Source organism: Marinobacter sp. THAF197a (assembly GCF_009363275.1).
Classification (GTDB): Bacteria; Pseudomonadota; Gammaproteobacteria; order Pseudomonadales; family Oleiphilaceae; genus Marinobacter.
Genome location: NZ_CP045324.1, coordinates 57,672 through 287,164 on the forward strand (window position 1 = coordinate 57,672; position 229,493 = coordinate 287,164).

Genomic DNA, 229,493 nt, shown 5'->3' on the forward strand with positions numbered 1-229,493 from the left:
ACTTGTTGCCGAAGTTCGGTCATATCCGCACCGAACACATGGAGACAGCCATTGACCAGATTCTCAGCGAGAATCGAATGAAAATTGCCGAGCTGTCCCAGCAGGAAGATCCCACCTGGGACACTCTGGCCCAGCCGATGCAAGCGTTAGAGAACAAGCTCAGCAACGCCTGGTCGGTCATTTCGCACCTGAACGGCGTGATGAACAACGACGACCTGCGCAAGGTGTACAAGAACTGTCTGGAAAAACTGACCGAATACAGTACCGAAGTCAGCCAGAACGGTGCCCTGTGTGAGGCATACAAGAAACTGGCGGCAAGGGATGACTTCAAAGATCTGAGCGAACCCCAGCGTAAATCCATCGAGAACGTGTTGAGGGACTTCCGCCTGGGCGGGGTCGACTTGCCGGAGGACAAGAAGAAGCGTTACGCCGACTTGTCCCGGGAGCTGGCGGAGTTGTCCAACAAGTTCAGTGATAACGTGCTGGATGCCACTCAGCATTGGTTCAAGCAGATTACCGACGTGGACGAGCTGTCCGGCCTGCCGGAAACTGCCATTGAGGGCGCCAGGCAGGCGGCGCGGCAGAAGGACCTGGATGGCTACGTGATCACCCTGGATTTCCCCAGTTTCTACCCGGTGATGACCTACTGCAACAACCGGGAACTGCGCCGGGAGGTTTACGAGGCGTTTGTGACCCGCGCCTCAGACCAGGGCCCGGATGCGGCTACCTGGGACAACACACCGGTAATGGCGGAAATCCTCAAGCGTCGTCATGCGTTGGCCCAGTTGCTGGGTTTTGATAACTACGCCGAGCGTTCCCTGGCCACCAAGATGGCCCGGAGTGTGGACGAGGTGCTGGAATTCCTGAACCAGCTGGCGGCCAAGTCCAAGCCCCAGGCAGAGAAGGAGTTCGCCGAGCTCAAGGGGTTTGTTAATAACGACTTCGGCGTGGACGACCTGCAGGCCTGGGACATTGGCTACTACAGCGAAAAGCTGCGCCAGAAGCAGTACGACATCTCCCCCGAAACCCTGCGCCCCTGGTTCCCTGTGGATAAAGTGGTGCCGGGCCTGTTCCGGGTAGCAGAGAAGCTGTTTGATATTCAGATTGAAGAGCATGCGGAAGTAGAAACCTGGCACGACGACGCCAAGGCTTACTGTATCAGCCGCAACGGCCAGCCCATCGCCTGGTTCTACCTCGACTTGTTTGCCCGCCAGGGCAAGCGTGGCGGAGCCTGGATGGCCGACTGCCGGGTGCGCTGGCGCAACCAGCGTGGCACGCTGCAGCTGCCGGTGGCATTCCTGACCTGTAACTTCACCCCGCCGGTGGATGGCAAACCGTCTCTGCTGACCCACGACGAAGTCACCACCCTGTTCCACGAGTTCGGCCACGGCTTGCACCACATGCTTACCCAGGTTGAGGTGATGGACGTATCCGGCATCAACGGCGTGGCCTGGGATGCCGTCGAACTGCCCAGCCAGTTCCTGGAAAACTGGTGCTGGAACCCGGAATCCCTGGCCCTGATCGCCAGCCACCACGAAACCGGAGAGCCGCTGCCGGAAGATCTGCTGCAGAAACTGCTGGCGGCCAAGAACTTCCAGTCCGGCATGGGCATGGTGCGGCAGCTGGAATTCTCGCTGTTCGACTTCCGCCTGCACGCGGAATTCACCGACGTGGCCCCCACCAATCCGTTGGATATGCACCGCAAGGTGCGGGAAGAAATCGCCGTGGTCCAGGCGCCGGAGTTCAACCGGTTCCCCAATGGCTTCTCCCACATCTTCGCCGGTGGCTATGCGGCCGGCTACTACAGCTACAAGTGGGCGGAAGTGCTGGCAGCTGATGCCTTCTCCCTGTTCGAGGAAAAAGGCATCTTCGACCCGGAAACCGGCCAGGCCTTCCTGCACAACATCCTTGAAAAAGGCGGCTCCCAGGAGCCCATGGAACTGTTCAAAGCCTTCCGGGGCCGTGAACCGCAGGTGGATGCCCTGCTGAAACAATCCGGCATCACGGACGAAGCTGCCTGATACAATCCACCCCGGTTGTCGTATCGGCAACCGGGCGTGTGTTACTGGAGTAGAGTTATGGCAAGTCCGAAACGCTTCATCGCCGGCGCCGTGTGCCCCCGCTGCGCGGAGATGGACAAAATCACGATGTTCACCACCGATGCCGGTGACCAGATTCGCGAGTGTGTGGCCTGCGGCTATACCGATGCCTTGTCTGACCAGCCGCAGCCGGAGGCTCCGGAGATTGAAACGCGGGTGAACAAGAAGGCCAACACCGATGACCATACGGTGAAGCAGGTGGTGTTTTTTAAGGCTGGCTCTGAGGACTGACCTTGTTTTGGAGTTTGGCCTTGTGGCCTGCTGGTTTGGGGATGGGCGGGTAGTCTGCTTGATTGGCGAATGGTCGGGGTTCGGGAGAGGGTTCCAAAAGAGCCTGTAAATAAATCTGTGTAACTGCCCACCCCATTACAGGTGGCCGTCCAGGCGGTCACCGAATTCGATAATAAAGCGATTCAATGCCGGCTTCCAATCACGGATCGGCATGGTCCATTTCTTTGAGGCCTGCTGGATCGCCAGGAAGGCCACTTTCAGGGCCGAGTCATCACTTGGGAACAGCTTCCGGCGCTTGGTGGCTTTGCGGATGACACTGTTCAGTGACTCAATAGCATTGGTGGTGTAGATCACTTTCCGGATCGCCGGCGGGTACTCGAAGATGGTGATCAGGTTCTCCCAGTGGCTTTGCCAGGAACGAGAGATCTGTGGGTATTGGCTGTCCCAGCGCTCTCCAAAGGCCGCCAGTGCCTGCCGGGCTTCATGTTCCGTGGCGGACTGATAGATCTGCTTCAGATCGGACGTCACAGCCTTGTAGTCCTTCCAGGACACGTAGCGCAGCGAATTGCGAACCATGTGCACGATGCACAGTTGCACCTTGGTTTGGGGGTACTCAGCGGCAATGGCATCCGGGAACCCTTTGAGGCCATCCACACAGGCGATCAGGATGTCCTCCAAACCACGGTTCTTCAGTTCCGTCAGTACCGATAGCCAGAACTTCGCACCCTCGGTTTCGGCCAGCCAGAGGCCCAGTAACTCTTTCTGGCCCTCCATGTTGATACCCAGGGCCAGGTATAGGGACTTGTTGATGACCCTCTTGTCCTGACGAATTTTCAGAACGATGCAGTCCAGATAGACGATGGGGTAGATCGGATCAACAGGGCGATTCTGCCACTCGTGAACCTGATCGATCACACGCTCCGTCACCTTGGACACCAGAGTCGCCGAGATGTCGGCGTCGTACATTTCCTTGAAGGCGTCTACGATGTCTCGGGTGCTCAGGCCCTTGGCGTAAAGCGCTAGGATCTGGTCATCCATCTGAGTCAGGCGGGACTGGCCTTTACGGACGAACTGAGGCTCGAAGGAACCGTCCCGGTCCCGAGGAGCCTGTATCGGTACTTCGCCGTGTTGGCCCTTCAGGCGCTTGGCAGAATAGCCGTTACGGCTGTTGCCGGTGCCACGGCCTTCAAGAGCGTGCTTCTCGTATCCAAGATGCTCATCCAGTTCGGCGTTGAGTGCGGTCTCGACGGTGAGCTTGACCAGCTGCTGTGTGAGGGCTCCGAGATCTTTTTCAGACTTGATGTCTTTGGCCAGCTCGGCGGCCATGGCTTTGAGTTTTTCTTGGTCCAATTGCGTACCCACGATGGTATCCTTTTGAAAAGATTACTCAGTCGTGGGCAGTTACACAATTTGGTTTACAGCCTCTTCCAAAACGGAAAACGTGGTTTTCCTGATTGTTTTGGAACCCTCTCCCGAGCCCCTTTTATTTGGCTTGTTTAGAACCGCTTGGGTGCTAGAGTTCCAAAGAATTTGGTGAAGTCTGGCCCTGTGCTCTGCGCTTTTATAACGATTCCTGTAAAGATCAACGTTTGGGGTTGGTGGGGGGTGTCAAAACAATCAGGAAAACCACGTTTTCCGTTTTGACACCCCCCACCAACCCCAAACCACCCACTAAAAACCGCAGGCTACCAAAAAGGCGACGATCACCAAAGATCGATCAAAGCACCATAGCCGCCAACCACCCAAAGGCGAGCAGCGGCAGGTTGTAGTGCAGGAACGTCGGCACCACGGTATCCCAGATGTGGTTGTGCTGGCCGTCCACGTTCAGGCCGGCAGTGGGCCCGAGGGTGGAATCAGACGCTGGTGAACCCGCATCACCCAGAGCACCAGCGGTGCCGACCAGGGCCACAATGGCCAGTGGGCTGAAGCCCAGTTGCAGCGCCAGCGGCACATACAACGCCGCAATGATGGGAATGGTGGAGAACGACGAGCCAATACCCATGGTAATCAGCAGGCCCACCACCAGCATCAGCAGGGCCGCCAGCGCCTTGTTATCACCGATGGCGGCCACCGAACCCTCCACCAGGCTGGCGATCTCGCCGGTTTCCCGCATCACTTCCGCGAAGCCGTTGGCGGCGATCATGATAAAGCCGATCATCGCCAGCATCTTCATGCCCTCGGTGAACAGGTCATCCGCTTCCTTCCACTTCACCACGCCGGAAATGTTGAACAGCACGAAGCCCGCCAGGGCGCCCAGGATCATCGAGCCCAGCCAGAGCTGCACCACGAAGGCCACGGCAATGGCCACCAGCGCCATCACCAGGGTTTTGGGGCTGTACTTCACATCCACCCGCTCGGTGCGTTCGATGAGTTTCATGTCGTAGCCCCGGCCGCCCCGGTAGCTGAAGAACACGGCAATCAGCAGGCCGATGAACATACCCAGGGCTGGCAGGGCCATGGCGGACATGACGTTCAGCTCGCTGGCATCCACGCCGTTATCGCCAACATTGGCCAGCAGGATTTCGTTCAGGTAAATGCCGCCGAAACCCACCGGCAGGAACATGTACGGGGTAATCAGGCCAAAGGTGAGCACGCAGGCCACCAGCCGGCGGTCCATGTTCAGTTTCGCCATCACGTACAGCAGTGGCGGAACCACCAGGGGAATGAAGGCGATGTGGATTGGCAGGATATTCTGGGACGAGATGGCAATGGCCAGCAGCAGGCCGATGATCATGAACCGGATGCCGGTGGCGGCGCCGCCCTCCTCCTGTCGGCCGACGATGGCCAGGGCCTTGTCGGCCAGGGCGTGGGCCAGGCCGGACTTGCCGATGGCCACGGCGAAGGCACCCAGCGTGGCGTATGACAGTGCCACGGTGGCACCGCCACCCAGGCCGGTGTTGAAGGCATTGATGGTGGTTTCCAGAGACATTCCTGCCACCAGGCCACCGGAAATGGCACCAATGATCAGGGCGACGACAACGTGGATGCGGCACAAGCTCAGCACGAGCATGATCAGTACCGCGGCAACAACGGCATTCATGGCAAACTCCGGGTAGGAATTGAAGATTTACCGGCGCCTTTTGGGCACCGGCAGCACGAAAAGTGCGCTAATGTGCAGGAAATGACTGCGGCAGTCAAAGCGGTTGTGTAACGATCACTCGGTGTCGAGGCGGGCGAACCTGGGGACCTGTTCACCGGCCAGTTCCACGGTTTCCCGGAACATTGCCAGCGGCCTCACCCAGAGGCTGTAGTCCCCGTAAAGGCAGCGGTACACCACCAGGGGTTCCTCGGTCTCGCTGTGCCGGGCTACGCCAATGACCTCGTAATCCTTGCCTTTGTAATGGCGGTATCGGCCGGGGGTGATGGGGTGTTTTTTGTCAAACATGCCTTCCTCTCAGGTGGTAACCGGGGATTACCCCTTAATTTCGGCGGACTCCCGCGCCAGTTACGTCTACACTTAACTCAGACGCTGGGGTTTGGATCTGTAGCCGTGCAGCCGTTCCCCAGTGTAGTTCAAGACTCCAGAGCCGGGAATAACAGACAAGAATGAAAGGCCCTTTTCCGCGCACCATATGCCAGCTTTTCGGGCTGTTGCTGTGTGTTGTCAGCTTCCGGGTGTTTGCAGAGCCCGTGGGATTTGACTGGGTTGAGGTGCCCGAGGACAACCTGACCGTTACCCAGGTACAGCAACTGCCTGATAGCCAATGGCAATACAATAGCGCTGCCAGGGTGCTGAACCAGGGCTTCAGCAATGGTGCGTTCTGGCTGAGGGTGCCGATTACGCCGGAGCCCGTCAACCGGGTGCTGGAAATCGCCTATCCGTTGTTGGATGAGGTATCCGTTTACTGGGAACTGGACGGCCAGATTGTCGAATCTCACCACACCGGAGACACCCGGCCATTCGATACCCGGCCGATCATACATCGCAATTTTGTGTTTCTGGTGCCGTCGAACACCGAGCCCGTCATCGCCTGGGTAAGGGTGAAAACTCAGGGAGCGGTGCAAGTTCCCATGGCGGTTACGACATCAGCCCGGTTTCTCGCCAACGAGCAGTTTTCCTATGGCTGGCAGGCCATGTTTCTGGGCATCGTGGTGGCTTTGTCGTTTTATAACCTCTTTCTTTTTGTCATCGTTCGCCACACCACGTACCTGTGGTATGTGCTTACGGTTATCTCAACCGGCATGATCCAGCTAAATTTTAATGGCTTGCTATTCCAATGGATCTGGCCTGATCTACCCGGCCTCAACCGCTACTTTACGGTGCCGGCGATCAGTCTTGGCATGTTTTGCGCCGTCATGTTTACCATCAAGTTTCTGGCGGTGCGCCACTACAGTCTCTTCAGCTACCGCATCCTGCAGGGGGTGATCGGCGCCTGCAGTTTTACTTTCTTCTACGGTGTGTTTGGTCCTTATCAAAGTGGCATTGCTCTGGTCAGCGGGATCGCTGCTTTTGCAACTCCGGCGGCGTGGCTGATCGGGCTGTATGTCTGGCGTCAGGGACAAGTGCTTGCGGGGTTTTACGTGCTTGCCTGGACGCCTCTGCTGGTGGGCCATCTGGTGCTGGCGGTCAGTAAGCTAGGCTGGATACCCACCAGTCAGGTCACCGAACTGGTGCCGCAGGCTGGGGTGGCGATTGAGGCTATTCTGCTATCGTTCGCCCTGGCCTACCGGATCAATATGGAGCGTCGCCGCCGGCAGGAGGCACAGGAGCATGCACTGAAAGTGCAGCAGCAGGCCAACCTGACGCTGGAAGCCCGGGTGAGAGAGCGTACCGAAGAGCTGGAGCGTGCCAATGAACAGCTCAAGGCAATTAGCCTGACCGATGGCCTTACCCACGTGGCAAACCGCCGCCGGTTTGATGAGAAACTGGAGATTGAGTGGGGCCGTGCGCTGCGCCATGAGCACGAGCTGAGCTTGCTGTTACTGGATATTGATCACTTCAAGCGGGTCAATGATGAGCTGGGGCATCTGACCGGCGACGATTGCCTGGTGGCACTTGCCGGCATTTTGCAGGCGGAAGTCCAGCGGGCAGGTGACCTTGTGGCACGTTACGGCGGTGAGGAGTTTGCGATACTGCTACCAACCACCGATTCCGCGGGCGCCCTGTTAGTGGCAGAGCGCATTCGTAAGGCGGTTGCGGGAACCCCTGTGGCCACCAAAGAGCAGGATGCGCCGGTGCCACTGACCATCAGCGTTGGTGTGGCAACCATGCTACCGGCGAGAGGCGTCAGCAGCCCAGAGCTGGTGCGCCGCGCCGATGAAGCACTCTATGCCGCCAAGGACAATGGCCGGAACCGGGTGGCGGTTTGGCAGCCGAAAGTGCCGGCCCCCACCGCCGATTCCTGAGCGTCAGTTTTTTAGCTTGTACTTGCCGGGCCCCAGGAAAATCACTGCAAAGGCAATAAACAGGAAGAAACCCTGCAGCTCCAGTGCCCAGCCTCCGTTGCTGCTGAGGCTCAACAGCTGATGCCCATGGACCAGGGCAATGGCGACGATCATATTGAAGACAATAATCAATGCGCCAATCCGGGTCTGGTAGCCCAGTATCACCATCAGCGGAGCAATGACTTCACCAACGTAAACACCGTAAGCGAAAATGGTCGGCAGACCGTGGGCAGCCAGCTGCCCTTCGATGAAGCCGACGCCGTTCAACAGTTTCGCGATGCCATGAAACAGCAGCAGTCCGCCCAGGGTGAGCCGGACAATCAGTTTTCCCAAATCGGCGTTTTCAAGCACAGGGAGGCCTCCAGATGAGTAAGTGGAAAGCCGAAGGATACCGTGTTTCTGATTGATAATTCAGTGACTTGTTTGTAGTAAAACCCAGGGCCCCGGTTAATAGCCGAGGGAAAACCGGATGTGATTGCGTTCCAGCAGATTTTCCCAGTAATGCCGCATCCAGTCCCAGGCCCGGTTGTTGACCTGATCGATGAAGGGGTCGAGATCAAGATTGTAATAATCCGGTGTGCCGGCGATCTGCAGCACGGTGACGGTAATGGAGTCATCGAGTTCGTTGGCGAATGGCTCGCCAATCAGTTCATGGGCCAGCAGGTTGGCCCGGGTGGCTTCCAGGTCGATCAGCTCGCCGGCCCGGATTGAGCGGTTGTTATCGTGCATCTCTTCCATCAGCCGATGGCACAGGTACGCACGGATCAGCAGGCCGTCCAGACCGTCGTATTGCACTAACAGTACAGAAGGCTGGGTGAAATATCGGGTCGCGGCGTCCACGAAAGGCTGAAATAGCTCGGACTTGCCGGCCTCCCGTGCGCAGGCATCAACACACTCGATCAGTCTTGGCGCCATCTCGATGTATTCGACGGCAAACTGGAACAGTGAGGTGGCCGGCTGATAGCCGTCAACCACGATCGCTGTGGGCAGTTGGGCGGCTTTCTCCTTCATCTGCCGGAGAAATGCGCCGGAGCGGGCTTCCTTTCGCCTTGCCTGGTCAATGATGTTGAGAACAGCCTTTGGTGTCATTTCAGGAAATGCCAGTGTATGAACAAGTTGAGGTCGCAAGGCGTTCCCCCTGGGTCGAGGAGTACACGGGCAAAGGCGCCAATGCTGAAACACAAACGCCCCCGCCGTTTCTGATCAGTGTAGCCAAGATTTCGGGCTCTGCTGTGGTTATGACAGAAGTTAACCTTTCACGGCCAGAACGCGGTTCAGGGTCGGCGCTGGCTGAACCAGGTGTCCTGGCGGGTATAACGCCAGCAGAGCCAGCCCATGCTGGCGGCTCTTGCCAGCATCAGGGCTATGAGCGACAGCCAGAGCCCATGGTTGCCCCAGCCAGTGCTCAGCCACCAGACCGGCAGGAACACGCCAAGGGCAGAAAACAGCATGGTGTTCTGCATTTCCCGGGTGCGGGTGGCGCCGATGAACACACCGTCCAGCAGGAAACCCCATACCGCAGCCAGCGGCAATAGCCACAGCCAAGGCAGGTACTGCCAGGCCGCGGTGCGTACCTCTTCCAGCCCGGTGAGCAGGCTGATCAGCCATCGACCTCCAATGACAAAGACAATGGTCAGTATCAGCGAGCCCCATAAAGACCAGCGCAGGGCGCTTCGGAAAGCCAGGCGAAAGCGTCGCCGGCTGCCCTTGCCAACGGCTTCGCCAATCAGTGCCTCGGCGGCATTGGCGAAGCCGTCCAGGGCATTGGAGATCACCAGCAAAAAGGTAATCAGCACAGCATTGGCGGCCAGGATCACATCTCCCTGGCGGGCGCCCTGGGCAGTGAAAAAAGCCAGTACCAGCAGCAGTGCGATGGTCCTGACCATGATGTAGCGATTCACCTGCAGAATCGCCAGATAATCGGACACCTGGCCGATCAGCGCTCGGGTCAGCCGCTGGCCTTCGGGCATTCTGCGTAGCACGATGGCAAAACCGATCAGGGCGGCACCGTACTCGGCGATGACCGTGGCCAGGGCCACGCCGCGGCTGTTCCAGCCCAGAACCGTCACAAAGAACACATCGAGCACGATGTTGATGCCGTTGGCGATGATGAGCATCACCATAGGCCCCCGGGGGAACTGGGTGCCAATGAGCCAGCCCACCAGGGTGTACTGGCACAGTACCGCCGGCGCGCTCCATATCCTGATTGCTGCGTATTCGGCGGCCAGATCGGCCACCGCCGGGCTGGGGTTCATCAGGGTCAGGCCCAGGCTGATCAGGGGCTTATGAAATACAATGAGCATCAGGCCGATGCCGACCGCCAGCACGATGGAGCGCAGCAGCAGCGCTACCTGGGCGAAGGGGTCACGTTTGCCCCAGGCCTGGGCCGCCAGCCCCGTGGTTCCCATGCGCATAAAGCCGAATGTCCAATACAGAATACTGAACAGGTTGGCACCGACCGCCACAGCACCAAGGTATTCCGGACTATCCAGGTGGCCCAGCACGGCGGTGTCCACCAGGCCGAGCAACGGCACGGTCAGATTGGTCAGCATCAGCGGCCAGGCCAGTGCCCACAGGCGATGGTCTGTACTGGTCATTATGGGCCTTTTATGAGTTATGGTTCTCAAAATTCCGTGTTTATCCGTTTTGGATTTAAGGATTTTTTAGCCTTTTCTTGATCTGTGTCTATACTCGATCCTGATGTATCCATAATCAGGCTTTCACTCTGAGGCCATCCGGTGTTGCGAGCGCCGGGGTGTGCAGCAGGGGGATGACGCAAAATCCGACAAGAATAACACTCTGTGGAGACACAGTATGCGCGTGCATGCCAAGCGGGCAGTAGCCCTAGCCGCTGGTCTGTTGTTGCCGGTCACTGTCATGGCTGACTGGACCATGAACATGTCACCCGGGGTGACCAGCACCAGTAACCAGATTTTCAGCCTTCATATGACCATTCTCTGGATCTGTGTCGCCATTGGCGTCATCGTTTTCGGGGTCATGTTCTGGTCAATTTTTGCCCACCGTAAATCCCGGGGCGCCAAGCCCGCGAACTTCCATGAGAACACTGTGGTGGAAGTGCTCTGGACCATTATCCCACTGGCCATCCTGGTGGCCATGGCGATTCCCGCCACCGCAACCCTGGTCGAGATGTACGACACCACTGAATCGGATGTCGACATCAAGATCACCGGTTACCAGTGGCGTTGGCAATACGAGTACATTGACGACGATTTCAGCTTTTTCTCCAACATGTCGACGCCGCGCGACCAAATCCGCAATCGTCAGGCCAAGGGTGAACATTACCTGCTGGAGGTCGATAACCCGCTGGTGATTCCGGTCGGCAAGAAAGTCCGTTTCCTGCTCACCGCCAACGATGTCATTCACTCCTGGTGGGTGCCGGCATTTGGTGTGAAGAAGGATGCCATTCCCGGGTTTATCAACGAGACCTGGACCCGGGTGGATGTGCCCGGCACCTACCGTGGCCAGTGTACCGAGCTTTGTGGCAAGGACCACGGCTTTATGCCGGTGGTCGTCAAAGCGGTGCCTGAGGAGGAATACAACGAATGGGTGGCAGAGCAGAGAGAAATGGCCGAAATGGAGCGCCAGTTGACCGAGAAAGACTGGACCCTCGACGAGCTGATGGAGCGTGGCGAACGGGCTTATGCAACCGCCTGTGCCAGTTGCCACCAGGCTGATGGTACCGGTCTGCCTCCGGCGTTTCCGGCTCTGAAGGGCAGCCAGATGGCGCTGGAGGACATGGAGGGCCATATCGATATCGTGGTGAACGGTGCGCCGGGCACAGCCATGCAGGCCTTCGGCAACCAGTTGAGCGAGGTCGACCTGGCCGCGGTGATTACCTACGAGCGGAATGCCTGGGGTAACAACACCGGCGAAATGGTCACGCCCAAAGAGATTTTTGATTACAAGAACCAACAGTAATCAACGCCAGATAACAACAATCACCAGCCATAACACACGGCGGTAACGGGGGTTTTCATGAGTGCGGTTGCAGATACCCACACCCAGGACCATCATCATGGCCCGGCCAAAGGCATTAGCCGCTGGCTGTTGACCACAAATCATAAAGACATCGGGTCGATGTACCTGATCTTCAGTTTCGCCATGTTCCTGCTGGGTGGCAGCATGGCGATGGTTATTCGGGCCGAGCTGTTCCAGCCCGGCCTGCAGATTGTCGAGCCGGAATTCTTTAACCAGATGACCACCATGCACGGCCTGATCATGGTGTTTGGTGCGGTTATGCCGGCTTTCGTCGGCCTGGCCAACTGGATGTTGCCGTTGATGGTGGGGGCGCCTGATATGGCCCTGCCGCGGATGAACAACTGGAGCTTCTGGCTGCTGCCCTGTGCCTTCCTGATTCTGGTCTCTACCCTGTTCATGCAGGGCGGTGCTCCGGACTTTGGCTGGACCTTCTACGCACCCTTATCGACGACCTACGGGCCGCCGAGTACCACCTTCTTTATCTTCGCGGTGCACATCATGGGTGTGTCGTCGATCATGGGTGCCATCAACGTGATTGCCACCATTCTGAACATGCGGGCGCCGGGTATGACCCTGATGAAAATGCCCCTGTTCGTGTGGACCTGGCTGATTACTGCCTTCCTGCTGATTGCTGTCATGCCGGTACTGGCTGGTGTGGTCACCATGATGCTGATGGATATCCACTTCGGCACCAGCTTCTTTGATGCTTCCGGTGGCGGTGATCCGGTGCTGTTCCAGCACGTGTTCTGGTTCTTCGGGCACCCCGAGGTGTACATCATGATCCTGCCGGCGTTCGGGGCTATCTCGCACATTGTGTCTGCATTCTCCCGCAAGCCGCTGTTCGGTTATGCCTCCATGGTGTATGCGGTGGGCGCCATCGCTATCATGTCGTTCATGGTCTGGGCGCACCATATGTTCACTGTGGGCATGCCCTTGGCGGGCCAGTTGTTCTTCATGTACGCCACCATGCTGATTGCGGTGCCCACCGGGGTGAAGGTGTTCAACTGGGTGACCACCATGTTCCGGGGCTCCCTGAGTTTTGAGGCGCCGATGCTGTTCTCGGTGGCCTTTATCATCCTGTTTACCATTGGCGGGTTCTCCGGACTGATGCTGGCCATCGCGCCGGCGGACTTCCAGTACCACGACACCTACTTTGTGGTGGCGCACTTCCACTACGTACTGGTGCCGGGTGCTATCTTCGGCATCTTTGCCTCTGCCTACTTCTGGCTGCCCAAGTGGACCGGCCACATGTACGACGAAACCTTGGCCAAGACGCACTTCTGGTTGTCGTTCATCGGTATGAACCTGGCGTTCTTCCCCATGCACTTCCTGGGGCTGGCGGGTATGCCGCGCCGGATTCCGGATTACGCCCTGCAGTTCACCGATTTCAACATGATCTCCAGTATCGGGGCGTTCATGTTCGGGGCAACCCAGTTGCTGTTCCTGTTCATCGTGGTCAAGTGTGTGAAGGGCGGCAAGAAGGCGCCCGCCAAGCCCTGGGATGGTGCTGAAGGTCTTGAGTGGACCGTGCCGTCACCCGCGCCTTACCACACCTTCTCCACTCCACCGGAAGTGAAATAACCGGGAGGCTACGCCATGTCTGAGCAAGCAGGTGAGAAAACGCCAGAGCGTAAAAGCAATGCGAGGGTAATTGGCTGGTGCCTGTCAGGGGTGGTGGGCATGTTTGCCTTCGGGTTCGCGCTGGTGCCGTTGTATGAGGTGTTCTGTGAGATCACCGGCATCAACGGCAAAACCGGTGGCCGGTATGAAGCCAGTGCCACCCAGCAGGTGGATGAAAACCGGACGGTAACCGTTCAGTTCCTGGCCAGCAACGGCCCAGGTATGACCTGGAAATTCCGTCCGGTGGTTCGAAGTGTGCAAGTGCATCCGGGGGAATCGGTAACCATCAATTACTATGCCGAGAACCCGACCGATCAGCCCATGGTTGGCCAGGCGGTACCCAGCCTGGCCCCCTCCGAAGGCACTCTGTTCTTCCACAAGACCGAGTGCTTCTGTTTCAACCAGCAACCGCTGGAAGCGGGGGAAAGTGTGGAAATGCCGCTGATCTTTATTGTTGACCGGGACTTGCCGGAACACATCACCAAACTGACCTTGTCATACACCCTGTACGATCAGGGCAAGCAGGCGGAAGTTTCGAAGTCCGACCGGGCGCAGACAACAACTAACAATAACGGCTAAGCCATCGGAGACAGTTATGGCGGATAACCAGACCTATTACGTTCCCGAACAGAGCAAATGGCCCATCGTGGCCACTGTCGGGCTGGGGGTGACCCTCTACGGGGTGGCTTCAATCATGGTCAATGGCAAACAGGGTGAAAGCACCACCGGCTCCTGGATCATGTTCATGATAGGCGCCCTGATCATGGCGTACATGCTGTTCGGTTGGTTTGGCGCGGTGATCCGTGAGAGCCGGGCCGGTCTGTACAGTCCTCAGATGGATCGTTCGTTCCGCTGGGGTATGAGCTGGTTTATCTTCTCGGAGGTGATGTTCTTTGCGGCTTTCTTTGGCGCGCTGTTCTATGTCCGGGTGTTTGTGGTGCCCTGGCTGGGTGGTGAAGGTGACAAAGGCAGCACCAACATGCTCTGGGAGGGGTTCCAGGCCAGCTGGCCGTTGGTGAACAATCCGGACCCGCAAGCCTATCCGGGCCCCACGGAAGTCATCGGCCCCTGGGGCTTGCCTCTGATCAACACCATCCTGCTGGTCACCTCATCCTTTACCGTTACCATTGCCCATCACGCCATGAAGGCGGGTGACCGGGCAAAGATTAAACTCTGGTTGATGGCGACCATTGCGCTGGCGGTTGTGTTCATGTTCGTGCAGTCCTATGAATACCTGCACGCCTATCGGGATCTGGACCTGACCCTGCAATCCGGTATCTACGGCAGTACCTTCTTTATGCTGACCGGCTTCCACGGTGCTCACGTATTCCTTGGCACCTTGATGCTGGTGATCATGCTGATACGAATCAACAAGGGGCACTTCACGGCCGACAACCATTTTGGTTTTGAGGCGGCAGCCTGGTACTGGCACTTTGTGGATGTGGTCTGGCTGGGACTGTTTGTATTCGTCTATGTCATTTGACAACAACGTTGACCATTACGGGACCGGGGTCGGGTTAAGCACCAGATCTCCGGTCCACAGGGAGGTCAGAACCACGGCAATGAGCAATACGCTCAATGCCACCCGAACCGCCAGAGAGTTCACCACCCGGCTGGTTTTGCCACCGTCGCGGATCAGGAAAAACAGGCCGCTGAACAGGCTGACCATAACCGCCAGCAGCAGTACAACGATTAAAAGCTTTAGCATGGGGTGTCCCTGTTGTTGAATGGTTATATGGACAGAGTCCCCGGTGCACGATGGGAACCTGATATCACTATAGCAAAGCATGGGTAGGTGCGGTTGATGAATCGCCGATGGCAGTTTGACTGGCGATTGCTGATGTTCAGCGGGTTGCTGTTGCCGGTGCTGCTGAGCCTGGGCGTCTGGCAACTCAACCGGGCGGAGGAAAAGCAGATGCTGTTGGCAGCCTGGCAGCAACAAGCCAGCCAGGGTGATTGGCCGACACTTGTCTCAGGCGGATTAGAGAGAGGGCAGCCGGTTGTTCTGACCGGCTGGTATACCGAATACACCTGGCTGCTGGATAACCGAACCCGTGACGGCGTGCCCGGATACGAGGTGTTGACCGTGTTTACGCCGGTAGAGGGGCCGTCACTGGTGGTCAACCGTGGCTGGGTTCGCGGCCCCCGCACTCGGGATCAACTGCCGGAAATCGACACCCCGGGCGGACTGTTTACCCTGGAGGGACGGCTGGATGATTATCCGGTGCCTCCGGTGCTGGCGGAGGATACCGGCCCTGCCAGTGGCTGGCCAAGACGGGTACAGGCATTACCTCAGGCCACTGTTGAAGACACGGTGGCCAGTCCTGCCGGGATGGTCCTAAAGCTCTCAGACAGCGAGCAGCCGGGTGCTTACCGCGCTGATCATGCTCCGGATGTGATGGGCCCCCAGACCCACTACGGATATGCTGTGCAATGGTTTGCGCTTGCTGCAGCACTGACTATATTGACGTTAGTGGCGAGTTATAAAAAAAATGAAAGAATCCGAAAGACAGGAGCCGATAATGACAACGACAACGGCTGATTCCGTGACCGGGCAGGACCCCCTCAGCCCGGAACAGGTTCGTCGTGGCAGGCGCACCGCCTTGCTGCTGTTTGCGGTGGGTTTTGGGCCGATGATTCTGGCCACCATCATGTTTTATACCGGCTGGTTGAATCCGGTTGGTCATACCAACGAAGGCGAGCTCCTGATGCCGCCTGTGCCGGTGCAGGCATTGAATCTGGAAACCTCAAACGGGGTGCCGCTGGCAGAGCGCTTCGGTGCTGATCAGGTCGACCCTAACTGGCTTATGCTGGTGGTCTCCGGTACTTGCGGCAGCGATTGCGAGGAGCTGCTGTATCTGGCCCGCCAGGTAAACATCGCCCTTGGCAAAAATGCACCTCGGGTCAGCCGGGCAGCAGCGCTGGGCACTGTGCCAGCCGGGCTCGAGCAACGCTGGCAGGCAGAGTACAGCTCCATGGAGCGACTGCGCCCGGCGCCCGGCGCGGCAGCGGCCTGGCCCACTGGCGTGTCACCCGAGACAGCCCCCCGGATCTTGCTGATCGATCCTTTCGGTAACGTGATGATGCATTACGGCACCGAACACACTGGCAAGCAAATGCTCAAAGACCTCAAGCATTTGCTGAAGTTGTCGCAGATTGGCTGACCAGGGAGAACGGAACGTGACGCAACAGTTTTCCCGTGAGCAATCTGCTCAAACGGTTAAGAAAATGGCCCGCTGGTCCACCGCTGCCTGCCTGCTGGCGGTGGTGGTGATTATGCTCGGTGCGTGGACCCGACTGGTGGATGCCGGGCTGGGTTGCCCTGACTGGCCGGGGTGTTACGGTTTCCTGACGGTGCCCCAGAGTGAAACCCGCATTGCCATCGCCAATGCCCGTTTCCCCGAGACGCCGGTGGATGTGTCCAAGGGCTGGCCGGAAATGATCCACCGCTACGCCGCAGGCATACTGGGCCTGGTGGTGTTTGGCCTGGCCGCCACCGCGGTACGCAACCGCCGGGCGGGTATACCGGTCAAATTGCCTCTGTTCATTGCTGCCTTCATTCTTTTGCAGGGTGCATTTGGCGCCTGGACCGTGACCCTCAAACTCTGGCCACAGGTGGTCGCCCTGCATTTGTTGGGTGGGTTCACCACGCTCACTCTGCTGCTATTGCTAACGCTACGTCTGCGCAAACGATCCCGGGGCTCTGCCCCTTCATGCGCCGCACCGCCGGCCCTCGCCCGCCTGCGCCCCTGGTTGTACGGCGGCCTTTTGCTGGTGATCATGCAAATTGCGCTGGGTGCCTGGACCGCAGCCAACTATGCCGCTGTGGCCTGCACGGACCTGCCTACCTGCCAGGGGCAATGGTGGCCGGAAGGCATGGATTTCCGGCATGGTTTTGATATTACCCAGCAGGTTGGCCCGAACTACCTGGGCGGCCAGCTGACGGCTGACGGCCGTGTGGCGATTCATGTTACCCATCGCCTGGGTGCGGTTATCGTACTCGGCTACTTTGTCGTCCTGCTGACGCTACTCTGGCGGAACCGAGGTGATAGCGGCCTGGACCGGAGCATCGCGCTGGTTGCGGCGGCGCTTACGGTGCAGATCGGCCTGGGCCTGGCCAATGTGTGGCTGTACATTCCGTTGTCTATCGCCGTCGCCCACAACGCCATGGGGGCAGGACTGCTGCTGACGGTCGTTCACCTGATCTGGCAGCACCGGCAGCTGCCACAACCTGAAACATCCCCCGCAACCCATACAACAACCATAAACCGGGAGGTAACGGCATGAGCGAGCAAGTTAAAGCGCTGCCGGCCGAGGAACATGCGAGTTCCCTGAGCAAATCCATTTCCTGGCGGGACTACCTGGAGCTGACCAAGCCCCGGGTGGTCGCGCTGATGATCCTCACCTCGGTTATTGGCATGCTGCTGGCGGCGCCCGGCGTGCCCGGCTGGGATGTGCTGCTGTATGGCAACCTGGGTATTGCCCTGCTGGCAGGGGCCGCCGCCGTTGTGAACCACGTCGTCGACCAGAAGATCGACACCGTGATGGCCCGCACCCGCAAGCGCCCGGTGGCCACCGGACGGATTGCTGCGATTGATGCCCTGTTGTTTGCCACCGTACTGGCAGCCGTGGGCATGATTGTGCTGGTCTGGCAGGTGAACGAACTGACGGCCTGGCTCACCCTGGCTTCACTGGTGGGTTATGCCGGGGTTTACACCCTGTTCCTGAAGCGGGCCACGCCACAGAACATCACCATTGGTGGCCTGGCGGGTGCTATGCCTCCCTTGCTTGGCTGGACCGCCGTTACCGGTCAGGTGGAGGGCCACGCCCTGCTGCTGGTACTGATCATCTTCGCCTGGACACCGCCGCACTTCTGGGCCCTGGCCATTCACCGTAAAGAGGAATACGCCAAGGCTGGTATTCCCATGCTGCCAGTGACCCATGGCAACAAGTACACCGAGCTGCACATTCTGCTGTACACCCTGATGCTATTGGCGGTCAGCCTGCTACCTTTTGTCACAGGGATGTCGGGAGGTATTTACCTGATCGGCGCACTGGCACTAGGCTTGAGGTTCCTGCAATACGCCATCCGATTGTTGAAGGGCGATGACCGGCGGGTGGCGTTGAACACCTTCAAATACTCCATCACATACCTGATGGCGTTGTTTGTGGTGCTGCTGGTGGATCATTTTGTCTATTTTTGAATGACAGTTTCCGGGTTTATAAAGTGGAGGCCCCATGGGGCGATCGTTACGCATCACGTTGTTTGTCTTGTTCCTGGTGGTCATGCTGGTATTCGGCCTGACAGTTGGCCGGCAGGTGTTCCTGAAAGGAGCCGGTGAATCGCCAGTGGCGGCGCCCGACCTGAGCCAGTACAACACTTATGTGTACGAGCAGCCAAGACCCCTGGCGGAGTTCACTCTTACCAACGAACAGGGTGAAACCGTCACCCGCGATGACCTGAAGGGCCAGTGGACGTTCGTGTTTGTGGGCTACACCAACTGCCCGGATATCTGCCCGGCGGCCATGGCCAACCTGCGCCAGACCGATAAGCTGTTGTCTGCGGATGTGCCCAAACCGGACTACCTATTGGTCACGGCAGACCCGGAACACGACACGCCGGAACAGCTGAAAGCCTACACCGGCTTTTTCGGTGAAAACTTCCATGGCCTGACCGGCGACCTGGAGACCCTGCGTGAACTGGCGAAGAGTGTCAGTGCGGTGTTTGTTCATCGGGAGGTGGACGGGCAGTTGCTGGTGGACCACAGTGGTCACTTTGCTTTGCTTAACCCCGAGGGACAGCTTCAGGCCTTGATTCAACCGCCCCACAAACCCCAGGAGCTGGCTCAGGCCTATCAGCGCATCACCCAGTGGGCCAAGGCCCGCAACCCCGGCTCCTGAACTGGTGGCCCGCCCTGCGGGCCTGCTGGTTGGGCCTTATCCTGCCAAAGTCACACTGACAATTAATCGGTAGTGACCTACACTGCTCGGCCGTTTCATTGATCGACACGACCTCCGGGCTGCGCTATGACCAACTCGCACTCTGCTGACCCAAGACAGCTGTTTACCGTTCTGACCGCCGGCGCCCTGGTGCTACTGGTGGTGCATGGCCTCGGCCGGTTTATTTACACCCCGCTGTTGCCCTATCTGGTGGCCGACGGCCAATTCAGCGCAGCAGATGGCGCTGCCGTCGCCACCTGGAACTATCTTGGGTACCTGATGGGCGCCATGCTGGCCATTCGCTGGCATCGGATTGACCAGATCCGTGTCATGCTGCCGCTGTTCCTGGCGATCCATGTGGTCACCACACTGGTCATAACCCAGACCGACAACCTCACAGTCATATCCGCAAGCCGCTGGCTGAACGGCGTGGCCAACGGCGTGGTGTTCGTGCAGGCACCCGCGTTGATACTGGAGTGGCTGGTGTTGCGCAACAGGGCCTCGCTCAGCGGCCTGGTCTATATCGGTGTGGGCATCGGCCTGCTGGTGTCCAGCGGACTGGTCACCGGTTCTGCGACCCTGCTTGAGGGCGCCGAGCGCTGGTGGCCTGCGGCGGTGTTGTCGATACCAATAGCCTGGTGGGGCGCCATGCAGCTGCGCAGGCTGGAGGTACCTGTGCGCCAGCACGACGATTCCGGGCAGGTGGTCAGCAACACCCCGTTACTGGATCGCGCGAGTATTCCGTTGTTCCTGTCCTATGCCGGGGCTGGCCTGGGGTACATCCTGCCCATGACCTTCCTGCCGCTCCTGGCCAAGATGACCTTGCCCCAGGGCCACGGGCTACTGAACGGCACCTGGGTGATCGTAGCCCTGTTTACCATTCCTGCACCGTGGCTCTGGAACAAGTTGGGAGCCCTGATGGGGGATCTGCCGGCATTGAGGCTGAATTTTCTGATCCAGCTGGCAGGGGTGCTGGCGGCAGTAGTCTGGCCGGGGCCCGTGGGGTTGGTGCTTTGTGCAGCGCTGGTGGGCAGTACCTTCCTGGGTACGGTGCTGCTGACCCAGCGTATCGGGCGGGCGTTGCATCCTCATCAGGGGCCCCGGTTGTCGGCGGCGATGGTGGCGCTTTACGGTTTCACCCAGATGGTTGGGCCGTGGCTCACCAAACAATGGCTGGATGCGGGCGGTACCCTGGGGTCTGCCTTCGGTATTGGGGTGGCGGCGCTGGCGTTTGGGCTTTTGTTTGCGTTCTTTGTGCCCCGGGCTGACTTGTGGCGTTCGCGGTCTTGATGTGGTGTGGACCCAGACTGTGGGTTGTGGAGGATTGATCGGGGTGGTGGGGTATTTTTTGCCTTGGAAATGAAACTCGCTGCGCTCAGACATTCATTTCCGGCGGAAAAAAATACCCCACCACCCCGCTCTAGCTGACCACGGCGGTTCCGCTGAAAAAGATAATTTGCTGGGTGAGCTTGACGGCATAAGCGGCTTAACCCAAGTACGACCATGGTAACCTCTGGATATACCCTTAAAGTTACGCAGGGTGTGGGGGTGTTTAGGTTTTTTTGACCGAATAAAGGTGTCTGAGCGAAGCGAGTTCTTTTTCGGCCAAAAAAACCTAAACACCCCCGCGCCACCCCCAAAACTCCCGGGCTAAACCCAACGAGAACCCAGCCAAAACCGATGCTCCCAATAGAACACATACTCCCAGAGCTAAAACAAACCCTGAACAAGAGCACCACAGCGTTGCTCCAGGCACCCCCGGGCGCGGGTAAAACGACAAGGGTTCCGCTGGCTCTGTTGGATGCCCCTTGGCGGGATAACCGGAAGATCCTGATGTTGGAGCCCAGGCGGCTGGCGGCCAGGTCGGCGGCCCGGTATATGGCGAAGCAGTTGGGGGAAGCGCCGGGGCAGACGGTGGGGTATCGGACTCGCCTGGATACCAAGGTGTCAGGCAGCACCAGGATTGAGGTGGTGACCGAGGGCATTCTGACGCGCCTGATTCAGAACGACCCGATGCTGGAAGACTATGCCGCTGTGCTGTTTGATGAGTTTCATGAGCGGTCGTTGCAAGCCGATCTGGGATTGGCCCTGGTGCGGGAAAGCCAGCAGGCCCTGCGGGAGGATCTGCGGTTGCTGGTGATGTCGGCCACCCTGGATACTGCGCCTATTGCCCGGGTGCTGGGGGATGTGCCGGTGATCACCAGCGAGGGGCGGGCGTTTCCGGTGGAGGTGTTTTACCGCCCTTTGCCCCGTAATGTCCGGATAGTGGACCAAGTGGTGGCTGTGATTCAGGAGGCCCTGCGGGATCAGACCGGTTCCCTGCTGGTGTTCCTGCCCGGAGCAGGGGAGATTCGGCGGGTGGCGCAGCAGCTGGCGGGGCAATTGCCGGGTAACGTGGTGCTGGCCCCCTTGTACGGCAACCTCAAAGCCGAAGAACAGGACCGGGCGATTTCGCCGGCGCCGGAGGGTACCCGCAAGATTGTGCTGGCCACGGCGATCGCCGAGACCAGTCTGACCATCGAAGGCGTGCGGGTGGTGATTGATGCCGGTCAGCAGCGCCGTGCGGTGTTTGATCCCAACAGCGGTATGACACGCCTTGTGACCGGGCGGGTATCAAAGGCGTCTGCCGAGCAGCGCAAGGGCCGGGCCGGTCGGGTTGAGCCGGGTGTGTGTTACCGGCTGTGGAGTGAGTCGGAGCAGTTCGGGTTGGCGGACTACACGCCGCCGGAAATCCAGGAAGCCGACCTGGCGCCGCTGGTGCTGGAATTGGCCCAGTGGGGGGCCCGTTCCCCGGAGCAGGTGGGTTGGATTGATGCCCCGCCGAAGGCGCACTGGCAGCAGGCGGTGGAGTTGTTGCAGTGGCTGGATCTGCTGGATGCCGAGGGAGCCATCACAGACCACGGCAAGGCGGCCCGGGAGCTGGGCCTCCACCCTCGCCTGGCCCATATGGTGATCAAAGGCCTTACCCTGGGGCTGGGCCAGCTGGCGGCCGAGCTGGCCGCGCTGTTGGAGGAGCGGGATTTGCTCGGGCCAGGCTCTGGCGCGGATCTGCATGAACGGATTCGGGTGCTGCGGGGCGAACGCGGTCATCGCGGCCTGGACACCGCACGGTTGCAGGCGGTTCGGCAGGCGGCAAAACGACTGTGCCGTGGCCAGCTGGCACAGGATTTACCCTCGGAAACCGACGTTGGGCGGGTGTTGGCCCAGGCCTATCCGGACCGTATTGCCCGCCGCCGCTCAGGGGCCATGCCCCGGTATCAGTTGAGTAACGGCAAGGGTGCGGTGTTGCGGGAGGACGATCCCCTGGCCAGGCAGGACTGGCTGGTGACGGCGGATCTGGATGGTAAGGCCCGGGAAGCGACGATTTATCTGGCGGCACCGGTCGATCTCACGGACCTTGAACAGGACCTGGCTAACCATATCGAAGAACGTGAGGAAGCCCTGTGGGACGACAAACGCGGCACCGTCGTCGCTCGCCGGGTCCGTAAGCTCGGGGCACTGGTGCTGGCGGAGAAGCCGCTGAATCAGGTTGCCCCCGAACTGGTTCAGCAGGGCCTGCTGGACGCGGTGCGCCGTAAAGGTCTGGACAGCCTGCCCTGGAGTGATACGGCCCGCCAGTGGGTTGCCCGGGTGCGATTGCTGGCGGAGAAATTCCCCGGCGACTGGCCAGAGGTCAGCGACCAGTTCTTGCTGGACACTCTGGAGACCTGGTTAGCGCCGTTTATGGCTGGTATGAAGCGCTGGTCTGACCTGGCGGGCATCAACCTGGTTCAGGCCCTGCATGCCCTGCTGGACTACCCGCAACAGCAGCAACTGGACGAACTCGCGCCCAGATCTCTGATCATTCCCACCGGACAGAACGTCACCCTGGATTACAGCGCCGACAACGGCCCGGTGCTGGCGGCCAAGTTGCAGGCGTTGTTTGGCTGGACGGAAACGCCGACAGTGGCTGGTGGTCGGGTACCGGTGGTGATTCATCTTTTGTCACCGGCCCAGCGGCCTTTAGCGGTCACTGCTGACCTGGCCAGTTTCTGGCAGAACGCCTATCCGGAGGTGCGCAAGGACATGCGTGGCCGCTATCCCAAACACCCCTGGCCGGATGACCCACTCACCGCCCAGGCTCAGCAGGGAACGAAAAAACGCCCCGCTCGCTGACCCGCCCGGTCACCAGGTTGTCAGGTACGGGTTCGAAGTAGATATTGCGAACGGTTATGCCACTCTCTCCGGGGCCTTGCAGTTCATCCGCGGGCATTTCTTCGAGATCGATGGTTTCGACGGTTGCCGGGCTGTCCCGGAAAGTGTCCGCCAATACCCAGAACGGCGTTCCCGCATGCCGTGCGGCCAGGGCTACAAGCAGCGTGCCACTCTTATTGATAAAGTGATGATCTGCCAGCCAGCAGTCGCAGCCGGTGAACACAAGGTCTGCTCTCGGCATAAACAGGCCGGCCTGGGCATCGGTAATCAGGGTGACCGGAACCCCCTGGCGGGCCAGCGCTGAGGCCAGGCCGTGGCCCTCGAAACCGGGGCTGCTTTGGGTGCAGATCACCGAAAACTCCACACCATCCCGGGCCAGTTGGGTCAGACACTGCAGCACCACTGAGCTGGCGCTGTGGGTCAGGATGGTGTTGCCGTGTTGTACAAGCCCACGGGCGTGCGTGATCAATTGGCTGGTGGCTGACTCGAGTTCAATGATTAATGCCTGAACGGCCTCTTCGGCCGACTGAGGATTCCGAGCCAGTGTTCGTTGTAGGCGGGCGATACTGTTGCCAATCACCACCATGCTCGGCCGGGCCTTGGCCAGGGCAGCCAGCAACGGCTCCAGGCGTATTGCCGCCGGTTGTTGAGAGACGTAGCGGTGCAGCTGGCGTAGCGTCGTCAGTGCCAGTTGGCTGGCGCCCGAGTGGGTGTCCTGCTCAACTTCCCGTAACAGCGCCTGCGCTTGCGGATCAAGGACGGCCATCGCCACCAACCTTTATTCACCGAGTGAGTAGCCTTCAGGTTAGCAGCGATGGAGAACCGGAACAGCAATCTGTTATTTGATCACTTCCCGACTGACTTCAAGGTACTTCTGCCCGTGCTTTTTAACAGCGTTGCCATCGGCGTGCTCGGAGGCAACGTGAACTTCTTCCAGCACATCCGCCAGTTCGCGCAGTTCTTCACTGATCTTGCCCAGGGCGTTTTCCAGGGTATAGGTCAGTTCGTGGACTTCGTTCATGGCCTCGGGGGTCATGTCTCCGGCCAATACCTTTTCCAACTTGTTGTTGTATTCCGAGAAGTTGCTAACCGCCTGTTCCAGGGTGTCAGAGGGCTTGCCCTTGAAGTGTTCGACGTCACTGGCGTGGGCGTTGGCGCTGAATGCGAAGGCGGCGCAGGTGAGAGTGGCAAACATCAGTTTCTTGGTCATAGGTAGCTCCTTTCGAGTGAATGAAAAGTATTATCATTTATATTCTCTCTGTCCATGACGCCGGTCAATTATTTTTCCTGAGGTAGCTTGTCCGGAACCGGATTCTGTATAAAATGCGCGCAACCTATCTGGAGTGCCGCTGACACCATGCACCTGGTTTCCTTTGATATCTTCCGTACCCTTGGCTTTCCTGACACCACAGTACTCAAGCCGGAGCAGTTTCTTAGACACAAGGACCTGCTGCGAGATGCCGACTGGGTGCTGTTCCCGGAATACTGGCAGTTGAATGCCCTGGTCCACGGTCTCAAGTGCCGCGTGTTTCCAAGCGAGGCCAGCTATCGCATTGGTCACGACAAGGTGGAGATGACCCGTGCGTTCCAGACCGTAGCACCGGAACACACCCCGTGGACGCTGATCGAAGCCAACGGCCCCCAGGAGCGGGATCTGATTTGGGACACCATGGCCCTGCCCTTTGTGGCAAAACTGCCCAAGGCCAGTATGGGTGAAGGGGTGTGGCTGATCGAAAATCGTGACGACTGGCGCCGGTACTGCGAACGTACCCACGTGCTTTATGCCCAGGAATACCTGCCGATCGACCGTGATGTGCGGGTTGTGGTGGTGGGTGACCGGGTGCTGACGGCCTATTGGCGAACCCAGGCGGAACAGGGCTTCTACAACAACGTGGCCCGGGGTGGGAAAATTGATACCAGCCCGGTACCGGAGGTGGTCACCGGGCTGGCTTTGCGGCTGGCCAGGGAGCTGGGTGTGGACCACGCCGGTTTCGATATAGCGCTGGTCGATGGCTACCCGTATGTGCTTGAGTTTAATCGGCTGTTCGGTAACCAGGGGCTGGGTCAGGGCAGTGATTTGAAAGAGGCCATTCTGGATTACCTGAACAGGCAGAGCTGCCCCCAGGATCCGGACGGGCCGACAGAGCCGACGCCGCTTTGGCCGGTGGCGGTGTGATACAGAATGCTGTGCCAGAGGTCCGGCTTCCGTTGCCGGATTTATGGGTATATATGCGCATTTGCGGTGGTCAGAAAAAAGCCTGATGATCGCGACTATTCACGGGTAACACGGCGAGGCTGTGCTACCCTTTTTTTATGCCCGTTTACCCTGTGGAGGGACACACCACCCATGAATCTGAACCCCAACGCTGACATCGCCGATTATTACAGCGCCGAGACCTTCAAGCGGATCAAGGACTTTGCCGACGGCAAGGAAACCCCGTTTGTGGTCATCGATACCCAGACCATTGACCGTCAGTACGAGGAGCTGGTGGAAGGGTTCCCGTACGCCAAGGTTTACTATGCGGTTAAAGCCAACCCGGCGCCGCAGATTCTGACCATGCTGCGGGACAAGGGTGCCTGTTTCGATATCGCATCGGTGTATGAGCTGGACAAGGTGATGGGCCTGGGTGTGACCGGTGATCGCATCAGCTACGGCAACACCATCAAGAAGGCGAAGGACATTCGCACCTTCTATGAGAAGGGCGTGCGGTTGTTTGCCACCGACTCCGAGGCTGATCTGCGCAACATCGCGAAAGCGGCGCCGGGCTCGAAGGTGTATGTGCGCATCCTGACCGAAGGCACCCTGACCGCAGACTGGCCGCTGTCTCGCAAGTTTGGTTGCCAGACGGATATGGCCATGGACCTGCTGATTCTGGCCCGCGATCTGGGCCTGGTGCCTTACGGCGTGTCGTTCCACGTGGGTTCCCAGCAGCGGGAAATCGGCGCCTGGGACGCGGCCCTGAATAAGGTGAAGGTGATTTTCGAGCGTCTGAAGGAAGAAGACGGCATTGAGCTGAAAATGATCAACATGGGCGGTGGTTTTCCGGCCAACTACATTACCCGCACCAATGAGTTGGCGGTGTATGCGGAGGAAATTGCCCGTTTCCTGCGGGAAGATTTTGGTGACGATCTGCCGGAGATCATTATTGAGCCGGGCCGTTCGCTGATTTCCAACGCCGGTGTGCTGGTGAGTGAGGTGGTGCTGATTTCCCGGAAGTCCCGTACCGCGTTGCACCGATGGGTGTTTACCGATGTGGGTAAGTTCTCGGGGCTGATTGAGACGCTGGATGAGTCGATCAAGTTTCCGATCTGGACCGAGAAGACCGGTGAAGGCGAGGACTGTGTGATTGCGGGGCCGACTTGTGACAGTGCCGATATCATGTATGAGCACCACAAGTACCCGTTGCCGCTGAATCTGGCGATTGGTGACCGGATGTATTGGTTGTCGACCGGGGCCTATACCACCACCTACAGTGCGGTGGAGTTTAATGGCTTTCCTCCGTTGAAGGACTACTACATCTGAGTTTGGGAGTCTGGCCGCAGGGTGGGAGATAATTTTCCTCTGGGAAAAATAACTCGCTGCGCTCAGACATCTTTTTCCCGGCGGAAAATTATCTCCCACCCCACGGCCTGCTGGCTTGGGGTGGCGCTTCTGAAAAACTTTCCGGGTCGCTTTGGCGGCCCTTTTTTATTTCTGCAGGGCTTTTTGGCGCTGTTCTTTGTTTTCGGCCTTGGTTTGCGGGCTGTCGGGTTGGGCCGCTTTGAGGTCGTCTGGTTCCGGTAGCGGATCTCTTGGCGGGTAAATCAGCGCCATGGGGTTTTCAGCGACCACCTGGAACCATGCTTTGATCAGTTTCGGGAAGCTGGATATCCGGGTGTTTCTGGCTCTCAGGGCAACGTTCAGGGCCAGGGTGAAGCTGACGATGAGGTTGACGCCGCCGATCAGCAGGGCGAACAGGGTGAACAGGGCGAAGTCGCTGGCGCCGGGGATGAACACGGACATGGCGTAGCCGACGTCGGCGGAGGAGAAGGCGACGTGGCGGATGTCGATGGGCAGGGCCAGCAGGTAGCCGATGTAGCCGGTGACGCCGAGCAGTACGCCGAACACGAAGTTGCTCATCAGGGCACCGTAGTGTTCAGCCACGTAGGCGCCGAAGCGGGCGCGGGTTTCCGGGGGCATCAGTGGGCGCAGCAGGGGGTGTTGTTCCAGGCGTTCGGCCAGGTTCAGGTAGGCGGCGCGGTTGTCGAAGTAGCCGGCCACCAGGCCTGAGAAGAACAGCCAGACACCGGCGATGGCGGCGTACATCAATGCCAGGCTTTGCCAGGGGTGAATGCCGGTGAGCATGTAGTCGTAGCGTTCGGTACTGATCAGCGGAACGCCTTGTACATGGCTGTATAACGAGCCAACCGCGAAAGCCACAGACAGGGCGACGGCGACGTTGCCCATGATGGCGACGAACTGGGTGCGGCCAACCCGGACCAGTAGTTCCGCCAGTTTCCGGGCGTTGGCCCGGCCCTGTTCGCCCTGCTCGACTTTTTCGGCGATGCTGGCGGCGGTCATGGCAGGCTGTTTGGTGGCCACGGTGCAGTGCAGCATGTGGATGATCATGAAGCCGATGCCGTAATTCAGGCTGACCCAGAGGGTTTCCCAGCCCCGGGTCAGGTCCAGCTGCAGTATCTGGATCTTGATCAGTGCCATGAAGGCGATGATAAACCCGCCCCCGGCACCGGAGGCCAGCATGGCCAGGTATTCTTTACGGCTGCCGGCGATGTAGTGTTCGCCGTGGTCGCTGGCGTTCTCGGTGACGCTGCGGGACATCAGTCGGAGATTGGCGCGCCAGAGGGCTCTGACGCCGTGGCGTTCAGCGCTGGCCTGGACCAGGGTCTTGAACAGTTCCACGGATCGGTTAAGTCGCTTCACCGGGTCTGCCGGGTCCAGAATATCCAGCAGGTGTTCAATCCGGTCCAGGGTCTGGTGCAGCCGCTCCAGCAGGTGGGTTAGCGCCATGGTGGAGCCGGCGGTGACAGACTTGCGCTGCAGCCGGTCAATTTCTTCGCGGCACTGTTCAATCAGTACCCGCGCGTGGGCATCGTCCAGCTCAACGGATTCCTTTTCCTGCAGGGCATGCCCCCAGGACTGCACCAGCGCGGCAATTTCCCGCTGAAGGGCCACGAAGGCGGATTCCCGGTCGATGATCTTCGGGTTCAATCTCAGTATGTTGGGTTCGAGTTCCTCGGCGGCAACCCAGATGGACATCATCTCCAGGGCGTTGAGCATCTGGCTGTATATGCGGTTCCGGGTGCGTTCCAGAGCCGAGGGCGAAAAGTGCCACAGGGTGGTCAACAGGCGGATCAGAGCCTCATCGGGGATCCGGTGAATCCATTCGGCGTCGTCTTTGCGGTGGAACACGACAAACAGCACGTTCTTGACGTTGTTGCGGTCTTTTGGGGCCGGGTTGATCCGCTCGTACAGGCGCTCGCCAATCTCTTTCAGGAAGCCCCGGCGGGAATAGAGCCCCAGGCCAGACAACAACTGGAAAAACTGGGCCTGGTCGAGCCATTCCTGCAGCCGGCCAGACACTGCCAGATGTACGTCCAGGTTCTCGGTCAGGGCACCTTCCAGTTGCTTCATGCGGTCAACGGCGTTGTGCACGGTTTCGCCCCGTTGCGGGCGAATCCAGTCCACCACCAGGCTGAGTGTTTTCAGAGCACTGGTGTCTTCATCCGCGAGCTGGTTAATCAGGGTGGCCAGTTTCAACACAGAGTCCTTGCTTGAGCATGGGGGTTAACGGCTTCCATACGATGTTTATTGGCTGACAGATGATACTCAGGCCGGTCGACGGCGCAGATCCAGGGTAAAGGCTATGGGTAACACCAGCAGGCTGTACCCCACCATCACCATGATGGCGTGGCGAATATCCCCGCTCCAGTCGGCAATCAGACCGCCGATCATGGGCACCGAAAAGGCCAGGGTATAGCCCACCAGAAACGTGCCGGCCGACAGCCTACCGGTTTCCTCCGAGCGTACCAGCAGTGGTGGCAGCGCAACCAGCAGAATCAGCAGGATACCGGCAACAAAACTCATCAGGGTGGCGCTGAATATGGCTGGCCACCCCTCAAGGACAATGGTGCCGCTGGTGCCGACAATACTGAGCACCGCCATCAAGATAATCATGCTGCGCTTACCTACCCAGAATCGGGCCATTTTGAGCATCAGCAGCGAGGCCACCACTTGCGCAAAGTTATACCAGAAAAGCGCGTCGGCCAGCTTCTCAAAATGCCCCTGCTGTTCCAGCAGGTTCCCCATGTAGGCGTTAAGGCCAAAAAACATGGAGCCGGACAAGCCCAACAGCAGGCCAATACGCAGGGTCAGCGGGTTTTTCCAGTCTGGCAGCCAGGCGCCGCGGCGCACCGGCCGGGCCAGGTCCCGCTTGGGCAGAAACAGGGCTGCGGCAACCAGAAGTGCGGGTAACGACCACGCCAGTAACGTGGCGCGCCAGCTGTTATCCAGCAATGGCATGAGCACCGGTAATGTGATGCCGGCACCAATGAATTCGCCCATCAACATGCCGTTCATGTAGATAGCAGAGCCAAGGGCCAGGTGATGGGGCGCCAGCCAGCGTGGCAGCAAAGCCGGTAATGCCGGTTGCATCATGGCGACGCCGAGCCCCATAACCGCGCTGGCGACCATCAGGGTGAAGGTGTCTGGCACCAGGCCGCGGCCCGCCGAGCCGATCACCATGATCACCATGGCCAGGGCCAGGGTATTCCTGGGGCCGATGCGGGAAATGGCCAGGGAGCCAGGCATAGCGCCAATGGCCAGCATCAGGATGGGTAAAGTGGTGAGGGCGCCGGTCAGTGCCTGCGTAAGCGCCAGTTCATCTGAAATAAATGGCGCCAGCGGCGGTGCCACCAGTACCGGAATTCTCAGGTAAACGCCGGCCAGCCAAAGCAGCACCGCCACCGGCAGCAGCCTGGCTGGCGATGGCGGTGCAGTTGTTGCCGAAGGGGTTGTCACGACCAGCGGGTTCAGTCTTCGCTGGTGTCGGGCAGGTAGGCGCCGTCTTTGTCGTGTACTTCGCGGCCGGTGACCGGAGGGTTGAAGGCACAGATCAGGCGCATATCTTCGGTGCCACCGTACAGGGTATGCTGGTCGTGCTTGTCGAGTGCATACAGGGTGCCGTCGGTGATCTCGTGGGTTTCGCCGGTGGCCTTATCCAGGATTTTGCCGTTACCGGCAACGCAGTAAACCGCTTCCAGGTGATGCTTGTACCAGAGGTTCAGCTCGGCACCGGCGGGAATAATGGTTTCGTGGAAGGAGAAGCCCATGCCGTCTTTTTTCAGCAACATGCGGCGGCTGGTCCAGCCCGGGCCGGTGACTTCGCGCTCGGTACCGATGATGTCTTGCACTCGTACAATTTTCATTCGCATTCCTCATTGTGTGATGGAATAGCCGTACAGTATAAACATGCCGGTTAAGGCCGATTCAACCGCCAATCGTCGTAAACCGTCATGGCATGCTCAATGGCGGTTGCCAGATTCTGCCGTTGCTGGTGGCTGAGAGATTTCTGCTTGCGACACCGGTCGAAGGCTTTCTGGATCTCCCGGCGACTGTGTTTATCGAGCCGTTCTAGCCAGTGCTGATCGGCCGGTTCCAGCTCCAGCAGGTCCCGGCCGGCGTGGTTTCGGTGGCTGATGTGCCACCAGTGATCCACCGCCCGGCCCAATACAACATAGCCGAACTGGCTGTCCTGTACGGGGCCGAAGGTGGCGCTTTTCAAACCGTCTTTCAGGGGGCCGATGTTCAGTGCCGGGAGCAGCAGCCGGTCACCGTAAAAGTAGCTGCCAGCGGCACCGATCAGCCCACCCACCAGGGCTCCGGTGCCCAGGGATGTGCCGAAGGTCGCGGCGTCAATGCCGGCACCCCCGACCGCACCCGCACCAAAGCCGGCGCCGGCCAGATACTTCTTGCTGACCGCCCAGTGTTTCCGGGTGTCTTCAGAGAACAGGTCGTGCTGGTTGGCCCATTCCAGCTCTGCCTCCTGGCGTTGGATGCGTTGATGCTGGTACAGATGTTCAATGTTCACCCGCAGGGTCTGTTCGCGCTGACGCTGATGCCGATACCAGCGGTCCCGCAGGGTTTCAGCCAGGGAAGCATCACTGATGCTGGCCACCTGATCCAGGGTGAGTGTGCGCTTTTCCTGATAGGCCATCATGTCTTCCAGGGCCCGCGCGATAAGGCCGGCGGCCTGGTGGCGGCGCTGTTGTCGCTGCTGGGCCAGCAGGTCGGTGGCCCGGGCGAGGGTCTGCTCCCAGTCCGGTTCAAGCTGGCCGAAGGCTTTGAGCAGGCTGAGATGTTGCGTGAACGGGGCGCGAACGGCGTCGAACTTGCGAACAACCTGAAAGAACTGGCCAAGTGCCGCCTGCCAGGTATCGCTGTAGTCGTCATCACCGATGCTGTTGATCAGGGCCAGGCTTGGCCGGCCGGTCCAACGCAGGATGGTCATTTCCGCCTCGTGCTCTGCACTGTAGGGTACGGAGCCATCCACTACGTAAATGATCCCGGCGCCTTCGATAATAGGCGCCAGCAATTCGCATTCGTCCACATAGCGGTCATCAGCCTGGTGCTGAATCACGAACGCCCGGACGGTTTCCGGGTGGTCGGAGGCCGACAGGCTGTGGGCTTCCAACCACTGCAGTACTCGCCGGGGCCGCTGGAAGCCGGGCGTGTCGACCAAGGTGTACAGCTGTTGGCCATCAACACTGAGCGGGTAGGCTTGTCGGGCCCGGGTGGTGCCCGGTTCCAGGGCGATGGCGATGGCGTCGTTCTGTGACAGGGTGGCCACCACACTGGACTTGCCTTTGTTGGGGTGGCCGACCACCGCGAAAACCGGCTGCTGGCTCATGGGCGTTCGGTTCCGGTCTGGTAGGGGTTATCCGGCACGGACGGCAGCACGGTGACCCGGGCAAAGCCCGCCGGTAGGCGCTCGGTAAATCGTAGCCAGGGTTGGATCAAGTAGTCGGCTGGTGCCAGGTTGGCGTCGGAGGCCAGCGGTAGCACCAGTACACGGGTATTCCCTGGCCACTGCTCCCGGGCATGGTCCAGGAAGTCGTGTAGCTCACCGGTGGGTGGTTCCCAACTGCGGGTAACCACCATAACGCTGGGTTCTGGGCTCTCTGCCAGGGCCTGCGCCAGGGTTGCCAGTACCCGGTCATCGTCTTCCAGGGAGGCGCGTCCTCCAGCCTTGAGGATCTGGGTCTGGTTACCAAGTAGTTGCTGGGGCAACTCCGGTTCACCGGCACCGGCCCAACAGACGATATGGTCCGTGTCTGCCAGTTCGACGGTCCGGGCCCGGGTGGTTGTGTCGGGGAGGTCGTCGGCGTCGTTGTGCTGGTTGCCGGTGTCCAGAGTCGGGGTTTCCATGCGCCAGGCCAGCGCTTGCATGCCGGGATGCTGTTGCAGAAGTTGGCCGGCCTTGTGGGTGATCTGCCAGTGGCTGAAAGCCAGAAGCACCAGGCGGGGCACCAGCACCCAGGTTAGCCACAGCATGACGACAAATGGCCACCATTGGCCCCATTGTGCCGGGGCTGTGCCGGGGCTATCCGGAGCCGCCCGGAAAAATCGCGTGGCTTCGACCAGTTCCTGGGACGGCACAGCCGCTGGCCACAGCCAGCCCCAGGGCGTGGCAAGCGCCTGCACCAATGTATGATACCCGCCGGCGGCTGTGTCCAGTGTGGTGCTCCAGCCAAAGGCCAGGTCTTGAATAACAAGCAACACCAGCAGGGTCAGTAGCCCTGTGGTGGCGAACGCGGTGCCGCCGGCGTGGGCGGCACGGGCCATCAACAGCGGTTGCAATTGTGCCAGGGCTTGCCCCGGCAGTTGCGGCTGCAACCGCCGTTGCAACCAACCCCAGGGCTGCCAGCCGGCAACCGCCTGGACGGTGGTTGCGGCAGCCAGCAACAGCTGCAGCAGCACAAAGGCCAGGAACACGGTGATATTGATGCGCTGGCCGCCATCGTAGAACAGCAGGCCGGCCATGGTAATCACCCCGAACAGCGCGCCGGCTGCGATAAAACCACGCTGGATCCGTTGCCACTGCAACTCGAGCTTGTGGTTCGCCAGGCTTGCACTGCCCGGGCCGCTGAGTCGCTGCATGTGTGCCAGCCAGGCCGCTGCGTCGGGGCGAATGCCCTGCTGTTCGCAGTCCAGTGCAAAACGCCGGTCCCGGCGGTGCAGAAAGGCGGGGGCTTGCTCCCTGTCGCGCTGGATGCGGTCATCAAACTCCAGCAGCAGACGAAGGGGGTGGTGGCTCATGCAGAATCCTGTTGCATTCGGTCGGTTATGCTTTCCTGCTAGGATATAGCCAACAACGCCCGTTAAGCCAGCCGGAACGCCCTATGCCCCACCACCTGATGAATCTGCGTAACGTACCCGACGACGAGGCCGACGATATCCGCGCCCTGTTCGAAGAGCACGAGGTACGCTACTACGAAACACCACCCAGCCGCTGGGGCATCAGCATGGGCGGCTTCTGGGTGCATGATGATGCCGAGGCCGAGCGCGCCCGGGCGCTGTTGGATGACTACCAGGCACGCCGCCTGCAGGCCCAGCGCGAAGAATACCTGGCCCGTTGCCAGCGCGGTGAAACCGGGCTCTGGTATCAGTTCCGAAGCCGGCCAGTCACTTTTCTGGCGGCGCTCATCGCCATTGCCGTTATTCTCGGGTTGAGCCTGTTACCGTTCATTCGCCTGGGCTGATTGCGGCCCCGCACCCTGGCGAGCCAGGAATCGGGCCGCTTGATCGACCGCATTGCCGGCGGTCAGAAAGCTGGTGACATGGCCCCGCAGGCGCATCCGGTAGATCTCGTGGTACACCCCCTGGGCATCCAGAGCCTCGGCAAAGCGCTCGGCCTGACTGAACGGAACCAGCATATCCATAGTGCCGTGAAACAGGAAAAACGGTGGCGTTGATGCACTCACATGGGTAACCGGAGACGCCCGTTGGTATCGATCGGGTTGCTCCTCCAATTCAGCCCCCAGAAGCTGGCGCAATAGCCGGCCAGAGCCAAAGGCGGGCAAGTCCGCTGGAAGCCCGCCGGCCACCGCAGCCTGTAGAGCTGTTTCCGGGCCGCCATGGGGCCTGTTCAGGTCACTGTCTGTGCCGGCCACGGTGGCCAGCAGGGCCACCAGGTGAGCGCCTGAGGAGAAGCCGAAGCCAGTGACCCGGGAGGTGTCCAGGCCATAGCGGCCGGCATTCCGGTTCAGCCAGTGGCGGGCGATCTGCAGGTCGTGCAGCTGCGCCGGAAACGTGAAGTCCGGGGCAAACCGGTAATCCACGTTCAGCACGGCAAATCCCTGGCTGGCGAGGGACTCCGCCACCCAGGTCATATCACTCCGGGAGCGACGCTCCCAACCACCACCATGAACCATCAGAACCACCGGGGCAGGATCCGCGCGCTCAGGCACGTAGAGATCGGCGTACAGTGGCTCTGGCCAGGTATCCGGCGAATATCGGAGTGAGGAGTGAACGGTGAACCCGGTTTCCGGCAGGGTAACGGAGTGTGATGGCGTTGGCTGGTGGCTGGCGCAACCTGTCAGGAACAGGGCGGACATAGCCATGATGGCACTGATATACCTGACATTACGAACGATCACCCCCTGCCTCCTTAAGGCTTGCCGATTACCCCGATGATACGAGCTGCCGCTGAAGATGGATGTCGATGGGGGCATGTGTCCGGATCGCAGGACGCTGTCTGAAAAGCCGGACACGTCTGGAAAGGCCGCACTGCCGGGCATCGAAGGTGATTTGAGCCTGTGCCTGTCCGGAAATCCGGAAGCTTTCATTGGTTTGATTTGTGATTTTTTAAATTAAATCAATAAAAACAGTTAGTTGGGGTTTTGGCATGGGATCCGCTTGGGCATGTTTGCCTCCCGTGAGGCGTTTCTAAAAACAACAAACAAGGAACGATCATGAAACCCATAACACTCTGTGCCCTGATCGGCGCCAGCGGGTTGTTGCTGACTGCCTGTAACGACCGCAACCCTGCCTTCAATCAGCTGCCCGGTTTCATCCAGGGCGACGTTCTTCAGCACGATTACGATGGCATTACCGACGATCTTCTGACCGCAGGCCTGGGTGCAGACGGATTGGCGTCTGCCACCGCTCCGGCGTTCGCCGACCCTCTCAACCCGACGGCCCGGGAGCGTCGCCGACTGGCTATTTACAACAACTACCGGGCGTTGGTGGATACTGCGCCGGGTGGCGGCTACGGTGAGCTGTTCGGGCCACACGTCGGGGTGACGGGTGATGGCCAGGTGCCCGGTGAGGAATTCCTGGCTCTGATGTCTGTGCCTGGCAGCCCGGTGCCGGTGACCGTGATGGTGCAGGTGCCGGATAGCTTCAACGTTGATGCGCCCTGTATGGTAACCGCTCCCTCTTCCGGTTCCCGCGGAGTCTATGGTGCAATCGGTACGGCCGGTGAATGGGGGTTAAAGAAGCAGTGTGCCGTGGTCTACACCGATAAAGGCACCGGCACCGGTGCCCACAACCTGACGAACAATCAGGCCCAGACCCTCGATGGCGACCTGACCGACCAGGGTGTGCCAGTGCTGTTTCGGGCACAGCTGACCGACACTCAGCGCGACGACTTCAACGCCCAGTGGCCGGACCGATTCGCCTGGAAGCATGCCCATTCCCGGGCCAATCCGGAGGCGGACTGGGGCCGGCATGTACTGCAGTCCGTTGAGTTTGGTTTCTACGTACTGAACGAAAAGTTTGGGCGCCTGCTGCCGAACGGTAAGCGACTGAAAACCATTAAGCCGGACAATACCCTGGTCATTGCCTCCAGTGTTTCCAATGGCGGCGGTGCCTCGATACTGGCAGCAGAGCAGGATCAGCAGGGGCTGATTGACGGCGTTGCGGTGTCTGAACCCAACGTCAATCCGGTAGTGGATCGCAGCTTCAGCATTCGCCAGGGAGAGGGGCCCGAGATCACCGAACACAGTCGCAGCCTGCTGGATTACACCACGGCCCTGGCGGTGTACCAGGGGTGCGCGAACCAGGCCCCGGCCATTCGTGACCTGGCACCGTTGAACAGTGCATTCAATCCTCCGGCCATTGGCCAGAACATCTGCCAATCACTGGCCAACAAAGGCCTGGTGTCTGGCGCCACGGTGGATGACCAGGCAACCGATGCCTTGCGGATCCTCAATGAGGAATTTGCCATTCAGCCAGAACAGAACCTGCTGGCGCCGCTGCATTTCGGCCTGGCCGTCGCCCAGAGCATTTCCATGACCTACGCCAATGCCTATAGCCGCAGCGGTGTGGAAGATCGCATCTGCGACCTCAGCCTGGCGGCCACTGACGGTAGCGGGGCTGTCATACCTCTGGCTCCGGCGGCGGAGGCGGCGTTGTTCTCGGCCAGTAATGGCATACCCCCTTCAGCCGGTGTCAACATTGTGTACGATCAGGCGGAAGGGCAGCCCACCAACCTTGCCGCCAGTGTCTCTCCCAGCTCCAGCCTGCCGGACTACGGCCTGGATGCCCTGTTGTGCCTGCGTGCCCTCGCGCAAGGCGCGCACCCGGAAACCGGTGCCGAGCTGACCGGTGATGCAGCGGCGCTGAGCGATGCGGTCGCCTCGGGTATTGCTGAGGTGCGGGCAACCGGAAACCTTCGGGGTAAACCTGCGGTGTTTGTGACCGGGCGCGCCGATGCAATATTGCCCATCAACCACACCTCACGGCCCTATGTGGGGCTCAACCGGCAGGTGGAAGGCAGCGGCAGTGGGCTGCGCTATTACGAAATCCTCAACGCCCACCACCTGGATGTGCTCAACGGATTTCCCGGTGTCGGAGATCGTTATGTCCCCCTTCACCATTACTACTTCCAGGCGCTGGACCTGATGTGGGCCCATCTCACCGAAGGCCAGCCGTTACCGCCCAGCCAAGTGGTTCGGGCCGTTCCGAGGGGCGACCTGGCGAATCCGCTGACGCAAGCCAACCTCCCGCCAGTGCTGCCCGCACCAGCGGACGCCGACCGGATTATCCATACCGGAAGCCAGCTTCGAATACCGGATTAGGGCGAGTTAGGTCGGTTTCTGAAAGACTGGATATTTCGATTTGCCCCCGGACCGGGGGCTTTCTATACTTCCGTGACTGCGTCCGGAAATCCGGACGCCCAGGGTTGCCCCATGAACCAATTCCGGCCCGTGAGTACGCGGTACATGACCGAGCTGTTTACCGATAAAAACAAGAGTGGTCTGACAAGAGACCTGATAGAAGCGCTGTTTCCCATGTTCGAGGAAGCCAGTGCCGGCGCCATTGCCGTGGACCGGCATACCCGGATTACCTGGATCAACAGCAGCTATTCCCACCTGCTGGGCCTTGGCGACCCGGCGCAGGCGATCGGCAAACCGGTGCGCCAGGTGATTCCTCAAACCCGAATGCCGGAGGTGGTCGAAACCGGCAAACCCCTGCTGTTGGACATCATGGAGCACAACCAGCAGCAGCTGGTGGTGACCCGACTGCCCTATTACGATCCGCAGGGTGAGATTGAAGGTGCGGTTGCCTTCGTCCTTTATGACGACCTGCAACCGCTGACGCCACTGGTATCAAAATACCGCCGCCTGCACCGTGATCTCGCCGCCGCCCGCAAGGCGCTGGCAAAGAAGGCCCGGGGCACCCGTTACAGCCTTGGGGACTTTGTCGGTGGTAGTCCCGCTGCCCTGGAAGTCAAACGGCGTGCCCGTCTGGCCGCTGGCCGGGACATGCCAGTGCTGCTGCTGGGGGAAACCGGTACCGGCAAGGAGGTTCTGGCCCAGGCGATCCACGCGGTATCGCCCCGGGCCGACAAACCCTTCGTTGGGGTGAACGTGGCGGCCATTCCGGAAAACTTGCTGGAAGCAGAGTTTTTTGGTGTGGCGCCGGGTGCCTACACCGGAGCTGACCGGCGTACCCGTGATGGCAAGTTTCAACTGGCCAACGGGGGGACCCTGTTCCTGGATGAAGTGGGCGACATGCCGCTGCCGTTGCAGGCGAAACTGCTGCGGGCCCTCCAGGAGGGGGAAATCGAACCTCTGGGTTCAAACAAGGTGGCCAATGTGGATGTTCGGGTCATCGCGGCAACCAGCCGGAATCTGGAATCGATGATTGCTGAGGGCAGTTTTCGGTCAGACCTCTATTACCGCCTGAACGTGCTGGAAATCAACATACCGCCGCTACGGGATCGCTTGGCAGATCTCGGGGTGCTGTGCGAGGCGCTGCTGGGTGAAATCTGCGAGGGCCAGGGGCTGCGGGGGGAAATTACCGATGCCGGGGTGGCGGCTCTTGGCAGCTATGACTGGCCGGGCAATATCCGGGAATTGCGCAACGTGCTGGAGCGGGCGTTGACCATGAGTGAGGATGGCGACCTGCTGGATGCCGATGCCATCTTCAAGGTGTTGCCAAGGGCGAGCCAGCGCGCTGTGCCGGCCATGGCGCCCAGGCCGGTACGGCCGCTCGCCCAGACCCTGGCCGAGGCGGAGGCCCAGGCCATCGAGCAGGCGCTGCTGGCCTGCCGGGGTAACCGTACCAAGGCAGCCCGTCTGTTGGGCATTTCCCGGTCGGTTTTCTATGAAAAGCTGGCCAAACTGTCCTGAATCCAAGACGTGTGTCCTGTTTTTCGGACATTTCATTCCGACCAAGGTCTTGAAGTGTCCGGTCAGCCAGACGCTCCGACGTTTCTAAAATAAAGGTGAAGATTATAATTCATTGATAAATAAAGACTTTGTTTTGATGGCACGGTGTCTGCTATAGCCTGAATGCAGGACGTCAGAACAACGCTCGAAAACAACACTGGCGCACATTCGTTGGACCCGAACCGGTCAGTCGCGGTTTCGTGCGTTGTCTGATTCAACTCAGACCAGCCTTTCGGCACCAAGACCGAAAGGTGGATGACAACAACAAGAAGGATCCATTTCATGTCGATCAAGCAAAAGCTCTCGCGTCTTACCTATGGTATTACCGCTGCGGCTGTGATTTCCGGCAGCCTGATCAGCAGCGATGCCCTGGCATCGGAAAGAGTCCGTTGGCAGGTGCCCCTGGCATTCCCGTCGCATCTGATAGGCCTGACTACCCCGGTCAAACACCTGACTGAGAACCTGAAAGCGGTTTCTGGCGGCAATATCCAGCTTCGTTACTATGAGCCGGGCGAGCTGGTACCCCCGTTTGAAATCATGGAATCCGTCAGCACGGGCAAGTACCCCGCCGGTTACACCTGGGTAGGTTACGATCAGGGTACTATTCCCGCGTTGCCGTTGTACTCTGGCGCCCCCTTCAACATGGAACCCCCTGCCTACCTGGCCTGGTATTACCAGGGTGAGGGCCGCGAGTTACTTGAAGAAATCTACGCCAAACGCAACATCCACCCCATGCTCTGTTCGATCATTGGCCCCGAGGGTGCCGGTTGGTTTGCCAAGCCGATCGAAAGCCTGGATGACATTGATGGCCTGAGAATCCGCTTTGCCGGCATCGGTGGCAAGGTTCTGGAAAAGCTGGGTGCGTCAGTCACCATGATTCCGGGCGGTGAGCTGTATCAGGCCCTGGAGCGCAAGACCATCGATGCCACCGAGTTCTCCCAGCCGGCCATCGACAAGATGCTGGGCCTGGACCAGATCATCAAAAACTACATCATGCCGGGTTGGCACCAGACTCTGACCACTTCTCACCTGCTGGTGAACAAGGACGTCTGGAACAAGCTCAAGCCTGAAACCCGCGCCGTGATCGAAATGGGCTGCGAATCGGCAACCCTGAAAGGCTTCGCCGAAAGTGAATGGGCCCAGCCCACCGCCCTGCGGGATTACGAGAAGGAAGGTGTAAACGCTCAGACTCTGCCGGAGCCGGTACTGCGTGAGCTTCAGAAAGTCACCAACGAAGTACTGGACGAGATCGCCGCCGGAGACGAAATGTTCCGTCGCGTTCTGACCAGCCAGCGTGAGTTTATGGAACACCACTCCATCTGGCACTCCAAGGGCTACCTGCCCCGGGACTTCTATCAGTACGACTGATACCAAGTCCTGAACCTGTGGGTGCCGGCGTTGCCGGCATCCACCCCGAATTTTCCCTGATTATGTCGAGGTGATTGTGACTCACGAGCACGAATCCCCCAAGGCGCCCGTGCCTGCTCAGGCGGGGTCTGGCCTGCCCTACAACCGGTTGTCCTGGTGGCTGGACCGGTTTGTGGCTGGCGTTGGCAAGCTCAGTTCCTGGCTATGGATTGCCGTGCTGGTGGTGGTGCTGGCCAACGTGTTCAGCCGGTTCATTCTCAATGCCGGATCGATCTGGCTTGAGGAGTTGTCCTGGCACTTCTTCGGTGCCGCCATGATGCTCACCCTGGGCTTTGCGGTGGTGAAAGACGACCACGTTCGGGTGGACGTGTTGCGGGAAAGGTTCTCCCTGAAATGGCAGGCGAGAATAGAGCTGGCGGCCATCTTGTTACTGGCGCTGCCCATCGTCTACCTGATGGTGGAAACGCTGATTCCCTACGCCTACAGCTCTTATGTGTACAACGAGCGTTCCCAGGCTCCCAGCGGCCTGCCCTATCGCTTCATCTTCAAGAGTGTGCTGCCCATCGGCATGACCCTGGTGGGTATTGCCCTGGCTTCCCGAGCCCTGCGTTGCTGCACGCTGCTGTTCCGTTTTCCCCGCGAGATTGCCACGCCCGAGGGCTATGGCAACGGCGAACACCCGCATCCGTAACGAGGCACAAGAATCATGGGCTTGGAAACACTTCTGGTTATTGCCATGTTCGCCGCCTTCATGGTGCTGTTGCTGCTGGGTTTTCCAGTGGCCTGGTCATTGGCGGGCATTGGCCTGGTGTTTGCCGTACTGGCGAACTTTCTGATCGAACATTTTGATGCCGACCTCTGGTTTACCTGGAACGGCACCATCGGCGTCCTGGATGCCCGATTGTATGGCGTGGTGGCCAATGAACTGATGGTGGCGCTACCGCTGTTTATCTTCATGGGCATCATGCTCGACCGCTCCGGCATTGCTGAAAAATTGATGCACAGCCTGGTTCGGGTGCTCGGCCCCCTGCGCGGTGGCTATGCCATTACCGTGGTGATTGTCGGTGTGCTGCTGGCGGCCTCCACCGGTATTGTCGGGGCTTCGGTGGTATTGTTGGGCATGTTGTCCCTCGGGCCGATGATGCAGGCGCAGTACAACAAATCCCTGGCGGTGGGTACTGCGTGTTCCGTGGGCACCCTGGGTATCCTGGTGCCTCCCAGCATCATGCTGGTGTTGATGGCTGATCGTTTGGGCACGTCCGATGCGTCTGTCGGCAAGCTGTTCATGGGGGCGCTGATTCCAGGCCTGATGCTCGGTGCTATGTACATCCTGTACATCCTGATTGCCTCCTTCATCAAAAAGGACCTGGCCCCGGCGCCAAAAAACCGGGAGCCGCTGGATCTCAGGGCGCTTCTGGATGTATTCCTGGCGGTGGTACCGCCGATGGCGCTGATCATCGCGGTGCTGGGTTCCATTTTCTTTGGCATTGCCACCACCACCGAGGCCTCGGCCGTAGGGGCGTTCGGTGCTTTGCTGATGGCACTTCTGAGCCGGCGTTTAAACGTCAAGGTACTGCGGGAATCCCTGTACCAGACCAGCCGCACCACGGCCTTTATCTTCGGCATCTTTATCGGCGCCACGGTGTTTGCCGCCGTCCTTCGCGGCCTGGGCGGCGACGATGTGATTCGTGACGCCATTACCGGCCTGCCGTTCGGTACCACTGGCATCCTGATCACCGTGCTGTTCATTACCTTCCTGCTGGGCTTCTTCCTGGACTGGGTGGAAATCACCCTGATCATCCTGCCCCTGGTGGCCCCTGTAGTGTTCTCCCTCGGCGTGGAGCCGGTGTGGTTTGCGGTGATGTTCGCCATCTGTCTGCAGACCTCGTTCCTGACCCCGCCGGTTGGTTTCTCCCTGTTTTACATCAAGGGTGTTTGCCCACCGGGGATCACCACACGCCATATCTACCTGGGGGTGCTGCCGTTTATTGCCCTGCAGGTGCTCGGACTGGCGTTGGTTTTCTGGTTCGAACCCCTGGCCACCTGGCTGCCCAACGAAGTCTACGGCGGTCGTTGATATGACCGCCCTGTACAAGACCAATAACAAACCGATCATCAACAAGGAGACAGTGTGATGCGTCTTCACAACCAAGTTGCACTCATCACCGGCGCTGGCCGGGGCATTGGCCGGGCCATTGCCGAACATTACGGCCGCGAAGGCGCCCGGGTAGCGGTCGCGGACTTGACGCTGGAAAGTGCCGCCGACACCGTCGCGGCCATCGAGCAGGCGGGCGGCACGGCCATGGCCCTGGCCATGGATGTCACCGATGAGCAGGCGGTGGACCAGGGGGTTGCTACCATCATTGAGCGATGGGGCCGGCTCGATGTGGCCCTGGCCAACGCCGGCATTCAACACATTGACCCGGTGCATAAACTGGCCTTTGCCGACTGGAGTAAGGTGATGAACGTGCATCTCGACGGCGCTTTTCTGGTGACCCGTGCCGCCTTGCGCCAGATGTACACCCAAGGTGGGGGTACTATGCTGTACATGGGCTCGGTACACTCGGTGGAAGCCTCGCCGCTGAAAGCGCCCTATGTAGCCGCCAAGCATGGCATGCTGGGCCTGTGCCGGGCGGTGGCGAAAGAAGGTGCCGAGCATGGGGTGCGCAGCAATATCATCTGCCCCGGCTTTGTACGCACCCCGCTGGTGGACAAGCAGATCCCAGAGCAGGCCAAAGAGCTGGGCATTTCCGAGGAAGAAGTGATCAGCAAGGTGATGCTCAAGAACACGGTGGACGGCAAGTTCACAACCCTCGAGGACGTATCAGAGCTGGCGGTGCACCTGGCGGCCTTCCCGTCCGCCGCCCTCACTGGCCAGTCGATCGTGGTCAGCCACGGCTGGCACATGCAGTAATTTTCTGGAGAGACGGATGAGCAACACAGAACAATCACCGGTTGTCTGGACCCCGAGCCAGGAAACCCTCACCGGTTCCCGAATGGGCCAGTTCCAGGCCTGGCTTGAGCAACAGGGCTTTGGCCCGTTTGCCGATTACCACGCCCTGCACCAGTGGTCGATCACCGAACTGGACACCTTCTGGCAGAAAGTCTGGGATTATTGTGGCCTGGTCTGCGACACCCCCGCCAAGCGGGTGCTGGGCCGCCGTGAGATGCCCGGCGCCGAATGGTTCCCCGGCATGAAACTGAATTTTGCCGCCAACCTGCTGCGGCTGGCGGACGGCGATCATGCTGACAAAGAAGCCGTGGTGGCCTACTGCGAAACCCGCCCGGTACTGCGCAAGACCTACGCTGAACTGAAAGCCGACGCCGGCGCCCTGGAAGCCTTCCTGCGCAGCAAAGGCATCCAGAAGGGCGACCGCGTGGCTGGCGTGGTCACCAACGGCTACGAAGCCCTTGTGGGCATGCTCGCCGCCACCAGCTTGGGCGCCATCTGGAGCTCCGCGTCGCCGGACTTCGGCATTGGTGCCATCAACGACCGCTTCGGCCAGATCGAACCCTCCGCGTTGATCGTGGTGAATGGCTACGGCTATGGCGGAAAGGTGTTTGCCCGCCAGGACGACTTTGCCGAATTGATCGCTGGCCTGCCGTCCCTGAAAGTGGTGGTCAGCGTAGCGCAACTGCCAGATGAAGCCCCGATCCCCGGCGAGATGGTCACCACCTGGGACGATGCCCTGAAAGCCGGAGAAGGTCAGGCACCTTCCTTTACCCCAGTCGACCCTGATCACCCGGTTTACATCCTCTACTCCTCCGGCACCACCGGCAAACCCAAGTGCATCGTGCACGGCACCGCCGGCTTGCTGGTTAACCACGCCAAAGAGCTTATGCTGCACGGCGACGTGGGCCCGGACGACCGCTTCCTCTACTTCACCACCTGCGGCTGGATGATGTGGAACTGGCAGGCCTCCGCCCTGATGACCGGCGCCGCCGTGATTACCGTTGACGGTTCCCCGGGTTACCCGAGCCTGAATTTCCTGTGGGAGACCGTGGCCAAAGAGCGGGTCACCCACTACGGCACCAGCGCCCGTTTCATCGCCGGCTGCCGCAAAGCCGAACTGCAACCGGCGAAAACCCTGGACCAGAGCCACCTGCGCGTGGTCTTCTCCACCGGCTCCCCACTGCTGCCGGAAGACTACGACTGGGTTTACAGCGATGGCGCCCCCAATGTACTGCTCGGCTCCATCGCCGGCGGCACCGACATCTGCGGCTGCTTTGTGGGATCGACCCCACTGCTGCCGGTACGAAGAGGCGAAATCCAGTGCCGCTTCCTGGGCGTGGACGCCGTGGCCTACGGCGACGACGGCCAGCCGGTCAGCGAAGGCCGGGGCGAACTCGTTTGCCGCCAACCCCTGCCCTCCATGCCCGTCAGCTTCTGGCAGGACCCGGACGGCGAACGCTACAAAGACGCCTACTTCAACACCTTCCCCGGCGTCTGGGCCCACGGCGACTTTATCGAATTCACCGAACACGGCGGCGCCATCATCTACGGCCGCTCTGACGCCACCCTTAACCCCGGCGGCGTCCGAATCGGCACCGCGGAAATCTACCGCCAGGTAGAAACCATCAGCGAGGTCAAAGACAGCCTCGTAGTCGGCCGCCAGATCGACGGCGACGTGGAAGTGGTCCTGTTCGTAGTCCCGGCCGACGGCCAGACTGTCACCGACGACCTGATCAAAACCCTGAAAACCCGAATCCGAGAAGGCGCCAGCCCCCGGCACGTACCCAAACACATCGTCGAGGTCCCCGACATTCCCTACACCCGTAGCGGCAAAAAAGTGGAACTCGCGGTGGCCCGGCTGGTCAATGGCTCAAGCAAGGCGGACAACCGGGATGCCCTTGGCAACCCGGAAGCCCTGGATCGGATACGTGAGCGGTTGGTGGAAGTGAGGCTGTTACCGGCGTGATTTCGTTCATTTTGTCGACAAAATGAGCGTGTTTTCGCTTGACTGAAAGCGCGCGGAATACAGCTTGGCAGTTGGATGAGCGTTGGTGGAACGGCCTCCCAAAACTGTGCGGAGCCATGGATGGCGGAGCCCAAGCGTCACAGGGATGTGCCGCCAGGAGCGTGTTTTGGGAGGCCGTTCCACCAACGCGATAACTCCAAAACCGGAAAACCTGACAAATGTTAGAAAGTTTCGTAAATTCCCGCCATTTCATCGTCCTGTAACCGAAGATCAGGCATTTTTAGTCCGTTCTTATACTAAGATCGTAACCAAAGTTTGGTAAAAAATGCTATCTTAGTAGGTCTATCAAAAGTTCCGAATCAGTCATCGGCATAACCAGCCGTTCACAAGACGCCTGACCGTGCCATGACCGTCCTGAACCCACCCATTTGCCTGAGGACGAAAATGACAACATCCAAAGCCAAGATTGTCTACACACTGACCGATGAGGCCCCCGCCCTCGCCACCCGGTCACTGCTTCCCATCCTGGAAACCTTCGCCAAGCCGGCTGGCATCGACTTTGAAACCAGCGACATCTCTCTCGCGGCGCGTATTCTGGCAGGCTTCCCGGACTACCTTGAAGAAAACCAGCGCGTTCCGGATGCCCTGGCTGAATTGGGTGAGTACACCAAGGATCCGGACGCCAACATCATCAAGCTTCCGAACATCTCCGCCTCCATTCCCCAGCTTCGTGCCGCCATCAAAGAGCTGAACGAGCAGGGCTACAAGGTTCCGGAGTACAAAGAACACCCGGAAACCGACGAAGAGAAAGAAATCCACGCCCGTTACTCCAAAGTACTGGGCAGTGCTGTTAACCCGGTACTGCGTGAAGGTAACTCCGATCGCCGTGCGCCGGCTGCGGTAAAAGCCTTTGCCCGCAAGTTCCCCCACAGCATGGGTGAGTGGAGCCCGGCGTCCCGTACACACGTAGCGCACATGCGCGGTGGTGACTTCTACTCCAGTGAGCAATCGGTCACCCTGGACAAGGCCACCAACGCCCGCATCGTGTTTGAGAACAAACAGGGCAAACAGACGGTGCTGAAGTCCGACCTGCCGCTGCAGGAAGGCGAAGTGCTGGACGGCATGTTCATGAGCAAGAAGGCCCTGGTGAAGTTCTTCGAAGACGCCATTGCCGACTGCGAGAAAACCGGCGTGATGTTCTCCCTGCACGTTAAAGCCACCATGATGAAAATCTCCCACCCGATCGTGTTCGGTCACGCGGTGAAGGTTTTCTACAAGGAGCTGTTCGACAAATACGGCGACCTGTTCAAGGAAATCGGCGTTAACCCGAATAACGGCCTGTCTTCCGTCATCGAGAAGATCAAGCAGCTGCCGGAGTCCAAGCAGGAGCAGATCCAAGAAGACCTCCACGCGTGCTACGAGCATCGCCCGGAAATTGCCATGGTGGACTCCGTTAAAGGCATCACCAACCTGCACGTACCGAGCGACGTGATTGTTGATGCCTCCATGCCGGCGATGATCCGCAACTCCGGCAAGATGTGGGCCCGTGATGGCAAGCTCAAGGACACCAAGGCGGTTATGCCGGAGTCCACCTACGCCACCATCTATCAGGAAGTGATCAACTTCTGTAAGACCCACGGCGCGTTTGACCCCACCACCATGGGTACCGTACCGAACGTGGGCCTGATGGCCCAGAAAGCTGAGGAGTACGGCTCTCACGACAAGACCTTCGAAATGAAGGAAGACGGCATTGTGCGCGTGGTGGCCGAAGACGGCACCGTACTGACCGAGCACAAGGTTGAGGAAGGCGATATCTGGCGTGCCTGCCAGACCAAAGACCTGCCGATCCGTGATTGGGTCAAGCTGGCCGTCAACCGTGCCCGCTCCAGCGGCACGCCGGCGGTGTTCTGGCTGGACGATGAGCGCGCCCACGATGCCCAGCTGATCAAGAAGGTTGAAAAGTACCTGGCCGAGCTGGACACCGATGGTCTGGAAATCCACATCAAGTCGCCGGTTCGCGCCATCCGCTGGACCATGGAACGCCTGATTCGTGGTCTGGACACCATCTCGGTAACCGGCAACGTGCTGCGGGACTACCTGACCGACCTGTTCCCGATTCTGGAACTGGGCACCAGTGCCAAGATGCTGTCCATCGTACCGTTGCTGAACGGCGGTGGTCTGTACGAAACCGGCGCCGGCGGCTCTGCGCCCAAGCATGTACAGCAGCTGATTCAGGAAAACCACCTGCGCTGGGATTCCCTGGGTGAGTTCCTGGCCACGGCGGTGTCTCTGGATGAGCTGGGTGAGAAACAGGACAACCAGCGTGCCCGCCTGCTGGGCCAGACCCTGGACAAGGCCACCGAGCGCCTGCTGGAGAACAACCAGTCTCCGTCCCGGGTGACCGGTGAGCTGGATAACCGGGGTTCCCACTTCCACCTGGCCCGTTACTGGGCGGAAGAGCTGTCAAAACAGGATGATGACAAGGAGCTGAAAGAGTTCTGTGCCAAGCTCTCCAAGCAGCTGGAAGAGAACAAGGACAAGATCCTGGAAGAAATGACCGTGGTGCAGGGCCACCCGGCCGATATCGGTGGTTACTACCACCCGCCCATGGAGAAGGTGTGTGAGGTGATGCAGCCAAGCGCGACCTTCAACAAGATCCTGGCCGATGCACGGGACTCCGTGAAGTAAGGCCAGCGGTTCAGCCGGCCGGAGCCTGCTCCGGCCGTGATCGACAAAAACCGGGCTGCCCATGGTTGCCCGGTTTTTTTGTGCTTGCTACCAGGGTCAGTCCTGCTGCAGCGGCACTAACAGGCCATTGGTCAGGCGTGCCAGATCGTCTGGCGCCAGCTCAATCTCGAGGCCACGTTTGCCAGCGCTGACGAACACCGTCGGGAAGTGATGGGCGGTGCTGTCGATAAACGTTCGTAGCCGTTTTTTCTGGCCCAGAGGGCTGACACCACCCAGAACATAACCGGTGGTTTTCTGGACCAGCTGTTTGTCCGCCATGGCGGCTTTCTTTGCCCCGGCTGCCCTAGCGATCTGCTTGAGGCCCAGCATGGCGGTGACCGGCACAATGCCGACCGCCAGTTCCTTGTCATCCAGGCTCACCACAAGCGTCTTGAATACGCGCTCCGGCGCCACGCCCATTTTCGCCGCGGCTTCACCACCGTAACTCTCGGCCGCCGGGTCGTGGTCGTACTCATGGATGGTGTAGTTCACTTTGGCCTTCTTGGCCGCAAGAATTCCAGGGGTCATGCCGGGTCCCGTAATGATCGATGGTCGGCGGAATTAAAGCATGCACTGCCGGCGACGTCATCCCTCTGGCACCACCGGCCAGTAACTGGAAATCTGCCCCAGTCTGGCATCGAAAACGGCGAGATCGCCGAACTGCAAAAACACAGACTCGCTCTGATGCGGCCTCAGGAATACCCAGTCGTCTTCCTGCAGTGGCACCCCGGCGGCCAGGTTAAGCATCTCCTGATTACTGGAGCGTCCGAACACCGGGTTGGTTGTCAGCCCCGCCGGTGACACTGGCCGAGCCTTCCAGTTGCCCCCGTAAATGAAGACCGCCCTGGCCCGGTTGGGGTTCCAGAATCGCTGCAGTCGGCCAAGGCCCGGTGTGCCGGGAATCCGGTTGGCTTCCTGCAGTTTCAGCACCGGCGTGGCAATGAATGCCGCAGGCTGGTGGCCCGCCAGGGTGGCCAGGTCGAAATCCGTGGGCATCACCAGGCCGGAGCCGGCCGCCAGTTCGTTGGCGGAAACACTGTTGGCCCGGCCCCGATATAACTGGTACGTGGTGGAGCCTCCGGTGTTGAAGGTAAGCCCTGCCAGGTCACGCCCCAGGGTGTTCCGGGCCAGTGAAACATACCGGTTGTAACGGGCCATGGCCTTTTGCCACAACCAGTCCGTTGGCCCCGGTGCTTTCACGATATGGGGTTCATAACCCATAAAACCGCTGAAGCTCAGCCAGCGGGATTGCTCTATGTCCAACAGCGCCCGGGATAGCAGCTGATCATCGTTGAAACCACCCCGGTGCAGGCCGATATCCAGTTCCAGGTTCACCCGCATAGGCTCGTTCCGTTGCCGGGCCAGTTGCTCGTATTGCGCCAACCGGCGTGGAGAGTCGATCAGCCATTGCAGTTGCTGTCGGGGCTGGAAGTCGTTCTGGTCAGCCTGGTGCCGATCATAGAAACGGGCAGCCGCCGCGACCGGTAACGGTTTGCCCAGCAGAATGTCGGCGTCAGGGATGGATCTGGCAATCTGGTTGAGGAAAGGCTGGTGAAACAGCATCAGCCGCCGGGTGCCGGTCTTGGCCATTACATGCTCCAGCAAGGGCACCGAAGGCAGGGATTTCACCACAATCCGGTAGTCGAAGTCGTCGCCAAGGTGTTGTAGCAACAGCTGAATGTTGTGGTCCAGGCGTTGCTGGTCAATCATCAGGGTGGGTGTGGCCAGCCCGCTGGCATCCAGCGCCCGGGACAGGGCGCGGAAGTAGTCTGAGTGGCCATCACAAATAGCTGGGGGCCGGAGCCATGCGGCTGTACCCAGGCCGCCGGCCGCCACCCCGGCCAGAATGAGTTTGCGCCTTTGCTGACGGAACGCGTCGCTGTGAGCCATGGTGGGTTATCCGTGGGAGATGTTGTCGTTAAAAAGGCCGGCCAGGTAAGGGTTCAGGAAACGGCCGTTCGGGTCGAGACTTTCCCTTACGTCACAGAACGCCTGCCATTTCGGGTACAGCGTCCGGAATTCAGCGGCGCTAAGCGTGTTCAGCTTGCCCCAGTGAGGCCTGCCACCATACCGGCGGAATATCGGCTCCACTGCGGCAAAGAGCGGCTGGTAGTCGTCCTCGAAAAACCGGTGGACGGCGATGGATACCGAATCCCGCCGATAGAATGGGCTGAGCCAGGCATCATCGGCTTGCACAAAGCGTACCTCGAAGGGAAAGAACACCTCCGGAAAACGGTTTTCAACCAGATCCACCACCTCCCGGAAGGCCTTTTGCCAGTTTTCTCTGGGCAGGTGGTACTCCATCTCATTGAAGCGCACATTGCGGTCACTGGTGTAGTTCTGCCAGGACGGCGCCACCTTCTGCTCCCGGGCCAGGGTGCGCATGTAACCCCCGAGAATCAATCGCCGCAGCCTGGGGGACCAGGCCAGGTAGTCGCGGGCTTTCTGCAAATCCCGCGCGCCGTCGTTCTGGTCCAGTGCCGGGGTTGCCGAGAGGGGTTCGTCCGTAAGGTCGTGGGTGCTGGTGAACCCCATACCGGAGAACGGGATGTAATAAAACTCATGGTTGCGATGCCGGTCCGCGAGGGTATCCGCCGTTGCCAGAATGTCTTCCAGGGCCAGCCATTCGGTGGTTTTCCGGAGCCGGTACGGGCGGGTATTCTGCAGGGTAACGTCAGTCACAATGCCCAGGCAGCCCAGCCCCACCCGCGCCGCCTGGAACAGGTCCGGATGCCGGTCCTGGCTGCACTCGATCATCTCGCCATTGGCGGTGACCAGTGTCAGCGCCGTCACGTAGCCAGACAAGCACATCAGCTTGCTACCAGTGCCATGGGTTGCAGTGGCCAGAAGCCCCGCCAGGGATTGCTGGTCTATATCGGGCATGTTGAACAGGGCCTGGTCAATCGCATCCAGAGGTTGGCCCAGTTGCCCGAGCAGGGTGCCGGCGGCCACCTTGGCCTGGCACCGGCTGTCATCATGCTCCAGAACGCCGCTCAGGCGAGCCATGGACACCAGAATGCCGTCGGTGGGTATCAGGGCGGAGAACGAATGGCCAGACCCAACCGGGCGAACGGGCAGGTGTCGATGGCCTGGAGCGGCAAGGAGTTCCTGCAGCTCGGCGACGCTCCGGGGGGCAACACGCATGGCAGGAACCGACTGCTGGGAGCCAGACCAGTTGCGCCAGGGCAAAGGGGACTTGTTGCCCCCGGCGTTGCTTTGTGCCTGTGCCGGCGCCTGCTGTGTTGCCTCCAGCGACAGGGAATGCCCGGCGATGGCGGTACTGACCAGCAATTGCAGAAAATGCCGTCGTTCCATATGACACCTACCTCAGGTTTCTGCCGGCCGCGCCATGAATTCGATGAGCGCCTGAAATTCTGCGGTGTCGCAGTCCATGCACAAGCCGTAGGGCGGCATACCACCCATGCCCGCCACCACGTTGTCCACCAGCCGGTGCATGCCTTTCTCCAGGCGGCTGTTCCAGGCTTCGCCGTCACCGGTCAGGGGGGCATCCGAAGTGCCCCGGCTGTGACAGGCCATGCAGGAGCGCTGATAGATACCGGAAAGTTCAGGGTCTTGAGGACGGGCCGTTTCGGCATAGTCCCGGATGGCCTGTTCAGAGGGGCCGGAGGGTGAACAACCGGCAATGATCAAGGCAAGGCTGGTAATGACCAGCAGCCTGGTGTGAATAGGGTGAAGAGGGTGTTGAATCATTGTTTTTGCCCAAAACGAAACTATGTGTCACGTTTAGTTTTGTGGAAATGCCTGGAAAATGCAACCTTGCCTCGACTGAACGTGTGAAACTGTCTACTTTTCCTATAGGAAAGCCCCCAAGGCAAAAGGAAGAATATGCAGCCTGAACAACCAGAGCGAGGGAAAGAAACCGGCTGGAGTAGCAGTCAAAGCCCTTTGCGCCGAGCCCTGTCGGCCACCCTTGTGTACCTGGTGGCAGGTATCATCTGGATTACGTTTTCCGACCGGATGGTGGAGATCTGGTTTGCGGATCCCCGGTCCCTGTCAGCCATGCAAACCTGGAAAGGGTTTCTGTTTGTCGTGGTCACCGCGCTGGTGTTATTCACGGTTATGCTGCGCTTGCTCAGCAAGGATCGTTTGTTGCTGTCGCTCCAGCTGGACCAGCGGCGGGCGCTGCGCCAGAGGGAGCAGCAACTGCGGGTATTGATGGATAACCTCCCGGGCATGGCCTATCGTTGCCGGAACGACGACAGCTGGACCATGCTGTTCGTGTCTGGCGGGTGTGAGCCGCTGACCGGTTATCTGCCCGACGACCTGATCAACAACAAGCTCGTCAGCTATGCCAGCCTGATGGACCCGGATGCAATCGAACAGGTGTCTGAAGAGGTCGCCATTGCGGTGCGCAAAGGCCGGTCTTTTTCCCTGGAGTACGCCATTACCCGCAAAGACGGCCGTAAGGTGTGGGTCTGGGAGCGTGGCTGCGGTGTCGAGCACGACGACGGCAGTGTTTTCCTGGAGGGGATAGTGCTGGATATCTCCGACCGCAAACAGCTGGAAACCGAACTGGAGGAGATGGCCACCCGGGATCCTCTGACCGGCCTGCTCAATCGGCGGGAGTTCTCCAGGGTGCTGGAGGAGGAGTTGGAGCGCGCCCGCCGCTATGAACGCCCGATGGCGCTGTTGTGGATTGATTTTGATCACTTCAAGGACATCAATGACAGCTGGGGCCACGCCGCCGGTGATACCGTGCTCTGTGCGGTGAGTGAGATCCTCACCGACCGGGTAAGAAGTGTCGATTCGGTCGGCCGGTTTGGTGGCGAGGAATTTGTGATTGTGCTGCCCGAAATGGATGTGGAGGGTGCCCGGGATACCGCCGAGCGTTTGCGCCAGCGGGTCGGTAACGCGCCTATACCGCTGGAGTCTGGCCACTCGGTGCCATTAACCATCAGCGTGGGTGTTGCGGTTTATCCCGTTCATGGTCACACAGTGGACACACTTTGCAGTGCAGCGGACAAGGCGATGTATCAGGCCAAAATGCAGGGTCGCAACTGTGTGGCCATGGCGCAGCCGATCGAGCCGGTTCATAATGAAACCTGATAAAGGCTGAAATTTCGGCCCCAGCAAGTGTCCCGGGAGGGGCCAGTTCTCAATAACGATAAAAGGCGTCCGTTATGCATTCACTCGCCCGCCGTGCCCTGCACACCTGCGAAATTCCGGAAGACCTGACCTCGGTCACTTTCCGCAATCGTGACACCGAACACCCGGATCGGGTTGGTTTACCGCAGGACGCAGTGGAATCAGTATGGCGCAGTGTGGAGGGCTTGTACCGGACCGGTGTGCACCCGGGAATCCAGCTGTCGCTTCGTTACCGGGGCGAGCAGGTGCTGCATGGCGCCATGGGCCATACCCAGGGTAACGGCCCCCATGATCCCGCCGCTCTGCCCAGGCTGCCGATGACTACGGAAACTCCGATCTGCTATTTCTCCGCCTCCAAGGCGGTGACGGCGCTGTTGATGCACATGCTCGCAGAGCAGGGCCTGGTTAACCTGATGGACCCGGTTTCCTACTATTGCCCAGAGTTTGCCAAGAACGGAAAGCGCACCATCACCGTGCACCAGATCCTCTCGCACCGGGGCGGTATTCCGGCGATTCCCCGTGAGACCCCCATAGACGTGCTCTGGGAGCGTGACGAAATCTGGCGCCTGCTGTGCGCTGCCAAACCGGTCGAGGTGGACGGCGCGAAGGTGGCTTACCATGCCATTACCGGTGGTTTTGTGTTGCAGCGGGTGTTGGAGAAGGTTACTGGCGATACCATCGAAAATTACCTGGACCGGTATCTGCGCAAACCCATGGGTATGAAGTGGTTCACTTACGGAATCGCTCCGGAGAAGCTGCACGAACTGGCTACCAATTATGCAACCGGCCCGACCCCGATGTTTCCGCTGTCGTGGATCGTCAGCCGGGCCCTGGGCGGCGACATTCGCACGGTGGAGAAAGTCACCAACGACCCGCGCTTTCAGGAGGCAGTTATACCCGCCGGTAATCTCTGTGGCACCGCGGAGGAAATGGGCCGGTTCTTCCAGATGATGCTCAATGGCGGGGTCTGGAATGGTCAGCGAATTTGCAGTGAATTAACCGTCCGCCGTGCCATCCATCAGTTCGGTTCATTGCAGATAGACCGCACCATGATGATCCCCATGCGCTTCAGCGCTGGCATGATGCTGGGCGGTAACCCGGTAGGACTCTGGGGGCAGCAGAGCCGTTATGCCTTTGGCCATGTAGGTCTGATCAACAAGTTGTGTTGGGCGGACCCGGCCCGGGATATTTCCGTGAGCCTGCTCAACACCGGGTTTCCGATAGTGGGTCATCACTTACCGGCCCTGGCCAGATTTGTCTATACTGTGTGCAGGCAGTTCCCGGTGTTGCCGGAAAACAAGCGAAGGCTGGTGGCTGCCTGAGTCAGTAAAAGTGAAACCTTGTTCATTCTAATTGCACTTTGTCTGACAGTTCTGCAAAATCGGCATTCTGAAACGGATTATTCACCAGACTCAAAGGATGAGGCACCATGGACAAACCGGAACTTCCCCCGCCTGAACTTCAGCGCGTCAAGCTGGACCAGCACGACAGCGTACGCAGCCATGTGCAACAGCAGGTCTGCGACGAGGTCCAGCGCCTTGAGCGCCGTATCGAAACCCTGCGCCTGACCAAAGCCCCCCATGCGGCCATCATGATCTCCACCTACGAGCGTATGATCAGCCGGAAGAAAGGCTTTCTGCAGAACTGGGATCTGTGAGCCTATTTGCGGGTTGAGGCCGACGCCGCGCTCCAGTTGGCGATGGACAGATCTTCGCTCTGGTTGACGCAGTTTTTGGGATTCTGCTTCGTTGCGTCGTCCTCTTCTGCACTGTCGTCCGGTACGCGGGCAGGCTCGCCATCCGAGGTGTAGATATGCACGGTATCCATGGCGTAGTTGATCTCCACCCGCAGGCAGTCTGGCGTCGTGTTATCCGCACCGTACCGGCTCAGGTCTATGACCGTCTGCTCTGTATTCTTGATGAACAGCGTGTCGAGCTGAGCATCGGTTACAAACGTTTGGCGTAGCTCGACGCCCCCGTGATTCCGGCTGACGTAGTCGGCGGTGGCGTATTCTGGCTGGTTGTAGCCGCTGGCAACAAACTGCAAGGCGTCAAAGCGGGAACCGGCCAGCACACTCAGCAGCTCCGGCTGCTCTTCCCTGACATCATCGTTGACGCTCAGGGCCACATACTGAATGGTCCGATAGACCTTTTCGGTAAGCTCACTGCCTTCGGGGCCCTCGGGCAGATATCGCCAATCGAGGGTCTGGTAGTTCCATTCGTAGTCGTTCAGGGGCTGGAGACTGAAGGACGCTGCCTGGTCGGTAAACCGGATACGGGCGCCGGCACTGCGGGTGTTGTAGTTGCCGGCCTGGGACAGCGCGATACGATCCCGGATATAGCGCCGGCCTTCATCAAAGTTGGTAATACCGCCCACGCTGATCACCTGGTTCATCAGGTCCAGCGGGTTACGCACCCGGGTATAGTCCTGGCCAGTGTCGTCTGGCTGTGCTCCGATAAAGATATCGATATGCCGCCGGATTTCTTCCACCGTAGCCAGATGGTCTTCGTTGTCGGCGTTATCGCCAGTGGGTTGTATGCCCTGGTAGAAATCGCTGAACCGGGTGAAGCTGAGGGTATCCGGTGCCTGCTCGGTGTTGGTCAGGTCAAAGGTTGAGAACACCAGGTCAACATTGGTTGCCGGGTTGAACGCGGAGGAACCGGTGCTTTCCATCCGACACCCCGACAGGGTAAGGACGGACAGGGAAACAGCAACAAAAAGGCAGGAATGTCTCATTTCAGGTGGCCCCGGGGTGCGAAAAAACGGGTGAAAGGCTAAAGTGACTTGTGCTGACAATAAACGATAAAGCACGCAGCTACCCGCGCGGAGATCACATTTTGCAGCAACGGTTTTCCGAAACGCTCAACCGGGTGCTCGTCGCCCTGTTGATGCTGGTTGTTGTTTCCCTGCCCTCTCTGGTGCAGGCGAAAAGCGCCTGTCCTGCCGGGTCGGTGGTGCTGGATAGTACGACCAGCAGTGTGCGTAATCTCGATGGCTGTATCTGGTATCTGGAAGATGCCGGCCATGAACTGGTCATTGACGACATCCTGGCCATGCCGAAGGAGCAGTTCAGCCTGCACCGGGGGGGCGTGCTTAATTTCGGTTATACCGACTCGGCCTACTGGACCCGTTTTGATCTGACCACCCGCGGCAGCCAGGTTGCCAGCAACTGGATACTCGAGCTGGCGCTGCCACTGGTGGATGAAGTCTGGCTGTATGTGGTGCGTGACGGTCGGGTGGTTGAGCAGCGCCGTGCGGGCTACCTCGACAACTGGGACGACCGGGATCTGGCCGTGCCCAACCCGACCTTCCGCCTACAGTTGGTGCCCGATGCCACCACCACCGTGTATCTGCGAACCACCACCACCAATACCTTCAGGTTGCCGGTAACACTCTGGCACCCGGACAGTTACATTGAGAAAGTGTCCATCGATGAAGCGGTCAGGGGGGTGCTGTTGGGAGCCATCCTGGCCATCCTCGCCTATAACCTGTTTGTTGCTGTGTCCGTCCGGGAACGAAGTAACATCTATTATGTGCTGTACCTGATTTGCGCGGCGGTGTTTATTGCCACCGAACAGGTGCACGGGGTTCAGTTGCTGGACAACCGGCCACCGATTCTGGACAAGGCCTACCTGCATTTCCAGATCATCCTGACCTGGTTCTTCGGGTTGCTGATGGCTCGTTCGCTGCTCGAGACCCAACAGCGTTCCCCGGACCTGGACCAGGTCATCCGCCTGTGCCTGTATTCGGTGGCGGCCACCTTCGTGTTGTCGTTCTTCATGCCCTACTCGGTGGCTATGGAATGGATTGTGGTGGGGTCCATTCTGTTGAGCCTGATCCTGATCGTGGTCAGTTACCTGTCGTGGCGCTATTACAACCCGGCGGCCCGGTCCTACTTCTTTGCCTGGACCATGGCGCTGATCGGTTTTGGGATCTATGCGCTTACGGTCATGGGGTATCTGCCCCTGAACACCTTCACCACCTATGCACCCCAGTTTGGGTTAGTGGCCCAGATCATTCTGTTTTCCTTTGCCCTTGCCGATCGCATCAAGCAGGTTCAGGGCGAAGCGCTGGCCTGGAACCAAAGGGCACTGGCCAATCTCCAGCGCTACCAGTCGCTGTTTGATAACGCCATTGAAGGGGTGTTCCAGATGTCGCCAGACCGCCGCTTTGTCACCGCCAATCCGGCGATGGCCGAGTTGTTGGGCTACAGCAGCAGCCGCGAATTGCTACAGGACAACCCGGACGTTCTGGAAACCTGCATCGCCGATGACCGGCTGCGGCGCCTGGTGGTAGAGCAACTGGAAGTCCGGGGCATGGTCAAGGGTATTGAGGCCCGCTATTTCACCCGCAGTGGTGTTGAACGTTGGGCCACCATCTCGTTGCACACAGCCTACGATCTGGATGGCGAGCCCCTGCACCTTGAAGGTACCTGCATTGATGCGACCGAGAGTCACCAGCGCCAGCGAATCGAGCGGGAGCGTGAGCAGGAGCGCCTGGAGAAAGAGCTGGCCCGACACTCAGCCCAGGCCAAGAGCCAGTTTTTGGCCAACATGAGCCATGAAATCCGGACACCGCTGGCGGCCATTATAGGGTATGGCGAAACCCTGCTGGACCCAGACCTTGATGAGCGGGAGAAACGCAGCAGCGCCGAGACCGTCGTACGCAGTGGCCGGCATCTGCTGGAGTTGGTCAACGACATCCTTGACCACTCGAAGATCGATGCCAACAAGCTTGATGTCGATGTGGTACCGGTCATGCTGCCGGATTTGCTGGATGAGATTCGCGCCTTTTTCGAACCCCGGGCCCGGGAAAAGGGCCTGGAATTCACCATTATCTGCGACTTTCCCCTGCCCGAGCAGATTCTGACCGACCCAACCCGATTTCGGCAGATCATCATTAACCTGTGTGGAAATGCGCTTAAATTCACCGAAAAAGGCACAATTTCTCTTATTTTGCGCTGTGACCGAGAAGCCGAAACCCTCTGTGCCCGGGTTGTGGACACCGGCATTGGCATGAAGCCGGAGCAACTGGAGCGGCTGTTTGATCCCTTCGCCCAGGGCAGCACGGCTATCTCCCGGCAATATGGCGGAACGGGGTTGGGACTCAGCATTTCCCGCCGGCTGGCCGAGTTGCTTGGCGGCAGTATCCGGGTATCCAGTACCTATGGTGAGGGCAGTGAGTTTGACGTCTGCATTCGCACCGGCGACCTTGCCGACGTTCATTTTCTGCGTGACGCCTCGGAGTTGAACCAGCGCCGACGGGGTATCGCCACGGTGTTGGCCCCCAGGCTCAAAGGCCGGATTCTGTGTGCTGAAGATAACGACGTGAATCGGCGCCTGGTATCCATGCTGGTAGACAGAACCGGTGCCGAACTGGTGCACGTCAGTAACGGGGCCGAAGCGCTGGAATTGGCTAGCCGGGAGCGTTTTGACCTGATTCTGATGGACATCCAGATGCCGGTGATGAACGGCCGGGATGCCACCCAGGCATTGAGAGAAGCCGGGGTAAATACCCCAATCATCGCCCTGACAGCCAACGTAATGACGGAAGACATTGCCGAGTACCGGCTGGCGGGCTGTAATGAGCATCTGGCCAAGCCCATCGACAAACAACGCTTCTACGAGGTGCTGGCGCGGTACCTGACGGTTTGCCCTGAAGACTATCAGGGCGATACGCGCCAGTACTCGGGTAAGGTGCTGGTTGCCGAAGACAACGACGACAATCGTTTACTGGTTGAGAGGATGTTGCGGCGCTTTGGTGTTGAGCCAGTTCCGGTCGCCAGTGGCGATCTGGCCGTCCGGCTTGCGCTGGCCGACACCGTGCATCTGGTCCTGATGGATCGCCATATGCCGGAAATGGACGGTGTAGCCGCCACCCGCCTGCTGCGCCAGGCCGGGTTCCGCCGCCCGATCATTGCCTTCACGGCCGGGGATCAGACAGAGAACGATGCTCTGCTGGCGGCGGGCTGTGATGGGGTGCTGAACAAACCGATCGACCAGTCGCATTTGCAGGCCATTCTGGAACGGTACCTGGTGGCGTCACCGGCCTCAGCGGTCACTTCCGATGATCTGGCACACCTGGTGCCCCGTTTTCTGGGCGGGCTTGAGGGTCGGCGGGAACGCATGCGTTTGGCATTCCGGGCCAGGGATGCGAGCGCACTGCAGATGGAAAGCCACCAGATCAAAGGCACGGCCGGTGCCATGGGCTACCCCTTGATGACGCGCCAGGCGACCAGCCTGGAAAACCGATTGAGGGAAAATCCGCCGGATTGGGCGCGAATCGGCAAGGAGCTGAGAACTCTGGACGAGATGATTGAACGGGCGCTGCAGGGAGCGCCAGATGAGCGGGAAACAACACAGGAACAGGCCAATGACTGAAAACCGACAGCAACAGGAACAGTATTCCCTCAGCATGATGTATGGTACCTACGCCGACGTGTTGTTCGTGCTGTTTCCGTTTCTGGTGATTGCCATGCAGCGGTTGTGGGATGGCAATCTTTACCAGACGCTGATGCGCCCGGACCTGAGCATCGCGGCAGCGATACTGGCGGGTCTGGCCATTGGCAAATTTGTGCTTGGCCTGGTGACCAATCGAGAGCTTGGGCGTTACAAAGAGCGTATTGTGTTCTTTATTGCCTTGACGTTGTTCGTGGTGCTGGGCCCGGCGATTATCCTGATACTGAGTATCACAGCCAACGCACAGGTCCCGGGATTTGTGGCGTTTGTGCAGCCGGTCTTGTTGATTGTGGCCATTTCGCTCTACACCACGGCGGTGAGTATCGCCAATATTCTGGTGCGTACCAACCAGGGGCAGTCAGGGGCGGAGGTGTCTGAAGCCACGTCGCAGTCGAAAGATGGTCGTCCCCGGCCCGCGCCCCTGGATTTGCCCAGACGAACCGGCAACGATGGCTACTGATCGGTGCGGATAATACAGGAGACAAGGGATGACGGATCTGAGAATACTGGTAGTGGAAGATGAGCCCGTGATGCGGGAACGGCTCGCGGAAATGCTCTACAAGGCGGGCGCCACACAAGTGGCTGAATGCCCCGATGCGGCCTCGGCCCGGGCGGCTTTCGATGCCAGCGAGTACCATATTGTTCTGCTGGATCTGGGTTTGCCAGATGGGGATGGCCATGAGCTAATGACGCGGTTCAAGCAGATTCGGGAGGATCAGCATATCGTGCTGGTCACCGCCGATGACTCCATTGAGAGCATTCAGCGGGCAATCAGTGCCGGTGCCAATGGCTATGTGGTCAAGCCCTACTCCCAGGAAAAAATTCACGATGTGGTGAATAACTACGCCATCGTGCATGGCGGCGATATGGCGATGATGCAAGGGCTGAACCGGCGCCACTGACCGGTTCAGCGCATCGTCAATGCAATCAGGCGACCTGGCGGGCAATCCAGGAGTTATAACGGGTGGCCAGGGCACGCACGTAACGCGCTTCGGATCCATCCAGATTGCTCAGAACCCCTTTGAAAATCCAGCCTCGTTCATACAGGCCCAGCACCCGCTGTTCGTCATCCAGATTGACACGCTGATTCAGTTTCTTGCAAATCGCATCCAGCAGCGGCAGCTTTTCCGGGCGCTTGATCGGAGCCTGACGATTGCTGATCGGCTGATTGGCTGCACGGGTTGTCGGATGTCTTCTCATGATGTTCTCCTTGTCGTTTTGCGGCTGCAAAAACAAAAAACCCCGGGGCCTGAGGCAACCGGGGTTTGGCAGAGAAGCTGCCCCGGTCGCCGCAATGGCTCCCGGGACTGACCGAAAGCCGTTAGATGTCTTTCACCATGGCGCGCACAGACTGCCCCTGACGGCAACCGGTGGCGGAGTAAGCGGTGGTCTTGGTAATCATCCTGGTCATATCAGCTCTTTGGATTCGGTTCACTTACCAGTGTATAGGCAATTGGCCGGTTTGCAATAGCCCCGGTGATTCGGCAAACCCGTACAGACGTGGCGAAGGCCGATCAGGATAATTCGCAGCGTCACGTGTTTTTACGTTGTGCAATCCGCGGTACCTCCGTATCAGGTATCGAATGGATCTCTCCTTTCTACGCAGCCGAATTGGCTGCGTTTTTTTTTGCCCGGAGATTGGCTGGCCAGAGTGGTTTCGGTTAGTTCGTAGCCACTAGTCCGTACAGCCTCTTGAGGTCATTTTTGCGATAATTCGTACACTAACTTAATGCCCTGAATTATCTGAAACCCAGAGGTTGAAACCGAAGAAAATGCCCGACGAACCCGGATCTGCCCGTAACAAATTCCGTTCCGATTTCATGGTTGAGCTTGCGTTGATTGTCGCTGTGGCCGTTTATCTGATGATGGCCCAGGGGCAGGCAGTTGGAGAAAATCTGTCGTTCACCGTGGTGGGTGCGGCCCTGATGGCCCTGGCCACCTACTGGACGCTTCACACCGTCCGTGACGGCCTGGAAGTTATTGCACTGCGGCTTCGCCCTGGCAAATAACCCGCTCCCAGGTTTTGTGCAGGATCAGCGCGTCGTTGGCGGCCCGGTGAACCGGAAGTCCCAGGTCGGCAATGACTTGCTGGCGGGTGCCCGACCACTGCCGCACCTGGGCCGGGTTCAGCAGCATGGACACCGATTCCAGCTGGAACTCCGGGGTTTCGCCGGCGGCCCGGAACAGCCGGTGCAGCCAGAAGCTGTCAAACGTCCAGGCGTCGCAGAAGATCTGCTCCGGCAACAGCCTGTTCAGCGCCCGGGCCACTTCCCCTACTGGTGTGCCTTCTTGCTCCAGCCGTGCACGGGAAATGCCGTGTATGGTTTCCGCGCTCTCAGACCAGTCCTGCCAAAGCACGTGCGGCCGAATCAGCCAGCTGTGCAAGCTGCCATCGGGCATGCACACGCCAACTTCGATCGGATAACTTGCGATCAGATCGAGACTGGATGCTTCGAAGTCGATGAATGCCGGGCTGCTGTCTGAGTTCATTGAATCGTTGCTGGCTGTTTGTCGTTTTCCATCGAGTTTACCCCTGATCTTCCCATGACGCGAACCCAAGCGGCTCTGGCGCTGTTACAATATAGCCATGGTTTGTAAAAGCCCAATGACAAATCCCCTTCTATTCCTGGTGAATACCCCATGACTGACACCGTTGTCGTTATCTATTCCGGGGGCATGGACTCCTTTACCCTGCTCCATCTTGCCCGGGCCCGTGGCTATAAAGTGCATGCACTGTCGTTTAATTACGGTCAGCGCCATGTACGGGAGTTGGAGGCGGCAGCTGCGGTGTGTCAGGCGGAGGCGATTCCCCACAAGGTGATTGATATCCGCGCCATGAGTGAGGTGATGGCGGGGTCCTCACTGACCTCAGACATTGCCGTGCCGGAGGGGCACTATCAGGAAGACAGCATGAAGTCGACGGTGGTACCCAACCGCAACATGATCCTGCTGTCCCTGGCCACCGGCTATGCCGTCACGGCCGGTGCACAGGCGGTCTGGTTTGGTGCCCATGGCGGCGATCATGCTATTTACCCGGACTGCCGGCCGGAATTTATCGAAAAAATGGATGCGGTGTGCCGGGTGGCCAATTACCAGCCGGTGGCGGTTGAGGCACCTTTTATGGCGCTGGACAAGGGCGAGATTCTGGGCGAGGGGTTGAAGCTGGGCCTGGACTACAGCCAGACCTGGACCTGCTACAACGGCCGGGAGCTGGCCTGCGGCCGCTGCGGTTCCTGCGTTGAACGCCTCGAGGCGTTTGCCGCTCATGGCCTGAAAGACCCCCTGGCTTATGAGAGTCACGCCTGATGTACCGGGTAAAGGAAGCGTTTTACACCCTGCAGGGGGAAGGCGCCCAGGCGGGCCGGGCAGCGGTATTCTGCCGGTTCAGTAAATGCAATCTGTGGACCGGACGGGAGAAGGATCGGGCGGCGGCTGTCTGTAACTTCTGCGATACCGATTTTGTCGGTACCGACGGCCAGAATGGCGGGCGTTTCGAGACTGCCGTGGAGCTGGCTGAACATATTCGTAAGCTTTGGCCCGACGCCCCGGGCCGGCCCTACGTGGTCTGCACCGGTGGGGAACCCCTGCTGCAGCTGGACAAACCATTGATTGATGCCTTCCACGCGGCGGGTTTCGAGGTGGGGGTGGAAACCAACGGTACCCTGCCGGCGCCGGAGGGAATCGACTGGCTGTGTGTCAGCCCGAAGGCCGACGCCGAGGTGGTCATTACCCAATGTGATGAGCTGAAACTGGTGTATCCCCAGCCTCTGGCCCAGCCGGAACGGTTTCTGGGAATTCGGGCCAGGCACTATTTCCTGTCACCAATGGCCTCGCCGTCTGTACCGGATCAGGGGGATGACCCGGTCAAACGCAGCAACACCCAAAAAGCCACCGAGTATTGCCTCGCGCATCCGCAATGGCGCCTGACCCTGCAAATGCACAAGATTCTGGGCATTGACTGACCGAATGCCCGGGTGAACCCCGCAGGCACTCTCCGGTTATTCTTCAGGCCGTTCGGCGCAGGGCCGTTTCACGGGTGCGGAAATGGCTGGGGCTCAGGCCGGTCCAACGCTTGAAGGCCCGGGTAAAGTTGGCTGCATCGGCATAGCCAAGGGCATCGGCAATCTGGCTCAGGTTCATGCCGGTGTTCTCCAGAAGTTCCTTGGCCCGTTCAAGGCGAACCTGATCCACCAGTTGCTGGAAGCTGGCCTCTTCTTCCTGAAGGCGGCGTTTCAGGGTGCGCTCGGACACAAACAGAGTAGCGGCTACCCGCGCCAGTTTTGGAGGAAACGGATGACTGGTCTCGATGACCCGTCGAACCCGGCAGGCAAAGCCGGCATCTTCCTTCAATTGTTTGAGGGCTTCTTCGCATTGCGCCCGTGAACTGGCGGCAAGCTGGTCGTCGCTGAATCGCACCGGCAGGCAAAGCTGGCTGACGGGCACGATAAGCGCGTTCTCGGTTGCGCCATACTCCACCGGCACCCCGATACGATTACGAAAGCGGTGGAAGTGGTTGGGCTCTGGCCCGCGCCGAAGCACCCGTGTGCCGGGTACCAGGGTGCCGGTCAACTGAGCGCCCATGGTTACGCAGCCAAACAGAACCGCATCCAGCACAAATCCCTGCAGTGGCCCCAGTTCGATGTCGCAGGTCACGTTATACCAGGCGTTCTGCCCGGATACCCGTTTCTGAACTTTCAGGTGGGGCGCTCGCAGCGTCAGGTAGCGGGTCATCAGCTCCAGTGCCTCTTCCAGGGTTCGGCTGCTCATGACCGCCGTTCCCAGGGCGCCGTGCAGGGGGAGCTTGAGCTCCCGGGCGAGCATGATGCCAAGGCCCGGCTCACCACTCTCAATAATGGCGCGGGTGACAAACTCGCTGGCCTGGGCCTGGCTGACTCTTACTTCCGTTGAGTTCAGGCGGGTGGGGTCAAGACCGACCCGAAGAATGAGATCCCTTTCGTCCACTCCAATGGTATGCAGCAATTCGGCCAGGGTATGCAGGTAGATGGCCGGCATGCCCAGATCCTGTGCAGTAGAAACTGAGACGCGCATGGGTTTCCTCGTCAGCGACTGTTCTTGTTATGTAAGGGTGTTCAGTATTGCTGATTATGACCGTTTGCCCGGGCCAGCCCCATGACTTGATTGACGGGTCAATGGGCCAGAGAGGCCAATTCGGTACCTCTCCGGTCAGTCATTTCAATGGCTATGGCGCCGGATGAAGGTTTCCAGAACCTTGGCGGAACGGCCAGGATTTTCCAGCATGGGCAGGTGGCCGACGCCCCGGAATACATGCACATCGGCGTCTGGCGTGGCAGTTCTGAACCAGTTTACGCAACGGGTCGGGGTGATAACGTCTTTCTCGCCCCACTGCACCTGCAGCGGTGGTGTGCCCGGGCCGAGATACCGGGCCGGGGCAAGGGCGTCAGCGAGCATGTCGTTGAATATGTGTCTCAGCGCTTGTCGGCGGTTCAGAAGGTCCGGGCCCAGTAATCCGGCCATGGCGAGCCCGGGTAACGTTGGTTTGCCGGTGCCCACACTGTTGAACATCCGGTAGACCCCGGCCCAGTCCTGGGGAATCAGGATGGCATCGCGATCAGACTCAAAGGGAGCATCAATATCCACATCCGCATGTTCCGGGATGCCGGCACTGTTAAGCAGTGTCAGTGACCGGGGAGGTTGTTCCAGCTTATGGGCCAGAATCGACGCAATGGCGCCTCCCATGGAGCTGCCGGCAATGTGAAGGTTGTCTGTTGCGTAGCCGGATAGCCACTCACTCAGCCGTTGGGCCTGGCTTTCGTAGCGGTAGCAGGCGTCAGCATGGTACTGGCTCTCACCCAGTCCGGGTACGTCCGGAACCAGCAGGTGCCAGTCTGCAGGGAGTTTCTGCATCCAGAAGGCCCAGTTTTCCTTCATCGCTGCAAAGCCATGTATCAACACCAGGGTTGGTCGCCCGGGTGCCGGTTTGCCACGTTCCAGAAACACCATGCGATGGCCGTCGACAATGGCTTCCTGCCGTTGTGCGCGCAGCAGCCAGCGTTGTCCGGTGCGGGCGACCGGCCATAGGTTCGGGGTCGGGACTTTCATGGATACGACAACCTCTTGATGGTAAATCCGAATTCCAGTTTACCGCCCCTGTTGTGGGGTGCTATTGCCTGCCCGCCCCGATCTGGCGTCGGTGCGGCAACCGGGTTCAAGGCGATGGCAGCCGGATATCCGTAATCACCGGGTTGTGATCCGACGAGCGCCAGGGGCCGCTGACCGGTATCCGAGGTGGCTGGTCGTAGCCCAGGGCCCGGGGTTCATCGGCGTTGATGTTCCACGTTTGGGCGTGGGTGACATGGGGCATCAGGCTGGCTGACGCCAGGGCGTAATCCAGTGTGCCTTTTTCTCCCCGGTATCGATAACTGTGGTTTGGACAGTGGTCCGGTTGGCAGGGATGGAAATGGTGCACCAGGCTGGTAAAGCCCTGCCGATAAAGCACCTGCACCGGGTCTTCCTGGGCGTAGCTGTTGAGGTCGCCGGTGATCAAGGTGCCGGCGAGTGTGGCCGGTGCCGGAAGTGAGCCAAGCCAGTCGAGCATGGTTTCGGTAGCCTGGCTGCGGCGATGATTGAAACAGCCCTGGCCGTCCTTCTGATCGGAATCTTTGCCGCTGGCATTCCGACAGGACTTCGATTTCAGGTGCGTCACTACGATGCGAACAACCTGATCGCCATGCCGTGCCTGGAACATCTGGGCCAGGGGCGGCCTGCCCATGGGCTCTGACGGCTGCCGACTGGCTTCGCCAACAGGGGTTGCCCGATCTGTCCGGTATAACAGGGCGCTGCGAATGGCGTCGGAGCCGTCATCGCCGGGTGTCGCCACAAAACGCCACTCGGCGCCAAGCTGCGCGGCCAGTTCGGCAACGGCACTGTCTGGGCCATAACCGTCGTTTTCAAGTTCGGTGACTGCCAGTATGTCCGGGTCTGGTAAGGTGAGAGCTGCCACCAGCCGCTGGCTCTGGTCCTGGAAGGCGGCCAGACTCTCTGCCCCCCGGGCAGTGGGAAAGCCTGCACCCTGGCCGTTACCGTTGAAGTAGTTCTCCAGGTTCAGGGTGACGACCCGCAGGTGGACGCCATCGGACCTTCCGGGTGGTTGCGGGCGCTCGTTGCTGGCTTTGAAGACCGGTTGCCTGTCTGGCTGGACGCGCCACTGGCCAAAGCGAAAATCGAGAACGCCCTGCAGTTGCGAGACGGTATCGCCGGCGCGTACCGTGTTCCGCCCATCAAGCCCGCCCGGTGGCCATGGCACGGGATCAGGATTGCGCACGGCCAGGCCATCGTCCAGAAACACACGGTGTTGATGGTTGTTGCGGGCCTGCCTGACGGCTGCTGGCCCCGGTGCCAGGTATTCCGTCGGCATGACTTGATCCGCGGCGGCCAGAGTAAGCTCGCCGTAAAGGGCAAGGTTGTAGTGGTCAATAACCGTCAGCGGGGCGGCAAAGCGAACCCGCATGTTCTCAAGACTTTCCGGTGGTTGTGACCAGGGCAGTGACACCTCGATGGGCCGGGGCATCTTGCCCTCGCCGCAGACTGTCAGCTTGCCGACATCCACCAGTTCCGTCAGACCATGATATTCCTTGACGATCCCTGTCAGTCGCAGGCGCTGGCCGGGCTTGCCCGCTGCCTGGCGTGTGTAGATGAACAGGGCTTCGGAGGTGGCCGGGTTCTGGTCCGTTTCAGCGTCAGCCTGTTGCAGGTAGAAACCACCAAAACCACCTTTGTGGCGACTGTCCCGGGTGAGGATGCCTTCGACGGTGACGGTTTGCCCGACCATGGGCGAAGCGGAGCCGCTCCCCTGAATGGTGTGGATGGCAGTGGCCGGCGCGCCACACGCCTCGGCCACTGCCTGCGTCGGGACGCAGAGCGTGGTAGCCAGGCCGAGGGCGGCGTTGAGCAGAAGTCTGGAAAGTGTCGTCACCGGGCCAGTCTAGCAGAGACCGGCCACCGCTTTGAGTGCCCGTTCGCGCTTGCTGCCAAAGCCAAGCTGGTCCGGATTGGCCAGTTCCAGCTGCTGCACCAGTGGGTCCGGGTGGCTATTGTCAAAGGTAATTCCGAGCCGGGACAGGACATAGGGCGCCAACGCTGCGCGGGTTTCAATGCTGAGGCAGCCCTGTTCCATACCGTAGTCGTTGGCAATGATCTGTTGTTGCGCCTCGGTCAGGCGCTGATCAGGTGCGATCTCCAGGGTGACCAGGCGTTGCCAGTCTTCATCCTGCTGTGCGGCGTGCCTGGATTTCTGCCGGAGTGCCTCCGGCTGGCCCTGAAAACGGCTCAGGGCGAAATCCCGGAATTCCCGGTTGGCATTGCACCAGGCCCGCACATGCCAGCTGTTACCCGTGCATACCAGTGAATGCGGCTCCAGCAGGCTGTCGGCGGCTTCCGGTCGGCTCAGGGACACGTAACTGGCCTTGAGTTGGCGGTGATAACGGGTAGCGTTAACCACGGCCCGCATGGTTTCCGGGGCGATGCGCCGGGACGGTTCCGGGATGACGGCATTGCCCGGCAGACCAAGCTCCAGGTCAGAAAACGTGTCGCTCAGGCTCTGTTGCCGTGCAAGCAGGTCTTGATACTCGCTAACCTGGCCCCGGGTTACCACCGGTTTGAAACCGGCTGCCGGCACATAGCCCTTCAGGTGCCGGTCGTAAACCAGGTTGCCGGGAGCCAGTTCCCGCAAGTAGGTGTTGATATCCTTTGATGCCTGCTGGCGACCAATGCCGAAACTGTGGCAGATGTGGTTGGTGGTCAGGCGTCCTTCCCACAAGGCGATGATTTCAATCAGTCGATAGCGAAGCAGTAAATCCCAGCGAATGGGCCAGTCCGTTTTCTTCATAACCAGGCGCTCACGGTCCGAGTAAGTAGCTTGATGTTTATGTTACCCGCTACGGCTATCAGGTTCTGTTACGGCCCATTAATGTAAAACATTGTCAAATACCGCGCCACTACTGGGTTCGAGGTCTCGGCAACTGCTTAGTGGAGTCGTCTGGCGATGGCTGGTTAAATACACACCAGCAGACAACCCATAACGTTGCTATCTTTTCTTTACTGTCACCCTGATGTAACCCAATACCCGGAGCCACTCATGACCCGAATGGTCACCTCCCTTTCGGCGCTGATCCTCAGCATTGTGTTGCTGGTCAGCGGCAATGCGTTTCTGATGACGCTGCTGGGTATTCGCCTGAGTATCGAAGAAGTCTCACCCAATGTCATTGGCTGGGTGCTGGTGTGCTATTCCATCGGTTTTGTCCTTGGCACCCTGTATGTCCACAAGATTATTGGCAGGGTTGGCCATATCCGCGCTTTTGCGGCATTTGCTGCCATGGCTGCCGTGGTGTCGCTGATGTATCCGATGGCGGTGTCGATGATTTTCTGGGCGGTCCTGCGGGTGCTGTCCGGCTTCACCATCGCCGGTGTGCTGGTGGTGATTGAAAGCTGGTTTTCCAGCCGTGCCACTAACGCCAACCGGGGTGCGCTGTTTGCCGTTTACCAGATTGTTTTCTACTTGTCGGCCGCCGGCGGCCAGTTGATTGTCAACGTGGGTGACCCGGGCAGTTTCCTGCCGTTTTCGCTGGCGGCCATCCTGCTGACTCTCGCTCTGATTCCTCTGGCTCTCACTCGAATGGAAGCGCCGGCGATTGAGCAGGTGCACCGGATGTCGATCTTCAAACTCGGGCGGGAATCATTTTCCGGTGTCGCTGGCGCGCTGATCAGCGGTGTCATGATTGGCGGCTTCTACGCACTGGGGCCGGTATACGCCACGTTAGTGGGGCTGGACGTGGCCAGAACTTCGACCTTCATGGCCAGCGCCATCATTGCTGCCATGTTGTTGGCTTGGCCATTGGGCCGGGTGTGTGATCGATTTGACCGGCGCCGGGTGATGTTCTGGGTGGCGCTGATTGCTTCTGCTTCGGCCGTTGGGGTTGGCGTTTTCGGGGCGGCAAGCCTGGCGTTGCTCACCCTTCTGGTAGGGCTTTTTACCGGTCTGTCGGCCACTCTGTACCCAATCGCGGTGGCCATCACCAACGACCGCATGGACAGCAACCGGATTGTCGCCGCCAGTGCCACGCTGTTGCTGAGCTACGGTATTGGCAGCGTAATCGGGCCGATCACCATGGCGGAGTTAATCAATATCATGGGGCCCTCCGGCCTGTTCTATGGCAATGCCGGCTTCCTGGTGTTGCTGGCAGTGATCACCAGTTACCGGATCAGCCACACGGACGACGTGCCGGTGGAGCAGCAGGAGCACTTTGTCCCGGCCATGCCGGAGGCGTCTCCGGTGCTTTCCGAGCTGGACCCGCGTAACACCGAGTTCCACGAATCTCCGGAAGTGGAGGAAATGCAGGAAGAGTTGCGTCAGGCTGGCTGACGCGCCTTTCGGTTTTCCCCAATTATATTTTCACCCTGATATCTGTTTTTATTTCAATGGTTAGCTTACTATTGGTGAATTTCCAATAAGGTAAGTGTTTTCTCGGTTTTCGGGGTGGCGTTTGCTTGTCCCATGCCGGATCACCATCAGGAGTGTTTAACCATGAGAGATCAATTCCCGTTTGCCGTTGCCCGGGTTACCCGCCGCTGGCGCAAGATGCTGGATGAGCGGTTGAAAGACCTGGGGGTCACGCAGGCTCGCTGGAGCACCATGGTGTATCTGCAGCAGGGCGGTGAAGGCCTTACCCAGCGCGAACTGGCCAGTCTGATGGCCATTGAAAATCCTACCCTGGTCAGGTTGCTTGATAGCCTGGAGCAGCAGGAGTTGATTGAGCGGCGCCCCTGTCCGAATGATCGGCGCGCCCGCCGGTTGCATCTGACCAAGGCCGGTGCCGAGTTCATGGATGAGCTCTCCGAGCGGGCCGCTGTGTTGCGTGAAGAGATGCTGGAGGGCGTGACTGACAAGGAAATCGAATGCGCGCTCAAGGTGTTCCACAAAATTATGGATAACGCCGAGAAGCAGAAGTAACGCTTGATCGATAATTCTGTCGAGGGCCTGACCGCCCGTTACGGCGAACGCTGGCGCTGGCTGGCCGTTGCTACGGTTGTCCTTGGCACCATGGCCACGGTGCTTAGCGCCACGGTGGTGAATGTTGCGCTCCATGACATCATGATGGAGTTCGGCATTCGCCAGGGCCAGGTGCACTGGCTGGCCACCGGATTCATCGCCGCCATGACCACCACCATGCTGGCGTCCGCCTGGCTGCTGGACCGGTTTGGTGTGCGCCTGACCCTGGGTGTTGCCATGGCGGTGTTCACCGTCATCTCCCTTGTCGGCGGTTTTGCCGAGTCTCCTGAACAGCTGATTGCGGCCAGAATAGGCCAGGGTGCCATGGCCGGGTTGATGCAACCCATGGGCATGTACCTGGTGTTCCGGATTTTTCCGGCCGACAGGCGTGGTCAGGCCATGGGCATTTATGGCATGGGGGTGATTCTGGCACCGGCGTTGGGCCCTGTGCTGGGTGGCTTTCTGGTGGACCAGTTCAACTGGCGCTATGTGATGTTTGCACCGGCACCGGTCACCCTTCTGGGTGTCTGGATGGCCTGGCGGTTCCTGCCGCTGCCCCGCTCCCGCCCTGCGCCTTATCCCTTTGACCTGCCCGGTTTGTTACTGCTTGGGGCAACCATCGCCCTGACCCTGGATACCCTGACCCGAATGCAGGCCTGGCCAGGCCAGGAGCTGCGAATCGTGATGCAATGGGCGTTGGCCCTTGGCCTTTTGTTCGCCTTTGTCTTTCGGGAACGCACGGCGAAGCATCCACTGGTTAACCTGCTACTGTTGCGCCAACCGGTGTTTCTGTTCGCTACGCTGGGCGCCATGGCGCTTGGGCTGGCGCTGTTTGGCTCAACCTACCTGATTCCCCTGTTTGTGCAGACCACGCTGGGCTTCTCGGCGACGGAGGCGGGGCTGCTGATGCTGCCCGCCGGGGTGGTGCTGGGCATTGTTTTTCCGCTGTCGGGCCGGCTGGCAGACAAGCGCAGCGCCCGCAGCCTGGTGCTGTTTGGAATCGGGGTGTTCGCCTTGTCCGCCGTCCTGTTTGCTCTGACCGGCCAGTACGCTGGTTTTGGCTGGCTGGTACTCTGGGCAGTGCTGGGCCGGATCGGGATTGGCTTTATGCTGCCGGCCCTGTCCACCGGTGCGCTGAATCCACTGCCCAAGGAACAGCTGGGCGCCGGGTCCAGCACCATCAATTTCGCCCGCCAACTCGGGGGTGCCCTGGGGGTAAATGTGGTGGCACTGACCATCGAGTTCGGTGAACACCAGGGCAGTGTGCCTACCGCGGCTGCGTTCGAGGCGGCCTGGTGGCTGGTTGCGGTGTTTGTGGCGTTGGCTGCCGTGCCGGTCTGGAAAATGCGGGTGTAAGGTAGCCAGTTGCCATTTCCGGCGGGATTCATTAGCATGTGCCCAACTTCGGGGGAGTAGCCTTCGCTTCTGGGTAACAGGAGCGGACGGTAGTCAACATACTTGGAGCTCATTCTCCATGGCTACCGTGTTCCGTGATTGATCGCGGAATTGGCAAGACCTGAGGCAGATCACCTCCACTGGGCGGAAGGTGAGCTGTCTCATGTCTGACGATTTCCGCCCTGAGGTCTCTTCGAATGGATGCGTTCCTCGCTTCAACCCTTGCCGTGGCCATTGCCGAAATTGGCGACAAAACCCAGCTCCTGTCTCTTTTCCTGGTTGCCCGATACGCAAAGCGTACCCCTATCATTCTTGGTATTCTGGTTGCGACCGTGCTCAATCACGCGCTCTCGGCGTGGCTGGGGGCCTGGGTGGCCAGCTGGATTCCGTCCCAGTGGTTGCCCTGGATTCTCGCAGTGAGCTTTGTCGCCATCGCCCTGTGGTTGCTGATACCGGATAAAGACGACAGTGCCGAATCTCGGTTTCTCGGCATGGGCGCCTTCTGGGCGACTACGGTAATGTTCTTCCTGGCGGAGATAGGCGATAAAACCCAGGTGGCTACGGTGGTCCTGGCGGCGAGGTATACGGAAACGTTATGGGTTATCATCGGCACGACGGTGGGTATGCTCCTGGCCAATATTCCGGTGATCCTGGCCGGGCGCTGGCTAATGGAGCGACTGCCGCTGGCGACGGCCAGGATCAGTGCCAGCGTATTGTTTGTGGTGCTGGCGGTGGTAACGGTCTGGACCACCCTGGTGAACTCCTGACGCGGAACCGTGTCTTTCAGAGCAGAGGCCCGGAATGAATGTTTATGGGAACTGGTTGATATGTGGTTGAAAAAATGTGTCGCCGTTCTGGTGTGCCTGATGTCCCTGGCGTCAGCTGTTAATGCTGCGCCGAACCAAAAGCCGTCAGACACTGCAACGGTTCAAAACGATCGTTCGCCCCGGGTACCAACGTTCGCTCTTAACGGCGATCTGGCGGGGGAGCTGCAGGTGTTCACGACCCGCTATGAGGATACCTTTGCTGCTATTGGCCATGATGAGGCTCTGGGGTATCTGGAGCTGGTCAAGGCCAATCCGGGTGTTGACCCCTGGTTACCGGGAGACGGCACGACCATTACTCTGCCGCGTATGTACGTGCTGCCCGATGCACGCCGGGAAGGCATCGTGATTAACCTGGCCGAGTATCGGCTCTATTATTTCACCAACGATGGCGTTCAGGTGTATCCGGTGGGCATTGGGCGTGAAGAGAATCCGTCACCGCTGACCGACGCCGAGGTAACCATGCCTCTGGAATCGCCTGCGTGGTATCCGCCGGCCAGTATCCGGGCATCCTATGAAGCCCGTGGAGAGTATCTGCCGCGTATGATCCCGCCCGGCCCGGACAATCCGCTTGGCACTCATGCTCTGATGCTGAGCGAGAAAGGCTATCTGATTCACGGAACCAACAAGCGTTTCGGTATCGGCTTGCCGGTCAGTGCCGGCTGTTTCCGCATGTATAACGAAGACATTTCCCGGTTTGTCTATCAGGTTCAGAAAGGCACGTCGGTCCAGATTATTCGCGAACCTGTCAAGCTAGGCTTGTCTGGCGGCGAGGTGTGGCTTGAAGTGCACCGGCCCCATGAAGATTACTCGCCCGAGGATCGGGAACAGCTGTGGCGCGTAACACTGGAAAAACTCGAAGCCTTCCGCCAGCAACACCCAGACGTGGAAGTCCAGCGCCGGTCCATCGAGCTGGTGGTGGATCAGGCCGATGGCATTCCCACCATGGTCGGTGAGCGACTGACCCGGGTGGCTTCTGATAAGGGGCCGACGGAAAGCAATCCGGAAGAGCCTGCAGAGCCGGAGCAAAAGCTGTACTTTTGACCCCGGCGCCGCAACCAATAAAAACCAAACGGCAGGAGTATTCATGAGTCGTACTATACTGATTACCGGAGCCAGTTCCGGACTGGGTGAAGGCATGGCCCGGGAGTTTGCTGCCCGGGGTGATCACCTTGCCCTGTGTGCCCGTCGTACCGAGCGGCTGGACCAGCTCCGGGCCGAGCTGGAGGGCACCTATCCGGGAGTGAAGATCAGTGTGCGGGCCCTGGATGTGAATGATCACGCACAGGTGGCCGAGGTTTTTCAGGCTTTCCGGGAGGAGTTTGGTCAGCTCGACAGGGTCATCGTCAATGCTGGCATCGGTAAAGGGCAGCCGCTGGGCACCGGGCGTTTTGATGCCAACCGGCAGACCGCAGAAACCAATTTTGTTGCCGCCCTGGCCCAGATAGAAGCCGCCATGGAAATATTCCGGGCACAGAACCATGGTCATCTGGTTGCCGTATCATCGGTAACGGCCGTTCGGGGGATGCCTGGCAACGTCACCACCTATGCGGCGACCAAGGCCGGATTGGCGGCACTTTGCGAGGGTTTGCGTGTCGAACTGAAAAAGCGCCGGTCTCCCATTCGCGTGACCACGCTCTATCCGGGGTATATCCGGACTGAAATCAACGAAAAGGTCAAGAACACGCCTTTCATTGTGGACGCGAAGACCGGATGCCGGGCCATGGTCCGTGCCATTGAGTCCGGCAAGGCCGAACGTTTCGTGCCAGGTTGGCCCTGGACGCCCATTGGTTTCATACTGAGGCGACTGCCGGAGTCCGTACTGGCCCGAATATTCTGATCACTCTGCCTGGGAGATCGCCATGAAGCCAAACCCGATGCAACGTCAGAACCTTCGTTTGCCCTTCTGGTCCCTGATTTTTTTCGTGGGAGGGCTGCTGGGACTGATCGGGGCTTCCTGGCAGGCGATTGCCCAGCAGGACACGCCGAGAACCGCGCTGGTATTGACGGTCGAGGGTGCTATCGGCCCGGCTACCATGGATTATGTCACCCGTGGCATCAGGCGGGCCGAGCAGGATAATGCTGGCCTGGTCATTCTGGAAATGGATACGCCGGGTGGCCTGATGGATTCCATGCGGGAAATCATCAAAACCATCCTCGCCTCCGAGGTGCCGGTGGCAACCTACGTGTCACCCCAGGGCGCCCGCGCCGCCAGTGCCGGCACCTTCATCCTCTATGGCAGTCATATTGCGGCTATGGCGCCCGCCACCAACCTGGGTTCGGCAACGCCGGTTCAGATGGGAGGCCTGCCAGGCTCGCCAGAGCAGGAACCGGAGCAGCCCGCCGGGGACGACGAAGCTTCAGAGACCAGTGCCGACGACTCGGCTGCCGAACCGCAGAAACGCCGGGGCGACACCGCCATGGAGCGTAAGGTTCTGGAGGATGCCGTCAGTTATATTCGTGGCCTGGCCGAGCGTCATGGTCGGAATGCCGATTGGGCGGAAGAGGCCGTTCGCGAAGCCGTCAACCTCGGCGCAACCGAGGCGCTGGAACTGAATGTGATCGATGTGGTGGCGCCCAACCTCCGCGAATTGCTGGAGGCCATTGACGGTCGCACGGTGCAGATGGCCACGGGTGAACGGGAGCTGGCAACGGCAAACCTGGAACTGGTCCGTTCAGAACCGGATTGGCGAACCCGGTTACTGTCGGTGATCACCGATCCGAACGTCGCCTACTTCCTGATGATTATCGGTTTTTACGGCATCATCTTTGAGCTGTCGAATCCCGGTGCCGTGTTCCCCGGGGTGATCGGTGCTATCTGTCTGGTGCTTGCCCTTTTCGCCTTTCAGGTGTTGTCGGTGAATTATGCCGGCCTTGCCTTGATTCTGTTGGGGCTGGCGTTCATCGTGGGGGAAGCCTTCATGCCTAGTTTCGGCATTCTGGGTGTCGGTGGCATAGTCGCCTTTGTCACGGGTTCGGTGATTCTGATGGATGGCAGCCACACGGATATCTCATTGCCCACCGTTGGCGGCACGGCTGTTGTGGCGGGAGGGTTTATTCTCTGGACGGTTACCCGCTTCATTGGTTTGCGACGCCGTACGCCGGTCAGTGGCAGCGAACACATGGCTGAGGAAAAAGGCGTGGCACTGGACGACTTTGAATCCTCTTATGACGGGTACAAGGGCCATGTCCGAGTCAGTGGGGAGCGCTGGAATGCCCGTTGTCCGCATCAGATCACCAAGGGCACGCAGGTGCAGGTAAACGGTATGGAGGGGCTGACCCTTCTGGTTGAAGCCAGGCCTGATTCTGATCAAGGTCATTGAACGAGCAATTCGTACTAACCAACGGCAAATCAAGGAGGCCGTATGAACCTGGGTGACATTATTCCCTATATTGCACCGACTGTGGTGCTGCTTCTGATTCTCGGTTCCGCCATCAAGATCCTGCCGGAATACGAGCGCGGTGTGGTGTTTTTCCTGGGTCGCTTTCAGGGTGTCAAAGGCCCCGGCCTGATCATCGTCATCCCCGGGATTCAGCAAATTGTCCGGGTGGATCTTCGGGTGATCACCCTGGATGTCCCAAGCCAGGATGTTATTTCCAAAGACAACGTGACGGTCAGAGTAAATGCAGTGTTGTATTTCCGCGTGGTTGACCCCGAGAAAGCGATTATCCGGGTCGAAGACTATGGCGCTGCTACCAGCCAGTTGGCGCAAACAACCTTGCGCTCTGTGCTCGGCAAACACGATCTGGACGAAATGTTGTCTGAACGAGACAAGCTGAATTCGGATATTCAGGAAATCATTGATTCCCAGACCGAAGATTGGGGTATCAAGGTTGCCAACGTGGAAATCAAACACGTTGACCTGAATGAGTCGATGATTCGTGCGATTGCCCGCCAGGCAGAGGCAGAGCGCGAGCGTCGCGCCAAGATCATTCACGCCGAGGGTGAATTGCAGGCATCCAAGAAGCTGGTAGAGGCTGCAGAAGTCATGTCGGCCAACTCCGGAGCCATGCAGTTACGTTACCTGCAGACACTGGCGGACATGAGCAACAATAACTCCTCCACCATCGTGTTCCCGCTGCCGATGGATATGATCAAGAACTTTTTGGATAATCAGTCGGGCAATAAAGGGCCGGATAAGCTGAAGCAGTAATATTCAGGTTTTCAAACGAGCACAAAAAAGGCCGGTTGAACCGGCCTTTTTTGCTAAACGGCAGCCTTACTTCTGGCTGGCACGCTCGAGCATGCGCTTGGCGCGCTCGTTCGCTTCGTCAGCGGACTTCTGAGCAGCACGGGCAGCAGCCAGGGCTTCTTCAGCAGTCTGCTGAGCAGTGCGAGCGGAGCTTGCAGCGCTGTTAGCAGTGTTCAGAGCGTTGTTAGCAGTTTGCTCGGCGGAGCTTGCAGTTGCATTGGCTTCGTCGATAGCGCCCTGCTCAGTGGTGGCACAACCTGCAGTCAGAGCAGCGGCCATTGCAAACCCGGCGATCGTCAGTTTACGCATGGTAAATCCCCTTATTGGTCGTTTTATTTCCTGTGATCCAGAAGTCATTAAGACGACTTCCTGTCAGCTAAGCCCGATAGGCGTTGACTACCGGAGTCGTCAAACAGTGTAAAACACTCAGAGACAAAATGTTAACTAAGGATACGTAAATTTTCTTAGGCTATGACAACAACTTAATACTCCCGTCATGAACGGGGTGGGTTCTGCGGTCAGGGAAGAATCCGAATGGGGGTGCCGTTATCGACCAGTGCCCAGATCTCATCCATCTCTTCATTGGTGACCGCGATACAACCTTCGGTCCAGTCCAGTCCCGTGTAGGCGAAAGCCAGGTCACCCGCTTCGTTGGGCAGTCCGTGGATCATAATGCTGCCGCCGGGATTAAGCCCCCAGGCTTCGGCCAGCTCCCGGTCACGGGCGTTCGGGTAGGAGATATGGATGGACTTGTAGAAATCGCTGTTCGCGTTGCGCCAATCGAGAATGTAATCCCCTTCTGGCGTTCGCTTGTCACCCTCATACAGCTTGTGTCCTACCGGATTGCCTCCCAGTGAAATCCGATAGCTGCGAACCTTGTGCTCACCGCTCAACAGATAAAGCCTGCGCTCACTTTTGCGCACCAGAACCTTGGTGATGTTCAGGTGCTCTTCCAGCGTTGGTTCGCTGCCGGGCATGGCCATGCGGGTATCAGCCCGGGCCAGCAACTCGGAGCTACTGGCCATGGCGGGCAATACGACAAGCATTAGTGATAGAAAAACTCTGAAGATCATGATGCTGGCACAGGTCGTTGAATGGTTAAACTTTGTTCACGTGTGTTTATAACATAGCCAGCAAGAGGATTGATAAGGGGTTTTGTTACGGTTTTTGGTTTTCCTGCACGAACCGGACGGGCGTCACGCATCCATTTTCAGGCCAACCTTGGTTACCCGGTCGGCTTCGGTGGCCCGGGCCACGAGCGTGACTGGCCCCAATATGACGGTGTCGCCAACCACTGGATGCCCCTTGGTGCGCTTGGCGAAACACTCGGCCAGCGACAGCTCCGGAGGCAACTCGTCGAACTCGATACCATAGACCTGTTCCACATCGCCGAGCAGGGCATCTCCGTTCAGCACGAAGTCGCCGAAGAAGGCTCGCTCTGCCAGGTGTTTCGGAGCTTGCCGCCCGCTCAGTGCCTTGCCGAGATCGGGCAGAACCGACGGCGTGGCGAACATGGCCAACATATCGCCGGCGGTCACTTCGAGATCCTTGGTGGGCTGGAGGCACTTGCGGTCGCGAAACACCCCGGCCACGGCGGTGTTTTCCGGCAGGCGCAGCTGGCCAAGGGCTCTGGGCTTGTCCCAGCCCTTGCCCCGGAGTGGAAACAGCATCAGCTCATGGTCGCCAGCGGCGGGCGCATCCAGTGGTAGCCGACGGTAGGGATCTTCGCCAGCGGGAACTTCAAGCCGCAATTTGCGGGCGAGAGGGGCCATGGTGGTGCCCTGCACAATCAGCGACACCAGAACGATAAAGAACGCTGCATGGAACACCAGTTGCGCATCCGGCAGATCCGCGATGATTGGGAACAACGCCAAAACAATGGGCACCGCGCCTCGCAGGCCCACCCAGCTGATAAAGCCCAGCTCCCGCCGGTTGAAGCCGAATGGCCAGAGCGTGATCAGCACGGTTAATGGCCGAATAACAAAGATAAGCGCCAGGGCCAGCACCAAACCGGCGCCTGCCAGGGGGATCAGGTCTGATGGGCTCACCAGCAGCCCGAGCATCAGGAATAGACAGAGCTGCGCCAGCCAGGCCATGCCGTCGTGCACCTGAAGAATCATCGGCATCATCCGGACATGGCGGTTTCCAATCACCACACCGCACAGGTAAATGGCGAGGAATCCGCTGCCACCGACAGCGTTGGTGGCAGAAAACACCGAAATGCCGGCCGCACCCACCAGCAGGGGGTACAGCGCGGGGGTCAGGCGCATCCGATTGGCCAGTTCCACCACCAGAAAGCCACCCAGAACGCCGGCTGCTGCGCCGATGCCGAACTGTTGAACCAGCATGATCAGGCCCGAGAGAATGGACCCCTGCTCATGTTGGCCAATCAAGGTCACCAGCATCAGGGTGAGGAAAATGGCCATCGGGTCGTTACTGCCAGATTCGATCTCAAGGGTGGCACTGACCCGCTCGTTCAGGTGCAGGCCCCGGCCCTGCAGCAGAGAAAAGACAGCGGCCGCATCGGTTGAGGAAATAATGGCCCCGATCAACAAAGCCATCATCCAGTGCAAATCGAATACCCACCATGCCACGATAGCCGCGCCACCCGCGGTCAGGGCAACACCAAGGGTGGCAAGTACCAGGGCTGGCCGCAGACCTACCCGGAAGGTTTCTACCCGGGTGCGCATTCCGCCATCCAGCAGGATAACGGCCAGTGAAAGATTGGCGATAAGAAAAGCCAGCTCAAAGTTATTGAACTGGATGCCGCCCGGTCCGTCTTCGCCCATCATCATGCCGACAGCCAGAAAAACCAGCAGCACCGGCATGCCGACCCTGCTTGAAAGCGGGCTGAGAACGATGCTGAACACAAGCATCAAGGCGCCAATCAGAGTAAACGTGGGATCCATCAGACTCCTGACCAAAGGGACTTGCCCGGACGCTGGTCCAGGCCTATATTGCTGTGGCAATCATTATGCAGGCGGGCGTAGCTCAATGGTAGAGCAGAGGCTTCCCAAGCCTACGACGTGGGTTCGATTCCCATCGCCCGCTCCAGTCTCACACGCTAAGCAGCTGTTCGCTCAATGCAACTTCAGGCGAGGATGCATCGCTCGGCTGATCTTGTCCATCAGCCAGATAATGCCCGTGCGCAGGAACCCGTGCAGGGCAACCTGATGCATCCGGTACAGGGACACATAGAACAGCCTGGCCACCTTCCCTTCGATGTACATGCTGCGACCCGACAGGTTGCCCATCAGGTTGCCGACCGTGGTGTAACGGCTGAAATTGATCAGTGAGCCATGGTCATTGTAGACAAAGGGTACAGGGTCTTTGCCCTCCAGGCGGTTGCACAGGGTTTTGAACAGGGCATCGGCCTGCTGATGGGCGGCTTGGGCCCGTGGTGGCACGGGATGGTCGGAATCGGGCTGCGGGCAGGCTGCGCAATCACCGAAGGCAAAGACGTCGGTATCTCGTGTGGTTGCGAGGGTTTGCTTCACCAACAGCTGATTGCTGCGATTGGTTTCCAGGCCGCCGAGTTCCGCCAGAAACGGGGGAGCCTTGATGCCCGCGGCCCAGATGGTCATTTCAGATGGCAATTCGGTGCCATCTTTCATGACCAGGCTGTTTTCGCGCACTTCGCTGACTGGCTGCCCGGTCAGTACTTTCACCTTCTGGCGTTCCAGTTCACGGGTGGCTGCCGCTGACAGGCGCCCGGGCAGGGCCGGCAAAATCCGGTCTGCCGCTTCGATCACGCTGATGGAAACATCCGAGGACTGCAGGTGGTTCATGCCGTAGACCGGCAATTCCCTGGATGCCAGTCGCAGCTCGGCAGCCAGCTCTACGCCCGTGGCGCCAGCACCGATGATGCTGATGTTCAGAGTATGGGGTTTGCCCTGATTGGCCTCGTGGTTCTTGCGCAGGAAGGCGTTGAGCATCAGGTTATGGAATCGCCGTGCTTGCCTGAGGCTGTCGAGAAACAGGCAGTGTTCCTGGGCGCCTGGTGTGCCGAAATCGTTGGCTGTACTGCCCACGGCGATCACCAGGGTGTCGTACTGAATCCGACGCTCAGGCACCACCTCGTGGCCTTCTTCATCCAGGAACGGCGCGATGATGATTTCCTTGGCCGCCCGATCAAGGCCGTTCATGCGCCCCAGCTGAAATTCATAATGATGTTTCCGTGCGTGGGCCCGGTAATTGATTTCGTTGGCACTGGCGTCCAGGGAGCCGGAGGCCACTTCGTGCAGCAGAGGTTTCCAGACGTGGGTCAGGCCGGCGTCGACCAGGGAGATGCGAGCCTTGTTTTTCTTGCCGAGTTTGTTGCCGAGGCTGGTGACCAGTTCCAGGCCTCCGGCGCCACCGCCGACGACAACAATGTGATGCAGGTTTTCCATAACAGTCAGACCTTCAGAAGATGAGAGCCAAGCGCTCTCGCGGGAAAACGCTTGGCTGTCTGCTCTGATCAGTCTGACCCATTAACACAAAAGGTAGGCTGCTAACGCCGTTATACTAACGTTGACGGCCCGGGATGACAATTGGACAGAAGTGTTGCCTGGCGGCTGCTTTGGGATACACCTGAGCGTAGATGAAGTGTTTTCTGCCGCCAGTTTGCTAATCTGGACAAAGACCTGACGTGGTTGATAAAACCGGAACACCGGCCGGTCCCGTATTACTCGGCGATGGCTGAATCAATCAAAAGCCGCTCGACAGGAGAGACGATCGTGAAACTAGAGGTTCGTGGTGTAGAAGAGGGACAACCCATTCCAGAGAAGTTTGCCTTTGGGGTTTTCAGCGAGCAGGACCACATGAGCTTTGGCCCCAACCGAAACCCCGAGTTGGTCTGGTCTGGGGCACCGGAGGGTACGAAGAGTTTCGTGGTGATGATGTTCGACCCGGATGTGCCCAGCGTAGCCGATGATGTGAATCAGGAAGGCAAAACCGTGCCCGCCGACCTGCCCAGGGTGGATTTCTTCCACTGGTTGCTGACAGACATTCCCGCCAATATCGGCCGCATCCCGGAAGGTGAAGACAGTGACGGCGTGTTGCCCAAGGGCAAGGACCATGGGCCGGGACCGATTGGTGTTCGAGGTGTGAATAATTACACCCAGTTCCTTGCCGGCAACCCGGACATGGCGGGCACTTACGCCGGGTATGACGGCCCCTGCCCGCCCTGGAACGATGAAATCATCCACCACTACCATTTTGAAGTGCACGCGCTGGATGTGGAAAGCCTGGGGCTGGAGGGTGAATTTGACGGCAACGATGTTCGCCAGGCCATGGCCGGGCACGTGCTGGCCAGTGCCCGGGTGACCGGCACCTACACCCTGAATCCAGACCTGCGTTAATGCCGTCGGTTGCCGGGCTGATGGTTTAGCGCCCGGCTTCATAAAACTGACTTGCCATTGTCACCCGGGTGTCACCGGAGCTTGTCAAGGTTGTTACAGGAAACCGAAGGCAGGCCTGACACCACGGGAGGCACCATGCGAGCGTATCGCAGCGTATTCATTTCCGATGTTCATCTGGGAACGGCCGATTGCCAGGCCGACTACCTGCTGGATTTCCTCAACAACGTTCACTGCCAGACTCTGTACCTGGTAGGCGACATTATCGACCTTATCGCCATGCAGCGCCGGGCCCATTTCCCGGACAGTCATCGGCAGGTTATCCACAAGCTGCTGGAACTCGCCGCCACGGGCACCCGGGTGGTTTATATTCCTGGTAATCACGACGAGTTTTTCCGGCGCTTCTGCGGTCAGACTTTCTCCGGCATCGAGCTGCAATACAAGGCAGTGCACACCACCGAAGACGGTCGTCAGTTTCTGGTTTGCCACGGTGACCAGTTTGACCAGGTGGTGCGCTGCAGCCCGCTGATGCTGCTGGTGGGGGACCGCGCCCACGGCCTGCTGCTGCGGCTAAACCGCTGGTTCAACGCCCTGCGTCGGCTTCAGGGCAAGCCTTACTGGTCGCTGGCGGCCTGGATCAAAAGCCGGATCGGTAAGGCCAGAACCTTTATCCGGCGATTCGAGCTGGCGGCGCTGACGGCTGCAGAGAAAGGTCATTACCACGGTTTTATCTGCGGCCACATCCACTCGGCAGGCTTTCTTCGCAGTGAAGATGGCCTCTACTGCAACGATGGGGATTGGGTGGAGCATTGCACCGCGCTGGTTGAGCGGGACGACGGCAAGCTGGAGCTTTTGCACTGGTCAGAATCGCCGGTGACCCTGAGCCGGGAACCGGAACACCCCAATCCGGAACTGGTCGGTGACGCCAGGCCGGTGATCGACGCCCTGCCAGCGGCATTTCTGGACCAGTTGAACGGCCCCGTGCGCTAGGAACCGGTTGAGCTGGGTAGGGGAGCTTCACCTTGGTGGCAGACGCCAGGCTGTTGTTCAGTTCTGTGCCTTATAAGCTTCCAGAATCGCCGCCATGTCGTCGCCGAGCTGCTCCAGCTCGGCGGCGGACAGGTTACGCTCAGCCATGGAGCGTAAGCCCATAATCTGGCTTTGAATCAGTCTGGCCAGCCGCCGGCAATCGGTCTTGGCGGCAATCTCTCCCTGATTTTTTGCACTTTCCAGCAGCTCGGCAAAGGACGTTTCAATGGCGGCAAGCACACTCTGGGCCTGAGAATACAATGCCTGGTTGGTGTTGCTGGCCTCCAGCAGGGTTTTCACAATCAGGCAGGCGCGCGCGGGGGCGCAGTCAACGTCCGCGCAACTGCCGGCGATTTTCCGCAGGTACGCCTGCAACCCTTCAACGATGCTGTCATAACTCGCCATGTGTTCCGAAAGGTCGGCTCCGCCCTGCTCTGCGTAATTGGCCAGCGCTTCAGAAAACAGGCCATCTTTACTGCCAAACGTAGCGTAAATGCTGCCGGGGCGCATATCCAGCGCCTGTTCGATCTGCTTCATCGAGCTGCCGTGATAGCCCTTGAGCCAGAACAGACTGACGGCTTTGGACAGGGCTGTATCCCGGTCATAGCTTGGAGGTCTTGGCATAACAACACCGCCTTCGTGTGAGCTTTGAATGTTCGCTCAATTATAACTTGAGTGACTGCTCAGAAACAGATAGGCTTTAATTGTTGAGCGATCATTCATAAACTTGATTGGAGTCCCGCAATGGCAGATTTCAAACTGCATGATATTCAGTCCGCTCCAGAGGGCGCCAAGCCGTTCCTGGAAAATTCCCAAAAGAACTTCGGTATGATTCCCGGCCTGCATGCGGTCATGGCTGAATCGCCGCAAGTGCTTGAGGCCTACCAGAAACTGCATCAGCTGGTACTGGACAGCAGTTTCACCAACGATGAAAAAACCGTGGTCTGGCAGACCATCAACGTTGAGAACGCTTGCCACTACTGTGTTCCCGCTCATACCGGGATCGCGAAGATGATGGAAGTGTCTGACGACATCACCAATGCCCTGCGTGACGAGACCCCGCTTCCGAACGACAAACTGGAAGCGCTGCGTGATTTCACCCTGGCGGTCATGCGCAAGCAGGGTAACCTGAGTGAAAGCGACCTAAACGCGTTTTTCGAGGCAGGTTACGATAACCGGCATGTTCTGGAAGTGATTATGACGTTGTCTCAGAAAACCCTGAGTAACTACATCAATCACATTGCGAAAACACCGGTCGATGAGCCGTTCAAAAAGTTTGAATGGAAAAAGGCCTGATGTCCGGCAGTGATTGGCCGGCTGCTTGCCGGCCAATCACCGTCTTGCCGTAACAACTCGCCCTGAAGTGTGTCGATATATCCTATTTAGACACCATGAATGGAGTTGTTATGACCGGTTATTTCTCGATTTTCAGCAAAACCCTGTCGCGCGGGTTGATCGTGCTAGGGTTCCTGTCGGCCAGTGTGCTGGCGGACACCTCCCCTTACGAGCCGTTCCAGCAGCTTGTCACCGATCATCTTATTGAGCACACGCTGCCGGGAAATGGTCTGGTCTCCGCCTTTGATTATGAATCGGCTCTGGCCGATAACAAGACGCTGGCGCGTCTTGAACGACAGCGGAGCCGTTTGGCGTCCTTTGATCTGAACCAGCTTGAAACACAGGCGCAAGCCGTGGCTTTCTGGATCAACGCCTATAACTTTTTCATGATCGACCAGATTCTGACCGAGCGGCCGAATGGCCAGCTGGTGTCTTCGGTGTGGGATTACGGCGGCCGAATCAATCCGTTTGTCAAAAATGTCTTCGGCCGCGCCCATTTTACGGTGGCTGGCCAGGCATACAGCCTGGACGAGATTGAGAAAGGGATTCTTTTGGGTGATGAATTTAAGGCTCGCGGCTGGAAAGACGCAAGGGTGCATTTCGCCGTCAACTGCGCCTCTGTGGGTTGTCCGCCTTTAAGAGCAGAGATCTATACCTCAGCGAACCTGGAGCAACTGCTGGCCGAGAATACCCGGCGGGCATTGAGCACCGAGCGCCAGCTCCGGGTTGAATCCGGGCGTTTGTATGTGAGTGAGCTGTTCAAGTGGTACGAGGAGGATTTTCAGGAGGCTTCCGGGTCAATCCGGGCATTCATTCTGGAGTGGGCGACGCCTGAGGTGTCCGAGCGTGTTAAAAGCGCGGCCGGGCTGAGCTACATCGAATACGACTGGAGCCTGAACACGCCTGAGAACTTTCCAGAGATTCGCCGATAGAGAAATCGAAAATTGATTGGCCGCTATACCCGAAGGACAGCGGCCAAATTCTGTTTACTTGGATTGTGAATCCGCGCGTGGCGCTACCTCAACGGTTTTGTCCGGATAGCTGCGAGCTTCGTTAAAGCGATCAGCCTGGCCATTCATTGCCATTGAGACGCTGGCGGATGCTGTCAGGACAATCGCTGTCATCAAAACAGTGAACTTTCTCATGGCTCAAATCCTCTCGTTGTTTGGTGATAGGTGCGAGCCTCCTTTTGATGAGGAGATCTCTGCGCCTGATCTACAGACACTCGAGAGTGACTACTTGTTACAGTTCAGCAGGAGTTTCAAACAGGGTTTGGCTCTGTTGATCTAGCTATATGAGTTAACTGGTGGTTGAGTGTCAGCAATTCTTGCAAGAAACTGGCCTCATTCCAGCGCTTGCCTACTATCGGGAGGAAGATGCAGTACACTATTGCCACGGCTTTCTACGATTTTTCAAATACAGCCATGGCACAGAATTATGACGGTTAGTTTTACTGAGCGGGGCACACCACTTGCCGAAAGCGACACCCTCACCCTGGTGCAGACCTCGGGCATGGTGAAAGACAGGATCTCTGAAGTTGCAGCCGCCCGGCTTCGTGATCGAGGCTATGCGGATGTATCCGCTTCCTTGCTTGGGTTTCTGGGTGCCCTGGACTGCGGGGTGAACTTTGGTTCTGACATTGCCCGAAGGCTCGATATTTCACGCCAGATGGTGGCAAAGACCGTGAAGGAGTTGAGCGAAGCCGGTTATCTTGTCCAGGGGGCCGGACCGGGTAAGCTCAAACCCATTGAGTTTACGCTGAAGGGCGAGAGGTTGATGTCCGAGGTTCGACAGATCCTTGCAGAGATGGATCGTGAGCTGAACAAGAGCGTCGGCAAGAAAAGCCTCAAGGATCTGGTGCGAGAACTGGATGCGCTAGCCGGCACTCTTGGAACTCTCTGATCGCACGAAGGCTGGTTGTCAGTTATCGCAGTTGGATCCCAGCCTGTCAATTTCTTCCCCACTCATTGTAGCCCCTCCTAAACAATCGCCTCAGGCTTTAACAACGGTGTCGTGAGCGACCACTAGTTGCAGCCCCAGCGCTGGTCAAGCTGTTGCCTGATCTTCAGAGTCTGCGAGTTCTCCAGAATCCCGTGAAAGCGCCTGTGTTTCCATGTTTGTGATCACACTAGGAAATGTTCTGTCGACGCCGAAGGCCAGCATTGCCATGATCACCGGCGCCAACCACTTGGGTTTCGGATGTAGCTTCCACCAGACGACCACTTCGGACCCGTCCGGGATCTGTTCAACCCGCCAGCCCCCAACCATCCAGGTCGCCGGGTAAGGAAAGCCTGGCTCTTCGGTCAGGAATTCAACCTCATAGCATCTGCGGTATTCGTCATACTCGGTACAGCGCTCCCGCCATTGGTTGCCTCGGGTATCTTCACAGGCCCGCAATGGGAGGTCACCATCGTGAATGTCTTCAATCCGCGAGGAAGCCAGATTCGGAGCATACTGGGCGACCGCACCCAGATTTCCGACAATGTGCCAGAGGCTGTCTGCATCTGAGCCGGACTGGTACCTGAGTGAGTGGCTAAAACAACGGTCCTTTGGCAGGAAGTACATTTTTTTCAAACCAGCCATCTGGGCGAGTCCAAAGCAAAGCACAACTGCAGCAACGGCAAGTATCGTAAAGATTCCCTGGGGAGGGAGGTGTGAGCCCCAGAGAGTCACGCCCAGGATGGAACCCAGGACCCAGATGAAATCCCCGACGCTGGCGTAGAGCACCCGCCAACCGGCGATCCGATCCCGAGTGGATTGATGCGATAGATCCACAGAAAAAATCAGCAATCCCAACCCCACTGCTTGAAAGGCCATGGGCGCGATGATGCCAATCAATTGGCCTGCGAGATCTGGCAGGAAAAGCAGGAAAAGTCCGGAAATACCCGAAAAAGCTGCATTAAGCTTCAGCGCTGTGCGAACGAGAGTCTGGTTCATGTTGATCCTCCCCAGATTAATGTATGTCAACCAGGTGGACAAAATAGAGTGGGATCTTGGTTGTTGTCAACCATATTGACATAAAATTTCCAGCCCTTTTTGCCCGGGAGAGGTTTTGACGCGAATGAGGCGGGTGCTTCTCGTTATCTCTGATGCGTAGCAATCTGCCCTTCACTGAATAAAGATTTCTCACTGAAAGGAGGTAAACCATAAACAAACTTTGCGCAGTGCTGGGTGTCGGTTCGGGCAATGGTGAGGCGTTCGTGAGACGCTTCTGCAGCGAGGGCTATCAGGTGGTCAGCCTTGAACACTTCGAGGCCAACTGGCGGATCAATCTGCAGGGCTTGGTTGCCGCCGCCAAAGCAGCGCAGCCCCAACTGCGCCAGCAGGACGCCCCCGGCTGGACCCATGAGCTGGACATCCGCCCGTTCGGCGAGAACTGGTAGGCGCTCTCACTGCATCGGGCAAGTGGGCGCCCGTTTCTGTGGTTCGTTTTCTGGCCATTTGCCGCCTACCAGCGACTCGAGTTTTCCGAGGATATCCGAGCCGTCTGTCAGGCGCGTCAGCCAGCTCAGGGGGATGCCCTGTTCGCCCCCGACACCATGAACGGCGGCCATGGCAGGACCGATGATCCATGCCCGGCCGCAGGAGTCGCCGCCGCAGTGGATGTTGGCACGAATCGCTTCTGTATAGCTTACGGAGTGGCTCAGGATATGAAAGATCACCGGCATGGCTTCGTGCAGGTAGCAGGTGCGGCCGAAAGATTCGCCGGCAGTTACTGCATCCAGGCGTTCACCAGAGCGTGCCTTGCGGAGGTTGTCAGGATCCGGCGCTTCGGCCATGGCGGAGTCCATAGCGTCTGACATTGGTTTGCCCTGATAAAGGCTCTCGAGAAGTCTTGCTGTGCACTTGGCCCAGGCAACGGCCTCGTCGTTGTGATTGGTCACCCGTACGGCAGATTCGGTGACCTCCATCAGCTCGTTGCTGCCAGAATAGCAGGCTACCAGTGGTGGTAGCTTGGACACTGCAGGCAGTTGCATATCGTCGGCGCCGCTTTCCGGTAGCAGGTGCTGATCGATGGTTTTAGCGAGGTAAATGCCTGCTTCCTGTATCTTAGGGTCCTGATAGGTAAGGCTGATGGCCTTTCGAACAGGGTCAGCCAATTGGTCGCCGCTCAGGCGTCGGGTGTAGGGCAAAACTTTCTGCACCAGTATCCGTTTCTGCTTTTCGGTCAGTTCGGCAGTGGTGCCCGATTGCGCCCGTTCAATGGCATTCTGTTCGATGGTGTTCAGATTGTTCAGAGTGACCCGGGTGGGGTTGTCGATATAACCCCGCCAGTGGCCACCAGGTCCGAAAAACGCCCGGAAACGACGCTGGTAATCGCGGATATCCAGCTTGCCTTCACTAGCCAGAAGGCTGTCGATCAGTACCCCGGTGGCCGCCCCGTAGTGGCTGATATCGCCGGACTGTTTGCCTTCGTGCGCAAAGTACCCGAATCCGCCTTTGAAATAGTCCGCCTTCGGCGGCAGGAATTCCGGCGACTGGCCGCCCACCTCATGGATTCGCTGGCTGTCATACAGCCAGTGCAAACCGAGGCCGGCCGCATCCGCCACCCAGCCGCCGGCAAGAGCGGCGACTACGGCGGGTTTTCTCTCGAAGGACACGTTGCAGGTCATTGGAAATCCTTATCAGCCGGTTTCAGAATTCGATATGACTAAGAGATAAAGCGGTTGCCACCTTCGAGGCACTGGACACTGCTGATCACGTGCAGCACCTGTTCGACGGTAAAGCCGACCAGATACGTGAGCTGTGCGCGACTATCCTCAGTACGGATCAACGACGCCCGTAGCCAGATTCCAGGCCACCAAGATGAGCATGACCAACAATACCACGCATCCAAACAGAAACAGCCGCAATCGCAAGGGTACATAATTGGAGCCTACATGCACGTAGGCATGAGCGTAGCGACTCAGTGCAAACAGCCATGCTAGGGCGATGGCCACTGTACCTGCCGCATTGATGCTGTATGTAACCAGACAGAGTACGTAGAACAACACCGGCGCTTCAAACTGGTTCGCAATGTTGTTAGAGACCTTGACCACCTCCTCGGGCCATACCCGATTATCCAGTGCCGCCTGATGGCGATTTACCTTACCGGTCTTTACTGCTCTGGCCTTCCTGACCCCAAGCATAATGAACATAGTAAGGGTCAGAAAAATCTGGGCTAGAACAGGCCAAAAAATGTCGCTTGAATTCATTAGATTCCTCGCTACAAATGCGCACTGCCGCTAAAATTGACGTTGTCAATTTATGTTGATATATGGACGGTGTCAATTTGAAAGTGAAACAGAAACGTATGGTGGGGCAAAAGCATGGTGACCTACGGATGGAACTGCTTCGTGAAGGAGTCATTCTGTTAGATAGTGAGGGAGTTGGAGGTGTCACAATTCGTGCTGTAGCACGTAATGCCGGCGTCGCTCATTCAGCGCCAGCCAATCATTTTCCCTCCAGGCGCGCCATGCTGACTGCCATAGCCGCCATGATCTTTACCGACCTGGCTGATTTAATAGCAGAGGCGGTAGCTGATACGGTTGATGAACCCGAACAGTCCATACAGGTATTCGCTGAAACCTGCTTCCAATTTGCTCTTCATTCCCCAAATCGCTATCAACTAATCTGGCAACGTCAGTTAGTCGATCATGACGATCCAGCATTAGCCCGGGAAATGGAGCGTGTGTATTCAACCCTGCTCTCACTGCTGCGGCAAGGCCAGGTAAACCGCTATGTGGACATTGAAACCCATGCAATTGCAATCTGGTCAATGATTCACGGCTACATCAGTATGCGGCTGGATGGAAACCTGGTGGCTGCTGAAGACCCTGTAACGAACCTTCCTCGAAGTAAGGCAATTCTGCTGTCGCTTATTGATGGCATCTACTGCCGTGAAACTTGAAGCCTGTGACGTTCGACTTTCACGAATGTGAGTTGCGCATAACGCCATTGCCGCGGTGATTGGTTACACCGCCCAGGTAACAGGCCTCTGTATGGTCCGCGGCGTCAGCGACTGGACCCGGGGCAGGCGTTTGCGTCAGACGGCGATTCTCATGGCGGGTTTCTGGATCTATCTGTTGATGTAACATTCGGCTGGCAGGAGGGTCAGTGTTCGGCAAGACACAAAACGGCAAGTGCCGTCGGAGGTCGATATGAAAGTCGCATCATTGATTGTGTTTTCTTTTATTTGGTCTGACGCTGTTCTCGCCTCGGTTGCTGAAACTGAGCCTGGTTATGTCAACTACCACTATCAATCGTCCGATACAGGCGAGCCGTTCAGCATCCTGAGGACGGGCACGATGGTTCAGCCGGGCATCTATGAGCCTGGCTATTTGAACTACCGTTACCCGTCACCGAACCAGGGGCCGCAATCTGCACAAGCTGGCAAATTACTGTCCTCTGGCGTGTTTGAACCAATTTACCTTAATTACTGCGTTGACTTGATGTGAGCTCTTCATTGTTGGTCGGGTCGTAAACCCCTTGGGTGGAGCTGGTCTCCACCCTTTTTTTGATGGCCTCTTCGATAACCCAGAGCCGGTCCTGGCCCCAACAACTTACCTGGCCGTAGCGGAAACTGGGAACGCCCCAAAGGCCGCATTCATACATGGCCTGGCGGTTGCCTTCCGCCCAGTCTCGCCAGCTTTCGTCGTCCAAGAGGGTTCTGGCCTTGTGCCAGTCCAGACCTGCCCGTTCAACAATCAGTTTAAGTCCTGCATCGGTTTCCGAACGGATACCTTCGGCATTGACGGCCCGGGCGTAGGTGCGCATGTAGTCGATTTCACGGCCAAGGGAATGGGCGTACTCGAACAGGGCATAGCATCGTTCAACTCCTGGCCCGAGTGGGTCGGCAACGAAGCCGTACGGAATACCTAGCTTGTTGGCTTCCCGTTTGGTGTCGTGAAAGATATACCATTTCTTGGCGTCGGGTACGGATTGCCCGCGCATCAGCATTGGCAAAACCGGTCGCAGCCGGAGCGGGATCTTCCAGGCATCGGCCAGCTGAATGGCGCGCTCCAGGCCAAGATACGAATAAGGGCTCCGTATCGAGAAAAACACCTCCAGAGACGTCGCGGCGGCTGGGTGGCCGCTGGGAAGCGCAGTGGCGTCACGGGTCAGGGCTATCCAGGTACGGGTGAATGTGAGAGTGTCGGCGGCATGTCGGTTCAGCCCCTGCCGGATGGAGCTTCGTTCGAGATGGTCCAACCGATCCACACCCCAGAACCAGTCGCCCAGGTACCAGACCATACTGCCCTGATAGTGCCCCAGCCGTCGGAGCATGGTTTCATTTTCGGATAACACTGCTTTATTGGGCCTTGCAGCCGGTGCGTCACCGGTTGTTGAGTGCCAGAGCTCGTCGAATATAGTCAGGGCGGCAGCCAGCGCTTCCGGGGTTTTCTCGGCAGCCCGCAGGCGTGCCGTGGCTGAGGTCAGTTCGGCTTCAGATGGCGGCGTTGGCCGGTTGGGGGGCGTGAAGTCATAGAGTCTGGCAAGCCTGGTTGCATCGTGCTGGGCCCAGGCGCTCCAGAGTGCCGGCTCCGGAAACATGTCATCATCCAGCCGCCATACCGTGTGAATCCGGAAGCGCACCCGGTAGTGGTTCTGAAGGTGGATGAGGGCCTGCAAAAGGGGAAGGCCAAAAGGATCGCGAGGGTTTATGAACACCCGCGCCAGATCCTGCTCGCCCCTGATCCTGGCACGCGCGCTCTGAACAATGTGTTGCAGGGAATACCTGGGTGCGCTGGACAATGCGCGGGCGAACCACGGCATGAGATCCGCTTTTTCAGGGTGACGCATGACAGCATCCTTTGTTGTTATTGATTCAGTTGTAGCCAACGGGCCAGTCTTGAGCCGGGATGCCGGCTGATCGACCAGGGCAACCATATCATGACGATGAGAATAGCGACGCCGGCCAGTACAGTTAGAACCGGGTTCAGTTTGAACGTGTTTCCCAGGCCGGCGAACACGACCGTCATCGGCAGCATGCCGACCAGGGTCGCGATGGCGAAGCGCCAGGCCTGTATGGCAGTGACGCCGGCGGCGTAACTGATGAGGGCGAATGAGAACACGGGAATCAGTCGGGTCAGGAACACCGCAATGGTCAGAAAACGCTGAGAGCCGTCTCTGGCCAGTACCGGATTGTCCGGGAATCGGTTGCAGATGGCTTCCCGGCCAAGGCACCGGGCAATCCAGAAGGCCGACAGGGCCCCCAACAGTGCGCCGGTCGCGGCGATCGCCGTACCCCAGAGGAGACCGAAGGCAAGCCCTGCTGTTGCGCTTACGGGTAAGGTGGGAATGGGCCCCACCACCACAGCAATCACCATCAACAGCATCAGCAGGAGCGGCCCTGTGGCGCCCTGGCTGCCCAACCATTCCGCCAGTGTGTCTGGCGAGAGATCCGCCGGCATACCCAGGCTTTGCAACAGCCACCAGGCGCTCGCAAGGGCGGCCAGAACTACGGTGATTACAGCAATTCTGAAACTCATTGACTGGTTGTTTCTCCTTTTAGCGCTGTTTCGCTGAGACCGGTTCCGGACCGAAAGTGTGCCGAATTCTCCCGGCGAATGATATCAGCGCGGCCGCATCCTCAGGTCCAAAGAAAATGCTCGCTTCGTTGTAACAGTTGTAGATCTCATGTGTCGGTATCCGTGAAACGCGAGAAATCAGTGCCCTGACGACGACGGGCAATGGACAACCGGAACGGAGAGCACGACAAGATGACTCGGCATGATCGTCAATACTGGATGGGCGGCAACCGGTCCTATGAACAGGACCGCTTCTTCGAGGAGTCCCTCGATAAATCTCTGTGGCAAAAGGCTGAAGGTCCTGAAAACTGGGATGCCTGCTGGTATACGGGTATGCCTGATCCAGATTTCTTCAGTCAGGTGGGGCCGGAGCGGAAAATTAACCACATCCCCGGCAACAATGCCCTCACGGTGAAAAGCCGCCTTTACCGCAGCCTGATGGACTTGCGCGACCGCGTTGAGCGGCAGCAAAAGGCCGGCAAACACCTGACCGACCGCCTGGCGTTCGTGCCCAGGGTGTTCTCGATGCCTGAGGACTACCATGCCTTCCAGCAGGCGGCGCTGGATAATCCGGACAAGCGCTGGTTGATCAAGCCGAAGAACGCCGCCCGCGGCAAGGGCATTCAGCTGGTAGGTGATCCGGCTGACGTGCCCATGGAATCCTCCTGGATGGTTCAGGAGTACCTGGAAAATCCCCACACCATGCACGGCCGGAAATATGTCCTGCGGCTGTATGTGCTTGTTTCTTCGGTCTCGCCCTTTCGTGTTTACCTGTATCGCCAGGGTTTCGCCAAGCTGGCGTCCATGCCTTACGACGAGGAAAACGCGAATAACCCCTACAGCTACCTTACCAATCCGGATGTGAATGCGCTGAATCTGGATGCCGACGTGCCCGTGGAATTCGTGGATTTCGAACGTTACCGGGCCTGGCTCCGGGAGCAGGGGCACGACGATGAGGCCCTGTTTGCCAAAATCGAGGACATGGTCGCCCTGACCTGCCTGGCGGCCCTGGAGCCCATGCGAGAGCGTTCCCGGGTGATCGGTGCTGATACCCGTGGCTGCTATGAACTAATGGGCATTGATTGTCTGATCGATGCGGACATCAAGCCCTGGATCCTTGAATGCAACCTCAGCCCTTCCCTGGAGGTGTGTGCCGGCCCGGAGAGTGGCGGTGACATCGAGGAACGCATCAAGGGATCCATTGTTGCCGACATGGTCGAAATGCTCGGCCTCAATCGCCCCACGCATGAAGAGTCCAGCGGTTCGATGGTGGAGCAACTGGTCCGTGAAACCCAGACCGAACTGGCGAACAGCGGCGGTTTCAGGAACCTGATACCGGGATCAGCCCCATCGGCGTACCTGCCATTCATGGCCCTGCCGAGGTTGTCCGACTGGGTGGTCGCCCAGGCCCTTTCTGACCGGCCCCTGAAGCAACCCCGCCTTGAACGCTGGGTAGTAGAGGAAACCTTCAGCGAAGACCAGGTTTACCTCTACGACACCCGCCTGGGCCACCTGAGCAGCCTGAATGAGACCGCGTCGCTGATCTGGTTGATGGCCACCGAGGGTGCCGGGCCCGATGACATTGCCTCGGCGCTGGTGGAGTCTGCGCTCAAGACCATGCCCTCGGCTCCTGACTCGTGGGCGATTCGCAATGATGTCTGGAATACCCTGGCGGACTGGGTGAACAACCGGTTCCTGATCCAGTCAGAACAAGCCACCTCAAACTCTGCCCCGGTGGAGGCTCAGCCACCCGTGCCGGAAACCTCGGCAATGATGTCGATGGCGTTGTCCTGTGGTCGTTTCCGGGCGCGGTTCTACACCGACAGTGCCCCCCTGGTTAACCGGATTGAACACTTGTTCGAGCCGATGGCTGTTCATGATGAGGCGGGTAGAGACTCCATGCCCAGATTGGAAATTGTTCGGGATATCCCGGGTTTTACTCTGATTCTTGATGGCCAGGTGGTCCGCTCCCGGCTGCCGCTCTCCGGCGTTGCCCAAGCGCTGGCCGATTGCCTGGCTGCCCATGCGGCTAAACACCATGACATTGCAGTGGACGCCGGACTGGTCTCCCGGCAGGACTCGGATCACCCCCTGTTTATGATCAGCCATTGCCGGCTGGATCTCAGAGATACCCTGACGCTGGCCCTGGCCGACCGCTGGCAGGGCCGCTATGGCCGGGGAGCAATACTGAACGCCGCGGAGGACTATCAGGTTGAGAGTCTAAGTCTGCCGTTGCTGCACCGGGCTGAGGGTGAAGGTGTTGAGGTTGCTAAGGCGGCCACAAGCCAACACTCAGGCTTGGTACGAGCGCTGCTGGTGCCGACGGAAGAGTCTCTGCCCGAGGCGAACGGTATCCAGAACCTTGCGGTTAATGAAGCCCTGATCCACCTGATTGCCAGTTGCTGTGCCGAAGGTGGCGTGCCTCTGGATGCCCATGGTTTCAGCCGTTTGTCGGGTTGGCTGGAGGGCTGCGAGCGATATCTGGTGGACATGAACAATCTGGAGGCCGCCGCAGAGGCGCTCTCCGTGCGGAGTTCCGACAAGGTGCCGCAACGACTGTCCGGGGGCCGGTGAGCGCATGCGAACGTCGGTTCCGGGATTTGGAAGGGCCGGGCTTGTTGTCCGGTCAACGCGTTAAAACCAAGGAGGACACATCATGTCCAGAGAAGCACATAAACAGCGATTGCTTGGAAAACTTGCACGAGGCATGGCCTACACCGGTCCGGTATTTGCGGTTGTCATGGGTGCCTCGGCATTCAACGTTTCGGCATCCGAAGTATCTGCTGAGCCAGGCTACATGATGCTGGCTGCGGGAGAAGCAGAAGCGGAAGGCGAGGCCGGTAAAAAAGGCTATGGCGAAGGTGAGGCTGAAGGCAAAGCCGAAGGTGAAGCCGAGGGAGAAGGAGAAGGAGAAGGCGAGGCGGAGGGAAAAGCTGAGGCCTGATCTGGTCATCGGTGTGAGCAGGAGCGCGGCTCATGCTCACCCGATATGTCCAAAAACTGAAAACAAGGGATGACAAGAATGACACAGCCAAATTCAGATCACGATCCGGGTATCAGCGGCCTCATTGAGGAAAACATCCTTGCGATCCACCAACTGGTGAACCTGCTGAACTCACTCCCAGCGGAATGTTATCGACAGAGTTTTGGTGCCAAAAAGCCGCAGGTTATTGGCAAGCATGTCCGGCACATCATTGACCACTACACCGCTCTGTTGTCTGCATCTTCACGCCCGGGCGCGCTGCTGGACTACGAGAACCGACATCGCGAGTTAGTGCTCGAAACGGACCGGAAGGCCGGTCGCGACCGGCTCATGGGTATTGCACAGCAGTTGCAGGATCAGTGGCGAGAGGATTGTGAGGGTGAACTGGCGATGCTGCACAACAGCGCCGGCGCGCAACAAGTGGTCAGCACCAGTGTTGAGCGCGAGCTGGTATTCCTGGCCAGCCATACCATTCACCACATGGCGATCATCGGCATGTTGGCGGAACAGGCCGGCATGGAGGTCAGCTCCGATTTCGGCGTTCACCCATCCACATTGCGTTACCTGGAAAAACAGGCCGAAGGTCTGGCCAGAAGTGCTTGAGGTCAAATCATGTGTACGGTCAGTTGGTGCCACTCGCCCCATGGGCTGGATCTGCTTTTCAGCCGGGATGAGTCCCTCGAACGGCCCATGGCCGAGCCGCCTGTTGTGGATCGATATGAGGGCCTAAGTACGGTCATGCCAATAGATCCTCTCGGCGGTGGTACCTGGATAGCGGCAAATGACCGGGGTATGGCTGTCATGATTCTTAATGACTATCGATACGCGTCCAGAGTGTCTCCGGGCGATGCGCAGAGCCGTGGATTGCTGGTAAGGCGCCTAAGCCAAATGAGCAACGCTGCCCAAGTCCGCAAATACCTGTTTCGGGAGACACTCAAGTACTTTCCACCGTTTCTTTTGTTGGCGTTTGATCGTGAAAGAGCCAGTCCGACCCACTGGGCATGGAATGGGGAGACGCTGCGGGAATCGACGTTGAGAGGTGGTTCCTGCATCAGCACGTCTTCCTGGTTGCCCAGGCTGGTGCCGGGGGTACGTCGACTGGTGATTCGCAGGGCTCTTGGGCGCTGTCAGCCGGATCAGGCGTTCTCGAAGCTGTTGTCACTGCATCGCAATATCGACCCCTGCCTCCCGCCAAGGCTGGCTGTGGCCATGCGGCGGGAGGGCCGAGAAACCGTGAGTCTCACACACCTGCGTGTGGGTAAAAGCGAGGTGATCATGCGGTATTGGCCGGGGCACCCCTCGGAGTCTTACAGCAACGATCCTTTCCTGGCCTCGATTGGCCTGAACAGAATGCCAGTCCAGCGAGGATGACCGAAATCAAACTCAGAGTAACGAATACGCGGCTGGGGTGTCCGTGTTCAAAGGCCAGAAACAGGCCCGCACCCTGAATAATGAAAAAACGACCGGAGGTGACTGATTATGTCTACAGAAAACAAACGCAAGGCCCTGCTAGGCAGGCTGTCGCGAAATCTAATGGTGACGGTTCCCATGATGACCGTCGTGGCGGTTGCGGGTGCAGGTTTTAACGCCGGTGCTAGTTCCGGTTTCGGTCTGATACCGTCGGCCGAAGCCGCCCAGGGCGAGGCAGAAGGTGAGGCCCGGGGAGAAGCGGAAGGGGAAGCCCGTGGTGAAGCTGAAGGTGCAGGCGAGGCCCGGGCAGAAGGTGAAGCCGAAGGAGAGGCAGAGGGTGAGGCAGAAGGAGAAGCGGAGGGGGAAGGTGCCTCTGCAGACCTCAAAAAAGCGGTTCGCCGGCCTGACGGTTACCAGCCTTATCAGGGTAACGTAGCGGAACTCCGGGCGTTGGGTGAGAAACTGTTTAACGATAACAGCCTCTCTTCCAACGGCTTATCCTGCGCCACCTGTCATGCCAATGGCGCCGGATACAACGCCACATTCAAGAACGAATACCCGCATATGGTTGCCATGGGTCAGCGCGACTTCGGACTGGACATGGTGCACCTGGACGAAATGGTCCAGATCTGCATGGTCGCGCCAATGGCTGCTGATCCCCTGGCATGGGGCTCCAAAGAGTTGGCGGCGTTGACGGAATATTCCCGCGTGGAACAGAAGAAGTTTATCGACAAGAAGTAGGTTTAGTTGCATCAGTGAGTGTGTCGGCGGACTTGGGTGGGGAGTGATCCCCACCCTTTTTTTGTAATGTTGCAGGGTTTCAGGTGTCTCTCTAAGACCATAAAGCGATAGGTAAGACAGTCATGAAACCGGGTGTCGGGATAGAGGCGGAAGTGAACTCCAGCGGGCTGAATTCCGCCGATATGCCCAAAAACAGGCGTTCGTTCCGGCATTGGGCGAAGCAACTGGCGGCTTGCCGGCTTTGCCGCAATCTGACCCTGGCCGCCTTTCTGGCGATATTGGCCATTGAGGTGGCGATACTGATCCCCTCTTACCGGAATTACGAGGAAAACCTGCTGAGCGAGCAGGTCGATGTTGCCAGTCAGGCGGTGATCACCTTTCTCAAGCATACTCAAAGCCACCCAATTGATCCCGAAGACCTGCAAACTCTGATCGCCAACAGCCCACTGGTCGGGGTCTCCCTGAGCCGGGATGGCCTCGTGTATAAGGCCGGAGAGGCTATCGAAAATCCTAAGCCCGCTGACGGCGTTCTACGTGCGGCGCCGAGAACTGTTGAGGGGGCGGTAGACCTGGTTTGGGGCGCTGACCCGACCCTGTCTGATTATGACGTCCAGGGCCGTGTGGACGTAAGCGAGGTGCCCGCAGAACTGGTCGCCTTTGTGTTCAGGATTCTCGGTTTGTCGTTGTTGATTGCCGTATTTGTAACGGCGGTGACCATGTTTGTGGTTGACCGAATGATGTTGTCTCCGTTGCTTAAACTCCGGGAACGTATTGCCCGGGCCGGCAGTGACAACGAACACCCGCTGCGGTATCTCACGCCGGTCGCGCGATGCGACGAGTTCGGTGAAGTTGAGGATGCATTCAACGGAATGCTCAAGCAGAACGCCTCGTATCTTGCTCGCCTCCATCTCCTGAATCGGGAGCTGGATCAACTACTGGATGAACGTACTCGAACTCTTCGCAAGACTGAGCAGGAACTGCAAATCCGCACGTTGTATGACCAGCTTACAGGGCTGGCCAACCGGAATCTTTTTGAAGAGCAGCTCGATCGTCATTTTGATCAGGTGACTCCGGGAGAATCCGGTAAAGAGGCCGTTCTTGTACTTGGGCTGAACGATTTTCAGGCCCTTAATGGCCTGGCTGGGCATGAGACCGGCGACCGGGTTTTGCAGGAAGTGGCCCGGCGGATTGCTGGCTTCAGCCCGGACCATGGCCATGTTGCCCGCCTCGGCGGCGATGTCTTCGGTTTGTTGGTCCGGGAACATGAGAGGTACCCGGCTGAGAGCCTTCAGGTGGTCATCTCCGCAATTATTGAGGCTTGCCAACGACCAGTGGAGCTGGGCGGCAAGTCCTACGAATGTGAGGTCAGTGCGGGAGTGGCCGTTATCCCTTTGGACGGCCGGGATGCCCGAACCCTGCTAAGCCATGCCGAAATTGCGATGCGTCGGGCAAAGAAAACGTCAAGTGAGCGGGTACAGTTCTTCGCTTCGGAATTCGGAGAGCAGGTTCATCGCCGGCAGGAGATGATCAGCAGTCTGAAGGCAGCCATCCAGAATCAACAACTTGAGTTACATTTTCAGCCTCAGTTTGATCGTCTAAGGCACTGTGCCGGCTATGAAGTTCTTCTCCGTTGGCATCATCCGATTCTGGGCGGCGTGTCACCTGCAGAATTCATCCCCCTGGCAGAGGAAACCGGGCTCATTGTCAGCATCGGTGATTGGGTGCTCGATCAGGCGGTTGCCCGGCTAAAGCTTTGGGTCAACCAAGGTTTCAGAGGTCGGATGGCGGTAAACGTGTCTGCCATGCAGCTTCACGACGAGGCCTTTGCCGATCGGATTGCGGCTCTTCTGCAACGACACGGCGTATCGGCCGGGCAACTGGAGCTGGAAATTACCGAGACCGCATTAATGGAAGATGTCGAACGGGCCATGGCCACGTTAAATCGCTTTCGACAGCTCGGGCTGGACCTGGCCGTTGATGATTTCGGTACCGGTTACTCTTCGCTAGCGTATTTCAAGGTGATGCCGGTATCCCGAATCAAAATTGACAGGAGTTTCGTGAACGGTTTGCCGGATAACGAACAGGATGAAGTGCTTTGCCGGACGATCATCAACATGGCTCACAGCATGGGCTGCGAGGTGATTGCCGAAGGTGTTGAAACCGAAGCGCAGGCGAGTTGGTTGGCCCTGGCGGGTTGCGATGAGTTGCAGGGGTATCTGTTGGGACGCCCGAACTCGGAAGGCTTCACCAAAAGCGGACGCCAGCATGTCCGCTAACGCCTATTCCGTCCATGGGAATTGCCGATAATCAAACCCTTGCTCCAAAGTAGGTTTGATCACAGCGAAATAGGGCGATGCATCAAAGTCCCGGGGGGCGAACAGGGAATGATGTCGAATCCGGAAGTACTCCCGTTGCTGGGCCTCAGAATCCGCGTCATCTTCTGAATCGATCAGGCGCTCAGGCAGTATTGGATATCGGATCGACTGGAAGCCTTGAGCGATAAATGTCGAACAGATGGCCCGGGTTGGGTCGCCACTGCCCAATGCCAGCATGGAACGACGGTAACGGGTTGGTACCGGTGGCGTGGGGCAAAGGTAACGTGCCAGGTCCCAGACGTTTTTCAAGTCGTACCGGTGCCCGAGCCGGCTTTTCGAGTAGTCGATCAGCTTACTGATATCCTGCTCACTGAGCCCCACTGGCCGGCAGATCCGGGTGTGAAAGTTCCGGTAAAAGGACAGCGGCAGGCAACGAATGCCCTCCTCAAGATCCGCCTCGATCAGAACATGCTCTTCGCCGTCTTCAGCGATGCCCAGTCCTGCCTCCGGGCCCAGGTACAGCGCCGCATGGGACCAGGTGGATTGAGTCAGGTACTTGATGGCGGTGCTGATTCTTGTATTACCTTCCACCAGAATCACATCGCCGGGTTTGATCGAGCCCTGAAAGGCCGCCCAACTGGACGTTCGGGCAGAGTAGCATTTGATCTGTTTGGAAAGGTAGGCGGTGAGGCGCCTCGACAGCCAGTTTAATAACATATTTACCCCGGTTGCACGTGTGTTGTTATTGATACTAGGGACAGACAACCGGGGTGAATGTTACAGGTTAATGCACCCATTTACGCAGTTGCAGGGGCCGGTTGGCGGGAGAGTGTCAGGGTATCGGATTCCCGCAAGAGGAATAGAGCGGCGCAGGCGGCGAGCATCGGCCAGGCAGCAAAGAACAGGAGGTTGTCAAAAGGCTGAAGGTATTTGCCGAAAGCCGACAAGGTAGAAACGCCGTGAAAGACCAGAATGGCGCCATAGGTCCAGGTTTTGAAAACCCCCGCCACGAACGCCAGGATCAGTACGAGTTGCGCGGCGCCGATCAGGTAGAAAGCCGTTTCTCCCAGACCATCCAGCCCGTAGAAAGCCCCGAAAACTTTAGCAGCGTGGTCTGGCTGAACAAGCTTGTCCAAAGTCCAGAACAAAAATACGATGAAAACGCCGAGACGGAGCAGCAGCAGGGCGAGGGGTAATTGTTTGGGCATTCTTGTCTCCTTGGTTGGTTTTTGAATGATCGTTCCAAAGACAGTCCGCTCGTTGTAGAGTTCCTGAGGTGGCGCTGAATTTCCGTAACAATATCTCCGGGCCAGTGTCTTCGTGTAGCGCTTTGTCAAGGTGAATAAGAGACTGATGCCAATGTCACGAATGTTGTACCAACTTGCACGTCGGTCCAGAGAGGCTGGTGAGCTCGCGGTGAGCCATGGCACGCCACGGCGTGCTGCGAAACTGGCGGCGGTGGTTGGTACGCTGCTGGTGCTGATCAATCAATGGGAAGCTGTGACAGGTGCAGTTTCCATGGATTGGTTGAAAGTGTTGCTGACCTACTGCGTTCCCTACCTGGTAGCCACCTACACCAGCGTCAGTAAAGACCTCCAATCGCGGCGCCAGGCGATGGCGGCGGAGATGGAGGTTTACGGTAAGATTCGCAATTCCCGGGGATAAGGCTTCGTGTAACAATTTCCTGGTTTCGGTGTCTCTGAAGCAATATTGATCGGAGAGCTTCTGGAGGAGACATGAACCAGCTTATCAGACCCCTGGTCTTTCTGGCGGGCCTGTTGCTTGTCGCTCAGCCTGCCATGGCCGAGCGCAAGAATGGCTTTGATCTCAGTGGTGCCTTGGTGCCGTCCAGTGAGATCCTTCGCGGTGGGCCACCGAGAGATGGTATTCCGTCTATCAACGAACCGGCGTTTCAGTCCCCCGGCGACGCGTCACTTTGGCGTAGGAATGACCTTATGCTGACCCTTGATGTCAGCGAAACCAGCTTCGCCTACCCGACCGGTATTCTGAATTGGCATGAGATCGTCAATCATCGACTTGATGAGGGCTCGGTGTTGATAACCTTTTGTCCCTTATGCGGCACCGGTATGGCCTTTGATCCAGTTGTAGAAGGGCGCACACTCACCTTTGGCGTGTCTGGCCTGTTATACAACAGTGATCTGCTATTGTATGACCATCAGACCGAATCGCTCTGGTCCCAGATAGAAGGGCGTGCGATTTCCGGACCCTTGGTTGGAAAAGAGTTGAAGCCCGTCGCCATTCGCCATGAACTCTGGAGCCGCTGGCTGGAGCGAGTTGGCAAAAACGGACTGGTGCTTTCCACCGATACCGGCCATCGCCGGAATTACCGCTTATCTCCCTGCGGCGATTACGATCACTCGGAGCGACTCTTCTTCCCGGTTACCCACACCAGCCGGAAGTACCATCCGAAAACCTGGGTGCTGGGTTGGAGTTACAACGGAGAAAGCAAAGCGTGGCCGTTTTCCGAGTTAGCCGAACACGGTACCGTTCTTGAAGACAGCGTTGGAGGAAAGACTGTAACGCTGCATTATGACCCTGACGTGCCTTCTGCCGAGTTGCGTGATGAATCCGGCACCCTGTTACCGGCAATACGGGCTTTCTGGTTCGCCTGGTACACTTTTAACCCGGATACCCTCATCTTCGAGGCAGAGTAAAACTCTCGGTGCTAGTCCGACTCGCTGTCTTTGGTTGTCCGATTTTTAAGCGCCTCAGTTACCCGCTCGTCGATCTGCCTAAGAAACTCTTCATCGGGCCGACCGGCGGAGTGTGCGCTGAGCAGACTGCTGCTGGCCCTCAAATTGCCAATAAACGTCCGGCAGTCCTTGCACATCATCAGGTGCATTTTCACGGTCAGATTCTGGCGGTGGCTGAGCTCGCCATCGATGTAATCACTGGCGATTTCGGCCAGGCCCCTGCACATTAACATTCGCCGGTCTCCTGGAAAGTCTCCACCATGAGAAAGATCTTCTGCCTCGCCCGATGTAACAGTACACGCAGGTTAGAGGCACTGACATCCAGAATGTTACAGACATCATCGGATTTATGCTGGTGGGCTTCATAGAGCATCAGGGCTGAGCGCTGAGTTTCCGGCAGGGCAGACAAATGTTTGTCCAGGCAATCGCTGAGGGCACCGTTTTCCATCAGATTGTCGGCTGATTCATGGAACTGAAGCTTTGGGGGCAGGTCCCAACGGCCTTTGGCGTTGAAACGGTCGGCCAATTCCGGTTCCAGGCTTTCCGAGAAATCCGTGGCCACTTCGCGATTGCTTGAGCGCAGTTTGTTTTTGCACCGATTGGCAACGATGCGGTGCAGCCAGGTTTTCAGGCCAGAACGGCCCTCAAACTTCTGGATGGCATCAATCACGGTTACCCAGCAGTCCTGGACAACCTCTTCGGCGCTGGAGTGGTCCAGATAAAACCGGGCCACCGCCAGCATGCCCGGTGAGTATTCACGCACTGCCCGGTGATAGGCCATCGCGTCGCCCCGCTTGAGGTCGTCGATCAGTGATGTTTCAACTTCAGGGCGTGCCGCTGTGTCCATGGGTTTCCGTCCCTTGTCGCTGTCAGTATGGCTGTTTGTCTTTGTATAGTGTTTCGGAATCGGCAAAAGTTCCGGTATTCTGTAGCGAGTGCTCAAAAATAATAGTTCAGGGGCTGTGTAACATCCAGCCGGTGATCGTGTCTTGGCTATAACAGCGTATTGGTTTATTCAATTCTTACAGGCATGGATATGAATCGCAGCAAGCTTCTACTTCTTCTGATTATCGCCGTCATCGTGGGGATCTTCCTCGGATTCGACGGTCACAAACTTCTTACTCTGGAAAACCTCCAGTCGCACCAGAGTGCCATCGGGCAGTGGATTGACCAGAATCTGGTATTGGCCGTCACAGGTTACGCGGTTATCTATGTGGTTGTGACCGCCCTGTCTCTGCCCGGAGCCACCATCATGACTCTGGCCGGTGGTGCCTTCTTCGGCAACCTTTACGGTTTGGCGGCGGTCTCCATTGCGTCGACCGTGGGTGCATCCCTGGCCTTTCTGGTTGCCCGGTTCCTGATGCGGGATACCCTGCGTAAGCGCTACGCGGAAACGGTGGCCAAAATGGACCGCGGCATCGAGAAAGACGGCGCGTTCTATCTGGCCACCCTGCGCCTGGTGCCGGTGTTTCCCTTCTTCCTGATCAACCTGGCCATGGGCCTCACCGCCATGAAGCTGCGCACCTATGCCCTGGTGAGTTGGATTGCCATGTTGCCCGGCACCTTTGTGTACGTGAATGCAGGTACCCAGCTGGGTCAGATCCAGTCCACCGGAGATATCCTCTCGGCCAACCTGTTGTTGTCCTTTGCCCTGCTGGGCCTGTTCCCGCTGATCGCCAAGTTTGTGGTGGGGTTCATCCGACGCCGCAAAGTGTATGCCGGCTGGCAGAAGCCTGACCATTTCGATTACAACCTGTTGGTGATTGGCGGCGGTTCGGCCGGACTGGTCTCCGCCTACATCGCCGCGGCTGTAAAAGCCAAAGTGGCGTTGATCGAGAAGCACAAAATGGGGGGTGACTGCCTGAACACCGGTTGTGTGCCCTCCAAAGCGCTGATCCGCAGCGCCAAGGCGGCCGACACCTTGCGCCATGCTAATCGTTACGGGCTGGAGGCGGTGCCGGTGAAAGGCTCGTTCAAGAACATCATGAGCCGGGTCAAGGATGTCATCGCGAAAGTAGAGCCCCACGATTCCCCGGAACGCTATCGGAAGCTGGGTGTGGACTGCATTTCCGGCGAGGCGAGTTTCGTGTCGCCCTGGGAGCTGGAGGTAAAACACAATGACGGCCGCACCGAACGCCTCACTGCCCGCAGCATCATCGTCGCCACCGGTGGCAAACCTGCGGTACCGCCCATTCCCGGGCTGAACGACATGCAGCCGCTGACCTCCGATAATTTGTGGGAACTGGAGGAGCAACCGCAGCGCCTGCTGGTACTGGGTGGTGGACCCATTGGCTCGGAGTTGGCGCACGCGTTTGCCAGGCTTGGCTGCCAGGTGACTCAGGTGGAGAAAGGCGAGCGATTGCTAGCCAAAGAGGATGCTGATGTCTCGGAACTGGTGCTCAAGCAGTTCGAATCTGACGGAATTGATGTCCGATTGAAACATTCGGCGGCCGAGTTCCGTATAGAGAATGGAGAGAAGGTCGCTTATTGCGATTATGAAGGCGAGACAATACGGATTCCCTTTGATCAGGTTTTGGTGGCGGTGGGGCGCGCGGCGAATACCTCTGGCCTGCACCTGGAAAGGATTGGTGTGGACACCTTGCCGAACGGAACCGTGCCGGTGGAAGACGACATGAGTTTGCGTTATCCCAATGTGTTCGCCTGCGGCGACGTGGCCGGTCCGTACCAGTTTACCCATGCGGCGGCCCACCAGGCCTGGTACGCGGCGGTGAACGGTCTGTTTGGCCAGTTCAAGCGGTTCAAGGTGGATTACCGGGTAATGCCCTGGGTGACGTTTACCTCTCCGGAAGTGGCCAGGGTTGGTTTGAGTGAAGCGGAGGCTCAGGAGCAAGGGGTTGCCTACGAGGTCACCCGCTACGGCCTGGATGATCTGGACCGGGCCATCGCCGAGAGCGAAGACCACGGCTTCATCAAGGTGCTCACGCCGCCGGGCAAAGACAAGATTCTGGGTGCCGTGGTGGTGGGGGCACACGCCGGGGAAATTCTCGCCGAGTTCACGCTGGCGATGAAACATGGCCTGGGGCTGAACAAGATTCTGGGCACCATTCACCCGTACCCCACCTGGAACGAGTCAGCCAAGTACGCGGCGGGTGAATGGAAGCGGGCCCATGCGCCCGAAGGCATTCTGAGGCTGCTGGAAAAGCTCCACGGCTGGCGCCGCGGTGGCAAAAATACAAAAGCATTGAGGAGCACCTATGCCCCTGACTGAAACCCGACCGGCCCGCAGTAAACGCATTCCGGCCGTGGAAGTCCTGGAACCCCGGGCCCGCGACAGCTGGACCCACACCCGCAATGGTGACCCCCGGGGCTACATCGACGCGGACAAGCTCAAGGAGCTGTGGATTCACACGGGCACCGCCTGCAACCTGGCCTGTCCATTCTGCCTGGAAGGTTCACATCCCGGTGATGGTCGCATTCCGGGCATGAAGCTCAGTGATGTGAAACCGTTTATCCACGAAGCCATCGATATGGGCGTGGAGCAGTTTTCCTTCACCGGCGGAGAGCCTTTCGTGATCCGGGATTTCGTGAATATCCTGGATTACGCCAGCCAGCACCGGCCCTGTTTTGTGCTGACCAACGCCACCGAGCCGCTGCATAAACGGCAACACCAGGTGTTGCCGTTACTGGACAACCCCTACCCGATTCACTTCCGGGTCAGCCTGGATTTCCCGGATCGTGCCCGGCACGACAAGGACCGCGGCGAAGGCAGCTTTGACCAGGCGTTGGAGGGGATCCAATGGTTGATCGAACAGGGTTTCAAGGTATCGATCGCCCGCCAGACCGACCCCGGCGAACACCCGGTGGAGGTGGAAGCCGCGTTCCGTGAGATTTTCCGTCAGTGGAACATTCCGGAGAACCTGGCGTTTACCGCGTTTCCGGACCTGGGTACACCGGGTTCCGAAGACGGCAGCCCGGAGATCACCGAGACCTGCATGGAGAAGTACCCGACCAAAGAGGCCCGTTCCCACTTCATGTGCACCTACACGAGGATGCTGGTGAAGAAGGGGGATCAGGTTCGGGTGTATGCCTGCACGCTGGTGGATGACGACCCCCATTATGACCTGGGTGGCACGCTGGCCGAGAGCATGGACGAGCGGATTATGTTGCGGCATCACCGGTGTTTTTCCTGTTACCGGTTTGGGGCTAGTTGTTCGGCGCCTGGCTGACTCGCTGTTTTGGGATTCTGAGGTTCTGGAACTTCGGAGTTGCGGCCGTTGGGTATGGGGATGCCCTCCAAAACAAAAATCGTGGATTTTTTAATGGTTTCGGAGGGCATCCCCATACCCAACGGCCTTGGTGAGCACCGGTGGTGTGCCGGGAAGCTGTTATCGATGTTGGGGGCGTTGAGAGGTGGAGGGGGTTCCAAAACCATTAGAAAATCCACGATTTTCGTTTTGGAACCCCCTCCACCGCTCAACGACCTGCACCAAAACAATGGAATAAAAAAATGAACTTTACTGAAGCCTCCCTGTTCTGGGGATTTCTGCTGGTGTACGGCGTGGTTATGTACGTGCTGTCGCCCAAGAGCAAGAACGCGAATTCGTTTTACAAGGGCGCGGATGACCACGGCAACCCGGTGGGCCAGTGGTCGCTCACGGCGAGTATCTTTATCAGCTGGATCTTTGCCAAATCGGTGACCAACGCCGCCAACCTCGGCGCCGCTTATGGCGTGGTCGGTGGCCTGGCCTATGCCAGTTACTGGTTGTCGATTCCGGTGGCGGGTTATGTGATCTACCTGATCCGTACCCAGACCGGGGCCAGGAGCCTGCAGGATTTCCTGACCTCCCGGTTTGGACGGTTCGCAGCGCTGGCGTTTGCGGCGGCGATCCTCATCCGGTTGTATAACGAAGTCTGGAGTAACACCGCCGTGGTCGGTGGCTATTTCGGCTTGCCCGGGGAGTGGGAATACTACGCTGCGGCGATGCTGTTTACCGTTTTTACCCTGGCGTACAGCCTCAAGGGCGGGCTTCGGTCTTCGATCTTTACCGATGTGATTCAGGCCTTCGTGTTTGTGTTCTTCGTCGGGGCGGTGTTGTTCCTGATTATTCCGGCTAACGATACCAGCGCGCTGCTGACCAACGGCGAGTTCCGCCTGAACGCCGGCTTCGATCTGTTGCTGGTGGCTTTGCTGCAGCTGTTCAGTTACCCGTTCCATGACCCGGTGCTGACCGACCGGGGCTTTGTGAACAAGGAAAAGACCATGCTCAAGAGCTTCGTGGTGGCGGGTCTTCTTGGCTTTGTGGCGGTATTTATTTTCAGTCTGGTGGGGGTGCATGCCCGCTTGAACGGTATTGAAGCCATGGGCAATGCGCCAGCGGCGGTTGGCCAGTCTCTTGGTCTGGCAGCACTGTTCTTTATGAGTGTGGTGATGATGACCTCGGCCGGTTCAACACTGGATTCCACCTTTAGCTCGTTGGCGAAGTCCCTGGCAGTAGACCTGCCCCGCCTGGCCCGTCGCGCCAAAGACAAGCTGCCGAGTGTTCGGGTGGGTGCGGTGGTGATGATTGTATTCGCCTTGCTCGGTAACTTACCGATGTTCGCCGGCACCGACATTCTCAAGGCTACGACTATCTCCGGCACCATGGTGATGGGCCTGGCGCCGGTCTTCCTGTTCTATGGCTTTACTCAGTGGTCGCCCTGGAGCTTTCACCTCAGCTTCTGGACCGGGCTCGGGTTGGGTATTCTGCTGGCGGCGGGCCTGATTCCCTCCAGCTGGGCGATTGGTGATGGTGCCTACGCCATGTTGCTGGGTGTGAATGCCTACGGTTTTCTGATCTGTACGGCGTGTTTCTTCCTGCCTTTGCTGCTTCGGCGCCTGGCCGGAAAGTCTGTGGTTGCTGAGGGCGCGTGATAAAACGGGAGGGATCAGGCAATGGCTGACACAGAAGGGCGCAGCTGTCCGCTGGCTTACCGCTACCGGCCGGAAGCGCTTTGTGGTGAGCCCACCAACGTATCCGAGAGTGTGCTGTATATCGTCGGCGGGCTGTACGGCAACCCCTTTGCCCTAAACGAAATCGAGGCCATGGCACAGGCGGAGGAGCGCCATGGCCACCGGGTTAAACTGGTGTTCAATGGCGATTTTAACTGGTTCAACGCCGACGACACTCTGTTCCGGGAGATCAACAGCCGGGTTCTGGACCATACCGCGATTCTAGGCAATGTGGATTATGAGTTATCGCTTCCCAACGCCGGAGCGGGCTGTGGTTGTGCCTATCCGGAGTACGTGGATCAGGGTGTGGTGGCGCGTTCGAACCAGATGATGGAACGCTTGCAGGCGCTGGCGGACCAACACCCCGATATCCAAAAGAAACTCTCGCTACTGCCAAGATACCGCTGCCTGATCTTTGGAGGCCTAAAGATTTTGGTGTTGCATGGCGACCCTGAGTCGCTGGCGGGCTGGGGGTTGTCCCATGAAGCATTCAGCGCCGGTAACGACCGGCAGTTGGTGAGTTGGTTTCGCGCCACCGGTGCCGATGTGATCGCGTGCACTCACACCTGCCTGCCGGTTCTCTGGTCTGGAGAAGTGGATGGACGCCCTTGCCTGGTAACCAATAACGGCGCGGCGGGTATGGGTAATCTGCGCTCTGACCCACGCGGCTTGATTACCCGTATTGGCTTTACGAGCCCTTTCTCTGAGCCTGTGGCGGGCTTGGCGCGGCCCGGTTTGCATGTTTCCCTGATGCCTGTGGCTTACGATGTGAACGCCTGGCTGTCACAGTTTGACCGGCTGTGGCCGGAAGGATCGCCTGCGGCAGTGTCTTATCGGGGCCGTTTGGTCGCTGGAACCAGTCTTGGTCCTGGCGATGTGGTTTTTCCTTCCATTCCGTAACCAGTCTGTCACTGGCGAATGCTTCAATTCGGTCTATTCTGAAAGAATCGAGCCCCGGTAGTTCTTGATGGCTGTTGGGGGTCGACTTGAAATATATTTTGTGGTCTATATAATTCAACTCTAACTTTTGAAGCGAATTGATCACGTTATGACATCAGAAGGATCGAATACCACCGCCATCGCCTTGCGCAAACCCACCAAGGATGATGGCTACAGGCTCCACCAGCTGGTAGCGGAATGCCCGCCGCTGGACCCCAACTCGATTTACTGCAACCTGTTGCAGTGCAGCCACTTTGCCGAAACCGGCGTGGCCGCGGAGAAGGAAGGCGATCTGGTCGGCTTTATCTCCGGATACATCCCTCCCCAACAGCCCGAAACCGTATTTGTCTGGCAGGTGGCGGTTCACGAGAAAGGTCGTGGACAGGGCCTCGCCAAGCGGATGCTGAAGGAAATCGTTGGCCGGGACGCGTGCAAAAACGTCACGCACCTGGAAACCACGATTACCGAAGACAACGAGGCCTCCTGGGCGCTGTTCCGCTCGTTTGCCCGTGATCTGGGAGCCGAGCTCACCTATCACGAGCACTTCGAGAAAGAGACCCACTTTGGCGGCAAGCACGATTCCGAGTTCCTGCTGCGCATCGGGCCTTTCACGAAGCCTGTCTGAGTGCCCTGATTCACGAAAGTGAATCGCCGATAGCGACTATGTAACAGCCGGCAGGCCACCCGGGGTGGGCCTGCCACAGGGCTGAAATCAACGCACGGCGGGCTTGTTGCGACCGACACGTTTTACCAGCAGGCTCCCCCGCGCAATAACCTCGAACCTGACATGCTAAGAGGCAAGACAATGGAAATTTTTAAGTCCACTGAATCTGAAGTACGCGTTTATTCCCGTGCCTTTCCGGTGATCTTTAACCGTGCCAAGAACGCGCACCTGTACACCGAAGACGGCAAGCAATACCTGGACTTCCTGGCCGGTGCCGGTTCCCTGAACTACGGCCACAACAACGACATTCTGAAAAAAGCACTGCTTGAGTACATCGAGGCGGACGGCGTAAGCCAGGGCCTGGATATGTTTACCACCGCCAAGCATGACTTCATGGAGGCCTACAAGAAGTACATCCTGGACCCCCGTGGTCTGGACTACAAAATGCAGTTCACGGGCCCCACCGGCACCAACTGTGTGGAAGCGGCTATGAAGCTGGCCCGTAAGGTCAAAGGCCGTACCGGCATTATCTCGTTCACCAACGGTTTCCACGGTGTCACCATGGGTGCGGTTGCCGCAACCGGTAACAAGCACCACCGTGGTGGTGTTGGCACACCGCTGGGTAGCGTTGATTTCCAGTTTTACGATGGTTACCTGGGTGAAGACATCGACACCCTGATGATCATGGACAAGGTGCTGTCTGACAGCTCTTCCGGTGTCGAATTGCCGGCCGCAGTGATTGTTGAGGCGGTACAGGGCGAGGGCGGGCTTAACGCAGCCCGTGCCGAATGGCTCAAAGGCCTGTCTGACCTGTGCAAGAAGCACGATATCCTGCTGATTCTGGATGATATCCAGGCGGGCAACGGCCGTACCGGTGAATTCTTCAGCTTTGAGTTTGCTGGTATCAAGCCGGACATTGTGACCGTGTCCAAGTCCCTGAGTGGCTATGGTCTGCCGATGGCGCTGGTGCTGTTCAAGCCGGAGCTGGACGTGTGGGAATCCGGTGAGCACAACGGTACCTTCCGTGGTAACAACATGGCCTTCGTGACCGCCCGTGCCGCCGTTGAAACCTACTGGAAGGACGATGCCTTCGCCAATGAGGTAAAAGCCAAGACCAAGGTGCTGGGTGATGCCCTGCAGGCGATCTGCGACAAGTACCCCGGTGAGTTCAAGATGAAAGGCCGTGGCCTGATGCGTGGTATTGAAGCCAAACATGCGGACCTGACTGGCCCGATCACCAAGCGAGCATTCCAGAAAGGCCTGATCATCGAAACCAGTGGTCCGAACGACGAAGTCATCAAGTGCCTGATGCCTCTGACCACCAGCGAGGACGATCTGCGCCTGGGTGCGAGCATCCTGGCCGAGAGTGTTGATGAAATCATGCAGGAAGGTGTCAGCGAGGCGTCGTAAGACGCCCGCCATCCCACACTTACATTCCGCAGGATAGCAAAGGCGACAACATGACTACGGCACAACACACCGTCGAGAAAATCGGCGGTACGTCCATGAGTAACTACGAGGCCGTTCGCGACAACATCATTATTGCCAAGCGCAAGAAGAGCGACCTCTATCAGCGTATTTTCGTGGTCTCCGCATACGGTGGCGTGACCAACGAGCTGCTGGAACACAAGAAAACCGGCGAGCCGGGTGTCTATGCCCTTTTTGCCGATGCTGAATCGGACTGGGCCTGGGGCGACGACCTTACCAAGCTGATCCAGTTCCTGACCGACATCAACGGCGAACTGTTCGAAGACCCGATGCTCAAGCAACAGGCCGACCAGTTCATTACCGACCGCATTGAAGGGGTTCGTGGCTGTCTGATTGACCTCCAGCGCCTGTGTTCCTATGGTCAGTTCCAGCTGGAAGAGCACCTGCTCACGGTCCGGGAAATGCTCGCCGGTATCGGCGAAGCCCACAGTGCCTTCAACACGGCGTTGAAGCTGCAGCAGGAAGGCATCAACGCCCGTTTCGTGGATCTGACCGGCTGGCGCGACAGCGAGTTGCTGCCGCTGGACGAGAAGCTCAAGCAGGCGTTCGACAACGTAGATCTGACTCGCGAGCTGCCGATTGTCACCGGTTATGCCCAGTGCAAGGAAGGCTTGATGCGCACCTTCGACCGGGGTTACAGCGAGATGACTTTCAGCCGGGTGGCGGTGATCACCAATGCCCGTGAAGCCATTATTCACAAGGAATACCACCTGAGTTCTGCTGACCCCAATATCGTGGGCGAAGAGAAAGTGGTCCCCCTGGGGCGCACCAACTACGACGTTGCCGACCAGCTGGCCAACCTGGGGATGGAGGCCATCCACCCCCGCGCCGGTAAGGGCCTGCGCCAGAATGAGATTCCACTGCGGGTGATGAACACCTTCGAGCCCGAGCACACCGGTACGCTGATCACCGGCGATTACGTCAGTGAAAAGCCGCAGGTGGAAATCGTGGCCGGCGCCAAGGGCGTGTTCGCCATCGAAGTGTTCGATCAGGACATGCAGGGCGAGCCGGGCTCCGACCGCCGTATTCTGGATGTGCTGAATCGCTTCAAAGTGCGCTTCATGTCCAAGGACACCAACGCCAACACCATTACCCATTATGTGGACACCACGCTCAAGCATGTGAAGCGCGTGGTCAAGGCGCTGGAGGAAGAATTCCCCAATGCCGAGATCAGTACCCGCAAAGTGGCCCTGGTGTCTGCCATCGGCAGTGATATGAAGGTGCCGGGTATCCTGGCACGCTCTGTAAAATCGCTGGCGGACCAAGACATCAGCGTTCTGGCGATTCACCAATGCATGCGCCAGGTGGATATCCAGTTTGTGATTGAAGAGGACCACTACAACCAGGCGATTGTGGCCCTGCACGGTGCTCTGATTGAACCCCACAATCACGAGTACGCCATTGTGGCGGCTTCAACCACCTGAAGAATTACCCGCCGGCAAAACCGGTCGCTTTGCCGGTGGGTAATGGAGGACGTCTTGCCTCCTGATCGGGCGCCCGGTCGGCCGTTTTGCCCGGTGTTTTTCACCGGGTAAGTAACATGGCCGGGCGTGACCGATCTCCTCACTTCCCCGCTCGTTTGTATCGGTTTTCCACGCCTTCCAGGGCAATCTGCCCGCCCGACCTCACCGTATATTCGACAAAGTTTCAACGGGTACCTTAGCCAATGCAGATACATGATCGGCAGGGACCGTCTCCGACTCTTCCCCACGATGGTGAAAGGGATTCCCTGGTAGGGTTGTACTTCAGGGATGCGTCCCGACATGAACTTCTCAGCGATGATGCGGAGCGCCGCCTGGCGCGGCAGCTGATTCGCAGTTTAAGGGTGATCAGCCAGGAACTCTGTTTGCCCGATGACACACCACAAACCCTTCGGGAAGTGGTTGGTAGCCTGGGCGACGCCTGTGCCTTCTCCAGCCGCTGTCGCCGGGCCTATCACCTGGCAATGGCCTGCCGGCGCCGGCTGATACAGTGCAACCTGAGGTTGGCGGTGCACATCGCCCGCCGTTACAGCCAGCACGGTATCCCCATGTCAGACCTGATCCAGGACGCCAATGTGGGTTTGATCAAGGCGGTTGAACGATACGACCCGGCTAAGGGTTTTCGTTTTTCAACCTATGCTTACTGGTGGATCAGCGAGGAGGTGCGCCGTTGCCTGCAGCGTGGCGTGCGGGTAGTGCACACACCGGAGAACGTCGTCGAGGAAATACGTCAGCTCCAGAAAACCTCCATGCGATTACACCAGGCCCTGGGGCGCACGCCATCGCAGACCGAGCTGGCCAAAGCCATGGAGGCCTCGCCCTCGCGGATCGGCGAACTGAGAGCGCTGGCCGCCCGGGAAGTGTCCACCGATGTGCCTTTGCTTGAAGACGGTACCATTACCCTGGGCGACAGCCTCGCCAGTGGCGAAACCATGTCTCCGGACCATCCACTGCGGCAGCGGGACCGACAGATTACCTTGCAGGCCATGATGGGTGAGTTGACTGAGCGGGAGAGGGATATTCTGTCCCGACGCTACGGGCTGGGTGTATCCGAACCGGAGACACTGCAAACCCTGTCGGATCAGTTGGGAATCAGCCGTGAGCGGGTAAGACAGATAGAGAAGACCGCGTTAAAGAAACTGCAACAGTGGTTTTCGGAGCCGAACAACGGTGCCTGAGGTCAGGCACCGTGACTAAGATAGAACCATACGCCGACGGTCACCTGGCAGGCCAGTACCACGGTGGTCAGCACCAGGCGCAGTCGCAGATACCATACCGGCCAGTAGGGCCGCATCCAGCGAGCGTCGACGATGTACAGCAGAAGGTAGGCGGTGGTGTACAGGGCAATCTTGTGGGGCGTTTGTAATAGCAGCCCTACGCCGGCGGCGACGAAAAACAATTGGCTGAGCAACATCGACACCAGTGGTGACTGGGGGTAGGCCCGGTTCTCCAATTGCAGTGCGATGGTCCAGTAAATGCCGGCCATGAACGCGAGAATGCCCGCACTGTACGCGTAGAACCAGCTCAGGATGATGATGCTTTTCCCCGGCATCGCAAACAGGCCGGCGGTTCCTGCAAGAAACGGTATCAGGCCGGCTATGCCGACCAGGATGGCGAGACGGGCAACTGCAATCACGACCGTTGCCTCTGAACCTGTATCCGCATGGGTTCAATATCTGTTGGCTCCATACCTACCATTTCATGGTAGGCGGACGGGTGAACAATCTGGGTTTCACGCACGTCCAGATCGCTCAGGGTGTCCTGCAGTTGCCAGGCGCTACGAAACAGGCGTGTTTGCCCTTTGTCGTCAGACAACAGCATCAGGCCATCTGGCCCGTGCAGTCTGGCCATATAATGCTGGCCTTCCAGTGAAATGATCTCCAGCAGTTCAATAACCGGCTGCTCGAGATTCCTGAGTTGGTTGAGGGTGATGCGCACGGATTGGCTCCCGAAGTGGTGTTACCCAGGGATTTACGTGCAACCGCTCCGGTAAGATCATTGTGACATCTCAAAGCAGGCCTGATAGGCCGGGCATTGAACCAGATGATCATTCACCATGCCCGTGGCCTGCATGAAGGCGTAGACAATGGTCGGGCCAACGAACGTGAAGCCTGCTTTCTTCAGGGCCCTGGACATGGCCTCGGATTCTTTGGTGATCGCCGGAACTTCCTCGAAACGCTGCCAGGTGTTCTGGATTGGCTGGTGATCAACGAACTGCCAGAGGAACGAGGAAAAGCCAATGCCCTGTTCCTGCAGTTCAAGGTAGCGTCGGGCATTGTTGATCACCGAATGTACTTTTAGTCGATTACGGATGATGCCCGGGTTCTGCAGCAGGCGTTGCTGGTCTTGCTCGGTAAAGCGGGCGACGGTTTCCGGATCAAAGTTGGCATAAGCGTCGCGATAGCTCTGTTGCTTTCGCAGGATGGTGATCCAGCTCAAACCTGCCTGCTGGCCGTCCAGGCACAGCTTTTCAAACAGCGCCTGGTCATCGTGCTCCGGGCGGCCCCAGACGGTGTCGTGGTAATGCACGTAGAGTGGGTCGGTGCCACACCAGGGGCAGCGTTCGCTATCTTGGGTCATAACAGTGAGTCCCGGTTATCGCTTTGACCGGATGACCCTGTGGAATATGGGTTCCCAACTTGCTTCCTGGGTACCCGCCAGCGACAGGTTGTAGTCATCCGGGGGTGGTTCCAGCAGGGTGATGCCGGGCCAACTGCCCGGGCCGCCCTGATCCCTGCCTCGATAGACCAACGTTACCAGAAAACCCTCCACGTAGAAGCAACTGGCCAGCCAGGTCTGGTCGGGCTGATCGCCATAGAGCTCAAACTGATTGCGAACTTCAAGGGTCTGCAGGTTACCGGCAATGCCACGATCGGTTGCCTTGAGCCAGGCTTCTTTCAGTGTCCATACTTTTAGGAAATTGAAGGGGTCATCGGCGCGAAACAGCCACTCCTGTTCGATGGGGGAGAACCAGCGTCTGGCAACGGCGACCCAATCCGGCTTGCGTTGGCTTGGCTCAATGTCGATGCCCAACTGACTGGTGTTGGTGGCCACCGCGCAGAGCCCCTGGCTGTGGCTCAATGACAGATACTGGCCCTCTGGGTTGACTGTGCGTTTCGGGCGCCCGTCTACCGGCAGGCAGTGTTCCGGTGCCAGGCCGCTGGTTTGCGCAAGGCTTTGCCTGAGCAGCCAGCGGCTGGTCAGGAACTCCTGACGGCGAGTACCCGCCAGCTGAGCCAGTGTTTCAGCCTCGAAATCGGTCATCCAGGCCGGAGCCTCAGGAACATCCCGGTTGATCTGGTGGCACAGCCAGATACTGGGCCGATCAGGGTTGGAGTCGTTGGATGGTCCAGCCATTGCCCTCTCTCACGTATTCAAAACGGTCGTGAAGTCGGCTTGGCCGCCCCTGCCAGAACTCAATGCGTTCCGGCACCACCCGATAGCCGCCCCAGAAGCTGGGTAAGGGTATTTCACCGGAGCTGAACTTGCGTTTCATCTCCGCCACCTTCTGTTCCAGCAACCCTCTTGAGGTAATCGCCTTGCTCTGCTCAGAAACCCAGGCGCCAAGCTGGCTGCCACGGGGTCTTGAGGCGAAGTACCTGAGGGATTCCGCCTTACTGACTTTCTCTACTTTTCCCTGAATGCGTACCTGGCGGTTCAGACCAATCCAGGGGAACAGCAACGCAGCCCTTGGGTTTTCGTCCAGTTCTCTGGCCTTGCGGCTGCCGTAGTTGGTGTAGAAAACAAAGCCTTGGCTATCAAAGTATTTCAGTAGCACGGTGCGCAAGTCCGGCATCTGGTCAGAGCCGGTGGTGGCAAGTGACATGGCGTTGGGTTCCAGAATCCCGGCATTGCGGGCATCGTCAAACCAGGCCTGGAACTGGGCTACCGGATCGTCATTCAGGTGTTCCCTGTCCAGCCCCTCACTTTCAAAATCCCGACGCATATCGCCGATGTCCATTCCCCTCTCCTCGTCTTGCTGCGTAACCCGCTAAGTGTCTACAGGTACGGCTCTCAAGCATAACGGGTTCACGTTGGCGTGTCAGCGGCTGACAAAGGACTGTCGGGCGGACTATCCTAGTGTCAGGCAGGGGGTTCAGGCAGCCCCGTGTGTTCGCCCTCGATCAAGGAGAGTTTCGTGGCCCGGAGTCGTTCCCCCAGTCGTTTGCCCAGAAACCTGGCTATTGCAGCGGTCGTTCTGTTTGGCTTGTACGCCCTCGCAGGCTTTTTGGCTTTGCCCTGGTGGCTCGAAAAGACTTTGCCGGAACAGCTGGACCAGCAGATGGGCTGGCAGGCTGAGTTGTCGGACGTTCAGGTAAACCCCTTCACCCTGACCCTGGATATAACGGGGTTGTCTGCGGACGACCGTGCCGGTGAAAAAGTGGTCGGGTTTGATCGCCTGTTTGTAAATCTGGGTTTCTTTCCCCTGTTCCGGGGGATCGTCCATTTCCAGGACATTCGCCTGCAGGAGCCGCACATCCGGCTGGATCTGTTGGATGACTACAGCATCAACTTTGCCCGCGACTGGCAGGCCTCCCGGCCAGATGAGCCTGCGCAGGAACCCGCAGCCGAAGCCGAGGATGAGGCAGGCGCGATACCCAAGCTGTACTTCCAGCACCTGGCGATCGATGGCGGCGAGTTGTTTTTCCGGGATTTCAGTCAGGCGGAGCCGGCGGAGTTCCGTATTACCCCGCTCGACCTGTCCATCAACGAGCTGGCCACCTGGCCACGGGAGACCGGTGGCAGTCAGTATTCAGTGATTGCTGCCCTGGGTGACCAGACCATTGAGTGGGACGGTGAGCTGAGCATAGCGCCACTGTACTCCGAAGGCCGCCTGAAAGTGTCTGACTTGCGCCATGACACCCTGGCGCATTTTCTGTCGCCGCTTTTGCCATGGCAGTTACGGGATGGCACGGTGACTATCGAGTCCCATTACCAATTGGCGGGCGGCGAGCCGTTTGAGCTGATCACCTCCCAGGGCAAACTGACTGTGCAGAACCTTGCCCTGGCCCTGAATGCCGGGGATGAGGAACCGGTCTTGACCACTGCCGGTATTCAGGTTGATGGTATCGGCTTTGATCTGACAGCCAGAGAAGCCCGTGTGGGTATGGTCACAGTCGATCAACCCTTTATGGCCGCCGTCCGCAACAACGAGGGGCAAATTGACTGGCTTGCAACTATGCCAGAAGCCACTGCCGATGAAGGCCAGGGTGAGCAACCGGACACCGGCGCACCGGCGTTTCGCTGGTCGGTTCAGGGTTTTGAGCTGGCTGACGGGCGGGTGCGCTGGCGGGATCAGGTGCCCCAGCAAGCGGCGGAGCTGGAGCTGGTGGATCTGGACATAACCGTGGGCGGTTTGTCGGATCGCCTGGATGAACCGGTCAGCTACCGGCTGAGTTCAGCGCTTGCCAGTGGTGGCCGTGTCGCCGCCAACGGCCAGTTGACACCGGCGCCGTTCACGCTGGAGGCGGCAGTATCCGGTTCTGATCTTGTGCTTGCAGTGATTGAGCCATACCTGCAGCAAGCGGCCAACCTGGCGTTGGCCAGCGGTGAGTTGAGTTTTGATGGCAACCTGGACCTGGACAGCCAGGACGATCCGATGACCGGTACGTTCAGCGGCACCGGCGAGGTCGCAAACCTGGATTTAAGGCTGCCTGATGGCGAGGCTTCCATGTTGGGCTGGCGTACCCTGCGCCTGGCGCCTATCGAATTCAATGTTTACCCGTCAAGGCTGGAAATCGGGACGGTAACCCTGGCACGGCCCTCGCTGAACGTTGTTCGCTCACTTGATGGCGTACACAATCTGGCCCGGATCGTTCGAGGGCAGCCCGATACCGGTCGTGAGCCTGCATCAGCGCAATCGACCGGCCCCGAAGCCAGCTCCGGCGAACCAGAGTTTGTTTTCCGGATCAATGAACTGGCGGTTGAAGACGGGGCCGTCGGTTATTCCGATCGCACACTGGAGCCGCCGTTCAGTACCAACTTTGATAACCTCACCGGTGCGGTCAGCGGCATCAGTAATGTGCCGCCACAGCAAGGACGGGTGAACCTCAAGGGCCGGCTCGCAGGCGTTGCCCCCGTCACCTTTGAAGGCACGCTGGGCGCATTGGGCACCGAGGATACCAGCGACATTCGCCTGGCCATGGAGGATCTGGCGTTGCCGGTATTGTCACCCTACTTCGGCCGATACCTGGGCTACGCCGTCGACTCGGGCAAGCTCAAAATGAATCTGGACTATGAATTCACCGGCACCCGTCTTAAAGCCTCAAATCGGGTGGTGCTGGACCGTATGGAACTGGGGCAGGCCGTACCGAGTGATGAGGCCATCAGCGCGCCGGTCAAGCTCGGCCTCGCGCTGCTGACCGACCGCCGTGGCGTCATTGAGGTCGACTTGCCGGTGCAGGGTGATATTGCCGATCCGGAATTTCGGGTCGGCCAGATCGTCATGCGCGCCTTTGTGAACCTGCTGGTGAAAGCCGCTGCATCCCCCTTCAGCATGTTGGGCTCCCTGGCGGATCTGGCGGGCTTCAGTAGTGAAGACCTGGGCGAGGTCAGTTTTGTGCCGGGTAGCGTTGAGTTGGCAGAGGGTGAGGCTGCCAAACTGTCGGCCCTGGCAAAGGCTTTGAGAGAGCGCCCTGAGCTGGTGCTGAACGTTCGCGGCGGCGTGAATCCGGAAGCTGACGCTCTGGCGCTACTGCGCGCCCGGATGGAAGCCCGGGGTGAGGAACTGACCGACGAAGCCTGGGCCCAGGCACAACAAGCCTGGCGCGAGGGTGAGCGTCCGCTGCCGCCAGAGGCCCTGGGGCAACTGGCTACCAACCGGGGGCTGGCGGTTCGCCGCCTGCTGCAGGAAACCCATGAAGTAGACCCGGCCCAGCTGTTCACCCTGGAGCCGTCCCGCCAGGCCGTTACCGATGAACAGGGGCTTGTCACCGTGCAGTTCACGCTGAACGTCCGTTAATCCTAATTGAATCAGGTAGTTCTATGGCCAGTCTGACACAGCGCACTGCCAGCCACTTCTTTGCCTATGTTTCCCGCTTGCGCTGGATCAAGCGCTGGGGCTTGATGCGTAATGCCATCGAAGAAAACGTCGCCACCCATTCCTGGGAAGTGGCCACCATCGCCCACGCCCTGGCGCTGATCCGCAACCGGCATTTTGACGGTCAGGTCAACGCGGACCGCATCGCGGCTGCCGCGCTTTACCACGACGCCACCGAGGTGATCACCGGCGATATGCCGACACCGGTGAAGTATCACTCGAAAGTGATGCGGGAAGCCTTCGGCGATATCGAACACAAGGCAGAAGCGGAGTTACTGGCCTTGTTGCCGGTCGATCTCCGGGATGACTTCTCGCCCTATGTTCGGGAGTCCCGGCTGGCTGAGCAGGAAAAGGAATTGATCAAGGCGGCTGACCGGCTCTCGGCCTGGCTCAAGTGCCGGGCGGAAATCCGCGCCGGCAACCCGGAATTCGTGCCTGCCGAAGCCCAGATCCGCGCCCGGATGGACGCCGACGGGTTGCCGGAGGTGCGCTACTTTCTGGAGGTCTTTGCACCGGGTTACGACCAGCCTCTGGATAACCTGCTGGAATAGCCTGTTGACTGGCCCCGCTGCCGGCACCAGGCGGAGTCCGCTGCCATAGGTTTGGCCCGGGTGGCTCTCTAAAGTGGCGAAGTACCAAGACGCTGCTTTAATTGGAAAGACCACAACAAGAGGCTCCCGCCATGAAAGATCTGAAAAACAAAGTTGCCGTGGTAACCGGTGCAGGTTCCGGCATTGGCCGTGCCCTGGCCCATGCCCTGGCAGCCCGGGGCTGCCGCCTGGCGCTGTCGGATGTCAACGAAGCTGGCCTGGCGGAAACCGTCGCCACCCTCGACAAGAACCGTGTGAAAACCTACCGCCTGGACGTCTCTGACCGTGACGAGATCTACGCCCACGCAGAGCAGGTGAAGGCCGATTTCGGCCAGGTTAACCTGGTGATCAACAACGCGGGTGTGGCGCTGTCTGCCACGGTGCGGGAAATGACTGACGACGACTTCAAGTGGGTCATGGACATCGATTTCTGGGGCGTTGCCCACGGCACACGGGCCTTTTTGCCTCATCTGATCGCCTCGGGCGACGGCCACGTGGTGAACATCTCCAGCGTATTCGGCCTGATTGGTGTGCCCAAGCAAAGCGCCTATAACGCCGCCAAGTTTGCCGTTCGTGGCTTCACCGAATCCCTGCGCCAGGAAATGAAGCTGGAGAACCAGCCAGTGCATGTCAGCTGTGTGCACCCGGGTGGCATTCGTACCAACATTGCCAACGCCGCTCGTATGGGCAAGTCCGAAAACGCCGACGCCCAGCGTAAGGGCTTCGACAAGCTGGCCATGACCACCCCGGACAAGGCGGCCGAAATCATCGTCAAAGGCATTCTGAAGAACGAATCCCGCATCCTGGTGGGCCCGGATGCCTGGGGTATTGATGCCATCAACCGCCTGTTGGGTTCTGCCTATCAGCCATTGGTGGAGCGTTTCTCCAGAAAGAACCTGTACGTCTGATCGGTTCTAACCCCCGGCCCTTGAATACCGATTGCTTATTTTACAACCAGTATACAAGGGCTATACTCTGAGGCTGATCCAGGGAAGAGTCAGCATGAATACGCCAAAGCATCCCGATCTGGGCGCGGCCCTGGAACACAGCCGCTCCGGTTTGCGGGACAATCACCGCCGTACACTTGCAAGATTACTGTTTTTTGTCACCGGTTCCGCACTGGTGGTGTTTGCTGTGCTTCAGTTTCTCAACGGATTCCCCTGGGTGTCTGCCATTGAGCTGCTTGCCAGCGGCCTTTTGTTCTTCGGCGCGCAACGGCTGAAGACCACGCCCCACCTGCAGCAGTGGATCTACGCCTACCTGGTGGCCATCTTCTCATTCTTTATTGTCATCATGTTGTTGCCGGATGCCTCCATCGCGGCGTTTGTCTGGGTGTTGATGATGCCGGTGCTGGCCTATTTGCTGCTGGGTAAATGCGAAGGCATGATCCTGAGCGTGCCGTTCATGATTGTTGGCCTTGTTGTCTACTACTTCTTCCTGGAAACCGTTGGCACCGCCCACGGCATGATCGACCTGCTGAACATGGTGTTGTGCGGCGTGCTTATGCAAGTGTTCATGCATATGTACGAGGAGCGCCGGGAGGAGGCCGAGCAACGGCTGGTGGACATGGCCCAGACCGATGCCCTGACCGGCCTGGCTAACCGAGCCAATTTCCATTCCACCCTGGCCCGCACCATTGCCGAATGCGAACGCAACGGCAGCGGGTTTGCGCTGGTGGTGATGGACATCGACCATTTCAAGCTGGTGAACGACACACTGGGCCATGATGCCGGTGATCACGTGCTGCGCAACATCGGCCAGTGCCTGGCTGAACGCCTGCGTACCACTGACTCCGTGGGCCGGCTCGGTGGTGAAGAGTTCGGTTTGATCCTGCGGGACGTAAAACCCGCGGATGCCTTTGAACTGATGGACGAACTGCGAGAGCGCATTGCCGGCCGGGAGCTACGCTACGGCGAGGCCGGTATCCGGGTGACGGCGTCGTTCGGCATTGCCCAGTGGCCTGACCATGGTCAGGACGCCGAAACCCTGTTCTGTGTCGCCGACCGCTGCCTATACACCGGCAAACGGGCCGGGCGAAATCGGGTGGCCCCTGCGGGACCAATACACAGTGACCGGAGCCAAAAAACCGTGGCTGGAGGTACGGTCTGAATCGGGTATCCTAGGGCGGACAGCATCGACAGCCAAGGACCGAATTCACCATGTGCGAACTGCTGGCCATGAGCGCCAACACCCCCACCGACCTGTGTTTCAGCTTCACCGGTCTGACCCGCCGTGGTGGCGAAACCGGCCCCCACAAAGACGGCTGGGGCGTATCCTTCTATGAAGGCAAAGGCGTTCGCAGCTTCCACGATTCCGACGCCAGCGCCAGCTCCCGCCTGGCCGAAGTGGTCCAGACCCACCCGATCAAAAGCGAAGTGGCCATCTGCCACATCCGCCAGGCCAACGTCGGCGAAATCTGCCTGGCCAACACCCACCCGTTCATCCGCGAGCTCTGGGGCCGCTACTGGGTCTTCGCCCACAACGGCCAGCTCTCCAAATTTCGGGCCGCAGAGGGGTTCTACGAGCCGGTGGGCGACACCGACAGCGAAGCCCTGTTCTGCGACATCCTCAACCACCTGCGCAGTCACTGTGACCGCAATGCACCTCTGGAGGAAGTGGTCGAGAGACTGGTGCGCCTGTCACAAACCTACGCCCGCGAAGGCGTATTCAACCTGCTGCTGAGTAACGGCGACTGGCTGTTCACCTACTGCACCACCAAAATGGCCAGCATCACCCGCCGAGCCCCCTTCGGACCGGCTCGCCTAAAAGACGCCGACGTGACCGTCGATTTCGAATCCGAAACCACCCCCAACGACATCGTCAGCGTGATCGTCACCGAACCCCTAACGAGTGATGAACAGTGGGATGTCTACCAGCCAGGCGAGTGGCGGCTGTGGAAAAAGGGAGAAGTGATAGCATCAGGAGGAAAGTAACACTCTGGGCCGAAAAGAGCCCGGAGCACAAGGCCCTCCCAACCCGCTCGCCAGCGTAACTCCAGAACCTTCAGCGCAACTCCAGAGCCCCCGGAGTCACGCTGAGCGGCAAACCTTACTGCAGGGTCCGCCGATTGCCATTCTTATACTGCGGCGCAATATAACCCTCGATCTCCGCCTTGAACCGCCCGATCACCTCACTGTTGTCCTTGTCCCAGGGGTGGAAACCAGGCTTGAAGTACTCCAGCCAGGTCGGAATCAGGCTGGAAAACGCACCGTCCTTGCCCCACATACGCCACATGCCCTTGGCGGCATCTTTCAACGAGAAATGCTTGCGATCGTGCATGATCATTCGGCCGGTGTACCAGGTACCCACAATGCCCAGTGCGACTGTACTGAATACCTGATAAAACGCCCGCTCAGCGTAGGTGCCGCCAGCCTGCTGGAAGACATCGTAGGCCACCGCCTTGTGTTCGGTCTCCTCGATGGCGTGCCATACCCACAGCGGGCGCATGGATTCGTGCATGTCTTCGCGCACGTCGTCCCGCTCCAGCAGCATGTCCGCCATCATCGCCGTGATGTGCTCCAGGGCACAGGTAATGGCCAGCTGGTGACGCTTGGGCAGTTTGCGGGCGACATCCAGGATGATCTTTAGATCCCGCTCCATCTCTTCCACCGGCATGCCCTGGTCACGTACATGCTGGTTCATGGCAATGTGTTCCAACGAATGCATGGCTTCCTGGCCAATAAAACCGCGAACTTCCTCTTTCAGCTTGGGGTCCTGAATCTGGCCCCGGAACGCCCTTACAGAATCCACAAAGAACTGCTCGCCCTCGGGGAACAGCACCGACAGGGCATTCATGGTATGACTGATCAGGTAATTGTTATCCAACCAGTACCGGGGTACCTGTTCTCCAAATTCAAAGCCCATGCGCTGCGGCTTGATCGAGACATTGTCCGGTGTATGGGAAACCTTGTTTTGCTTGTCTGTTTGAGTTGTTGTCAGCATGTCTGTACTCCTCTGCGATTGAACGCTTTGGCTGATGTCATGGGGCCAGTGTGGAGGAGTCAACGGCGTTACAGAATGCGAGGTTGGGACGGCTACCGTTCACATTGGGACAAAAAGCGCCGCACAATTGGCCCGGGAGACAGGTAAATCGGTGCGAGCCGCCCCACTGCCAGTGGCGGTGGCTTCTGTTAGAGTCAGAAACACGACAAATATCAATCAGGGACATGGCATGGCATCAACCAGTGCAGACAAAGAACGACAAATGCTGGGGCTGTTCCTGGTACCCGGCGTTTACCTGCGGGTACTGGGTGAAACGGTGCGCCAGCTTGGCCACAACGACCGGGCCCTATACCAGGGGCTGGATTTCACGGCCGACGACCTCAAGGCCAACGACAGTCGCATCTTCGTAACCGATGCCATCCTGATGGCCCAGCGCGCCCTGGAGCTGGCCGGAAAGGATGGCCTTAGCTTCCACCTGGCCAAGGAACTGCGGCTGACGATTCACGGCACTCTGGGTTTTGCTGCCCTGACCAGTCCGACCTTTGAAGGAGCACTGGATTCGGTTCGCCGCTACCTGCAACTGCGGGCCCCCTTCCTGAGCATGAAACAGTCCCTGGCCGGTGATCAGGTGCTGGTGCAGCTGTGCACCGAATTCGACGTGCCGGGCTTGTATGGATTTCTGGCCGAAACCGTCAGTGCCACCCTGATCCTGTTAACCGAACAACTACTGGACCGTGCCGACGCCGAAAGCCGGGGCTTTGCCCTGGAAGACGGCAAGCTGCCGGGCGTCTCGGTGCGCCTGTCTGGCCCGGAGCCGGCCTACTACGCCCGGTTTGCCAGCCAGTTACCGGTGCGCTTTGAGTACGGCCAGCCAGAGGAAATGCTGGTGTTTCCCCGCAAGCTTCTCGATGTTCGCATGCGCCTGGCCGACGCCGAAGCCTCCCGCATGGCCCGGGACCAGTGCGAGTTTGAGCTGCAGAAAGCGTTGAAGGAACAGGGCGATATCGTGCTGGCGATCCGCAACATGCTGCGCATGACGCCGGGGCCGCTGCCGTCCCTGGAAGCCATGGCGGAGCGTTTCTGCGTGTCATCCCGAACCCTGAAACGGCGGCTGGCGGAGAAAGACACCAGCTACCGCGAAATCGTTGAGGCGGTACTGAAAGACCGGGCGATCCAGTTGTTGCGTTATACCAATCAGTCGGTCAGCGAGATCGCCTATGAGCTGGGCTACGCAGACTTGTCCAACTTCAGCCGGGCATTTCGCAAGTGGACCGGGAAGTCGGCGTCCGAGTTTCGGGAAGGTGGGGTTGATCCGGCTCCGGAGGTGGGGCCCTGATTTGTTGCGCCTCTGGTTTGGGAGCGTGGTCGCAGAGTGGTCAGAGAATTCTTCCTGCGAAAAACAACTCGCTTCGCTCAGACATCTTTTTCACAGGAAAAATTCTCTGACCACCCCGCGCCCTGTTGACCTGTTAGACGGCGTACCTATTGATAGATAGCCGTTTTTGAACGTTCTTTTCAGTGTTCTATATTGGTTTTCGCAGTTGTCTTTCCCCGCCTATGCCCCGATATTGTGACGGACGGGGAGGTGGGATTATTTTTCCCGCCAGAAAAAAGATGTCTGAGCGAAGCGAGTTGTTTTTTCCAAGGGAAAAATAATCCCACCTCCCCAGTCCCGCCCCCAAAACCCACAGGCTAGGGCCGGAGTTAAAGCCCCAAAGAAGGAACCAAGATGAACGGACAACCAGACACCCACAGCAAAATCATAGGCTACCTGCTCTGGATCTTCGGATTCCTTGGCTCCCACCGCTTTTACTACGGTAAACCCATCACAGGTACCATCTGGTTCTTCACCTTCGGGCTGTTCCTCATTGGCTGGATCATCGACCTGTTCCTGATCCCCAGCATGGACCGCCAGGCCGACAAGCGCTTCCAGGAAGGCAATATCAGCTACAACATCAGCTGGATACTGCTCACCTTCCTGGGCGTGTTCGGCGTACACCGCATGTACATGGGTAAGTGGATCACCGGCATCATCTACCTGCTGACCGGCGGCCTGTTCCTGATTGGTGTGCTGTACGATTTCTGGACTCTGAACAGCCAGATCTCAGAACGCAATCACGCCGACCAGATGGGCTGATTACAGGCCCGCGGCCGCTTCCAGCTCTACCAAGCCGTCTTCCAGGTAATCCAGCATCCGCTGCAGGCTGGGCAGGGTTCTTCGGCAGCCAATCAGGCCGAACTCTACCTGGCCGTTGTAGCTGGTCAGGGTCATGTTCAGGGCCAGGCGGTCCATGGCGATGGACACCGGGTACATGCCCTCCAGCTTGGCGCCATTCCAGTAACGGGGGGAGGATGGCCCGGGCACGTTGGAAATCACCACATTAAACGTCTGCCAGTTGGGCGCCATCCCCGTCAGCAGATGGAAGGCGGCGGGCGCCAGGGTCAGGGCGGTGTAGTTGATGATTTCTTCAGACGACATATGGCGGTAGCGGTCTTTGGCTTCCTGCATGCCGTGATGGATTTTCAGCAATCGTTGACCGGCATCGTTCTCGTCCGTGTGCAGGTTAGCGAGGATGACACCCACCTGATTGCCGTCGGAGCTGTCGTCCCGGTGCAGGGAGACGGGCACAAAGGCGATCAACGGTTTTGCCGGCAAGGCATCCTGGTTCATCAGATAGGTACGCAGGGCCGAGGCACACATGGCCGTGACCACATCATTCACCGTGGTGCCGGAGGCCTCGCACACCGCCTTGATCCGGGTCAGGCAGTAGGATTGCGCGGCGAAGCGCCGTGAACCGGTGATCTTCTGATTCAACACGCTGCGGGGCGCATGGAAAATGGAATCGTAGGCGGGGTCTTTACGGGCCTGGTTGACCGTTTTCAGCAATTCCTTCGCCACCGTAGGAATGGTGCCCAGCTGTTTTCCGGAACTGCCCAGCAAATGCGCAACGCTGCGCCACAGGGATGGGCTGTTTTCGTCCCGCTCGGCCCTTTGCCTGGGGGGTAAGGCCCAGATCGGCGGCAGGCCCATTTCGGAGGGATCTTCACTCAGCATCCGGGTGGCCATGCGCATGGCGGACACACCATCCACCAGGGAGTGGTGAATCTTGGTGTAGATCGCGAATTGCCGGTCTTTCAGGCCCTCAATCAGATGTACCTCCCACATCGGCCGTTCCCGATCCATCAGGTGGGAATGCTCAGCGGAGACAAACGACAACAGCTCCCGGATACGGCCGGGGGTGGGCAGCGCTTCAAAGCGGAAGTGATGCTCCAGGTCGAGATGCTCATCCTCCACCCACATCGGTTGCCCCAGTTTGTAACTCAGCCGTTGATCGAAGGGCCTGGTCACGCGGTGCTGGGTTCTCAACTGATCTGCGAGTTGGGCCACGTAATCATCCGGCGCGCCTTCCGGGAAGGAAAACAGCTGGAGACCACCCACGTGCATGGGTTGCTGGCGCTTTTCCAGCCAGAGAAACAGTTGGTCGGTGGGGCTCAGAGGTTTCACAGCGCAATCCTTGTTATTGATCTATGGGCCGATACTAGCGCAAGTCGGCCCGGGCTTGATTGACTTTATTAACCCTACGCTGTGTTAGCCCGGCGACTACGCGGTAGGTGGTATTAGCGATGGTCACCCCGCAAGGCTTTGACTTTTTCCTCCAGCAACGGTGCGGCGGCCTGCTCCGGGGCGACCGGATCATCGGCCAGAAGGTGAATGCGGGACCAGAAACGCTTCGGCAGGTGGCTGAACGCCGGGCCACCGTAGTGGCTGAAGAAACTGCCCCATAGGCCTCTCAGGGCCATCGGTACGACGGTGACCGGCCGGCGCTGCAGAATCATATCCACGCCGGATTTGAAGGTATCCACTTCGCCGTCCTTGGTCAGCTTGCCTTCCGGGAAGATGCACACCAGATGGCCCGCGGCCAGTTCCTCATCAATGCGGTCAAAGGCCGCTTCGTAGATCTCCGGGACCTTGGATTTGGGACCGATCGGGATGGTCTTGGCCAGCCGGAAGAAACTGCCCATGATGGGGGTGGAAAAGATGTTGTGGTCCATCACAAAGCGCACCGGCCTGCGCACGGCACCGGCAATCACCAGGGCGTCCATGTAGGACACGTGGTTACAGACCAACAGCGCTGGCCCTTCTTCGGGGATCCGGTCCAGGTGATGATGGCTGACCCGGTAAACGGTGTGGGACAGTACCCAGATCACAAAGCGCAGGGCAAAATCCGGCACCTGTTGGTAAACAAAGCCCGCCACGATCAGGTTCATGATCGACAGCACCAGGAAAAACTCGGGAATGCTCAGCCCGATCACACCCAGCATCAGCATGGCCAGCAGGGCACTGATCACCATGAACAGGGCGTTAAAAATGTTGAGGGCGGCGATCACCCGCGCCCGGGTGTCTGGCGAGGCTTCTCGCTGAACATAGGCATACAGCGGCACGATAAACAGCCCGCCAAAGATGCCGATGGCCAGCAAGTCGATGGCCACCTGGCGATAGTGGGGGTCGGTGATGATCATCCACCAGTCGGAGGGTATGGGCTGCTCGGGCATGTTGAAGTACAGGTCAATGCCGAAGAAACTGAGCCCGAGGGAGCCGATGGGCACAATGCCCAGCTCAATCTTGTGGCCGGACAGCCGCTCACAGGCAATGGAGCCGGCGGCAATGCCAATGGTGAAAATCGCCAGCAGGATGGTGACCACGGTTTCGTCGCCCATCAGGTGGGTTTTGGCAAAGTTGGGGAACTGGGTCAGGTAGGCGGCGCCGAGAAACCAGAACCAGGAGATGGCCAGAATGCTCAGGAACACATTGTGGTTTTCCCGGGCGATGGCCATCAGCTTCCAGGTTTCCCGGAGTGGGCGGAAATGAATCCTCAGATCCGGCGCGGCCGCCTCTGCCTTGGGAATGCGCAGCGCGGCGATCAGGCCTGCGACGGCAAGCAACGCAACGGCCACCGCAATCACCGGGCCCGGCACCGGAGCCTTCATCATCACGCCGGCCATCAGAGTGCCCACCAGAATGGCCACGAAGGTGCCCATCTCCACCAGCGCGTTGCCACCCACCAGCTCCGAATCCTTCAGGGCCTGGGGCAGAATGGCGTATTTTACCGGCCCGAAAAAGGCCGATTGCACCCCGGTGAGGAACAACAGCAGGAATAACATCTCGTACCAGCCGAACCAGAGCCCGACGGCGGCGACGCCCATGATCACCACCTCGGCAAACTTGATCCAGCGGATTACGGCAGACTTCTCGAACCGGTCCGCCACCTGGCCGGCAATGGCGGAGAACAGAAAGAACGGCAGGATAAACAGCATCGCGGCGAGGTTGACCACCACATCCGCCGACAAACCGAACAGGCCCCCGGCAGTGTAAGTGACCAGCAACAGCAAGGCGTTCTTGAACAGGTTGTCGTTGAATGCCCCGGCAAACTGGGTCACAAAAAACGGCAGGAACCGTCGCTCTGACAGCAGGCGAAACTGACTGTGATCTTCCATGACCCGAACACCCTCGATTGGTCTTGTAATGTTGCCGGAGACTAAACCCGCCAGTGAGGGTGGTCAAGCTCTGAAACGGCCTCCATACTGGGCTACAGTCTGAGCCTGTTCAAACAACAACGACGTTTTTGGGAGCTGTCTTCAATGGATGTACAACAAGCTGTCCAGTCCCGTAAGTCCGTTCGGGATTTCCTGGACACCCCGGTCTCCGAGGCCACCCTTCGCAAAGTGATCGAAACCGCCACCCGGGCGCCTTCCGGCGGCAACCTGCAACCCTGGCACCTGCACGTAGTGACCGGCGACGCCCTGGCCCGGCTGAAAGCACTGATGCAGGAGAAAGTCAGCAAGGGCTTCAACGAAGTGCCGGAATACGAAATCTACCCGCCAAAACTGCAGTCACCCTACCGCGACCGCCGCTTCGAAATCGGCGAGCTCATGTACCGACAGCTCGACATCCCCAGGGAAGACAAAGTTGCACGCTTTGAATGGTTCAAACGCAACTTCGAATTCTTCGGCGCCCCCGTGGGCCTGTTCTGCACCGTCGACGACAACATGGGCCCGCCCCAGTGGTCCGACCTGGGCATGATCCTGCAAACCATCATGCTCCTGCTGCGCGCCGAAGGCCTCGACAGCTGCGCCCAGGAATCCTGGTCGGTGTACCCGAAAACCATCAGCGAATTCCTGGGCTTGCCCGAACACCGCAAAGTCTTCACCGGCATGGCCATCGGCTACGCCAACCCCGACAGCCCGGTGAACCAGATCACCAGCCCGAGGGCGCCGCTGGAAGAAAACGTCGAGTTCATTAACTGACCTGAGCGAACCTCAGGCGGCCACCGACGCCGCCTGAGCCACCGGCACCTCAAGACGAATCCGGTTGCCATCCAACAGCGCCGGATACGTTTTCACCTGCACACCGTCATCCTCCAGACACTGTCCGGTACGCAAACTGAAATGCTGCTTATACAACGGCGACGCCACCACCGGCTCCCCGTTGATATCCCCGGTAATCCCCCGGGCCAGCACGTTCGAGCCACTGAACGGATCGGTATGGCTGATGGCAAACAACGCCGGCAACCGGTGTGGCAGGTAGAACACGGCGATAGGGCCATCTTCGGTCCACACCGCAATGCCGGAGTCAGCCACCAGATCGTCCACCGTACAAACCGCTTCCCAACAAGTCCGAGCTTTCATAGCAAAGTCTCCAAAATCCAAATGTATGTCAGTTTCCTATCCCACTAATGTTTGCGAGCGTGGGGGCCGGATTCATTTTCTGGCAGGAAAAAAGATGTTTGAGCAAAGCGAGTTGTTTTTTCCAGAAGAAAATGAATCCGGCCCCCGCGCTCCGCCCCCCAAACAGAAGGCTACGAAGAAACCACCTCCAATTCAGGCCGACGCTGCCCCCGCTCCGAAGTCCAACGCTGCACCGGATCCTTCTGCTCCGGAGCATTCACAAACTCCCGGAACCGCTTACGCTTCTCCGGATCCTCAACGGCGGTCTTCCACTCACACTGATAGGTGCCGACAAGATCCGCCATGTGCTGCTCCAGCTCCTCGCCAATACCCAGGCTGTCCTCCAGCACCACCTGCTTCAGATACTCAAGACCGCCTTCCAGGTTTTCCATCCAGACCGATGTCCGCTGCAGCCGGTCCGCCGTGCGCACATAGAACATCACCACCCGGTCAATCGTGCGAATCAGCTCCTCATCCGACAGATCCGTGGCAAACAGATCTGCGTGTCGCGGTCGCATACCGCCATTGCCGCACACGTACAGGTTCCAGCCCTTCTCCGTGGCAATCACCCCGAAGTCTTTGCTCTGGGCCTCGGCGCATTCCCGGGTGCAGCCAGACACCGCCATCTTCACCTTGTGAGGCGCCCGCAGGCCCTTGTAACGATTCTCCAGGGTAATCGCCATGCCCACACTGTCCTGCACACCATAACGGCACCAGGTGCTGCCCACGCATGATTTCACCGTGCGCAGGGACTTGCCGTAGGCGTGACCGGTTTCAAACCCGGCGGCGATGAGTTTTTCCCATATTTCAGGCAGCTGGCTTAAAGTGGCACCAAACAGATCCACCCGCTGGCCACCGGTGATCTTGGTGTACAGGTCGTACTCCTTCGCCACCTCGCCCAGTACAATCAGCTTGTCCGGCGTGATCTCGCCACCGGGGATGCGCGGCACAATCGAGTAAGTGCCGTTCTTCTGCATGTTGGCCATGAAGGTGTCGTTGGTGTCCTGCAGCGGTACGTGGTCCGTGGCCAGAATGTGCTCGTTCCAGCAGGTGGCCAGAATCGAACCCACCGTCGGCTTGCAGATATCGCAGCCCTGGCCCTTGCCGTATTGCTTGAGCAGGCCCCTGAAGGTGCGGATGCCGTTCACCTTGACCAGATGGAACAGCTCCTGGCGGGTGTAGGGGAAGTGTTCGCACAAGTCCGTGCATACCTCCACGCCGCGTTTCTCCAGCTCGCTGTCCACCACCTTTTTGAGCAAAGCGGCACAGCCACCACAACCACTGCTGGCCTTGGTTTCGGCCTTGACGCCGCCCAGATCCGTGCAGCCGGCGTCAATCGCGCAGCAGATGTCGCCCTTGGTGACGTTGTGGCAGGAACAGATGGAGGCGGTCTCCGGCAGGGCATCGGCGCCCAGGGCCGGGGCACCGCCTTCGCTTTCCGGCAGAATCAGTGCTTCCGGGTTCGCCGGCAGCTCAATGCCGTTGAGAGCGTACTGCAGCAGGGTGTCGTAGGGGCCGTTGTCGCCCACCAGAATGGCGCCCAGCAGGGTCTTGCCGTCCTGGCTCACCACCATGCGCCGGTAGTGGCCGGCCTGCTCATCGTTATAGCGGATGTTGCGGGCGCCGGGAGTCTTGGCATGGGCGTCGCCGATGGAGCCCACATCCACCCCCAGTAGCTTGAGTTTGGTGCTCATGTCGGCGCCGGTGAAGGCCGCACTGGCATCGTTGTTCAGCGCCGCTGACAGCGTGCGGGCCATGGTGTAACCGGGCGCCACCAGGCCGAAGACAAAGTTGTTCCAGAGCGCGCATTCACCGATGGCGTGGATGTGCGGATCGGACGTGGTGCACTGGTTGTTGATCACAATCCCGCCGCGTTCGCCCACTTCCAGGCCGCAGGCCCGGGCCAGGGCGTCCTGGGGGCGGATGCCGGCGGAAAACACAATCAGGTCGGTTTCCAGATGGCTCTCATCCGAGAAATTCATCCGTAGCCGCGCGCTGCTGCCCGGCACGATGGCGGTGGTGGCTTTCTCGGTGTGAACCTGCACACCAAGGTCTTCAATTTTCTGGCGTAACAGGGCGCCACCCTGATCGTCCAGCTGAACCGGCATCAGGCGCGGGGCAAACTCCACCACGTGGGCCTGTAAACCAAGGCTTTTCAGCGCGTTTGCTGCTTCCAGCCCCAGCAGGCCGCCGCCGACCACCACGCCGGTCTTCGCCTTCTGGGCGCTGGCCTGAATGGCGTCCAGGTCATCCAGGGTACGGTACACAAAGCAGCCTTCCTGATCGTTACCGTCAATGGGCGGGACAAACGGGTAAGAGCCGGTGGCCAGCACCAGCTGATCGTAGGGGTACTCGCCCTTGGGTGTGGTGATCATCCGGGCGTCCCGATCTATGCCGGTCACCGGCTCATTCAGGTGCAGATCAATGCCCTGGTCGGCGTACCAGTCCGCGGTGCCCATTGCCAGATCTGCATGGCTTGAGCCGCTGAAGTACTCCGACAGGTGCACCCGGTCGTAGGCCAGTTGCTTTTCTTCGCCGAAAACCACGATGTTATAGGCGTCAGCGGCCGGAGACTGGCTGAACTGTTCCAGGAAGTGATGGCCAACCATGCCGTTGCCGATCACGATCAGGGTCTGTTTGCTCATAGTCTTGTCCTCTCTCATAGCAGCGGATCAGGCCGCTGCGTCGCAATAGGGTTTGCCGAAAGCGATGGTGTCCCGGTAGCGGGATATATCCGTGCCTGAACGAATCAACTCGCTGTACCAGGGGCCACTGCTGGTGTCGCCGAGCAAAATGGCGCCGGTCAGGCGGTTGTGTTCCACCAGCAGTTGGCCGTAGACCGCTTGGGCGTAGTCCTGCCACTCAATGGTTTCGGTGTGCGGGCCCGGAGTGATCGGCCCGCAGGAAAAAATGGGGAGGTCACTGATTTTCAGGCGGGTGGCGATTTCTCCTGGCGTGAAACTCGGGCTTCCGGACACCTGGCAGAGATGCCGGGCCAACACGGCCGCCTGCTCGTAGCCGGGCTCCACCAGGCCAAACGTATGTTCCTGAAACTGGCAGCATTCCCCGAGGGCGTGGATATGAGGATTGGAAGTGGTCATCTGCGAATCCACTTGTACACCCCGGTCGCAGTCCAGGCCGGCTGCTTCTGCCAGTGCTTTGTTCGGATGAATACCGGTTGCCAGTACCACCAGGTCAGTAGCGAGCACGGTGCCGTCGCTCAGTTGTACCGCCTGGACCTGGTGTTTGCCCAGCAGCGCCGCAGGTTCTGTACCGGTCAGAACGGTGAGGCCCCGTTGCTGTAACTGGTGCTTCAGTAATTCGCCGGCGGCTGGATTGAGCTGGCGGTTCAGAAGGTGCCCGCTGCGATGCAGAATTGTGACGTCCATACCCCGGGCCCTGAGCCCCTCGGCCGCTTCCAGGCCAAGAAAACCGCCGCCGATGACGACCGCACGGCGATGTGTCTGCGCCTGGTGAATCAGGGTGCGGGTATCGGTCAGATCCCGGAAGGTCATCACGCCATCCAGATCCTCGCCGGGCAGGCCAAGACGTGAAGGGCTGGCGCCAGTGGCCAACACAAGGGTGTGGTAAGCCAGCGTGCGCCCGCTTGCGGTCGTTACCCGGCGCTGATGCGGTTCGATGGCCGTGACCGGCTCACGGTTATAGACCTCGATTTTGTGCTGGCGGAACCAGGACCGGGGTTTCAGTTCCAGCTCCGACTCCCGGACCTGATTCGCCAGCAAGGACGACAGCTGGATTCGGTTATAGGCAGCGAAGGGCTCGCCGTTGAACACCACAATGCGGCTGAACGGGTGCCCTGTGGCCACCAGTTGCTCCAGCAATCGCTGCGCAACCATGCCGTGCCCGCAGATCACCAGCGCAGGGGTCTGTGTGTGTTCCATAGGTGCGCTCCCTTACTCAACGAATAGCCGAAAACCAAACGAAAAAAGCCGGAGCATCATGCTCTCCGAAGAGAACAGATGGTCCGGCACCAATGCCAACAACAATGATCTGATGGTCCGGCCTGATTCCATGGCCGGGACAGTCGTCCTTGGTTGGTACTTAGCGATCTCCATGCCAACTTTTTAACTCCATTTAATTCAGTTGCTTAGATGATATCGCTGCTGGATTTCACCTGTGCCGGCCAAAAAAGATGCCCCGGGATGGGGCGAAGCGCACGAAGATGATGCCGGTGGTTCTGGCCTGTTAATTGCTGCAGTCCAGGCAGACAGGAACCCGCTGTGTACCGATACCAGGAGTTGCACCATGAACAGCAAACGCCAGCCCAACACGACCGCGACCGCGACAGCCGCAGACTTTCTGATGGCCTCCCGGCAGTGCGAAATCCGCAATCTGGAGTACTTTCTGCAGATGGGCCGGCTGGTGCAGAGCGTGGGTAACCTGGTGCACGGACTGCAACGGGAGCGGGGGGCTACCAATCTGTATCTGGGGTCCGGTTGCCAGCGTTTCGCCCGGGAGCGTTCGGTCATCCTGAAAGAGAACGACCAACTGGCCGCAATCTTCCGTAAGGCGCTGACTGACATACAGGAAGACCTGACGACCCATCCGGTCAGCAGCCCGCTGTTGGGGCATATTGCCAGCGCCCTTCATAGCCTCGATCAGCTGGCCGAGTTCAGGCAGAAAGTGGTCGGGCAGGAAGCCAGCGTGGCGGATGCCACGGACTGGTTCTGCGACGCCATCCATCAGCTGATTACGGTGGTTTTTGAAGCCGCCGAAACCGTCGCTGAACCCTCCATCGCCGGCCTGTTGGTGGCCATGGTGCATGTGATGAATGGCAAGGAATACTGTGGCCAGGAGCGGGCGGCAGGCTCAGCGGGATTCTCCAGTGGCCATTTCGAAAACGCACTGTCACGGCGCATGATGCACCTGGTTGAAGCGCAGGAACGGTGTTTCGAGGTATTTGTCGCCTTTGCCAACGACGATAGCCTGGCCCTCTGGCAAACCCTGCGGTCTCACCCGCGGGAACTGGAAATAGAACGGATGCGCCAGAAGGCGGTGTCGGTGGGACCCTATAAGTCCCTGGACAGGGAAATGGCCGACCGCTGGTTTAACCTGATGACCGATCGCATGGATGACCTCAAGAAAATCGAAGACTCCGTAGAGAACGCCTTCCACCACCGTTGCGTGGAACGCTACACCGAGGCGCGCCACTCCCTGGCCCATCAGGAAACCCTGTTAGCCTCGCTGGAACAGCGGAACGCCTCGACAATGCCGGTATTGGTGGTCTGCGATAATGGTGTAGATGCGAGTACGGCAGATGCCTGGGCCGGTGACGGTGTCGGGCAACAGTCAGGCAGGTCCATCTTTGATCTGGTTCAGGAGCAAACCCGCCGCCTGCGCCAGATGTCTGAAGAGCTGCAAAGTGCAAAAGAAGCTCTGGAGGACCGACGCACCCAGGAAAAGGCGGTGTTGCTCTTGATGGAGCATCGTGACATCAGCAACGACGAAGCCCATAGATTGCTGCGAAAGCTGGCGATGGATCAGGGCAAACGCCTGCCTGACGTGGCTAGAGCCCTGGTCTCCATGGCCGGCGTGCTGGGCTGAACGCCAAGGTGCACCGGGGCGGGCGTTCTACCGCCGCCCCGGTACCGACTCAGGCTGTTGCAGTCTGCTTCTCACCCTCCGACTCCCGCTTTGCTGAACTGGCGCCTCGCCGACTACTCAGCGTTTCCAGCTTGCGCTGCTTCTCGTACAGGAACGACAGCACCTCCTGCCGGTAATGCACGTACTTGGCATCATCCGCCAACGCCACCCGATTACGCGGCCGAGGCAAATCAATATGCAGATCTTCCCCCACCGTCGCCGCCGGCCCGTTGGTCATCATGATGATGCGGTCCGACAACAGCACCGCCTCGTCCACATCGTGGGTGATCATGATCACCGTATTGTTCAGCTCCTGCTGAATCTCCATCAGCGAATCCTGCAGATGTGCCCGAGTCAGCGCATCCAGGGCCCCGAACGGCTCATCCATCAGCAGCACGCTCGGTTTCATCGCCAACGCCCGGGCAATCCCCACCCGCTGTGCCATACCCCCGGAAATCTCCCCCGGCCGCTTATTGGCGGCATGGGCCATATTCACCAGCTCCAGGTTGTGGGTAATCCAGTCCCGGCGCTCCTTACGGTTCATCGACTTGCGAAACACCTGCCGAACAGCCAGCTCCACATTCTCATACACCGTCAGCCAGGGCATCAGCGCGTGATTCTGAAACACCACCGCCCGCTCCGGCCCTGGTGAGTTCACCTCGTGACCGTTCAACACACAGCCACCCTTGGAGGCCTGCAACAAGCCGGCGACAATGTTGAGCACCGTCGATTTACCACAGCCCGAGTGGCCGATCAGCGAAACAAACTCCCCCTTCTGGATCTTCAGGTTCACGTTGTCCAGGGCAACGAACGGCCCTTTCGGTGTATCAAACGCCATTTCAACGCCAGTTAACTCTAAATGTGATTTAGCCATAACAAAATCCCCTAAACAGGTCAGACGAGCGCCGGGTGGGTAGTGCCTCCCGGGACCCTCAAAAACATGGATGTTTTTGCGGAGCGTACAGGGACGTATTCACCGCGTGTCCCGGGAGGCACTACCCTCCCGGAGCGGCATGCTCCGCCGTCAGAGATTTCAGGGTTAAACGCGGCAATGGGTGAGTGTTGGCTACTCATTCCAGGCCACCTTCTTCTGAATCAACAGCATCACCCGATCCAGCAAAAACCCGATAAACCCGATGGCCAGCACCGCCACCATGATCCGGCTCAACGACTGACTGCTGCCATTCTGAAACTCATCCCACACAAACTTCCCAAGCCCAGGACTCTGCGCCAGCATCTCCGCCGCAATCAGCACCATCCAGGCAATACCCAAAGACACCCTCAACCCGGTAAAAATCATCGGTACCGATGACGGCAGCACCACCTTGCGAACGTGGGTCCAGAACGACAGCTTCAGCACCTTCGACACATTCAGCAGGTCCGGATTCACCGCCGCCACCCCAACGCTGGTATTGATCAGCGTCGGCCACAAACTGCATAGGGTGACCGTGATCATCGACGTCAGAAACGACTTCTGGAACATCGGGTCATCACTCACGTACGTGGCAGACACCACCATGGTCACCAGTGGCAGCCAGGCCAGGGGCGACACCGGCTTGAAGATCTGGATCAGCGGATTGACCGCCGCCTGAAAATACCGGTTAAGACCGAACACAATTCCCAGGGGCACCGCAATCAGCGTGGCCAGGGCAAATCCAGACAACACCGTGACCAGGCTGGTACCGATCTGATCGATAAAAGTGGGTGCGCCGGGATAAGACCGGATCCGCACCTCCGCCTCCGGGTTGTCAGCCAGAATCCTGGCATTACGCTGCTCCTGCATGGCGATGAACTGGCTGGCGCGTTCCCGCTGGTTGGCGTGCTCTTGCCAGAGTTGCCCCGCCTGCTCCCAGACCTGAGCCGGCCCCGGAAAGGCGCCAAGGGACGTCTGCACCTGAGGCGCTGCCAGATGCCAGAATCCCAGAAACACCAGAATTCCGATCAAGGGCAGCAAAGTCTGTTTGCCGGCCGCCAACAATTCATTCGGGCTCAGCCGGGCGAGCAGGTTGCGGCTCCTGGTGGCCATCGACTGACCAATCCTTATGCTTAATGTGCTCATGTTGTGCCCCCTTACGGTGTCTCGGTGCCTTTCAGCCCGATATCAAAGCGGTCTATGTAAGCGTTCGGTTCGCGAGGTGTGAAAGGCACACCGTCAATCAGCTCGCCCTGGTAGGGGCGTTCAAAGTTCTCGGCCTCAAAGTCCGGGAAGTCACTGGCATTCATCACGCCATCATCGATCAGTGACTGTGCGGCCTGAGCATAAAGATCGCCCCGGTATACCCTGGCTGCGGTCTGCATGTACCAGTCATCCGGCTTGGCGTCCGGAATCTGTCCCCACCGGCGCATCTGGGTCAGGTACCAGATGGCATCAGAGGGATAGGGGTAGGTGGCGTGATAGCGGAAGAACACGTTGAAGTCCGGAACCTCTCGCACATCCCCTTTCTCGTATTCGAATGTGCCGGTCATAGAGTTGGCGATCACGTCTTTGTCTGCACCCACGTAGCTGGAGCGGGAAAGGAGCTCTACCGCTTCCTGGCGATTTGCGTTGTCGTTTTCATCCAGCCAGTAAGCCGCGCGGATCAGTGCCCGCAACAACCGCAGGTGGGTATTGGGATGCTTTTCTGCCCAGGTCTCGGTCACGCCAAAGACTTTCTCAGGGTTGTTTGGCCAGATCTCATAATCAGTGATGACCGGCACTCCGATGCCCTTGAATACCGCCTGCTGGTTCCAGGGTTCGCCCACGCAGTAGCCCTGAATGGTGCCGGCTTCCATGGTCGCCGGCATTTGCGGCGGCGGGGTAACGGACAGATGAACATCGGCCTGCAAGGTGCCACTGGTATCACCCCGTTGTGGGGCGTAGAAGCCGGGATTCAGGCCACCGGCCGCCAGCCAGTAGCGGAGTTCGTAGTTATGGGTGGACACCGGGAACACCATGCCCATCCGGAACCGCTCGCCTTTGCTCAGGGATTGCTCCACCGCCGGTTTCAGTGCGCTCGCGGAGATCGGGTGGGCGGGTTTGTCGCCATCCATTTCCAGGTGGGGCTTCATGGTGTCCCACACCGCGTTGGACACGGTAATCGCGTTGCCGTTGAGGTCCATGCTGAAGGCGGTAATGATGTTGGCCTGAGTGCCATAGCCAATGGACGCGCCCAGAGGCTGGCCGGCTAGCATGTGGGCACCGTCCAGCTCGCCGGTGATCACCCGGTCCAGCAGCACTTTCCAGTTGGCCTGCGCCTCCAGTTCCACGAACAGGCCTTCGTCCAGGAAGTAGCCTTGCTCCCAGGCAACCGCCAGGGGCGCCATATCGGTGAGTTTGATGAAGCCCAGCTTCAGGTCTGGTTTCTCGGCTGGCCCGATGCTCGCCTGGGCCAGTGTGCTCAGCCCGATCAGCGCGGCTGTGAGCAAGCCTCTGAGTTGATGACGGCGTGTGTTCATGCTGTTACCTCTCTGTGTCTCTCTTTTCTGGCGCGCAAAAAAAACGCCCACCCTCCGTTTCCGGAGAGCAGGCGCCAATGCCTTAGAACGAGAGATGTGATGTCTTGATGGTTCGCTGTTACCTCAGCATAAGCCGTGCCATTTTTTAATATTCATAGTTTTCAAAGGTTTGATGTCCATCTCCGTGTTTGGCGAGGGAAACGACAGTAAAGCCTGGTCTGTTTTTGGTGCAACCTGAGCGATTTCGCACCAATGTGAAACCTAAAGTCAGGGGATATCCCGGCCTTGCCGGAGCTGATGACCTGCTGAACAAGGCCATAGCCCGGGTGTTGCCACATGGCCGGCCTGGTAAATGCTGGTTTGGCAATCTCTGGCCCCGTTATTGCTTTCCATAAAACAGACAATTTTGGCAAAGAAGCCCGCCCCGGCTCTGGAAACAGACCCCGGATGGCGGGCTTTTTTATGGGTAAAGCAGAGGATTGATCATGAAAAACCGCCGAACCACTCCTGAAAGTACCGCTACCACTTGCCCTTATTGCGGTGTGGGTTGTGGCGTTCTGGCGAAACCTGACGCCGTTCAGGGCGATGTAGGACACCCGGCCAATAATGGTCGTCTTTGCGTCAAAGGTTCTGCGTTGCATGAGACCGTGACCGGACACGACCGGTTGCTGGCCCCTCGTGTGACAGGGCATAACGTTGAGTGGTCGGAAGCTATTGACCGGGTAGCGGAGGCCATCCGTGTTTCGGTCAGAGATCATGGCCCGGAGTCTGTGGCTTTTTACCTGTCTGGCCAACTGCTCACCGAGGACTATTACATCGCCAACAAGCTGGCCAAGGGCTTTATTGGCACCCCGCACGTGGATACTAATTCCCGGTTGTGCATGTCGTCCGCGGTGGCAGCCCACAAGAGGGCGTTTGGTGAGGACTGCGTGCCCGGCTGTTATGAGGACCTCGAACTGGCGGACTTACTGGTGCTGGCGGGCAGCAATGCCGCCTGGACGCATCCCGTGCTTTATCAGCGGATAAAAGCGTCCCACCGGTCCGGGCGCAAAGTGGTGGCCATTGACCCAAGGCAAACCGCAACCACAGAGATGGCTGACCTGCACCTGCAACTGCGGCCGGGAACCGACACCCTGCTGTTCAATGGCTTACTGGTTTGGCTGAATGACCACGGAGCCCTGGCCACACAGTACCTGGATCAGCATTGCAACGGTTTCGAGGAAACCCTGAGCGTGGCCCGCGCCTGCGCTCCTTCGGTACTGGCAGTCGCCCGTGGATGTGACCTTCGGGCTGCGGATGTGGAACGCTTCTATCGGTGGTTCGCCGAGACCGATCGGACAGTCTCCGCCTTTTCCCAGGGTATCAATCAGTCGGTGGCTGGCACCGACAAGGCCAACGCCATTATCAACTGCCACCTGGCCACGGGGCGTGTTGGCCGGCCCGGCGCCGGTCCGTTTTCACTCACCGGTCAACCCAATGCCATGGGTGGGCGGGAAGTGGGCGGTCTGGCCAACACCCTGGCGGCCCATATGGATTACGACACGCCCGGCGCGGTGCAACGGGTTGCCGACTTCTGGCACAGCGAGAAACTGGCAGCGGGACCGGGCTATAAGGCGGTGGATCTGTTTGAAGCCGTTCATCGGGGCGACATACGGGTGCTCTGGGTGATGGGCACCAATCCTGCCGTCAGCCTGCCCGACAGCACACGGGTTCGGGAGGCCCTGGCGCGATGCGAGACCCTCATAGTCTCAGACTGCGTGGCCCAGACCGATACCACGGCGTATGCCGATATCCTGCTGCCTGCCGCCGGGTGGGGCGAGAAGGACGGCACCGTGACCAACTCGGAACGGTGCATTTCACGCCAGCGTCGATTTTTGCCCGTGCCAGAGGGTGTCCGGCCGGATTGGCGAATCATCCGGGATGTCGCCCAGGCGCTCGGTTATGGTCACGCCTTTGATTACGAGGAACCTGCGGAGATTTTCAGGGAACATGCGGCACTGTCCGGTTATGGTAACGGCGGTGAGCGAGTGTTTGATATTTCCGCCCTGGCCAAGCTGAGCCCCGCGGAATATGACCGGCTCCAACCCGTGCAGTGGCCGCTTACCGGGGGCAATCCCGGCGCCTGGCTGCAGACCCGACGGCTGTTCTCCGATGGTCGTTTCCCCACGCCCGATGGCCGCGCCCGCCTGGTACCGGTTTCGAACCTGCCGCCCGGACAGCAGCCCGATGCCCGGTATCCCCTGATCGTGAATACCGGCCGTATCCGGGACCAATGGCACACCATGACTCGCACGGCACGGGCGCCCAGACTGTTTGCCCATCGCAGTGAGCCCTTTATCGAGGTTCACCCGAAGGACATCGCCACCTTTGGTTTGATTGAAGGTGCACTGGCTACCCTGACAGGGCCAACCCGAAAGGGATTTACCGGCCGGGTCCGGGCCAGCGCCGCACAGAGACCCGGAGAGGTATTCGTTCCAATTCACTGGAACCGGCAGTTTGCATCCTCAGCCCTGGCCTCCAACCTGATCGCCCCCATCGTCGACCCGATTTCGGGACAGCCGGAAGCCAAATTTGGCGTAGCCACCCTTCGGCCACTCATCACTCGATGGCAAGCCCGGCTGATGCTGCCCGCGGCCGGGGGCACCACATTGGACGCTACGTCACTGGACTACTGGAGCCACCAGGCGCTGCCTCATAGCCGGTCCTGGTGGCTGGCCGGTCGACGGTCCATGGACTGGCGTGAATGGGCCCAGCAGGTGTTCGCCAGGGAACCGGAGCTGGTTATGCAAGATGTTGCCCGGCGTCGTTTTCGTGCGATCTGGCTCACTGGCAACCGGTTGGATGGCGTATTGCTTGTGGAGCCCTGTGTGCAATCCATGCCGGACCTCGGCTGGTTGGATGATTGTTTTGGCTCCGATAACCTAACGCCGGAGCAGCGCCGATCCTTGTTGGCTGCAGGCTCGATTGATGCAGAACCGACCGGACCGCTGGTCTGCAGCTGTTTCCAGGTAGGCGAGCGCCAGATCAACCAGGCAATCGAAGATGGGGCCGCCAGCGTTGAAGCCTTGGGCCAGCGGCTGCAGTGCGGCAGCAATTGTGGCTCTTGTATACCTGAAATTCGTGGTTTGCTGGCGAAATCGGCGGATCGGGAGCCTGCCTGAAACCGGATCAGTCCGGGCGGCGTAGCAGAGAAACCGGCACCCGGTACCGCAAACCGCGGGCATTCAAAGTAACCGCAACCGTGCAGGTTTTTCGGTTCACCCGGACGACCTGGCCCCGTTTCTCGTGCCGGCCTTCGCCAAAACAGACCGCATCGCCTATTTGCCACTGTTGGAGTGCCCGGACGGGGTTGGGGAATTCAAAGCGTGTGCTGGAAAGCTCCACTCCGGCTTTTCCTGCAGTCTCCTCAAGATACTGCCGGGTGGCGATCGCCGCACCGCTGCTATACAACCCGTCCAGCGCCGAATAGAAATGCCGGTTGTGCACTGAACCATAGTGTCGCTGGCCTACACTGTATTGCAGCAAATGGGCAAACTCATGGCAGCAGGTATGGGCCAGCAGGTTCAATACACTCACCTCGCCCCCAAAATAGCCCCGGCCCCGGATCTCCCGCGTCGATAACCAGCCCTGGGCGGTTTCCGGCTGTTGCTTGGCGGCAATCATCCGCGCCCCGTAGTTAATTAGATGCTGTTTACGCGCCGGATCATAACGGTGATAGGTGGCCTGGCCTGACCCCACCCGCAACGCCAGCCCTGCGCCCCGGTTTTGCTCCCGAACCTGGGCTTCGACGGGCGTCCACAGGATGTGGCGCGTGGCCTGGCACATGAGAGTGCCGATTGCTCGAATGGTTTCTGAATGCGGGGGTGTCACAGAAGTCATCGATCCGGCTTAGCCCATGCTGTGGGGTAATGTGAAAACAGTATTCTCCGGTAATCTGCCGTTAAAAACAAAAACGGCCGGCCCGAAGGCCAGCCGTTTTGGGTGATCGATCCTGAAAAATCAGGCTTCGATCGGAGTACGCCAGTCGTCTGCACCGGAAGTACCGGCAACGGCATGCTCCCAGGTGACCTTGCGGTAAGACAGGGAAACGGTTACCAGCTGGGTGAAGTCAGCGTTGGCTGCGTCCTGGCAGTGGGGCATGTTGCAGTTGATGTCGATGATGGTGGCATCTTCCAGGATGGTGGAGAAGAAGTGCTCCTGCTTACCTTCTACGGAAGTGCGGTACCACTTGAGCTCTACCTTCGGCAGCATTTCGCCGGAAGCCAGGGCGTTGTACATCAGCGGGGTGGCTTTGTTCAGGGCAGAAGTGAACTTGAACGGCTTGTGTACACGCTGGCCGGAAGGCTGACCAGACTGTGGGTCAGTCGGAACGGTGACAACGTGGCTGAATTCCTGAACCAGCACTTCGTCTTCGTGACCTTCAACGTAGATGTTACCTACGGAGTCGGAAGTGAATGCGCCAGCGGTGATGTTACCCTGAGTTTTACCTTCGATGCTGATATAACAAGGAGTTGGCATAGTCTGCTCCATGACGTTTAAGTGAATGTTTGTCCCCGGGCTGTTCCCTGGACGCGCTTACTGGTAACAAGCGCTGTGCCAACTCTAAAAAAACTATTGAATACAATCGCCTAAGTAATTTCTGGCGACACTGAAATTTGTCGTGAGCAAACCGTTGCTTGCCCTTTGGGCGAGCTTTTGCTGGCCGGGCAAGAAGTTGCCCGCTCAGGGGCGCCAGGCGAATGATGCCAGCAAGGCGAGTAACAACAGCGCAGACATTCCCTGCCAGAAGGCCACCGGGTGGCGCTCCATCAGGGGTTTTTGGTGATGCTGCTGCCACTGTGGATTGGGTTGGCGAAGGTCGAACAGGAACTCCGACAGGGCCGGGTAGCGTTTGTGGGGTTCCGGGTGCAGGGCACGGGCCAGGGCGTGGTCAATCCAGGCTGGCAGGTCCTCCCGGTGCAGGCGAGCGGGATGGTATCTAAGCTGACGCAACTGGCGGTGATTGCGAATGCCCGGTATCCGTGTGCCGTAGGGTAGCTGGCCGGTCAGCATCTGATAGGCGATTACGCCCAGGGAAAACTGGTCCGCCTGCCAGCCGGTAGTTTCACCGAGAAAGGCTTCCGGAGCACTGTACAGTGCAGCGCCACGGGGCCAGGTGGGCTCATCGTGGCCATGAAGTTCCTGCAGGCCGGCGATGCGGGTGGCGCCGAAGTCGATGAGCACCACGGTGCCCTCGCCGTTGATCAGGATATTCTCCGGTTTCAGGTCCTGGTGCACCATTTCCAGCCGGTGAAACGCCCGCAGCCCCCGGGCAATCTGTTCCACCAGCTGGCGCACGGTTTCCAGTGCCGGCGCCGGGTGGTCCAGAAGCCATTGCCGCAGGCTGATGCCCTGAACGTACTCGGTGGCCAGGTACAGGCAGCTGCGTGGGCGTTCCGGCGCAAACGCTTTCACCACGTGAGGGCTGTCGATGCGCTGGGCTACCCATTGCTCGGTGGCAAAGTGCTCCAGCCCCGACGGGTTTTCGCGCAGTTCCATGGCCGGCACTTTCAGGGCGACTTGCTGATGGCTGGCGTCATCGATGGCCAGGTAAACCTGGCTGCGGCTGCTGACGTGAATCGGCCGCACAATACGGTAACCATCCAGTACCTGCCCCGGTGCCAGTTCCCGGGCGAAGGGCAACTGCTGAACATCCCGTGCGACTTCGGCGCTGCTCTTTCCGGCGGCAACAGAATTTACATGAACCAGCTGCACACTCAGATTATCGTCGCTGCCAGCGGCAAGAGCGCGGCAGACCAGCTCTCCGGCGGCGGCGTCCAGGTCGTCACCGGCCGCACGGATAATGCCGGCCATGTCACGCTCGGTCAGATGTTCATAGACGCCGTCAGTCGCCAGCAAAAAAGTATCACCCGGCCATACCGGCACCGCCAGGTAGTCGATGTCGACCTGCTGGCTCAGCCCCATGGCCCTGTTCAGGCAGCTGTCTTCCTGTGACAACCATACCCGGTGATCGGTGGTTAGCTGCTCCAGCGAGCCCCCCTGTAACCGATAAATACGGGCATCGCCAACATGGAACAGATGGGCTGTCGCCGATTTCAGTACCAGCACACTGAGGGTGCAGACGTAGCCCCTGTCCTGATCATAACGGTAGCGGCTTTGCCGGGTCTGGGCGTGCAGCCAGGCGTTGGTAGCCCGAAGCACCCGCTGGGCAGACTGTTTTACGGACCAGCTGTCCGGTGTCGCGTAATAGTCGTTCAAAAAGCCCGCGACGGCCGATTCGCTGGCAATCTGGCTGACGTTGCTGGAGCTGATGCCATCGGCAATTGCCACCGCGATACCCTTGGTGCCCAGCTGATGGTCGGCCGGGATCACCAGTCCATGAAAATCCTGGTTGACCGGCTTGGGCCCCGGGTCAGTGTGCTGGCCGGTAGAGACCTCGAGCTGTGAGATCATACCGCATTGGTGTTAAAGCGTTCTGGCAGGGTGCGCTTGGGAGCCGTGCGCACATGAGTGGCATAGAGAGTCAGACCAGTGAACGACAGGCCGCCAACCAGGTTGCCCAGCACGGTGGGAATTTCGTTCCAGACAAAGTAGTCCATGATGCCGAATTCACCGCCCATCAGAAGGGCAAAGGGGAACAGGAACATGTTGACGATGGAATGCTCAAAGCCCATGTAGAAGAACAGCATGATTGGCATCCACATGGCCAGCACCTTGCCCTGTACCGTGGTTGAGATCATCGCCCCGACCACGCCCATCGACACCATCCAGTTACAGAGTACGCCCCGCAGAAAAATGGTAAACCAGCCGGCTACCCCGTGTTCCGCGTAGCCTAGCGTGCGCTCTTTGCCAATGGCAGCAATGCGGTCGCCAACCACGCCGGGTTCGGTATTAAAGCCGTAGGTGAAGACAAAGGCCATGATGACAGCGACGGTTAAAGCGCCGGCAAAGTTGCCAAGGAATACCCAGCCCCAGTTGCGAAGAATGCCGCGGGTATCCACCCCCGGGCGTTTGTCCAGCAGTGCCAGGGGGGTGAGCATGAATACCCCGGTGAGCAGGTCAAAACCCATCAGGTAGAGCATGCAGAAGCCCACCGGGAACAGCATGGCGCCAATCAGCGGGCTGCCTGTCTGAACGGCAACGGTGACCGCGAATACCGCTGCCAGGGACAGAATGGCGCCAGCCATGAACGCTCGGATCAGTACATCCCGGGTAGCCATGTAGATTTTTGATTCACCGGTATCCACCATTTTGGTGACAAATTCCGAAGGCATGATGTAAGACATAGGTTATCCCCTGGTTCCTTCTTTGCCCGTTTTTCCGTGGGCGAAAAAAAACGACGACGCCCATGGGCTGCCGTGAGTGGCAGGCATGAGCAGACGCCGTCGTCTGAAAGATTGCTGTTTGGGCAGACAAAATTCGATCTGCTGAGCAGGACTGAGCAGGCACCGTGCCAGCTCTGGGCCTTTCGGGGAAAAGGCTTTTATTTCAGTAAGTAATAAAAGGACGGCGGGCTGTGTGCCCGGGACGATGTTTGCCGGCCTGCACCGGCTCAGTGCGATCTGCGCTTCTGTGGTGCGGGTTCAGCGCAAGCTGAAGCGAACGGGCAGCGCGTAGGTAAACGTCTGGCCGCGCATGGTGTCCGGAACCTTGGGCAGGGGCGCTGCCTGGGCGAGCATCTGCATGGCTGAGTCATCAAGCAGTTGATGCCCGGAGCTGTCTCGCAGCGAATGGCTGACCAGCGAGCCGTCACGGGCAAATTCGAAGACGATCACCGGGGTGCCTTCCTGCCCGAGGCGGCGGGCTCGCCGGGGGTATTCGTAATAGCGGGCCAGGTGGCGGCTGAGTTTGCTCAGGTAGCTGTCGACATCGCTGGAGTTCCCGGCGTTCTGGAGGGGTATCGCATCCTGGCTGTTATCGGCATCTGCTTCCTCCCCGGCTTCTTCTACAGCCGCTGAATCCGTGGGTGCTGGCGTGCTGGGCTCGCTGACTGGCTCGGCAACGGGCTCTGGCTCCGGAGCCGGTTCGGGCTCGGGTTCGGGTTCTGGCTCAGGTTCGGGCTCAGGTTCGGGCTCAGGCTCAGGCTCAGGTTCCGGTTCCGGTTCCGGTGTCGGCTCGGGTTCCGGGGTGGGTTCCGGTTCCGCCACGGGTTCCTGTTGAGGTTCTGGCGATTGTCGGCCAGCAAGGCTGATCCGGATGGCCGGAGCGGTGTTGACAGCGCTGTCGCCCAGCACCGGAAGTTCCATGGGGTTGTCCGGCGCCATCAGTGCCAGCGTGGCTAGCGTCGCCACAATGGCGGCGGTCAGAATCAGTGCTTTCGGGCCCCGGCCTGCGGTTGTCATGCCCCGGGCTCCGTCAGCAGCAGCACGTCGGTGTAGCCGCTGGCTTCCAGAAGGCCAAGCAGATCCTCGAGGTCAGCCATGGTCAAGCCCTGGTCCGCTGCAATGCGTAAAGACGCCTGCTCTTCAGGTTCGGGCAAACTTGCCAGCAGTCGGTCCCGGCTGACCGCTTCACCACCCACGGTCCAGCTGCCATCGGCCTTGACCATCAGATCTGCCTCTGGAGCGCGCTCTTCTTTTAGCTGCGAGCTTCCCGGCAGTTCCGGCAATGGGTCTTCAGTGAGCTGGCCGGCAACAATAAAGAACATCAATAGCAGGAACACCAGATTGATCAGCGGCAGCAACGCATCTTCAACACGTTCCAGCAGACCTTTTCCGGAGGTGGCGGGGGGTGGAACCAGGTCGGTCATGATTCGGGTGTGCCGCTACGTTTCCAGTGGGGGGTGATGCCGGCGTTATCCAGCGTGCTCAGCGTACGGGTAAAGCTGGCCAGGCTGGCCTCTGGAGCCGTCTCGAGGTTTGCTTCGGAAACGCCGGCGGCGGTCAGGGCCGGTACCAGCTCCTGCAGGCTGTAGCGGGTTTCCTGCCAAAGGATGCGGCCATCTAACTCGACCCGGAGTTCCGGGCGTGGGTCGCCTTCGGTGGTGCTGCGCTGGCTGGTGTCGTTGCCCAGTTCCAGATAATCCACAGGTAACAGCCTGGTGGTGAGCATGAAAAACACCAGCAGGATAAACACCACATCAATCAGTGGTGTAATCCGGATCGGTATGGGCCTGTTTGGTCGGGGCTCAACCAGCTGCATGGGCAAAACGCGGGTTGTCTGCGGTGTCGTAGCTGTGGCTGGCTTGAGCGGCCTGCTCCGCAGCAACTGCGGGTTGCTCGGTAACAGGCTGCGGCTCTGTGGCCGGCAGCACGTTAAACACGCTTACCAGGGTGCTGTTAATAACCTTGTGAATGCGTCTCAGGCGAAACTCCACCCAGGCCGCCAGTGCCGCAAATGGAATCGCAATGACCAGGCCTGCGGCAGTGGTGGTCAGGGCTTCGTAGATACCGCCACTGAGCTGGCTGGCATTGGCACGGCCATCGGTTGCCGCCATGGCGCTGAAGGCTTCCATCATGCCCATAACCGTGCCCAGCAGGCCAAGCAGTGGCGCCAGGGCTGCGATCACTTCAATGATCTTGAGCGGCGCTTCAAAGGGTTCCAGAGCGTGTTGGGCGTCCCGCACGGCGGTCTCCCGAACCGCTGTGGTGTTTGCCGTGCCTTTGCAGGCCGACATGGTATTCACCATCAAATGCATCAGAGGATTACAACGGCCCAAAAAGCCCGCCTGCTCCCGCACCTTTTCGGGCCGGGTATCTGCCGGGGAGGACTGCCACTGCTGGATAAGGTGCTTCAGCCTGCGGGTGTATCGGGGTGCGTACAAAGCGCCGAACAGCATCAGATAAACGAAGGTGACGAGGCCGATAACGGCAATGGCGATGAGCACAATCATCACCGGTCCGCCCATGTCGATCAGTTGGGCAAGGGGGCCGTGCTGGGCCAGTGCGGCGGATGCAGGGCTGATGGAATCCATACAGAATCGCTCGGAAAATGAAAATAGATCTAAATAATAACGATTATCACTGAAATTACAAGCGGGAATCTGATTGGAAAAACCTGTCTTTGCTACACTTTCATAAAGTTCGTAGAATGCGCTGTGCACTATTTGGACGGCATAAGGTTGGTTATTTGATAAAGTTGTGGTTTGCGAGTCTGGCGAATCGGGCAGTTGCCCTGGTCGTGGCTTTTGTGTTGGTGACCGCGGTGGTGGTGGCCAGTATCGGTTCTGCGCTGAGCCGGGCTGAACTGGAGCATCAGGCACACCAGCAAGTGGAAGCGATTGTCGAAATGGTGGCTCGTGACCTTGACCAGAAACTTGCTCTGCGGCGTGATGTTCTCTCTCACGTTGCCAGTGAAATCCCGGCCTCCGAAGCCCTGCTCCAGAATCGGGCGCGAGTCATATTGCGTCAGCAGGCCTCGCTGCTCAGGCTGTTTGATGCTCTGTTTATAATGGATGCCGAGGGTAAGCTACTGGCCGCCAATCCCCTTGATTACCTGATCCCCAGTTTCAATGCCTCGGAACGGCCATACTTCAAAGCCGTTTCCAGCCAGCTAGTGCCGATTATCAGTGAACCGTACGTTACCGCTCTTGAGGGGCGGCCAGGCGTGATGCTGGCTGCACCCCTTTTTGATCACCGTAAACGTTTCACTGGCATGATTGGCGGGTTGATTCTGCTCAATGGTGACAACTTCATGAGCGATATCTCCGGGATTCGTGTGGGGGATGCGGGCTATCTGCGCCTGATAACCCGCCAGGGGGTGGTACTGGCTGATGGCCGTGACGGTCGGGTTATGGTACCGGTGGATGCCCGGCAGAGCTCTATTGCACGTGCCATGGAGGGATTTGAAGGTACACTTCGCGATGAGTCTGACCAGAAAATGCCGACCATCACTGCCTATGGGCAAATGGCCCAAGTGCCCTGGTTTGTGGCGGCGGTCTGGCCCGAGACGGATGCCTTCGCGTCGGTCAACCGTATGCGTGACGCTTTCAGTTGGACCCTGTTGTCAGTACTGGTTGTGTTGATCCCCCTGGCATTCTGGTTCTTCCATCGCTTGTTGCGGCCACTGCGCGATCTGAGCATTCAGATCTATCAGCGCCATACCGGCGAACGCCAGATGCCGGTCTCGGAAACCGGGGGGCGGGAAATCCGGAATGTGGCCCGGGTTTTCAACATGGTTCGCCATGAGCGCGACGAGATTCTTCGGTCATTGGCTGAGCGGGAGGCGTTCTTCCGTTCTCTGACCCAGGATGCCCCCATTGGCATTGTCCACTCCAATATTCTCGGCCGGATTGAATTTGTTAACCCGGCACTGTTGAACATTCTCGGTGAAACGACGGAACAGGTTACCCAGCGCTACCTTAGCTCGAAAGTGGCCGTTGAAGATCGCGACGCGGCATTGGCAGGCTGGCGCCGGGCATTGACCCGGCGCAGGTTTTATCGTGGACGACTGCGGTTGCTGACCACCCGTTCACCGGGGTATGTCTGGGTAGATACCATGACGTCGGTTATTGAACTGCCTGACCAGGCTCTTGGCACCATCACTATTGTGCGGGATGTCACCCGAGAAATGCGCTTTGAGCAGGCGCTCCGGGAAGAGCAGCAGAGGGCCGATTCGATACTGGATGTTTTGCAGGAAGGCGTTCTGATGGTCGACAAGGCGGGCCTGATCCGGTACGCCAACGACGCAGCCGGCGAGTTTCTTGCGTTGGGGGATGATTGCATTGGCGAGAACTTCTTCGAGACGGTGGTCTTTCGTTATGACAACCACAAGATGGAGCCGGAGGAGTTTCAGGAAGGCGACGAAATCGATAACCGGTACGTCACTCTGGAAAACTCGCAGGGTCAGGTCTACGACATTGATCTCACCATGTTGCACTTGCGCAGGGGTGAGCATGAGGAACGCCTCGTCTTTGTGCTGAGGGACGACAGCGAACGGCGTCGGGAAGAAGAAAGGCTCTCCTGGGAGGCTACCCACGATGCGCTTACCCAACTGGTGAATCGCCGGGCTTTCACTGCCGCGTTGCTGAAAGCGCTGGCTGAGGCGCCACACCAGGCAACGCCCGCTGTTTTGATGATGATCGATCTGGATCATTTCAAACCGGTCAATGACCAGGGCGGCCACCTGGTGGGCGACGACCTGTTGAAACGCCTGGCGGATCTGTTCCAGAGCGCGGTTCGCCAATCGGATACCGTCGCACGGTTGGGGGGTGATGAATTTGCGATTCTGTTGCCCGGATGTGGTCTGGACCGGGCCGAAGCCCTGGCAGAAAACCTGCGCAGCCGGGTCGAGGCGCTGAAGGTCCAGCACGATGGCCGCTCTTTCGGTGTGACTGTATGCATTGGACTCACGCTGGTGTCTGCAGGTGACAGCGGCCCGAGGGAGGTCATGGCACGGGCGGATGAAGGGTGCTATATCGCCAAATCACGGGGGCGCAATGCGGTGGTCTCGGTGCCCGCCCCGCCCGACGACACGGGACTTTAGGCCAACCAGCCGGCGGACTCCGCCGCTTGCCACAGCAGGCGCAGCGCCAGAAGTGTCAGTACCAGATTGAAGGCGAGGCTGAACCACCGGTTGGTCATGGATTTCAGAACGTGCAGCCCCAGCCAGGTGCCGGTGAAGCCGCAGGCAATCATGGCGAGAATGAACAGCAGCCAGTCCGAGAACACGAATCCGGCAACCCCGAAGACCAGTGCTTTGGGCGCATGTTGCAGGGTCATGGCAGCGGCAAACGTGGCCACGGTTTTAAAGCGATCCCGGTGAATCTGCTTGACAAAGGCGGCGACCAGGGGGCCCGTGGCGCCCACGAACAGGCTGACAAAACTGGTGACGGCGGACGCTGTAAAAATGCCGACGGGCCCGAACGATGCCTTTGGCAGTTTCGGCCCCCAACACAGATACAGCACGAACAGAGCGATGGATAGTTGCCAGAGGTGCGCGGGTAAATTAACCAACAGCCAGGCGCCAAGCGCCGCCCCTGCGATCACGCCGGGCGTAAAGGCAGCAATCACCTTCCAGTCTATGTGGTGCCGGGTCAGCACTGCCCGGCCGGTATTGGAGCCGAGCTGAATCATGCCGTGCACCGGAATAATGGCCGCCGGTGGCATCCAGGATGCCATCAACACCAGCAGCAGAACGCCACCACCGGCACCGAGCACAGCGGTCAGCATTGAGGTTATCGCCGAGGCCAATAGCAGGAAAAGAGCGACGCCCGGGCTAATGGCCTCAGGAAACAGGGTCAGGTCCATGGAACTCACTTTGGGATTGGCGTAAGCTCCTGAGTTTCCGGTTTATGCCCCGAAAGTCCAGTGGGGGCGGGTAAATAACAACAAGCAGGGTGGCCCATGAACCAGTCCGAATACCTGAGATACGACGCAACAGCGCTGGCTGATCTGATCCGCCGGGGTGATGTGACGCCACGGGAAGTAACCGATGCGGCGGTGGAGCGTGCCAATCATGTCAATGGGGCCCTCAACGCCATCTGCCACCCCCAGTACTCGGATGCCATGGGGCAGGCGCCGGTGTCTGATGGGCCGTTTTCTGGTGTACCCCTGTTGCTGAAAGACCTGGCCCAGGAACAGGCCGGGCAACCTTGCACCTACGGCAGCCGGGCCATGCGAAAGCATATTCCGAGCCGTGACTCACAGTTCGTACAACGTGCCCGTAAGGCCGGCTTGGTGTTCATCGGTCGCACGGCAACGCCGGAGTTTGGCCTCAAGGCCGTCACCGAATCTGCCCTTTGGGGCCCGAGCCGCAATCCCTGGAATACAGAACTGACGCCCGGGGGCTCCAGCGGGGGCTCCGGTGCCGCGGTAGCCGCTGGTGTTGTTCCCATGGCCGGAGCCAACGATGGCGGTGGTTCCATCCGCATTCCGGCAGCTTACAACGGGCTGTTTGGACTGAAGCCATCCCGCGGCCGGATTTCTGTAGGGCCCCACGCCGGAGAGGCCTGGACCGGTGCTTCGACCGACCATGTGGTGTCCCGCACAGTTCGAGACAGCGCCAGCATGCTGGATGTGCTGGCCGGCCCTGCCAGTGGCGACCCGTTTCGCATTACGGAACCGGAGGGCTCCTGGTTGGACTTGATGCAGCAATCGCCGGGGCGGCTGAGAATTGGTGTGTTCACCTCTTCCCCCTACGATACCGAGGTAGCACCGGAGTGCGTGGCCGCTGTCGAAGAAACCGCCCGTATGCTGGAAGGTCTGGGGCATCATGTCGAATATGCCCGGCCGGAGTTTGACGGCATGGCCCTGGCACGGTGCTACCTGGCCCTGTACTTTGGTGAAGTGTCCTCAATGATGGACAGAGCACGCGAGCAGTTTGGTGCCGAGGACAAGGATTTCGAGCTGGAGACCCGGTTACTGGGTATGCTGGGGCGCACCATGCCGTTGCCGGACTATGTTCGTCGTCGCCAGCAGTGGAATGACTTCGCCCGTGCCCTGGGCGCATTTTTCGAGCGTTTCGACCTGTACCTGTCCCCGACCACCGGCCAGTTGCCGGCAAGGATTGGTGAAATGGACACCCCGGCTCATCTCAAACTGATCGCCAGGCTGATGCTAACCCTAAAAGCGGGCAAGCTGGTCCATCGTAGCGGCCAGGTGGATCAGATGGCGCTGGAAAGCCTGGCCCGAACGCCCTTTACCCAGCTTGCGAACCTGACCGGCACGCCGGCGATGTCGGTACCCATGCACTGGACCCGCGATGGTTTACCGGTCGGCGTCCAGTTCGGCGCCGCCCATGGCCGCGAGGATCGACTGTTGCAGCTGGCCGCCCAGCTTGAGGAAGCAAACCCCTGGTTCGCTAATTACGAACGCCTGGAAAACGCGTTCTGATGCGTTGACACAACTTCCGGCGCGACCTTGTGATCCGCGCCGGCAAACTCCACGTTTATCTTTACTGGTGGAACAGGCTATGCTGTAACACAGGGATCTGATTCCCTGACTACCCTGATGGCATCGAGGAGGCGAGCATCTTATGAACCAATCGATGGCAATCGACGATCTGGTATCCGTAGCACAGGCCGAAGCCATGGGGGAACTGGACGCCCCGATGATGGCCATAGTTCTGTCCAGTGAGCAGAGCTACGACCTGCCCATCAACTCTCTGGAAACCGATGCCGACAAGGCCCGCTGGGGTCTGATTCTGCGGGCGGCCCGCGAACACGTGGAAGCCGACGCCGTGGCGGTACTCTACCCGGCCTGGACCACCATCCGTCGCAAACCGACCGATGCCGAAACGCCCCAGGCCCAGGCAGAGGATGACGATGGTGCCGATGATGATAACGGCCCCATCGACACCCTGTTTGTTCAGTTGCACACCCGTGACAGAATCTATTGGCGGGGTTTTGAACAGATTCGCGACCCCAAACATCAGCGCATTATCGGCTTCCGCCGGATCAAAGCGTTGTCCACCGACTACGACAGAGACAGCGCGCCAAGCGTGGCTGCCTGGCTGAGCACCCTGTTCGAACCTTTGCCGGACGAAGGCGAGGAAACCGATATCGACCGCGAGCTGGCGGATTTGCTGGAAGAGCCGGAAGTCAGCGCGGCCTTGTACCCACGGCAGATGCGGGCGCTGCACTGAGCCCGTTATTAAGGCCGGCCGGGCGCCAAGGGCACCGGCCGGTTTGGTTATCTATATTTCGGCGACCCGTTCCAGCACCCAGTACAGACTTAAGGCGCCGACTGCCATCAGCATGACGGGCACCGCTGCCCGTTCGTAGAATCTTGAGCGGGCTGAGAGGTATAGCAGTGGGAAAACCACCAGCACCAGCGCAACCTGCCCCAGTTCCACGCCAAGATTGAACCCGGCCAGCGCTACCGCCAGTTGCGATACACCGGTCGTCAAATCGCCCAACACGCTGGCGAATCCGAACCCGTGAATCAGTCCGAACCCAAAGGCCAGCTTCCAGGTTTTCCGGCCCAGTATCGGCCAAATGACGTTCAGGGCTGCCAGTGCGACGGATAACGCAATGATGGTTTCCACCCAGGCAATGGGTGGGCGCACTACGCCCAGCGCTGAAAGCCCAAGGGTAATGGAGTGGGCCACAGTAAAAGCGGTGACGATGCCGACCAGCTCAAGCAGCCTGGGTTTCAGACCGGCTGCACCGAGAGTATTACCCGCTTCAGTGGTCTTACGTCGGCGAATGGTGGCTGGCAGCATTAATACCAGCAAGAAGAGAATATGATCCAAGCCGATCAGTAAGTGGATAATGCCCTCGTAAAGGAAGGTGCCGAACAATCGGGCATTACCGAAACTGGTCGCTGCCAGAGCCAGTGTGGTGTCTCCGGGGGCAATAACGGCAAGGGTTTCCTGGCCTTCATAGGTCAGGCTGACCAGCCCTCTGTGCAGGGGGTCGCGATCAAACAGCAGCGTATAGGTAAGGGATTCCGGCGCCTGGCCGTTAGGGCATGCGACCAGGTAACGTGCTGCCGCGTAAGGCCCGTCGCTGTGTGTGGATAACCCCCACTGTTCACCTTGCAGGGTGCAGTTGCCGCTGTGATTGCTCAGCACCAGACCTTGTTCCAGATAACCGGTGATCTCGCCTCTGGCAGCTCTTAGTTCGGCACCACTGACTTGCCGGTCGGCGTTGCGGTCGAGTGGCACCTCCAGGGCAAGGTCCCTGAGCGCAAGATCCACCCTGACTGTAGACTGATCAAGGTCAAGGTAGATAAACGCGTCGCTTGCCTTGTGGGCCCAGGCAGGCGAAGCGCTTGCCGAGAATGCCGCAAGAAGCAGTAACCGTAGAAACAGGAAGCGGTTCATGAGTCGGTCTCCGGGTAGCGGTTATCAGTCTGCCGGTGTTGCTTCAGCCAGTCGCGAACACTGCTCGCCCGCTCTTCTTCGCCGGCAGCGATGCTGGCACGCAACACCAACCGGGTGTCCTCCGGCTCCCGCTGATCCTGCCAGTTGGCCAGTGCGTAACCGAGTGCCTGCGGTGCTTGCCCTTCCACATCAAGTTGGAAACGCGCCAGGTCGCGTTCATGCAAAAGGCTCCCCCGCCAGCGCGCTTCGGAAAAGCGCTCTCTCAGTCGTATGATTAAGGCATCGGCTTGCGGATGTTCGGTTTGCTGCATTGCGATCGCCCGGATGACTGCCAGGGAGTCCACGTGTTCATAGCTTTCCGTCAAAGACAGGACGTTCTCTGGTTGTTGATTATCGAGAAACCAGTCAGCCAGCCGGGTGCGGGTGTACAGATCGTCCGGTTGCAGGTTGAGAATGAGCTGCCAGTGATCGCGGGCACGGGGATCACCAAGCTGAGCGGCCAGATCAGCCAGCGTACCCTCGGCCCAGACCCTTTCGTTGTTGTTTTGCCGGCGCTCTGTACGGGTATGATCAAGCAGCCTCTGATAGGCTGATTGTGGTTGCCCTGTGCGGCCCCGAACTTGCGCCTGACAACTATAGGCAATCAATCCCGGGGAGGATTCAAGCAGTGCCTGGCAATTTTCAGCTGCATGCTCATAGCGGCCCTGCACCAACTCAAGGTTGGCCAGTGTCAGGTGAGCCTGCAGTCGCTGAATGGGGTCATCGGTCGTGGCGATGACCGTTTGGAGGTCTGCCCTGGCCTCATCGAACTGATGCAGGCTTTGCTGGACCGTGGCTCGCAGAACTCTCAGCCGATCGGTCAGGCGGTCTTCAGGCCATTGGGCGAGCAGGCTGCTGGCATAACCCAGATATCTTGGGTCGCCATCTCGTCTGGCCTGGAGGATCTGCTGTTGTATGGTACCGGCCAGCTCCTCTGCGTTGTCTGGAAGCGCGGTTTGGGTCAGTGTTGGTTGTGGCAGGGTGACTAGAATGTCAGTGTCACCAAAGTCGGTTCTGATGTCGGCGGGTGCTGCCCAGGCGGCGGAGCCAAAAACGGCCATCCCTGTCAGGATGGCCGAGAAGGCTCCGCCCTTCAGGGCAGGAGCAAGAGCTGCCAGCGCGCCGTGCCTGGCGCGCTGGCAGCGGAGCAAGCCGCGCTCAGAACAGGTTGTCGAACGCCTGTTCATTGTCTTGATCATTGAAGCTGAACTCCAGGTTATTGATGTTTACCGGCTCGCGGTCATCTGCGGTGCGCTGTATCTCATTCTGGACAAACGTGGTGAAATCCACCGAGATCTTCAGGCCCTGGCCTCGGTTGTTGGAGCTGTCTGAGCAGCCTGCCAGTGTCAGGCCGAACACCAACAACGCGGCGATCTTTAGCATGGGTTTCATGGAAACCTCCTTTGGTCGCTTCAGTTACGTTGTGGATTCGGGGAACCGGAGAACGGGTGGCCCAGATAGGGGAAACCGCTCAGCAGAAGGTCTCGATCAACCACCGCTCCGTCGGTGTACTCGATCTGGCCAGCAGGCGCCGATTCCTCATCGAGCAGGACGCCCATCACCACGCGCAAAGCAATGTCGACCACGTCGTCCACTGGACGGCGGCCGTTCGGGAAGCCGGTGACGTCTCCGGCGATGACACCCAGATCATCCTGCATGGCGACGTCGCTGGTGGCGGCCTCGATACTGGTGTTCAGCCGGAGCATTTCACCCAGTGTTGGCGTGCCGCCAGGGCGTGTCAGGTCCGGTACACCATTGAGGAAGGCCCAGACCAGGTCGGTGCGCGGATAGGCATCGGGCGCCTGCACGCCGAACAGGCTCTCGATCAGCACGGGTAAGGTGGGTGTCAGGACATAGGGTGCGAAGTTCGAAGCATCGTCTTTCGGCTCGCTGGCGTTGAAGAGATCCTTGTCCCGAAGACCAATCACCACTTCGTTCACCAGCGGAGAACCGAGGCGCGACACTTGAGTGTATGCGCCACCTTCAACGGTTGCGCCTTTGCCTGAATCGCCCTCTTCGAAGGCGACAGGTCGCGGATTGATCACTCGTGCCTGGCGAACGCTGGCAGTGGTCCAGGCACCGATGACCGGGTCATTGGCCGAGGCAACACACTCGATCGGCACCTCAAGGGCCAGTGACGTCACGTTCTTGCCTTCCAGAATGTTCAGGCCAAGATCCCGGCCGTTCGCGCCGGTGACATCCTCGGGAGACAGGTTGATCAGATCGAAGACTTCGCCGAGATTGACAGCAAAGGCTTCGGCCCGTTGTCCGGCAAACACCCGGCCGGTGCCGCAGCCCGGGATATTGGCCGTGTACACATGGCTTTGTGCATAGGCCGGATAATTCTCTATGGTTTTGCTGCCGATGTTGTCCAGCGGCTTGCTGAAGGTTGGGCTACCCCCGTCACCGGTCACGGCCTGCGATACGCCAGTGCGCCGGTCACCTCGAATGACATCCACAGTGTAGGTCTGGCGTACCTGAATAGCGCCGTTCATGGCGTCATCCATGGCGCCGGGACCAACCGGTGCGCCTGTCTTCAGGGGAATGGAGACCATTTCCCCGTTCACATCAATTTTCAGATCCTGTCTCACATCCTGGAACGAGAAACGGAAGGTGATGTCTTCCCGTGCGTTCCCGGTGTTGTCGATGTGAATCTCGTAGATGGCGTCTTCATCAAGATCGAAGTAGTTGGGCCCGCCATAGGCATCCTGCAGTGGCAGATAGTTCGCGATCAGCGTAACAAAGCCTTCTCGGCCAGCTTCGTAACTGCGGAACATGTAGAAATCGGTACCGTCCACTTTTGGCATTTCCGTGATAAACGGGGCTTCTCTGTGACTGGACGCATAACCGGTTCCGGCGGCTAGGCATAAGCCGGCAACCGCAACAGCGAGGCCGGAGCGTTTTATTAATGTGTTCATTCCGTGCTTCCTCATCGATGGTTGGTATTGCTAAGGAGTAACGGACGCCACCGGTGAAAAGATGCACTCCGACGCGAAATAAAATGTGTGATTTTCAAGGAGTGACCCTGCAACTTTCGTGGCACTCGCACCGTAACTGTTCCTACCATTGGATGACACGGGGTAGAACATGACGGTTGATGAGTCAGAACAAAAAGAATTGTTGAACCTGTTGTTGGCAGTGGCACAGCATGATCGGGAGGCTTTTCGACAGCTCTACCAGCGAGTCTCGGCTCGCATGCTGGGGCTGTGTTACAAGCTGGCAGGCCAGCAGGAGCTAGCGGAGGAAGCCTTGCAAGATGCCTTCGTACAGATCTGGCACAACGCAGGTGAATATCACGGAGATAGAGGCGCCCCCTTGGGGTGGATGCTAACCATAGCCAGGTACCGAACGCTGGATCTTATTCGTGCTCGAAGATCTTTAAGAAATGCCGGTGCCGACGCGCTAAACCATCTTGAGGATGGCCGCTGGGGGCCACTGGAGGCCCGGCTGCAGCAAGCTGGAGCATCAGCGCTGACCGGGTGCCTGGAGGAACTGAGTGACACCCAGCGCGATACCATCCTACTGTCCTACTACCGGGGCATGACCCATGACGAGCTGGCACAGACCCTGGCCTCGCCGGTCGGTACGGTGAAAAGCTGGATAAGGCGTGGTTTGATGGCGCTGAAGAGGTGCCTTGAGCGATGAAGAAAACGCCGGAACGTATAGAAAGCCTTGCCGCTGAGTATGTGTTGGGCTCATTGACGGGGCGGGCCCGGCAACGCTTTGAGCGCTGGATGATGCAATCGATGCAGGTTCGGCAGGAAGTCTGGTTCTGGGAAGAGAGACTGGGCCAACTGACTCGGGCTGTGCCTTCGGTTAACCCGGCGCCATCGGTCTGGGCAGAGATAGAACAGCGCCTTTGGCCCACCGTCGAAAACGCTACTCAGGCACGTCCGCGCACAGGGTGGTTCTGGCCGAGCTGGAGCTTATTGGCAAGCGCGGCTGTCGTTGTACTGGCGGTGATCCTGGTGGCTCCGCCACAGCAGGGGCCAGTGCGTGATGTGCAGTTAACCGGCGCCGTTGTGCAGTCTGACGTGAGTGATCCGCTCTGGTTGGTCAGCGAATCCGGGAATGATCGATTGAGGCTGAGATCCGTGGCCGCCGTCGACCCAGGTCAGGGCAAGGATTACGAGCTATGGGTCGTGCCGGGTGAAGGCAGCCCGGTATCATTGGGTGTTATGGCTGTGGGTGGAGTCTACGAGGTGACCCTGACTGAAGAGGCGCGTAGGTTGCTGGCCAGCAGCCGCACGCTGGCCATAAGTCTGGAGCCCAGTGGTGGCTCTCCGACGGGCGTACCGACCGGCCCGGTTCTACATATCTCCCGGCTTTACGAGATGTGAAACAGTGTCGATCCGCCTCTCGGCGGATCAGTGGTTGGTGGTTAACAGCGTGAGGCACAATTGTGCGTTCTGAATAAAGTGGGCGAAGGCTGCCAGCTGTTGTTCTGATGGCACATAGCCCGCCGCAGCATTATCCGCATAGAACAGGCCAACCAGTCGCCCTTTGGCGGTAAGCGAGCCTACCAGGGCCGGCACCTTGCCCAGCCAGCGGTCATAGGGAACACCGCCCGCCTGTTTGCCGGGTTTGTAAATGGCACAAGTTCCGTGGGGTAAAAGCTCCCCAAGTGGCCCGGTGCCATCCTTGTGGATAATCAAGTGTTCTCGCCACTCCTCGGTACCCCGGCCGCCCACCTTGCGGGGAATCAGGTCTTGTCCGGTGCGGTCGCTCATCAGCAAGGCTACCCGTTGCATTCCGATGGCCCGGTGAATGCCTTCGATCACCAGCTGGCACACTTCGTTGATATCTGGCTTCTCCGCCAGTGTCTGAGTCAAATCCCGGAGGATTTGCAACTGCAGGGCGGGGTCCATGACCGGGGCTTCGGCACCGTGTCCGGCGGCGCTATCCTGGTTGCCGGGCAGCAACGCGGTTACCTGTGGAATGCCCAGAGACACCGCCACCTTGGTGGCTTCCTGGGCGTTGACCTTCAGTTGGTCCCGGATGGCGGCGGGGCTTTCTCCGACATCTGCTGACAACCTTTCCAGCACCTTGTCCATCTCCGGCCCGCTCCAGCCATGCTCGGACACCGTGGCCATTTCCACGGTATTGCGCACCAGGCTGCTGGCCATGGAATTGGCCTTCCCGGGCGCCACCACTTCTCGGATAAACGGTCCTAAAGACCAGGCTTCCACCAGGCCCCGGGTGATCTCGGTAAAGGTGGTGTGCAGCACTGCCTTCTGTGCCTCCACGGGCGCTTCGTCCAGCCGCAGGCGCTCTTCCAGCTCGGTCGCCTGATCGGTTTCGCATGACCAGAAGGCCAGCTCACCGATATTCATCAGCAAGGCTCCGATGAACACCTCTTCAAGAGCATGTTCGGTACGTTTTGGCATCAGGCACCGGGCCTGAACGGCTGCGTGAATAGCGCGAGCAAGGCAACGCAACAGGTGTGGCCGGTCGTTGCGTTTGAGCAGAGTGTCGACAATCAGCGATGAAATCGCCATGGATTTCACCGCGTCGAAGCCGATCAGGGTGATAGCCCGGCTGACCGTGCTCACCTGGGTACGGGTCTGGTTGTAGAACACCGTGTTGGATAGCCGAAGCACCTGGGAGGTCAGCTGGGCGTCATTCAAAATGACATTGGCCAGCTCGTTGACGGTGCTGTTGCGGCTGTCGGTCAGTTCGTTGATCTGCCGGAGGGTGTTGGCCAATACCGGCAGCTCTACCTTGCTGAGGTAAGAAACCCATGCCTGGGTGGAATTCATCCTTGAGGGCGTATTCTCGGACGGTGTAGTCACAGGTACGGCGCGCCTCGGATAGGTGGAGGTTTATTAATGTTCTTTTCAAATAGCAGTTTAGCTGAGGGCAGGCTGGTGTGTCAGGTAGCTTTTTGTGTAAGGGCAACTACACACCGCCCGGATTCGGGTTTGGTCATCGAATAGGCTATAATCGCCGGTTTTCGGCTGCGCGCCCTACGCACTCCAAAGGCAAAGACCAAGGCACTGATCGTGATTGTATTTGACCAGGTACAGAAGTCATACCAAGTGGCCGGCCGGGCGATCCCCGCGCTGCATCCCACCAGTATGACCATTGAAACCGGCGAGGTATTCGGCATCGTCGGCCATTCCGGCGCGGGTAAGTCCACCCTTGTCCGTCTGATCAACCTGCTGGAACCGCCCACCGGCGGTCGCATCTTGATCGACGACGAAGACGTTACCCGGTACAACTCCGCGGAACTGAGAGCTTTCCGTCGCAAAGTGGGCATGATCTTCCAACATTTCAACCTGCTGTCGTCCAAAACCGTGGCAGACAACATTGCGTTTCCGATGAAGCTGGCGGGCATCTACAGCAAAACCGAGATACGCGAACGGGTACAGGAACTGCTGGCCCGGGTGAGCCTGACCGACCACGCCGACAAGTATCCGTCTCAGCTGTCCGGGGGCCAGAAACAACGCGTTGGTATCGCCCGCGCCCTGGCTTGCCGCCCCACCATTCTGCTGTGCGACGAAGCCACCAGCGCCCTGGACCCGCAAACCACCCAGTCGGTCTTGAAACTGCTGGGCGACATCAACAAGGAGCTGGGCCTGACCATCGTGTTGATCACCCACGAGATGGACGTGGTGCGTCGGGTGTGCGACCGGGTAGCCGTAATGGACGCCGGTCGCGTAGTGGAAATGGGCCCGGTGAGCGAAGTGTTCCTGCACCCCCAGCACCCCACCACCCGGGATTTTGTGTTCGAAAGCGAAAACATCGACCGCAATGAACTTCAGGAAGACCTGCAAAAAGCCGACGGCCGCATCCTGCGCCTGACCTTCAAGGGCGAATCCACCTACAAGCCCCTGCTGGGGAGCGTAGCGAGGGAATCCGGCGTAGACTTCAGCATCCTCTCCGGCCGGATCGATCACATCAAAGACACCCCCTACGGCCAGCTAACCCTGTCACTGGTGGGCGGTGATCTCGACGTCGCCATGCAGGCACTGGAAGCCGCCGACGTTCACGTGGAGGTAGTGCGCTGATGGAAGCTTTAATGGAAACTCTCATGGGCAACGTCGACTGGCTGGAAATCGGCTGGGCAAGCTGGGACACCCTGGTGATGGTGGGCATGTCCCTGCTGTTCAGCGTACTGATCGGCCTCCCCATTGGCGTATTACTGTTCCTGTTCGGCAAACGCCAGCTACTGGAACAACCAGTGGCCTATGCGGTGTTATCGTTCGTGGTCAACGTACTGCGTTCCGTGCCCTTCATCATCCTGTTGATCGTGATGATCCCGTTCACCGTACTGCTCATCGGCACCTCCCTGGGCGTGGCCGGCGCCATTCCGCCACTGGTCGCCGGCGGTGCCCCCTTCTTCGCCCGCCTGGTGGAAACCTCCCTGCGGGAAGTCGACCGCGGCATCATCGAAGCCACCCAGGCGATGGGTGCTAACGTGCGCCAGATCATCTTCGGCGCCTTGCTGCCGGAAGCGCTTCCGGGCATCATCGCCGGTATTACCGTGACCGCCATCACCCTGGTCTCCTACGCGGCCATGTCTGGCGTCATCGGTGGCGGCGGCCTGGGCGACCTGGCCATCCGCTTCGGTTACCAGCGTTTCCAGACCGACGTGATGGTGATCACTGTCGCGTTGCTGGTGATTTTCGTACAGGTACTCCAGATGGTCGGTGACCGTCTGGTGCTTTATTTCAGCAGAAAGTAAGACCGTGATTGAGCCGGGCAGGCAATTCCAAAGTCCGGTATAGGCAGGCTGCTGGGAGGCTCCTTCCGAAAACCTGGAGCGCCAGGGATGGCGCGACGGAGCCCTACATGGACGTATTCACGGGCGTTTTTCGGAAGGAGCCTCCCAGCTGCGTGCCGTAAACCAAAGTTAAACACGATGCTCCACAGGAGAACGCAATAATGAATCTGAAGAAAACTCTGGTAGCCATCGCTGCCGTAGCAACTTTCTCCTCTGCTGCTGTTGCAGAGAAACTGTCCGTAGCCGCCACTCCGGTCCCGCATGCTGAGCTGCTGGAATTCGTCAAGCCGGCACTGGCCGAGCAAGGTGTCGAGCTGGATGTGAAAGTCTTCACCGACTACGTACAGCCCAACATCCAGGTTGATCAGAAGCGCATGGACGCCAACTTCTTCCAGCACCAGCCGTACCTCGACGAATTCAACAGCGGCCGTGGCACCAATCTGGTCACCGTTGCCGGTATCCACGTTGAACCCTTCGGCGCCTACTCCAGCAAAATCAGCTCCCTCGACGAACTGAAAGACCGCGCCGTAGTGGCCATCCCCAACGACCCCACCAACGGCGGCCGCGCCCTGTTGCTGCTTCAGGAAGCTGGCCTGATCACCCTGAAAGACGAAAGCAAGATCACCGCCACACCTCGTGACATTGCCGACAACCCCAAGCGCCTTAACTTCCGCGAACTGGAAGCCGCTACCCTGCCGCGTATCCTGAACCAGGTCGACATGGCCCTGATCAACACCAACTACGCGCTGGAAGCTGGCCTGAACCCGTCTGAAGATGCCATGGTGATCGAAGGTGCCGAGTCCCCTTACGTGAACATCCTGGTTGCCCGCCCGGACAACAAGGACAGCGACGCCATGCAGAAACTGGCCAACGCGCTGAAATCAGACGCGGTTCGCGAGTTCATCAAAGAAAAATACGAAGGTGCCGTGGTTCCCGCATTCTGACATCGGGGTACCCAGGAATGAAAAAGCCGGGCAGTGTGAGCTGCCCGGCTTTTTATTGAGTGCAATATTCTACGGCAAGGCTCTAATCAATCACCGCTCCAGTTGGACGACGGGTCCGGGGTCATCCGCAGATAGGATTTCACCGCCTTGTAGCCCTTCGGGAAGCGCTGTTTGATCTCATCTTCGTCCTGCAGCGACGGCACAATCACCACATCGCCGCCTTTCTCCCAGTTGCCGGGCGTGGCCACCTTGTGGTCATCGGTCAGTTGCAGGGAATCGATAACTCGCAACACTTCGTTGAAGTTACGACCGGTGGATGCCGGGTAGGTAATGATCAGGCGCACCTTCTTGTTCGGATCAATGATAAACAGCGAACGCACGGTCAGGGTGCTGTCGGCATTCGGATGGATCATGTCGTACAGCTTGGCGACCTTGCTGTCGTGGTCGGCAATGATCGGGAAGTTGACGGTGCAGCCCTGGGTTTCGTTGATATCCTTGATCCATTCCTCGTGGGAGTCGACTGGATCGACACTCAGGGCAATGGCCTTGACGCCACGTTTGGCGAATTCGTCTTTCAGTTTGGCGGTCAGGCCCAGTTCCGTGGTGCATACCGGTGTGAAGTCGGCCGGGTGCGAGAACAGAACCCCCCAGCTGTCGCCAAGCCAGTCATAGAATCGAATGGTGCCTTCGCTGGAATCCTGTTCAAAATCCGGTGCAGTGTCTCCAAGACGCAAACTCATAGTCGTTCTCCTCAGACAGGTTGTTGGCAAACACGGTGTTATTTTTTGTGTACGTTAACCACTGTGGCGATGGATGTGCCGAATGCAAGGGGGACTTGATCCGGAACAATCAACGGTGTGCTCACATCCTTATGAGCACCAGACATACCGACTGTTTATTTCACCCCCAGGGCCTTCTGCTTCTCAAAGTGTTCCCGGGTGAGCTTGAACACCACCGGGCTGAGTAACAGCAGGGCAATCAGGTTGGGCAGCGCCATCATGGCGTTGAGGGTGTCGGCCACCAGCCAGATAAAGCCCAGGTTGATGGTGGCACCCACGGGGATGGCGACAATCCACAACACCCGATACGGCACGATGGCCTTTACACCGAACAGGAACTCGATGCAGCGTTCACCATAGAATGACCAGCCAATGATCGTGGTGAAGGCGAAAATCGCCAGGGCAATCGCTACCACGTAGTTGCCGAAGCCGGGCAGACCGGTCTCGAAGGCCAGGGAGGTGAGGGCCGCACCGGTTTCACCCGAAGTCCAGGCGCCGGAGGTGATAATCACCAGGCCGGTGATGCTGCACACGATGATGGTATCGATGAAGGTACCGAGCATCGCCACCATGCCCTGTTTGACCGGGTTCTTGGTCTGGGCGGCAGCGTGGGCGATGGGTGCGGAACCCAGGCCCGCTTCGTTGGAAAAGATACCGCGGGCGACACCAAAGCGGATAGCAGCCCAGACGGCGGCGCCGGCAAAGCCACCCTCGGCTGCGGCCGGGCTGAAGGCGTAGCTGAACACCATGCTCACGGCTGCCGGAATCTCACTGGCGTTGATGGCCAGAACAATCAGGCCCACCAGCACATAGGAGACTGCCATGAACGGCACCAGGGCACTGGCTACCTGGCCAATGCGCTTGATACCGCCAATCAGCACCAGTCCCACCATAATCATCAGCAGCACGCCGGTGATCCAGTGGGGCAGGCCGAAGTTGGCAGACAACACATCTGCCACCGAGTTGGCCTGCACCGTGTTGCCGATGCCAAAGGCCGCGATGGACGCAAACACCGCAAACAGGACACCAAGCCAGGCCCATTTCTTACCCAGGCCATTGCGGATGTAATACATGGGGCCACCGACATGGGCGCCGCGCTCGTCCACTTCACGATAGCGCACCGCCAGTACCGCCTCACCGTATTTGGTGGCCATACCCACCAGGGCGGTCAGCCACATCCAGAACAGGGCGCCGGGGCCACCCAGGAACACGGCGGTGGCAACACCGGCAATATTACCGGTGCCTACGGTGGCCGACAGGGCGGTCATCAGGGCCTGGAATGGCGGAATATCGCCGTCGTCCTCGTCACCGCGGGCACGGCCGCTCCACATCAGCCGGAACCCGGCGCCCAGTTTCAGGATCGGCATCAGCTTCAGGCCAATACTGAGAAACAGCCCGACCCCGAGGATCATTACCAGCATGGGTGGTCCCCAGACCAGGCTATTGATTTGGCTTACAAAATCAGAAATGGCTTCCATGGGTTCTCCCACTGTTTACCACGGATGGGTCATATTTTTAGAGCCCTGAGGGGCATAACCTGTTGAGTTTAGTCGACTATTTTGTGGTGTAAACCGTTTTGCTCCTGAGAGTTGTCCATTTTGCCCAGCATTGCCTATGTTTAGAGTAACTGCGGTGCCAGTTTCGGCGCCTTAAATAAAACCGAAAAGGGGCTGCCTATGCGCTCACTGAAAATCTCGGAAGTCATGTGGAATCACATTGAGCCTATCCGTTGCGGCACACCGCTGACCAAGGTTGTTAAAGCGTTACTGGATAACCATGTCACCGGTTTGCCAGTGGTGGATGAAAAGCGCCAGGTTCTGGGCTTTGTGTCGGAGCAGGACTGCATTCACTCGCTGCTGGTGAGCAACTATCACAGCGAGGGCGAGCCCATTGTGGACGATGTGATGTTCCATAAACCACTGACGGTGTCGCCAGAGATGTCGGTGATCGATCTGGCGCAGAATCTGGGGGCCGGCAAGCCGAAAGTGTACCCGGTGGTTGATCATGGCAAACTGGTGGGAATTGTCACCCGTACAGCTATTCTGTCCCAGTTGGCGAAATCCGGTAATACCATCGAAAAACAGCGTTTTGCCAACGTTGAGGACTGACTTCTCCACCCACAATCGCCAGGAATGCTATGGAACTCTTAGCCACCAACGTTTGCTTTGACGGCGAGCACCGCCGCTATCGCCACTTTTCCGGCACGCTCCAGTGCGACATGGAGTTTGCGGTGTTTCTGCCGCCGTCGGCTCTGGGCGAGAAAGGCAAACCAGCGCCAGTGCTGTACTGGTTGTCCGGGCTGACCTGCACCGACCAGAATTTCATGCAGAAAGCCGGTGCGCAGAAACTGGCCGCCAGGCTGGGCCTGGCGATTGTGTGCCCGGATACCAGCCCCCGGGGCCTGGACCTGCCTGGCGAGCACGACAGTTATGATTTTGGCAGTGGCGCGGGCTTTTATGTGAATGCCACAGAACAGCCCTGGGCACCCCACTACCGCATGCACGATTACGTGGTGAAGGAACTGCCCCAACTGGTCGAGAATGAGTTGCCGCTCAGCAGTGAACGGTCAGTCAGCGGCCATTCCATGGGCGGCCACGGAGCCTTGATTTGTGCCCTGAAGAATCCGGGGTATTACAAATCGGTATCGGCGTTCGCGCCAATTGCCAACCCGATGGCGTGCGCCTGGGGGCAGAAAGCCCTAAAGGGTTATCTTGGGGAAGACCAAAGCCGCTGGGAAGAATGGGATGCTACCTGCCTGATCCCGACCGCAAAAGAGCGGCTGCCGCTACTGGTGGACCAGGGTACGGCCGATGAGTTTCTGGAAACCCAGCTGAACCCGGAAACGTTGGCGGATGTCTGCGAGAAGTTCCATCACCACATCAACCTGCGAATGCACCGTGGGTACGACCACAGCTATTTCTTTATTGCCTCGTTCATTGACGACCACCTGAATCATCATGCCAGGGCATTGAGTTTGGCATGAGTTCGCCGTGCTCCGCGGGTTTCAGTTGCGAAAGCCCCAGAGCAGGCTGAAATCCATGGAGGGCATTTCTTCCGGCTCTTCGGCGCCCTGGATGTTGTATTCGGGGACGCTGGTGTCTCGCTCAAACGTGCCGCTGTAGCGGTTGCCCCGGGGCCCGAAAATAGCTTTGACAAACGGTCCCCTGGCCCGGACGGCGCGGCCGGTCACCACACCGACTTCGTTATTGTCGAGCCGCACCAGCATGCCAGGCGGGTATTCGCCGAGTACTTGCAACAGTGACCGTGGAATGGCCGGGCGGACCTTGCCGTCGCCGAGGGTGGCGATCAGTTTGCGGGCAGCGGTGATGGTCATCCGGTTGCGGTAGGCTCGTTTGGTGATCATGGCCACGTAACGTTCTGACAGAGCCAGAATTTCGGCTTCTGGCAGAATATCAGTGCCACTTAGTCCCTCTGGATAGCCGGAGCCATCGGCCTGCTCGTGGTGCTGGGCGATGATTTTCAGCAACAGATTATTGGTAATGCCGGCGGAGGTCAGTGCCTGGATACTGCGGTGCGGGTGTTTGCGGATAACCGCCCGCTGGTCGTCGGTGAGCACGCGGGTGGAAGCATTTAACTGGTCGGCCACCGGCACCAGTGCCAGGTTGGCGGTCAGGGCCGCGGCGGTCAGCACACTGGTACGTTTTTCATCAAGCCCAAACGCCCTGGCCGTGAAGTGGCACAGAATGCCGTAGAACAGAATCTGTTCGTGAATGGTGGGGCCGATGGAGTACAGATGCACCAGGGCCAGGCTGGCTTCCGGGGCTTCCTGACAGGTCCGCTCCAACATTCGCGCCAGCCCCAGCAAACGTTTCTGGGCAGACGGATCTTCGCTGGTGATGGCGTTGAGGGTTGCTTCCAGGGTGGCCAGCAGGTCAGCGTAGTCGGCGAAGGGGTTACGCTGCCGTTGATCCTCCTGAATTTTTTCCTTTTTCCGTTCGATTTTCCGGGGCTTGAACCGGCCCCGCTCAAACAATTGCTCCAGCTGGGTATTGGTCTGGATGACATAGCCCTGACGCAGCAACACGTTACCGTCGGCGTCGAAAACATCCCAGGGTAATGGGCGGCCAATGGTCAATGCCCCAGGGGCGATGCGTATGAGTGAATCCAATTTCAATATCCCAAGGTGTCGTAGAGCGATTCTTGTTCTTCGGAATACTTCTTTCAATATTCTGACGTCAAAACCGGCATAGGCTTGTGTATTTAGAATACTAACCGACGCACTTTTGTGATGCATGTCACATTGTGTCGTGTTCAGAGATAGAATTGTTAAGAATCGTAGCCCGGTAGCGCCCCCTTTCATAGCTTACGCTAAGCTTGTGCACTAACTAAGACCATAGTCGGACCCGCTCTGAATGTTTCATCGGCTAAAAAACGATTTCCGATTATCGATCATCACATTGCTTGGCATCAGCGCCATCATTGGCATCACGCCGTTCGTGATCCTGCGATTTGTTGAGGGTAATCCGCTCGCCGGTTTTGTTGATCTCGGGATTCTGTCTGGCATCGTTGGCAGCCTCGCTTATGCCTGGGTCACCGGCGACACATACCGCAGCGGCATGTTCCTGGCGATTATTATCTGCGCGGGTGCGGTCACCGTTGGTGCGGTGATGGGTGAGGCGGGTCTGTTCTGGATCTTCCCTTGCCTGGTAACAACCTTCTTTCTTGTATCGAGCCGACTTGCGGCCATTTTGAACCTGCTCTCCGTTCTGGCGCTGATGTCGATTGAAACGGCGTTCAGCTCAACGGTTCAGATGTGGACGTTTGCGACCACGGCGACGGTGGTCAGCGCCTGCGCCTATGTCTTTGCCTACCGTAACCAGGATCAGCGGGAGCGCTTGGAGCACCTGGCCACCATTGACCCGCTGACCGGTGTCAAAAACCGCCGCTCCATGGATGAGGAGCTGGATGCGGCTGCTGCCAATGCGGAGCGATCAGGGCTACCCTATGCCTTGGTGATGCTGGATATCGACCACTTCAAGAAAATCAACGATGTGTATGGTCATGGCGTCGGTGATAATGTGCTGACGGACTTGGTGGCGCTGATTGAACGTAACACACGAAAGTCTGATCAGCTGTTCCGTTATGGCGGTGAGGAGTTTGTGTTATTGCTGCCCGGTGTGGATGGTTCCAGCCTGCAGGCGGTTATGAACAACCTGCAACAGGTGTTGCGCAGGCATCTCAAGTACCCAGGTGGCCCGGTTACTTCGTCGTTTGGTGTCGCCTTGCTGGGCCACGGCGAGAGCGTGGAGAGCTGGCTGGCGAGGGCTGATGAAGCGCTGTATCAGGCCAAGGATACCGGGCGGGATCGGATTGTATTTGCAGACAAGAACACTCAGCTGGTGGCCGAACCGGCTTGAACTGAAGTCCGGCTGTCGGGTTCGCCGTGATGGTGGTTTCCGGGCCGGTAGCGGAATAATCGCCAACCCAGCAAAACACTGGCGGAGGTCAGCCCGGCCGTCAGCCCCACCCAGAACCCCGCCGCTCCCAACGCCGGCCAAAGCAGGTCTGTAAAGGTCAGAACGTAGCCAAGCGGCAGGCCAACCCCCCAGAACGAAAACAGCATAATGAACATGGGAATGCGGGTGTCTTTATAGCCCCTGAGCGCACTGATGCAGGTTACCTGAATCACGTCAGCAACCTGGAACATGGCGGCAAACGCCAGCAGGCGAATGGTGACATCTCGCACGGCCTGGTCGCCGGTGTAGAGCGCGGCAATCTGTGCGGAGAACACAAACAGCAACGTGGCAAAGATCAGGGCAACTGCCGAGGCCAGGATGAGTGAGCTACGGGAAATCAGTCGGGCGGTATCCGGCGCCCGGGCACCCACCAGAAAGCTCACCCGCAGCGTCAGTGCCATGCCTATGCTCAGCGGTAGCATGAACAACAACGACACCACGTTCAGCGCAATCTGATGTCCGGCCACAATCACCGGCCCCAGTGGTGCCAGGAACAGGGCAATGACCGAAAACATGCTGGCTTCGACAAAAATGGTGAAGCCAATCGGCACGCCGATACCCAGAATGTAGCGAATTCCCCGCCAGTTGGGCTTCACCCAGTCGGCCAGCAGGTGAAACTGGCGGAAGGTACGGCTCCGGTTCAGGTAGATCAGTAAGGCAATGGCGGCGGTCCCGTTGGACAGCGATGTCGCCCAGCCGCAGCCCACACCGCCCATGGCGGGCAGGCCGAGCTTGCCGTAAATGAAGATGTAGTTCAGCGGCAGGTTGATCAGCGTGCTGAGTACAGAGAAGGCCATGATTACCCGGGTGTGGCCGAGGCCGTCAGTGAGTCCCCGCAGAGCGTTCATAAGAAGCAGGGCTGGAATGCCCCAGGCGAAGGCGTTCAGGTATCCCTGGGTGATGCCGGCAGTCTCTGTATCCATCTTCAGCATCGCCAGTACCGGGTGTACGTTGGTCAGCAACAACGCCATGATCACCGTGCCGCCGGCTGCGATGTATATGCCCTGCCAGGTGGCCGGCATGATCTTCGAGTGCTGCCGGGCACCGTTGTAGCCGGAAATGATCGGTTGCAGAGCCCCCAGCATGCCCATGAAAAACAGGAACAGTGGCATCCACAGGCTGCTGCCAATGCCTACCGCGGCCAGATCCCGAGCGCTGGCGTGGCCCGCCATAACGGTATCAATAACCCCATTGGCCATCTGTGCCACCTGGGCAATCAGGATCGGCCCGCCCAGAATGGCCAGGGTTTTCCATTCCGCCAGCGTGCGGCGAACAAGGGGCTGTCGGGCTTCGGGTAACGGTTGGTGGTTTTCGTCCATGGTGCTGGTTTCGATGTTGGTTCGTCAGGGTTGTACCTGTCAGAAGCGGACATGGTACCCGATTGGCGGTCGGGCAGCTTATAGGGGTTTGCACCGCCTTCTGTACTGGATAATGCCGGCAAAAACGGTAGAGTAGCGGTCCGGTTTATCTCAAGTGTGGTGGTATGGTTCTTCTGGTTCTGGTAACGGCGCTGTGGGCGTTTTCGTTCAGCTTGATCGGCGAGTTCCTGGCTGGCCGGGTAGACAGCGATTTCGCCGTGCTTACCCGTGTGCTGCTGGCGGCCCTGGTGTTTCTGCCCTTCACCCGCTGGCGTGGTGTGCCTGGGGGCATGAAGCTTGGCATTCTGATTACGGGCATGCTGCAGTTCGGTATTACCTACCTTTGCCTGTACCGTTCGTTCAGTTACCTCACGGTGCCTGAAGTGTTGCTGTTCACCATCTTTACTCCTTTGTACGTTACGCTGATTGACGATGCCCTGTTTCGCCGGTTCTCCCCGGTGGCCTTGCTGGCGGCAGCCATCGCCACGCTGGGCGCCGGGATTATTCGCTACGATGGCCTGAGCGAAGATTTCATTACCGGCTTCTTGTTACTGCAAGTGGCTAATTTTACCTTTGCCGCCGGCCAAGTGGGTTACAAACACGTGATGCGCCACTACGCCCTGGCCTTGCCGGGCTACCGGACCTTCGGCTACTTCTTTTTCGGGGCGCTGGTGATCGCCTTGCCGTCGTTCCTGATATTCGGCGACGCCGACAGGCTGCCCACGACCAGTCTTCAGTGGGGCGTTCTCGGTTGGCTGGGGCTTGCAGCCTCGGGGCTCGGGCTATACCTGTGGAATCGCGGTGCCTGTGAGGTAGATGCTGGCACCCTGGCGATTATGAACAATGCCCTGGTGCCTGCCGGGTTACTGGTGAACCTGCTGATCTGGAACCGGGATGCGGACCTCATGCGCCTTATGCTTGGCGGTGCGGTGATCGCGTTTTCACTGTGGGTGAATGCCCGTTTTCATCCCCGGGCAAGGGTCCTGGTCGGGCCCTGACAAGCCTTGTCTTCAAGATATTGGGTTGTGTGCCGTTACATTAATGTGACGTAGCGTAACTCATTAGATATTTCCTTGATATTCATCCAGACTTACGCTTGCGCCCTGAAATAATTTCCCCGGTTTAACGGACATCGACCCCCTATGCGCAAGAATCTACCTGTCACCCAGCGCGAAATTACCGTACCGGAAGGTATGCGTCTGATCAGCACCACCTCCCTCAAGGGCGTGATTACCTATTGCAACGACGATTTTGAAACCATCAGTGGTTACACCAGGGACGAACTGATTGGCCAGGCGCATAATCTGATTCGCCACCCGGACATGCCGCCGGCGGTGTTCGCCGACATGTGGGAGTATCTGAAAGCGGGCAAGGCCTGGATGGGTGTGGTCAAGAACCGGGCAAAGAACGGAGATCATTACTGGGTCAGTGCCTATGCCACTCCGATCTGGGAAAACGGCCAGATGGTGGGCTATGAATCCGTGCGCGTGGCGGCCACTCGGGACCAGATTGCGCGGGCTGAAAAACTCTATGCCGGTATTTCCGCAGGCAAGTTGTCGTCATCGTTCAGTAACCGGGCCATGTCGATGGGCCGCTCCGGCTGGCCGTTTTTGTTATCCCTGGTGATCACCTTGGGTGCCATGAAACTCGAACCGCTCTGGCTGGCAGCGCTGGTTGTGTTGGTGGGTCATGGTCTGGCGTTCAGTCTGGTGTTCGGGTCTATTTCCAATCGTTTGAAAGGTTTACTCGCTTTGCGCCCCGATGCTTTCCAGGACCCCATTGTTGCCCGCACATACAGCGGTGAGCGTGGCCTGATGTCGCGGTTGGCCCTGGTGCTGGTCAGTGAGGAAGCGCGGATTCGCACAGCGCTGGCTCGAATTGACGATCAGGCTGAGCATTTGCTGCAGCAGGCCCGGGCGTCCCATGGTTTCATTACTGAGGGGGCAACGGCCATTGCCCGGCAGCGGGCGGAGACAGACCAGACCGCCTCGGCGATCAATGAAATGACCGCGTCCATTCAGGAAGTGGCGGAAGCCGTTACCCACAATGCGAAAGAGGCGGAGCAGGCCAACCGGCTGGCCCATGAGGGCAGGCAGCGCAGTGGTGAGGCCACTGCCGCGATCGAGCAGCTGGTGCAGCAGGTGAATGGCATTGGCGAATCTGTGGGTCGTCTGGGTGAATCCACCCGCACCATTGGAGAGGCGGCCGACCTGATCTCGGACATTGCCGAGCAGACCAATCTGCTGGCTCTCAACGCGGCCATTGAAGCGGCCCGCGCCGGCGAGCAAGGCAGAGGCTTTGCGGTGGTCGCCGACGAAGTGCGCTCCCTGGCCCAGAGAACCCGGCAGTCCACCGTCAAGATCCATGAGGTGATTGACCAGTTTCGGGCCCAGGTGGATGAAACCATTCAGGCAGTACGCTCTGGTGAGGAAATCGCCAGCCAGGGGCTGGCCCGGGTGCAGGGCGCGGCAGAATCCCTGCAAACCATTGTGGGTTCGGTGGATTCGATTTCCGACAGTTTCATTACCATGTCGGCCGCGTTCGAGGAGCAAAGCCAGGTATCGGACGAGATCAACCGGCAAATCGTGAACATCGCCGGCCTTGCTGACCAGAGCGACGAGCAGGCAGAAGCCGCTAAAGACAGCAGCGACCGGCTCAGTGGCATGGCCCGTGGCCTGAAGGACCTGATTGCCCGGTTTGTCAGTAAATCTGGCTAGTTAGCTCTGCGCGGTTGGATCTGTGCGGACTACAGAAACCACCGAACAACATTTCAGCACTGGCATCACCGCGCCAGTGCTGGCAGAATCCCGCACCAATGGCCTGAACCATTGGTTTGGCGCCCTCACAATTCGTAGTTTCCTATAGCCAAAAGCACAGGAAGAAAATTCATGTCACAGTCCAACTCCGCATCAGACAGCGGTATCGGGGCTCGCGGACTCTGGTCGTCCAAGTTCGCGTTTATTCTGGCAGCAACCGGTTCTGCTGTTGGTCTCGGTAACGTCTGGAAGTTCCCTTATGTCACCGGTGAGAACGGCGGCGGTGCCTTCGTTCTGGTTTACCTGCTCTGTATCTTCATCATCGGTATTCCCATCATGATGGCCGAGGTGTTTATCGGCCGGAATGGTCGTCACAACCCGATCACCAGTTTCCGCCTGGTGGCCGAGCGCAACCTGGCGTCGTCTGGCTGGCGTATCTCAGCCATCGTAGGCATGCTGGCGGCCTTTATCATTCTGTCGTTCTACTCGGTGATCGGTGGCTGGGCAGCGTCTTATGTCGGCCACGCAGCGATGGGTGACTTTACCGGCGGCACCGCTGATTCCGTGGGTGAAATGTTCGGCGGACTGCTGGCCAGCCCGGCCAAGCTGTTGTTCTGGCATACGATCTTTATGGCGCTGGTCGTGCTGGTTGTGGCCCGTGGCCTGAAAGGCGGTCTTGAGCGCGCGGTCACCATCCTGATGCCGGCGTTGTTTATTCTGCTGCTGATGGTCGTTGGTTATGCCACCACCACGGGGCACTTCGGCGAAGCGGTTTCATTCCTGTTTAACCCGGATTTCAGCGCCCTGACGGTCAATGGTGTGCTGGTGGCCCTGGGCCATGCGTTCTTCACCCTGAGCCTGGGTATGGCCATCATGATGGCCTACGGCTCTTACCTCAGCCGCGATGTCTCCATTGGCCGCACGGCGGTGAGCGTTGCCATTATGGATACGGTTGTAGCCCTGCTGGCGGGCCTGGCCATCTTCCCGGTGGTGTTCGCCAACGGTCTTGAAGCCGGTGCTGGCCCTGGCCTGATTTTCCAGACCCTGCCACTGGCGTTCGGTAACATGCCCATGGGTACCCTGTTCGGCACCCTGTTCTTCGTACTGCTGCTGTTCGCCGCCTGGACATCCGGCATCTCACTGCTGGAGCCGGTGGTTGAGTGGGTAGAGGAAATAACCAGCTTTGCCCGTGTGGGTAGCGCCGTGATTGCCGGTGGTGCCTGCTGGTTGCTCGGTATTGCCTCCATCCTGTCCCTGAACGTGTGGGCCGACGTGGCGCCGCTGGGTATGTTCGCTGCATTCGAAGGCAAGACCATTTTCGATCTGCTGGACTACTTTACTGCCAACATCATGCTGCCGCTCTCCGGCCTGCTGACGGCGATCTTTGTAGGTTGGTTCGTGGCCAAGGAATCCCTGAAGAGCGACCTGGCTCTGCAGGAAGGCACTTTTGGCTTGTGGTACAACCTGATCCGGTTTGTAACGCCGATTGCCGTGGCAATCGTGTTTGTCTATAACCTGCTGGCGTAATCAGCCCAGCTGATAGCCCGCCAAAAAGAAAACCCGGCGCTGGAGACAGCTGCCGGGTTTTCTTGTTTTAGCGGTTACTATTTACCAGTCGCTTTCGTCATCCTCGCTCATGGCCCGCAACTCATCCATGAATGGTCTAACTGCCCGCTTGTCGCTCTCTGGTGCGCTTCTTGCTGCACTCATGGCCGAAGTCGCGGATTGCAACATAGCCCGCACCTCGGTTTTTTGTTCTTCGGTCATGTGGGGATTGCTCTCGATTTCAGCCAGTGCCTGCTGCATGTCGTATTCAGCCGCTCCCCCTTGCTCATCAATTTCTAGGGCGGCCCAGGCCTGGTAAACCCGGTCCCCGGTCTGGCCCCATTGTTCAAGGCTGGAGAATCCATATCTTTTGACCAGCTTCTCCAGTTGCCCATGCATTGCGTGCCCTTCTATGTCTTTCAGGCTGTCGGAGAAGAGGATGGAGAAATCCATGTTCTCTTCTCGCTCGGCTTCAAGGGCATCTAGAAATTCTTTGTGGTCCTCGGCCAGGGTTTCGGCGGCGCCGAGGCTGTCGATGAATGACCGGACGGTCTTTTCTGTGAGGTCGCGAGCCTGTGCCTGGGGGGCGAGCGTGAGGGCAATCAGGGCGAGTGCGATGATGATGGGCGTAAACAGTTTCTGGCTAATGGATTGGTGTAACGGCATGTCGCGCTCCTTTGCGGGTGTTGATTCCGGGTGTTTGTGGTCTGCTGTTGAACGGGCCGGGGCCCGGCGTTATTGCGTCAGATTAGCCTGCGTTGCACGGTTCTGCCAGCGCAGATGTTGTCAGACTTTCCCGCCCAGCAGGATGCGCACAGCGGTGCAGGCATCTTCCAGTTCTTCATCCCTGGGTTCGCGGCCGCCGATGATATCGCTGTACAGACAGGATTCGGCGATGCGCACCATAAAGTAGGACAGGCTCTGGATGTTCATCGGTGGGCTCAGGTGGCCGGCGCGCACTTCGTCTTTGAGTAAGCGGGTGTTCACTTCAACGGTGCGGGCGTGCAGGGTGGAGTGAGACGAGGTGAGCATTTTCAGGGCGTACTCAGGGTCCTGGTGCAGGAATTTGCGCAGGGGGCTGAAGTGCAGAATGGTCATGTTGATGTGGCGGAATACGCCGACCACGTAGTCTACGCCATGGCCGGGGGTTTGGGCCCGGGCTTCTTTGTACAGAGGCTCATAAAGGGACCATAGGATTTCACCAATCAGTAGGTCTCGGTTGCCGACCCAGCGGAACAGGGTGGCTCGGCCGATGTGCAGATCATCGGCGAGGGCGGCGAGGCTGATTTTCTCCCCTTTTAGCCACATTCTTCTGGCGCGACGGAAGGCGTCCAGGGGGGTGGTTTTGGTGATTTGTTCGGTCACTTTGGGCTCTTTGGTTGGTGTGGGGTCATTCTAGCGGTTGCAGAGCTTTGGGGCTATGGCCCTTTGGCCATGGAGCTGCTTTCCTTCCTAGCCTGAGGGTTGGGGAGTTTGTGGGAGTGGGGGCCTGCTTTCCAAAAAACGCTACGAGCACATCCATGTGCGCTTCGCTCCGGCCATCCGTGGCCTCCGAGATTTTTGGAAAGCAGGCCCCCACTCCCACAGCCAGACTCCGGTGAGATAGTCGGTGAACGAAAGTTCCCTGCATGGTCGGGGTAGTGAGTGAGGGATTGATTAAACCCAAAGATCTCCAATAGGCGTCTCAGTGCCGAAATGATGCTGCACCTGGGCCTGGAACAGTTCGGCGGTGGCGATGGCGTCTATCAGGGCGTTGTGGCCGGCGTAGTGGGGTAAGCCGTAGCGGGTTCGGCTGTCGGCCAGGCGGATGGAGATGGGTTGTTTGCCCATGAGTTGTTGCCACCGGCTTGGGTTTCGTTTGGGGTGCAGGTGGGCTTCGATGGCCATGGTGTCTATGACCGGGAAGCGGAGTTGTTCTTTCAGGCGCCACTGCAGGGCCCGGTTCAGGAATGGGCGTTCGATGTTGCGGTAGTGGACCACGGGGATTCGGCCGTTGAGGTGTTGGAAGAGGGTGTCGAGCACGTCGGTAAGGTCCGGGGCGTGTTCGATTTCGCTGTGGGTGATGCCGTGGATGGTGACGGTGTCTTGCTGCAACGGCAGTTGCGGCCGGACGATCTGGTGCCAGGCTTTGCCGAGTTGAATGCCGCCGAGGGTAAAGGGGACCAGGCCGATGCTGATGATGGAATGGCGGTCGGCATCCAGTCCCGTGGTTTCGAAGTCGAGGGCGACCAGTGGCACCTCTTCAACGGCGGTTTGCGGGTCAGGGCAGCCGGCTTGGTAGAAGGCTCGGATTCGGGCATCCTTCGCTTTTTCCGCGGCTTTTCGGTAGTTGTCTGGCCAGTCCTGTTTGCTATTTCCGCTTTTGATGCTGTCAGACATTCCTGGTGGCTCCTCCGGCGTTGTAACGGAAGCGCAGGAACTTCTGGGCGTTGCTGACGATCTGGAAGGCGTCTTTCAGATGACTGCGTTCGAACGGGGACAGGTCTTCCGGGCGTACGTTGTTGTCGGGCTCCCGGCCTTCTTCGATGGCCAGGGCCTGGTGGCGGATGCGGACAATGGAGATGAATTCCAGGGCGTCGCGCAGGTTGCCGGCATCGTCTTCCAGCAACAGCTTGGTTTTGGCAATGTCTTTCAGTCGCTCAAAGGAATTCTGGGAGCGGCTGCCGCACCCCAGGGCGTGTACGCGGATTAAATCAGATAATGGCGCTGTGCCCCTGCGCTTGAGGTTGAAGGTTTTCTGGTGCTTGCCGTCTTCCTCAAGCACGAAGGTGCGAAAGAAACCGAGCGGTGGTGTTCGGTTCAAGGCATTCCTGGCCAGGAAGGTAAGGAAGCGCTGACTGCCGCTGGCTTTCTCTACAATCAGGGTTTTCAACTGTTCGGTGAAGTCGGTTTGCCCGTAAATGCCATCCAGGTCGAAGAAGATATTGCTGTTGAGCAGGGCTTCCGCCTTGGGGTTTTCGATCCAGTCGGTGAAGTAGCCTTTCCAGACACTCAGCGGTTGTCGCCATTTCGGGTTGGTGGCCATGATATCGCCGGTGCAGTACGCGTAACCACATTCGGCCAGTCCATCGGACACGAACTTGGCCAGCGCCAGAAAATATTCATCGTGCTCTTCAGGTATGAAACTGTCGTCCAGCACCATGGCGTTGTCCTGGTCGGTAACAACCAGCTGTTCATCCCGGGCCATGGAGCCCAGGGCCATGAAGCAGTAGGGCACCGGTGGCGGTCCGAGTTTTTCTTCACCCAGTTCCAGCAGACGTTGGCTGAAGCTGCGACCGATACCGGCCATGGCGCTGCCGATCATGTGGGAGTTGGCGTCTTCGTTGACCATGCGTACAAAGCTGTCGCGGACTTCCAGGCTGATTCTCTTCAGGCCTTTGACGTCGTTCTGGTGGTAGATGTTACTGACCAGGTACAGGCTGCTCTGGCTTTCATACTTGACGATGTCTGACAACGCAATCACGCCCCGCACTTCGTCGCCTTCCATCACCGGCAGGTGGTGCACGTTGTTGTGGAGCATGGTGAGCATGGCTTCGAAGATGAAGGAGCGGGCGCTGATAGTGATCAGTCCTTCCGACATGATGTCGCTGATCGGGGTTTCCGAGGCCAGGGCATGGGTAACCGCACGGGTACGTAGATCCCGGTCGGTGATGATGCCCTGCAATTTCGGGCGTTCGCCGCTTTCATCCATCAACAGCAGCGCCGATACGCCATTGTCTGTCATGATCCTGGCGGCTTCCTGCAGGCGAACGGTGGTCGGAGCGGAAACCGGTTCCCGGGATATCAGGCGGGTAACCTTGGCGGTCATCAGTTCGTTGGATTTCTCTCTACGCGAAACCGCCGAACGCAGTCGGCTGCGGTCTTCAATCTCAACAAAGTCTGCAAAGTTTTCGTCGGTTTCCCACAGATGCTGAAAGGTGGTATCCGGAATCTTGTAGATGAGGCAATCTTCGATGGCTTTGGCGGGGAACCGGACTTTCTTGTTCATCATCAATCCGAACTGGCCAAAGATTTCGCCCTCGCCTACGCGGTTATACAGTTCACCGGAGCGGCGGAAAATCTCCACGGCGCCGCTGCGGATATAGTGGAGCCAATGATTGGTCTGGCCGAGTTCAAGTATCTGGGTGCCGGCGCGGTAGTAGACCACCTCAATACCGCTGACAACTCGTTCAAGAAGTTCTTCAGGCATGTCATTGAACGGGGGGTATTGGGCAATGTGGTTGCGGATGTCCAACAGTTCGGCCTGCATGGGCTCTCCAGAGTGACTGAGTCTTGATTAAATGTTTGCGTTTGGCTGACCGGTTATTCCAGAGTCTGGCCAAACTATAGCAGCTGTCTGTTCACTTGGTGTACCTTGGCCACGGTGGGTAAGCACGAGAGAGTGTTTTATGGTCAACAAGTTACTGGTTACCGGTGGTATCCGGTCTGGAAAAACAGGGCTGGCGGAGCAACGGGCGCGAGACGCCGGCACAGACGTGGTCTACCTGGCCACCGCCACCGCCGGTGATGATGAAATGGCCCTGCGGATCCGGCGCCACCAGCAACAACGCCCGGCACACTGGCAGCTGGTTGAGGAGCCCGTTTACCTTGGCCGGGCGCTGTCAGGCCTGGCTGCCGGGCATGATACCTCGCCGCTGGTTCTGGTGGACTGCATGAGTCTCTGGTTGAGTAATCTCCTGTTCGCCGACCGCTCGCTGTTTCAGCCTGAACGTGCCGCCTTCCTGACTGCCGTGGAAACCTATCCGGGCCCGTTGGTGATTGTCACCAATGAGGTAGGGCTGGGCACCATCGGCATGGACCCCCTAACCCGTCGCTTTGCCGACGAGCTGGGGTGGCTCAACCAGGCACTCGCGCAGCGCTGTGATGAGGTGGTGATGTCGGTGGCTGGTCTGCCACTGACCCTCAAGGCTGGTGGCTGACCAGGCTGCGGAAGGTGCCAAACTCGGACTGGTCCACCTGAATCCGGCTGCGGCAGGCATAGGGCACGGAAAAACCAGCAAACGATTTCTCCAGGGGAATGCCCAGCACGTTGGCCAGCACCATGCGAATAACGCCACCATGGCAAACCACCAGGATACGCTGGTTCGCAAGTTTGTCCTGCCAGCGATCAAACCCGAGGGTGACACGCTGGTAGAAGTCGGTAATGGCTTCACCGCCGGGCGGGTTGGAGTTTATGGGATCCTGCCAGAAGCGGCTGAGATGGTCGCCATAACGTTCCTGGACCTGCTGCGAAGTTAACCCCTCCCAGTCACCAAATCCGATTTCCCGCAGGTCATCTTCGATGTGCAGGGGAATCCTGCGTCTTTGCGCGAGCTGTTCTGCAAACAGGCGGCACCGCGTCATCGGCGAGCTGACAATGGCATCCCAGCGGTCGTGACCGTGGACGGCGGCTTCCATCTGCTGCCAGCCGACGGGGCTCAGCGGGTCGTCCTTGCTGCCCCGGAACATTTGCCCACCCTCGGGTTCGCCATGGCGTATCAGGTCGATCACTGTGGTTGTCATGACTCTACTCCCCGGATTTTCCGCTGATGCCGGCATCAGCAAAGCTGGCCATGTTGTTATGCAGTGCGCAGGCTGCCCGAAGCAAAGGCAGGGCAACCGCGGCGCCGCTGCCCTCACCCAGGCGCATGCCCAGGTCCAGCAGTGGGGTCGCATCAAGTGCTTCAAGCACCGCGTCGTGACCGGGCTCGGCAGACCGGTGCGCAAACATGAGCCAATCGCGCGCTCCGGGTTGCTGTTTAACCGCCACAAGCGCGGCGGCCGAGACGATAAAGCCATCGACCAATACCGGGATCTTGCGGGCTGCGCAGCCGAGGATGGCACCGGTCAACGCCGCAATCTCGAAGCCGCCGAGGGAAGTCAGCACAGACAGGGCGTTTCGGTCGTCGCCATGCCGGGCCAGTGCTTTGGAGACCACCCGGGTTTTGCGAGCGACCCCCTGGCTGTCAAGGCCGGTGCCCGGCCCAACGAGCTTCTCGGGTGGCAGGCCAAGCAATGCGCAGGCGAGTGCGGCGGCACTGGTTGTGTTGCCTATGCCCATGTCGCCACCGATGAACAACCGGCATCCGGCGTTGGCCGACCGCTCGGCTGCCTGGTCGCCACTGGTCAGTGCAGCAGCTACCTGTCCCGGGCCAAGGGCGGGTGTTTCGGCCATATTGGCGGTACTGGGGCCGATAATCTGGTGAATGACGCCGGGGAGCATGGGTACCTCGCCGACCGTGCCCAGGTTCACAACTTCCAGGCTGGCGCCGAGTTCCCTGGCCATTACGCTGATGGCCGCGCCACCGCCAGCGAAGTTGGCAACCATCTGGGCGGTGACCTCCTGGGGAAAGGCGGAAACACCTTCAGCACATACGCCATGATCACCGGCAAACACCACCATGCGGACAGGATCAACGGTTGGCCTGTCTGTGACGTTCAGGGCCGCCAGGGTAATCGCCAGCTGCTCCAGTTGCCCGAGAGAGCCTGGCGGTTTGGTCAGAACCTGCTGTCGCGCTGCGGCAAGTGCGGCGTGTTCGGCTGAGGGGGCGGGGGGCGGTGCTAGCCAGCTTTGAGGCAGGGCCATGACGATGATTCCTTGTGGGCGGAAAACCGAGGATGGTCTTACCGGGAGGCGAAGGTGTCAAGATCAGGCTCCACTCGGTTAGACTTGCCAGCATCTGATTCATGGAGCCCACATTTGGAAACGTTTCTGGTTGCGGTGTTGGTATGTGTCGCGGCGGTTGCACTGGACTGGCTGGTTGGTGAACCGCGCCGGTGGCACCCTCTGGCAGGTTTTGGCCGTTGGGCCTCGGTGGCGGAAGCTGGCCTGAATGGCCAGCCGCAGGCCGCAGCAAGGAGCCTGTGCCTCGGTGCGTTGGCAACCGCGATCGTCGTCACGCCGGTGCTGGCACTGGCTGTAGCGCTGCAATTCTGGCTGGGCGGCTGGCTATGGTTGGTGGCTCAAGTGGCCGGCGTATGGCTCGCAATGTCGTTACGGGGGCTGGCGGAACATGGCCGAGCGGTGTCCACGGCATTGACTGCGGGCGACGTTGACCAAGCCAGGAGAGCGGTGGGGTGGATTGTCAGCCGGGATGCAGCGGCGCTGTCCGACGAGGGGGTGGCCGCAGCTGCCTCGGAATCCATGCTGGAAAATGGTGCCGATGCGGTGTTCTCAAGTCTGTTCTGGTACCTGCTTGCCGGGCTGCCGGGTGTGGTTTTGCACCGATTGATCAACACCCTGGACGCCATGTGGGGCTATCGCAACTCCCGATTTCTTTACTTCGGTCGGTTTGCCGCCAGGCTGGATGACCTCATGAACTGGCTGCCTGCCCGGCTGACCGCCCTCACTTACGCGATGTTGGGAAGTACCCGGGTGGCGCTCCGTTGTTGGCGTACCCAGGCAAGAACCTGGGATAGCCCCAATGCCGGGCCAGTGATGTCCGCCGGGGCGGGCGCCCTTGGTGTGACCCTCGGTGGACCGGCGCCCTATGCCAACGGCATCAAGGAACGGCCAGTGTTAGGTCGTGGTCCCGGGGCCTCGGCAGCGACAATCGAAGGTGCCATTGCCCTGGTACAGCGTGGGGTAATGCTGTGGTTGTCGGTGCTATTCGTCCTCGCCCTTGCCTGCAGCTGGGTGGTGCGTGGAGGTGCAGGATGACGGCCTTCGACCTTCCTGAATCCCCGGAGCATGGCGGGCGGTTACAGGCTGCAATACAGCGTTGGGGCATTCCCCGCGAGCAATGGCTTGATCTGTCCACCGGCATCAATCCGGTACCCTGGCCGGTTCCGGCCATTCCACCGGAGGTATGGCAACGACTGCCAGAGCCGGACGATGGGCTGGAGGAGATCATCCGTTGCTGGGCGGGTGCGCCGGAACGGGCCAGTTGCCTGCCGGTGGCGGGATCCCAGGCGGCGATCATGGCCCTGCCTTCGGTGCGCACCAGGGCGCATGGTGTTGGTCGGGTGGCGGTGCCTGTGCCGGGATATCGCGAGCACGGTCATGCCTGGCGTCGCGCCGGTTTCGAGGTGGTGGCGATTCCTGAGCAGGCAACAGAACAAGACGATCTGACCTGGCTGGATTCTGTGGATGTGGTGGTGTGGATACAGCCGAATAATCCGACCGGGCAGCTGGTCGATCCGGCCCGTCTCCTGCTGTGGCACCAACGATTGCAGGCGCGTGGGGGCTGGCTGGTGCTTGATCAGGCCTTTGTCGAGGGAGAGCCCGGGTTCGGGTTGGAACCCTGGGCGGGCGCGCCGGGTCTGATACTTCTGCGATCACTGGGCAAGTTTTTCGGCCTGGCCGGGATTCGCGCCGGGGTAGTATTGGCCAGCCCGGAACTGGCCCGTGCGCTGGCTCTTGAATTGGGCCCCTGGACCGTCAGTGGCCCGGCGCGTTATTTGATGGCAAGAGCTCTGGCTGACAGGACATGGCAGGTGGAGGCGCGGGGCAGGCTGCAGACGTCACGGCTGCGGATGGACGGTCTGCTCAGGAAATCGGGCATGCCAGCAGCTACCGGCACGTTGCTGTTTCGCACGATCCATCACGAACACGCAGCATCAATAGCGGACGAGTTGGCTCATCGTGCCATCCTGGTCAGGCGTTTTGATGAGTCGTCAGCCTTGCGCTTTGGTTTGCCGCCCGATGAGTCCGGCTGGCAACGTCTGGGAAGTGCGTTGTCTGAATTAACATATCTCATTGACCACCCCCACCCTGGTTGATAGTCTTGCCGGCAATTTCAGGTGCTCTGAGCGTTCCAACCGGGCTGGCGATAGTCCGGCGAACGCAGTGAGTGAAACGGGAAGCCGGTGAGAGCCCGGCGCTGCCCCCGCAACGGTAATCAGGTGAAAGGCAATCCAATGCGCCACTGTGCCTCTGGCATGGGAAGGTGATTGCCCCGGAGCATCCGCTCCACCTGGAAGCCCGGAGACCGGCCTGGAATTTGGAGCCCATGAGTTCCAGACACCTACGTTGCGGAGGGCAGCGGCGGTGGGTGAACCGGCCAATGCAACTGATCGACGCCCCTCCACCCTCCGTCAATACAGACATTTCTCCTCCGCATTAATCAGTATCAACCGCACGGGTGAGTGCGGCGCGAAGCGAGTGAAGAAATGAAGCGTTCCCAAGTCTTGTCTGCCCTTGTGTTCATACCTTTTGCCCTACCGGCGACTGGTTCAGAATCTGAACCCGCCCCGGATACTCTCGAGCCTATTGTTGTAACTGCCACGCTTGGCCCCCGTACGGTGGGAGAAAGCCTGTCGTCGGTGACGGTCATCGAAGAAGAAACCATCCGTCGCGAGGCAGCTGCCGAATTTACCGATCTGCTGGCGGCGCAGCCCGGCATTGATCTGGTCACTAACGGGTCATTTGGCAAGAACACCAGTGTATTCACTCGTGGCACCGCGAATGATTCCACGGTCTTTCTGGTTGATGGTGTGCGCCTTCGCTCTGCTACCAGCGGTGGCGCGCCTTGGCAGTATTTTCCCGTTGATCTGGTCGAGCGTGTGGAAATCGTCAGGGGCCCCCGCAGCGCACTCTATGGCGCTGACGCGGTAGGCGGTGTCATTCAGGCATTTACACTGGATCCAAAGCATGGTGGCCGAGGGTGGGTTGAAACCGGAGCAGGCAATTTCAACACTCAGAAAACCAGTGCTGGCGCATCGGCGACTCACGGAGCAACCCGGTTCAGCCTCAGCGGGCTGCACAAGGAAACCGATGGCACCAGAATAGTGAAAGATGGCGAGGACAAAGGCTTTCGCAACACCGCCGGCGTCGGGCGTGTTGTGCATGAATTGCCGAGCGGAGGAGAGGCCAGTTTCGTCATAATGCAGTCAGAGGGCAATACTGAGTTTGACGGTGGCAACACGGATTTTATGATCCGGACCGTCGGCGTCACATTGAATACTCCTGTCAGTGATTATTGGGCGACGTCCATCCAGCTTTCCGAATCTGCTGACGAGCAAGAAAGCTTCCGCAGTGCCGGCGATTCTGTATTCAACACCAAAACCCGAACCGCACGATGGGAAAACACTTTCACCGCAGGCGTGCACGAGCTCGCAGTCGGGGGAGAGCTGCAATCCGACGAAGTGAAAAGCACCATCGAGTTCGATGAGAACAGTCGCACCAATGCCGCGTTATTCACCCAGCTGCGCTTAAACTTCGGCCCTTCCGATATTCAGTTGTCCTTTCGCGGCGACGACAACGAGGCCTACGGTCGACAGGAAACCGGCGGCATTGCCCTTGGCCACTCGTTTGACCGTTCCCACCGGGTACGGGTGAGTTATGGCACCTCTTTCCGGGCGCCTACGTTCAATGATCTTTACTATCCTTTGGAGATATTCGATTTCGGTGGCAGTTATGCCGGCAACCCGGACCTCAAACCGGAGGAAGGAGCGTCCGTGGAGTTGGGGCTTAGCGGTCGTTACGAACACTGGTACTGGGATGCCGCTCTTTATCAGCTGGACGTAGAGAATCTGATTGAACTCCAGAGCATCAGCGGTGATCTCCGGCCTGCCAACGTGAGTGAAGCCCGTATTCGTGGCGCGGAGCTGGCCTCAGGTCTGCGTTCGAATGGTTGGGATCTTGGGGTCAAACTCACCTTGATGGATCCGCGCGACCGTGAGACGGATAACCGCCTGCGTCGTCGCAGTCACCAATCGCTGAGGGTTGACCTGGACCGTCAAATGGGTGCCTGGAGCCTGGGAGGCACCGCTCTGGCCAGTGGTTACCGCTACGATGATGCTAATAATCAAAATCGTTTACCGGGCTACGTCACCTTCAACCTTCGTGCAGGGTGGGAATTTGCTCCGGACTGGACAGCACGGCTGACGCTTCAGAACGTTACGGATAAGGAATACGCGACGGCAACCCGATTTGATGGTTCAGGATACCTGGCGGCGGGCACCGCAGGGTTTCTTTCGGTTCGCTATGACTTCCGATAAAACTGCATAATCTTGCCGGGGAGGCGCCAGTGGGAAAGCTTAAGGGTGTGAGCATACTGCTCGGCTGGATGCTGTTGGCATCTCCGGCCCTGGCATCCTATGTCTGCGCCACGGATGATCTGGGCGAGGAGATATGCCTGGAACACCCGGCAAAACGCATTGCCGCACTTTCGCCTGGGGCGACAGAACTGGCATGGGCAGCGGGCGCCGGTGACCAGGTGGTTGCCGTGGTGGCTTACAGCGATTATCCCCCGGCAGCCCGAGAGGTCGCTTCAGTGGGTAGCCATACCCGCATGGATATGGAACGGCTGCTGGAGCTGCAGCCGGATCTCGTGATTGGCTGGGTAACCGGGAACCCGACGGAGCAGCTGGTCACACTCAAGGATATGGGCGTCCCGGTGTTCTCCATTGAGCCCCGGAGTTTTGAAGCTGTCTCCAACACCATTGAGCGCATCTCCATACTGGCAGGTACTGAAGCAAAAGGCTTTGCAGAGGCAGAGCGATTCCGTCAGGGCATTGCCGACTTGCAGGGGGCGTACGCCAAGGCTGATCCGGTGCCGGTGTTTTACCAGGTTTGGGATGAGCCCCTGATGACGGTCAACAGCCAGCACCTGATCGGTGAAATGATTGAACTTTGCGGTGGTGATAACGTGTTTGGTCAGCTGGACCGGCTAGTGCCGAGGATCAGTGCGGAAGCGGTGATTGCGGCGAATCCCGAGGCCATTCTGGCGGGTGGAATGGGTGAGGAGAATCGCCACTGGCTGACGCGCTGGCAGGCATTCCCCAGCATCACTGCGACAGAGCGAAACAACCTGTTTTTTATCCCGCCGTCACTGGTTCAGCGACCGACTCCGAGAATGCTTGAGGGAACGCAATTGTTTTGCGAGAAACTGGAGGTGGCCCGTGGCCGACGGCCCTAGTGGAGTAGCGGTGTGATACGCCCGATCACCCTGCCCCTTGCCGTTCTGGCCGCAGCCGGGCTGATCGCCATGGTGATGTCGGTCGGTATTGGCAGTGTTGCAATTGCACCTGCGGACGTGTTGTTGGTGTTTCTGGGTGAGGGCTCCAACCTGCACCGCACTCTGATTCTTGAGCTCCGGCTACCCAGAACGCTGTCGGCCTTTGCCACCGGAGGTCTGCTGGCGGTGGCCGGGGCATTGATGCAGGTGCTGCTGCGTAACCCGCTTGCCGATCCCTATGTGTTGGGGCTGTCCGGGGGTGCCGCCGTGGGGGCATTGCTGGCGATGTTGGCGGGGCTCGGCGGCGCGGTTATCTCCGGTTCGGCCTTTGCCGGTGCCATGCTGGCCACCTTGATGGTGTTCGGGCTCGCCCACGGCACCGGCAGCTGGACGCCCTCCCGCCTTTTGCTAACGGGGGTTGTGGTGGCGGCTGGCTGGGGCGCGGTCATTACCTTGATGCTGGCTATCAGCCCGGCCAGAGAGTTGCCGGGCATGTTGTACTGGCTAATGGGCGATGTGTCCTACGCCAGGGCGCCCTGGCCGGGGCTTGGCGTGCTGGTGCTGGTCTGTGCGCTAGTGGTGCCTCTTGGCCGCAGTCTGAATGTATTGGCCCGTGGCCCCATGCAGGCTGCTGCCCTGGGGATCTCAGTGCGCCCACTGGAATGGCTGATTTACATACTGGCCAGCCTGCTCACGGCCACGGCGGTGACCATGGCCGGTAGCATAGGCTTTGTAGGGCTGGTGGTCCCGCATATGCTCCGGTTGGTGCTTGGTAACGACCAGCGCCTGATTTTACCGGCCTGTGCGTTAGCCGGTGGCACACTGTTGGTGCTGGCGGATACCCTGGCAAGGGTTGTGATCGCGCCGGAGCAACTGCCGGTGGGTGTGATCACCGCGCTGTTGGGCGTTCCCACTTTCCTGTATCTGTTGTACCGGAGTCGCTGATGTCCGGTAAACAACGCCCCCCAATGCAAACCCTGAGTACCCGGGAACTGGTCATCGATATTCCTGGCCGGGCCGACAGTTATCCTTTGGATCTGGCAATAAAATCAGGTCAGGTTTGGGGCGTACTCGGGCCCAACGGTGCCGGCAAGACCACGCTGTTGCACACCCTCGCAGGCCTTCGTTCGCCCCGCGCCGGTGCTTTGTTCCTGAATGATGTACCTACAGCGAAGCTAAAGCGGAGAGCCCTCTCCCAACAGTTGGGGCTGGTGTTCCAGGACCGACAGGATGGCTTCCCGGCAACGGTACTGGAAACCGCGCTGATCGGGCGTCATCCGTGGCTGGCGCCCTGGCAGATGGAAGGGGCAGACGATCTGGCCATGGCAGAGAGATCACTGGAAGCGCTCGATGTCCTGCATCTGAAAAACCGCCTGGTCAGCACCCTGTCTGGCGGCGAACGCCAGCGAGTGGCGATTGCCACGCTGGTGACTCAGTCGCCCCACACCTGGCTGCTGGATGAACCGACAAATCACCTGGACCTGCACCACCAGGTGGCCGTCATGAAATTACTCACTGACCGGGCGGCAGCGGGTAACGCCATTTTCATGTGCCTGCACGACCTGAACCTGGCTGCCCGCTGGTGTGATCATATTTTGCTGATGTACCCCAATGGTGAAACCTGCTGGGGCCCGGCAGAAAGGATGCTGGTGCCGAATGCTCTGGAACGTTTGTATAACCAGCAACTGACAACGGTGGAAGTGGATGGCGCGCCTTTCTTTGTGCCAAAACGAGACTAACTCAGAAGTATCGCGAGGGCAGCGTGTCCCGGAATGCCCTGCCCCGCTGCCCGTCCGCACCGAATTCAGGCGACAGGAAAAGCAACACATGCCAGACAACAAAGTCCCAGCGGCCATGATCACCGCCCCGGGTTCCGGCCAGGGCAAATCCATGGTTACGGCCGCCCTGGCGCGCCTGCACCGGAACGCCGGACGGAACGTCCGGGTGTTCAAACACGGGCCGGATTACCTTGATCCCATGGTGCTGGAGGTGGCCTCCGGTAACCCGGTTTACCAGTTGCACCCCTGGATGACCGGCGAGGACGAGTGCCGGTGGCGGCTGGCCGAGGCCGCCCAGAGCGCCGACCTGATCCTGGTGGAGGGCTCCATGGGCTTGTTTGATGGCAGCCCCAGCAGCGGTGATCTGGCCAAACTGGCGGGTATTCCTGCCTTGCCCGTCATTGATGCCAAAGGCATGGCTCAGACCTTCGGCGCGGTTGCCCTGGGCTTGGCGAGCTTTGATTCCGAACTCCCTGTTCATCAGGTAATTGCCAACAAGATTGGCAGTCCCTACCACGGCGAGCTGTTACGGGAGAGCCTGCCGGATGGCATCAGTCTGTTGGGCGCGATACCCCGAAACGATGCCATGAATATCCCGGACCGGCACCTTGGGCTGGTCCAGGCGGCAGAAATGGACGACCTCAGTGATCGGCTGGATAGAGCGGCCGAAGTCCTGACATCAGCGGGTCTGGATGTACTTCCCAAGCCCGTCCCTTTTCATTTTCAGGCACCACCCAGGCCAGAACCGCTGCTGACCGGGCGCCGGATCGCCGTGGCCAGGGATGCGGCCTTCAGCTTTATCTACCGGGCCAACCTGGATCTGCTCACAGCCATGGGCGCTGAGCTGGTGTATTTTTCGCCCCTGCACGATTCGGAAGTACCGATGGCCGACGCGCTCTGGCTGCCGGGCGGCTATCCGGAACTGCATGCCCGGAGCTTGGCGGAAAACCAGCCTATGCAATTGTCGATCCGCGCCTTCCATCAGGCCGGTAAGCCCATTCTGGCAGAGTGTGGCGGGCTAATGGCCTGTGCCGAAGAACTGGCAGACAAAGACGGCACGGTGCATGGCCTGCTGGGCCTGGTACCCGGGCGCGCTACCATGGCTAACCGTTTGACCGCGCTGGGGCTGCAAAGTCTGGAAACCCAGCTGGGCGGGTTGCGGGGCCACACCTATCACCATTCCAGTCTTGATACCCCTTGGCAACCTGCGGCCAGGGCGAAGAAGCAGGCCGGCTCTGACGGAGAGGCGGTGTATCGCCACCAGAATCTGGTGGCCAGCTATTTTCACGGCTACTTCCCGTCGTCGCCGGCCTTGGTTGCCGCGATCTTTCGCGGCGAGGACATCCGGTTTTCCTGATGAATACAAATGCGTGAATCCAAGGAGAGTCATCATGCGTGAACGCGCCAAAGACCCCGAACGCCATGCCAAGCGCATGGCCGCCAAACAGAAAATCATGCAGGAACGTATCGCCCGTGCCCAGAAAGAACAGGGCGTGTTGCTGGTGCTGACCGGCCCAGGCAAAGGCAAGAGCAGTTCCGGCTTCGGCATGGTAGCCCGGGCTCTGGGCCATGGTATGAAAGTGGGCATCGTCCAGTTTATCAAGGGCGCCTTCAGCACCGGCGAGGAAGCGTTCTTCCGGGGGCTGCCGAACGTGACCTACCACGTGATGGGACAGGGCTACACCTGGGACACCCAGAATCGGGAACAGGATGTGCAGAGTGCGACTGAAGCGTGGAATATCGCAGCTGATATGCTCAGGGACGACAGCTATGACCTGATTCTGCTGGACGAACTGAATATCGCGCTGAAGTACGACTACATCGACCTGGACCGGGTGCTGGACGACCTGCAGGCCCGGCCGGAAATGCAGCATGTCGTGGTCACCGGCCGTGGTGCTCCCCAGGAACTGATCGACCTGGCCGACACCGTGACCGAAATGGGTGTGGTCAAGCACGCCTTCAAGGATCAGGGCATCAAGGCCCAGAAGGGCGTGGAGCTGTAAATGCCCACTCTGATGGTGCAGGGTACCACCTCGGATGCCGGCAAGACCACGGTGGTGGCGGCCCTGTGTCGCTGGCTGGCGCGTCAGGGGGTGTCGGTGGCACCGTTCAAACCCCAGAACATGGCCCTGAACAGTGCGGTCACTGTGGATGGCGGCGAAATTGGCCGCTCCACGGCGTTGCAGGCACTGGCCTGTGGTCTGGAGCCCCACAGTGACATGAACCCGGTGTTACTGAAGCCCCAGAGCGATTGCGGGGCCCAGGTCATCCTGCGGGGGAAGGTCCACGGCAATATGGATGCGCTGGATTACCATGCCTACAAGGCCGAGGCCATGGCCTCCGTGCTGGCCAGTTGGCAGGCCCTGGACGAGCGTTATGATGTGATCATTGCCGAGGGTGCCGGTAGCCCGGCGGAAATCAACCTGCGGGCCAACGACATTGCCAACATGGGGTTTGCTGAGGCCGCTGATTGCCCGGTGCTGTTAGTAGGTGATATCGATAAAGGCGGTGTGTTTGCCCAGTTGGTGGGCACCCTGGCGTTGATCTCCGACAGTGAACAAGCCAGAACGGCCGGATTTATCATCAATCGGTTCCGGGGTGACATTGCGCTGTTGGAGCCCGGGCTGGACTGGCTGGCCGAACACACTGGCAAGCCGGTGTTCGGGGTCTTGCCCTACCTGCACGGGTTGGTGATAGATTCCGAAGACAGTGTCAGTGCCGCCGGTACCAGCGAGGCCGGCGCCTTGAAAGTGGTGGTGCCGGTACTGCCCAGGATCAGCAACCACAATGATTTTGATCCGTTGCGATTGAACCCGGGGGTGGACCTGGTTTTCGTGGGGCCGGATGCGCCCATTCCACCGGCGGATCTGATTATTCTGCCCGGCAGCAAAAGTACCCGCCACGACCTGCAGTGGCTGAAACAACAGGGCTGGCCCGAGGCCATCCAGAAACATCTGCGCTATGGCGGCAAGCTGCTGGGTATCTGTGGCGGATTCCAGATGCTGGGGCTTCGGGTGGAAGACCCGGACGGGCTGGAAGGCGAAGTTGGCAATACCGAGGGCCTGGCACTGTTCGAGATGGTCACCCGCATGGTGTCGGGTAAGCAGCTCAGACAGGTGACCGGTAGGCTATCCACCGAGGTTGCTGGAAGTGGTGTTAAGGCGACAATGACCGGCTATGAAATGCACAACGGAGTCACCGAAGGCTCAGCGCTGGCCAGGCCTTTTGCGCTGATTGATGGGCGACCGGACGGTGCGGTCAGCGCCGACGGTCAGGTGGTGGGCACCTATGTGCACGGTCTCTTTGATGAGCCTGCCGCTTGCGATGCCATTCTTCGCTGGGCTGGTCTCAATACACAGAGTGCGCAGTCAGTGGATTATCAGAGTCACCGTCTGCAGCAGCTCGACCGCCTGGCAGATCAGGTGGAACAGTATTTGGACACGGACCGGTTAAGGAGCCTGTTGCAGTTATGAGCAACCAGAACGACCCATTCACGGATGCCCAACGTGAGGGGCTTTACCGGGCCATCTTCGAGCGTCGGGATGTGCGCTCGCAGTTCTTGCCGGATGCCATTCCGGATGAGGTGCTGGCCCGTATTCTGAGGGCAGCCCACCATGCGCCGTCAGTGGGATTCATGCAGCCCTGGGATTTCATCGTTATCGACAGCCTGGCGGTGCGCGAGCAGGTGCTGGCCAGCTTCAATGAGGAAAACACAAAAGCCTCGGAAAACTACACCGGCGAGCGACAGCAGACCTACCGGACACTCAAACTTCAGGGCATTCTGGAGAGTCCCATTAATCTATGCATTACCTGTGACCGTTCCCGCGGCGGGCCCCATGTGCTCGGCCGTAACTCGATCATGGAAATGGATCTGTTCAGCACCTGTCTGTCGGTACAAAACCTGTGGTTGGCGGCGCGAGCAGAGGGTATTGGTGTGGGCTGGGTCAGTATTCTGGATCAGGGAATACTGTCTGACATCCTGCAGCTGCCAGATCACGTATACCCTCTTGCGTATCTGTGCCTGGGGTATGTCAGCGAGTTTCTGGAACAGCCGGAGCTGCAGGCCAAAGGCTGGCGTTCACGGCTTCCGCTGGAAGAGCTGGTGCATGGCAATGGCTGGGGTCAGCCTCTTGAGCATCAGAGTCTGGCAAGTTACCTCGCCGGCAAATGAAGGGCACCGAACAAGAGCATGATCGTTTTCCTCACAGGTCCTGAATTGGGTACGATCAGACTCGATTTGGGGCTTCTGTTCAGGAGGTGAGATGAAGTTTTCCGAGCTCTACCAGCAGGCACTGGCCCGCAAAGGCGGTGAACAGGCCCTGAAATCCATGCTGCCACCGGTCACCGACAAGCAGCGCCTGGCCAAGATCAGCGACGACCGTTACCTTTCCGAGATCACCCGGTGCATTTTCAAGGCTGGGTTTGTCTGGCGGGTGATCGAGAACAAATGGCCGGATTTTGAGGCGGCGTTCGAAGGGTTTGTGCCCGCCTACTGGCAGCAGGTCCCACCGGAGGTTCTGGAGCGGCTGGCAACGGACGAGCGGATTGTTCGTAATATGCAGAAGATCCGCACGGTTCCGGAGAATGCCCGGATGATCATGGACGTGGCGAAAGATCATGGTAGCTTTGGCCGGTTTCTGGCGCAGTGGCCGTCAACCGAGCAGGTGGGGCTGCTGCTGTACCTGAAGCGCAACGGCGAGCGTCTGGGGGGTAATTCCGCCCAGTATTTCCTGCGCCGGGTGGGGTGGGATGGCTTTATCCTGTCTCACGATGTGGTGACCGCACTGACCCGTGCCGGAATTCTGGATGCGTCGCCTGCCAGCAAGAAGGGGCTCACCCAGGCCCAGGAAGCATTTAATCGCTGGCATGAGGAAACCGGGATGCCCATCAGTCAGCTTTCCCGGATAGTGTCATTCACGGTGGATAATTGACCCTTTGTTCACAAAAAAAGCAGAAGGGCCAATTCGCTCAATACCACGCTGGCACCCAAGGCGTCTCCGGTATAGCCCCCCAACTGCTGTTTCAGATACGTGCCCCAGCAGAATGCCGTCAGGATGACGGCAGACAGCGCCCCGGCAAATAATATCGGGTTCCAGTAGGACAGCACGGCCGCGACAACCAGGGTGAACCCAGCCGCAACCAGCAGGCGTTGCAGTGGAAAACCATCGGCAACAGGTTTGGATTTGCTGGTGTCGGGGTCCGTCACATAGTCCAGCATTGCCATCAGGATCAATGGCGTCATTCGGGCGATCGCTGGCGCTACCAGCAGAGCTAGCCAGATGCTGCTGGCCTCTAACAGTAAGGCTACTTTAAGCAGTAAGGCCATTGTCAGAGCTGCCGCACCATAGGTGCCTATTCGGCTGTCTTTCATAATGGCCAACCGCCGTTCAACCGTGTAGCCACCCCCAAGAGCATCAACACTGTCGGCCAGACCATCTTCATGGAATGCACCGGTCAGGAATAGGTGCAGGATAACGACCAGAATGATGCCAACCAGGGGGCTGAAGGCCAGCGTAAGCAGGGCCCAAGAGGATGCATAGATAGCCCCCAGCAACAGCCCCACCAGCGGGAAATACAGGCTGCTCTGGTTCATCAGTCGCTGTGAATACTGGATTTTGGCCAGCATGGGAAAACGGGTCAAAAAGCTTACAGCCAGCCAGAAGGCCTGCCACTCAAGCTTGGCTTTTCGGTTTAAACGCACGGAGACACTCCATCAGCCTTGGGTGCGGTATTGTAACGGGTGTGGTCCAGAGGTGCAGGCCATTGCTGACCTTAGATGATCGGATATGTGAGGTCCCTTTCCCGATAAGCTAAACTAACTAAGTAAATGATTTGGGAGACCCGCCGTTTATGCCCAGCAGATCTGATGGCGAGCTGAACACCGCTATACCTGTATCCTTTTTCCAGAAGCTCGCATCAGGGGTTCCCGGTATTCTTTTTACCTACTGGCTGAGCCCAGACGGGCAGTCCCATCGTTATCCCTATGTCAGTGACCAGGTACAAGACCTGTTCGGCGTTGAGCCTGACCGGCTTAAAGAAGATGCCGAAGCAGTATTCTCGGTGATTCATCCAGAGGATGCGACCGGGGTGGCGGACAGTATCGTGCACTCGGCGCAGACTTTGGAGCCTTGGCGGTACCGGGCGCGTCTGAGGTTGCTGGATGGCCAGTATCAGTGGTTTGAGGCCCATTCAGTGCCGGAGCGCCAACCCGATGGCAGCACCATCTGGTATGGTCAGTTTCACAACATACAGCACTACAAAGAACTGGAGCAGACCCTTCGGGACAGCGAAGCGGAGTTCCAGTTTCAGGCGGGTTTTCAGAAGCTGATTGCCCGTTTGTCCGGAGAGTTTATCCAACTTGGATTTGGTTCGATCGACGACTGCATTGATGAGTTACTCCGCTCCATTGGTGGTTTTTTTGGCATTGATCGAGCCTATGTCTATCGGTTCTCGCCGGATCACCTGACAATGACCAACACCCACGAATGGTGTGCGCCGGGGGTGGCGTCCCTGATGGCAGATCAGCAAGGTGTGGTGATTCAGGATTTTCAGTGGTGGCAAACGCAAATCAACGCGATGAAACACCAGAACCAGGTGGTTTTTATTGAGGACGTCAATCAGTTGCCGCCCGAGGCCGGCAACGAGCGTGCCCTGTTGGAGGCGCAGGGGGTCAGTTCCATGTTCTGCGTGCCCATCTGGATACGTGGCCAGGTAATGGGCTTTTTTGGCGTTGATTCGTTATCGCAAAGGCCTTGGCGGCAGGACATGGCAGACCTTCTGATCATTGTCTCCGGGCTTCTGTCTGGTGCTCTTGAGCGCAATCGCCTGGAGGAAGACTTGCTGAACCAGTCGATTCGCGACCCTCTCACCGGCCTTCACAACCGTCGCTACCTAATGCCCAGGCTGGACGAGGTGCTGGCAACCTGCAGCCGCCATGGTGAGCGTTTTTGCCTGGCGATGTTTGACATCGATCACTTTAAACGGATTAACGATAACCTGGGTCACCTGGCCGGGGACCAGGTGTTGGTGCGGTTTGCCGAGCTGCTTCTGGCGAACACGCGGAATACCGATGTGGTTTCCCGGTATGGCGGCGAGGAATTTCTCGTGGTTTTCACCGAAATGGCGGATTCGAATGCTCAGCCACTGGTGGAGCGAATCATGCACGCCGTCAGGGCGGAAAAGTTTGTGATTGGCAGCGAGACTTTCGGGATCACCGTAAGCGCGGGTTCTGCCTGTGTGGCGGAGCTTACCGAGGAGCCTGCCAGCCCGCACGCATTGATTGGGCTGGCAGACCAGCGGTTGTACCAGGCCAAACAGGGCGGTCGGGACTGCCTGGTCGATGCATCGGGGTTATCACGCATATAAGAAAACAGCATTTCACCTCATATATATTTTCGGTATATTCTTAGATCATAAAGTTAGTGATCGGCAGAGCCCAGAGGTGACGAGCATGACACAGCCCATCGTCCAGCATTTTTTCGACGAGCCCACCAACACGTTCAGTTACGTGGTGCGTGACCCGAACAGCCAGGCCTGTGCCATTCTGGATTCCGTGCTGGATTTCGACTATGCCGCAGGTCGCACCGATGTGCGTTCGGCTGACGGCATTATTGAGTATGTTCGCGCTCACAACCTGATCGTTGAGTGGATCCTTGAAACCCACGTGCACGCCGATCACCTTTCCGCCGCCCCCTACCTGCACGAGAAACTCGGTGGCAAGACGGGTATTGGCGCAAAAATCGTCGATGTTCAGGAAATCTTTGGTAAGGCGTTCAATGCCGGTACCGAGTTTACCCGTGACGGCAGCCAGTTTGACCGGCTGTTCGAAGAGGGCGATACCCTCGCCATCGGCAACCTGGAAGGTCGGGTGCTGCACACTCCGGGCCACACTCCCGCTTGTCTGACCTATGTGATTGGCGATGCCGCTTTCGTTGGCGACACCTTGTTTATGCCCGATTACGGCACCGCTCGCTGCGACTTTCCGGGTGGTGATGCCCGTACCCTGTACCGGTCAATCCAGAAAGTGCTGTCGTTGCCGGCCGAGACCCGGATTTTTCTGTGCCACGATTACAAAGCGCCTGGTCGTGACGAGTACCACCACATGACCACCGTCGCGGAACAGCGTGAGGCCAACGTGCACGTGCACGAGGGAATTTCAGAGGATGAATTTGTCAGAATGCGCACCGAGCGGGATGCCACTCTGGATATGCCCCGGCTCATCCTGCCGTCGGTGCAGGTGAACATGCGCGCCGGTCACATGCCGCCGGCTGAGGATAACGGCCAGGTGTACCTGAAAGTTCCAATCAACCGGTTCTGAACCCGGCATGAACCTCAAACATTATCTGCCCGTTCTGCAATGGGCGCCAAAGTACAGTCGTGATCAGGCGACCAGTGATCTGGTCGCGGCGGTGATTGTCACCGTGATGCTGATTCCCCAGTCGCTGGCTTACGCTTTGCTGGCTGGGTTGCCGGCGCAGGTCGGGCTATACGCCAGTATTCTGCCGTTGGTAGTGTATGCGGTGTTCGGCACCAGCAGGACCTTGTCAGTGGGTCCAGTGGCGGTGGTATCGTTGATGACGGCGGCGGCCCTGGCGCCGCTGGCCGAGGTGGGCACACCGGAGTACATTGCCGGTGCCGTGCTGATTGCGGTGATGTCTGGCCTGATGCTGACGGTGATGGGCATCCTGCGGCTGGGCTTCCTGGCGAACTTCCTCAGCCATCCGGTCATCTCCGGTTTTATGACGGCCTCGGGCATCGTGATTGCGGCGAGTCAGCTCAAACACGTGTTCGGAATTCAGGCCTCGGGCCATAACCTTTGGGAGATCGGCGGCTCCTTGTTGGCATCTCTGCCGGAAACCAACATTCCTACCCTGCTGGTAGGGGGTGGCGCGCTGGCATTCCTGCTGTGGTCCCGACAGTTTCTGAAGCCGTTGCTGATCCGGCTGGGCCTGGCCAACAGGCGCGCAGATATCATCACCAAAACCGCTCCGATTCTGGCGGTGGTGGTGACCACGCTGATCGCCTGGTGGCTGAATCTGGACGAGAAAGGCGTTCGCCTGGTGGGCGAGGTTCCGGCCGGGTTACCCGCATTTACCATGCCGGCACTGGATTTGGCGATCTGGTCGCAGTTGGCGGTCAGTGCCCTGCTGATCAGTGTGGTTGGCTTTGTCGAATCGGTGTCGGTGGGCCAGACCCTGGCCGCAAAACGGCGCCAGAGAATCGATCCGGACCAGGAGTTGATCGGCCTGGGCACTGCGAACTTGGGCTCCGGGCTCTCCGGAGGGATGCCGGTGACCGGTGGTTTTTCCCGTTCGGTGGTGAACTTCGAGGCCGGCGCAGAAACGCCGGCGGCCGGCGCTTACACGGCAGTCGGTATCGCCCTGGCCACGTTGTTCCTGACTCCGGCCATCGCCTGGCTGCCCCAGGCCACCCTGGCGGCCACGATCATTGTGGCGGTCGCCACGCTGATTGACCTGCCAGCGCTGGGCCGCACCTTCAGGTACTCCCGGACGGATTTCGGTGCCATGCTGGCGACCATTGTGCTGACGCTGGTTCACAGCGTTGAGGCAGGCATTATTACAGGTGTTGCCCTGTCGATCGGCCTGTTTCTGTACCGCACCAGCCGCCCCCACAGTGCCGTGGTGGGCCGGGTGCCGGGCACCGAGCACTTCCGGAATGTTCTGCGCCACGACGTGGAACTGTGCCCGAAAGTGACTTTTTTGCGGGTGGACGAAAGCCTCTACTTTGCCAACGCCCGGTTCCTGGAGGAGCGAGTGATGGACCTGGTCACCCGGGAACCAAAGCTGACCGACCTGGTGCTGGTCTGCCCGGCGGTGAACCTGGTGGATGCGTCAGCCCTGGAAAGCCTGGAAGCCATCAACGAGCGGCTGACCGATGCCGGGGTGCGGCTGCATCTGTCGGAGGTGAAAGGTCCGGTGATGGATCGGCTGAAGGGTACCGAGCTCATCCGGCACCTCGGGGGCAACGTCCACCTGAGCACCTTTGCGGCCTGGCAGTCCCTGACCGGGCGTACCACCCCGGAGTGACCGGGGTCATGTGATCCCATTGACCGGTCGGGGGGTATCAGTAAACACTGCCCCGCGCATCCGATGCTATGGTAACCGGTGACTTTGATGGGAATGACCGAAAACCTGCTTTCAACCAGCCAGTGGTTGCTGACCGCGGTGGTCTTTGTGCTGGTGTTGCTGGCAGCCTTGCGCTCGGTGGATTGGCAGGCACTGAAGAAAGACAACGCCACCCAGCACTCGCTGTTTGGTGCGGCGGTGGTGTTGGGCTTTGTGTGGCAGCTGCGGGCTGGCATCTCGCCCGGGCTGGCTATCCACATTTTTGGCATCACCGTAATCACCCTGATGCTTGGCTGGGCGTTGGCCATCATCAGCGGTTTGTTTGCACTGGTGATCACCGTCATTACCGGCCGTGAACCACTGTTGATGTTTGCCGCCAATGGCCTGGTCACGGTGATGGTGCCGGCCCTGGTTACCCACGCCATCATGCTGTGGGAGCGGCGCAGGGATTTTCGCAACTTCTTTGCCTACATCTTCTTTTGCGGGTTCTTTGGTGCCGGGCTGTCGGTGGCCGCAGCCGGTGTTCTGATGTGCGTGATGCTATGGTCCAGTGGCGTTTATACCTTCGAGACCCTGGTACACGAATACCTGCGTTACCTGCCTCTGTTCATGATTCCGGAAGGCTTTGTGAACGGTGTTTTTGTCACCGGCCTGATGGTGTTTCACCCGGATCGGCTCAGTACCCTGGACCAGCGACGATACCGGTAGCGCCCGTCAGATGCCTCCGCCCAGGACGGAGGTTTCTTCGTGTTTGACCAGGCTGCGATGGTGGCGCACCTGATTGCGCCACTGCGCGAGCCAAGGCAGCACAGCCTTCGCTGGCATGGGGCGGGCAACGCCATAGCCCTGAATGAGGTTGCACCCCATATCCCTGAGGGCGCGAGCATGCTCCATGGTTTCGACGCCTTCCGCAAGAACCGGGTGGTCGAAGCGTTGTGCAAGGAAAATAACGCTTTCCACAATCGCTCGGTCACTGGCATCGGTGAGCATATTGCGGACGAAACTCTGGTCGATCTTGATCACATCCACCGGCAGGGTGCGCAGGTAAGTCAGTGACGAGAAACCGGTGCCGAAGTCGTCCAGTGCCACCTGCAACCCCAGGGACTGGCAGCGAGCCAACACGTTGCTTGCGCGCTTGGTGTCTTCCAGCGCGGTGGATTCCAGTACCTCCAGTGTGATCTGGCCTGGGCGCACATCCGGATGGCTGTGCAGGTAGCTCTCCAGGTAATCCGCGAAACTTCGGTCCATCAGGTGGGGTGCGCTGATGTTGATGCTAACGGCGAGCGATTCGTCCGCCTCGTGCCACAGGTTCATCTGGTGGATGGCTTCCTTGAGTACCCATTGGCCCAGCGGAATCTCCAGATGGCTGTTGGCGACAGCTGGCAAGAACTCACTGGGGGCAACCAGCCCTTTATCCGGATGATTCCAGCGAATCAGCGCCTCGATTCCAGTGACCTCGTTATCGGCCAGGCGTACTTGGGGCTGGAAATAGAGTTCAAATTCTTCACATTCCAGTGCGCGGGCTATTTCCATTAACCGGTTCCGGCGCTGCCGGCGGTGGGCATCCAGGCCGGGGTCGAAAATGTGGAACTGATTCCGGCCCTTTTCTTTGGCGGCATACATGGCCTGGTCAGCGTGGCGAATCAGGCCCTCTGCATCGGTGTCGTCCTCCGGATACAGGGTGACGCCCAGGCTGGCGGTGAGGTTGACGGTGTGGCCACCAATTTGCAGGGGCTCGCTGACACTGGCGAGTATTCGCGAATACACGGGCTCCGGGCTGTCGCTCTGCAGCAGAAGCACGAACTCATCACCTCCGATGCGGGCGATGGTATCACCACTGCGGAGGTTGCCGGTGAGGCGCTCGGCGGTTGCCCGCAGCGCCTGATTGCCGATGTCATGGCCCAGCTGGTCGTTGATGGCTTTAAAGCCGTCCAGGTCCAGGTAGCAGATGGACAGCACCCGCTTCTGACGATCCGCATGGGTACGGGCCGAGCGAATACGTTCTTCCAGCAGCTGCCGGTTCGGCAGCCCGGTTAGGTCGTCATAGTTGGCGGCGCGGTCAAGTTCCTTGGCATGATTTTTCAGGGCCGTGATATCGGAGAATGCGGCCACGTAGTAGCAACGCCCGGGCTCCTCCAGGTGAACCCGGCTGATCGATAGCAGCTCTGCGTACTCTTCTCCGTTTTTGCGGCGGTTCCAGATTTCGCCCCGCCAGTGATCCGTCTTCTCAATCGACGTCCACATGGACTGATAGTATTCGCGGGAGTGGCGACCGGAGCTCAGGATCGAAGGATTTAACCCGAGTACTTCCGGGCGACTGTAGCCGGTGATGCGGGAGAAGGCCGGATTGACGTCGATAATCCGATTGAAGTGATCAGTAATGACAATCGCTTCGTGGCTGCGATCAAACACGCTGGCGGCGATGCGTAAGCCGCGCTCACTGTTTTTCCGATCGGAGATATTGGTCTGGATGACTACGAAGCCAGGCTCGACACCCTCGCTTTCGCCAACGGGCATGCAGTAGGTGTGCACCCAGTATGGGGTGCCATCAGCCGTGTAGTTGAGGATGTCTTCCTCGAACACTTCGCCACGGAACAGGTGTTGGCGAATGCGGCGGACGGTCTCGGTGTCGGTGTCCGGCCCGTGGAGAAAGTCGCCGGGGTTCTTGCCTGCTATGGCGTCGAGGTGAAAGCCGGTATGACGTTCGAAAGCGGTGTTTACCCATTCGATGCGACCACCAGCATCCAGAATGAGCACCAGATTGCGGGTGGCAGAGGCCACCAATGCCAGACGCTTGGAGTCAATATCCGGTGACATATTGTTGGAATCAGGGGCATTCGACATGTGTCGGGTGTTCCGGGTAACGGTGGTTTGGGTGTTTCTCTCCTCCCTGTGAGAGGGTGTGTCCGTTTATTGCAACCTCACAACGGGGCACGATGCTAGCCTATCTGGCCCGATAAGACATTGGACCAAAGCGGTGTATGGTTGATTGAAGTCAATTTCTGGCGACATTCTCTCGAGTCAACAGGGGGCCACCGTCTTTCAGCGCCAGCGTGAGTGTTTTTGCAGTTTGCGTTGCAGGGTCCGCCGGTGCATGTTCAGGGCCCGGGCGGTGGCGGAAATGTTGCCATCGTGTTCGTTCAGTACGCGCTGGATGTGTTCCCACTCCATTTCTTCCACCGACGGCGGCTCGGGTCTCAGGGCCGGTGGTGTGTTCAGCGGTTCGAAACCGTTCATTAACTGGCTCACGGTAACCGGCTTGCACAGGTAGTTGGCGGCGCCGCGGCGCATGGCTTCCACCGCGGTGGCAATGCTGCCGTAACCGGTCAGCACCAGTACTTCCAGGTCTGGATGGTGTTCCAGAAGGTCCGGCAACAGTTGCAGGCCACTTTCCCCGGCCAGGTTGAGATCCAGCACACACCGATTCACCTCCTGGCTGCGGATGGCCTTCAGAGCGCTGTCGGCATCGCTGGCGCAGAGCGTTTCAATGCCCTGGCGAGACAGGGAGCGGGCCAGAACCTGGAGAAAAGCCTGGTCATCGTCGACCAGCAGCCAGAGTTCCCGAATCGTCATGGTTGTACCTCCTCGCCTCGCGGCTGGGCAACCGGTAGATCGATGACCATGGTGGTACCTGTTTCACCGGCCATGGCCCGGAGATTGCCCCCAAGCCTCTGGATCGTGGCGTTGGAGAGGAACAATCCGACCCCGAGGCCATGACGGGAGTCGACAATGTCCTCACCCGGTGTGCCCTGCAGGGCGGTTTCGAGGCCGTCACCCTTGTCCTCGACAATCACCTCCACCCGGCCGGAGGCGGACAGCTGGCTTCTGATGGCGACCCAGGATGGGCTTGCTGTCAGAGCGTTTGCCATCAGGTTGAGTATCGCCTGGTCCAGCGTGGCATCCACGGCCACCGAGACGTCTGGGTGGGTAGCCGGCCATTGAACCGGCCCCGACGGCCATAGCAGGGTGGCCGACTCCCTGAGCCTGGCGAGCCAGTCTTTGACCCCCAGTATTTCCAGTTGCGCTGTGCGGGCTTCAATCGCCGCTTTGGTCAGTTGCTGCAAGTGCTGACTGCACAGGTTCAACTGCTGACCCATCAGGTCGAGATCTTCAGTCAGCGCAACGGAGGTCTGGCCCTCAGTATGGGAGCGTATCTCATCCAGCAACAGGGTCATGGTATTCAGCGGGGTACCCAACCGGTGGGCAACCGCAGCCGAGGATAGGCCGAGGGCGATGATCTGTTCATCCCGCAAACGGTTTTCCCGGAAGTGTGAGAGCTGGGACTGTTGCAGCCTTAGCCTGCGGGACAGGGTGCCAACCACCAAAAGCAGAATGGCGGCGGTCAGGGCGAAGGTCACCCACATGCCCACCAGATGCAGCTTGGCCAGGTCTGCCGAGTGGTGGTCATGCATGACCGGGGTGTGCCAGAGCACCAGCGCTGTATATACCGCAACGCCGGTGACGGTAAGGACAATGCTCTGGCGGCTGGGCACCAGAATGATGGCGACGGCAATGGGCAGTAGCAGCAAAGAGACCAGAGGGTTGGTGTAGCCACCGGTGAAATACAGCCAGCAGCCGATCAGGAACAGATCTGTGGCCAGTGTCAGGCTGACCGGCACGAAAGCCTCGGGGGGCTTACGGCTGAACCACAGCCAGGCGAGTGTGGCCAGGACGGCATAAAGCAGGCTGAGGATCAGGGCTTCGGCCCGGTGGGCCAGTGTTACAGTGGTTTCGGCAACGGCAATCGCGACCAGTTGCGTGGCAATGATAGCCAGCCGCATGCCCAGCAGATATCGGGCTGTCTGGCGAAAACCGGTTTGAGAGTGTGTGAGCCATTCCATAGCCGGCATTCTAGCAGCATGCCATCGGTCATGGTGGTGAAAACAGCGTTGGGTTGCGACGGGTCAATCGGTGAAATAACAGACCAGTTGCTGGCGCACCACATCACCGGTCAGTTGCAGGTGTTGCGCCTGCAGATCATGCACCTGAACCGCACGGTTGACCGCCGATTCGGTGCTGGTGGGCGTCGGGGCCCCGGGCAGGCGTTCAGGGTGATATCGGCAATGCTGGATGTCGGGAAACAGCGCCGCGTAGGCGATGCCGGTTTCCACCAGGTCCTGGAAAAAGTGAGAACCGTAGGACAGGTCTGGCACCATCTCGCCGGCTTTTTCCGAGACTTCGACCAGGGCGGCGACCCCGGCAATGTCAGCAAAGCGGACAGGAACGCCAAGATCCGGGCTGCTGGTGCCCCAGCGGCCCGGGCCGATCAGCAAGGTGGGCACACCGGATGCACGGACAGCTTCGCCAACACGGCGGGCAACGTCGTAGCGCTGGCTGGTGGACAGCCCCGCGTAAACCGACGCGTCCACCCGGATCACCCGTTTGATGGACAGGTTGATGTTGCCACCCATGAAGTGCCCCTGGGTTCTGAACAGCAGGTTGCCCTCTGGCAAGTCGTCAGGTATCGCCACCGGCCCGGTCTCACCAATCGTTGCCAGCGGGCGGCATTGCACCAGGTTGAAGGTAGGGTTGCTCTGTTGGTCCAGGTGCAGGGTGAATTCCACATCCACCGGGTGCCGGTAGCCGGCCTCCAGGGTGTGCAGCAGATTCGACAGCCGGCCGATAAACGGGGTGCGCTGAACTAGCGGGCGGAAGGTCAGCCGCCACACGGGGCCCTGCAAGCCAATCTGCTCGGCCCGGGTACTGGCCGCCCGGTCCACCTCGGCCAGGTGATCCATGGGCAGATCGTTGGTGGTGTCCAGCAACTGGCTCAGGGGCCGGGTGTCGAGCTTTCCATCCTGTAGGTCCAACAAATCCACCAGGTGCTGGGAATACCGGTAGCTTTCGTCCTGGTTGCGGAACGGCTGGCGCATGGGGTGGTCCAGCGCCATCACGCAGGCGTGATCGCCTTCGATGCGCTCGACCGCCCGGGTGCCCAGGCCCATCACCAGCCGGACCATGCCGGCTTCAGGGTCCATACTGCTGTCCCAGGCGAAGGTGTTGCGCGACACCCCGACCCCGGCGGCATCGGGCAGATAATAGCGGCCATGAAACCGCCCGTTTACCCGCTGGATCAGCAACGCCATGGGCTCTTCCCGCTGGTCCAGGCCCCGCTGTTTGCGGTACACCAGGGCATCTTCGCTCATGGACGAGGCATACACCTGGCGAATGGCGTCTTCCAGTGCCGACAGCCGTTGTTCCGGTGCCCCCTGATTCACCAGGAACACACTGTCGTATTTACCGGCAAAAGCATTGCCAAAGCCATCTTCCTGCAGGCTCGACGAGCGAACCAGGATCGGATACTGGCCGTAATGGTCCAACAGTCGTTCCAGCTCGGCCTGTATCTCGTTAGGAAAGTCGCCGGCCAGGATGGCAGCCCTGAGGGTGGGCGCCTCACTTAGGTAACCTTCCCCGGAGCGTTGCCGCATGATTGCCGGCCAGAGCCCGTTGTGGACCAGGAAAGCGTAATAGGCGTCTGTGCCAAGATAATTGGAATCGTGAGGCTCGAGCTGGCTTTGCCATTGTTCACTGGCGTCTTTCAACAGAATGTTGCGGGCAATCAACATGCCGGTGGCCTTGCCGCCGATGTAGCCACTGCCAACCAGCCGGCTGTGAATGCCCAGCAGGTCCTCCAGCGACAGGTAACGGCGTGCCAGCTCCAGTATCCTGGAATCGCGGCTGATCATGACTTGCAGCACTTGCTCCTGCAAGTCTTCGATATAGTCGGTGTCCTGCTCGGACAATGCCCGGCTGGCTTCCTGAAATAACCTGTCCCAATAGTCCAGCAGGGGCTGGCGGTGCAGGTGTTCGAGTTCCAGGCTGGCCTGCAGGCGGGTGGCATCGCTGCTGTCGGTTATAGGCTGGAACTGGCCCTCGCGCTCCCGGTGCGGCAGGAACATGGTGGGGGTTTGCCGGCGCCAGGCCTTGATGGGATGAATCTGCACGTCGTCGCCGTGGCGATGCACATCAATCATCACCTGGGTGGTCTGGCGAATCCGGTCCAGGGTCATCCGGGAGTGTCTTTCCGGGTGCAGGGCAAACCAGGCCACGGTGTCCAGTTCAAACAGAAACGGGCACACCACCCGGAAGAAATTGCCCACCATGGCGTCGGTGGCCCAGGCGTTGAGCAGCTCGCTCAGGCTGTCACAGACATAGAAGGCGCCACGGCCATGCTGTTCGATCAGGTGCCAGACTCGGCTGGTAAAGCTTTCGAAACCGCCCAGGGCGTCGATGGTGATGGTTCGAACCGACGGATGGTCCGGAATAATCGGAGCATGGTCGCCAAAGCGAAGGTAGATAATCTGCCGGCCGGCGTCAGAAGCGGCGTCTACGAAGGGAAGAACAAATCGGCGATAGTCGTCCAGGTCAGAAACCCGCCAGACCACGTTATCGCCGATTCGAAGGCCATCCAGAACCTCATCCAGCCCACTCAGGCCGGTGGAAACCCGGTCATCAGGCTGGAGAGGTTCGTTGCTGGTCATGGCTGGATCAGATAACACCCATGGCGTTCATTGCCTTGGCAACACGCAGGAAGCCGTTGATGTTGGCGCCCAGCACGTAGTTGCCCTCAGCACCGAACTCGGCGGCAGTCTCGTAACAGTTCTTGTGGATATCGATCATGATTTCCTCAAGGCGCTTCTGGGTGTAATCGAAGGTCCAGGAATCGCGGCTGGCGTTCTGCTGCATTTCCAGGGCCGATGTGGCCACACCGCCGGCATTGGCGGCCTTGCCTGGGCCGTAGGCGATTTTGGCATCCTGGAACACAGCAATACCTTCCGGTGTGGTCGGCATATTGGCGCCCTCAGCGACAGCGATACAGCCGTTCTCAACCAGGGTCTTGGCATCTTTGCCGTTCAGTTCGTTCTGGGTAGCGCAAGGCAGTGCCACGTCGCAGGGAACGCTCCAGATGTTGCCGTCTTCCACGTACTTCGCATCTTTGTGGTATTCAGTGTAGGCGCTGATCCGGCGGCGCTCCACTTCCTTGATGCGTTTGAGGGTCTGCAGGTCGATGCCCTTCTCATCGACAATCATGCCCTGGGAATCGGAACAGGCTATCACCTTGGCGCCGAGCTCGTGGGCTTTCTCGATGGCGTAGATGGCCACGTTGCCGGAGCCGGAAACCACGACGGTTTTGCCGTCCAGTGAGTCACCACGAGCTTTCAGCATTTCGTGAGTGAAGAACACCGTGCCGTAGCCGGTGGCCTCGGTACGGGCGCGGCTGCCACCCCAGTCCAGGCCCTTGCCGGTGAATACGCCGGACTCATAACGGTTGGTGATGCGCTTGTATTGGCCGAACAAGTAGCCAATCTCGCGGCCACCCACGCCGATGTCGCCGGCGGGAACGTCGGTGTACTCGCCCAGGTGGCGGTATAGTTCGGTCATCATGCTCTGGCAAAAACGCATGATCTCGTTATCAGACTTGCCCTTGGGGTCAAAGTCGCTGCCGCCTTTGCCGCCGCCGATGGGCAGGCCGGTCAGGGCGTTCTTGAAGATCTGCTCAAAGCCCAGGAACTTGATGATGCCCAGGTAAACGGACGGGTGGAAGCGCATGCCACCTTTGTAGGGCCCCAGGGCGCTGTTGAATTCGACGCGGAACGCGCGGTTGATTTGAATCTCGCCGCTGTCGTCCTGCCAGGGCACACGGAAGATGATCTGGCGCTCGGGCTCACAGATACGCTGAATGATCTTTTTGTCGGCAAACTCCGGGTACTTCACCAGAACCGGCCCGAGGGTTTCCAGAACTTCGTGAACTGCCTGGTGGAATTCGCTCTCGCCCGGGTTGCGGTGCAGAACGTCCTGGAAAATCGGTTCGAGTTTTTCGTCGAGTTTAACTGTCATGGCAAGGCCCTCGGAAGACGCGTATTGAAAACCGCCGAAAAGCGGTTGCCCAAAAAAAGGGCAGTGATTGCACCACATTGGCGCATAAGTTGGCAAGATGGCCGGGTAAAATTTATTCAAACCTCACCCTTAGGGGTATCTCCAACGGGGTGCGGCATTGTGTCCCAAGCCAGGCGTGTTGTCGCCCGTTAGAATTTCCGACATTCGTTATTCCTCTTTATCAAACCGCGCCGTTACAAGGAACGCCCTGCATGCTCAAGAAACGTCTGGCTCGCAGTATCAGCCTGGTGTTGGCTGGTTTTACCCTCACCCCTGCCGTTCACGCCCAGATGGAAGGAGAAGATTCGTTACTGATACGGGTGACGGAGGGGCAATCCGCAGAGGCGGCAAGGCTTTCGGCTGCCGCCGTGCAGTCGGAGCCGGTGCAGCGGTTGTCGGGCAGAGCGTCGGTGTCGCTGTCTCGAATGGGAGGGCGGGGCCTTGACCCGGTGATTCGAGGCCAGAATGAGGAACGGGTAGACGTGCTGCTGGATGGCATGCGGGTTGAAGGTGCCTGCCCAAGCCGTATGGACCCGCCCACCAGTCGATTGAGCACGTCACTGGCGCCGGTGCTGGAAGTGCGAACCAGCAATCGCACCCTGCGTTGGGGGCCGATTGCCGGTGGGCAGGTGGTGGCCACCACGGCGGCACCGGAATTTTCCGGCGAGAATCTCACCACGGGCCATCTCACCTTGGGCGGTGCGGATAATGGCGATGGCAAGCTGGTGAATGGCAGTGTCGCGGTTGGTAGTAAGGTCTCCTACCTGCGGATGGCCGCAGGCTATGACGAAGCCAACGATTATGAGGACGGCGACGGCAACAAGGTTCGCAGCTCCTATGAGAATACCGAAGGCCGGGTGGATGCTGCCTGGACAGCAGACAACGGTCTCTATATCAAAGGCTTGGTGAGCCGGCAGGAAGAGCGGGATGTGAAGTTCCCGGGCCGAGGCATGGATGCGCCAAAAACCGATACTGACCTGTATAGGCTGGAAATCGGCGCACCAGTGGCCGAGGGCGCCTGGAGCCTGATGGCCTGGCAGGCAGACGTGGACCATGTGATGGATAACTTCAGCCTGCGGGAGTCTGCCATGAAAATGCAGACCGACTCGCAAACCCGCACCCAGGGTGCCCGGCTAGTGCTGGATCAGACCATCAACTTTACCAAAGACATCGCCATTGGGTTGGACGTGGAACGTAATGAGTGGGATGCCACCATGTACAACGGCATGAATCTGGACAACCCGGCGTCGTTGATGTGGCCGGGTGTGGAGCGGGACCGTGTTGGTGTCTTCGTGGAGGCATTTCACCGGATTCGGGTCAATACCCGCCTGGGTGCCGGTATCCGCTATGACCGGGTTGAAATGGATGCCACTCGCGCCGGAGACAGCTTCCGGATGATGCCCGGGGCGCCCATGACCATGACCCCTGCCATGCTGTATATGAGCGCCTATGGCGTGACGGACACCAAGGCCGACGATAACAATGTCAGTGGCTTTGTCACCGGCGAGTGGCGTTTGTCTCCGATCAACACCCTGGAAGCCACCGCTTCGCATAGTGTTCGTTCCCCCAGCGTGAACGAGCGCTACGTTGCCCAGAGAACGATGCGAGGCTCCTGGATTGGTAATCCGGATCTGGAAACCGAAAAGCACAACAAGCTGGAAGTGAGCCTGTCTGGCCGTGATGGCAACTGGAGCTGGCGCCCGGCGGTCTGGGTGGACCAGGTAGAAGACTATGTCTATCGATTTGATACCGTTAACCCAGATGGCACGGTGGATACCCGGTACGCCAACATCGATGCTCGATTACTGGGGGTGGAAGGTCTGGTTGGCTGGAGCAACGGCACCTGGAGTACCAGTAGCAAGCTGGCCTCCGTTCGCGGAGAAAATCGCGATGCGGACAAGGCCCTGCCGAGAATTCCGCCTATCCAGTTTATCCAGACCTTGGGCTGGCATTATCAGGGGCACACCCTGGAGGCCGAGTGGCAACTGGCTCGCCGGCAGGACCGGGTGGATCTGGAGTCCGGCCTGGACCCAAGCACCTCACCGGGTTATGGCGTGTTCAATCTCTCGGGAACCCATCCGCTGGTGGCGAACCTGAGCTTTACCTGGGCGGTGGATAATCTGTTTGACAACACCTGGGCGTATCACGTCAGTAAGGACAACCTTGCCGACAGCGGTGTTTTCAGGGTCAACGAACCCGGTCGCACCCTGCGTGCCGCGCTGACCGCGCGCTGGTAGAAACGATTATGGCGGTTGCCCGCTTCTCATAGCCGGCGGGTGACATTGTGCCCCGGGTAGATGACGAATCTGCCCGGGGCTTTTTTTGATGCCCCGGCCGGGGATTCGGAATGGCCGTGCGGATGCGGCTAGAATGAAAGCGTTTTCGTTCCTAAAGTCACCGGAATATCAGGTTTGTTATGAGTCATCGGCCCGGCTGGGTGTTCTACTGTTCTTTCGTACTGCTAGTTCTGTTCGTGGTGGCCGGGGGCCTGATGCCTGCCGGGTTGTCACGGTACGCCCACGAGGCGCTGGAATTCACCACCCTGCACTTCGGCTGGTTGTATCTGTTTGCGACCTCGGGATTTCTGGTGTTCTGTATTGCCGTCGCCGCTGGCAATTACGGCAAGATTCGCCTGGGTGCCGATGGTGAGGCACCGGAGTTCTCCTATCTGACCTGGCTGGGCATGATCTTTTCCGCCGGGATGGGGGTTGGCCTGGTGTTCTGGGCGGTGGCCGAGCCCATGAGCCATTTTGTGGCGCCCCCGTTTGACTCGGCTGAGCCTCGTGGCCCACAGGCCGCGAGCATGGCGATGCGGTATTCCTTGTTTCACTGGGGCTTTCACCAGTGGGCCAACTTTGCCCTGGTGGGTCTGGCCATTGCCTATGTGCGCTTCCGCCTGCAACGCCCGGGTTTGATCAGTGAAGCCTTCCGCTCCACTCTGGGTAATCGGGTCGACTCGGGTATCGGACATTCCATCAATATCCTGGCTGTTGTCTCCACCGTGTTCGGGGTGGCAACCACCCTCGGCCTGGGGGTTATCCAGATTAACAGTGGTTTGGGTGCTGTGGCCGGTACCGCGTTCGGCGTTACCCAACAACTGTTCATTCTTGCCGGCGTTGCGGTTGTGTTCCTGCTCTGTTCCCTGGCGCCGCTGGAGAGCGGGATTCGCTATGTGAGTGACGCCAACATGCTGCTGGCGGCGGGGTTGCTGGTGTTTGTGTTCTTTATGGGACCGACCGATTTCATCACCGCTGCCATGACCAATGCCATTGGTGACTATTTCGCCAACATGGTCGGCATGAGTCTGGTGATGACGCCCTACACTGGAGATGACTGGGTGGAGCGATGGACCATCTTTTACTGGGCCTGGGGGTTGTCCTGGGCACCCTTTGTCGGCAGCTTTATTGCCCGGATTTCCCGGGGGCGAACCATCCGGGAGTTCGTGTTCGGGGTGATAGGCATGCCGGTGTTGCTCAGCATTGTCTGGTTCTCCACCTTTGGCGGCTCCGCGTTGTATTTCGAACTGTTTGAGGGGGCCGCCCTGGGTGACGCCGTACTGGCGGAGATGAGTTCGGCCCTGTTCGCCACGCTGGACTACCTGCCGGGCACCGCCGTTATTGGCGGCCTGATGCTGGTGCTGATCGTGCTGTTTGTGATTACTTCCGCCAACTCGGCTACTTTTGTTCTGGGTATGTTTACCAGTAAAGGGGTTCTGAACCCGAAGCGCTGGTCCCGTTTGACCTGGGGCATAGTGCAGGTGTCGGTGGCCGGGGTACTGTTATTAAGTGGCGGACTGGAAGCGCTGCAGACCATTTCAATACTGGCAGCCTTTCCGTTCATGGTGTTGATGATTTTTATGGCTGTTGCCCTGTTGAAATCACTGCGAAACGAGCAGCGGCAGATCGAGCTGCATGAGGCCATGACCAAAGAGCGCTTGCTGCGACTGCTGGCAGAAAACGATCACCTTGGTGATGAGCGGGCGGGCTCTGAACCCGGGTTGAAGCCCGAGGAGCCCGGGAAAAACGAATGATCATCCGTTGAATGGCACCGGATGGGTGTTCTGATGTTGGCTGACTGTCGGTTGTGGCTGTGAATATTTGTCGCACCCTGTTAACAATCCGAATACGGTAACGGGTTGTATAGTAACTTTGCGCGAAAGCGCGACTCGACCATCCTGAGCGTAGACACTACCCATGTACAAACGTTTTGTTCCTCTCCTGATTCTGGCCGCGGGTATTGCGGGCTTCATTGTGCTCAAGGCAACGCGCCCCGAGCCTGCCCAAGTGGCCGCCACCGAACGTAGCTGGCGGGTAGAGGTTCAGGTTGTGGCTCCAGCTACCGGGGTGCCTGTGTTGCCGTTGTACGGTGAAGTGGTGGCGCCTGACCAGCAAACGGTGGCTGCCACCATGGCTGGCCGCATTGCCGAGCACCCGGCAGCGGAGGGTGCCCGGGTGAGCCGTGGTGACCTTTTGCTGGCCCTGGACGAAGCAGACATTGAGCCGGCTCTCGCCCAGGCCCGTGCCCAGGTTCAGGATTTGCAGGCCCAGATCCGCTCGGAGCAGGTCCGCCATCGGAACGACCAGCGCGCCCTGGAGAGTGAACAGGCCATTGCAGACAACGCCCGCCGCCAGTTCGAACGGATTGAAGCCCTGGTGGGTCGGAACCTGGCTTCCCGGGAAAACCTGGAAACGGCAACCGACGCCCTGGCCCGGGCGGAACTGACCGTCAGTACCCGGGAGCGGGCGATTACCGAACATCCGGCACGGCTGCAAAGCCTGCAGGCCAGATTGCTGCAAGCCACCGCTAACCTGACGGCCACAGAACGGGACGGTGAGAGGGCCCGCGTCGTCGCGCCCTTTGATGGTGTGGTCACCAACGTGCAGGTGGCGGTGGGTGATCAGGTATCCCGCAATCAGTCGCTGTTGTCGATTTATCCGCTGGCCGGGCTTGAGGTGCGCGCCAGGGTGCCGGACGTCTTCCAGCGGGAATTGATCGGGGCCCTGGATCGGGGTGATACGCTCAACGCCTATAGCCGCAACCGGGAGCATCGGTTCACTCTAACCCGCTTTGCCGGGATTGCTGACCCCGCAGGCACCGAAGCGGTGTTGACGCTCGACGGGGCGCCGGCGGGCTTGAGGCCGGGTGCGCTGCTGCCGCTGACGCTTGAGCGGCCCGCCCGGGAACAGGCGGTGGAAGTGCCATTCAGTGCCCTGTACGGCGCCGATAGCATCTATCTGATGACCGACGATCAGCGTATGCAGCGGGTGCAGGTGGAGCGCATCGGCGAGGCCATAGCCAGTAACGGTGAACGTCGTTTGCTGATCGCCGGTGAGCAGCTCACACCAGGTGCCCGCCTGATCATTACCCACCTCCCCAATGCCATGACCGGCCTGAAAGTTGAAGTGGCCAGTGACAACGGGGAGCCATCAGAGTGAGGCGCAGAAAAGGCATTATCGGTTTCTTCGTCCACCACCGGGTAGCCGGCAATCTGGTTATGCTGGTGATGATTCTTGGCGGTGTGCTGGCCCTGAGCCGGATGAATATCCAGTTCTTTCCTACTTTTGCATTGGATGTCGTCAGTGTGCGGGTGGTCTGGAGTGGTGCGTCTGCCGAGGATGTCGAACGGGGGATCACGGACCCACTGGAGCAGCGGCTCCGCAGCGTTGATGGCCTGAAGAAAATGACGTCTACCTCCGCCCAGGGCATCTCCTCCATCACCCTGGAATTCCATGAGGGCACTGATCCGATTCAGGCGGTGGACGACGTGCGCCAGCAGGTGGACGAGTTCAATAACCTGCCGGCTGACGCTGAAGAACCGCAGGTAGCCCGCATCGAACGTTATGAGCCGGTAGCCCGCCTGTTGATCTATGGCGACGTGGACCGCAGTGAACTGCGCAATCTGGTGTACCGGTTTGAAGACGAGCTGCTGGATCGTGGCATTGATCGCATCGCCCTCCGCGGTTTACCGGAGCAGCAGATCAGCATTGATGTGCCGGTGGAACGGCTGGAAACCCTCGGCCTGTCGCTTGAACAGATTGCCGACCGGGTGGCCTCGCTGTCACGGGATTTGCCAGCGGGTATGATGGCGCAGCAGGATGCTACCCGGGAACTTCGCTCCATCGAGCAACGGCGCAGCCCACAGGCCTTTGAAACCGTTCCGGTGCTCAGTGGTGACCGGGTGCGGATGCAGCTGGGTGATATCGCTGTCATCCGCCAGGAAGCCCGTGACAACCAGACGGTGATGGAGAACCATGGCGTGCCTGCGGTGGAACTACAGCTGCAGCGCTCGGAAAACGGCAACTCCCTGGCCGCCGCCAAGGTGCTGGAAACCTGGCTGGAAGACACCCGGCCGGTGCTGCCCGATTCCATCAAAATGGAAGTGTATGACGAAACCTGGCAGCTGTTGCAGGATCGTATCTCCCTGTTGGTCAACAACGGCCTGGGTGGCCTGGTGCTGGTGGTGGGGTTGCTGTACCTGTTCCTGCCGGGGCGTGTGGCCATGTGGGTGGCGATCGGAATTCCTACCGCCTTTCTGGCCGCGCTGGCGGTGCTCTGGCTGATTGGTGGCTCCATCAACATGATTTCCCTGTTTGCCTTGATCATGGCGCTGGGGGTGATCGTGGACGATGCCATCGTGGTGGGCGAGGATGCCGATGCCCATGCGCGAATGGGTGAGGAATCTATTTATGCCTCCGAGGGTGCCGCCAAGCGCATGGTTTGGCCGGTGCTGGCATCGTCTCTGACCACTGTGGCCGCGTTTATGCCGTTGCTGGTGGTGGGTGGCGTGATCGGCAACATCCTGGGCGACATCCCCTTGGTGATGATCTGTGTCCTGATTGCCTCGCTGGTGGAGTGCTTCATCGTGCTGCCGGCGCACTTGCGCCATGCCTTCAAGCGCAAAACTGAAAAGGCAGGCCAGCCGGCGACTGCAAAGCGTCAGCCAAACCCGGTCACTCGGCTTCGCAATGGCTTTGAGCGGCGGTTTGATGCTTTTCGCGATGGCCCGTTCCGGCGATTTTCCCGTTACAGCCTGAAGCATCGCGGCGTGACGGTGGCCAGCGCTCTGGCCCTGGCAATCCTCACCGTCGGTCTGCTGGCTGGCGGTCGTCTGGGTTTCAATTTTTTCCCGACACCGGAGCCCTCGGTGTTCTACGCCAACGCCAGTTTTGTCGCCGGTACCGATAAGCGCGAGGTGGCGGATTTCATGCGCGAGATGCAGCGCACTCTGAACGAAACAGAGCAGGCACTGGGCGGTAATCTGATTCTCCATGCGGTGACCACCTACGGCGCTACCCAGGGTGCGGAAGGTAGTTCCCGGAATGATGACGAGCTCGGTTCCATGTTGGTGGAATTGGTGCCCTCAGACCGCCGGGATGTCCGCAACCCGGAATTCATTGAACAATGGCGCCAGCGTCTGCCGTTACCCGCAGGGCTGGATTCGCTCAACATCAGTGAGCGCCAGGCCGGACCGCCAGGGCGGGATGTGAACATTCGCCTGACTGGCGAAAGCGCCGATAACCTCAAACGTGCCGCAGACGAAGTTGCCCAGGCGCTCAGCACCCTGCCGGGGGTGCTGGATGTGGAAGATGACATGCCCTGGGGCCGGGAACAGTTGATCTATCAGGTGAGCCCCTATGGTGAAGCCCTGGGCCTGACCACCATGGATCTCGGGCGTCAGCTGCGGGCAGCCTTTGATGGCCGTATTGCCCAGATCTATCAGGACGGCCGTGACGAGATTGAAGTGCGGGTGCAGCTACCCCGCGATCAACGGGAGCGGTATTCCACCCTCGAGCAAATGACGGTGCGTATTCCGGATGGCCGGTTCGTGCCGTTGACCCAGGTGATGAACCTGGACCACCGCCAGGGTTTTCAGGCCCTGCGCCATGCCGACGGCAAACTGGCGGTGGAGGTGACCTCGGCCCTGAATACCCGGGTGGCCACCACCGATCAGGTACTGGAAAGCCTGCAGGCCGGCGCCCTGCCGGACATTGCCAGCCGATACGGCGTGCGTTATAGCTTCGAGGGGCGGTCTGCCGATCAGCGCGAAACCATGGACGACATGAAAACCGGCCTGGTGATCGGTATCGCACTGATGTATGTGGTGCTGGCCTGGGTGTTTGCCTCCTGGAGCCTGCCGCTGATCGTGATGGCGATCATTCCCTTTGCCCTGGTGGGTGCCTTGTTGGGGCACTGGCTGATGGGGTTGCAGCTGACCATTCTGTCGTTGTTCGGCCTCTTCGGCTTGTCCGGGATTGTGGTCAACAACGCGATTATTCTGGTGTCGTTCTATAACCAGCAGCGCCAGAAAGGACTGGGTATTACCGATGCCCTCAATGAAGCAGCCGTACAGCGGGTTCGGGCAGTGTTGCTGACCTCCCTCACCACCATCGGTGGCCTGTTGCCGCTGTTGTTTGAAACCTCCCTGCAGGCGCAGTTCCTGATTCCCATGGCGACGTCCATCGCCTTTGGCCTGGGCCTGTCCACCTTCCTGGTGTTACTGGTGATACCGGCACTGTTATCGTGGCTGGAGCAGTTCCGGGAATGGCGTGCGCAGCGCCACGGCGAAACGCCGGAACCCCTGCAGGGTTGAACGTTGGGGGGCGAATTGGCCAACGGGGAGAACGTTAAGGTGCACAGTGCAGTGAGCGTCAGCGGCTTACGTAAAACCTTCGGCCAGGGCGATTCGGCCGTTGCCGTGTTGTCTGGCCTGGGCTTTGATCTGCCTGCCGGCAGTTCGCTCGCCCTGATGGGGCGTTCCGGCTCCGGCAAGTCCACCTTGCTGAATATTCTGTGTGGGCTGGAGCAAGCGGATGAAGGCATCGTGACGTTGTTTGGCGAAGACGGCCGGACTGCTGACTGGCCATGCCTGCGCCGCGAGCGAATCGGTGTGGTGTTTCAGGAAGCCAACCTGATGCCGACCTTGTCGCTGCTGGATAACGTGCGCTTTCGCGCCTCATTGGCCGGCCAACCGGAAACCCGTTGCCAGCATTGGCTGGAGGTGCTTGGTATCGGAGAACTTGGCCACCGGTTTCCGGACCAGGTGTCTGGCGGCCAACGCCAGCGGGCGGCGCTGGCCATGGTCTTCGCCATGGCCCCGGACCTGATTCTGGCAGACGAACCCACCGGCAGTCTGGACCGCAACACGGCCAACGAGGTGGCTGATGAGCTGTTCAGGCTCCAGGGTGAAACCGGTTGCAGCCTGATTCTCGCTACCCACGACCCGGAGCTGGCGGCCCGCTGCCAGCAGACGCTGGACCTTGGCCATCGGTCCGGGGGCTGAGCGCCCATGACGGTGTTTACCGCCCTGCTCAGCCACTATCGCCGGCACCCCTGGCAGGGCGCCGCGCTGGCCCTTCTGATGCTGCTGGCCACCGCCTTGTGGACCGGTATTCACCACCTGACCAGCCAGGCCCGCGACAGCCTCGGCCAGAGTGAACGGCTGGTGGAGGTCCGTGAACAGGTGCTGCGAGTTGATGGTGCCGCGCTCTCGGTAGAGGATTTTGTCTCGCTTCGCCGCCAGGGCCTGTGCGTGATGCCCTGGCTGGAAGTCTTGCCGGACGGGCAGTCCCGCCGGGTGATTGGCGTCGACCCTCTGGCGGCCCTGTGTTTTCAGGAACAGGCTGATGTTGCCAGCTTTGATGGCCAGCCACTGGTTGGCCAGCCGTTCCTGGATATCGCCGACGCAGCTGCTCTAACGGCCGCCGAACAGCAGCTGTTCCTGATCCTGGCGGCGGGCGAGGGTCCTTTGCCCTCGGCCTATCGCACGGCCCCTTTCGCTTTGTCACCGGATACCGGCCAGCTGGGCGACAGTTTCCTGCTGAACCTGGATGCCTTGAGTGTACTGGTGTTGCTGATTACCGGGTTGCTCCTGCGCAGTGTCTATCTGTTGTCGCTGTCCCAGCGCCGGGACAGTTTCGCGCTCCTGGCCCGCTTTGGGGTGTCTGGCCGGCGGGTGCGCGGGCACCTGCTGTTGGAGCTTCTGTGTCTCGCCGCCCTCACCCTGATACCGGGTATCTGGCTCGGTCAGGCGCTGGCCTCGGTACTGGAAGGTGGCTTCGCCAATGTCATGGAAGGGCTGTTTGATAGCCGTCAGTTGGCGACCGGCGGCAACCACTGGCGGGTGCCTGCATTGGTGATGACCGTGCTACTGCTCGCCGTTGCCATGGTGGATTGGCTGATGCCGATGGTTGCCCGCGCCATGCCGGGCAGCCGCCTGCGGCCCGCAGCGGCCACATCTTTGGTGTTGGTTGGCCTGGCCGGTGTGTGGCTGGTCGATGTCTTGTGGCTGCTGTTTGTGGCTCTGGCACTGGTGTTGGCCGGTATCGGGTGGTTAATGCCCCGGGGCCTGTCGTTGTTGTCTGGTGCAGGTGTGCGGGCCAGCGCCCAGCCGGGTTGGCGCTGGTGGTGGGCCGAGTTTGGCGTGTTGTGCCGGCGCCTGGCGTTGCCCCTGGTGGCGTTACAGTTCTCCCTGGCCATGGTGTTGGCCGTGCAGGCTTTGGTGATTACCTTTGAAGACACCTTTGATCGCTGGTTGAGTCAGCGATTGTCGGCGGATGTCTACGTGCAGGTGCCGGAGGGCGCGGACAGCGCACTGGCTGCCAACTGGCTGACGGAGCATCTTCCAACCGCAGGCGAAGGGCTTTGGCACCATGTCCAGCGTGGCTCGGGCCGCTTGCGGCATGGGCAAGCCTGGCAAGATGTGGATATCTTTGCCGTGGCGCCGGTTGGCCCGCTGATGACTGGCTGGGGCCTGCTTGAGCAGACACGACAGCCCTGGCAGGCACTGGCGTCTGGTGCCGGTGTGATGGTTAACGAGCAGCTCGCCTATCGCCTGGGACTGTCCGTGGGCGCCGAACTGGAGCTGGTGCTGGCGGAGCGGGCCCTTGAACTGCCGGTGCTGGCCATCTACCCGGATTATGGCCGACCCGCGGGAGAAGTGATGATTGCCGGGCAAATTCTGCCGCCGGATTTCGAGGTGACGTTCGAGAGTTTCTCGATCTCCCCGGTCAGTGTCCCTATTGAAACCATCACTGACGCCTTTCGCGCACTCTGGGGCGAGCCGGCGTTGACCATCCGCGACAATCGCGCCATTCAGGACCTGGCCAACCGGGTGTTCGAGCAGACTTTTATGCTGACCCGTGCCATGACGGTGCTGACCCTGGCACTGGCGGCGGTTGCCCTGTTACTGATGGGCTGGGTGTTTCTGTCCACCCGCCTGTGGTACTTCCGGCTGCTGGAAGTCTGGGGCATGACTAAAGCAGAGATTTTCCGGAAACTCCTGCTGTTGGCGCTGGCAGTCACCCTGAGTGCAGCGGCGCTGGCTTTGCCGCTGGGTGTTGGCCTGACCTGGGTACTGGTGCAGCGCATCAACCCCCTGGCCTTCGGCTGGTCACTGCCGATGGCTGTCTATCCGGTCTTCTGGTTGGAATTGCTGGCCCTGGCGTTGCTGATTGGCGGCTGTATTGCCTTGCTGATGCGTCGGCAGTTGGGGCGCCCTGCGGTTCGGCCATTGGTGACCGGCAGCGTGACAGGAGAAGAGCGATGAGGCTCCGTTGGCTGACCATGGTGCTTGTCTACGGGTTGCTTGCAGGCTGCAGTGAGCCTGGCACACACGCGGGTTTTGCCGGTCTGGGCGGAACGGCCGGCACTGACAACGGATTCGAGCAGCCGGGACCGGGCACGGAACTGGTTTTCCCCCGGGACTTCGGCCCTCATCCGGCCCATCGCATCGAATGGTGGTACCTCACCGCAAACCTGGAAACGGACGCCGGCGAACCACTGGGGCTGCAGTGGACCCAGTTCCGCCAGGCCATCGAGCCCCGGGATTATGCATCCCCGTCACCGGAGCCCTCGGGCTGGCCATTAAAGGCGGCCTGGATGGCCCATGCCGCCGTCAGCTACCGGGGGCAGCATTGGTTCGGCGAACGACTGGCCCGGGGTGATCTGGGCCAGGCCGGTGCCACCGCGGAGCCCTTCCAGGTCTGGCTCGACCATTGGCAACTGACCACGGGCGAATCGTCGGACCAGTGGCAGCTAAAGGTCAGTCATGGGCAACCCGCCACGGAGGACTACTGGGCGTTTGATCTTGAGCTGACCGTGCGGGGGGCGCCGGTGGCTCACGGGGTTGACGGGTTCAGTGCCAAGTCGGCCAGCGGTGAAGGCTCCATGTATTTCAGCCTGGTGGACATCGAGGTGACCGGACAGGTGAGGTTAGGGCGTGAAACGCTGTCGGTAAGCGGCAAGGCCTGGTTCGACCGGGAGTGGAGTAGCCAGTTTCTGAAAGCGGGTCAGCAGGGCTGGGACTGGTTTGCCCTGCACCTGGATTCTGGCGACAAACTGATGGCGTTCCAGCTAAGGGAGCAGCAAGATCATTTCCGCTCCGGCACCTGGATACCGGCGGGTGGTGAACCGATTGCTCTGGCTCCGGGCCAGTTGCAGTTGGAGCCGGGGGCTGGTGCCGGGCCTGTTCCCACCCGGTGGCGCTTGACGGTGCCGGACCATGATCTGGATCTGACGCTGTCGGCTCCCCCAGGTAACTACACCAACGATGGTTTGTATCCCTACTGGGAAAGCCCGGTAACGGTGACTGGCAGTCACGAAGGTGTTGGTTATATGGAGCTTACGGGCTACTCCGAACAGTAGCGCGCTACCAGACCAGGTCGCCGGATGGTGAAGTCTGCTCAGACCGCAGATCAATGATCGCTTCCTGGCTTTGCTGTTCGGCTTCAATCAGCTCCCGTAATCGGATTTCCTGTTCTTCCAAGGGGCCAGACAGGTCAATGATGATTTCCACGCGCCGGTTCTTGGCCCGGTTGTCTGCGGTGGTGTTTGCCACCCGGGGGCGGGTATCGGCCAGGCCGGTCACTCGCAGGCGCTCGGGCGACACCTGTTCCCGGGCCAGCAACACATTAGCCACTGCGGCTGCCCGGGCCGCTGACAGGTCCCAGTTGCTGAAGAATCTTTCCGTACGGATCGGGATGTTGTCGGTGTGGCCTTCTACCGCCAGATCGCCGGGCATGTCGGCCAGCACCTCTGCCATGTCAAGCAGCAAGCCCTCGAATTCCCAGGTCAGCTGAGCAGACCCGGACGGGAAGGATCCCTTCTCTTCGACCCGGATGACAATTCGGCGCTGGTCTTCCGAGACATTGATGCGCCCGTCCATAATCGCCGGCTCCAGTACTTCCAGGATCTCTGCCAGGTTGGCATCCATCTGTTCCTGAAGGGCGTCCTGCACCGCCTGCTCGGTGGGGTCGTTAAGTGTCTGCAGTTGCGGCTGCTGATCGGTGGTGGTCTGGCGGATTTCATTGACCACCGTCGGCTCCGGCGGTGCCGGTGAGAACTTGTCGAAGATCGGGCTGGTGCCCATGGGGACTTCCAGGGCCGGAACCTCCCGCTGAACGCCAAAGGCTTTGGATAATTCACCGGCAATCTGCTTGAACTTCTGGGCGTCGATTTCGGAGAACGACAGCAGTAACACGAAGAAGCACATCAGCAACGACATCAGGTCGGCAAAGGTGACAACCCAGGCCGGTATCGCACGCTTTTCCTCTTCCGGTAACTCGTCCATGGTCAGTCGCTTGCCGTCTCCGCTTCACCGTTCTTTGCGCGCTCTTTCGGGGGCAGGTAAGAAGACAGCATCTGTTCAATGATTCGGGGGTTGGTGCCTTCCTGTATGGCCACCAGCGCATCAATGTAGAGGGACTGCATACGGGCTTCTTCGGTCATTCGCAGCGACAGTTTGTCGGCGATGGGCGTGGCAATCATGGTGGCGATCATGGCGCCGTAAAGCGTGGTAAGGAGCGCCACCGCCATGGCCGGGCCGATGGATTTCGGGTCTTCCATATTCGACAGCATCTGTACCAGACCGATCAAGGTACCGATCATACCCATGGCCGGCGCCACATCAGCGAGGGCGTTGAACACCTTGGCCCCGGAACGGTTGTGGTCCAGGGTCATCAACCGTTCTTTGTTAAGCAGCTGTTTAATGGTGTTGGCGTCCTGGCCATCCACCAGCATCTGAATGCCCTGGGCCAGAAACGGAGAGCTGACGTCCCGGCCCTCAAGCCCCAGAACACCCTGTTTACGAGCTATCTGCGCGACTTCAACCAGCTCGTCTATGCTGGCCTGGGTTTCTGGCAGTTTGAACTTGAAGGCGCGGGCAGTCACTTTGAAGGCATCGAAAAACTGGCTAAAACTGAACTTTGCGAGAACCACCAGCAGGCTGCCCCCGACCACGATCAGCAAAGATGCCGGGTTGAGAAACACCTCAGGGGACACGCCCAGTATCACTGCCGATGCAATAAGCATGATGGCGCCGACCAGGCCGATCAGGGTGGCAAAATCCACGGTTACTCCGTTAACTGCACAGGGTTGGGGAGGAGGGACGAGAGAATACCCTCTGATTATTCCTTAATCAATTGTCATTGTGGTGACGTTGTTGTCTTCCTGCTGTGCTTTCCAGGCGGCATAGCGGTGGAGGTCTGACTCCACCAGTTTCAGGCACAGCGCCACTACGCCGGCGTCGTCGAGAAAGCCGATGCCGAAAATGATGTCTGGAATCAGATCGATGGGGTTCAGCACATACAATAGCGCGCCGGCGATGGCGGCAATGCTTTTCCAGGGAATGGCTCGATAATCGCCCCGCCAGTAATCCCGAACCAACGCAAACATCAAACGGACGTCGGTGGTGAACCGGCGCAACCGGCCGCTGCTGAGCACCTTTTTCTCAATCGCTTTCTGGCGCTCTAATAGAGACTCCAGGTCGTCCTTGCCAACCTTGTCTGCCTCGTGTTTCAGTTGTGAGGCCGCTGCTTTTTCGGAGAAGAATGCCATAGCTCGGTCCGGTGGTTTTTCAATACCTGTAACGGTAACGAAACTCGTGTGCGCCGTCATCTGTGTTTGTACTGGGTCGGGCAGTGAGCCCGTAAAACACCCTCCGGCCTCAGCCGGGCATGCTTTGTGTTACGCCCGCTGACACGCTTGCGCCAAAGCCGGAAACTGCCCGCTTTCAGCTCCCGACGCATCAACTTGATGACTTCTTTCTCCGGCAGCCCAAAGCAGGCTTCGATGGCCTCAAAGGGTGTGCGGTCTTCCCAGGCCATTTCGATAACCCGAGACAGGTCTTCAGGTGTCAGTGTGGAGCTCATCGCAACACCTCAGCCCACAAAGATCCGTTTGGCCAGGCCTGCGCCTTTCAGACCTCGGATCGCCAGGGTGGTCACCAGCCCGCCAATCATGGCGCCTACCACACCGCAGGTGAGGATGTCCTGCCCGGTCAGGTACAGGCCTGGGATATCCGTTTTTGGCCTCAGCCAGCGCTGCTCAAAGCGTTCCGGGGTGTGGTCCAGGCCATAGAGTTCACCTTGCTCGTAACGACAGAACCAGGCCGTAGAGAGTGGTGTGGAGGTTTCCACATAGTCCACCTTGCCCCGGAGCTGGGGCAGCTTCTCATACATCACCTCCAGCAACTGGTCGGTGATCCGGGCTTTCACTGCCTCGTAATCATCACCCCGTTTGCCCCAGGTGGAGCCCTGCCAGGGCTCGAACATCTCCCAGGTAGTGGGCGCAACAATTTCGATAGTGGAGGTGTCGGGCCAGCGGTTCTGGTAATCCGGGTCTTTGGCCGCCGGGAACGAGATGTAGACCACGGGGAAAGGCGCGCTCTGGGGGTCTTTCAGGAACTGCTCCACATTGCCATCGTGGTCTGCGCTCGGGTAAATCCAGAAGTTGGTGCGGGGCAAACCGAGCCGGTCGGGCGTGCCTTTCAGGCCGATGTACAGACCGATATGTGGCATGGATGGCTTGATGTGCTCCCGGTTGCCGGGATAGCCAATGCTGTCAGCGACGGACTCGGGCAACAGTCGTTCGAAGGTATTGATCACCCCCGCATTGCTGATCACTAGTGGGGCGCGGATCTCATGGTCGTCTGCCATACGCACGCCAACGGCCTTGCCTTTCTCGATCAGGATTTCCTTCACGTCGGCGTAGGTAAGCACATCGCCGCCTCCGGCCTGGACCACCGGAATGATGGTTTTGGCGATTTCCGAGGCGCCGCCCACCGGGTAGAAACCGCCGTACAGGTAGTGCTTGGCGATCAACGCATGCACCATGAAACTGGAGTGCTTCGGGGTAACCCCGCAATCGCCCCACTGGCCGGTGATGGCGCCAATCAGTTCCTGGTTGTCGGTCAGGTCGCTTAGCACCTCGTAGGTGGTTCGGTTAAAACAGTCCGGGAGGACGGTTTTCAGGCCCCGGGAAATCAACGGGCCGGCCAGGGTCGGGGACAGCTTGGACAGGGTGTACCACTGCATGCCGTCGGCAACTTTTCCGAGCAGGGCCAGGTAGCGATCGATGGCTTCACTTTCGTTCGGGAACGAGGCCAACAGGGAATGTCGCAAGCCTTCCTTGCCGGCCCTGAGGTTGACGACCTTGTCGCCCAGGAAGAAACGGTCGTAGTTCTCGTCCATGGGCGCCCATTCAAGCTTGCCGTCGGTGATGTAATCGAACAGCCGGCGGCCAAGAGTATGGCGGGCTCCCATGTCACCAATGTAGTGCACACCCACGTCCCATTCATAGCCGTTGCGGGCGTAGCTGTGGGTGTAGCCGCCAGCGGTGTAGTGCTGCTCGAGAACCAGCACCTTGTGACCGGCCTTGGACAGGCAGGCGGCAGTGGTCAGGCCGCCAATGCCGGAGCCGATCACCACGGCGTCATAAGGGCCTTGCAAACGGCTGGCTCGATAGCGGGTGCCGATACGGATGGAGCTGGGTGTCAGTGTTTTTGAGGTTGTTTTCTTTACCACCACGATTTTCCCCACATGTGCGGATTGGCCCAGTTATCGGGATTGTTCCAGGCCCGTTTGTGGTTGTAAGTATCCAGATTGTAGGTGTAAAGCGTGAGTGCGCCGTTCTCGGTTTCCAGCTCTGCGTGGCGCTGGAAACCCAGAGCGATGAAATCGGTAAAGCCCCAATCGGAGGACTGGGGCATAACGACGGCAATCTGGTGGGCGCCGTAGTTCCTCAGTTGGCCCAGTAATAGGGCGCCTTCTTCGTAGGGAAGGTGCTCAAGGGTGTCGGTGATCAGGGCCAGATCCGGTGTCTGGGCCGGTGGCAGGTGGGCGTTTGGGTCTTTGGTGTCCAGAGTCAGTAACTGGCACCCTGCCTGCTGCTTCCAGACCGCTGCAACGTCGTTGGCGGTGCTGCCGCAAGAAAGCAGGGTTTGGGGTTGGCTGGTGTCGATGATTCGTGCCAGAACCTTGGCCGGGCTGTCCGCTGATGTGCTCATAGAATGGGCCAGTCTGCTGCGTCCACGGTATGCAGGCCCACCGGTTGTGAAGACCTGCCCTGCCATCGTTCAACGAAGGCTCCATCAGGATCGTATTGTTGCGCCTGCTTGTCCAGATTGAATTGCCGCAAGCCTCGCGGGTCTGCGCCCACGCCGGCCAGATACTGCCAGTTGCCGTAGTTGCTGGCGACATCGTAGTCCACCAACTGCTGCTCAAACCAGGCTGCGCCGTAGCGCCAGTCCAGCTCCAGTTCATGCACGAAGCAGCTGGCGACCAATTGCCTGGCCCGGTTGCTCATGTAGCCGGTTTCGCGCAGTTGGTTCATGGCGGCGTTGACGATGGGATACTGGGTGTTTCCTTCGCACCAGGCCTTAAAACGATGGCCATAGAAGGTCACCTGCCGATGCTTGCGTTGCACACCATCCCGGCGGAACAGGCGGCTGCCGTGTTTGAGCGCGTACCAGTAGAAGTATTCGCGCCAGAGTAGCTCGAACCAGAGCCAGTAGGTGGAATCGTTGCGGGTGTGCTGGCGCTCGTAGTCTTCGATGGTGGCAGCCACCTCCCGAGCCGACAGGCTGCCATTGGCCAGCCAGGGGGAAAACTTGGAGGACGAGTCCCAGTCATCCAGGGCGTTACGGGTTTCCTTGTAGGTGGCAATGCCGTGGTTGCCAAAGCAATACTCTTGCAGGCGCGCCAGCCCGGCAGTCTCTCCGCCCGTAAACGCCAGCGCCGATGAGGGCTCCGGGATCGGCGGGCACTCACCCCGGTTGTCCTCCGGGAACCCGGGTGGCGGTGGCAGGGCGGTCAGCGTGCGAATACGCAGAAGATCGGGGCCCCGGTCGCCCTGCTTCTCGATCCGCTTGCGGAACTG

206 protein-coding genes, 1 tRNA gene and 2 riboswitches (2 of these 209 cut by a window edge) are annotated in these 229,493 nt (G+C 59.1%); of the genes, 115 read left to right on the forward strand and 92 right to left on the reverse strand.

Annotation, left to right across the window (positions count from 1 at the left end):
* Together prlC and FIV08_RS00235 are read left to right on the forward strand one after the other, a co-directional pair.
* Positions 1-2,021: the 3' portion of an oligopeptidase A gene (prlC, locus tag FIV08_RS00230; RefSeq protein WP_152436961.1), read on the forward strand. It extends 25 nt beyond the left edge of the window; only the last 2,021 of its 2,046 coding nucleotides appear in the window; its start codon lies beyond the left edge, outside the window; its stop codon occupies positions 2,019-2,021.
* Between the two features lie 57 nt (positions 2,022-2,078).
* Positions 2,079-2,330: a YheV family putative zinc ribbon protein gene (locus FIV08_RS00235; RefSeq protein ID WP_152436962.1), complete on the forward strand. Its 252-nt coding sequence runs from the start codon at positions 2,079-2,081 to the stop codon at positions 2,328-2,330.
* Positions 2,331-2,465: 135 nt separating this feature from the next.
* On the opposite strand, the gene FIV08_RS00240 is transcribed toward FIV08_RS00235, so the two are convergent.
* From FIV08_RS00240 to FIV08_RS00250, 3 genes are all read right to left on the reverse strand, one after another.
* Positions 2,466-3,680, reverse strand: a complete 1,215-nt coding sequence (locus FIV08_RS00240; protein WP_152439549.1) for an IS256 family transposase — start codon at positions 3,678-3,680, stop codon at positions 2,466-2,468.
* Positions 3,681-4,047: 367 nt separating this feature from the next.
* Entirely contained in the window at positions 4,048-5,370 is a 1,323-nt protein-coding gene (locus FIV08_RS00245) for a Na+/H+ antiporter family protein (RefSeq protein WP_061331384.1), read from the reverse strand.
* A 114-nt stretch (positions 5,371-5,484) separates the two neighbouring features.
* Positions 5,485-5,715: a DUF1653 domain-containing protein gene (locus tag FIV08_RS00250; protein WP_061331383.1), complete on the reverse strand. Its 231-nt coding sequence runs from the start codon at positions 5,713-5,715 to the stop codon at positions 5,485-5,487.
* A gap of 161 nt (positions 5,716-5,876) precedes the next feature.
* Between FIV08_RS00250 and FIV08_RS00255 the strand changes: the two genes are divergently transcribed.
* Positions 5,877-7,676 carry a sensor domain-containing diguanylate cyclase gene (locus FIV08_RS00255; RefSeq protein ID WP_152436963.1) on the forward strand — a complete coding sequence of 600 codons (1,800 nt, stop codon included), beginning with the start codon at positions 5,877-5,879 and terminating at the stop codon, positions 7,674-7,676.
* A gap of 3 nt (positions 7,677-7,679) precedes the next feature.
* On the opposite strand, the gene FIV08_RS00260 is transcribed toward FIV08_RS00255, so the two are convergent.
* The 3 genes from FIV08_RS00260 to FIV08_RS00270 all read right to left on the reverse strand — a co-directional run bounded on the left by FIV08_RS00260 (position 7,680) and on the right by FIV08_RS00270 (position 10,312).
* Positions 7,680-8,066, reverse strand: a complete 387-nt coding sequence (locus tag FIV08_RS00260; protein ID WP_061331382.1) for a DoxX family protein — start codon at positions 8,064-8,066, stop codon at positions 7,680-7,682.
* Between the two features lie 96 nt (positions 8,067-8,162).
* Positions 8,163-8,804, reverse strand: coding sequence for a hypothetical protein (locus tag FIV08_RS00265; protein WP_058091848.1), 642 nt, complete (start codon positions 8,802-8,804; stop codon positions 8,163-8,165).
* Between the two features lie 185 nt (positions 8,805-8,989).
* Positions 8,990-10,312: an MATE family efflux transporter gene (locus FIV08_RS00270; protein WP_152436964.1), complete on the reverse strand. Its 1,323-nt coding sequence runs from the start codon at positions 10,310-10,312 to the stop codon at positions 8,990-8,992.
* Between the two features lie 217 nt (positions 10,313-10,529).
* On the opposite strand from FIV08_RS00270, the gene coxB reads away from it, so the two are divergent.
* Genes coxB through FIV08_RS00290 form a run of 4 tightly spaced genes read left to right on the forward strand, consistent with a single transcriptional unit; the run spans position 10,530 to position 14,817 of the window.
* Entirely contained in the window at positions 10,530-11,654 is a 1,125-nt protein-coding gene (gene coxB / locus FIV08_RS00275; protein ID WP_058091850.1) for a cytochrome c oxidase subunit II, read from the forward strand.
* A 57-nt stretch (positions 11,655-11,711) separates the two neighbouring features.
* Complete coding sequence (gene ctaD, locus FIV08_RS00280) at positions 11,712-13,295, forward strand: cytochrome c oxidase subunit I (RefSeq protein WP_058091851.1); 1,584 nt, start codon at positions 11,712-11,714, stop codon at positions 13,293-13,295.
* A gap of 15 nt (positions 13,296-13,310) precedes the next feature.
* Positions 13,311-13,913: a cytochrome c oxidase assembly protein gene (locus tag FIV08_RS00285; RefSeq protein ID WP_058091852.1), complete on the forward strand. Its 603-nt coding sequence runs from the start codon at positions 13,311-13,313 to the stop codon at positions 13,911-13,913.
* Between the two features lie 16 nt (positions 13,914-13,929).
* On the forward strand, positions 13,930-14,817 hold the full coding sequence (locus FIV08_RS00290; RefSeq protein ID WP_058091853.1) for a cytochrome c oxidase subunit 3: 888 nt from the start codon (positions 13,930-13,932) through the stop codon (positions 14,815-14,817).
* 15 nt (positions 14,818-14,832) lie between these two features.
* Here the strand turns inward: FIV08_RS00290 and FIV08_RS00295 are convergent, their stop codons facing one another.
* Positions 14,833-15,042, reverse strand: coding sequence for a twin transmembrane helix small protein (locus FIV08_RS00295; protein WP_061331377.1), 210 nt, complete (start codon positions 15,040-15,042; stop codon positions 14,833-14,835).
* A gap of 96 nt (positions 15,043-15,138) precedes the next feature.
* On the opposite strand from FIV08_RS00295, the gene FIV08_RS00300 reads away from it, so the two are divergent.
* From FIV08_RS00300 to hrpB, 7 genes are all read left to right on the forward strand, one after another.
* Positions 15,139-15,876, forward strand: coding sequence for an SURF1 family protein (locus FIV08_RS00300; RefSeq protein ID WP_152436965.1), 738 nt, complete (start codon positions 15,139-15,141; stop codon positions 15,874-15,876).
* On the forward strand, positions 15,857-16,498 hold the full coding sequence (locus FIV08_RS00305; RefSeq protein ID WP_152436966.1) for a hypothetical protein: 642 nt from the start codon (positions 15,857-15,859) through the stop codon (positions 16,496-16,498). Before FIV08_RS00300 ends, FIV08_RS00305 begins: the two co-directional genes overlap by 20 nt.
* Before the next feature lie 64 nt (positions 16,499-16,562).
* Entirely contained in the window at positions 16,563-17,621 is a 1,059-nt protein-coding gene (locus tag FIV08_RS00310; RefSeq protein WP_152439550.1) for a COX15/CtaA family protein, read from the forward strand.
* The gene (cyoE, locus tag FIV08_RS00315; protein ID WP_152436967.1) at positions 17,618-18,538 is read left to right on the forward strand and encodes a heme o synthase; all 921 of its coding nucleotides are present in this window, start codon (positions 17,618-17,620) and stop codon (positions 18,536-18,538) included. Before FIV08_RS00310 ends, cyoE begins: the two co-directional genes overlap by 4 nt.
* A gap of 34 nt (positions 18,539-18,572) precedes the next feature.
* Positions 18,573-19,235 carry an SCO family protein gene (locus tag FIV08_RS00320; RefSeq protein ID WP_058091859.1) on the forward strand — a complete coding sequence of 221 codons (663 nt, stop codon included), beginning with the start codon at positions 18,573-18,575 and terminating at the stop codon, positions 19,233-19,235.
* Between the two features lie 126 nt (positions 19,236-19,361).
* Positions 19,362-20,564: a YbfB/YjiJ family MFS transporter gene (locus tag FIV08_RS00325; RefSeq protein WP_152436968.1), complete on the forward strand. Its 1,203-nt coding sequence runs from the start codon at positions 19,362-19,364 to the stop codon at positions 20,562-20,564.
* 390 nt (positions 20,565-20,954) lie between these two features.
* Positions 20,955-23,429 carry an ATP-dependent helicase HrpB gene (gene hrpB / locus FIV08_RS00330; protein WP_152436969.1) on the forward strand — a complete coding sequence of 825 codons (2,475 nt, stop codon included), beginning with the start codon at positions 20,955-20,957 and terminating at the stop codon, positions 23,427-23,429.
* Here the strand turns inward: hrpB and FIV08_RS00335 are convergent.
* Positions 23,383-24,234 carry a translation initiation factor eIF-2B gene (locus tag FIV08_RS00335; RefSeq protein ID WP_152436970.1) on the reverse strand — a complete coding sequence of 284 codons (852 nt, stop codon included), beginning with the start codon at positions 24,232-24,234 and terminating at the stop codon, positions 23,383-23,385. The two genes, hrpB and FIV08_RS00335, sit on opposite strands and share 47 nt — an antisense overlap.
* Positions 24,235-24,306: 72 nt before the next feature.
* Positions 24,307-24,678, reverse strand: coding sequence for a DUF6746 family protein (locus FIV08_RS00340; protein ID WP_058091862.1), 372 nt, complete (start codon positions 24,676-24,678; stop codon positions 24,307-24,309).
* Between the two features lie 147 nt (positions 24,679-24,825).
* On the opposite strand from FIV08_RS00340, the gene FIV08_RS00345 reads away from it, so the two are divergent.
* Together FIV08_RS00345 and FIV08_RS00350 are read left to right on the forward strand one after the other, a co-directional pair.
* On the forward strand, positions 24,826-25,644 hold the full coding sequence (locus tag FIV08_RS00345) for an ATP-grasp domain-containing protein (RefSeq protein ID WP_072675812.1): 819 nt from the start codon (positions 24,826-24,828) through the stop codon (positions 25,642-25,644).
* Positions 25,645-25,815: 171 nt separating this feature from the next.
* Positions 25,816-26,991 (forward strand): type III PLP-dependent enzyme, encoded by a 1,176-nt coding sequence (locus FIV08_RS00350; RefSeq protein ID WP_061331369.1) that lies wholly within the window; start codon positions 25,816-25,818, stop codon positions 26,989-26,991.
* A 165-nt stretch (positions 26,992-27,156) separates the two neighbouring features.
* Here the strand turns inward: FIV08_RS00350 and FIV08_RS00355 are convergent, their stop codons facing one another.
* The 5 genes from FIV08_RS00355 to FIV08_RS00375 all read right to left on the reverse strand — a co-directional run bounded on the left by FIV08_RS00355 (position 27,157) and on the right by FIV08_RS00375 (position 33,783).
* Positions 27,157-29,226 carry a site-specific recombinase gene (locus tag FIV08_RS00355; protein ID WP_152436971.1) on the reverse strand — a complete coding sequence of 690 codons (2,070 nt, stop codon included), beginning with the start codon at positions 29,224-29,226 and terminating at the stop codon, positions 27,157-27,159.
* A gap of 69 nt (positions 29,227-29,295) precedes the next feature.
* The gene (locus FIV08_RS00360) at positions 29,296-30,486 is read right to left on the reverse strand and encodes a CynX/NimT family MFS transporter (protein WP_152436972.1); all 1,191 of its coding nucleotides are present in this window, start codon (positions 30,484-30,486) and stop codon (positions 29,296-29,298) included.
* Between the two features lie 11 nt (positions 30,487-30,497).
* Positions 30,498-30,893 carry an ectoine synthase gene (locus FIV08_RS00365; RefSeq protein WP_152436973.1) on the reverse strand — a complete coding sequence of 132 codons (396 nt, stop codon included), beginning with the start codon at positions 30,891-30,893 and terminating at the stop codon, positions 30,498-30,500.
* Positions 30,894-30,943: 50 nt separating this feature from the next.
* On the reverse strand, positions 30,944-32,374 hold the full coding sequence (locus FIV08_RS00370; RefSeq protein WP_152436974.1) for a GTPase/DUF3482 domain-containing protein: 1,431 nt from the start codon (positions 32,372-32,374) through the stop codon (positions 30,944-30,946).
* Positions 32,371-33,783, reverse strand: a complete 1,413-nt coding sequence (locus tag FIV08_RS00375; RefSeq protein WP_152436975.1) for a DUF2868 domain-containing protein — start codon at positions 33,781-33,783, stop codon at positions 32,371-32,373. The genes FIV08_RS00370 and FIV08_RS00375 overlap by 4 nt, the downstream gene beginning before the upstream one ends.
* An 83-nt stretch (positions 33,784-33,866) precedes the next feature.
* On the opposite strand from FIV08_RS00375, the gene FIV08_RS00380 reads away from it, so the two are divergent.
* Complete coding sequence (locus FIV08_RS00380) at positions 33,867-34,226, forward strand: DUF6164 family protein (protein WP_152436976.1); 360 nt, start codon at positions 33,867-33,869, stop codon at positions 34,224-34,226.
* Here the strand turns inward: FIV08_RS00380 and FIV08_RS00385 are convergent.
* Positions 34,203-35,123, reverse strand: coding sequence for an alpha/beta hydrolase (locus FIV08_RS00385; RefSeq protein ID WP_228715460.1), 921 nt, complete (start codon positions 35,121-35,123; stop codon positions 34,203-34,205). The genes FIV08_RS00380 and FIV08_RS00385 overlap by 24 nt on opposite strands.
* Before the next feature lie 315 nt (positions 35,124-35,438).
* On the opposite strand from FIV08_RS00385, the gene FIV08_RS00390 reads away from it, so the two are divergent.
* From FIV08_RS00390 to FIV08_RS00425, 8 genes are all read left to right on the forward strand, one after another.
* A complete protein-coding gene (locus FIV08_RS00390) occupies positions 35,439-37,547 on the forward strand; it encodes a 3-hydroxybutyrate oligomer hydrolase family protein (RefSeq protein WP_152436977.1) in 2,109 nt (702 codons plus the stop codon).
* 144 nt (positions 37,548-37,691) lie between these two features.
* Positions 37,692-39,104 (forward strand): sigma-54 interaction domain-containing protein, encoded by a 1,413-nt coding sequence (locus tag FIV08_RS00395; RefSeq protein ID WP_152436978.1) that lies wholly within the window; start codon positions 37,692-37,694, stop codon positions 39,102-39,104.
* Positions 39,105-39,425: 321 nt separating this feature from the next.
* Positions 39,426-40,511, forward strand: coding sequence for a TRAP transporter substrate-binding protein (locus tag FIV08_RS00400; protein ID WP_061331363.1), 1,086 nt, complete (start codon positions 39,426-39,428; stop codon positions 40,509-40,511).
* 76 nt (positions 40,512-40,587) lie between these two features.
* Positions 40,588-41,202: a TRAP transporter small permease subunit gene (locus FIV08_RS00405; RefSeq protein WP_197463808.1), complete on the forward strand. Its 615-nt coding sequence runs from the start codon at positions 40,588-40,590 to the stop codon at positions 41,200-41,202.
* Positions 41,203-41,217: 15 nt separating this feature from the next.
* Positions 41,218-42,588: a TRAP transporter large permease gene (locus FIV08_RS00410; protein WP_061331362.1), complete on the forward strand. Its 1,371-nt coding sequence runs from the start codon at positions 41,218-41,220 to the stop codon at positions 42,586-42,588.
* A 57-nt stretch (positions 42,589-42,645) separates the two neighbouring features.
* Entirely contained in the window at positions 42,646-43,425 is a 780-nt protein-coding gene (locus tag FIV08_RS00415; RefSeq protein WP_152436979.1) for a 3-hydroxybutyrate dehydrogenase, read from the forward strand.
* A gap of 16 nt (positions 43,426-43,441) precedes the next feature.
* Entirely contained in the window at positions 43,442-45,430 is a 1,989-nt protein-coding gene (locus FIV08_RS00420) for an acetoacetate--CoA ligase (protein WP_152436980.1), read from the forward strand.
* A gap of 444 nt (positions 45,431-45,874) precedes the next feature.
* Positions 45,875-48,118 (forward strand): NADP-dependent isocitrate dehydrogenase, encoded by a 2,244-nt coding sequence (locus tag FIV08_RS00425; RefSeq protein ID WP_152436981.1) that lies wholly within the window; start codon positions 45,875-45,877, stop codon positions 48,116-48,118.
* 96 nt (positions 48,119-48,214) lie between these two features.
* Here FIV08_RS00425 and ybaK read toward each other — a convergent pair whose 3' ends face one another.
* Genes ybaK through FIV08_RS00445 form a run of 4 tightly spaced genes read right to left on the reverse strand, consistent with a single transcriptional unit; the run spans position 48,215 to position 51,868 of the window.
* Positions 48,215-48,685, reverse strand: a complete 471-nt coding sequence (gene ybaK, locus FIV08_RS00430; protein ID WP_072675800.1) for a Cys-tRNA(Pro) deacylase — start codon at positions 48,683-48,685, stop codon at positions 48,215-48,217.
* Between the two features lie 57 nt (positions 48,686-48,742).
* Complete coding sequence (locus FIV08_RS00435; protein ID WP_152436982.1) at positions 48,743-50,047, reverse strand: DSD1 family PLP-dependent enzyme; 1,305 nt, start codon at positions 50,045-50,047, stop codon at positions 48,743-48,745.
* A gap of 6 nt (positions 50,048-50,053) precedes the next feature.
* Positions 50,054-51,472: a D-arabinono-1,4-lactone oxidase gene (locus FIV08_RS00440; RefSeq protein WP_152436983.1), complete on the reverse strand. Its 1,419-nt coding sequence runs from the start codon at positions 51,470-51,472 to the stop codon at positions 50,054-50,056.
* A 12-nt stretch (positions 51,473-51,484) separates the two neighbouring features.
* A complete protein-coding gene (locus tag FIV08_RS00445; RefSeq protein WP_152436984.1) occupies positions 51,485-51,868 on the reverse strand; it encodes a c-type cytochrome in 384 nt (127 codons plus the stop codon).
* Between the two features lie 135 nt (positions 51,869-52,003).
* On the opposite strand from FIV08_RS00445, the gene FIV08_RS00450 reads away from it, so the two are divergent.
* The 3 genes from FIV08_RS00450 (at position 52,004) to FIV08_RS00460 (ending at position 54,920) form a co-directional block, all read left to right on the forward strand.
* Positions 52,004-53,224, forward strand: coding sequence for a GGDEF domain-containing protein (locus FIV08_RS00450; RefSeq protein WP_152436985.1), 1,221 nt, complete (start codon positions 52,004-52,006; stop codon positions 53,222-53,224).
* Positions 53,225-53,298: 74 nt separating this feature from the next.
* Complete coding sequence (locus FIV08_RS00455; RefSeq protein WP_072675796.1) at positions 53,299-54,585, forward strand: serine hydrolase domain-containing protein; 1,287 nt, start codon at positions 53,299-53,301, stop codon at positions 54,583-54,585.
* 107 nt (positions 54,586-54,692) lie between these two features.
* Positions 54,693-54,920, forward strand: a complete 228-nt coding sequence (locus FIV08_RS00460; RefSeq protein WP_058092899.1) for a hypothetical protein — start codon at positions 54,693-54,695, stop codon at positions 54,918-54,920.
* Between the two features lie 2 nt (positions 54,921-54,922).
* Here FIV08_RS00460 and FIV08_RS00465 read toward each other — a convergent pair whose 3' ends face one another.
* Complete coding sequence (locus FIV08_RS00465) at positions 54,923-55,936, reverse strand: hypothetical protein (RefSeq protein ID WP_228715461.1); 1,014 nt, start codon at positions 55,934-55,936, stop codon at positions 54,923-54,925.
* A gap of 164 nt (positions 55,937-56,100) precedes the next feature.
* On the opposite strand from FIV08_RS00465, the gene FIV08_RS00470 reads away from it, so the two are divergent.
* Genes FIV08_RS00470 through FIV08_RS00480 form a run of 3 tightly spaced genes read left to right on the forward strand, consistent with a single transcriptional unit; the run spans position 56,101 to position 60,623 of the window.
* Positions 56,101-59,643 (forward strand): 7TM diverse intracellular signaling domain-containing protein, encoded by a 3,543-nt coding sequence (locus FIV08_RS00470; protein ID WP_152436987.1) that lies wholly within the window; start codon positions 56,101-56,103, stop codon positions 59,641-59,643.
* Entirely contained in the window at positions 59,636-60,181 is a 546-nt protein-coding gene (locus FIV08_RS00475; RefSeq protein ID WP_058092896.1) for a hypothetical protein, read from the forward strand. The genes FIV08_RS00470 and FIV08_RS00475 overlap by 8 nt, the downstream gene beginning before the upstream one ends.
* 28 nt (positions 60,182-60,209) lie before the next feature.
* A complete protein-coding gene (locus tag FIV08_RS00480) occupies positions 60,210-60,623 on the forward strand; it encodes a response regulator (RefSeq protein ID WP_058092895.1) in 414 nt (137 codons plus the stop codon).
* A gap of 25 nt (positions 60,624-60,648) precedes the next feature.
* Here the strand turns inward: FIV08_RS00480 and FIV08_RS00485 are convergent, their stop codons facing one another.
* Positions 60,649-60,921, reverse strand: coding sequence for a hypothetical protein (locus tag FIV08_RS00485; protein ID WP_058092894.1), 273 nt, complete (start codon positions 60,919-60,921; stop codon positions 60,649-60,651).
* Between the two features lie 572 nt (positions 60,922-61,493).
* Here FIV08_RS00485 and FIV08_RS00490 point away from each other — a divergent pair.
* The gene (locus FIV08_RS00490; RefSeq protein WP_058092893.1) at positions 61,494-61,730 is read left to right on the forward strand and encodes a hypothetical protein; all 237 of its coding nucleotides are present in this window, start codon (positions 61,494-61,496) and stop codon (positions 61,728-61,730) included.
* Here the strand turns inward: FIV08_RS00490 and FIV08_RS00495 are convergent.
* Positions 61,699-62,211, reverse strand: coding sequence for a hypothetical protein (locus FIV08_RS00495; RefSeq protein ID WP_072675793.1), 513 nt, complete (start codon positions 62,209-62,211; stop codon positions 61,699-61,701). The genes FIV08_RS00490 and FIV08_RS00495 overlap by 32 nt on opposite strands.
* Before the next feature lie 150 nt (positions 62,212-62,361).
* Between FIV08_RS00495 and queC the strand changes: the two genes are divergently transcribed.
* Together queC and queE are read left to right on the forward strand one after the other, a co-directional pair.
* Complete coding sequence (queC, locus tag FIV08_RS00500) at positions 62,362-63,027, forward strand: 7-cyano-7-deazaguanine synthase QueC (RefSeq protein ID WP_152436988.1); 666 nt, start codon at positions 62,362-62,364, stop codon at positions 63,025-63,027.
* Complete coding sequence (queE, locus tag FIV08_RS00505) at positions 63,027-63,683, forward strand: 7-carboxy-7-deazaguanine synthase (RefSeq protein ID WP_152436989.1); 657 nt, start codon at positions 63,027-63,029, stop codon at positions 63,681-63,683. The genes queC and queE overlap by 1 nt, the downstream gene beginning before the upstream one ends.
* A gap of 43 nt (positions 63,684-63,726) precedes the next feature.
* Here queE and FIV08_RS00510 read toward each other — a convergent pair whose 3' ends face one another.
* From FIV08_RS00510 to FIV08_RS00525, 4 genes are all read right to left on the reverse strand, one after another.
* Complete coding sequence (locus FIV08_RS00510; RefSeq protein WP_061331343.1) at positions 63,727-64,770, reverse strand: AraC family transcriptional regulator; 1,044 nt, start codon at positions 64,768-64,770, stop codon at positions 63,727-63,729.
* A 144-nt stretch (positions 64,771-64,914) separates the two neighbouring features.
* Positions 64,915-65,802 (reverse strand): alpha/beta fold hydrolase, encoded by an 888-nt coding sequence (locus FIV08_RS00515; RefSeq protein ID WP_152436990.1) that lies wholly within the window; start codon positions 65,800-65,802, stop codon positions 64,915-64,917.
* A gap of 106 nt (positions 65,803-65,908) precedes the next feature.
* Positions 65,909-67,675 carry an ExeM/NucH family extracellular endonuclease gene (locus FIV08_RS00520; RefSeq protein ID WP_228715462.1) on the reverse strand — a complete coding sequence of 589 codons (1,767 nt, stop codon included), beginning with the start codon at positions 67,673-67,675 and terminating at the stop codon, positions 65,909-65,911.
* 9 nt (positions 67,676-67,684) lie between these two features.
* Positions 67,685-68,587, reverse strand: a complete 903-nt coding sequence (locus FIV08_RS00525) for a WYL domain-containing protein (RefSeq protein ID WP_106694183.1) — start codon at positions 68,585-68,587, stop codon at positions 67,685-67,687.
* Positions 68,588-68,836: 249 nt separating this feature from the next.
* On the opposite strand from FIV08_RS00525, the gene FIV08_RS00530 reads away from it, so the two are divergent.
* The 8 genes from FIV08_RS00530 to FIV08_RS00565 all read left to right on the forward strand — a co-directional run bounded on the left by FIV08_RS00530 (position 68,837) and on the right by FIV08_RS00565 (position 77,120).
* Positions 68,837-70,120 (forward strand): MFS transporter, encoded by a 1,284-nt coding sequence (locus FIV08_RS00530; RefSeq protein WP_152436991.1) that lies wholly within the window; start codon positions 68,837-68,839, stop codon positions 70,118-70,120.
* Between the two features lie 162 nt (positions 70,121-70,282).
* Positions 70,283-70,708 carry a MarR family transcriptional regulator gene (locus tag FIV08_RS00535; RefSeq protein WP_058092884.1) on the forward strand — a complete coding sequence of 142 codons (426 nt, stop codon included), beginning with the start codon at positions 70,283-70,285 and terminating at the stop codon, positions 70,706-70,708.
* A 3-nt stretch (positions 70,709-70,711) separates the two neighbouring features.
* The gene (locus tag FIV08_RS00540) at positions 70,712-72,103 is read left to right on the forward strand and encodes a DHA2 family efflux MFS transporter permease subunit (RefSeq protein WP_152436992.1); all 1,392 of its coding nucleotides are present in this window, start codon (positions 70,712-70,714) and stop codon (positions 72,101-72,103) included.
* Between the two features lie 46 nt (positions 72,104-72,149).
* A riboswitch (yybP-ykoY riboswitch) is annotated at positions 72,150-72,254 on the forward strand.
* A gap of 85 nt (positions 72,255-72,339) precedes the next feature.
* Positions 72,340-72,909 (forward strand): TMEM165/GDT1 family protein, encoded by a 570-nt coding sequence (locus FIV08_RS00545; RefSeq protein WP_072675785.1) that lies wholly within the window; start codon positions 72,340-72,342, stop codon positions 72,907-72,909.
* A gap of 60 nt (positions 72,910-72,969) precedes the next feature.
* Entirely contained in the window at positions 72,970-74,010 is a 1,041-nt protein-coding gene (locus tag FIV08_RS00550; protein ID WP_416376902.1) for a L,D-transpeptidase family protein, read from the forward strand.
* A gap of 43 nt (positions 74,011-74,053) precedes the next feature.
* The gene (locus FIV08_RS00555) at positions 74,054-74,806 is read left to right on the forward strand and encodes an SDR family oxidoreductase (RefSeq protein ID WP_152436993.1); all 753 of its coding nucleotides are present in this window, start codon (positions 74,054-74,056) and stop codon (positions 74,804-74,806) included.
* 22 nt (positions 74,807-74,828) lie between these two features.
* Entirely contained in the window at positions 74,829-76,289 is a 1,461-nt protein-coding gene (locus tag FIV08_RS00560) for an NfeD family protein (protein ID WP_152436994.1), read from the forward strand.
* 42 nt (positions 76,290-76,331) lie between these two features.
* Positions 76,332-77,120, forward strand: coding sequence for a slipin family protein (locus tag FIV08_RS00565; RefSeq protein ID WP_152436995.1), 789 nt, complete (start codon positions 76,332-76,334; stop codon positions 77,118-77,120).
* Positions 77,121-77,186: 66 nt separating this feature from the next.
* Here FIV08_RS00565 and FIV08_RS00570 read toward each other — a convergent pair whose 3' ends face one another.
* From FIV08_RS00570 to FIV08_RS00580, 3 genes are all read right to left on the reverse strand, one after another.
* Complete coding sequence (locus tag FIV08_RS00570; protein WP_061331332.1) at positions 77,187-77,468, reverse strand: Lpp/OprI family alanine-zipper lipoprotein; 282 nt, start codon at positions 77,466-77,468, stop codon at positions 77,187-77,189.
* A gap of 209 nt (positions 77,469-77,677) precedes the next feature.
* Positions 77,678-78,232, reverse strand: a complete 555-nt coding sequence (locus FIV08_RS00575) for a L,D-transpeptidase family protein (protein WP_106694189.1) — start codon at positions 78,230-78,232, stop codon at positions 77,678-77,680.
* A gap of 123 nt (positions 78,233-78,355) precedes the next feature.
* A complete protein-coding gene (locus FIV08_RS00580; protein ID WP_061331330.1) occupies positions 78,356-80,068 on the reverse strand; it encodes a potassium/proton antiporter in 1,713 nt (570 codons plus the stop codon).
* Positions 80,069-80,139: 71 nt separating this feature from the next.
* Here FIV08_RS00580 and FIV08_RS00585 point away from each other — a divergent pair.
* Positions 80,140-80,213: transfer RNA gene (locus FIV08_RS00585), tRNA-Gly, on the forward strand.
* Between the two features lie 26 nt (positions 80,214-80,239).
* Here the strand turns inward: FIV08_RS00585 and FIV08_RS00590 are convergent.
* Complete coding sequence (locus FIV08_RS00590; protein WP_152436996.1) at positions 80,240-81,550, reverse strand: NAD(P)/FAD-dependent oxidoreductase; 1,311 nt, start codon at positions 81,548-81,550, stop codon at positions 80,240-80,242.
* Between the two features lie 327 nt (positions 81,551-81,877).
* Here FIV08_RS00590 and FIV08_RS00595 point away from each other — a divergent pair, with 327 nt between their 5' ends.
* Together FIV08_RS00595 and FIV08_RS00600 are read left to right on the forward strand one after the other, a co-directional pair.
* A complete protein-coding gene (locus FIV08_RS00595; RefSeq protein ID WP_061331327.1) occupies positions 81,878-82,501 on the forward strand; it encodes a YbhB/YbcL family Raf kinase inhibitor-like protein in 624 nt (207 codons plus the stop codon).
* Between the two features lie 135 nt (positions 82,502-82,636).
* On the forward strand, positions 82,637-83,488 hold the full coding sequence (locus tag FIV08_RS00600) for a UDP-2,3-diacylglucosamine diphosphatase (protein ID WP_152436997.1): 852 nt from the start codon (positions 82,637-82,639) through the stop codon (positions 83,486-83,488).
* 57 nt (positions 83,489-83,545) lie between these two features.
* Here FIV08_RS00600 and FIV08_RS00605 read toward each other — a convergent pair whose 3' ends face one another.
* Complete coding sequence (locus tag FIV08_RS00605) at positions 83,546-84,151, reverse strand: TetR/AcrR family transcriptional regulator (RefSeq protein WP_152436998.1); 606 nt, start codon at positions 84,149-84,151, stop codon at positions 83,546-83,548.
* A gap of 120 nt (positions 84,152-84,271) precedes the next feature.
* Here FIV08_RS00605 and FIV08_RS00610 point away from each other — a divergent pair, with 120 nt between their 5' ends.
* The gene (locus tag FIV08_RS00610) at positions 84,272-84,823 is read left to right on the forward strand and encodes a carboxymuconolactone decarboxylase family protein (protein ID WP_152436999.1); all 552 of its coding nucleotides are present in this window, start codon (positions 84,272-84,274) and stop codon (positions 84,821-84,823) included.
* A gap of 110 nt (positions 84,824-84,933) precedes the next feature.
* A complete protein-coding gene (locus FIV08_RS00615) occupies positions 84,934-85,794 on the forward strand; it encodes a DUF547 domain-containing protein (protein WP_152437000.1) in 861 nt (286 codons plus the stop codon).
* A 54-nt stretch (positions 85,795-85,848) separates the two neighbouring features.
* Here the strand turns inward: FIV08_RS00615 and FIV08_RS19655 are convergent, their stop codons facing one another.
* Positions 85,849-86,007, reverse strand: coding sequence for a hypothetical protein (locus FIV08_RS19655; RefSeq protein WP_172972229.1), 159 nt, complete (start codon positions 86,005-86,007; stop codon positions 85,849-85,851).
* Between the two features lie 292 nt (positions 86,008-86,299).
* Between FIV08_RS19655 and FIV08_RS00620 the strand changes: the two genes are divergently transcribed.
* Entirely contained in the window at positions 86,300-86,764 is a 465-nt protein-coding gene (locus FIV08_RS00620) for a MarR family winged helix-turn-helix transcriptional regulator (RefSeq protein WP_216646162.1), read from the forward strand.
* 144 nt (positions 86,765-86,908) lie between these two features.
* Here FIV08_RS00620 and FIV08_RS00625 read toward each other — a convergent pair whose 3' ends face one another.
* Positions 86,909-87,799, reverse strand: a complete 891-nt coding sequence (locus tag FIV08_RS00625) for an SRPBCC family protein (RefSeq protein ID WP_152437001.1) — start codon at positions 87,797-87,799, stop codon at positions 86,909-86,911.
* Between the two features lie 263 nt (positions 87,800-88,062).
* Here FIV08_RS00625 and FIV08_RS00630 point away from each other — a divergent pair, with 263 nt between their 5' ends.
* Positions 88,063-88,245: a hypothetical protein gene (locus tag FIV08_RS00630; protein WP_228715463.1), complete on the forward strand. Its 183-nt coding sequence runs from the start codon at positions 88,063-88,065 to the stop codon at positions 88,243-88,245.
* A 6-nt stretch (positions 88,246-88,251) separates the two neighbouring features.
* On the opposite strand, the gene FIV08_RS00635 is transcribed toward FIV08_RS00630, so the two are convergent.
* Together FIV08_RS00635 and FIV08_RS00640 are read right to left on the reverse strand one after the other, a co-directional pair.
* Positions 88,252-89,475, reverse strand: coding sequence for an ADP-ribosylglycohydrolase family protein (locus FIV08_RS00635; protein ID WP_152437003.1), 1,224 nt, complete (start codon positions 89,473-89,475; stop codon positions 88,252-88,254).
* Between the two features lie 147 nt (positions 89,476-89,622).
* Positions 89,623-90,057 (reverse strand): MAPEG family protein, encoded by a 435-nt coding sequence (locus FIV08_RS00640; RefSeq protein ID WP_152437004.1) that lies wholly within the window; start codon positions 90,055-90,057, stop codon positions 89,623-89,625.
* A gap of 83 nt (positions 90,058-90,140) precedes the next feature.
* On the opposite strand from FIV08_RS00640, the gene FIV08_RS00645 reads away from it, so the two are divergent.
* Both FIV08_RS00645 and FIV08_RS00650 read left to right on the forward strand, forming a co-directional pair.
* Positions 90,141-90,752 (forward strand): TetR/AcrR family transcriptional regulator, encoded by a 612-nt coding sequence (locus FIV08_RS00645; protein WP_228715568.1) that lies wholly within the window; start codon positions 90,141-90,143, stop codon positions 90,750-90,752.
* A 250-nt stretch (positions 90,753-91,002) separates the two neighbouring features.
* A complete protein-coding gene (locus tag FIV08_RS00650) occupies positions 91,003-91,299 on the forward strand; it encodes a hypothetical protein (RefSeq protein WP_152437006.1) in 297 nt (98 codons plus the stop codon).
* Here the strand turns inward: FIV08_RS00650 and FIV08_RS00655 are convergent.
* Both FIV08_RS00655 and FIV08_RS00660 read right to left on the reverse strand, forming a co-directional pair.
* Entirely contained in the window at positions 91,274-92,644 is a 1,371-nt protein-coding gene (locus tag FIV08_RS00655) for a DsbA family protein (RefSeq protein ID WP_152437007.1), read from the reverse strand. The two genes, FIV08_RS00650 and FIV08_RS00655, sit on opposite strands and share 26 nt — an antisense overlap.
* 17 nt (positions 92,645-92,661) lie before the next feature.
* Complete coding sequence (locus tag FIV08_RS00660; RefSeq protein WP_152437008.1) at positions 92,662-93,333, reverse strand: TVP38/TMEM64 family protein; 672 nt, start codon at positions 93,331-93,333, stop codon at positions 92,662-92,664.
* Positions 93,334-93,564: 231 nt separating this feature from the next.
* On the opposite strand from FIV08_RS00660, the gene FIV08_RS00665 reads away from it, so the two are divergent.
* From FIV08_RS00665 to FIV08_RS00690, 6 genes are all read left to right on the forward strand, one after another.
* Entirely contained in the window at positions 93,565-95,946 is a 2,382-nt protein-coding gene (locus FIV08_RS00665; RefSeq protein WP_152437009.1) for an amylase, read from the forward strand.
* Between the two features lie 82 nt (positions 95,947-96,028).
* Complete coding sequence (locus tag FIV08_RS19660) at positions 96,029-96,316, forward strand: hypothetical protein (protein WP_172972230.1); 288 nt, start codon at positions 96,029-96,031, stop codon at positions 96,314-96,316.
* Positions 96,317-96,394: 78 nt separating this feature from the next.
* Complete coding sequence (locus tag FIV08_RS00675) at positions 96,395-96,958, forward strand: DinB family protein (protein WP_152437010.1); 564 nt, start codon at positions 96,395-96,397, stop codon at positions 96,956-96,958.
* Positions 96,959-96,967: 9 nt separating this feature from the next.
* A complete protein-coding gene (locus tag FIV08_RS00680; RefSeq protein WP_152437011.1) occupies positions 96,968-97,726 on the forward strand; it encodes an NRDE family protein in 759 nt (252 codons plus the stop codon).
* Between the two features lie 108 nt (positions 97,727-97,834).
* Positions 97,835-98,506: a cytochrome c peroxidase gene (locus FIV08_RS00685; RefSeq protein WP_152437012.1), complete on the forward strand. Its 672-nt coding sequence runs from the start codon at positions 97,835-97,837 to the stop codon at positions 98,504-98,506.
* 122 nt (positions 98,507-98,628) lie between these two features.
* The gene (locus FIV08_RS00690) at positions 98,629-100,782 is read left to right on the forward strand and encodes a putative bifunctional diguanylate cyclase/phosphodiesterase (protein ID WP_152437013.1); all 2,154 of its coding nucleotides are present in this window, start codon (positions 98,629-98,631) and stop codon (positions 100,780-100,782) included.
* A gap of 3 nt (positions 100,783-100,785) precedes the next feature.
* Here the strand turns inward: FIV08_RS00690 and FIV08_RS00695 are convergent, their stop codons facing one another.
* Positions 100,786-101,538 (reverse strand): YiiX/YebB-like N1pC/P60 family cysteine hydrolase, encoded by a 753-nt coding sequence (locus tag FIV08_RS00695; RefSeq protein WP_152437014.1) that lies wholly within the window; start codon positions 101,536-101,538, stop codon positions 100,786-100,788.
* An 80-nt stretch (positions 101,539-101,618) separates the two neighbouring features.
* Positions 101,619-102,029, reverse strand: a complete 411-nt coding sequence (locus tag FIV08_RS00700) for a hypothetical protein (protein WP_152437015.1) — start codon at positions 102,027-102,029, stop codon at positions 101,619-101,621.
* Positions 102,030-102,180: 151 nt separating this feature from the next.
* Between FIV08_RS00700 and nrtS the strand changes: the two genes are divergently transcribed.
* Together nrtS and FIV08_RS00710 are read left to right on the forward strand one after the other, a co-directional pair.
* A complete protein-coding gene (nrtS, locus tag FIV08_RS00705; RefSeq protein WP_228715464.1) occupies positions 102,181-102,486 on the forward strand; it encodes a nitrate/nitrite transporter NrtS in 306 nt (101 codons plus the stop codon).
* A gap of 71 nt (positions 102,487-102,557) precedes the next feature.
* On the forward strand, positions 102,558-103,496 hold the full coding sequence (locus FIV08_RS00710; RefSeq protein ID WP_152437017.1) for a DUF3179 domain-containing protein: 939 nt from the start codon (positions 102,558-102,560) through the stop codon (positions 103,494-103,496).
* Between the two features lie 11 nt (positions 103,497-103,507).
* Here the strand turns inward: FIV08_RS00710 and FIV08_RS00715 are convergent, their stop codons facing one another.
* Both FIV08_RS00715 and FIV08_RS00720 read right to left on the reverse strand, forming a co-directional pair.
* Positions 103,508-103,768, reverse strand: coding sequence for a zf-HC2 domain-containing protein (locus FIV08_RS00715; protein ID WP_152437018.1), 261 nt, complete (start codon positions 103,766-103,768; stop codon positions 103,508-103,510).
* Positions 103,762-104,382 (reverse strand): RNA polymerase sigma factor, encoded by a 621-nt coding sequence (locus FIV08_RS00720; protein ID WP_152437019.1) that lies wholly within the window; start codon positions 104,380-104,382, stop codon positions 103,762-103,764. The genes FIV08_RS00715 and FIV08_RS00720 overlap by 7 nt, the downstream gene beginning before the upstream one ends.
* A 189-nt stretch (positions 104,383-104,571) precedes the next feature.
* On the opposite strand from FIV08_RS00720, the gene FIV08_RS00725 reads away from it, so the two are divergent.
* From FIV08_RS00725 to FIV08_RS00760, 8 genes are all read left to right on the forward strand, one after another.
* On the forward strand, positions 104,572-106,764 hold the full coding sequence (locus tag FIV08_RS00725) for an FAD-dependent oxidoreductase (RefSeq protein ID WP_152437020.1): 2,193 nt from the start codon (positions 104,572-104,574) through the stop codon (positions 106,762-106,764).
* Complete coding sequence (locus FIV08_RS00730; protein WP_152437021.1) at positions 106,751-107,722, forward strand: radical SAM protein; 972 nt, start codon at positions 106,751-106,753, stop codon at positions 107,720-107,722. Before FIV08_RS00725 ends, FIV08_RS00730 begins: the two co-directional genes overlap by 14 nt.
* Positions 107,723-108,003: 281 nt before the next feature.
* The gene (locus FIV08_RS00735) at positions 108,004-109,407 is read left to right on the forward strand and encodes a sodium:solute symporter family transporter (RefSeq protein ID WP_152437022.1); all 1,404 of its coding nucleotides are present in this window, start codon (positions 108,004-108,006) and stop codon (positions 109,405-109,407) included.
* 21 nt (positions 109,408-109,428) lie between these two features.
* Positions 109,429-110,385 (forward strand): hypothetical protein, encoded by a 957-nt coding sequence (locus FIV08_RS00740; RefSeq protein ID WP_152437023.1) that lies wholly within the window; start codon positions 109,429-109,431, stop codon positions 110,383-110,385.
* A 148-nt stretch (positions 110,386-110,533) separates the two neighbouring features.
* A complete protein-coding gene (gene ectA / locus FIV08_RS00745; protein ID WP_152437024.1) occupies positions 110,534-111,049 on the forward strand; it encodes a diaminobutyrate acetyltransferase in 516 nt (171 codons plus the stop codon).
* A 180-nt stretch (positions 111,050-111,229) separates the two neighbouring features.
* Positions 111,230-112,498: a diaminobutyrate--2-oxoglutarate transaminase gene (ectB, locus tag FIV08_RS00750; protein ID WP_152437025.1), complete on the forward strand. Its 1,269-nt coding sequence runs from the start codon at positions 111,230-111,232 to the stop codon at positions 112,496-112,498.
* A gap of 50 nt (positions 112,499-112,548) precedes the next feature.
* A complete protein-coding gene (locus tag FIV08_RS00755) occupies positions 112,549-114,000 on the forward strand; it encodes an aspartate kinase (RefSeq protein WP_058092860.1) in 1,452 nt (483 codons plus the stop codon).
* 242 nt (positions 114,001-114,242) lie between these two features.
* Positions 114,243-115,235, forward strand: a complete 993-nt coding sequence (locus FIV08_RS00760; protein ID WP_072675766.1) for a sigma-70 family RNA polymerase sigma factor — start codon at positions 114,243-114,245, stop codon at positions 115,233-115,235.
* 2 nt (positions 115,236-115,237) lie between these two features.
* Here FIV08_RS00760 and FIV08_RS00765 read toward each other — a convergent pair whose 3' ends face one another.
* Genes FIV08_RS00765 through pdxH form a run of 5 tightly spaced genes read right to left on the reverse strand, consistent with a single transcriptional unit; the run spans position 115,238 to position 118,018 of the window.
* Positions 115,238-115,693 (reverse strand): DUF3429 domain-containing protein, encoded by a 456-nt coding sequence (locus FIV08_RS00765; protein ID WP_072675765.1) that lies wholly within the window; start codon positions 115,691-115,693, stop codon positions 115,238-115,240.
* Complete coding sequence (locus FIV08_RS00770) at positions 115,690-115,995, reverse strand: DUF6482 family protein (RefSeq protein WP_152437026.1); 306 nt, start codon at positions 115,993-115,995, stop codon at positions 115,690-115,692. Before FIV08_RS00770 ends, FIV08_RS00765 begins: the two co-directional genes overlap by 4 nt.
* Positions 115,996-116,052: 57 nt before the next feature.
* A complete protein-coding gene (locus FIV08_RS00775; protein WP_152437027.1) occupies positions 116,053-116,637 on the reverse strand; it encodes a DNA-3-methyladenine glycosylase I in 585 nt (194 codons plus the stop codon).
* 15 nt (positions 116,638-116,652) lie between these two features.
* Complete coding sequence (locus FIV08_RS00780; protein ID WP_152437028.1) at positions 116,653-117,414, reverse strand: 4'-phosphopantetheinyl transferase family protein; 762 nt, start codon at positions 117,412-117,414, stop codon at positions 116,653-116,655.
* Positions 117,383-118,018: a pyridoxamine 5'-phosphate oxidase gene (gene pdxH, locus FIV08_RS00785; RefSeq protein ID WP_152437029.1), complete on the reverse strand. Its 636-nt coding sequence runs from the start codon at positions 118,016-118,018 to the stop codon at positions 117,383-117,385. Before pdxH ends, FIV08_RS00780 begins: the two co-directional genes overlap by 32 nt.
* Before the next feature lie 177 nt (positions 118,019-118,195).
* On the opposite strand from pdxH, the gene FIV08_RS00790 reads away from it, so the two are divergent.
* The 5 genes from FIV08_RS00790 (at position 118,196) to FIV08_RS00810 (ending at position 124,619) form a co-directional block, all read left to right on the forward strand.
* Positions 118,196-121,018, forward strand: coding sequence for a DUF748 domain-containing protein (locus FIV08_RS00790; RefSeq protein ID WP_152437030.1), 2,823 nt, complete (start codon positions 118,196-118,198; stop codon positions 121,016-121,018).
* Between the two features lie 23 nt (positions 121,019-121,041).
* Positions 121,042-121,647, forward strand: a complete 606-nt coding sequence (gene yfbR, locus FIV08_RS00795; protein WP_152437031.1) for a 5'-deoxynucleotidase — start codon at positions 121,042-121,044, stop codon at positions 121,645-121,647.
* A gap of 131 nt (positions 121,648-121,778) precedes the next feature.
* On the forward strand, positions 121,779-122,594 hold the full coding sequence (locus tag FIV08_RS00800; protein ID WP_058092851.1) for an SDR family NAD(P)-dependent oxidoreductase: 816 nt from the start codon (positions 121,779-121,781) through the stop codon (positions 122,592-122,594).
* A 94-nt stretch (positions 122,595-122,688) separates the two neighbouring features.
* A complete protein-coding gene (locus tag FIV08_RS00805; protein WP_152437032.1) occupies positions 122,689-123,795 on the forward strand; it encodes a GGDEF domain-containing protein in 1,107 nt (368 codons plus the stop codon).
* A gap of 50 nt (positions 123,796-123,845) precedes the next feature.
* Entirely contained in the window at positions 123,846-124,619 is a 774-nt protein-coding gene (locus FIV08_RS00810; protein WP_152437033.1) for a class II glutamine amidotransferase, read from the forward strand.
* Positions 124,620-124,734: 115 nt separating this feature from the next.
* On the opposite strand, the gene FIV08_RS00815 is transcribed toward FIV08_RS00810, so the two are convergent.
* Positions 124,735-125,628 (reverse strand): metal-dependent hydrolase, encoded by an 894-nt coding sequence (locus FIV08_RS00815; protein WP_152437034.1) that lies wholly within the window; start codon positions 125,626-125,628, stop codon positions 124,735-124,737.
* 229 nt (positions 125,629-125,857) lie between these two features.
* On the opposite strand from FIV08_RS00815, the gene FIV08_RS00820 reads away from it, so the two are divergent.
* The gene (locus FIV08_RS00820; protein WP_072678799.1) at positions 125,858-126,964 is read left to right on the forward strand and encodes an AraC family transcriptional regulator; all 1,107 of its coding nucleotides are present in this window, start codon (positions 125,858-125,860) and stop codon (positions 126,962-126,964) included.
* Between the two features lie 393 nt (positions 126,965-127,357).
* Positions 127,358-127,765 carry an NINE protein gene (locus FIV08_RS00825; protein WP_152437035.1) on the forward strand — a complete coding sequence of 136 codons (408 nt, stop codon included), beginning with the start codon at positions 127,358-127,360 and terminating at the stop codon, positions 127,763-127,765.
* Here FIV08_RS00825 and FIV08_RS00830 read toward each other — a convergent pair whose 3' ends face one another.
* Positions 127,766-129,133 (reverse strand): WS/DGAT/MGAT family O-acyltransferase, encoded by a 1,368-nt coding sequence (locus tag FIV08_RS00830; protein ID WP_152437036.1) that lies wholly within the window; start codon positions 129,131-129,133, stop codon positions 127,766-127,768.
* Between the two features lie 113 nt (positions 129,134-129,246).
* Positions 129,247-131,124 (reverse strand): MFS transporter, encoded by a 1,878-nt coding sequence (locus tag FIV08_RS00835; RefSeq protein WP_152437037.1) that lies wholly within the window; start codon positions 131,122-131,124, stop codon positions 129,247-129,249.
* A 144-nt stretch (positions 131,125-131,268) separates the two neighbouring features.
* Here FIV08_RS00835 and FIV08_RS00840 point away from each other — a divergent pair, with 144 nt between their 5' ends.
* A complete protein-coding gene (locus FIV08_RS00840) occupies positions 131,269-131,934 on the forward strand; it encodes a nitroreductase (RefSeq protein ID WP_152437038.1) in 666 nt (221 codons plus the stop codon).
* A gap of 12 nt (positions 131,935-131,946) precedes the next feature.
* On the opposite strand, the gene nirD is transcribed toward FIV08_RS00840, so the two are convergent.
* The 3 genes from nirD to FIV08_RS00855 all read right to left on the reverse strand — a co-directional run bounded on the left by nirD (position 131,947) and on the right by FIV08_RS00855 (position 136,256).
* On the reverse strand, positions 131,947-132,315 hold the full coding sequence (nirD, locus tag FIV08_RS00845) for a nitrite reductase small subunit NirD (RefSeq protein WP_152437039.1): 369 nt from the start codon (positions 132,313-132,315) through the stop codon (positions 131,947-131,949).
* Between the two features lie 170 nt (positions 132,316-132,485).
* Positions 132,486-134,999, reverse strand: a complete 2,514-nt coding sequence (gene nirB, locus FIV08_RS00850; RefSeq protein ID WP_152437040.1) for a nitrite reductase large subunit NirB — start codon at positions 134,997-134,999, stop codon at positions 132,486-132,488.
* Between the two features lie 27 nt (positions 135,000-135,026).
* Complete coding sequence (locus FIV08_RS00855; RefSeq protein WP_152437041.1) at positions 135,027-136,256, reverse strand: NAD(P)/FAD-dependent oxidoreductase; 1,230 nt, start codon at positions 136,254-136,256, stop codon at positions 135,027-135,029.
* Between the two features lie 364 nt (positions 136,257-136,620).
* Here FIV08_RS00855 and FIV08_RS00860 point away from each other — a divergent pair, with 364 nt between their 5' ends.
* Positions 136,621-137,919: a nitrate regulatory protein gene (locus FIV08_RS00860; protein ID WP_152437042.1), complete on the forward strand. Its 1,299-nt coding sequence runs from the start codon at positions 136,621-136,623 to the stop codon at positions 137,917-137,919.
* A gap of 49 nt (positions 137,920-137,968) precedes the next feature.
* Here the strand turns inward: FIV08_RS00860 and FIV08_RS00865 are convergent, their stop codons facing one another.
* The 3 genes from FIV08_RS00865 to FIV08_RS00875 form a co-directional block, all read right to left on the reverse strand.
* Positions 137,969-138,832, reverse strand: a complete 864-nt coding sequence (locus tag FIV08_RS00865) for an ABC transporter ATP-binding protein (RefSeq protein WP_072678791.1) — start codon at positions 138,830-138,832, stop codon at positions 137,969-137,971.
* A gap of 192 nt (positions 138,833-139,024) precedes the next feature.
* Positions 139,025-140,017, reverse strand: coding sequence for an ABC transporter permease (locus tag FIV08_RS00870; protein ID WP_072678790.1), 993 nt, complete (start codon positions 140,015-140,017; stop codon positions 139,025-139,027).
* A gap of 11 nt (positions 140,018-140,028) precedes the next feature.
* On the reverse strand, positions 140,029-141,393 hold the full coding sequence (locus FIV08_RS00875) for a CmpA/NrtA family ABC transporter substrate-binding protein (protein ID WP_152437043.1): 1,365 nt from the start codon (positions 141,391-141,393) through the stop codon (positions 140,029-140,031).
* A gap of 336 nt (positions 141,394-141,729) precedes the next feature.
* Between FIV08_RS00875 and FIV08_RS19665 the strand changes: the two genes are divergently transcribed.
* Positions 141,730-141,876 (forward strand): hypothetical protein, encoded by a 147-nt coding sequence (locus tag FIV08_RS19665; RefSeq protein ID WP_172972231.1) that lies wholly within the window; start codon positions 141,730-141,732, stop codon positions 141,874-141,876.
* A 2-nt stretch (positions 141,877-141,878) separates the two neighbouring features.
* Positions 141,879-144,554 (forward strand): nitrate reductase, encoded by a 2,676-nt coding sequence (locus FIV08_RS00880; RefSeq protein ID WP_152437044.1) that lies wholly within the window; start codon positions 141,879-141,881, stop codon positions 144,552-144,554.
* 7 nt (positions 144,555-144,561) lie between these two features.
* Here the strand turns inward: FIV08_RS00880 and FIV08_RS00885 are convergent, their stop codons facing one another.
* The 8 genes from FIV08_RS00885 to FIV08_RS00920 form a co-directional block, all read right to left on the reverse strand.
* Complete coding sequence (locus FIV08_RS00885; protein WP_152437045.1) at positions 144,562-145,218, reverse strand: hypothetical protein; 657 nt, start codon at positions 145,216-145,218, stop codon at positions 144,562-144,564.
* Positions 145,219-145,392: 174 nt separating this feature from the next.
* Positions 145,393-145,911 carry an Hcp family type VI secretion system effector gene (locus FIV08_RS00890; protein WP_058092827.1) on the reverse strand — a complete coding sequence of 173 codons (519 nt, stop codon included), beginning with the start codon at positions 145,909-145,911 and terminating at the stop codon, positions 145,393-145,395.
* 204 nt (positions 145,912-146,115) lie between these two features.
* On the reverse strand, positions 146,116-147,846 hold the full coding sequence (locus tag FIV08_RS00895) for a bifunctional protein-serine/threonine kinase/phosphatase (protein WP_152437046.1): 1,731 nt from the start codon (positions 147,844-147,846) through the stop codon (positions 146,116-146,118).
* Positions 147,843-148,679 (reverse strand): formate/nitrite transporter family protein, encoded by an 837-nt coding sequence (locus FIV08_RS00900; RefSeq protein WP_058092825.1) that lies wholly within the window; start codon positions 148,677-148,679, stop codon positions 147,843-147,845. The genes FIV08_RS00895 and FIV08_RS00900 overlap by 4 nt, the downstream gene beginning before the upstream one ends.
* 297 nt (positions 148,680-148,976) lie before the next feature.
* Positions 148,977-149,735, reverse strand: coding sequence for an energy transducer TonB (locus FIV08_RS00905; protein WP_152437047.1), 759 nt, complete (start codon positions 149,733-149,735; stop codon positions 148,977-148,979).
* Positions 149,732-150,142, reverse strand: a complete 411-nt coding sequence (locus FIV08_RS00910; RefSeq protein ID WP_152437048.1) for an ExbD/TolR family protein — start codon at positions 150,140-150,142, stop codon at positions 149,732-149,734. Before FIV08_RS00910 ends, FIV08_RS00905 begins: the two co-directional genes overlap by 4 nt.
* The gene (locus FIV08_RS00915) at positions 150,139-150,534 is read right to left on the reverse strand and encodes an ExbD/TolR family protein (protein WP_072678782.1); all 396 of its coding nucleotides are present in this window, start codon (positions 150,532-150,534) and stop codon (positions 150,139-150,141) included. Before FIV08_RS00915 ends, FIV08_RS00910 begins: the two co-directional genes overlap by 4 nt.
* Entirely contained in the window at positions 150,521-151,306 is a 786-nt protein-coding gene (locus FIV08_RS00920; RefSeq protein ID WP_152437049.1) for a MotA/TolQ/ExbB proton channel family protein, read from the reverse strand. The genes FIV08_RS00915 and FIV08_RS00920 overlap by 14 nt, the downstream gene beginning before the upstream one ends.
* Positions 151,307-151,461: 155 nt before the next feature.
* Between FIV08_RS00920 and FIV08_RS00925 the strand changes: the two genes are divergently transcribed.
* A complete protein-coding gene (locus FIV08_RS00925; protein ID WP_228715465.1) occupies positions 151,462-153,816 on the forward strand; it encodes a diguanylate cyclase domain-containing protein in 2,355 nt (784 codons plus the stop codon).
* Here FIV08_RS00925 and FIV08_RS00930 read toward each other — a convergent pair.
* Entirely contained in the window at positions 153,813-154,580 is a 768-nt protein-coding gene (locus FIV08_RS00930) for a sulfite exporter TauE/SafE family protein (protein WP_152437051.1), read from the reverse strand. The two genes, FIV08_RS00925 and FIV08_RS00930, sit on opposite strands and share 4 nt — an antisense overlap.
* 96 nt (positions 154,581-154,676) lie before the next feature.
* Between FIV08_RS00930 and FIV08_RS00935 the strand changes: the two genes are divergently transcribed.
* Together FIV08_RS00935 and FIV08_RS00940 are read left to right on the forward strand one after the other, a co-directional pair.
* Positions 154,677-156,164, forward strand: coding sequence for an amidase (locus FIV08_RS00935; RefSeq protein WP_152437052.1), 1,488 nt, complete (start codon positions 154,677-154,679; stop codon positions 156,162-156,164).
* A 142-nt stretch (positions 156,165-156,306) separates the two neighbouring features.
* Positions 156,307-156,915 (forward strand): hypothetical protein, encoded by a 609-nt coding sequence (locus FIV08_RS00940; RefSeq protein ID WP_072678777.1) that lies wholly within the window; start codon positions 156,307-156,309, stop codon positions 156,913-156,915.
* Between the two features lie 51 nt (positions 156,916-156,966).
* Here the strand turns inward: FIV08_RS00940 and FIV08_RS00945 are convergent, their stop codons facing one another.
* The 4 genes from FIV08_RS00945 to FIV08_RS00960 are packed head-to-tail and all read right to left on the reverse strand — an operon-like array spanning position 156,967 to position 161,054.
* Positions 156,967-158,097, reverse strand: coding sequence for a HupE/UreJ family protein (locus FIV08_RS00945; protein ID WP_072678776.1), 1,131 nt, complete (start codon positions 158,095-158,097; stop codon positions 156,967-156,969).
* Positions 158,094-159,335: a hypothetical protein gene (locus FIV08_RS00950; RefSeq protein ID WP_228704103.1), complete on the reverse strand. Its 1,242-nt coding sequence runs from the start codon at positions 159,333-159,335 to the stop codon at positions 158,094-158,096. Before FIV08_RS00950 ends, FIV08_RS00945 begins: the two co-directional genes overlap by 4 nt.
* A complete protein-coding gene (locus tag FIV08_RS00955; RefSeq protein ID WP_072678775.1) occupies positions 159,295-159,528 on the reverse strand; it encodes a hypothetical protein in 234 nt (77 codons plus the stop codon). Before FIV08_RS00955 ends, FIV08_RS00950 begins: the two co-directional genes overlap by 41 nt.
* 20 nt (positions 159,529-159,548) lie before the next feature.
* Positions 159,549-161,054: a DUF4331 domain-containing protein gene (locus tag FIV08_RS00960; protein WP_152437053.1), complete on the reverse strand. Its 1,506-nt coding sequence runs from the start codon at positions 161,052-161,054 to the stop codon at positions 159,549-159,551.
* Positions 161,055-161,223: 169 nt separating this feature from the next.
* Between FIV08_RS00960 and FIV08_RS00965 the strand changes: the two genes are divergently transcribed.
* Positions 161,224-161,781: a sigma-70 family RNA polymerase sigma factor gene (locus FIV08_RS00965; protein ID WP_152437054.1), complete on the forward strand. Its 558-nt coding sequence runs from the start codon at positions 161,224-161,226 to the stop codon at positions 161,779-161,781.
* Positions 161,778-162,476 (forward strand): anti-sigma factor, encoded by a 699-nt coding sequence (locus FIV08_RS00970; RefSeq protein ID WP_072678772.1) that lies wholly within the window; start codon positions 161,778-161,780, stop codon positions 162,474-162,476. The genes FIV08_RS00965 and FIV08_RS00970 overlap by 4 nt, the downstream gene beginning before the upstream one ends.
* Before the next feature lie 27 nt (positions 162,477-162,503).
* Here FIV08_RS00970 and FIV08_RS00975 read toward each other — a convergent pair whose 3' ends face one another.
* A complete protein-coding gene (locus FIV08_RS00975) occupies positions 162,504-163,895 on the reverse strand; it encodes an HDOD domain-containing protein (protein ID WP_152439555.1) in 1,392 nt (463 codons plus the stop codon).
* A gap of 243 nt (positions 163,896-164,138) precedes the next feature.
* Here FIV08_RS00975 and FIV08_RS00980 point away from each other — a divergent pair, with 243 nt between their 5' ends.
* From FIV08_RS00980 to FIV08_RS00990, 3 genes are all read left to right on the forward strand, one after another.
* A complete protein-coding gene (locus FIV08_RS00980; protein ID WP_152437055.1) occupies positions 164,139-165,146 on the forward strand; it encodes a methionine ABC transporter ATP-binding protein in 1,008 nt (335 codons plus the stop codon).
* The gene (locus FIV08_RS00985) at positions 165,146-165,823 is read left to right on the forward strand and encodes a methionine ABC transporter permease (protein WP_058092815.1); all 678 of its coding nucleotides are present in this window, start codon (positions 165,146-165,148) and stop codon (positions 165,821-165,823) included. The genes FIV08_RS00980 and FIV08_RS00985 overlap by 1 nt, the downstream gene beginning before the upstream one ends.
* A gap of 200 nt (positions 165,824-166,023) precedes the next feature.
* Positions 166,024-166,806, forward strand: a complete 783-nt coding sequence (locus FIV08_RS00990) for a MetQ/NlpA family ABC transporter substrate-binding protein (RefSeq protein WP_058092814.1) — start codon at positions 166,024-166,026, stop codon at positions 166,804-166,806.
* Positions 166,807-166,892: 86 nt separating this feature from the next.
* On the opposite strand, the gene FIV08_RS00995 is transcribed toward FIV08_RS00990, so the two are convergent.
* On the reverse strand, positions 166,893-167,546 hold the full coding sequence (locus tag FIV08_RS00995; protein WP_152437056.1) for a peroxiredoxin: 654 nt from the start codon (positions 167,544-167,546) through the stop codon (positions 166,893-166,895).
* Positions 167,547-167,701: 155 nt separating this feature from the next.
* The gene (locus FIV08_RS01000) at positions 167,702-169,063 is read right to left on the reverse strand and encodes an alanine/glycine:cation symporter family protein (RefSeq protein ID WP_152437057.1); all 1,362 of its coding nucleotides are present in this window, start codon (positions 169,061-169,063) and stop codon (positions 167,702-167,704) included.
* A gap of 198 nt (positions 169,064-169,261) precedes the next feature.
* Between FIV08_RS01000 and FIV08_RS01005 the strand changes: the two genes are divergently transcribed.
* The gene (locus tag FIV08_RS01005; protein ID WP_061331240.1) at positions 169,262-169,693 is read left to right on the forward strand and encodes a CBS domain-containing protein; all 432 of its coding nucleotides are present in this window, start codon (positions 169,262-169,264) and stop codon (positions 169,691-169,693) included.
* Positions 169,694-169,722: 29 nt separating this feature from the next.
* On the forward strand, positions 169,723-170,568 hold the full coding sequence (fghA, locus tag FIV08_RS01010) for an S-formylglutathione hydrolase (protein WP_152437058.1): 846 nt from the start codon (positions 169,723-169,725) through the stop codon (positions 170,566-170,568).
* A gap of 21 nt (positions 170,569-170,589) precedes the next feature.
* Here the strand turns inward: fghA and FIV08_RS01015 are convergent, their stop codons facing one another.
* On the reverse strand, positions 170,590-171,714 hold the full coding sequence (locus FIV08_RS01015; protein WP_152437059.1) for an HD-GYP domain-containing protein: 1,125 nt from the start codon (positions 171,712-171,714) through the stop codon (positions 170,590-170,592).
* 244 nt (positions 171,715-171,958) lie between these two features.
* On the opposite strand from FIV08_RS01015, the gene FIV08_RS01020 reads away from it, so the two are divergent.
* Positions 171,959-172,963, forward strand: coding sequence for a GGDEF domain-containing protein (locus FIV08_RS01020; RefSeq protein ID WP_152437060.1), 1,005 nt, complete (start codon positions 171,959-171,961; stop codon positions 172,961-172,963).
* Here FIV08_RS01020 and FIV08_RS01025 read toward each other — a convergent pair.
* Positions 172,939-174,381, reverse strand: a complete 1,443-nt coding sequence (locus FIV08_RS01025; protein ID WP_152437061.1) for an MATE family efflux transporter — start codon at positions 174,379-174,381, stop codon at positions 172,939-172,941. The genes FIV08_RS01020 and FIV08_RS01025 overlap by 25 nt on opposite strands.
* Before the next feature lie 164 nt (positions 174,382-174,545).
* Between FIV08_RS01025 and FIV08_RS01030 the strand changes: the two genes are divergently transcribed.
* The 3 genes from FIV08_RS01030 to FIV08_RS01040 all read left to right on the forward strand — a co-directional run bounded on the left by FIV08_RS01030 (position 174,546) and on the right by FIV08_RS01040 (position 178,703).
* Positions 174,546-175,418 carry a carboxylate/amino acid/amine transporter gene (locus FIV08_RS01030; RefSeq protein WP_152437062.1) on the forward strand — a complete coding sequence of 291 codons (873 nt, stop codon included), beginning with the start codon at positions 174,546-174,548 and terminating at the stop codon, positions 175,416-175,418.
* Between the two features lie 144 nt (positions 175,419-175,562).
* Entirely contained in the window at positions 175,563-177,137 is a 1,575-nt protein-coding gene (locus FIV08_RS01035; RefSeq protein ID WP_152437063.1) for a PAS domain-containing methyl-accepting chemotaxis protein, read from the forward strand.
* A 171-nt stretch (positions 177,138-177,308) separates the two neighbouring features.
* The gene (locus FIV08_RS01040; protein WP_152437064.1) at positions 177,309-178,703 is read left to right on the forward strand and encodes a sodium-dependent transporter; all 1,395 of its coding nucleotides are present in this window, start codon (positions 177,309-177,311) and stop codon (positions 178,701-178,703) included.
* An 81-nt stretch (positions 178,704-178,784) separates the two neighbouring features.
* Here FIV08_RS01040 and FIV08_RS01045 read toward each other — a convergent pair whose 3' ends face one another.
* From FIV08_RS01045 to FIV08_RS01060, 4 genes are all read right to left on the reverse strand, one after another.
* Positions 178,785-179,387 (reverse strand): hypothetical protein, encoded by a 603-nt coding sequence (locus FIV08_RS01045; protein WP_152437065.1) that lies wholly within the window; start codon positions 179,385-179,387, stop codon positions 178,785-178,787.
* Between the two features lie 120 nt (positions 179,388-179,507).
* On the reverse strand, positions 179,508-180,086 hold the full coding sequence (locus FIV08_RS01050; protein WP_228263890.1) for a QsdR family transcriptional regulator: 579 nt from the start codon (positions 180,084-180,086) through the stop codon (positions 179,508-179,510).
* 291 nt (positions 180,087-180,377) lie between these two features.
* Positions 180,378-181,100, reverse strand: a complete 723-nt coding sequence (locus FIV08_RS01055; RefSeq protein ID WP_152437066.1) for a 3'-5' exonuclease — start codon at positions 181,098-181,100, stop codon at positions 180,378-180,380.
* Positions 181,093-182,970 (reverse strand): putative nucleotidyltransferase substrate binding domain-containing protein, encoded by a 1,878-nt coding sequence (locus FIV08_RS01060; protein WP_152437067.1) that lies wholly within the window; start codon positions 182,968-182,970, stop codon positions 181,093-181,095. The genes FIV08_RS01055 and FIV08_RS01060 overlap by 8 nt, the downstream gene beginning before the upstream one ends.
* A gap of 139 nt (positions 182,971-183,109) precedes the next feature.
* Between FIV08_RS01060 and cobU the strand changes: the two genes are divergently transcribed.
* Positions 183,110-183,640 (forward strand): bifunctional adenosylcobinamide kinase/adenosylcobinamide-phosphate guanylyltransferase, encoded by a 531-nt coding sequence (gene cobU, locus FIV08_RS01065; RefSeq protein WP_152437068.1) that lies wholly within the window; start codon positions 183,110-183,112, stop codon positions 183,638-183,640.
* Here the strand turns inward: cobU and FIV08_RS01070 are convergent.
* Together FIV08_RS01070 and cobT are read right to left on the reverse strand one after the other, a co-directional pair.
* Entirely contained in the window at positions 183,624-184,223 is a 600-nt protein-coding gene (locus FIV08_RS01070; RefSeq protein WP_152437069.1) for a histidine phosphatase family protein, read from the reverse strand. The genes cobU and FIV08_RS01070 overlap by 17 nt on opposite strands.
* Before the next feature lie 4 nt (positions 184,224-184,227).
* On the reverse strand, positions 184,228-185,286 hold the full coding sequence (gene cobT, locus FIV08_RS01075) for a nicotinate-nucleotide--dimethylbenzimidazole phosphoribosyltransferase (RefSeq protein ID WP_152437070.1): 1,059 nt from the start codon (positions 185,284-185,286) through the stop codon (positions 184,228-184,230).
* A gap of 114 nt (positions 185,287-185,400) precedes the next feature.
* On the opposite strand from cobT, the gene cbiB reads away from it, so the two are divergent.
* The 11 genes from cbiB to FIV08_RS01130 all read left to right on the forward strand — a co-directional run bounded on the left by cbiB (position 185,401) and on the right by FIV08_RS01130 (position 197,309).
* Positions 185,401-186,360 carry an adenosylcobinamide-phosphate synthase CbiB gene (gene cbiB / locus FIV08_RS01080; protein ID WP_152437071.1) on the forward strand — a complete coding sequence of 320 codons (960 nt, stop codon included), beginning with the start codon at positions 185,401-185,403 and terminating at the stop codon, positions 186,358-186,360.
* Positions 186,357-187,421 (forward strand): threonine-phosphate decarboxylase CobD, encoded by a 1,065-nt coding sequence (cobD, locus tag FIV08_RS01085; protein WP_152437072.1) that lies wholly within the window; start codon positions 186,357-186,359, stop codon positions 187,419-187,421. The genes cbiB and cobD overlap by 4 nt, the downstream gene beginning before the upstream one ends.
* A gap of 24 nt (positions 187,422-187,445) precedes the next feature.
* Positions 187,446-187,654: riboswitch (cobalamin riboswitch) on the forward strand.
* A 157-nt stretch (positions 187,655-187,811) separates the two neighbouring features.
* The gene (locus FIV08_RS01090) at positions 187,812-189,641 is read left to right on the forward strand and encodes a TonB-dependent receptor domain-containing protein (RefSeq protein ID WP_152437073.1); all 1,830 of its coding nucleotides are present in this window, start codon (positions 187,812-187,814) and stop codon (positions 189,639-189,641) included.
* 29 nt (positions 189,642-189,670) lie between these two features.
* Positions 189,671-190,561 carry a cobalamin-binding protein gene (locus FIV08_RS01095; RefSeq protein ID WP_152437074.1) on the forward strand — a complete coding sequence of 297 codons (891 nt, stop codon included), beginning with the start codon at positions 189,671-189,673 and terminating at the stop codon, positions 190,559-190,561.
* A 69-nt stretch (positions 190,562-190,630) separates the two neighbouring features.
* On the forward strand, positions 190,631-191,545 hold the full coding sequence (locus FIV08_RS01100; RefSeq protein WP_061331429.1) for a FecCD family ABC transporter permease: 915 nt from the start codon (positions 190,631-190,633) through the stop codon (positions 191,543-191,545).
* Between the two features lie 23 nt (positions 191,546-191,568).
* Positions 191,569-192,339, forward strand: coding sequence for an ABC transporter ATP-binding protein (locus tag FIV08_RS01105; RefSeq protein ID WP_152439556.1), 771 nt, complete (start codon positions 191,569-191,571; stop codon positions 192,337-192,339).
* Positions 192,340-192,427: 88 nt separating this feature from the next.
* Entirely contained in the window at positions 192,428-193,735 is a 1,308-nt protein-coding gene (locus FIV08_RS01110) for a cobyrinate a,c-diamide synthase (protein ID WP_152437075.1), read from the forward strand.
* A 34-nt stretch (positions 193,736-193,769) separates the two neighbouring features.
* Complete coding sequence (gene cobO, locus FIV08_RS01115) at positions 193,770-194,381, forward strand: cob(I)yrinic acid a,c-diamide adenosyltransferase (protein WP_152437076.1); 612 nt, start codon at positions 193,770-193,772, stop codon at positions 194,379-194,381.
* Positions 194,382-195,851 carry a cobyric acid synthase gene (locus FIV08_RS01120; protein WP_152437077.1) on the forward strand — a complete coding sequence of 490 codons (1,470 nt, stop codon included), beginning with the start codon at positions 194,382-194,384 and terminating at the stop codon, positions 195,849-195,851.
* Positions 195,848-196,549 carry a 5,6-dimethylbenzimidazole synthase gene (bluB, locus tag FIV08_RS01125; protein WP_152437078.1) on the forward strand — a complete coding sequence of 234 codons (702 nt, stop codon included), beginning with the start codon at positions 195,848-195,850 and terminating at the stop codon, positions 196,547-196,549. The genes FIV08_RS01120 and bluB overlap by 4 nt, the downstream gene beginning before the upstream one ends.
* 91 nt (positions 196,550-196,640) lie before the next feature.
* The gene (locus tag FIV08_RS01130) at positions 196,641-197,309 is read left to right on the forward strand and encodes a DNA-3-methyladenine glycosylase I (RefSeq protein ID WP_152437079.1); all 669 of its coding nucleotides are present in this window, start codon (positions 196,641-196,643) and stop codon (positions 197,307-197,309) included.
* Positions 197,310-197,317: 8 nt separating this feature from the next.
* Here the strand turns inward: FIV08_RS01130 and cobS are convergent, their stop codons facing one another.
* Positions 197,318-198,079: an adenosylcobinamide-GDP ribazoletransferase gene (cobS, locus tag FIV08_RS01135; protein ID WP_228715466.1), complete on the reverse strand. Its 762-nt coding sequence runs from the start codon at positions 198,077-198,079 to the stop codon at positions 197,318-197,320.
* Between the two features lie 149 nt (positions 198,080-198,228).
* On the opposite strand from cobS, the gene FIV08_RS01140 reads away from it, so the two are divergent.
* The 4 genes from FIV08_RS01140 (at position 198,229) to FIV08_RS01155 (ending at position 203,171) form a co-directional block, all read left to right on the forward strand.
* Positions 198,229-199,743, forward strand: coding sequence for a diguanylate cyclase (locus FIV08_RS01140; RefSeq protein WP_152437080.1), 1,515 nt, complete (start codon positions 198,229-198,231; stop codon positions 199,741-199,743).
* Between the two features lie 85 nt (positions 199,744-199,828).
* Positions 199,829-200,695, forward strand: coding sequence for an MBL fold metallo-hydrolase (locus tag FIV08_RS01145; protein WP_152437081.1), 867 nt, complete (start codon positions 199,829-199,831; stop codon positions 200,693-200,695).
* A gap of 7 nt (positions 200,696-200,702) precedes the next feature.
* Positions 200,703-202,424 carry a SulP family inorganic anion transporter gene (locus FIV08_RS01150; protein WP_058092275.1) on the forward strand — a complete coding sequence of 574 codons (1,722 nt, stop codon included), beginning with the start codon at positions 200,703-200,705 and terminating at the stop codon, positions 202,422-202,424.
* 87 nt (positions 202,425-202,511) lie between these two features.
* Positions 202,512-203,171 carry an energy-coupling factor ABC transporter permease gene (locus tag FIV08_RS01155; protein WP_058092276.1) on the forward strand — a complete coding sequence of 220 codons (660 nt, stop codon included), beginning with the start codon at positions 202,512-202,514 and terminating at the stop codon, positions 203,169-203,171.
* A 6-nt stretch (positions 203,172-203,177) separates the two neighbouring features.
* Here FIV08_RS01155 and FIV08_RS01160 read toward each other — a convergent pair whose 3' ends face one another.
* The 5 genes from FIV08_RS01160 to gdhA form a co-directional block, all read right to left on the reverse strand.
* Entirely contained in the window at positions 203,178-205,307 is a 2,130-nt protein-coding gene (locus FIV08_RS01160) for a putative bifunctional diguanylate cyclase/phosphodiesterase (RefSeq protein ID WP_152437082.1), read from the reverse strand.
* A gap of 198 nt (positions 205,308-205,505) precedes the next feature.
* Positions 205,506-206,036 carry a response regulator transcription factor gene (locus FIV08_RS01165; RefSeq protein ID WP_058092278.1) on the reverse strand — a complete coding sequence of 177 codons (531 nt, stop codon included), beginning with the start codon at positions 206,034-206,036 and terminating at the stop codon, positions 205,506-205,508.
* Positions 206,033-207,304 (reverse strand): sensor histidine kinase, encoded by a 1,272-nt coding sequence (locus FIV08_RS01170; RefSeq protein ID WP_058092279.1) that lies wholly within the window; start codon positions 207,302-207,304, stop codon positions 206,033-206,035. Before FIV08_RS01170 ends, FIV08_RS01165 begins: the two co-directional genes overlap by 4 nt.
* Before the next feature lie 63 nt (positions 207,305-207,367).
* Positions 207,368-209,944, reverse strand: a complete 2,577-nt coding sequence (locus FIV08_RS01175; protein ID WP_152437083.1) for a PEP/pyruvate-binding domain-containing protein — start codon at positions 209,942-209,944, stop codon at positions 207,368-207,370.
* A gap of 7 nt (positions 209,945-209,951) precedes the next feature.
* The gene (gene gdhA / locus FIV08_RS01180; RefSeq protein WP_058093055.1) at positions 209,952-211,301 is read right to left on the reverse strand and encodes an NADP-specific glutamate dehydrogenase; all 1,350 of its coding nucleotides are present in this window, start codon (positions 211,299-211,301) and stop codon (positions 209,952-209,954) included.
* 251 nt (positions 211,302-211,552) lie between these two features.
* Between gdhA and FIV08_RS01185 the strand changes: the two genes are divergently transcribed.
* The 7 genes from FIV08_RS01185 to FIV08_RS01215 all read left to right on the forward strand — a co-directional run bounded on the left by FIV08_RS01185 (position 211,553) and on the right by FIV08_RS01215 (position 223,982).
* Entirely contained in the window at positions 211,553-213,577 is a 2,025-nt protein-coding gene (locus FIV08_RS01185; RefSeq protein ID WP_172972234.1) for a TonB-dependent receptor domain-containing protein, read from the forward strand.
* Between the two features lie 179 nt (positions 213,578-213,756).
* Positions 213,757-215,370, forward strand: coding sequence for a BCCT family transporter (locus FIV08_RS01190; protein WP_083557661.1), 1,614 nt, complete (start codon positions 213,757-213,759; stop codon positions 215,368-215,370).
* Between the two features lie 163 nt (positions 215,371-215,533).
* The gene (locus tag FIV08_RS01195) at positions 215,534-216,775 is read left to right on the forward strand and encodes an efflux RND transporter periplasmic adaptor subunit (RefSeq protein WP_152437084.1); all 1,242 of its coding nucleotides are present in this window, start codon (positions 215,534-215,536) and stop codon (positions 216,773-216,775) included.
* Positions 216,772-219,930, forward strand: coding sequence for an efflux RND transporter permease subunit (locus FIV08_RS01200; RefSeq protein ID WP_152437085.1), 3,159 nt, complete (start codon positions 216,772-216,774; stop codon positions 219,928-219,930). The genes FIV08_RS01195 and FIV08_RS01200 overlap by 4 nt, the downstream gene beginning before the upstream one ends.
* Before the next feature lie 39 nt (positions 219,931-219,969).
* Complete coding sequence (locus tag FIV08_RS01205; RefSeq protein ID WP_152437086.1) at positions 219,970-220,620, forward strand: ABC transporter ATP-binding protein; 651 nt, start codon at positions 219,970-219,972, stop codon at positions 220,618-220,620.
* A 6-nt stretch (positions 220,621-220,626) separates the two neighbouring features.
* Positions 220,627-222,885, forward strand: coding sequence for an FtsX-like permease family protein (locus tag FIV08_RS01210; protein WP_152437087.1), 2,259 nt, complete (start codon positions 220,627-220,629; stop codon positions 222,883-222,885).
* Positions 222,882-223,982, forward strand: a complete 1,101-nt coding sequence (locus FIV08_RS01215) for a lipocalin-like domain-containing protein (RefSeq protein ID WP_152437088.1) — start codon at positions 222,882-222,884, stop codon at positions 223,980-223,982. The genes FIV08_RS01210 and FIV08_RS01215 overlap by 4 nt, the downstream gene beginning before the upstream one ends.
* Before the next feature lie 4 nt (positions 223,983-223,986).
* Here the strand turns inward: FIV08_RS01215 and FIV08_RS01220 are convergent, their stop codons facing one another.
* From FIV08_RS01220 to FIV08_RS01250, 7 genes are all read right to left on the reverse strand, one after another.
* Positions 223,987-224,907, reverse strand: a complete 921-nt coding sequence (locus tag FIV08_RS01220; protein WP_152437089.1) for a flagellar motor protein MotB — start codon at positions 224,905-224,907, stop codon at positions 223,987-223,989.
* A gap of 2 nt (positions 224,908-224,909) precedes the next feature.
* Positions 224,910-225,686 carry a flagellar motor protein PomA gene (gene pomA, locus FIV08_RS01225; protein WP_152437090.1) on the reverse strand — a complete coding sequence of 259 codons (777 nt, stop codon included), beginning with the start codon at positions 225,684-225,686 and terminating at the stop codon, positions 224,910-224,912.
* A gap of 63 nt (positions 225,687-225,749) precedes the next feature.
* A complete protein-coding gene (locus FIV08_RS01230; RefSeq protein WP_152437091.1) occupies positions 225,750-226,172 on the reverse strand; it encodes a YkvA family protein in 423 nt (140 codons plus the stop codon).
* Between the two features lie 56 nt (positions 226,173-226,228).
* Positions 226,229-226,486 (reverse strand): TIGR03643 family protein, encoded by a 258-nt coding sequence (locus FIV08_RS01235; RefSeq protein WP_072678733.1) that lies wholly within the window; start codon positions 226,484-226,486, stop codon positions 226,229-226,231.
* A gap of 9 nt (positions 226,487-226,495) precedes the next feature.
* Complete coding sequence (locus FIV08_RS01240) at positions 226,496-228,139, reverse strand: phytoene desaturase family protein (RefSeq protein WP_228715467.1); 1,644 nt, start codon at positions 228,137-228,139, stop codon at positions 226,496-226,498.
* Positions 228,133-228,621: a DUF6231 family protein gene (locus FIV08_RS01245; RefSeq protein WP_061331195.1), complete on the reverse strand. Its 489-nt coding sequence runs from the start codon at positions 228,619-228,621 to the stop codon at positions 228,133-228,135. The genes FIV08_RS01240 and FIV08_RS01245 overlap by 7 nt, the downstream gene beginning before the upstream one ends.
* Positions 228,618-229,493, reverse strand: the 3' portion of a protein-coding gene (locus tag FIV08_RS01250) for a DASH family cryptochrome (protein WP_152437093.1). It continues 450 nt past the right edge of the window; 876 of the gene's 1,326 nt are visible here — the last part of the coding sequence; its start codon lies off the right edge, out of view; its stop codon occupies positions 228,618-228,620. Before FIV08_RS01250 ends, FIV08_RS01245 begins: the two co-directional genes overlap by 4 nt.

Excerpts from the sequence above, each read along its gene's own strand:
- FIV08_RS00895 (WP_152437046.1), bottom strand. The coding sequence starts at position 147,846 with ATGATCTCACAGCTCGAGGTCTCTACCGGCCAGCACACTGACCCGGGG.
- nrtS (WP_228715464.1), top strand. The coding sequence starts at position 102,181 with ATGTCACGAATGTTGTACCAACTTGCACGTCGGTCCAGAGAGGCTGGT.
- FIV08_RS00855 (WP_152437041.1), bottom strand. The coding sequence starts at position 136,256 with ATGGAACACACACAGACCCCTGCGCTGGTGATCTGCGGGCACGGCATG.
- FIV08_RS01195 (WP_152437084.1), top strand. The coding sequence starts at position 215,534 with ATGTACAAACGTTTTGTTCCTCTCCTGATTCTGGCCGCGGGTATTGCG.
- FIV08_RS00570 (WP_061331332.1), bottom strand. The coding sequence starts at position 77,468 with ATGCGTAAACTGACGATCGCCGGGTTTGCAATGGCCGCTGCTCTGACT.
- FIV08_RS00760 (WP_072675766.1), top strand. The coding sequence starts at position 114,243 with ATGCAGATACATGATCGGCAGGGACCGTCTCCGACTCTTCCCCACGAT.
- FIV08_RS00460 (WP_058092899.1), top strand. The coding sequence starts at position 54,693 with ATGGACAAACCGGAACTTCCCCCGCCTGAACTTCAGCGCGTCAAGCTG.
- hrpB (WP_152436969.1), top strand. The coding sequence starts at position 20,955 with ATGCTCCCAATAGAACACATACTCCCAGAGCTAAAACAAACCCTGAAC.
- FIV08_RS00695 (WP_152437014.1), bottom strand. The coding sequence starts at position 101,538 with ATGTTATTAAACTGGCTGTCGAGGCGCCTCACCGCCTACCTTTCCAAA.
- FIV08_RS00420 (WP_152436980.1), top strand. The coding sequence starts at position 43,442 with ATGAGCAACACAGAACAATCACCGGTTGTCTGGACCCCGAGCCAGGAA.
- FIV08_RS00680 (WP_152437011.1), top strand. The coding sequence starts at position 96,968 with ATGTGTACGGTCAGTTGGTGCCACTCGCCCCATGGGCTGGATCTGCTT.
- FIV08_RS00245 (WP_061331384.1), bottom strand. The coding sequence starts at position 5,370 with ATGAATGCCGTTGTTGCCGCGGTACTGATCATGCTCGTGCTGAGCTTG.
- FIV08_RS00710 (WP_152437017.1), top strand. The coding sequence starts at position 102,558 with ATGAACCAGCTTATCAGACCCCTGGTCTTTCTGGCGGGCCTGTTGCTT.
- ybaK (WP_072675800.1), bottom strand. The coding sequence starts at position 48,685 with ATGACCCCTGGAATTCTTGCGGCCAAGAAGGCCAAAGTGAACTACACC.
- gdhA (WP_058093055.1), bottom strand. The coding sequence starts at position 211,301 with ATGACAGTTAAACTCGACGAAAAACTCGAACCGATTTTCCAGGACGTT.
- FIV08_RS00340 (WP_058091862.1), bottom strand. The coding sequence starts at position 24,678 with ATGACCAAGAAACTGATGTTTGCCACTCTCACCTGCGCCGCCTTCGCA.
- FIV08_RS00575 (WP_106694189.1), bottom strand. The coding sequence starts at position 78,232 with ATGATCTTCAGAGTTTTTCTATCACTAATGCTTGTCGTATTGCCCGCC.
- FIV08_RS00295 (WP_061331377.1), bottom strand. The coding sequence starts at position 15,042 with ATGCTAAAGCTTTTAATCGTTGTACTGCTGCTGGCGGTTATGGTCAGC.
- FIV08_RS01040 (WP_152437064.1), top strand. The coding sequence starts at position 177,309 with ATGTCACAGTCCAACTCCGCATCAGACAGCGGTATCGGGGCTCGCGGA.
- FIV08_RS00915 (WP_072678782.1), bottom strand. The coding sequence starts at position 150,534 with ATGCAGCTGGTTGAGCCCCGACCAAACAGGCCCATACCGATCCGGATT.
- FIV08_RS19655 (WP_172972229.1), bottom strand. The coding sequence starts at position 86,007 with ATGAGAAAGTTCACTGTTTTGATGACAGCGATTGTCCTGACAGCATCC.
- FIV08_RS00455 (WP_072675796.1), top strand. The coding sequence starts at position 53,299 with ATGCATTCACTCGCCCGCCGTGCCCTGCACACCTGCGAAATTCCGGAA.
- FIV08_RS00975 (WP_152439555.1), bottom strand. The coding sequence starts at position 163,895 with ATGAATTCCACCCAGGCATGGGTTTCTTACCTCAGCAAGGTAGAGCTG.
- FIV08_RS00425 (WP_152436981.1), top strand. The coding sequence starts at position 45,875 with ATGACAACATCCAAAGCCAAGATTGTCTACACACTGACCGATGAGGCC.
- FIV08_RS00815 (WP_152437034.1), bottom strand. The coding sequence starts at position 125,628 with ATGCTGACAACAACTCAAACAGACAAGCAAAACAAGGTTTCCCATACA.
- FIV08_RS00600 (WP_152436997.1), top strand. The coding sequence starts at position 82,637 with ATGCGAGCGTATCGCAGCGTATTCATTTCCGATGTTCATCTGGGAACG.
- FIV08_RS00350 (WP_061331369.1), top strand. The coding sequence starts at position 25,816 with ATGAATCTGAACCCCAACGCTGACATCGCCGATTATTACAGCGCCGAG.
- FIV08_RS01165 (WP_058092278.1), bottom strand. The coding sequence starts at position 206,036 with ATGACGATTCGGGAACTCTGGCTGCTGGTCGACGATGACCAGGCTTTT.
- FIV08_RS00320 (WP_058091859.1), top strand. The coding sequence starts at position 18,573 with ATGGGGCGATCGTTACGCATCACGTTGTTTGTCTTGTTCCTGGTGGTC.
- FIV08_RS00560 (WP_152436994.1), top strand. The coding sequence starts at position 74,829 with ATGAAGCCAAACCCGATGCAACGTCAGAACCTTCGTTTGCCCTTCTGG.
- FIV08_RS00395 (WP_152436978.1), top strand. The coding sequence starts at position 37,692 with ATGACCGAGCTGTTTACCGATAAAAACAAGAGTGGTCTGACAAGAGAC.
- FIV08_RS00860 (WP_152437042.1), top strand. The coding sequence starts at position 136,621 with ATGAACAGCAAACGCCAGCCCAACACGACCGCGACCGCGACAGCCGCA.
- FIV08_RS00905 (WP_152437047.1), bottom strand. The coding sequence starts at position 149,735 with ATGACAACCGCAGGCCGGGGCCCGAAAGCACTGATTCTGACCGCCGCC.
- FIV08_RS00940 (WP_072678777.1), top strand. The coding sequence starts at position 156,307 with ATGAACCAATCGATGGCAATCGACGATCTGGTATCCGTAGCACAGGCC.
- FIV08_RS01120 (WP_152437077.1), top strand. The coding sequence starts at position 194,382 with ATGCCCACTCTGATGGTGCAGGGTACCACCTCGGATGCCGGCAAGACC.
- FIV08_RS00810 (WP_152437033.1), top strand. The coding sequence starts at position 123,846 with ATGTGCGAACTGCTGGCCATGAGCGCCAACACCCCCACCGACCTGTGT.
- FIV08_RS01150 (WP_058092275.1), top strand. The coding sequence starts at position 200,703 with ATGAACCTCAAACATTATCTGCCCGTTCTGCAATGGGCGCCAAAGTAC.
- FIV08_RS00780 (WP_152437028.1), bottom strand. The coding sequence starts at position 117,414 with ATGGCTGGACCATCCAACGACTCCAACCCTGATCGGCCCAGTATCTGG.
- FIV08_RS01170 (WP_058092279.1), bottom strand. The coding sequence starts at position 207,304 with ATGGAATGGCTCACACACTCTCAAACCGGTTTTCGCCAGACAGCCCGA.
- FIV08_RS00525 (WP_106694183.1), bottom strand. The coding sequence starts at position 68,587 with ATGAAGAAAACGGACTGGCCCATTCGCTGGGATTTACTGCTTCGCTAT.
- FIV08_RS00555 (WP_152436993.1), top strand. The coding sequence starts at position 74,054 with ATGAGTCGTACTATACTGATTACCGGAGCCAGTTCCGGACTGGGTGAA.
- FIV08_RS00910 (WP_152437048.1), bottom strand. The coding sequence starts at position 150,142 with ATGACCGACCTGGTTCCACCCCCCGCCACCTCCGGAAAAGGTCTGCTG.
- FIV08_RS00390 (WP_152436977.1), top strand. The coding sequence starts at position 35,439 with ATGAAACCCATAACACTCTGTGCCCTGATCGGCGCCAGCGGGTTGTTG.
- FIV08_RS00995 (WP_152437056.1), bottom strand. The coding sequence starts at position 167,546 with ATGAGTTTGCGTCTTGGAGACACTGCACCGGATTTTGAACAGGATTCC.
- FIV08_RS01185 (WP_172972234.1), top strand. The coding sequence starts at position 211,553 with ATGCTCAAGAAACGTCTGGCTCGCAGTATCAGCCTGGTGTTGGCTGGT.
- FIV08_RS00590 (WP_152436996.1), bottom strand. The coding sequence starts at position 81,550 with ATGGAAAACCTGCATCACATTGTTGTCGTCGGCGGTGGCGCCGGAGGC.
- FIV08_RS00530 (WP_152436991.1), top strand. The coding sequence starts at position 68,837 with ATGACCCGAATGGTCACCTCCCTTTCGGCGCTGATCCTCAGCATTGTG.
- pdxH (WP_152437029.1), bottom strand. The coding sequence starts at position 118,018 with ATGGACATCGGCGATATGCGTCGGGATTTTGAAAGTGAGGGGCTGGAC.
- FIV08_RS01105 (WP_152439556.1), top strand. The coding sequence starts at position 191,569 with ATGCAAACCCTGAGTACCCGGGAACTGGTCATCGATATTCCTGGCCGG.
- FIV08_RS00550 (WP_416376902.1), top strand. The coding sequence starts at position 72,970 with ATGTGGTTGAAAAAATGTGTCGCCGTTCTGGTGTGCCTGATGTCCCTG.
- FIV08_RS00475 (WP_058092896.1), top strand. The coding sequence starts at position 59,636 with ATGACTGAAAACCGACAGCAACAGGAACAGTATTCCCTCAGCATGATG.
- FIV08_RS00510 (WP_061331343.1), bottom strand. The coding sequence starts at position 64,770 with ATGCGCGTCTCAGTTTCTACTGCACAGGATCTGGGCATGCCGGCCATC.
- queC (WP_152436988.1), top strand. The coding sequence starts at position 62,362 with ATGACTGACACCGTTGTCGTTATCTATTCCGGGGGCATGGACTCCTTT.
- FIV08_RS00755 (WP_058092860.1), top strand. The coding sequence starts at position 112,549 with ATGACTACGGCACAACACACCGTCGAGAAAATCGGCGGTACGTCCATG.
- FIV08_RS00375 (WP_152436975.1), bottom strand. The coding sequence starts at position 33,783 with ATGAGCCACCACCCCCTTCGTCTGCTGCTGGAGTTTGATGACCGCATC.
- FIV08_RS00890 (WP_058092827.1), bottom strand. The coding sequence starts at position 145,911 with ATGCCAACTCCTTGTTATATCAGCATCGAAGGTAAAACTCAGGGTAAC.
- cobU (WP_152437068.1), top strand. The coding sequence starts at position 183,110 with ATGGTCAACAAGTTACTGGTTACCGGTGGTATCCGGTCTGGAAAAACA.
- FIV08_RS01175 (WP_152437083.1), bottom strand. The coding sequence starts at position 209,944 with ATGACCAGCAACGAACCTCTCCAGCCTGATGACCGGGTTTCCACCGGC.
- FIV08_RS00865 (WP_072678791.1), bottom strand. The coding sequence starts at position 138,832 with ATGGCTAAATCACATTTAGAGTTAACTGGCGTTGAAATGGCGTTTGAT.
- FIV08_RS00740 (WP_152437023.1), top strand. The coding sequence starts at position 109,429 with ATGGCTGACACAGAAGGGCGCAGCTGTCCGCTGGCTTACCGCTACCGG.
- FIV08_RS00775 (WP_152437027.1), bottom strand. The coding sequence starts at position 116,637 with ATGACCCAAGATAGCGAACGCTGCCCCTGGTGTGGCACCGACCCACTC.
- FIV08_RS00535 (WP_058092884.1), top strand. The coding sequence starts at position 70,283 with ATGAGAGATCAATTCCCGTTTGCCGTTGCCCGGGTTACCCGCCGCTGG.
- ctaD (WP_058091851.1), top strand. The coding sequence starts at position 11,712 with ATGAGTGCGGTTGCAGATACCCACACCCAGGACCATCATCATGGCCCG.
- FIV08_RS01090 (WP_152437073.1), top strand. The coding sequence starts at position 187,812 with ATGAAGCGTTCCCAAGTCTTGTCTGCCCTTGTGTTCATACCTTTTGCC.
- FIV08_RS00490 (WP_058092893.1), top strand. The coding sequence starts at position 61,494 with ATGCCCGACGAACCCGGATCTGCCCGTAACAAATTCCGTTCCGATTTC.
- FIV08_RS00840 (WP_152437038.1), top strand. The coding sequence starts at position 131,269 with ATGGATGTACAACAAGCTGTCCAGTCCCGTAAGTCCGTTCGGGATTTC.
- FIV08_RS01000 (WP_152437057.1), bottom strand. The coding sequence starts at position 169,063 with ATGGAAGCCATTTCTGATTTTGTAAGCCAAATCAATAGCCTGGTCTGG.
- FIV08_RS00235 (WP_152436962.1), top strand. The coding sequence starts at position 2,079 with ATGGCAAGTCCGAAACGCTTCATCGCCGGCGCCGTGTGCCCCCGCTGC.
- FIV08_RS00435 (WP_152436982.1), bottom strand. The coding sequence starts at position 50,047 with ATGGCTCACAGCGACGCGTTCCGTCAGCAAAGGCGCAAACTCATTCTG.
- FIV08_RS01005 (WP_061331240.1), top strand. The coding sequence starts at position 169,262 with ATGCGCTCACTGAAAATCTCGGAAGTCATGTGGAATCACATTGAGCCT.
- FIV08_RS19660 (WP_172972230.1), top strand. The coding sequence starts at position 96,029 with ATGTCCAGAGAAGCACATAAACAGCGATTGCTTGGAAAACTTGCACGA.
- FIV08_RS01210 (WP_152437087.1), top strand. The coding sequence starts at position 220,627 with ATGACGGTGTTTACCGCCCTGCTCAGCCACTATCGCCGGCACCCCTGG.
- FIV08_RS00985 (WP_058092815.1), top strand. The coding sequence starts at position 165,146 with ATGGAAGCTTTAATGGAAACTCTCATGGGCAACGTCGACTGGCTGGAA.
- FIV08_RS00285 (WP_058091852.1), top strand. The coding sequence starts at position 13,311 with ATGTCTGAGCAAGCAGGTGAGAAAACGCCAGAGCGTAAAAGCAATGCG.
- FIV08_RS01070 (WP_152437069.1), bottom strand. The coding sequence starts at position 184,223 with ATGACAACCACAGTGATCGACCTGATACGCCATGGCGAACCCGAGGGT.
- FIV08_RS00345 (WP_072675812.1), top strand. The coding sequence starts at position 24,826 with ATGCACCTGGTTTCCTTTGATATCTTCCGTACCCTTGGCTTTCCTGAC.
- cobT (WP_152437070.1), bottom strand. The coding sequence starts at position 185,286 with ATGGCCCTGCCTCAAAGCTGGCTAGCACCGCCCCCCGCCCCCTCAGCC.
- FIV08_RS00305 (WP_152436966.1), top strand. The coding sequence starts at position 15,857 with ATGACAACGACAACGGCTGATTCCGTGACCGGGCAGGACCCCCTCAGC.
- FIV08_RS01220 (WP_152437089.1), bottom strand. The coding sequence starts at position 224,907 with ATGGACGAGTTACCGGAAGAGGAAAAGCGTGCGATACCGGCCTGGGTT.
- FIV08_RS00615 (WP_152437000.1), top strand. The coding sequence starts at position 84,934 with ATGACCGGTTATTTCTCGATTTTCAGCAAAACCCTGTCGCGCGGGTTG.
- FIV08_RS01055 (WP_152437066.1), bottom strand. The coding sequence starts at position 181,100 with ATGTCTGACAGCATCAAAAGCGGAAATAGCAAACAGGACTGGCCAGAC.
- FIV08_RS00730 (WP_152437021.1), top strand. The coding sequence starts at position 106,751 with ATGCCCCTGACTGAAACCCGACCGGCCCGCAGTAAACGCATTCCGGCC.
- nirD (WP_152437039.1), bottom strand. The coding sequence starts at position 132,315 with ATGAAAGCTCGGACTTGTTGGGAAGCGGTTTGTACGGTGGACGATCTG.
- FIV08_RS00870 (WP_072678790.1), bottom strand. The coding sequence starts at position 140,017 with ATGAGCACATTAAGCATAAGGATTGGTCAGTCGATGGCCACCAGGAGC.
- FIV08_RS00370 (WP_152436974.1), bottom strand. The coding sequence starts at position 32,374 with ATGAGCCAGCAGCCGGTTTTCGCGGTGGTCGGCCACCCCAACAAAGGC.
- FIV08_RS01160 (WP_152437082.1), bottom strand. The coding sequence starts at position 205,307 with ATGTCGAATGCCCCTGATTCCAACAATATGTCACCGGATATTGACTCC.
- FIV08_RS00700 (WP_152437015.1), bottom strand. The coding sequence starts at position 102,029 with ATGCCCAAACAATTACCCCTCGCCCTGCTGCTGCTCCGTCTCGGCGTT.
- FIV08_RS00465 (WP_228715461.1), bottom strand. The coding sequence starts at position 55,936 with ATGGAAAGCACCGGTTCCTCCGCGTTCAACCCGGCAACCAATGTTGAC.
- FIV08_RS00805 (WP_152437032.1), top strand. The coding sequence starts at position 122,689 with ATGAATACGCCAAAGCATCCCGATCTGGGCGCGGCCCTGGAACACAGC.
- FIV08_RS00290 (WP_058091853.1), top strand. The coding sequence starts at position 13,930 with ATGGCGGATAACCAGACCTATTACGTTCCCGAACAGAGCAAATGGCCC.
- FIV08_RS00650 (WP_152437006.1), top strand. The coding sequence starts at position 91,003 with ATGAAAGTCGCATCATTGATTGTGTTTTCTTTTATTTGGTCTGACGCT.
- FIV08_RS00660 (WP_152437008.1), bottom strand. The coding sequence starts at position 93,333 with ATGAGTTTCAGAATTGCTGTAATCACCGTAGTTCTGGCCGCCCTTGCG.
- FIV08_RS01060 (WP_152437067.1), bottom strand. The coding sequence starts at position 182,970 with ATGCAGGCCGAACTGTTGGACATCCGCAACCACATTGCCCAATACCCC.
- FIV08_RS01045 (WP_152437065.1), bottom strand. The coding sequence starts at position 179,387 with ATGCCGTTACACCAATCCATTAGCCAGAAACTGTTTACGCCCATCATC.
- FIV08_RS01035 (WP_152437063.1), top strand. The coding sequence starts at position 175,563 with ATGCGCAAGAATCTACCTGTCACCCAGCGCGAAATTACCGTACCGGAA.
- FIV08_RS00950 (WP_228704103.1), bottom strand. The coding sequence starts at position 159,335 with ATGATCAAGACAATGAACAGGCGTTCGACAACCTGTTCTGAGCGCGGC.
- FIV08_RS00300 (WP_152436965.1), top strand. The coding sequence starts at position 15,139 with ATGAATCGCCGATGGCAGTTTGACTGGCGATTGCTGATGTTCAGCGGG.
- FIV08_RS00610 (WP_152436999.1), top strand. The coding sequence starts at position 84,272 with ATGGCAGATTTCAAACTGCATGATATTCAGTCCGCTCCAGAGGGCGCC.
- FIV08_RS00835 (WP_152437037.1), bottom strand. The coding sequence starts at position 131,124 with ATGGAAGATCACAGTCAGTTTCGCCTGCTGTCAGAGCGACGGTTCCTG.
- FIV08_RS00725 (WP_152437020.1), top strand. The coding sequence starts at position 104,572 with ATGAATCGCAGCAAGCTTCTACTTCTTCTGATTATCGCCGTCATCGTG.
- FIV08_RS00690 (WP_152437013.1), top strand. The coding sequence starts at position 98,629 with ATGAAACCGGGTGTCGGGATAGAGGCGGAAGTGAACTCCAGCGGGCTG.
- FIV08_RS00955 (WP_072678775.1), bottom strand. The coding sequence starts at position 159,528 with ATGAAACCCATGCTAAAGATCGCCGCGTTGTTGGTGTTCGGCCTGACA.
- FIV08_RS00965 (WP_152437054.1), top strand. The coding sequence starts at position 161,224 with ATGACGGTTGATGAGTCAGAACAAAAAGAATTGTTGAACCTGTTGTTG.
- FIV08_RS01245 (WP_061331195.1), bottom strand. The coding sequence starts at position 228,621 with ATGAGCACATCAGCGGACAGCCCGGCCAAGGTTCTGGCACGAATCATC.
- FIV08_RS00325 (WP_152436968.1), top strand. The coding sequence starts at position 19,362 with ATGACCAACTCGCACTCTGCTGACCCAAGACAGCTGTTTACCGTTCTG.
- FIV08_RS00930 (WP_152437051.1), bottom strand. The coding sequence starts at position 154,580 with ATGGACCTGACCCTGTTTCCTGAGGCCATTAGCCCGGGCGTCGCTCTT.
- FIV08_RS00515 (WP_152436990.1), bottom strand. The coding sequence starts at position 65,802 with ATGAAAGTCCCGACCCCGAACCTATGGCCGGTCGCCCGCACCGGACAA.
- FIV08_RS01100 (WP_061331429.1), top strand. The coding sequence starts at position 190,631 with ATGGTGATGTCGGTCGGTATTGGCAGTGTTGCAATTGCACCTGCGGAC.
- FIV08_RS00445 (WP_152436984.1), bottom strand. The coding sequence starts at position 51,868 with ATGATTCAACACCCTCTTCACCCTATTCACACCAGGCTGCTGGTCATT.
- FIV08_RS00945 (WP_072678776.1), bottom strand. The coding sequence starts at position 158,097 with ATGAACCGCTTCCTGTTTCTACGGTTACTGCTTCTTGCGGCATTCTCG.
- FIV08_RS00655 (WP_152437007.1), bottom strand. The coding sequence starts at position 92,644 with ATGCGTCACCCTGAAAAAGCGGATCTCATGCCGTGGTTCGCCCGCGCA.
- FIV08_RS00635 (WP_152437003.1), bottom strand. The coding sequence starts at position 89,475 with ATGACCTGCAACGTGTCCTTCGAGAGAAAACCCGCCGTAGTCGCCGCT.
- FIV08_RS00310 (WP_152439550.1), top strand. The coding sequence starts at position 16,563 with ATGGCCCGCTGGTCCACCGCTGCCTGCCTGCTGGCGGTGGTGGTGATT.
- FIV08_RS00605 (WP_152436998.1), bottom strand. The coding sequence starts at position 84,151 with ATGCCAAGACCTCCAAGCTATGACCGGGATACAGCCCTGTCCAAAGCC.
- FIV08_RS00970 (WP_072678772.1), top strand. The coding sequence starts at position 161,778 with ATGAAGAAAACGCCGGAACGTATAGAAAGCCTTGCCGCTGAGTATGTG.
- FIV08_RS00885 (WP_152437045.1), bottom strand. The coding sequence starts at position 145,218 with ATGTGCCAGGCCACGCGCCACATCCTGTGGACGCCCGTCGAAGCCCAG.
- FIV08_RS00415 (WP_152436979.1), top strand. The coding sequence starts at position 42,646 with ATGCGTCTTCACAACCAAGTTGCACTCATCACCGGCGCTGGCCGGGGC.
- FIV08_RS00410 (WP_061331362.1), top strand. The coding sequence starts at position 41,218 with ATGGGCTTGGAAACACTTCTGGTTATTGCCATGTTCGCCGCCTTCATG.
- FIV08_RS00900 (WP_058092825.1), bottom strand. The coding sequence starts at position 148,679 with ATGTCTTACATCATGCCTTCGGAATTTGTCACCAAAATGGTGGATACC.
- FIV08_RS00270 (WP_152436964.1), bottom strand. The coding sequence starts at position 10,312 with ATGACCAGTACAGACCATCGCCTGTGGGCACTGGCCTGGCCGCTGATG.
- FIV08_RS00625 (WP_152437001.1), bottom strand. The coding sequence starts at position 87,799 with ATGAACCAGACTCTCGTTCGCACAGCGCTGAAGCTTAATGCAGCTTTT.
- FIV08_RS00715 (WP_152437018.1), bottom strand. The coding sequence starts at position 103,768 with ATGTTAATGTGCAGGGGCCTGGCCGAAATCGCCAGTGATTACATCGAT.
- FIV08_RS01130 (WP_152437079.1), top strand. The coding sequence starts at position 196,641 with ATGAAGTTTTCCGAGCTCTACCAGCAGGCACTGGCCCGCAAAGGCGGT.
- FIV08_RS00335 (WP_152436970.1), bottom strand. The coding sequence starts at position 24,234 with ATGGCCGTCCTTGATCCGCAAGCGCAGGCGCTGTTACGGGAAGTTGAG.
- FIV08_RS00875 (WP_152437043.1), bottom strand. The coding sequence starts at position 141,393 with ATGAACACACGCCGTCATCAACTCAGAGGCTTGCTCACAGCCGCGCTG.
- FIV08_RS00735 (WP_152437022.1), top strand. The coding sequence starts at position 108,004 with ATGAACTTTACTGAAGCCTCCCTGTTCTGGGGATTTCTGCTGGTGTAC.
- FIV08_RS00365 (WP_152436973.1), bottom strand. The coding sequence starts at position 30,893 with ATGAAAATTGTACGAGTGCAAGACATCATCGGTACCGAGCGCGAAGTC.
- FIV08_RS00820 (WP_072678799.1), top strand. The coding sequence starts at position 125,858 with ATGGCATCAACCAGTGCAGACAAAGAACGACAAATGCTGGGGCTGTTC.
- queE (WP_152436989.1), top strand. The coding sequence starts at position 63,027 with ATGTACCGGGTAAAGGAAGCGTTTTACACCCTGCAGGGGGAAGGCGCC.
- FIV08_RS01030 (WP_152437062.1), top strand. The coding sequence starts at position 174,546 with ATGGTTCTTCTGGTTCTGGTAACGGCGCTGTGGGCGTTTTCGTTCAGC.
- FIV08_RS00480 (WP_058092895.1), top strand. The coding sequence starts at position 60,210 with ATGACGGATCTGAGAATACTGGTAGTGGAAGATGAGCCCGTGATGCGG.
- FIV08_RS00620 (WP_216646162.1), top strand. The coding sequence starts at position 86,300 with ATGACGGTTAGTTTTACTGAGCGGGGCACACCACTTGCCGAAAGCGAC.
- FIV08_RS00960 (WP_152437053.1), bottom strand. The coding sequence starts at position 161,054 with ATGAACACATTAATAAAACGCTCCGGCCTCGCTGTTGCGGTTGCCGGC.
- FIV08_RS01155 (WP_058092276.1), top strand. The coding sequence starts at position 202,512 with ATGGGAATGACCGAAAACCTGCTTTCAACCAGCCAGTGGTTGCTGACC.
- FIV08_RS00990 (WP_058092814.1), top strand. The coding sequence starts at position 166,024 with ATGAATCTGAAGAAAACTCTGGTAGCCATCGCTGCCGTAGCAACTTTC.
- FIV08_RS00495 (WP_072675793.1), bottom strand. The coding sequence starts at position 62,211 with ATGAACTCAGACAGCAGCCCGGCATTCATCGACTTCGAAGCATCCAGT.
- FIV08_RS01230 (WP_152437091.1), bottom strand. The coding sequence starts at position 226,172 with ATGGCATTCTTCTCCGAAAAAGCAGCGGCCTCACAACTGAAACACGAG.
- FIV08_RS00580 (WP_061331330.1), bottom strand. The coding sequence starts at position 80,068 with ATGGATCCCACGTTTACTCTGATTGGCGCCTTGATGCTTGTGTTCAGC.
- FIV08_RS01145 (WP_152437081.1), top strand. The coding sequence starts at position 199,829 with ATGACACAGCCCATCGTCCAGCATTTTTTCGACGAGCCCACCAACACG.
- FIV08_RS00720 (WP_152437019.1), bottom strand. The coding sequence starts at position 104,382 with ATGGACACAGCGGCACGCCCTGAAGTTGAAACATCACTGATCGACGAC.
- FIV08_RS01110 (WP_152437075.1), top strand. The coding sequence starts at position 192,428 with ATGCCAGACAACAAAGTCCCAGCGGCCATGATCACCGCCCCGGGTTCC.
- cyoE (WP_152436967.1), top strand. The coding sequence starts at position 17,618 with ATGAGCGAGCAAGTTAAAGCGCTGCCGGCCGAGGAACATGCGAGTTCC.
- cobO (WP_152437076.1), top strand. The coding sequence starts at position 193,770 with ATGCGTGAACGCGCCAAAGACCCCGAACGCCATGCCAAGCGCATGGCC.
- FIV08_RS01025 (WP_152437061.1), bottom strand. The coding sequence starts at position 174,381 with ATGGACGAAAACCACCAACCGTTACCCGAAGCCCGACAGCCCCTTGTT.
- FIV08_RS00675 (WP_152437010.1), top strand. The coding sequence starts at position 96,395 with ATGACACAGCCAAATTCAGATCACGATCCGGGTATCAGCGGCCTCATT.
- FIV08_RS00265 (WP_058091848.1), bottom strand. The coding sequence starts at position 8,804 with ATGACACCAAAGGCTGTTCTCAACATCATTGACCAGGCAAGGCGAAAG.
- fghA (WP_152437058.1), top strand. The coding sequence starts at position 169,723 with ATGGAACTCTTAGCCACCAACGTTTGCTTTGACGGCGAGCACCGCCGC.
- ectA (WP_152437024.1), top strand. The coding sequence starts at position 110,534 with ATGACATCAGAAGGATCGAATACCACCGCCATCGCCTTGCGCAAACCC.
- FIV08_RS00880 (WP_152437044.1), top strand. The coding sequence starts at position 141,879 with ATGAAAAACCGCCGAACCACTCCTGAAAGTACCGCTACCACTTGCCCT.
- nirB (WP_152437040.1), bottom strand. The coding sequence starts at position 134,999 with ATGAGCAAACAGACCCTGATCGTGATCGGCAACGGCATGGTTGGCCAT.
- FIV08_RS00935 (WP_152437052.1), top strand. The coding sequence starts at position 154,677 with ATGAACCAGTCCGAATACCTGAGATACGACGCAACAGCGCTGGCTGAT.
- FIV08_RS19665 (WP_172972231.1), top strand. The coding sequence starts at position 141,730 with ATGGCCGGCCTGGTAAATGCTGGTTTGGCAATCTCTGGCCCCGTTATT.
- FIV08_RS00685 (WP_152437012.1), top strand. The coding sequence starts at position 97,835 with ATGTCTACAGAAAACAAACGCAAGGCCCTGCTAGGCAGGCTGTCGCGA.
- FIV08_RS00565 (WP_152436995.1), top strand. The coding sequence starts at position 76,332 with ATGAACCTGGGTGACATTATTCCCTATATTGCACCGACTGTGGTGCTG.
- FIV08_RS00400 (WP_061331363.1), top strand. The coding sequence starts at position 39,426 with ATGTCGATCAAGCAAAAGCTCTCGCGTCTTACCTATGGTATTACCGCT.
- FIV08_RS01020 (WP_152437060.1), top strand. The coding sequence starts at position 171,959 with ATGTTTCATCGGCTAAAAAACGATTTCCGATTATCGATCATCACATTG.
- cobD (WP_152437072.1), top strand. The coding sequence starts at position 186,357 with ATGACGGCCTTCGACCTTCCTGAATCCCCGGAGCATGGCGGGCGGTTA.
- FIV08_RS00250 (WP_061331383.1), bottom strand. The coding sequence starts at position 5,715 with ATGTTTGACAAAAAACACCCCATCACCCCCGGCCGATACCGCCATTAC.
- FIV08_RS00640 (WP_152437004.1), bottom strand. The coding sequence starts at position 90,057 with ATGAATTCAAGCGACATTTTTTGGCCTGTTCTAGCCCAGATTTTTCTG.
- bluB (WP_152437078.1), top strand. The coding sequence starts at position 195,848 with ATGAGCAACCAGAACGACCCATTCACGGATGCCCAACGTGAGGGGCTT.
- FIV08_RS00800 (WP_058092851.1), top strand. The coding sequence starts at position 121,779 with ATGAAAGATCTGAAAAACAAAGTTGCCGTGGTAACCGGTGCAGGTTCC.
- FIV08_RS01215 (WP_152437088.1), top strand. The coding sequence starts at position 222,882 with ATGAGGCTCCGTTGGCTGACCATGGTGCTTGTCTACGGGTTGCTTGCA.
- FIV08_RS01235 (WP_072678733.1), bottom strand. The coding sequence starts at position 226,486 with ATGAGCTCCACACTGACACCTGAAGACCTGTCTCGGGTTATCGAAATG.
- FIV08_RS00825 (WP_152437035.1), top strand. The coding sequence starts at position 127,358 with ATGAACGGACAACCAGACACCCACAGCAAAATCATAGGCTACCTGCTC.
- FIV08_RS00440 (WP_152436983.1), bottom strand. The coding sequence starts at position 51,472 with ATGGAACGACGGCATTTTCTGCAATTGCTGGTCAGTACCGCCATCGCC.
- FIV08_RS00545 (WP_072675785.1), top strand. The coding sequence starts at position 72,340 with ATGGATGCGTTCCTCGCTTCAACCCTTGCCGTGGCCATTGCCGAAATT.
- ectB (WP_152437025.1), top strand. The coding sequence starts at position 111,230 with ATGGAAATTTTTAAGTCCACTGAATCTGAAGTACGCGTTTATTCCCGT.
- FIV08_RS00380 (WP_152436976.1), top strand. The coding sequence starts at position 33,867 with ATGCCCCACCACCTGATGAATCTGCGTAACGTACCCGACGACGAGGCC.
- FIV08_RS00255 (WP_152436963.1), top strand. The coding sequence starts at position 5,877 with ATGAAAGGCCCTTTTCCGCGCACCATATGCCAGCTTTTCGGGCTGTTG.
- FIV08_RS01140 (WP_152437080.1), top strand. The coding sequence starts at position 198,229 with ATGCCCAGCAGATCTGATGGCGAGCTGAACACCGCTATACCTGTATCC.
- FIV08_RS00450 (WP_152436985.1), top strand. The coding sequence starts at position 52,004 with ATGCAGCCTGAACAACCAGAGCGAGGGAAAGAAACCGGCTGGAGTAGC.
- FIV08_RS00485 (WP_058092894.1), bottom strand. The coding sequence starts at position 60,921 with ATGAGAAGACATCCGACAACCCGTGCAGCCAATCAGCCGATCAGCAAT.
- coxB (WP_058091850.1), top strand. The coding sequence starts at position 10,530 with ATGCGCGTGCATGCCAAGCGGGCAGTAGCCCTAGCCGCTGGTCTGTTG.
- yfbR (WP_152437031.1), top strand. The coding sequence starts at position 121,042 with ATGGCCAGTCTGACACAGCGCACTGCCAGCCACTTCTTTGCCTATGTT.
- FIV08_RS00665 (WP_152437009.1), top strand. The coding sequence starts at position 93,565 with ATGACTCGGCATGATCGTCAATACTGGATGGGCGGCAACCGGTCCTAT.
- FIV08_RS01190 (WP_083557661.1), top strand. The coding sequence starts at position 213,757 with ATGAGTCATCGGCCCGGCTGGGTGTTCTACTGTTCTTTCGTACTGCTA.
- FIV08_RS00920 (WP_152437049.1), bottom strand. The coding sequence starts at position 151,306 with ATGGATTCCATCAGCCCTGCATCCGCCGCACTGGCCCAGCACGGCCCC.